Here is a 230686-nt window from a genome sequence, read left to right as displayed (position 1 = left end):
GGCGCAGCAGGTCCAGGGCGCCGGTGCGGTCGCCGCGCCGCCTGCGGTCGGTCGCGGCCGCGTGCAACACCCGTGCCAGCACGGCGCGTTCGCGCAGCCGGCGCGGATGCGCGGTCGCCCGTTCCGCGGCGGCCTCGGCCTCCTGGAGGAGGTCGTCGCCGCCCTGTACCTCCCACAGCCGCAGGGTGCAGTGCGCGTACTCGGCCCACAGTTCGGGGTCCGCGCCCGTCCGCTCGCGTTCGGTGGCCCCGCGCAGCAGCTGCACCGCGTCGATGACGTCCTGGATCATGCCCTCGCTGTCGAAGCGCTCGATCAGCGCGCGGGCCCTGCGGACCGCCTGGTGCGTCGGCCGGTCCACGGGCTGTCCCGGTCCGGTCCGGCTTCCGGGGCTCTCGAACTGCTCGGGCAGCGGCATGAAGCGCCGCAGCACGCGGGCCGCGACCTCCGCGAAGGGCTGGGGCACGGAGGCCTCCTCGCCGTTGCCGCCGTTGTCGCCATGGTCGTCGTGATCACCACGTTCACCACGTTCACCGCGATCGCCGCGATCGCCGCGATCACCGTGGTCCGTGCCGTCGCCGTCGTCCGTGCGCCGGGCGGTGGGTGTGTACGGGCGGCCCGCGCCGCCCTCGCCGAGCTGGGCCAGGGCGAGGGCCGGGAAGTTGGGACCGCCCTTGCCGAAGCGCTGCTCGATGTACTCCGAGCAGTGCTTGAGCACCAGCATGGCCTCGTCACGGCCCAGCCGGGACAGCAGCGCGTCCCGCACGTCGGGCTCGATGCGGTACCACTGGACGCCGCCGTCGGCGTACTCCTCCGACGCGCGCGTGACCAGGCCGCCGACCAGCACCTCGGCGAGTTCGGCCGGCCCGGAGTCGGGCAGCATCGTGCGCTGGACGAGCTGCATCACGGGCAGGCACAGGGGTGCCGCGGCCAGATACACGGCGAGCCGTCCGGCGGCCGGGGAGGCGCTGGAACTGAACCTGCTGACCCGTTCGAACGGAGTGCGCCGGCGGTCGGCACGGGCCGCCGGGGCGGCCGGCTGGTCCGCGCGCACCCAGCCCACGGCGCCCGGGACGGGCCCGGCGCCGGCCCCGGAGAGCAGCCTGGCCCAGGCGCCCAGCGCCACGGGCTCGGGCGGCAGCACCGGCACCGGCAGCGCTCCGCGGCGCGCCTCCGCCGGGACTCCCGCGGGGGTCCGTACACGCAGCGCGGCCGCTCCGCCCAGCGTCTCGCCGCGGCTCAACTCGCAGAACAGAACCGGCAGTCGGGTGCGGTTCCACAGGCGCTGCGGCAGTGGCTGGAGCACGGCGACCGGGCCCTGCCGGGAGAGGTGGTGCAACAGCCGGTGCGCGTGGCCGCTGTGCCACAGGGGACCCGCGCAGTCACTGACCAGCAGGACGATCCGGCGGCCGGTGGGGTCGCTGAGCCGGTCCGCGGAATGCAGCGGCGCCGCGTAGGCGTCGGGGCTGCGGCTGACGGCCGGCTCACCGTCCGGTCCCTGGTGCAGATGGCTGACCTGGATGTCGGAGAAGGCGCCCAACTGACCGAAAACCTGTTGGAGTTCGAGGAACAACCGGTCCCACACGCGCATGGAGGACGAGGCGTCCAGAACCAGCTGGAGCCGGGCGTCGCCCCGGGTGACCGCCCGGTACACGGGAAGGATCAGGCCGTCCGCCTGCGCGCTGCGCTCCGCCGTCGCCGTCTCGTCGAGCCGCATGCGCAGCGGTGGCGCGGGACTGCGGTAGCGCTGCAACCGCCTTAATGCGCGCTGGAGTTCGAGCGGGGCGGGCAGCACGGGGGCAGCGGGTACGCCCACCGGCAACGCGGCGGCCCGCCCCGCGCCACGGGTCCGCTCCACCCCGTCCTGCGGGACCGGGTACAGGCTCACCCGCCCGTCGGCCCCCACGTCCTGCGGCGGCCGCTCCGGCCGGTGGACGCCGTCCAAGCGCGGGCGGCCGTCCCCGTCCGGGCCGCGTCCGCCGTCGGGCCGGGGGGTGGGCCGGCCGCCGGTTCCGGCGGGCGGGTCCTCCTGGTCGGCGTCCTCGACCGGCCGGGTCCAGCGCGCCAGCCAGAGCGCGTCGCACAGCTGCGGCACATCGGGGTCGAGTCCGACGTCACGCAACCGCGCGACGAGTTCGGCGAGCGGATCGCCGCCGCGCGGTACGGGGGCCGAGGCCCCGCCGGGCTCGACGGGGCCGCCTCCGGCCGGTCCGGCGCCCGGGGTGCCGGGACGGCTGCCGTCGGGCGGGACGGGGCCGTGGCGGGCCGCTGCGTCGGGCATCAGGCCCTCACCTCGGGCGGTCGAGTCGCTGGATGAGCAGGTCGGCCAGGCGGTCCCGACTGGGCGGCGCGGCCGCGTCGGTGAGGTAGATCGCGTTCAGCAACTGGTCCGCCGCGAGGAGTTCACTGCGCGACCGCTCCAGGAACCGCGTGATCAGATCGTCCCCGGCGCGTGCCGCCTCGTCACCGAGATGCGCGCGGACGAAGGTGGCGAGCCGGTTGTGGTCGGGGCGCCCCAGCTCCAGGTGGATGCACCGGCGCATCAGCGGGGCCGGGAAGTCGCGCTCCCCGTTGCTGGTGAGCACGACGAACGGGAAGGCGCGGCAGCGTACGCGGCCGTCCCGCACCCGGACCTTCACCCCGTCGGCGGTGAGCACCTCCGCCTCGCCGTCCGGCAGCCGGTCGGCGATCCGCTCCAGCTCGGGAATGGCGAACTCGCCCTCCTCCAGCACGTTCAGCAGATCGTTCGGCAGGTCGATGTCGCTCTTGTCCAGCTCGTCGATGAGCAGCACGCGCGGGGTGTCGGAGGGCAGCAGCGCGGTGCCGAGCGGCCCCAGCCGGATGTAGCTGCCGATGCCCTCCACCGCGCCCGGCGAGCCCGCCGCCGCCCCGAACCCGCCCTGAGCGGCGATCTGCACGTCCTGGAGCCGGGCGATCGCGTCGTAGTGGTACAGCCCGTCCTGGAGCGCGGAACGGCTGACGATCGACCAGCGCAGCACGTTGCCGAGGCCGAGTTCGTAGGCCACCGAGTGGGCGAGCGTGCTCTTGCCCGCGCCGGGACTGCCCGTGACGAGCAGGGGACGGCGCAGATAGAGCGCCGCGTTGATCATCTCCAACTCCTCGGCGCCCGGCCGGTGCAGTTCCGCCAGGTGCCGGTGCGCGCCGAGCCTGCGGTCCTGCGACCCGTCACCGGAACCGGCCGCCTCCCGGCTGGTGAAGTCCCGCCAGGGCGGCGGGTCCGGCAGCCGCTCGATGCCGTCGTGCGGTTCGCCGGCGCCTCGGTAGATGAGCCACTCACTGGATTCGGTCATGATCCGGTCCTCGTCACTCGTCCACCGCCGCGGCCGTCCGAACGTGCATCACGTTATCCATCCTGGAGGTGCCTGGTAAGGGGCCGGCCGGCCCCGCGGGCGGGTGGCTTCAAGGGGCCTCCAGCAGGTCTCCAGTGCCGGGCAGCGGCTGGTGGGGATCGTCGTACAGCAGGGCGACGCCGTCGGCCCAGAACGACTCCGTGCGGCCCGCGCGCAACCGCATCCGGAGATCGTGGACGGCCTCGGGCAGATGCTGGGCGGTGGGCGGTTCGGCGATGCCGTCGATCGTGCCGCGGTGGAACTCCCCGCAGACGGCGTCGGCCCGGCCGCGCCGCCGTCGCCACAGGGCCACGCCGTAACCGCCGAGCACGATCCGGGCGAGCGCCTCCGCGTCGTCCTCGTAGCGGAGGTCGCCGTAACGGCAGAGCACCGGGACGGTGCCGTGCGAGAGGGCGCGCAACTGCTCGACGGTCGGCACGGGTTTGCGCAACCCCTCCTCGCAGTCCAGGACTTCGGCCTTCGCGCGGTGCGCGTGCAGCCAGCGCCAGCGGGCCCGGCGCTCCACGTCCAGGTCGTCGAGGTGATCCGGGTCGTCGGCGCCTTCGACGCCGTAGGCACCGTCGACGCGACCGGCTTCGCCCATGCCGTCCGGTTCTCCGCCGCCGTACGCGCCGAACGCCTCGTCGGGCAGCCGGTCGCGGTCGGAGCAGCGGACGACGACCGGCCGCAACACCCCCAACGGCTCTGCTTCGGGGCTGAGTTGCCAGTTGTCGACCTCCAGGCCGAGCAGCGCGTGCGGCAGCGCCACCTGAAGGAGCGCGGGCCTGCCGGGCTCGTCGCAGTGCCGGAAGGCCTCCCCCAGCGGGACGGCGAGGTGTGTGGGCAGGTCGGCCAGCAGAGTGCGCTCGGCCTCGTGCAGCCGGACCGCCTCACCGCCGGGCGCGGCCACGGACACCGACCAGTCGCAGCGGTCCGGCTCCCAGCCCCGTCGCACCAGTTCGAGCAGGGCGGAGGGCCGGGCCACACTGCCGACGGAACGGGCACGCGCGCGTGCGTCGGTCCCAGCAGGCCGATGCCGCCTGTGCCCGCCGGGACCGTCCGCCGGGCGGATGCCGCCGGAGACCGTGTCGGGGGCGTCGCGCTGGGCCTCGTCCCGTCGGCGCAGCCGCTCGACGCGCTGCTCGGCGAGACCGGACCGGTAGCGGACGCCGAGCCGCTGCGCGGCCTGCCACACCCAGACCCAGAGGGCCTTCTCGGCGTCCGGGGTGCTGGGCACGACGAACGGGCGCGGAGCGGACATCGCGCGCATCGCGTAGTCGAGGACGAGTTCCAGTGCCCCGTCGTCACTCGCGCTCTCGTACAGCGCTCCGAGGCCGTCGCGCCAGCCGCGCGGCGCGGGCAGCGGGGTGAGGGCCTGGAAGTCGGGGAGGGAGTCGAGGATGTCCAGCAGACCGCGGGTGCTCTCGGGCGGCGGGAGTTCGGCGAGCCGGCCCAGCAGCTGGATCCGCTCGTCCGGGCTGAGCGTGCGGCCCGGCCGTGCGCCGAGCCTGCCCTGGACGTCGGTCCAGGTCTGCCGCCGGGAGGCCGGGTGGCGCTGGCGGTCGCGGTGGTAGCGGTCGTGGGCGTGGAAGACCGCCTGGTAGAGGTCGCTGTGCTCGGCCACCGCCGCCGCGGGGACCCGCAGGGTGCGCAACTGCTCGATCCCGGTGGACGTGCCGCCGGGCCGGTGGTCCGAGCGCGCTTTCAGCACGCCGATCACCTCGCCGCGCTCGGGGTCGATCACCGGGCCGCCGGAGACTCCGTACGGCAGGTCGTTGTCCCCCAGCCGCATCTGCACGTCCGAGGACCAGCCACCGATGGTGCCCTGCACGGTGAGCGTGCCGTCCAGGACCTGTAAGCGGCCCTCGTTCTCGGTCCAGCCGGCGTACAGCACCCGGCCCTCGCCGTAATAGGCCGCCGGACGCTCGGAGACGTACACGCACTCGTGGTCGTCGACGGGCTCGGTCAGCTGGACCAGGGCGAGGTCCGGGGCGGGCCAATTGCCCGCGGACAGGGGCCGCCCGGCACCGTCGGCCCGGTCGGGAAGAGTCGCCACCACGCGGCCGGGGGCGGTGGACGTGCCCCGCCCCGGCGCCGTCTCGTACACCACCGCGACCTCGCCCCCCTCCCCGCCGCAGGCCACATGTGCGCAGGTCAGAACCCAGTTCGGGGCGATGAAGAAGCCGCTCCCGAGGAACGTGTCGGGCTCCTCCAGGGCATACCCGACGACCGGGCGATGAATGCGCACGGTCGCCGCCACGACGAGTCCACGCAGTGCACGACGGGCCGCATCGAACGCGTTCGATGCGCCCGGGGCGTGCCCGCCCGTCATTCCACGCCCCCGCCCGCACTGCCGTCAGCTCCCCCGTGCATCGGCGCGCCGGGAGACGCGCCCGCGTGCCGGGCCCCGTCCTCGCCGGACGCCGAGCCGTCCCGCGCGCGGGCGCGCGCGCCGGGGGGTGCGGGAGGCGGCGCGTCGAGGTCGGGTGGCCCGCTGTTCCAGGTGAGGGTGACCGTGATGCCGGCCTTGGCCTCCCCGTCGGCGAGCAGGCCCACGACCTTCCCGGCCTTGGCGGTCAGCTCGATGCCGAACTCGACGCTGACCTCGTCGGGCCGCACCGCGCGCAGCGGTTCCGCCAGCGACCGCGCGACCCCCGTGACGAGCGCGTGCAGGCTCTCCACGCTCGCCTCCACCCGCTCGGCGAAGCCGGTGTCGCTGTACGACAGCCGCCCGGACGGCGCCGACAGCTCCCCCGCGCCCGAGATCCGGGCCCAGACGGGCGTCCCGTCCGGCAGCGCGATGCGCGCCACCCGCGTCACGTCCTCACCACTCATGACACTCCCCCGCTGTCCCCAGTCCCCCCCGGCCCCGCCCGTCGGTGCGCGGGCCCGCCACGGGGTTCCGACCGCGCGAGGGCCCCGGCGGCCCGCGGGACGCCGTCCCCCTGCGCCTATCCTTTTCCTGTCCCCTCCCCATCGGAGAGCGGATCTCTTCCTCCCCTCGCAGGAACAAGGGTCCTTCCCCCGAGGGGGGATCCCTATCCCTGCGACCGACCCACGGAGCACGATCCATGTACTTCACCGATCGCGGAATCGAGGAACTCGAGAAGCGGCGCGGCGAGGAGGAAGTCACCTTCGAGTGGCTGGCCGAGCAGCTGCGGACGTTCGTCGACCTGAATCCGGACTTCGAGGTGCCGGTGGAGCGGCTGGCCACCTGGCTGGCACGGCTGGACGACGAGGACGACGAGTAGGCCCTGCGGGCCGGTTCGCGTGGAGGGGCGCCCTGGGGCGCCCCTTTTTGCGTGCCCGGAAGTGATCACCGAATCGGGTGTCTTGACTTTCCGTAGCCGCGATATATCGTGTTTTACGTGAAACGCGATATGGCGTGTCGTGTCGCTGCCGTGGAGGAGGTCCGCACCATGTCCGAGTGGTCCGTCGCCGAGCCGAGGAAGCTCTCTTTCGACGAGCCCGTGAGCGAACTGCGCGTGCGCATCGTCGACGGCACCGTGAACATCGTGGGCACCGACGAGGGCCCCGCCCGCCTGGAGATCTCACGGATCGAGGGACCGCCGCTGATGGTGAGCCACCACGACGGGAACCTGACGGTGGCGTACGAGGACCTGCCCTGGAAGGGCTTCCTCAAGTGGCTCGACCGCAAGGGCTGGCGGCGCAGCGCCGTGGTCTCGCTGGCCGTACCGGCCGGCACCCGCGTGGAGGTGGGCGTGGTCAGCGCCGGCGCGGTGGTCTCCGGCATCGACGGCCGGGCCGAGGTGAAGGGGGTCAACGGCGACACGACCCTCGTGGGGCTCGCGGGCCCGGTACGCACGGACACCGTCTCCGGAAGCGTGGACGCCCAGGCCCTCACCGGCGACCTGCACTTCAACTCCGTGTCCGGAGATCTGACGGTGGTGGAGGCGGGCTCCTCCGTGAAGGCCGACTCCGTGAGCGGGTCGATGATCGTCGACCTCGATCCGACGAGCCGCCCCACGACCATCGACCTCACCAGCGTCTCGGGCGAGATCGCCATCCGGCTGCCCCATCCGGCGGACGCGCGGGTGGAGGCGAACACCGCGAGCGGCTCGGTCTCCAACGCCTTCGAGGACCTCCGGGTGAGTGGCCACTGGGGTGCCAAGCGCATCACCGGCCGCCTGGGCGCGGGCAACGGCAGCCTGAAGGCGACGACGGTCTCCGGCTCGATCGCCCTGCTGCGCAGGCCCCCGGCGGAAGACGCCGCGGACTCCCCCTGGCCCGACGGGCAGGGGGAGCGGGAGGAGCGGGAGGAGCGGGAACCGGAGACGGCGACACCGACACCAACGGCGGCAGCGGCAGCAGAACCGGCCCCGGCCTCGGACCCTGCCTCGGACCCGGCGGCCGGTCCGGAGGGTGAAGCGCGCTCGGACCGGCCCATCGACTCGGGGGACAATGCCGTTTCCGGCCCGGGCGGCGAGAGCTCCTCCGGCGACCCGGCCGACAGCACGACCGACAAGAAGGTGCTCTGACATGCCTCCCGTCTTCGCCCACGGCCGTCTCCGCCTCTACCTGCTGAAGCTGCTGGACGAAGCTCCGCGGCACGGCTACGAGGTGATCCGCCTCCTCGAAGAGCGCTTCCAGGGGCTCTACGCGCCGTCGGCGGGCACGGTCTACCCCCGGCTGGCCAAGCTGGAGACCGAGGGCCTGGTCACCCACACCACCGAGGGCGGCCGCAAGGTCTACGCCATCACCGACGCCGGCCGGGCCGAACTGGCGGACCGCAGCGGCGAACTGGCCGATCTGGAGCTGGAGATCCGCGACTCGGTGGCCGAGCTGGCCGCCGAGATCCGGGCCGACGTACGCGGCGCGGCGGGCGATCTGCGGCGCGAGATGCGGGCGGCGGCCACCGAGGCGCGCCAGGGCGGCGGGGCGGGCTCCACGGAACCCGGCGAACAGGGCGAGTACGGGGAGTACGGCGACAAGGAGTCGTGGCGCGCCGCCAAGGAGGAGATGCGCCGCGTCAAGCAGGAGTGGAAGGAACAGGCGCGCCGGGCCAAGGACGAGAGCCGTCGCGCCCGCGAGGAGGCCCAGCGCGCCCGTCGTCAGGCCAAGGAGGCGCAGGAGCGGGCCCGCACCCAGGCCCAGGAAGAGGTGCAGCGCATCGCCCGCCGGGTCCAGGAGCAGGTCCAGGACCACTTCACCCGGGGCGACTGGCCGACCGGCGTCCGCGAGGGCCTGACGGAACTCGCCAAGGAGTTCGGGGAATTCGGCAGGGAGTACGGCAGGGACTTCGGCTTCGGCCGCACGGGCACGACGAGCCCGACGACGACCACGGCGGGCTCGACGACGACCACACATCCGGACGACTCCCGCACCCCGGACGACTCCCGTACCAGGGAGGAGACCCGTACCAGGGAGGAGTCCCGCACGGCGAAGGACTCCCCCGCCGCCGAATACTCCCGTACCCCGGAGGACTTCCCCGCCGAGTACGAACCGGCCTGGGCCCACGAGGACACCGGCGGCGAACCGGCCCGCGATCTGGACCGCCTGCTCGACCGCTTCCGGGACGACATCCGTGACGCGGCCCGCGACCACGGCGTCACCGGAGAGCAGCTCCGCGAAGCACGCCGCCACCTGTCCACGGCGGCGGCACACATCGGGGTGATCCTGCGAGCGCCGAAACCCTGACGCCCCCGGCCGAACTGCGGCAGACCGGAGCCCCGGCCGGACCGGCGACCGCCAGGCCGCAGGCAGCCAGGCAGTCGGTCAGCCGTGCGGCCGTGCAGCAGTGCGGCCGTGTCGTACAGCCAAGCACTCGGTCGGCCCGCTCAACCGGCCTTGGCTTCGGCCGCGGTCCCGGGCTCGCCTCCTCGGGCGGCGCCGTACAGCACCCGGGTGAGGGACTCGTGGGTGACGCCGTGATCGGCGAGGATCTCCGAGGGGACGCCCCGGCGGACAGTGAGGGCGAGCAGCAGATGCTCGTCGCCGATGTGCCGTTCGCCCTGGGCGACGGCGACGCGCAGGGTGCCGGTGAGCAGATCCTTGGCACCTCGGCTGAACGCCCGGCGGCCGGACCGCCCGCCGAAGAGGCCACCCCGTCCCGCGGCGGCCAGTGCTCCTTCGCCGTGTGTCTCCTCGACCCTGGACACGATCTCCGACAGGTCGATGCCCAGCCCGGACAGGGCGTTCGCGTCGGCCCGGGAGAGTCCGCCGCGGCGGCGCGTCTCGTCCAGGTCCCGCACCAGCCCCGCCCGCCCACCGGGCGGCAGACCGAGCGAGGCCAACGCGAAGGAGCCGCGGCTGCCCTCGCGGTCGAGCAGGGACAGCAGTACATGCGTCTCCTCGACCTGTGCCGCCCCCTCCCGCTCGGCGTGCCCCACTGCGCCCTCGACCACTGCACGGGCGTCCTTCGTGAACCGCTCGAACATCAATGCCTCCCGTACTTCTTGTGCACGGCCTGCCTGCTGACTCCGAGCTCCGCGGCGATCTCCTGCCACGACCAGCCCTGGTTGCGCGCACTGCGCACCTGCACCGCCTCCAACTGCTCCAGCAGCCGGCGCAGTGCGGCGACGGCGCGCAGTCCGACCCGTGGATCGCGATCTCCCGCGCGCTCGGCGAGATCCGTTGCTTCGGTCATGACGTCAACTTACGTTGACACCCGGGCGCTGTCAACCACCGTTGACACGAAGCCGAAGGGCGAGGGGCTGCAAGCGAAAGGCGAGGGCTACTCGCGAAGAGTGAGGGGTGAAGGGTGCAGGGCATACGAAAGGCGGGCCCGGAACCCCGGACCCGCCTGGCGACAGGTCAGCCGTTGGTCAGCACGATCTTGCCGAACTGATCGCCGGACGCGAGCCGTTCGAAGCCCTCGCGGGCCCGGTCGAGCGGCAGCACCTCGTCGATGACGGGACGGACACCGGTGGCGGCACAGAAGGAGAGCAGGTCCTCCAACTCGTCCTTGGTGCCCATGGTGGAGCCGACTACCTTCAGCTCCAGGAAGAAGATCCGGGTCAGCTCGGCGTGCGAGGGCCGGTCACCGCTGGTGGCGCCGGAGATGACGAGCGTGCCGCCGGGCCGCAGGGACTTGACCGAGTGCGACCAGGTGGCCGCGCCGACGGTCTCGATGACGGCGTCCACCCGCTGCGGCAGGCGCGCGTCTGGCTCCACCGCCTCGACGGCACCGAGCTCCAGGGCCCGCTTCCGCCTGGCCTCGTCCCTGCTGGTGGCGAAGACCCGCAGTCCGGCCGCCCGGCCCAGCACGATGGCCGCCGTGGCGACACCGCCGCCGGCGCCCTGCACGAGGACGGAGTCACCGGGCCGTACGCCCGCGTTGGTGAAGAGCATGCGATACGCCGTCAGCCAGGCCGTGGGCAGACAGGCGGCCTCCTCGAAGGAGAGCTCCTTGGGCTTGGGCAGGATGTTCCAGGTAGGCACGGCGACCTGCTCGGCGAAGGTGCCCTGGTACCGCTCGGTGAGGATGGAACGAGACTCGTCGGGCCCGACACCGTGCCCGGACTGGCCGATGACGGAGTGCAGGACGACCTCGTTGCCGTCCTCGTCGACCCCGGCGGCGTCGCAGCCGAGGATCATCGGCAGCCGGCCCTCGGGGAGTCCGACACCCCGGAGCGACCAGAGATCGTGGTGGTTGAGGGAGGCGGCCCTGACATGGACGGTGCTCCAGCCCGGCCGGGGCTCGGGGGCCGGGCGCTCCCCCAACTCCAGGCCGGAAAGCGGCTGGTCGCGGTCGATTCGGGCGGCGTAGACGGCGAACATGCAGCCGACGATAGGGTCCGCCGCCGCCAAGCGAAACCGGACACCGCTGTGACACATACCCTCTTGCGCATCCGGCCCCCGGACGCGCCCCGGCCCCGACCGGCCACCCCAGCCCACCCGACGGCTCGACCCCACGTCGCCGATCACGCCCAGGCGAGCCCCTTCCGCCCCGCCCCACGGGGCAGCCCACGCCACAGACCGGCGCCGGCGGTATCTCCAGCCCACGTCCCAGACCGGACCCCAACGGGTACCCCCAGCCCACGTCCCAGACCGAGACCCGGCCGGGCCCCTCCAGCCCGAGCCGCGGACCGAGCCCCGGCCGGGCACCTCCAGCCCACGGCGCCGATCGAGCGTCGGTCAGGTGAATCCAGCCCGTCCGGCGATTGAGGACGAGGCCCGTTCAGGGCCGAAGCGGGGGTACGGGGGCGGCAGCCCCCGGGACGGCGCCCTCGTCATCACCCGATCGGGCGGGTGGGTGGGCAAAAAAAGATGGCCCCGCCGAAACCGACGGGGCCACCCACACACACGTCAGCGACGCGCAACCCCTTCGGCCCGAGCAGCCGCGGCAACCGCCGCAGTCACCGCAGGAGCAACCCGCTCGTCGAACGGCGACGGAATCACGTAGTCGGCGGCGAGATCGTCACCGACGACCCCCGCCAGCGCCTCGGCCGCCGCGAGCTTCATCCCCTCGGTGATCCGCGACGCCCGCACCTGCAGCGCGCCCGCGAAGATCCCCGGGAACGCCAGCACGTTGTTGATCTGGTTCGGGAAGTCCGACCGCCCGGTCGCGACCACGGCCGCGTACTTGTGGGCGACGTCCGGATGCACCTCGGGCGTCGGGTTGGCCATGGCGAAGACGAACGCGCCCTTCGCCATGGAGGCCACCGCCTCCTCCGGGACCGTACCGCCGGAGACGCCGATGAAGACGTCGGCGCCTGCCAGCGCGACCTCCAGCGACCCGCTCAGCCCCGCCTTGTTGGTGAACCCGGCCAGCTCGCGCTTGACGTCGGTGAGGTCCTCGCGGTCCGCCGAGACGATGCCCTTGCGGTCGGTGACCGCGACGTCCCCGATGCCGGCCTCGACCAGCATCCTGGCGATGGCGACACCGGCCGCGCCGGCGCCCGAGATGACCACGCGCAGCTCGCCGATGGCCCGGCCACTCAGCCGCGCCGCGTTACGCAGCGCCGCCAGCGTCACGATCGCCGTGCCGTGCTGGTCGTCGTGGAAGACCGGGATGTCGAGCGCCTCCTGGAGCCGGCGCTCGATCTCGAAGCAGCGCGGCGCCGAGATGTCCTCCAGGTTCACACCGCCGAACGAGGGCGCGAGGCGCACCACCGTCTCGATGATCTCGTCCACGTCCGTGCAGGCGAGCGCGATCGGAACCGCGTCCACACCGCCGAACTGCTTGAACAGAATCGCCTTGCCTTCCATGACCGGGAGGGAGGCCTCCGGGCCGATGTCGCCGAGCCCGAGCACGGCCGTGCCGTCGGTCACGACGGCGACGACGGACGACTTCCACGTGTAGTCGTTCACCAGCTCCGGCCGCTCCGCGATCGCGGTGCACACCCGCGCGACGCCGGGCGTGTAGGCGAGGGACAGGTCGTCCTTGTCGCGAACCGGGACGGTGGCCTGCACGGCCATCTTTCCGCCACGGTGCAGCGCGAACACCGGGTCGAACGAGTCGAGGGGCTCCGCACCGCCCTCCTGGCCCGTTCGGTCGGCGTTTTCGCTGCGAGGATTGACGATCTCCGCTGCCACTGTGTCTTACCCCTTAGGTCTGCATGGTTTGAGGGTGGCCACTCCTGATTGAGAAGTGGGCGGGCATCGCGCAGGCCCCAGAGGTGATGCGTACGGGCGCCTGCGCGTCGGGCGCGCCGCACACGCGCCCTGAGCCCCGGATGAGGGGTGTAAAAATCCTTCTTACCGGACGGAGACCACAGCCGACGAGTCCATTCCGTGCAAGGTCACATGGCTCACTCTGTGGACCTTGGACAGCGGTCACCTTGAGTGACATGACTCATGCGCGAAGTCTCGCCAAGGTGCCGCGAAGTCTTGACACGGACTCAAGTCGGCGAACAGCGCGCACGCCGAGCGATCACACCATGAGATCAACCGAAGATCTTTCGGCCGGAACGGGGGATTCCCGCAGATGGTCCGGCTGCGTCCGGTCGTGATGTACCGGAGTGATGCGGTTCGGGGGTCGCCCGTTATCCGATTTTGACATGGCTGGCCCCCTGAATGGCGTAGTCCGAATGGCAAGATGCCGTCATCACACGAGGTCGCGACACCCGAAGGTGTGTGTTCTCGTCGACCCATCGGCATTTGTCGACCCATCGGCATCTCCATCCATCCGCCGGAGGAATCCACCATGACCGCAAGCTCCACCCGACGCACGACCGCCGCGCGCACCCGCCTGGCAGCGGTCGGATCCCTCGCGGTCGCTGGCGCCTTGCTGCTCACCGCCTGCGGGGACCAGACCAAGGACAGCGACTCGGAGAGCAGCGGCTCGGCCTCGACGAGCTCGGCTCCGCTGGCCGACAAGCTGCCGAAGGCGATCCGGGACGCGGGCGTCATCAAGGTCGGCTCCGACATCGCGTACGCGCCGGTCGAGTTCAAGGACTCCGCCGGCAAGACCGTGGGCATCGACCCGGACATCGCGGCCGCGATGGGCAAGCAGCTCGGTGTGACGTTCAAGTTCGAGAACGGCACGTTCGACACCCTCATCACCGGTCTGCGCTCGAACCGCTACAACATCGCCATGTCCGCGATGACCGACACCAAGGACCGCCAGGAGGGTGTCGACTCCGACACCGGCAAGAAGGTCGGCGAGGGCGTCGACTTCCTGGACTACTTCACCGCCGGTGTCTCGATCTACACCAAGAAGGGCGACGACCAGGGCATCAAGACCTGGTCCGACCTGTGCGGCAAGAAGATCGTGGTGCAGCGCGGCACGGTCTCCGAGGACCTCGCCAAGTCCGAGGCCAAGAAGTGCACCGGCGGCAAGACCATCGCCATCGAGTCCTTCGACAACGACCAGCAGGCCCAGACCCGCCTGCGCGGCGGCGGCGCCGACGCCGGCTCCTCCGACTTCCCCGTGGCCGCCTACGCCGTGAAGACCTCTGGCGGCGGCAACGACTTCCAGCTGGTCGGCGAGCAGGTCGAGGCCGCCCCCTACGGCATCGCGGTCGCCAAGGACCAGACCGAGCTGCGGGACGCCCTGAAGGCGGCGCTGGACGCGATCATCGCGAACGGCGAGTACGAGAAGATCATCACGAAGTGGGGCGTCGCCGACGGCGCCGTCAAGGAAGCCACCATCAACGGCGGCAAGTGACCGCGCGGTCTGCGGCACTGAAAGGCAACACCCGTGACTGTTGACATCGACAAGGCGGACGGCCCGGCGGACACTCCGCCGGCCGGCCCGCAGGCCATCAAGGCCATCCCGGTCCGGCACTACGGGCGGTACGTGTCCGCCGTGGTCGCCCTCGCCGTGCTGGCCGGCATCGTCTACGCGTTCGCCCAGGGCAGGATCAACTGGGGGGCGATCCCGGACTACTTCTTCAACGACCGCATCCTCAGCGGCGTGGGCAAGACGCTTCTGCTCACGGTGCTGTGCATGCTGATCGGCATCGTCGGCGGAATTCTGCTGGCGGTGATGCGCCTCTCGAAGAACCCGGTCACGTCGTCCATCGCGTGGTTCTACATCTGGTTCTTCCGCGGCACCCCGGTCCTGGTCCAGCTCATCGTCTGGTTCAACCTGGGCCTGGTCTTCGAGTACATCAACCTCGGGCCGATCTACAAGAACGAGTGGTCGGACTTCATGACCCCGTTCCTGACCGCCCTGCTCGGCCTGGGCCTCAACGAGGCCGCCTACATGGCGGAAATCTGCCGTGCCGGTCTGCTGTCGGTGGACGAGGGCCAGACCGAGGCGTCGCACGCCCTGGGCATGAGCCACGCGAAGACGCTCCGCAGGATCGTCGTCCCGCAGGCGATGCGCGTCATCGTGCCGCCCACGGGCAACGAGGTCATCAACATGCTGAAGACGACCTCGCTGGTGTCGGTGGTCCAGTACTCGGAGCTGCTCCGGGTCGCCCAGGACATCGGCCAGACCTCCGGCGCCCCGGCCGAGATGCTGTTCCTCGCCGCGGCCTGGTACCTGGTGCTGACCTCGATCTTCAGCGTCGGCCAGTACTACCTCGAGAGGTACTACGCCCGCGGTTCCCTGCGTCAGTTGCCGCCGACGCCCCTCCAGAAGATCAGGGCCAACGTGCTGTCGTTCGGCCGCAGCAAGGGAGGCGTGGCATGACCGAGAAGATCGCGAAGACGACCACGTCCGTCAAGGACTCCACGGTCCCGATGGTCAAGGCCGAGGGCGTCCACAAGTCGTTCGGCCTGGTCGAGGTCCTCAAGGGGATCGATCTGGAGGTGAGGTCCGGCGAGGTGTTCTGCCTCATCGGCCCCTCCGGCTCCGGCAAGTCGACCTTCCTCAGGTGCATCAACCACCTGGAGAAGATCAACGCCGGGCGGCTTTACGTCGACGGCGAGCTGGTCGGCTACCGCCAGAAGGGCGACAAGCTGTACGAGCTCAAGGACAGCGAGGTCGCGCTGAAGCGCCGGGACATCGGCATGGTGTTCCAGCGGTTCAACCTGTTCCCGCACATGACGGCGCTGGAGAACGTCGTCGAGGCTCCGGTCCAGGTCAAGGGCGCGAGCCGGGCCCAGGCCAAGGAGCGCGCGATGCAGCTCCTGGAGCGGGTGGGCCTGGCGGACAAGGCGGGCGGCTACCCCTCGCAGCTCTCCGGCGGCCAGCAGCAGCGTGTCGCCATCGCCCGGGCGCTGGCGATGGACCCGAAGCTGATGCTGTTCGACGAGCCGACCTCGGCGCTCGACCCGGAGCTGGTCGGTGACGTCCTCGACGTCATGCGCGACCTGGCCGAGTCCGGCATGACGATGGTCGTCGTCACCCACGAGATGGGCTTCGCCCGCGAGGTCGGCGACAGCCTGGTCTTCATGGACGGCGGTGTGGTGGTCGAGTCCGGCAACCCGCGGGACGTGCTGACGAATCCGCAGCACGAGCGGACCCAGTCGTTCCTGTCCAAGGTGCTGTAGCGACCCTGTCCGAGGTGCTGTAGCGACACGGTGAACGAGAAGGGGCGGTACGGGAATCCCGTACCGCCCCTTTCCGCCGTCCGGGAGGGTGTCAGCGCCGACTGGCCGGTTCCGGTCGGTGCACGGGCGCGGTCACCGCAACGCGAGCAACAGGGTGTCGGAGGGTGACGCCCACACGGGCCGAGCCTCGCTGAAGCCCTGTTCGAGCAGGACGCGAGCGTGCCAGGAGGCGGAGGGCATGTCGCCGTCGGCGTGTTCGCCGTAGATCTCGAAGCGGCGGGCGGTCGGCCCGGCGAGGACGGGGTCCTCGGCGGCGAGCTGCCACCACTCGGCCCAGTCGAGCACCCCGTCGGCCCTGGCCTGATCCATACGGGTGTGGCGCTGTGCGCGCTCCGCCGCGTTGATCCGGGGCGTCGTGTCGTCGATCATGTGGTCCGCGTTCATGAAGACACCGCCGTCGCGGACGAGTTCCGCGACCTGACCGTAGAGGGCGGCGAGGGGTTCGCTGTGCAGCCAGTGCAGGGCCGTGGCGGTCAGGACGGCGTCGTACGTGTCGTACGGGAGCCGGGCCGGCCAGTCCGGGTCCTTGAGGTCCGCCGTCACCAGGGTGACGCGGTCGTCGCCGTCGAAGGTGCCCTCGGCGATGGCGAGCAGCGCCGGGTCGAGGTCGACGCCGGTGCTGGTCGCGCCGGGGAGGCGGGCGAGCAGCCGGGCGGTGATGGTGCCGGTGCCGCAGGCGAGGTCGAGGACGCGCGGGGCGGGCCCGACGAGCCCCTCGACCATGTCGAGCATGATCCGGAATCGTTCCTCGCGGTCGGGCATGTACCACTCCTGCTGGCGGTCCCAGCTCCGCTGCCAGGCGGCCCAGTCGGCACCGGTCGTGACACCGGTCGCGGAACCGGTCGTGACACCGGTCGTGACACCGTCCATGGCACCGGTCGTGGTCGTCTGCGCGTCCGTCATCGCAACCCTCCGCCGTGTTCGTCACGTAATACCCTGGAAGCACGAACGGCTGTTACCCCCGCCCGCACCCCGACCATAGAGCGCCACCGTAAGGACTACAAGTGGAACTGGCCTATTACTCGGACTACGCCGTGCGCCTCGTCAACAGCGAGGAACCGGCCCGGGGCAAGGACGCGCTGACCTCGGTCGAGGCGGTCCGCGCCCTCTTCGGCGGCAACCAGTCGGCGGGTCGTCGGGCCACCGAGGCGGACGTCACCCGCTTCCGCGCGGTCCGGGCCCGGCTGCGCGCGGTCTTCGAGGCGGCCGACGGCGGCGACGAGACCCTCGCGGTGGACCTGCTGAACTCGCTCCTGCTGGAGTTCCCGGTGAGCCCGCAGATCTCCGGCCACGACTTCCGCGACGACGACGGCCGCCCGCTGTGGCACATGCACCTGGCCGACCACCCGTCGAACGCGACGGCGGGCTACGCGGCCATCGCGGCCATGGGCCTGGCCTTCCATCTCACCGAGTACGGCGTCGACCGCCTGGGCCTGTGCGAGGCCGGCCCCTGCCGCAACGCCTACCTCGACACCTCGACCAACCGCTCCCGGCGCTACTGCTCCGACCGCTGCGCCACCCGCGCCAACGTGGCCGCCTACCGCGCCCGCAAGCGCCTGGAGGCGGACCGGACGGCCGGCACGGGCCTCGCCGCCGACAGCGCCCAGCGCAGCACCGCCAGCGGCGAACGCTGACCGGGCTTCGGCGGGCGGTAGCGCAGCCGCACCCGGCCCAGGATCAGTTCGTCGGGCACGGTCCCGTAGTCGGTGCTGTCGCCGCCGGCGTAGGTGTTGTCGCCCCGGACCCACCACCCGCCCTCACGGCGCTCCGCGGCCCGCTTGACGACGAGCAGGTCCTGCTGGAACGGATGCCGCAGCACGATCACGTCACCGACCCGGATCCGGGCGCCGTACTGCACCACCAGCCGGTCCCCCTGGTACAGCGTGGGCACCATCGACGGGCCGGTCACCTCGGCCAGTCCGAAGAGCGCGGCAGCCCTCGCGCGCTCGGTCTCCTGCGACAGCTCCGGCATCGCCGGCACCTCCCCGGTCTGTTCCTCCACCAGTCTCAGTCTGACCCCGGACTTTTGTCCTAAGCCCATGGGGGCACTCGCGAAAAGCCGTCTCCCAGGGAGTAATGTCCCACCTGAGAAGACGATCACGAGGAAGGAACGCTCCATGCTTTCCCGCCTGTTTGCCCCCAAGGTCAAGGTCAGCGCACACTGCGACCTGCCCTGCGGTGTGTACGACCCGGCCCAGGCCCGCATCGAGGCGGAGTCGGTGAAGGCCGTCCAGGAAAAGATGGCCGCCAACGACGACCCGCACTTCCAGGCGCGCGCCACCGTCATCAAGGAGCAGCGTGCCGAGCTCGCGAAGCACCACGTCTCCGTGCTGTGGAGCGACTACTTCAAGCCCCCGCACTTCGAGAAGTACCCCCAGCTGCACCAGCTGGTCAACGACACCCTGAAGGCCCTGTCGGCCGCCAAGGCCTCGACGGACCCGAAGACCGGCGAGAAGGCCCTGGAGCTCATCGCCGAGATCGACAAGATCTTCTGGGAGACCAAGAAGGCCTGATCAGATCCCGATCAGGGCCTGATCTTCGCCTCGGGCGGTCCGACCTGCACCGGCGCCGGTCGTCCCGCCCACCTGTCCGCACCCGGTCCGCGGGCCGCCGAACACGGCGCCCCCGACGGCCCGGGTGCGGTCTCCTTTTCCCTCCCTCTGTCGGACGTCCCTCTCCCGGACGCCCCTCTCCCGGATTTCCCTCTCCCGGACATCCCCCGCCCGGACGGCGCCCTCCGTGCGATGCTGGCCCCGTGACCCTCGAGGACCTGAAACGGCTGCGGCAGGCACGTGACCGGATGGACCGTGAGTACGCGGAGCCACTCGATGTCGCGGTGCTCGCGAGCACCGCGCTGATGTCCCCGGGCCACTTCCAGCGCAGCTTCCGCGAGGCCTACGGCGAGACGCCCTACGGCTACCTCATGACCCGGCGGGTCGAGCGCGCCAAGACCCTCCTGCGGCGCGGCGACCTGACCGTGACGGAGGTCTGCATGGCCGTCGGCTGCACCTCGCTCGGCTCGTTCAGCTCCCGCTTCACCGAGCTGGTCGGTGAGACCCCGAGCGCGTACCGGGCGCGGTCGCACGAGGCCGGCGCGGTGATCCCGTCCTGTGTGGTCCGGACGTACACCCGCCCGCTGCGCGGCAGGCACACCTAGGCTGGACGCCATGGACCTCAAACTCCACCAGTGTTTCGTCGCCGTCGACGACCACGACAAGGCCCTGCACTTCTACGTCGAGGTTCTCGGTCTCGAAGTCCGCAACGACGTCTCCTTCGAGGGGATGCGCTGGGTGACCGTCGGGTCGCCGCTCCAGCCGGACGTGAACCTCGTTCTGGAGCCGCCGGGCGCGAACCCGGACTTCTCCTCCGCCGACCGGGAGGCGATGGCCCGGCTGCTCGCCAAGGGGGTGCTGCGCGGGGTCATCTTCACCACCGCCGACTGCGACGCCCTGCACGCGCGGGTGCTGGAGGCCGGCGTCGAGGTGCTCCAGGAGCCGACGGACCAGCCCTACGGGGTGCGCGACTGCGCGTTCCGTGACCCGGCGGGCAACATGCTGCGGTTCATGGAGCGGGCCGGATGAGCGGACCGGTCCGCTGGGCCCACGTCTTCGTCGACCGGCCCACCCGGAGCTTCGCGCGGGCGTGCGACTTCTGGACGGCCGTCACCAACACCTCCCTCTCCGCGCCCAGGGGCGGGGACGGGGAGTTCGTCACGCTGCTGCCGAAGGACGTCGGCGCCGACGCCTGCGTGAAGGCGCAGGCGGTCACGGACGGCGAGGGCGGCGCGCATCTGGACCTCTCCGTGCGGGATGTGCCCGGTTTCGTCGCGGCGGCGCGGGAACTGGGCGCGGAGACGGCCGCCGCGCACGACGGCTGGGCCGTACTGCGCTCCCCCGCCGGACAGTTGTTCTGCGCGGTGCCGTGGCACGGGGAGTCCGTGCGGCCGCCCGTGGTGGCCGGCAGCCGCCTGGACCAGGTGTGCATGGACGTCCCGCCGTCGGCGTACGAGAGCGAAGTGGCCTTCTGGAGCGGCCTGTTGCCCGACTGGTCGGCGCGGCCGGGCTCCCGGCCGGAGTTCCACGTGGTCGAGCCGCCACCGGGGCTGCCGGTCCGCGTCCTGCTCCAGCGGCTCGACACGGAGGGCGCCGTCCGCGCCCATCCCGACCTGGCCTGCGGCCCGGACATCGACGCCGTACGCGCCCGGCACGAGGAACTCGGCGCGGTCCTCGTGGCCCGCCGGTCCCACTGGACGGTGATGCGCGACCCGACCGGCGGCCTGTACTGCCTGACGGGGCGCGACGCGGAGACGGGCGGGCTGCCACGAGCCGCTTCCCGGGCCACCGGACCGACGTCCGGCCACTGAGCGCGGAGCGGCCTACGGCCCCTCTCCCAGCGGCGCGCCCACGCGCAGGTTCCACCGGCCCGCCCGGCCGCTCAGGTCCACGGCGGTCAGCGGCCGTACGTCGAGGCGCCAGAAGGCCGGTTCCGGCAGGCCCAGCGCACGGACCAGCAGGGCGCGCACGACGTCGGGCTCCACCACGGCGGTCACCCGCCCCGGGGTGCGGGCGGTGTCCTCCAGCCAGGCCCCGGTCCGGTCGCACAGCTCCAGCACCGTCTCCCCGCCGTGCGGGGCACGGGCCGGATCCGCCAGCCAGGAGGCGACCGCGTCCGGCTCGGCGGCCGACACCTCGGTGAGGGTCCGGCCGCGCCAGCGGCCGACGTCGAGAGCGGCGAGCGCGGGTACCTCGGGCGCGGGCAGGCCGAGCGCCTCGGCGGTCTGCCGGCACCGGGTGGAGGGCGAGGCCGCCGAGCGGTCCGCGCCGCGCAGCAGCGCCGCGGCCGACCGGGCCCGCCGCATCCCGGCGGCGTCCACCTCGCAGCTGCCGTCGTCGAATCGAGCCTCGCGCAGAGCCGAGGTGACCGCCGGTGAGATCAGGGTCACTCGGCTGGTCATCGGTCTCCGCTCGGCGGGGTCAGGAGGTCGGGGCGGCGGGGGTTTCGGGTTCCGTCTCGGGTGCGGGTTCCTCTTCGGCCCCGGCGGCCTCGGCCGCCTCGGCCGCCTTGTGCCGGGGGCCCGGTTCCACGTACTCCTCGCAGTGAGGGTTGTGACACGGGCCCGGCACCCAGCGCGGGACCCACGCGCCCAGCGTCTTGTGTCGCCGGACGACGGACTGCACTGGCTGCCCACAGGAGGGACAGACGCGTTGTTCCCGGTCCATGCCCTCCAGAGTAGGGCGGCACGCACCCGAGCGCTCCCCGCTGTGCGTCAGTGTCGGTCAGCGTTCCCTTGCGTACGTCCGTACGACCGCGCCGTTGCCGAAGGAGCGCACCCCGCCGAAGGTGAAGCGGGCGATGTCGAAGCCCGTGCCGAACATCGGCATGCCGGCGCCGTAGACCATCGGGTAGGTCTTGATCACCAGCTCGTCGATCTCGTCGATCAGCTCGCCCGCGACACGGGAGCCGCCGCACAGGTAGATGCCGAGGCCGCCGTCCTCCGCTTTCAGCTCACGGACCTTGTCGAGCAGACCGTCCGCGATGATCTCGACGTCCGGGGAGGGCGACCGGCCGAGGGTGCGCGAGGCGACGTACTGGCGCAGGTGCGCGTACGGGCTGGGGACGCCCTCTTTGAGCGCCAGGTCGTAGCTGGCCCGGCCCTGGATGATCGTGTCGAACCTCTTGTTCTCCAGGTCGTCGAAGCCGAGCGCGCGACGGCCGTGGGTCGGCACGGTCTCCGGGTACTCCGCCTTGAGGAAGTCGAGGAACTCCTCGTCGACGTAGGAGACCATCGCCGAGCCGTCGCCGTTCACGTCTCCGATGAAGCCGTCGACGGAGCACGCGATGAAGTAGGTGAGCTTTCGCAAGTGGGGCTCTTTCCGTAGGCTGCTTTCCGACCACTCCAGTTGTAGTACTTCAACTGTAGTGGTTGCAAGGGAGTTTCCCGGTCTTCCGGGAAACGGAGCCAAGTGAGAGAGAAGGTTCCGCATGGCCGGGAATCCGGAGCGCCGGGCGGCCCTGGTGGACGCCGGGGTGGAAGTGCTCGCGCGCGAGGGAGCGCGAGGGCTCACGTTCCGCGCGGTGGACTCGGCGGCCGCGGTGCCGGTGGGCACCGCCTCCAACTACTTCACCGGCCGCGACGACCTGCTGCGGCAGATCGACGCCCGGCTGCACGTCCGGCTGGCGCCCGACCCCGAGGTGCTCGGCGCGCTGCTGGCGCGGCCGCGCGACCGCTCCCTGGTCACGGCGTTCATGCACGACCTGACGGCCCGCGCGACCCGTGACCGGAGCGGCTATCTCGCCCTGCTGGAGATGCGCCTCGAGGCCACCCGGCGCCCCGAGCTCCGCGCCTCCTTCACCACGTCGGTGCGCGGCGACCTCGACCAAGGCCTGTTCTTCCATCGCGAGGCCGGCCTGCCCGGCGGCGACGAGACCGTCGTCGTCCTGTACCTGGCGATGCTCGGGCTGATCCTGGAGCACCTGACCCTGCCGGACGTCCTGGACGGCGTCCTGCCGGGGGTGGGGGTGCCGGAGGGTCTGGTCGAGCGGATCGTGGCGACGGTGGTCCCGGACGGCGCCGGGGAACCCGCGTAGGACGCACGCCGGCGGGCCCCGCACACCGTGGGGATGTGCGGGACCCGCCGGACCGGAACCCGCCGGAACAGTCCGGCTTCCTCCGTCGCCCCCCTCGTCCTCGCCCCTTCTCGACCCTCCTCGCTCCTCCCAGCCCCTCCGCGTACCTCTCCGACCCTGTTGGCCCGTGGCCTCGGCCGGTCGGGCCGGGTCGGGTCCTAGTTGCTGCGCCGGGTCACGAACTCCGCCAGGGACAGCAGGCCGCCCGCCGCCTCCGGGTCCGGGATCGCCCGGGCCAGTTCGTGCATCGCGCGGGCCATGCGGTCGGCCGCCTGCTCCTGCGCCCATTCACGGCCGCCTGCCCGTTCGACGGCCAGCGTCGTGCGGTCCAGGTCGGCCGGGTCGTAGGGCGCCGCGTACAGCTCGGCCAGTTCGGCGGCCGCCGGGGTCCCGGAGGTCAGTGCGGCGACCACCGGCAGGGACTTCTTGCGTGCGGCGAGATCCGCGCCGGCCGGCTTGCCGGTGTGCCGCGGGTCTCCCCATATGCCGATGACGTCGTCGATGAGCTGGAAGGCGAGCCCGGCCTCGCGGCCGAAGGCGTCCAGCGCGTCCACGTCCTCCTCGGCCGCCCCCGCGTACAGCGCGCCCACGGCACAGGCGCAGCCGAGCAGGGCTCCCGTCTTGGCCTCGGCCATGACGAGCACCTCGTCGAGGGTGGTCTCGGCGGGGCCGCGCTTCTCCAGGGCCGTGTCCGCCTGCTGGCCGGCGCAGAGTTCGACCACACAGGCCGCGACCCGGCGGGCGGCCGCCGCGGACGCGGGATGCGGATCCACGGCCAGCAGCCCGAGGGCGAGGGCCTGGAGGGCGTCCCCGGCGAGGATCGCGTCGGCGTCGCCGAACACGGTCCAGGCGGTGGGGCGGTGCCGGCGGGTGGTGTCCCGGTCCATCACGTCGTCGTGCAACAGCGTGAAGTTGTGGACCAGTTCGACCGCGGCCGCCGCCCGCAGGGCCGCCGCGCGGGCCGCCGGGCCACCGAGCGCGGTGGCCGCGGCGAGCACGAGGGCCGGGCGGATCGCCTTGCCCGCGTTGGCCGCCGCCGGGGTGCCGTCCGCGTGCTCCCAGCCGAAGTGGTAGAGCGCGACCCGGCGCATGGAGCGTGGCAACGCGTCGATGGCCCGTCGCAGTTCGGGGTCGACCGACGCCCGGGACCGCTCCAGGATCACCGCCGCGTCGTACCCGTCGGCCGGCCCCGGACCACTGTCGCCCTGGCTGCCGATGGGCCTCCGCCTTTCGCGCGCCTCACCCCGGTACCGCCTGGTGGCGGAAGTCACCGCCAGCGGCCGATCTCGACGTTCTCCAGGACGCCCAGCGCGTCCGGCACCAGGACCGCGGCCGAGTAGTAGGCCGTGACCAGGTACTTGATGATGGCCTGTTCGTTGATGCCCATGAACCGCACGGACAGGCTCGGCTCGATCTCGTCCGGGATGCCGGACTGGCGCAGGCCGATGACGCCCTGGTCCTCCTGGCCCAGACGCAGCGCGATGATGGAGCTGGTGCGGGCCGCGGTCACCGGGATCTTGTTGCACGGGTAGATCGGCACCCCGCGCCAGGTCGGGATCCGGTTGCCGCCGACGTCGATCGTCTCGGGGACGAGCCCGCGCTTGTTGAGCTCACGGCCGATCGCGGAGATCGCGCGCGGGTGGGCGAGCAGCATCTTGGTGCCGCGCCGCCTGCTGAGCAGTTCGTCGAGGTCGTCCGGGCTCGGCACGCCGTCGTGCGGCTGGAGCCGCTGGTCGTACTCGCAGTTGTGCAGCAGCCCGAACTCGCGGTTGTTGACGAGCTCGTGCTCCTGGCGCTCCTTGAGCGCCTCGACCGTCAGCCGCAGCTGCTGCTCGGTCTGGTTCATCGGCTGGTTGTACAGGTCGGCCACACGCGAGTGGATGCGCAGGACGGTCTGGGCGATGCTCAGTTCGTACTCGCGCGGCCGGGCGTCGTAGTCCACGAACGTGTGCGGGATGTCCGGCTCGCCGGCGTGACCGGCGGCGAGGTCGACCTCCTTCTCGCCGTACTTGTTGGTGCGCTGCTCGGGGATCGCGCGCAGCTGGTGGAGGTGCTCGCGGAGGGATTCGGCACGCTCCGCGACCTGCTCGACGTCCTGCCGGGCCAGGATCAGCACCGTGCAGGCCGTGTCCGCCCGGGCCGTGTACTCCCAGATGGCGTCCGCGTCGAGCAGCGCCTGGTCGCCGAAGTACGCGCCGTCCGCGAGCACCCCGAGCACCTGGTCGTCGCCGTACGGGCCGGTGCCGACCTTCTCGACACGGCCGTGCGCCAGCAGGTAGACCTCTTCGCTCTGGCTGCCGAAGGAGGCGATGACCTCGCCCGGGCCGAACTCCCGCTGCCTGCAGCGCTGGGCGAGTTCCCCGAGCACCTCCTCGTCCTCGTAGGAGCGCAGCGCGGGCAGTTCGCCCAGCTCGGCCGGGATGACCTCGACGCGGTCGCCGGTCTTCACGAACGTGATGCGGCCGTCGCCCACCGCGTACGTCAGACGCCTGTTGACCCGGTACGTACCGCCCTGCACGTCCACCCAGGGCAGATTCCGCAGCAGCCAGCGGGAACTGATCTCCTGCATCTGCGGTGCGGACTTGGTCGTGGTGGCCAGGTTCCGCGCGGCCGCGGTGCCGAGACTCTGCTGCGGCTTGCCCGAATCCGCGCGGACCTCTTCGCCTACCGACATGAGAAATGCCCTCCCGATTCATGCACGGACGCCGAACTGCGCCGATGCACTTCGTTCACGCGGCAAGCCTTCCATCACGGTGTGTGCTCGTGCTATTACCCGAAAGAGCGGGAATGGATCAACGTGGGCAGGGAAGAGGTACGTTTCACCGAACGGTGTTCGACAATGAGCGGGTGACCGACCTCCGCCCCCGCCTGCCGTCCCCCCTCCAGGAAGTGTCCGACGAGCGGTTCGGGCGGTACGGCGTCCGGCTGCTGCTGAAGCGGGACGACCTGATCCACCCCGAGCTGATCGGCAACAAGTGGCGCAAGCTCGCGCCCAATCTGGAGCGGGCGGCGGGACGGACGCTCCTCACCTTCGGGGGCGCCTACTCCAACCATCTGCGGGCCACGGCCGCCGCCGGCCGTCTGCTGGGGCAGCCGACGGTGGGTGTGGTGCGCGGCGACGAACTGGCCGGCCGGCCGCTGAACCCGTCCCTGGCCCGGTGCGCGGCCGACGGCATGCGCCTGCATTTCGTGGATCGCTCGACCTACCGCCGCAAGGCCGAGCCGGACGTGCTCGGGAAGCTGCTGGACACGGTCGGCGCGCGGGACGCGTACGTCGTGCCCGAGGGCGGCAGCAACGCGGCGGCGGTCCGCGGCTGCCGGGCGCTCGGCGAGGAGCTGCGGGGCCGCACCGACGTCGTCGCCCTCGCCTGCGGCACCGGCGGGACCCTCGCCGGCCTGGCGGCAGGCCTCGCCCCGGGCCAGCGGGCCCTGGGCATACCGGTCCTCAGGGGCGGCTTCCTGGGTGACGGGATACAGGCGCTGCAGGAGGAGGCGTTCGGCGGCCGACGGGGCGAGTGGCGGCTCGACGAACGCTTCCACTTCGGCGGCTACGCCCGTGTCACCCCCGAGCTGGAGGCCTTCGCGGCGGACTTCGAAGGACGCCACGCAGTGCCGGTGGAACGTCTCTATGTCGCCAAGTCGCTCTACGGCCTTGTCGCCCTGGCCGAAGAGGGCGCCTTCGCGCGCGGGACGACCGTCACGGCCGTGATCACGGGCCGCCCGTTCCCGTGAGGCGACGGCGGACGACCGCGCCTACGCCGCCTCCCGGAACGCCGCCGCCTCCTCCAGGTCCAGCCGGCGCAGCAGCGTGCGCAGCATCTCGTCGTCGATGTAGCGGCCGTCCCGCAGCCGGACGAACATCTCGCGCTCGGCGCTGATCATCTCGCGCGAGAGACGCCGGTAGGTGTCGTCGACGGTCTCGCCGGTGACCGGGTTGACCTGCCCGAGGCGCTCCCAGACGGCGTTGCGGCGCCGCTCCAGGACGCTGCGCAGCCGGTCGGCGAGCGGCGGCGGCAGTGCGTTGCGCTCGTCGGCGAGCAGCGCGTCCAGGCGCTCCTCGGCGACCCGGGAGGCCTGGGCCTGGGCATTGGCCTCGGCGAGCGTCGCGGCCTGCGGGTCGGGCTCGGGGAACTTCAGCAGACGGATCAGCGGCGGCAGGGTCAGCCCCTGCACCACCAGGGTGCCGATGACCGTCGTGAAGGTGAGGAAGAGGATCAGATTGCGGTGCGGGAAGGGCGCGTCGCCGTGGTCCACGGTGAGCGGGATGGAGAAGGCGATGGCCAGCGAGACCACGCCCCGCATGCCGGCCCAGGCGATGACGATCGGCCCCCGCCAGGTCGGGTTCTCCTCCCGCGCGCGGATACGCGCCGACAGCAGCCGGGGCAGGAAGGTCGCCGGGTACACCCACAGGAAGCGCGCCGCCACGACCACGAGGAACAGGGCGACGGCGTACCAGGCGGCCTCGGCACCCTCGTACGCGCCGAGACCCTTCAGGACGACCGGGAGCTGGAGGCCGATCAGCGCGAAGACCGCCGACTCCAGGACGAAGGCGACCATCTTCCACACGGCCTCCTCCTGGAGGCGGGTCGCGAAGTCGACCTCCCACGCGCGGTGGCCCAGGTAGAGCGCGACGACGACCACCGCGATGACGCCGGAGGCGTGGAACTGCTCGGCCGCCGCGTAGGCGACGAAGGGGATCAGCAGGGAGAGCGTGTTCTGGAGCAGGGGTTCCTTGAGATGGGTGCGCAGCCAGTGCAGCGGGGCCATCAGGATCAGGCCGACGGCGGTTCCGCCGACCGCCGCCACCAGGAACTCCTCGATACCGCCGGCCCAGGACGCGCCCTCGCCGACCACGACCGCGAGGGCCACCTTGTAGGCGGTGATCGCGGTGGCGTCGTTCAGCAGCGACTCGCCCTGGAGGATCGTGGTGATCCGCGACGGCAGGCCGACCCGCCGGGCCACCGCCGTGGCCGCGACCGCGTCCGGCGGCGCCACCACCGCGCCCAGCACCAGCGCCGCCGTCAGCGGCAGCCCGGGGACGATCAGATAGGCCGCCCAGCCGACGGCGAAGGTCGCGAAGAGCACGTACCCGACCGACAGCAGGGCCACCGGCCTCAGCTGGGCGCGCAGGTCGAGATAGGAGCTGTCGCTGGCCGACGTGTACAGCAGCGGAGGCAGCAGGAGCGGCAGCACGACGTCGGGGTCCAGGGTGTAGTCGGGCACCCCCGGCACGTAGGACACCACCAGGCCGACCGCCACCAGCAGCAGCGGCGCGGGCACCGGGGTACGCCGGGCCGCCGCCGCGAAAGCCGCACTGCCGGCCACCAGCAACAGCAGTGGCATCACGTCCATGTCCAGCCCGCCCTCGTTTTTCCGCGCGGTCGTCCGCACGCCCGTCGTAATCTGGCAATCATGAAACAGTGCACGCACGCCGACGCGCTGCCCCACCCGGAACCCGTCCCGCTCGGCGAGACGTGTCCGGAGTGCCTGCGGGACGGCACCCACCCGGTGCAACTTCGGCTGTGCCTGACCTGCGGCCACGTCGGCTGCTGCGATTCCTCGCCGAGCCGGCACGCGACGGCACACCACAAGGAGTCGGGTCACCCGGTGATGCGGACCTTCGAACCCGGCGAGAACTGGCGCTGGTGCTTCGTCGACCATGTCCTCGTATGAGGAGAGCCCTATGAGGAGACCATGACGCCCCGGCCGTCCGGCGGGTACGGTTCGACCATCTGACGCCTGGGTACGTCAACCCGGCGCGCCCTGTTCCCATTTGGGCCGACCGACCCTCTAGACACGGAGCGTGTTCACAGCTTTACTGTGAGTGACGCCAGGGGGTTGGGGTCCCGGGGACAGAAACTTGAGAGCGCGATAGCGTCACCGCTGCACCACACACGCGTTACCCCGGGGGGCGACCCTCGGCCCCGAAAAGCTTGTACCACCTTGGAGGTGAGGGTGTCCCAGATCGCAGGCGAGCCCGCGACCCAGGACTTCGTGGAAGTCCGGCTGCCGGCTGCGGGTGCCTACCTGTCGGTGCTGCGGACGGCCACGGCCGGCCTCGCGGCCCGTTTGGACTTCACCCTGGACGAGATCGAGGACCTGCGCATCGCGGTGGACGAGGCTTGCGCGATCCTGCTCCAGCAGGCCGTGCCCGGCTCGGTACTCAGTTGCGTGTTCCGACTCGTCGACGACTCGCTGGAGGTCACCGTCTCCGCGCCGACCACGGACGGACACGCCCCCTCACGGGACACCTTCGCCTGGACCGTCCTGTCCGCCCTCGCGGGCAAGGTGTCCTCCGCCGTCGACGAGGACAAGACCGTGACGATCAGTCTCTACAAACAACGCGGCGCGGGACCCGGGCCGGCGTGAGGAACGGGGACGGGCCGGTGCGGGACGAAGAGCGCGGCACACGGGAGCTGCCGGCCGAGAACGCCGAGATTCCAGTCTCTCCGGACGGTTCCCGACGCATGGCGGACGGCATCGACGGCATTCCCGAGCAGGCCCGGCCGCATCCGGAGGACGAGTCGGTCTCCGCGCAGGCGGGCCTGCCGGAAGGTGCCGTGCAGGGCTCGCCTCGGGAGAGGCGGATCGGGGGCTCGCCCCCGGGCCGAGCAGAGGCGAGGGCTCGACAGAGGGCGACGGGCGGGACAATGAGCGAGCACCAGCGAGACGGCGAACAGAGCGTGCCGGGCACGCAGCACGAACCACCGGCCACCCCCGCCCCGGGGGACCGCAGCGGAGCACGGGCGATGTTCATCGAGCTGCGCAAGCTCGAGAACACCAGTGCCGAGTACGCGGACCTGCGCAACCAGCTGGTCCGCATGCATCTGCCGCTCGTCGAGCACCTCGCGCGGCGCTTCCGCAACCGCGGCGAGCCGCTGGACGACCTCACCCAGGTCGCCACCATCGGCCTGATCAAGTCGGTCGACCGCTTCGACCCCGAGCGCGGCGTGGAGTTCTCCACGTACGCGACCCCCACGGTCGTCGGCGAGATCAAGCGCCACTTCCGTGACAAGGGCTGGGCGGTGCGGGTGCCGCGCCGGCTCCAGGAGCTGCGCCTGGCGCTGACCACGGCGACGGCCGAGCTGTCGCAGCAGCACGGCCGCTCCCCCACGGTCCACGAGCTCGCCGAGAAGCTGGCGATCTCGGAGGAGGAGGTCCTGGAGGGCCTGGAGTCCGCCAACGCGTACTCCACCCTCTCCCTGGACGTGCCCGACACCGACGACGAGTCACCGGCGGTCGCGGACACCCTCGGCGCCGAGGACGAGGCATTGGAGGGCGTCGAGTACCGGGAGTCCCTCAAGCCGCTCCTGGAGGACCTGCCACCGCGCGAGAAGCGGATCCTGCTGCTGCGCTTCTTCGGCAACATGACCCAGTCGCAGATCGCGCAGGAGGTCGGCATCTCGCAGATGCACGTCTCGCGCCTGCTGGCCCGCACGCTGGCCCAGCTGCGGGAGAAACTGCTCGTCGAGGAATAGCGGTTCAAGCGGCACAAGCGGAGCGGCAGCGGGAACGGCCTACTCCGATGCGCGGCCCGGCCCCCGGATCCCGAGGGCCCGGGTCGTCTCGCCGTTGACGAGCAGGACGAGCGAGGCGACGGCGACGGCGGCGAGCGCGATGCCCGCCGGGATGGCCAGACTGTCGGCCTGCAAGAGGTTGTAGGCCACCGGCAGCGCCATGACCTGGGTGATGACGGCGGGTCCCCGGCTCCAGCTGCGCAGCCCCAGCAGCCCACGGGCGGCGAGCAGCGGCAGCAGCGCCAGCACGATCAGCGTGACCCCGCCGGTGACGGCCTGCTGACGGTCGTCCGGGTCGCCGCTGATCCCCAGGGCGAGCATGCACACCCCACCGACGACCAGCGCCAGCCCTTCCAGGGCGACGAGCGCGGCGGCGTACGTCAGCCGGCGCGGGCGGGGTCCGGTGGTTTCCGGGGCGGCGGAGGTCTCGTCACTGCTCACCCCAGAAGGGTATCCCGCACCTGCGGGCGGGCCCCGGGCCACCCGCGCGCGAGGGGGGCGGCGCTCGTGTCGAGGCTCACTCCGCGATCTCTTACCCGATCCCCACCTCGGCCTGTGCCCGGTACCACCCAGTAGGTACGCTGCAACTCATGCGTGCACTTCTCGTGGTCAATCCGGCGGCAACCACTACCAGTGCACGGACGCGCGACGTCCTCATCCACGCGCTCGCGAGCGAGATGAAGCTCGAGGCGGTCACCACCGAGTACCGCGGACACGCGCGTGACCTGGGCCGGCAGGCGGCGGACAGCGGAAACGTCGATCTGGTGGTGGCCCTCGGCGGCGACGGCACGGTCAACGAGGTGGTCAACGGCCTCCTGCACGCCGGCCCCGATCCGGAGAACCTGCCCGGTATAGCGGTGGTCCCCGGCGGTTCCACCAACGTCTTCGCCCGCGCCCTGGGGCTGCCCAACGATCCGGTGGAGGCCACCGGCGCGCTGCTGGACGCCCTGCGCGAGGGCGGTGAGCGTACGGTCGGGCTCGGCCTCGCGGCGGGTACGCCGGGCACGGAGGACGAGGCGGTGCCCTCGCGCTGGTTCACGTTCAACGCGGGACTGGGCTTCGACGCCGGAGTGGTGGGGCGGGTGGAGCAGCAGCGCGAGCGCGGCAGGAGATCCACCCACGCTCTTTACATCCGCCAGGCCATGCGCCAGTTGTTGGGTGAGTCACAGCGCCGGCACGGGTCGATCACCCTGGAGCGTCCGGGTGCCGAACCGGTGACCGATTTGGTGCTGTCCATAGTCTGCAACACGGCTCCGTGGACGTATCTGGGCAATCGCCCGGTGTACGCGTCGCCTAAGGCCTCGTTCGATACAGGCCTCGACGTACTGGGTCTCAGCCGTCTGTCCACGGCCTCTGTCGCCCGATATGGCACCCAGTTGCTCACTTCGTCCCCCGAACGGGGCCCGCACGGCAAGCACGCCGTCTCCCTGCACGATCTGGACCAGTTCACCTTGCATTCGAAGGTCCCTTTGCCCCTTCAGATGGACGGTGACCACCTGGGGCTGCGAACAAGCGTGACGTTCACAGGCGTACGCCGTGCACTGCGTGTGATTGTGTGAGCAGAAAGGGCTGAAGTCCTTTCACTCGAACGTTTAGGCCAGGGTCCACCCCATGGAAGTACGGCTGTGACCTAGTCGACACCGAGGAATCAAAAAAAACTTTCCGGAAGGGGTTGTATCCGCCGCTGAGGTTTGCGAGTCTCTACGTGGCGATCGGGACAGCCCGCAACACCGGCATCCACTGATCACCGGAACCCCTCTTCAAACAACAGGACCGCGCCAGGGAACCTGGCTGGTGGCCCTTCACTTGTTGAGGGATTCGTGAAAGCGTTCACATTCACAAGCAACTTGCACGTAATACCAAGGAGAGGTAGCAGCCATGGACTGGCGTCACAACGCCGTTTGCCGCGAGGAAGACCCCGAGCTCTTCTTCCCCATCGGCAACACCGGTCCTGCGCTGCTGCAGATCGAGGAAGCCAAGGCCGTCTGCCGTCGCTGCCCGGTTATGGAGCAGTGTCTGCAGTGGGCGCTCGAGTCCGGCCAGGACTCCGGCGTCTGGGGTGGCCTCAGCGAGGACGAGCGTCGTGCGATGAAGCGCCGCGCCGCCCGCAACCGGGCCCGTCAGGCTTCCGCCTGACAACACCCGCCCCGCAAGCCTGAGCTTGGCGGCGCGTACAGCGAGTACGCATCTTCCCGCCCCCGAGCCGCAGCGCGCAGTACCCCCGATGCGCAGCACAAGCTGGCAACGAGCATTCGAGCCCCGGACCCCTGAACGGTCCGGGGCTTCTTGCTGCGCGCACACCGGGCCCGCCCGCGCGTTCTGCCCGTACCGTCCACCCGCGCCCTCACCTGACCGCCCCGCCGGACCGTGCCTGCGGGCGCGCCCTCACCTGACCGCGCCGCCCGAAAGCGCCGACGCGCGTCCGCTATTTCTGTGTGCGCACCGGGATGTCCAGGATCACCTGGGTGCCGCGCTCCGGCCCCGGGACCATGTCGAAGGTTCCGCCCAACTCGCCCTCCACCAGCGTCCGTACGATCTGGAGGCCGAGGTTGCCGGAGGTGTGCGGGTCGAAGCCCTCGGGCAGCCCGACGCCGTCGTCCTGGACGGTGACCAGGAGCCGCGTCTCCTTCGTGGTGCCGCCGCGGACCGCGGACACCTCGACCGTGCCGGTGTCGCCCTCGACGAAGCCGTGCTCCAGGGCGTTCTGCAGGATCTCGGTGAGGACCATGGACAGCGGGGTGGCGACCTCGGCGTCCAGGATGCCGAAGCGTCCGCTGCGGCGGCCGGCGACCTTGCCAGGCGAGATCTCGGCGACCATCGCCAGTACCCGGTCGGCGATCTCGTCGAACTCCACCCGCTCGTCCAGGTTCTGAGACAGCGTCTCATGCACGATGGCGATCGAGCCGACCCGGCGGACCGCCTCCTCCAGCGCCTCCCGGCCGCGCTCGGACTCGATACGCCGCGCCTGGAGGCGCAGCAGGGCCGCCACCGTCTGGAGGTTGTTCTTCACCCGGTGGTGGATCTCCCGGATGGTCGCGTCCTTGGTGATCAACTCGCGCTCGCGACGGCGCAGTTCGGTGACGTCGCGGAGCAGCACGAGCGCGCCGATGCGGGTGCCCTTGGGCTTGAGCGGGATCGCCCGGAACTGGATGACCCCGTCCTTGGCCTCGATCTCGAACTCGCGGGGCGCCCAGCCGCTGGCGACCTTGGCGAGGGCCTCGTCCACCGGACCCCGGGTGGGGGCGAGTTCGGCGGTGGTCAGGCCGAGGTGCTGGCCGACCAGGTCGGAGGCGAGGCCCATGCGGTGGTAGGCCGACAGCGCGTTCGGGGAGGCGTACTGGACGATTCCGTCGCCGTCGACGCGGATCAGGCCGTCGCCGACGCGCGGGGCGGCGTCCATGTCCATCTGCTGGTTGGGGAACGGGAAGGAGCCGGCCGCGATCATCTGCGCGAGGTCGGAGGCGCTCTGGAGGTAGGTGAGCTCCAGGCGGCTGGGGGTGCGCACGGTGAGCAGGTTGGTGTTGCGGGCGATGACCCCGAGGACGCGGCCCTCACGCCGTACGGGGATCGACTCGACCCGTACGGGGACCTCCTCACGCCATTCCGGGTCGCCCTCGCGCACGATCCGGCCCTCGTCCAGGGCGGCGTCGAGCAGCGGACGGCGGCCGCGCGGGACGAGGTGGCCGACCATGTCGTCCTGGTAGGAGGTCGGCCCGGTGTTGGGCCGCATCTGGGCGACCGAGACATAGCGGGTGCCGTCCCGGGTGGGGACCCACAGGACCAGGTCGGCGAAGGAGAGGTCGGAGAGCAGCTGCCACTCCGAGACCAGCAGGTGGAGCCACTCGAGGTCGGAGTCGTCGAGTGCGGTGTGCTGGCGTACGAGTTCGTTCATGGAGGGCACGTCTGCGAGCGTACCCGCGGGTCTGTGCGGGGCCTAAACCTGTCGGCGGCGCGCGGTCGGCGGCGCGGGGCCCGGCCCCGGAAACACCCGCGGGCCGCGGCGCCTGAGAGGGACCCTCAGCCCTCCCGGCACCGCAGCCCGGAGCAATATCGGCCGCGGGGTGTGCGGTCCCGTCGACCGAAGGTGAGGAACCGGGGCAGTCAGGGCAGAGAGCTCCGGGTCCTCGATCCGCCCTCCTGTGCGGGGAAGACGGAGGTTCTGTGTCGTACTTCCTTCCATTGTGGACTAGACCACTAAGGGTGTCCATGTACGGAAGGTCGTTCGTTGTCGTGGGTCTGCGGACGCTCTGACATCCACAACGCAGCCTAGCCTGTGCGGGTTCCCGCGCGGGGCCAGTTCCGCCCGGCATTTTCCGCGATCCACTCCGGAGCGGCCCCCTCCCCCTCCCGCACCCGAAGACGGACAGGGGCGACTCTGTTAGATTGACCCCATAGATTGGTCTAAACCACATAGTCCTTCCGGGTCCCCCGTGCCCCTCTCAGAACGGCAGGCCAGCGTGGAAGTTGTGATCGTTGCGGACGCCCGGTCGGGCGGCGAGCTCATCGCCGAGGCCATGGCGCAGCTCCTGCGGCGCAAGCCGGACGCCCTGCTCGGTGTGGCCACCGGCTCCACCCCGCTGCCCGTCTACCAGGCGCTGGCGGCCGAGGTGCGCTCCGGATCGGTGGACACCACGCGGGCGCGGATCGCCCAGCTCGACGAGTACGTGGGCCTGCCCGCCGAGCACCCCGAGTCCTACCGTTCGGTGCTGCGGCGCGAGGTGCTGGAGCCGCTGGGCATCGGCATGGAGGCCTTCCTCGGGCCGGACGGCACCGCCACGGACGTACTGGCCGCGTGCGAGGCGTACGACCGCGCGCTGGCCGCGGCCGGCGGAGTGGACCTCCAGCTGCTCGGGATCGGCACCGACGGGCACATCGGCTTCAACGAGCCGTGCTCCTCCCTGGCCTCGCGCACCCGGATCAAGACGCTGACCGAGCAGACCCGCGTCGACAACGCGCGCTTCTTCGACGGCGACATCGACCAGGTCCCGCACCACGTCATCACGCAGGGCATCGGCACGATCCTGGAGGCCCGGCACCTGGTGCTGCTCGCCACCGGGGAGGGCAAGGCGGACGCCGTCGCGGCCACCGTCGAGGGGCCGGTCGCCGCGATCTGCCCGGCCTCCGCGCTCCAGCTGCACCCGCACGCGACGGTCGTCGTCGACGAGGCGGCCGCGTCCAAGCTGAAGCTCGCGGAGTACTTCCGGCACACGTACGCCGCCAAGCCGTCGTGGCAGGGCATCTGAACTCACGCCACCACCGGCACGACGAAGGCGCCGGACTCCTCCTCGGGAGTCCGGCGCCTTCGTCGTGGTGACGCTCAGGCGGGCGGGCCGACCGCGATGACCTCCGCCGCCGCACGGCCGCACACCCGGGCCGCGCCGTGGGTGGCGATGTGCAGGGCGCCGCGGGGCGGGGCCTGGGGGACGCCCATCTCCACGACGACCGTGTCCGGGCGCGCCCTGAGGAGGATGTCGAGGGCCGCCGTCATCCAGGGGTGCCGGTGCTCGTCGCGCACCACGGCCACGATCCGCCGCTCCCCCGCCGCGATCAGCGCCGCGTGTCCCGCGTCCGCGCCCGCGAAGCTGCCGGTGTCCGTCCCCGGCAGCAGCCGCCCCAGTTCCGCGGCCACGCCCCAGGGGGTCTCGTCGCCGACGGCGATGTTCGCGACCGGGGTGAGCGCGGCGACGTACGGCGGGTCGGTGAGCGGGGTGAAGACGTCGTCGCCGGTGAGGCGCAGAGCCCGGCGGGCGGCGATCAGCCCGACATCGGCCCGGCCGGCGCTCCCGCCCGCGCGCGCCGTTCTCTCGTCGGGGCCGGCCGCGGTGGTGCCCCGCGGAGCCGTCCAGCGGGCCAGTGCCCGCACCCGCTCCGCCGCGTCCGCGAGACGCTGCTCGGGGAGTTCGCCCGTGCGGACGGCGGTGACCAGGGCGTCGCGCAGGCGGCGTACCGTCTCGTCGTCCGCCAGGCCGCCGCCCACGCAGATGGCGTCGGCGCCGGCCGCGACGGCGAGGACGCTGCCCCGTTCGATGCCGTAGGTCGCTGCGACGGCCTGCATCTCCATGCCGTCGGTGACGATCAGGCCGTCGTAGCCGAGTTCCTCGCGGAGCAGGGTGGTGAGGATGCGCGGGGACAGGGTCGCGGGCCGGGCCGGGTCCAGGGCGGGGACCAGGATGTGCGCGCTCATCACGGCGCGGGTTCCGGCGGCGATGGCGGCGCGGAACGGGGTCAGTTCGCGTTCCGTCAGGACCGCGGGGTCGGCGTCGATGCGCGGGAGCGCGTGGTGCGAGTCGACGGCCGTGTCGCCGTGGCCCGGGAAGTGCTTGGTGCAGGCCGCCACGCCCGCCGACTGGAGGCCGGTGACGTAGGCGGCGGTGTGCCGGGCGACCAGGCCCGGGTCGGCGCCGAACGAGCGGACCCCTATGACGGGGTTCGCGGGGTTGGAGTTCACGTCGGCGGAGGGCGCCCAGTTGAGGTTCACGCCGCACTCCGCGAGGCGGCGGCCCAGCTCCGCGGCGACCTCCAGCGTGAGCGAGACGTCGTCCACCGCGCCCAGCGCGTGGTTGCCGGGGAAGCTGGAGCCGGTGCGCACCTCGAGGCGCGTGACGTCTCCGCCCTCCTCGTCGATCGCGACCAGGACGTCGTCCCGCTCCGCGCGCAACTGCGCGGTCAGCGAGGCCAGTTGTTCCGGTGAGGCGATGTTCCGGCCGAACAGGCCCACCGACGCCAGGCCTTCGCCGAGGCGGCGCAGCAGCCAGTCGGGGGCGGTGGTGCCGGGGAAGCCGGGTTGAAGGACCGTCAGGGCGTCACGGGTGAGAGTGTCCGTGCCGCTGGCGATTGTCGTCATCGGGAGCGTTATCCCTTCACGGCGCCCGCGGTCAGCCCCGCGGCCATCTTGCGCTGGACAAGGAGGAACAGGGCGACGATCGGCAGCGCCATCATGGTGGCGCCGGCCATCATCGGGGCGTACTCGGTGCCGTGCTTGGTGGAGAAGTTGCTGAGCCACACGGTGGCCGTCTGGTTCTTCTGGCTGAGCAGCATCAGGGCGTAGAGGTACTCGTTCCAGGCCTGGATGAAGCCGTAGACCGAGGTGGCGACCATGCCCGGCGCCAGCAGCGGGAAGACCACCCGGACGAAGGCCCCGGTGCGGGAGCAGCCGTCGACCATCGCGGCCTCCTCCAGTTCCTTCGGGATGTTGACGATGAAGCCGCGCAGGGTCCACACCGTGAAGGGGAGGATGAAGGTCAGGTACGTGAGGATCAGGCCGGACAGCTTGTCGTACTGGCCCAGGTCGTTCAGGAGCAGGAAGACCGGGATGATCATGGCGACGAGCGGGACCATCTGGACGGCCAGGATGCCGACGATCACGATCTTGCGGCCGCGGAAGGCGAACCGGGAGATGGCCAGGGCGGCCAGCATCCCGACGACGACACCGATCGCCACGACCGCCAGGGAGACGAGCAGGCTGCGGCCCACCGGGCCCCAGAAGTCGGCGATGTGCAGCGCGCGGCTGAAGTTGTCGAGGGTGAGTCCCGTGGGCAGCAGGCTCGGGTCCGGGTCGATCGCGTCCTTCGCCGGCTTGAACGCGGTGTTGAGCATCCAGTACACGGGGAAGCCCGCGACGACGAAGACGAGCACGCCGAGGAGGTTCCAGCCGGACTTCGACCTGCGGCGCCCGGACCGGCTTGCGGCCCGGCCTCCGGCCCGGCTCGCCTCGGAGGCAACGGCACTCATTCGACCTCTCCGATCTTCAGCATCTGGCGCATGTAGACGGCGACCACCCCGAGCAGCAGCAGCACGGTGATCAGGGCGATCGCCGAGCCCTGTCCGTAGTCGTTGACGACGAAGGCACGGTCGTAGGAGTACGTCGTCAGGATCTGGAACTCGGCTTCCGGGTGTCCGTTGCGCATGACGAAGACCTGGGGGAACACGCCCATGTCCCAGATGACCGACAGGGTCGTGAGCATCACGATGATCGGCTTGAGGATGGGCAGGGTGACGTACCGGAAGACGCCCCAGGCGCCCGCGCCGTCGAGGCGGGCGGCCTCCTCGAGTTCGGCCGGGACCTGGGTGAGGCCGGCGCTGAGGGTGATGACCACGAAGGGCACGGCGCCCCAGACGACGAGGAGCATGATGACCGCCAGCCCCTGCGGCCCGCTGGCGAACCAGTTGTGGCCGATCAGCTCGACGCCCGGCAGCCTGCTCAGGACCGCGTTGAGGATGCCGTAGTCGGCGTCGAACAGCCACTTGAAGACGGTGGTGGCGACGATGACCGGCATGCCCCAGCTGGCCACGAGCGCGATGTTCACGAGGGTCTTCACCCAGCCGGAGACCCGCTGGAGGAGCAGCGCGATCAGCATGCCGATGACCATCGTGAAGATCACGCAGCCGGCCGCGAAGACGATCGTGCGGAAGACGACCTGCCAGAACTCGCCGTCGCCCAGCACGCCCGTGAAGTTGTCGAACCCGACCGACTCGGCCGGCTGGAAGCCCCACAGCTGGGACTGCCCGAACTTCTGGAAGGAGAGGGTGACCAGCCGGACCAGCGGATAGCCCATCACCAGGGCGAGGACCAGCAGGCAGGGGGCGAGGAGCAGCCAGGGGGTCGTGGCCCCGCGGGAACCGCGGCCGCCGCGTGGTCTCTTCGCGCCGGGTCCGCCCGTGGGCGGTGGTGGTGGCGACTGCCGCGTCGGCGGCACTTTGGCAGTGGTCGTGTCTGCGGCACTCATCCGCGCGCTCCTCAGCGGTCCCTCGGGTCGTACGAAGGCGAAGCCCCGTACGGGTCGTACGGGAGGCAGGGCCCCGCCCCGATGAAGCCTCCGGGGTCGACGGGGCCCTGCCCTCAGGTCACTTGGTGTTGATGACCTTGTCGATCGCGGCGTCCGCGTCCTTCGCGGCGGCCTCGACCGTCTTCTTGCCGGTGCCGATGCTCTGGAGCATGGTCTGGAGCACCTGGGCCTTCTCGACCTGGCCCCAGCCGGGAGCCATCGGGACGAACCAGTTGGACTCGGCGGCGGTGGCCGGGACCGCGGTGGCCGGGTCGCTCTTGAGGGTCGCGAGGTCGGTCTTGTTGTTGGGCAGGTTGCCCTTGGCGATCAGGCCCTTCTGGCCGGACGGGCCGGTGAAGGCGTTGATCCACTCGGCCGCCAGGCCCTGCGCGTCCGACTTCACGGGGACGGCCAGGTCGGAGCCGCCCAGGAAGACGGGGAGGTTCTTGCCGGACGGGCCGGGCATCACGAAGTTCTCGACGTTGTTCGCGAGCTTGCCGGTCTTGTCGTTCTCCTTCGCCGCGGCGGTCGCGCCCTCCCAGGCGGGAGCGAAGATCATGCCGGACTTGGCCTGGCCGTAGACGATGTAGCGGTCGGACTCGTCCTTGGTCTTGTCGCCGTGCATGTACTTGTCCAGGACGTTCTTGAACTCGGTGAGGCCCTTGAGGGACTCGGGCGAGGAGAGGTTGGCCTTCCACGCGCCGCCCTCCTCCTTCGCGATCGAGCCGCCGGCGTCGTAGACGAAGGACATGGCCGCGTACCAGTCACGGGTGGGCTGGTACCAGGCGGAGAACTTGTCGCCCTCCTTCTTCTGGACCTTGTCCAGGGCGGCGGTCAGCTCGGTGTAGGTCTTCGGCGTGGTCTTCACGCCCGCCGAGGCGAAGAGGTCCTTGCGCCAGTTGGCGACCCGGCCGCCCGCGTAGTACGGGACGCCGTAGGTCTTGCCGTCGTAGGTCACCGAGGCCTTGAGGCCGTCGAGCCAGGCGGAGGAGTTGTCGAACTTGGCGGCGTCGAGGGGAGCGAAGGCGCCCTTGACCATGTAGCCGAGCATCTCGGTGTTGCCCATCTCGACGACGTCGGGGGCCTTGTCGGTGGCGAGAACCGCGTCCAGCTTGGCGTTCTTGTCCGGCCAGCCGTAGTACTCGTGGTTGATCTTGACGCCCGGGTGCGCCTTCTGCACCGCCGCGTCGGCGGCCTTCACCAGCTCGGGCCAGTTGTTCTGCGCGTCGACGGTGAGCCAGACCGTCAGCTCCTTGGCGTCGGTGCCCTTCGAGTCCCCGCTGCCACTGTCGTCCCCGCACGCCGCGATGGAGACCATCATGCCCGCGATACCGATCGCGGCTATCAGCTTGCGCTTCACGCCATCCTCCTCAGGGATGCCACACCCCCCGCCCACGGGCCGGGACCTCGATCTCTGGACCAATGGTGTAGACCAGTGGGCAGAGCTTGGCTCAGACCAATAAGCCTGTCAAGGGTGGCCGAACCCCCTCCGAACAGCCGTTATGGGACCTACATATGCAGGAACCTTTAAGTAAGAAGCCCTCGAAAACCTCGGCCCCGGAGGCCGCAGCTCCGGTAGACCATTTGCCCTGGTGGACTAGACCAGCAAAGGTTGCGACGGTATACAGAGGGATCACGGAACGGTGGGGCACCATCCCCGCGTCCGTGCCACGATGTGAGCCGCGGCCGACGGCGTGTCGGCCATTTCGGCACCCGCAGCCGGGAAGGCAGGCCATGAGCACCGACGTCAGCAGTGCGGAGAACGAGGGTGGGGCGACCGTCCGTACCGCGCGTGTGCCCAAGTACTACCGCCTGAAGAAACACCTGCTCGACATCACGGAGACACAGTCTCCGGGCACCCCGGTCCCGCCGGAGCGCACCCTGGCGGCCGAGTTCGACACCTCGCGCACGACCGTCCGCCAGGCCCTCCAGGAACTCGTCGTCGAGGGCCGTCTCGAGCGCATCCAGGGCAAGGGCACCTTCGTCGCCAAGCCGAAGGTGTCCCAGGCGCTCCAACTCACCTCCTACACCGAGGACATGCGCGCCCAGGGCCTGGAGCCCACCTCTCAGCTCCTGGACATCGGCTACATCACCGCCGACGACCGCCTCGCCGGCCTCCTCGACATAACGGCAGGCGTACGGGTGCTGCGCATCGAGCGCCTGCGCATGGCCAACGGCGAACCGATGGCCATCGAGACGACCCATCTGTCGGCGAAGCGTTTCCCGGCCCTGCGCAGGTCGCTGGTCAAGTACACCTCGCTGTACACGGCCCTCGCCGAGGTCTACGACGTCCGTCTCGCCGAGGCCGAGGAGACCATCGAGACCTCGCTGGCCACCCCGCGCGAGGCGGGCCTGCTGGGCACCGACGTGGGCCTGCCGATGCTGATGCTCTCCCGTCACTCGCTGGACCAGGAGGGCCGCCCGGTGGAGTGGGTGCGGTCGGTGTACCGCGGCGACCGGTACAAGTTCGTGGCCCGGCTGAAGCGGCCCACCGAGTAGAGGGTCTGTGGAGGGTCTTCCGCTGGGCTTATCCGTCACTTACATTGCCTGCGCATTACACCTGTGATCAAGGCGATCAGTGAGGGGACGGAGCCGCCGATGTCCGACGAGGAAACGAGGGAACCGGTGGTGACGCCTGCGCGCGTCGCCATCGCCCTGTGTCTGATCGCGCCCTTCGTGGCGATGCTGTGGGTGGGCTCGTACGCGAAGGTGGATCCCGCGTTCATCGGGATCCCGTTCTTCTACTGGTACCAGATGCTGTGGGTGCCCCTCTCCGCCGCGCTCACCGTGACCGCGTACAAGCTGTGGCAGCGTGACCAGCGCGGCCGCGCCGCCGCTTCTTCCGCGAAGGGTGGTGCGTCGGAGTGAAGGACGGCGTGAACGGCGTCGCGCTCGCCGTCTTCATCTTCTTCTTCCTGGCCGTCACGGTCATGGGCTTCCTGGCCGCGCGCTGGCGCAAGGCCGAGAACGACAGCCTCGACGAATGGGGCCTGGGCGGCCGGTCGTTCGGCACCTGGGTCACCTGGTTCCTGCTCGGCGGCGACCTGTACACCGCGTACACCTTCGTCGCGGTACCCGCGGCGATCTACGCGGCGGGCGCGGCCGGCTTCTTCGCGGTGCCGTACACGATCCTCGTCTACCCGCTGATCTTCACCTTCCTGCCCCGCCTGTGGTCGGTGTCCCACAAGCACGGCTACGTGACGACCTCGGACTTCGTCCGCGGCCGGTTCGGCTCCAAGGGCCTGTCGCTGGCGGTCGCCGTCACCGGCATCCTGGCGACGATGCCGTACATCGCGCTCCAGTTGGTCGGCATCCAGGCCGTGCTCGACGTGATGGGCGTCGGCGGCGGCGAGAACACCAACTGGTTCGTGAAGGACCTGCCGCTGCTGATCGCGTTCGGCGTGCTGGCGGCCTACACCTACTCCTCGGGTCTGCGGGCCCCCGCACTGATCGCGTTCGTGAAGGACACGCTGATCTACATCGTCATCGCGGTGGCGATCATCTACATCCCGATCAAGCTGGGCGGGTTCGACGACATCTTCGCCAAGGCCGGCGAGGCTTTCAGCCAGACCAACCCGGCGACGGGCAAGCCGCGCGGCGCGCTGGCACCGGCGGAACCCGGCCAGTGGACGTACGCGACGCTGGCGTTGGGCTCGGCGCTGGCGCTGTTCATGTACCCGCACTCGATCACGGCGACGCTGTCGTCGCGCAGCCGTGAGGTGATCCGCCGCAACACCACCATCCTGCCGCTGTACTCCCTGATGCTGGGTCTGCTGGCGCTGCTCGGCTTCATGGCGATCGCCGCCGGGGTCAAGGTCACCAACGGGCAGCTGGCGATCCCGCAGCTGTTCGAGGACATGTTCCCGTCCTGGTTCGCGGGGGTGGCCTTCGCGGCGATCGGCATCGGCGCGCTCGTGCCCGCCGCCATCATGTCGATCGCGGCCGCGAACCTCTTCACCCGCAACATCTACAAGGACTTCATCAAGCCGGACGCGACACCCGCGCAGGAGACGAAGGTCTCCAAGCTCGTCTCGCTGCTGGTGAAGGTGGGCGCCCTGGTCTTCGTCCTCACCATGGACAAGACGGTCGCCATCAACTTCCAGCTGCTGGGCGGCATCTGGATCCTCCAGACGTTCCCGGCCCTGGTCGGCGGCCTGTTCACCCGCTGGTTCCACCGCTGGGCCCTGCTCGCGGGCTGGGCGGTCGGCATGGTCTACGGCACCTTCGCCGCGTACGGTGTCGCGTCCCCGACCCAGAAGCACTTCGGCGGCTCGTCGAAGGAGATCCCGGGCATCGGCGAGATCGGCTACATCGGTCTCACGGCGTTCGTGATCAACGTCGTCGTCACGGTGGTGCTGACCTTCGTCCTGAGGGCCGCCAAGGCTCCCGACGGCATCGACGAGACCAAGCCGGAGGACTACACGGCGGACGCGGGCGACCCGGGCGTGGCCGTGGAGCTGCCCCCGGCGACGGCGGGCGCGGGTCACTAGCGCGTCTCCGGCCACCAGGGCGTCTCCGGCCACTCTGGCGTCTCCGGCCGCGCAGGTCGCCCGGGCCGCCTGAGCCGCTCGGGTCGCGCAGGTCGCCTGAGCCGCTCGGGCCGCCTGAGCCACCCGGGCCGCGCAGGCCGTCTGAGCCGCTCGGGCCGCGGGACGGCGGGGACGCCGTATCGGCGCCTCGCCCCCGCGGCCACGGCCGGCAGCACCGGACGGTCCCAGGGGGCGCGCGATCGCCCGGGGGGCGAGGCTAGTCCCGCGTCCGTCGGGCCATCGCGGCCCAGAAGCGGTCCAGTTCGCGCACCCGCATGCCGACCCAGCGCGGGGTCTTCCTGCGCAGCCCCCGGGGCAGCCGGCGCCGGAAGCTGCCGGGCAGCAGGGCCTGCTGCTGACGGCAGAACGGCTCCCGGATCTCTCCTCGGGGCAGACCGCCCCGGGGAGGGTACGGGCAGAGCTGGAACTTGCAGCCGGGCAGACAGGTCGAGCCCGGTGCGGGCGGGGTGGACGTGCCGATGCGCAGGCCGGGCCGCAACGGCTCCCGGTCCGTGCAGATGCACGGCGGCAACGACATCCCGGGCTGTTCCACGCGGGTCAGGCGTTCCTCGACCTCGTCCGGGTGCCCGTCCCGTTCGATGAGGTTCAGCATCACCAGTACGTCGGCGACGAGACGCTGGGCGCGCGGGTCGAGGGTGCTCCAGCCGACCGAGGGGGGAATCCACAGGCTGTGCTTGCGATATACCCCGGTGCCGCCCGCGCGGGCGCCGATGTTGTCGGCGACACCCTTCTCGTCGATCCACAGGAACCGCTCGGGCTGTCCGGTCTCCAGGGCGAGGGCGACCAGGTCGCCGGCCTCGGCGACGAACGGATGCAGGCACCGCCGGGCCGGTTCACCGGGCCGGTCCGGGTGCCCCGGCGCCCCGTTCACCGTGCCCGCCATCGCCAGCCAGCGCTGCACCGTCTGTACGGCGGTGGCCCCGCCGAACCGCTGGATCGGCTGGTGCCCGTCGGCCCGGCCGCCGACAGCGTCCGGGAGCTCCCACAGACACAGCGCCTGGAGCAGGCTGAGCTGCGCGTACCAGCAGCGTGACTGCCGGAGCACGGTCTCCGCCTGGCGGATCAGGTCGTTGCGGCCGCCCGGGTGGGTGCGCGGGTGTCGATGGCGCCGGTTGGCCGCGTACTTGAAGCCCTGGGCCAGCGCGGCCTCCAGGGCGAGCGGCAGATCGGGGGCGCCGCCGGTGAACTCCGGGTCGAGGTGGCGCAGCCACTTGGTGAGGCGTTCCCGGGCCTCGTCGCGATGGGCCTCGTCGACGGAGCCCAGGAGCATCGGGAGCATCCAGGCCCGCATCACGAACTCCCGGAAGAGATCGACCCGTCGCTCGCGGTAGCGCCGGTTCAGTTCCTTGCGGTCCTCCTGCAACCGCCCGAGGTCCTCGGCCGAAGCGCCCCCCGGGGACATACGGTCCGCGTGCGCCTGCCCCATGCGCACGGACCACGCCTCGTACTCCCGTCTCTTCCAGGCCTTCAGCTCTTCCAGCCGGTCGTTGTACTCGTTCACGGGGTCGCTGTTCAGGCCGACCCGCTCGCGGATCACGGCGAACGCCGCGTTGCCACCGGTGCCGACCTCCTGGGCGACCACCAGGCGGATGGAGTAGGAGGGTTCCTGGATGCCCAGTCGGAACAGCTCCCAGTACAAGGGCGTGGTGTCGATCCGGTCGGACACCTTCCGCAGCGCGGAACCCAGTTGTTTGAGCACTCTGCGCTTGGCGTCCCTCAGGGTGCGCCGGTCACCCTTGATACCGGCCCAGTGTTCACGCACCGCGGTGACGATCGCGCTCAGCTCTCCCGGGTCGTCCTCGGCGCTCTCGATCTCCAGGGCGGCCGCGTAGAGATCCAGGGCCTTGGGGTCGTCGGTGCGGCGGCCCGCGGCGGCGCACAGCCGGTGGGCGAGCGGGCGGCCCCGCACGGGCGTCTGCCGCAGCAGTTCCGCCATCTCCTTCCGTATCTCGGCCCGCACGCCGTGTCCCCGGGCCGGAGCGTGCGCCACCCTGCCACGGGACAGCAGGACGAGGGCGATGAGCAGTTCGCGACTGGGGCCGGGCGGCTGAAGCGCCTGCTCGGCCAGGTCTCCGGCGCCCCGCTCCCCGAGGTGGTTCAGCAGCCGACAACCGAAGTAGGCCTGGATGATGCTGTGCGGGAAGCGGACCCTGTGCTCGAAGCCCTCCACCAGTCTGAGCTTGCCCGCGCGGGCGGCGAAGCGGGCGAGGACGGCATGGCACTGGTCCATGTTCCCCTCGCGCAGCCGCCGTCGCTCCGTCTCGCCGAGCCGTTCGCACAGCGCGTCCCAGATCCGGCGCCGGTGCCAGTCGGAGAGGGTGATCCCGCGCTTGCCGTACCGGTCGAAGCCGCGGCCGGCCCACACGTGCTCGGCCCGGGCCCGCGCGCGCCGTGCCGGACCGGGGTGCAGGACCTCCGGGTCGAGCAGCTCGGCGAATCCGACCTCCAGCTTGTCCTGGAGCAGTCCGACACAGGCCAGGGCCGAGACCGCTTCGAGCGTGTCACGGCGCTCCTGCGGGTTCAGCGCGACATCCTCGCGCAGCTTTCCCTCGCACAGCGCCTCGGCCCAGGTCTCCAGGAGCCAGAGCCGCAGGGTGGCGCGGTCGCGGCTGCGGGTGTTCATGTGCCGTGGATCGCCGTCCGGGCGGTCGTGCTCCAGGACTCCCCGCCGGTGGAGTTCACGGGCGATCTGGAGGTAGATCGGCGACTCGGTCACCTCCGCCGTCTCCACGATCCAGTCCACCCGGCGCTCGTCGGTCTCCGGTACGTCCGCCTCGATGAAGCGCAGCGCCTCCTCCTCGCTGAGCGGTTCCAGCACCACGATCGCGGCGGAGGTGGTCTCCAGCGGGCTGTGCGGCCGGGAGGCGATGACCAGGGGCAGCTTCTCCTCGCGGGCGCGCTCGATGGCCCGGCGGATGACGTTGTCCCGGTTGTGCTGCCGGCCGTCGCCGTCGTCGAGAAGGGCCTCCTCCAGGCCGTCGGCCAGGACGACCGGCTTGTCGTCGGCGAGGAGTTGTTGCCACACCCGGTCGGTCTTGCTGCGCGCCAGGATGCCCTTGGGCGCCTCCTGAGCGAAGCGCTGCCTCGCCAGGCGTTCGAAGTTCAGGTCGGAGCCGTCGGCGGCGTCCCGCAGTCTGACCGGCACCGGTACGGCGTGCTGACGGGCCAGCAGTTCGGTGAGCCGTACGAGGACGGCGGTCTTCCCCGCTCCGACGCCGCCGACGAGCAGATACGGCCGCCGCGTGTCGCGTTCGCGCAGCCGCTCGGCGATGACCTGGGCGATGTCCTCGCGGCCCACGATCTCGGCGGTGTCGTACCCGGCGGTGGGCACCAGCCGGCGCGGGTCCCGCAAGGCCTTGGTGAGATAGCGCTGTTTGGTCCAGCGATACCACCAGAACAGGAAGAGCGCGGCGGCGATCGAGGCGGCGAGGACCGGGCCGACGAACTTGAAGACGGTCTCGAACCCGTCGTTGCCCTGCCGCCACTGCTCGAACCCGGTCGTGTCGTGCGTGACGAGGATGAACAGGCCCTCGCCGACCCAGGCAAGCAGCGCCAGCACGGCAACCAGCCAGATCATCCTGGTGACGTTGGCGTAGGAGACACACCGGCGCCACTTCTTGGGTCGGGTGGCGCCGCGGCGGGCCTCCAGACGGATCGTCAGGGCGTGCCAGCGGCCGACGAGGCCGTGTCCGACCCGGTGCCCCGCCCGTCGGAAGACCAGTGTGGCCATCGGCGCGTCGCGCGGCCGCTCCTTGCCGGGGGGATGGCGGACGACCCTCGTCATGGCGTTCTCCTTGCACGTCCCGAGAAAGCGGTTTCCGGGACGGAGGACTCGCGGAGCAGAGGATTCGCACGGCGCCGACGCCTTCTTCCATGGAATCACTCCCGGCACGCTCCGCAACCCGGGCGTCCGGCACACTCGGGGCCATGGACATCGTGATACGGCAGGTCGCGCCGGGCGAGTACGAGGCCCTCGGCGACATGACCGCCCGCGCCTACCTCGACGACGGCCTCCTCGACTTCGGCGAGAGCGACGGGTATCTGCGCGAACTGCGCGACGTGGCCGAGCGCGCGGCGGCCGCCGAGGTGCTGGTGGCCGTGGAGGACGGCCGTGTCCTCGGCGGCGTCACCTTCGTCCCCGGCCCCGGCCCCATGTCCGACATCGCGGGCCGCGGCGAGGCGGAGATCCGCATGCTCGCGGTCGACGGGGCCGCCCGCGGCCGGGGTGCGGGGGAGGCCCTCGTCCGCGCCTGCCTCGACCGCGCCCGGGCCGCGGAGGGCTGCACCGCCGTCGTCCTGTCGACCCAACGCGTGATGTACGCGGCCCACCGCATCTACGAACGTCTGGGTTTCGTCCGCACACCCGAGCGGGACTGGAACCCCATGCCGGACCGGAACGATCTCACCCTGATCACCTATCAGCTGACGCTCTGAAACCACCCCGACACAACATCTGGGGGTGGCGTGACAGGTGAGCACAAGATGTATGCTCATGCTCGCTGTCGCCGCAGGGGAATCCGGTGCGAATCCGGAACTGTCCCGCAACGGTGTACTCGCGTGCATCCATACCCGTATGCGCACGCCTGTTCAGTCCGAGGTCCTGCCGACAGCGCGCCCGGCCGTCCGGTCCGGGTGCCCTGACGTCCGGGTCTCGTGGAGTGGGCCGGTGGACGCGACGCCCCGCGCGCTCGTGTGCTGCCCCCTGCCCTGCGCAAGGCCCATCGCCGAGCGAGGGAGAGCCCCACGTGACCATCGCGCCAGCCGAGCCGGTTTCCGCCACCGAGCTGGAGACCGACGGTCCCGGTACCGCGTTGCTGCGGACCCTGACCGAGCTGACCGCCGACCTGCCCGACGCCGACCCCGGCCGGGTCGCCGCCGCCGCCCTGCGCGGCCGGTCCGCGCGGGCTGCCTCCGAGGTCACCGCGGAGCTGCGCGAGCTGGCCACGGAGGGGGCCGCGGGCCTGATCTCCGAGGACCCCGCCTACTCGAAGCTGGCCGCCCGGCTGCTGACGATCAGCATCGCCGCGGAGGCCGCCTCCCAGGGCGTCACGTCGTTCACCGGATCGGTCGCCGTCGGCCACCGCGAGGGCCTGATCGCCGACCGCACAGCCGAGTTCGTGCGTGTCCACGCGGTCCGCCTCGACGCCCTGATCGACGAGCAGGCCGACGACCGCTTCGGCTACTTCGGGCTGCGTACCCTGCACAGCCGCTATCTCCTGCGGCACCCGATCACCCGCAAGGTCGTCGAGACACCGCAGCACTTCCTGCTGCGCGTCGCCGCCGGCCTCGCCGAGGACGACACCTCCCGTTCCCTGGACGAGGTCGCCGCGCTCTACCGGCTGATGAGCCGCCTGGACTACCTGCCGTCCTCCCCCACGCTCTTCAACTCCGGTACCCGGCACCCCCAGATGTCGTCCTGCTACCTCCTCGACTCGCCGCTGGACGAGCTGGACTCCATCTACGACCGCTACCACCAGGTGGCCCGGCTGTCCAAGCACGCGGGCGGCATCGGACTGTCGTACTCCCGTATCCGCAGCCGCGGTTCGCTGATCCGTGGCACCAACGGGCACTCCAACGGCATCGTGCCGTTCCTGAAGACGCTCGACGCCTCGGTCGCCGCGGTGAACCAGGGCGGCCGGCGCAAGGGCGCGGCGGCGGTCTACCTGGAGACCTGGCACTCCGACATCGAGGAGTTCCTGGAGCTGCGTGACAACACCGGTGAGGACGCCCGCCGGACGCACAACCTGAACCTCGCGCACTGGATCCCGGACGAGTTCATGCGCCGGGTCAGCGCCGACGCCCCCTGGTCGCTGTTCTCCCCCGCCGACGTGCCGGAGCTCGTCGACCTGTGGGGCGAGGAGTTCGACGCGGCCTACCGCAAGGCCGAGGAGGCGGGCCTCGCGAAGAAGACCATCCCGGCCCGTGATCTCTACGGCCGCATGATGCGCACCCTCGCGCAGACCGGCAACGGCTGGATGACCTTCAAGGACGCGGCCAACCGCACCGCCAACCAGACGGCCGAGCCGGGTCACGTCGTGCACTCCTCCAACCTCTGCACGGAGATCCTGGAGGTCACGGACGACGGCGAGACGGCGGTCTGCAACCTGGGTTCGGTGAACCTCGGCGCGTTCGTCGACACGGCGGCCGGCACGATCGACTGGGAGCGGCTGGACGAGACCGTCCGCACGGCGGTCACCTTCCTCGACCGGGTCGTCGACATCAACTTCTACCCGACCGAGCAGGCGGGCCGCTCCAACGCCCGCTGGCGTCCGGTCGGCCTGGGCGCGATGGGCCTCCAGGACGTCTTCTTCAAGCTGCGGCTGCCCTTCGACTCGCCCGAGGCGAAGGCGCTGTCCACCCGGATCGCCGAGCGCGTCATGCTCGCCGCCTACGAGGCCTCCGCCGAGCTGGCCGAGCGCAACGGCCCGCTGCCGGCCTGGGAGAAGACCCGTACGGCCCGGGGCGTGCTGCACCCGGACCACTACGGCGTCGAGTTCAGCTGGCCGGAGCGCTGGGCGGCCCTGCGCGAGCGGATCGCGCAGACCGGCATGCGCAACTCCCTGCTCCTCGCCATCGCCCCCACCGCCACCATCGCGTCCATCGCGGGCGTGTACGAGTGCATCGAGCCGCAGGTGTCCAACCTGTTCAAGCGCGAGACGCTGTCCGGCGAGTTCCTCCAGGTCAACTCCTACCTGGTGCAGGACCTCAAGGACCTCGGTGTCTGGGACGCCCGCACCCGTGAGGCGCTGCGCGACTCCAGCGGCTCGGTGCAGGACCTCGCCTGGATCCCGGCGGACGTGCGCGCCCTGTACCGCACGGCGTGGGAGATCCCGCAGCGCGGCCTGATCGACATGGCCGCCGCCCGCACCCCGTACCTGGACCAGGCGCAGTCCCTGAACCTGTTCCTGGAGACGCCGACCATCGGCAAGCTCTCCTCGATGTACGCGTACGCCTGGAAGTCGGGCCTGAAGACGACGTACTACCTGCGCTCCCGCCCGGCGACCCGGATCGCCCGCGCGGCCCAGGCGCAGACGCCCGCCGCCATCCCCGTGCAGCAGGTGACCTCGGAAGAGGCCGTCGCCTGCTCCCTTGAGAACCCCGAGTCCTGCGAGGCCTGCCAGTAATGACCAGCGAAGCCAACACCGCGTCCGCCAAGAACCTGCTCGACCCGGGCTTCGAGCTGACCCTCCGGCCGATGCGCTACCCGGACTTCTACGAGCGTTACCGGGACGCCATCAAGAACACCTGGACCGTCGAGGAGGTCGACCTCCACTCGGACGTCGCCGACCTGGCGAAGCTGTCCGAGGGCGAACAGCACATGATCGGCCGGCTGGTCGCGTTCTTCGCGACGGGCGACTCGATCGTGGCGAACAACCTCGTGCTGACGCTGTACAAGCACATCAACTCCCCCGAGGCACGCCTCTACCTGTCGAGGCAGCTCTTCGAGGAGGCCGTCCACGTCCAGTTCTATCTGACGCTCCTGGACACCTACCTCCCGGATCCGCAGGACAGGACGGCGGCCTTCGACGCGGTCGAGAACATCCCGTCCATCCGCGAGAAGGCCGAGTTCTGCTTCAAGTGGATCAACGAGGTCGAGAAGCTGGACCGGCTGGAGACCAAGGCCGACCGCCGCCGCTTCCTGCTCAACCTGATCTGCTTCGCCGCGTGCATCGAGGGCCTGTTCTTCTACGGCGCCTTCGCGTACGTCTACTGGTTCCGCAGCCGGGGTCTGCTGCACGGTCTCGCCACGGGCACCAACTGGGTGTTCCGTGACGAGACGATGCACATGAGCTTCGCCTTCGAGGTGGTCGACACCGTCCGCAAGGAGGAACCGGAACTCTTCGACGACCAGCTCCAGGAGCAGGTGACCGCCATGCTGCGGGAGGCTGTCGAGGCCGAGCTCCAGTTCGGGCGCGACCTGTGCGGCGAGGGGCTGCCGGGCATGAACACCGACTCGATGCGGCAGTACCTCGAGTGTGTCGCCGACCAGCGTCTGTCGCGGCTCGGGTTCGCCCCGGTGTACGGCTCGGAGAACCCCTTCTCCTTCATGGAGCTCCAGGGTGTTCAGGAGCTGACCAACTTCTTCGAGCGCCGTCCGTCGGCGTACCAGGTCGCGGTGGAGGGCACCGTCGACCTGGACGAGGACTTCTGACCCTCCCGCTCGCCCCGGGCCTCCTGGGCCTCCCTGATCTGCCGGTCGGCGCGCCGGTCGCGCACGACGCCGAGCACGGACGGGAGGACCAGGAGGACGAGGATCCCGAGGACCATGAGCATTCCGATGAGGCCTTCGATCTGGTTCGTGTTCATGGACACCAGTGTTGTGCCGGACGCCCCTGACCGTGAGTGGCAGGACTGCCGCACACCTTCAAATTCCTGCCACCGCGGGTGCACACTGGCAGCATGCTGAAAAACGTGGCCGCCGTCCTGGTCGACGGTGTGCATCCCTTTGAACTCGGCGTCGTCTGCGAGGTGTTCGGCCTCGACCGGAGCGACGAAGGTCTACCGGTGTACGACTTCGCCGTGGTGTCGGCGGAGGGCCCGGTCCTGGGCACCCACGTCGGCGGACTCACCGTGTCCACGCCGTACGGCCTCGACCGGCTGGAGGAGGCCGACCTGATCGCCGTACCGGCCGCGGACGCGAACATCGACCGCGCGTATCCGCCCGAGCTGCTCGCCGCGCTGCGCCGGGCCGTGGACCGGGGTGCCCGGGTGCTCAGCGTCTGCTCCGGGGTGTTCGTGCTGGGCGCCGCGGGGCTGCTCGACGGCCGGCGCTGCGCCGCGCACTGGCGGCACGCGGACGTGCTGGCCCGGCGCTACCCCCGGACGGCCGTCGAGCCGGACGTGCTGTACGTCGACGAGGACCCGGTGATCACCTCGGCGGGCACGGCCGCCGGCATCGACGCCTGTCTGCACCTGGTCCGCAAGGAGCAGGGGCCCGAGGTCGCCAACCGGATCGCCCGGCGGATGGTGGTGCCGCCGCACCGGGCCGGCGGCCAGGCCCAGTACATCGAGCGGCCGCTGCCCCGGTCGCGGTGCGACACCGTCGGCGAGGTGCTCGCGTGGATGGAGCAGCACCTCGACGAGGAGGTCACGGTGGAGCAGCTCGCGGAACGCGCCCACATGTCACCGCGCACCTTCGCCCGCCGGTTCCAGCAGGAGACGGGCACCACCCCCTACCGGTGGCTGCTGCGTCAGCGGGTGCTGCTGGCCCAGCACCTGCTGGAGGCGACGGACGAGACGGTGGACGCGATCGCCTGGCGCGCCGGCTTCGGTACGGCCGGTGCCCTGCGCCACCAGTTCGTGCAGGCGCTGGGGACGTCCCCCAACGCCTATCGGCGCACGTTCCGCGGCCCGCAGGCCGTCGCCTGAGCCGCGGCTCTCACCCGGGCACCGCCCGCAGCAGCAGCCTGCGCGGTCGGAGCGTGATGCCGATGTGCGTCCGGTTGTCGGAGCCCGGCGCCGGCTCGAAGCGGAACGCCGACGCCACCACCGCGGCGATCAGCGTCAGCTCGGCCATCGAGAAGTGGTCGCTCGGGCACTTCCGGTTGCCGACGCCGAACGGCGTCATGGCGTACTTCGGCACCTCCGGGGAGCCGCCGGGCAGCCAGCGGTCGGGATCGAACTCCGTGTGCCGATCGTACGACCGCGGATCGCGCTGTACGGCGTACGGGCTGTAGACGATGTCGGCGCCCGCGGGAATGCGGTAGCCGCCGAGCTCGGTCTCGGTCACCGCGCGCCGGGTCAATATCCATACGGCGGGATACAGCCGCATGGTCTCGACGACGACATTGGCGGTGTGCTGGAGCTTTCGGACGTCGCCGAATGCGACCGGCCGGTCACCGGCGACGCTTTTCACCTCTTCGCGGATCTTGTCCACCTGGTCGGGGTGCTCGGTGAGGACATGGAGCAGCGACATGACCACAGAGCCGGCTGTTTCGCTGCCCGGTGTGAGTATCGCCACGACCTGGTCGTGGATCTCCTGTTCCCCGATCGGGTCACCATTCTCGTCCTTCGCCTCCAGCAAAGCCGTCAGCAAATCGTCCGGTTTTTGACCGGATGCACGACGGTCGGCAATGATCTCGTCGACCAGCCGATGCAGATCGGCCAGCGCCCGGTTGAATTCGCGGTTGGCCGGAATCGGTACCCGATAAAGCGGGCCGAGGGGCACCACCATGCGCTGGTACATACCGGCGAACAGGGTGGCGAGCGCCGACGTGATGCGCTCGGACCGGGCGTCCATATAGCTGCCGCGCATGAGACAGCGCGCGGAGATGCGCACGGACACCCGGAAGGCCTCCGCGGTGACGTCGAGGACCTCGCCCCCTCGCCAGCGTTCGACGAGCGCGTACGCCTCCTCCTCCATGATCGGCCCGTAGCCGGGGATCGCGTCGAGCCGGAACGCGGGCTGGATCGTGCGCCGCTGGCGGCGGTGCAGCGGGCCGTTGGCCGTGGCCACGCCCTCCTTGCCGAGCAGGCTCTCCAGGGACTCCCACAGGGGCCCCGAGATGATGTAGTCCGGGCTGAGCGCCAGGGCGCCGGTGAGCTCCGGCGCGGTGACGGCGTACACCGTCTTGGGGCCGAGCCGGAGGCGGACGATGTCGCCGTGGTCGCGCAGTCGGGCCAGGAAGGCCAGCGGGTCACGGGCCAGCTTCCAGCCGTGTCCGAGGAGCGGAACCCTGCCACCGGCCAACGGTGGCTCACGCAGTTCGGGCGCCGCGGGGGTCGCGGGTTTCATCGACTCGACGGTCATTTCTCACCTGCCGCTTCGTTGTTGACGTACGGGGGCGTGGACCGGTCGTCCCAGCTGTCGACCATGTACCGGCCGGACTCGTGGTGGAACCAGTAGACGGAACTGAACCAGTTCCGCATATTGCCGAGGCAGCACCGCACGGCGGCGCCGAGTTGATTTCCGCGGATCGTCCCGTCGGCCAGCCGGTCGGCGAGCCGTAAGACGTCCTTCTCGACGACGAGGAACTCGGAAATGCATCCCTCGACGCGTCGCCTGACTTCCTCCACCGCCTCTTCCAGGGTCAGTCCCTCATGAGTGATGAGACTGATTCCGAGATTGTGCACCTCATCGCCCGCTATTTCCTTTGGAAGTGAGCAGAGGTCGTTGTACCAGGCGGCGAATTCCTGACTCAGCAGCGCCGCCCGGCGAAATGCGGGGTGCTTTCGCACCGGGTCCGGGAGTTCACGTCCCGCGCTCGGCTCCAGCAGGTCGGTCCAGATCCAGTGCGCGAAGGTGAGCCGACGCAGCGCCAGGTATTCCTCGACTCCTGGAATGCGCCCTTCGATTCGGTTGTGGAATTCCCGGTCGTATGCGTCGATCACGGCGTGGAAGTGCCGGGTGAACCGGGCGTTCCAGGTACCGGGAAGGAAGGAGTGGAGCCGGCTCACACTGTCCGCGAGCCCGGCGACCAGCGGATCCGGGTGGCGCAGATGCTCCGCCGGGCAGTCCAGGGCCGCGTGCAAGCGGAACCTGAGCCGCCGCCAGGAGGACGTCCGGCCGTGCACGACGTCACGGTCGTGCCGGTCGTCCCAGACGAAGAACCACGCGCTGTAGTCGGCGATGGCCTGCATGACCTCGTCCGGTGCGCCGAGGTAGAAGCCCGCCATCAGGTCGGTGTAGCAAAGTCCGTCGGCATATTCTGCGACCTTGTCCGCCGGCATCAACCGCATTTCCAGCAGCCAGGAGCGCGTCTTCTCCTGCAACTGAGGCCAATACGGATGCAGTTGCCGGGGAAACGCCGCCTCGATGACCGGAAGAGAGAGCGAGGGAGGGACCGCGGGCGCGGTCACCGTCGCTGTGGTGCTGTATGTGGTGCTGTATGGGAAAGCTGGCACGGACAACCCCTCTCAGCCGCCAGTGGGCACACACCCCTCGCCCCGTGCCGGGCGTGCGCCGTTGCGTATCCCCGCACTTCCCATTCAGCACTACAACTGACCGTTCTGGGAACGGATTTGCTTCATTCACCACCCCACATGCCGAGAATCCGCCCCTGCGTGACTGGTTACGGATCAGCAGATGTGCAGTAGATGTGCGTAAGCGATCGAACGTCCGTCGGACACACGAACGACGCCCGGCCGGAAGGATCCCGGCCGGGCGTCGTGGTGGTGCGGGTGGGCTCAGTCGTTGGCGACCACGGGATAACGGGGCTCGTTCTCGGCCATCTGCCGCAGGGCGTCCTTGCGTTCACGCTTGGACAGACGGTCGATGTAGAGGTAGCCGTACAGGTGGTCGGTCTCGTGCTGCAAACACCGAGCGAAGTAACCGGTGCCGCGCACCTTGATCGGATTGCCCCGCTCGTCCTGCCCGGTCACTTCGGCGTAGTCGGGACGCGCCAGCGGCGCGTAGGCGGTGGGCACCGACAGACAGCCCTCGTTGCTGTCGTCCAGCCTGCGCCGGTCGGCGGGCAGTTCGACCAGCTTCGGGTTGCAGACGACGCCGGTGTGCCGGGCGCCCTCGTCGTCCGGGCAGTCGTAGACGAAGACCTTGAGGTCGACGCCGATCTGGTTGGCGGCCAGGCCCACTCCCTCGGCGGTGTGCTGCGAGGCGAACATGTCCGCGACCAGCTGCCGCAGTTCCTCGCCGAACTCGGTGACGTCCTTGCACTCCTTGTGCAGCACCGGGTTCCCGACGACGGTGATCGGCCGCGAGGTGCCGGCCTCACGCCATGCCAGCTCGCGCGCCTCCGCCTCCTCGGTGTCGATGACGAAGCCCTCGTCGTCCACGGGGAGCACGCCCGCGTGCTGCTGATCGGTGTCCTGCTGGGCCATGACCGACGATGCCTTCCTCAAACAGACAGGGGGTGAATGCTCGATACAGGGTACGGGCAGCGCGCCCCTGCGGGGCGCGGGGAACGGCGCGACCAGCCACGACGAAACGCGCGGCGGAAAGCGGTCAGCAGACCTCTTCCAGGTCCCGCCAGTCCCTGGAATCGGGGCTGTCGGCGACCCACCCGTCCAGCAGGCCGCGTACGAGAGAGGCCGGCGCGGCCACCCCGCACTCCCGCTCCGGCACCCACAGCTGGCCGTCCGTCCGGTGCCCGAGCGGGCCCGGGTGTCCCGGCTCACTGTGGTCGTGCGGGTCGAGATGCTCGCCGTCACCCTCGTCGGACGGCATCCGCGACTCCGAGCACATCCGGCAGAGCAGCCGCACCGACGACGACCAGTCCTCCGCCGCGAAGCCCGCGTCGGCCGCCAGCTGCTCCAGCGCGTCCCGGTCCGACTCGGTGGCCGCCTCCAGCAGGACGACCCAGGTCGGCACGGGAGAGGGCGCCCACAGCTCGATCTCGTCGAAGACCGGGTAGGAGTGGCCCGTGGACGTGGTCCGCTCGCCGTGCGGCACCCCGTCGTGCAGCACGACCTCGCCCCAGCGCCGCCCGGACGAGGGCAGCGGGATGGACAGCACCTCCATCCGGGCGGGGTCCAGCCGCCGCCCCCACACCACCTCGGCCTCGCCCTCGGGCGACAGCCGTACGGCCGCGCTGCCCAGCTCCATGCCGACCGGCTCGCCCGCGCCTATGGCGTCGCCGGGCACCCGCAGCCCGTACGCCTGCCAGGCGCGGCGGGCCAGCGGCCAGTCCTGGAGGGCGGTGGCCGCGATGCCCACGTTCCACCAGTCGGGGGCGCCGGCCTCGCGGTCGAGCAGGGCGACGGCCCGGAGCCCCGCCGTGCGGGCCTGCTCCCAGTCGTGCCGGAACTTGTGCAGCAGGGCGAGGTTGAACCAGGACTCGGACAGCCAGGGCTCCAGGTCGGCGGCACGTGTCAGCAGCGCGCCCGCGTCCTCGTACCGCCCGTCGCCGATCAGCGTGAACGCGCGGTCGGTGGCCTGCCGCCAGGAGGCGGAGGGCCGGTGCCGTCCCTTGCCGAAGATCCTCACGATTCCCGCCTGCCAGTTCCGTTCTGTGGGCTGGCCAGTGCCCCCGGACACTCTCTCCCTCGCATCCAACCACGTGTGGCCGGAGGGCCGCTCATTACCCATGGGTTACCCACCCACGGGCGAGGTCAGACAACGCCGCGAAAGCACCCTGGCCAGGGCCTCCACCACCTCGGGCGCGTACTCCCCGCCGGTGCCGAGGCGCAGCTCCTCCAGGGCGGTGAGGGGCCCACCGGGTCCGCTGCCCCGGACCTTCTCCTCGTATGCGTTCACCACCCGGACTATGCGCGCGGCCACCGGCTGCTCCAGGTAGGGATCGGCCTGCCGCTCGACGACCGCGGCGACCTGTGCGCCCGCACCGGTCTGGCGGACGACGGCCCCGCCGAGCAGCGCGATCCGCCGCTGCTGGGCGGCCGGCAGCCCGGCGGTGGCACCCGCCGGGACCGGGTCGACGAGGCTGAGCTGGCCGATGTCGTGCATGAGGGCCGCGTACTCCAGCACGGCCAGCTCGGGCTCCGGCAGCCCCAGGTCCAGACCCACGGCCTGGCTGAGGGCGGCGACCCGGCGGGCATGCCCGGCCGGGGTGTACCCGGCGATCTCCGTGGCACGGGCCAGCGAGGCGATGGTCTGCCGGTAGGTGGCCCGCACCGCCGCGTACCGGCGCAGGGACAGCTGGGTGAGCAGCAGCGGCACCGAGAACACCGGCAGCGCCCACAGCCCGACTACGGCCACCGCGAGCGCCATCACCGCCCCCGTCGCGCAGACCGCCGAGCCGATCCCGGGCACCGCCCGCAGCTCGTCCCGCAGCAGCGGGGTGAACGGCCAGCCGGTACGGGAGTGGGCGAGCGCGGCGGCGACCACGGCGTCGCACAGCACGGTCAGGACGAGCAGCGCGAGCAGCAGCAGCGCGTAGGCGGGCCCGCTCCAGCCGTCGAACACCCCGCGGTTGTGGAGGGGCTGGAAGCAGACGGCGGCGAACCCGACGGCCAGCACCCGCCGGACCAGGTGGTCGAGGACGGCCTGTCCACGGGCCAGCTGCGGCACGCTGCCGAGCAGCGAGGCGGCGACCACCACCGCCACGACCTGGGTCACCCCGTGCTGCGTGGGATGCCCGGCATGTCCTCCGACCAGCGCGTACGAGAGTGACCCGGCGGCACCGAGGGGCGCGGCCTCCCGCGGCCGGGGCCCGCTCTGGGGGCGGGTCAGCTCCCCGACGGCGACGAGGATCCCGAAGGCGAGCGCGACGGGGCGGTTCTCGACCCCCGTCAGGAAGGTGCCGACCAGGGAGACGCCGACGAGCAGCGCGGCCGCGGCATGGAGGGCGACCTGCGAGCGGCGGACGGTCATCGGCGTACCCCGGACCGGTCGTCGGAGGTCTGCGCGGGCACGGCCGGCCGGTCCTCCTCGGCGGTCACGACGGGATGCCAGCCGTCCCGGGCGATGGCGTGCGTCAGCGCCGCGACCATCCGGGGGTCGAACTGGGCGCCCGCGCACCGCCGCAGCTCCTCCAGGGCGACGTGCACCGGCCTGGCCCTGCTGTAGGACCTGGTGGACGTCATGGCGTCGAAGGCGTCCGCGACGGCGACCACCCGGGCCGGCTCCGGGATCTGGCTGCCGACCAGCCCGTACGGGTAGCCCTTGCCGTCGAGGCGTTCGTGGTGGTGCAGGATCGCCGAGCGGGCCTCGCCGAGGAAGGAGATCCCGCGGGTGATCTCGTGCCCGTACTCGGGGTGCAGCTCGATGACCCGCCGCTCCTGCGGGGTCAGCGGTCCGTCCTTGCGCAACAGCCGGGTGGGGACGCCGAGTTTGCCGACGTCGTGCAGGATCCCGGCGAAGCGGAGCATGTCGATCCGGCTCTCGTCCATGCCCAGTTCGCGGCCGATCAGCACCGAGGCCTGGCCGACGCGCTCGCTGTGGCCGCGCGTGTAGCCGTCCTTGATGTCGACGGCCTGGACCAGGGCGCGGATGGTCGCCTGGTGCGCGGCGCGCTCCCGGTGGTACTGCGCGAACACCCACCAGGACACGGCCATCGGGAACAGCACGAGCAGGGCGGCCACCGGCCCGTACGGGCTGAGCCACAGCACGGCCATCATCAGTCCGCCGAGCCCGTGCACCGCCAGCGGTGCCAGGGAGCGCAGGAACAGCCCCCGGCAGGCCCGCCGCAGCGGCAGCCCCTCGGCGAGCGCGAGCATCCCGCCGTCCAGCAGGGCGAGCGCGGCGCAGAACACCAGCACGGCCGCGCCGGCCGGCACCAGCGCGTAAGGCAGCTCGGAGCCGGCCACGGCTTCCCGGCCGCCGAACGCGGCGTGCACCCGGGCCGCCGCCCACACGGCGAGCGACGCGTGGGCGGCCCGCCAGACCCGGCGCAGCAGAAAGGGGCGCCGCTCGACGTGCGAGAACAGCGCCCCGGGCAGCGGGACGAGAGCGGCCGCGGCCGGCGAGAGCAGGAACGCCCCGGCCAGCAGCACGGGGTGCAGGGTGCCGGCGAACCTGCGCCGGGCGATCCGCTCGCCGACGGCGTACAGGGCGGCGAGCAGGGCGACGGCCCACCAGGGGGTGCGCGCGCCGGACAGCGAGGGGAGCGTGCAGAGCAGGGCGCCGAGGGCGACACAGGCGGCGTAACCGCGCGCCCGCGCCGGACTCCCTTCCATGACGCCTCCCCCAGCCGTACCTGTCCGGGCTCAGGAGCCTAGGACGGCCGGGGGTGGGTCCGCGGGCGTATCACCCTCGGATTAGCACATTCGAGTGACAGCAGCGCCTTCTGGAAGCGGGCTTCCCGAAAGCGGCTCAGGTCTCCTGGGGCGTCGCCGTCACGTCATGCTCGGGGACGGCCTGGCCGGAGCGGATCAGGTCGATCCGGCCCATGACCTTGGCCCGCAGGTCGGTCGGCACGTCGTCACTCCCGCAGCACCGCTTGACCAGCTTCTTCACGGCCTCCTCCAGCCCGTACTTCTCCAGGCAGGGGGAGCATTCCTCGAAGTGGTGCTGGAACTTGTCCCGGTCCACCGGGGGCATTTCGCTGTCGAGGTACTCGTACAGGTGGTCGAGGACCTCACCGCAGTCCGTCTCGTGCGGATCTCCGCAGCTCATGAGCCCGAACCTTTCGCTTCGTTCGACTCTCCGGCACCGGCCGGGACCAGCCCGCGCTCACGGGCGTAGTCCTCGAGCATGCCGCGCAGTTGACGGCGGCCCCGGTGCAGCCGGGACATCACCGTACCGATGGGTGTCCCCATGATGTCCGCGATCTCCTTGTACGCAAAGCCCTCTACGTCCGCGAGATACACGGCGATCCGGAACTCCTCGGGGATGGCCTGAAGCGCCGCCTTCACGTCCGAGTCGGGCAGGTGGTCCAGCGCCTGCGACTCCGCGGAGCGCAGACCCGTGGACATGTGCGACTCGGCACGCGCCAGCTGCCAGTCCTCGATCTCCTCGGCCGCGCTGCGCTGGGGTTCACGCTGCTTCTTGCGGTACGAGTTGATGAAGGTGTTGGTGAGGATCCGGTACAGCCAGGCCTTGAGGTTGGTGCCCTCACGGAACTGGTGGAAGGACGCGTACGCCTTCGCGTACGTCTCCTGCACCAGGTCCTCGGCGTCGGCCGGGTTGCGCGTCATGCGCAGCGCGGCCGAGTACATCTGGTCGAGGAACTCGAGCGCGTCCCGCTCGAAGCGCGCACTGCGCTCGGCGGTGGACTCCGCGCCCGTCTCCCGGCTCACGCCCTGGCCCTCGGGCAGCTCCGCCTGGCCGTTGTCGGTCCCTGCGTCGGTACCGGTGACCGGACCCACCTCCTCAAGATCGCGGGTAGGACCGAAACCGATCCCACTCGAATCGGAGGATAGACGACTACCCGCGCCCGGCGCCGCTCCAATAGGAGCGGTCCTGGCAGCGTGCAGCACCGTCCAGTCCAGATCGGCGCGGCTGCTGCGGCTCGGGCAGATGGTCGAACCCATGCGGCGGACTTCCTCTCCCACTGACGTCGGTGCCGGTTGTTCAGCACTTCTTGTCCGCCACAACAGCGCCCGCCCCCTCCGCATTCCCCACCCTTCACCTCACCCGAGTGAGGCGACCCACCCGGCGACTGCCGCGGTGACGACCTCCAGCGTCTCCTCCTGCGTGACCCCGGCCCGCTTGGGCACCGCGAACCCGTGATCGCCGTACGGCACCTCCACCAGGTCGTAGCCCCCCGCGGGGAACTCGTCCGGCCTGCCGAAGGGGTCGTTGCCGCCCTGGACCACGAGGGTCGGCACCCCCGCCCCGAGCAGTTCACCGGCGCGGGACTTCTCCGGCCTGCCCGGCGGGTGGAGCGGAAAGCCGAGCGCGAGCACGGCGTGCGCGCCGAGCTCGGTGGCCGTACGGCAGGCCACCCGCGCCCCGGCCGACCGGCCGCCCGAGATCACCGGCAGCCCGGGCGCGACGACGGCCGGCCAGATCCCGCGCCAGCCGACGTCGAGGGTCTTGGGCGCGGGCGCGACCTTCTTGCCGGCCACCCGCCAGGGTTGCTCGACGAGGGCGACGCTCACCCCGCGTCCGGGCAGCACGGCGGCGAGCGCCCGGAGGTCCCGGGCCTCGACACCGCCCCCGGCGCCATGGCCGACGGCGAGGACGAGCCGCGGCTTCCCGGCCCGGTGCCAGGTGATGCGGGCGGTACCCGCCTCGGTCTCCACCGTTTCGGTGCTCACGACTGTTTCACTGCTCACGTCAGAAGAGTGTGCCCTCCTCGGGCCCCTCCAGCTCCTTCAGCAGCTCCGGGCCGCCGTTGCGGACGTTGCTGACGGCCGTGGACACCGGGTAGGCGCGCATCAGCCCGGCCGGCGGGGGTTCGAGGAGGGAACGGAGGTCGTCGACGTCCGTCCGCGCCGGGTCGAGCCAGGCGTCCCAGCGGTCCGGGGTCAGCATCAGCGGCATCCGGGGGTGGATGTCGGCGAGGGCGTGCGGTCCGTCGGCGGGGGCCACGGCGAGCGGGGAGGTCTCCGCCTCGGTCGTGATCACCGAGCACGTCACCCACCAGGCCCGCGGATGGTCGTCGGGCAGGGTCCGGTCCCGCCAGAACTCGTACAGCCCGGCCATCGCGAAGACCGTGCCGTCGGCCGGGAGCACGAAGTAGGGCTGCTTGCGGGGCCGCTTCTTCCTGCCCTCGACCTCCAGGTCCCGTTCCTGGACGCCGGTGACCCACTCGTAGTAGCCGTCGGCGGGCAGGACGCAGCGCCGGGCGGCGAAGGCGCGGCGGAAGGAGGGCTTCTCGTGGACGGTCTCGGCACGCGCGTTGATCATCCGCGCGCCGCCCTCGGGGGTCTTCGCCCAGGAGGGGACCAGTCCCCACCTCAGCTTCCGCAGCTGCCGAACCGGCCGCTTGTCGCCGGCGTCCTTCAACGGACGGTCGAGGACGGCGTAGACCTCCTTGGTCGGCGCCACGTTGTAGTCCGGCTCCAGGGCCTCCTCGGGCTCCCACTTCTCGACCTCAAAGATTCCTGCGAGATCCTCGGGCCTGCGACTCGCTGCATACCGTCCGCACATACGTGCCACACTGCCAGACTCCGTGAGCCGAAAGGGAGCCACCAGAAAACATGGAGAGCACCGCCGCCCTCGCGCTGCCCGACCTGTGGGACCGCCTCGTCGGCACCCAGTCCGACCCCGACCTGTGGGTGGTGGTGGCCACCGCGGTCGCCGCTCTCGCGGTCGTCGTACCGCACACCCTGTGGCGGATATCGCGCAACGCCATCACGATCGCCCACGAGGGTGGTCACGGCCTGGTCGCGCTGCTGACCGGCCGCCAGCTGACCGGGATCCGGTTGCACTCCGACACCAGTGGCCTGACCCTCAGCCGGGGCAAGCCGCACGGCCTCGGCATGATCCTCACCGCGGCGGCCGGCTACACCGCTCCCCCGCTGCTCGGCCTGGGCGGCGCCGCCCTCCTCGGGGCCGGCCGCATCACCCTGCTGCTGTGGGTGGCCACGGCCCTGCTGGTCGTGATGCTGGTGATGATCCGCAACGCGTACGGCGCCCTCACGGTGGTCCTCACCGGCGGCACCTTCCTGCTGGTGTCCTGGCTGGCGGGACCGCAGGTGCAGGCGGCCTTCGCGTACGCGGTGGTGTGGTTCCTGCTGCTGGGCGGAGTCCGCCCGGCCTTCGAGCTCCAGGCGAAGCGCTCCCGCGGCGGCGCGGGCGACTCGGACGCGGACCAGCTGTCCCGGCTGACCCACGTACCGGCGGGCCTGTGGCTGTTCCTCTTCCACGCGGTGAGCCTGTGCGCCCTGCTGGGCGGGGGCCGGTGGCTGCTGGGGCTGTGAGGCAGCCCCGGAGCGGCGCGTCACCGGGGTGCGGGATGTGACGTCCACGGCTCCGCCGCGGGCGCTGCCGGCCCCGACGGCGCCGCACCCGAAGGACGGCCGACCACTAAAGTGGGGCCCATGGCCCCGAACCCCGCACACACCGCCCTCTGGCCCGCCCCGCACGCGAGCGAGGCCGTCGCCGCGACGGTCCACGTGCCGGGGTCCAAGTCCGTCACCAACCGCGCCCTGGTCCTCGCCTCCCTCGCCTCCGAGCCCGGATGGCTGCGCCGCCCCCTCCGCTCCCGCGACACCCTGCTGATGGCGGCCGCCCTGCGCGAGATGGGCGTCGGCATCGAGGAGACCGTGTCGTCCAGCTCCTCCGGCGCGGGCAGCCCCGACAGCACCGGCGAGGCCTGGCGGATCCTCCCCGCCGGGCTGCGCGGACCCGCCACGGTCGACGTCGGCAACGCGGGCACGGTGATGCGCTTCCTGCCGCCGGTCGCCGCCCTCGCCGACGGTCCCGTCCGCTTCGACGGCGACCCTCGCTCGTACGAGCGACCCCTGAACGGCGTCGTCGACGCGCTGCGGGTCCTCGGTGCCCGGATCGACGACGACGGCCGCGGCGCGCTGCCGCTGACCGTGCACGGCGGGGGCGCGCTGGACGGCGGGACGGTTGAGATCGACGCCTCGTCCTCGTCCCAGTTCGTATCGGCCCTGCTCCTCTCGGCCCCGCGCTTCAACCAGGGCGTGGAGGTCCGCCACACCGGCGCCACGCTGCCCTCCGTACCGCACATCCGGATGACGGTCGACATGCTGCGCGCGGTGGGCGCGCAGGTGGACACCCCGGAGTCGGGCGGCGAGCCGAACGTCTGGCGGGTCACCCCGGGCGCCCTGCTGGGCCGGGACCTGACGATCGAGCCGGACCTGTCCAACGCCCAGCCGTTCCTGGCGGCGGCGCTGGTGACGGGCGGCCGGGTGCTGATCCCGGACTGGCCGGCCCGCACCACTCAGCCGGGTGACCGGCTGCGCGAGATCTTCACCGAGATGGGTGGCTCCTGTGAACTGGCCGACTACGGCCTGGTCTTCACCGGCTCGGGGTCGATCCACGGCATCGACGTCGACCTGGGCGAGGTCGGCGAGCTGACCCCGGGCATCGCGGCGGTCGCCGCCCTCGCGGACTCCCCGTCCACCCTGCGGGGCGTGTCCCATCTGCGCCTGCACGAGACGGACCGGCTGGCCGCGCTGACGAAGGAGATCAACGAGCTCGGCGGCGATGTGACGGAGACCGCCGACGGTCTGCACATCCGCCCGCGCCGGCTGCACGGCGGGATCTTCCACACCTACGACGACCACCGCATGGCGACGGCCGGCGCGATCATCGGCCTGGCCGTGGAGGGCGTGCAGATCGAGAACGTGGCGACGACGGCGAAGACGCTGCCCGACTTCCCGGAACTGTGGACCGGGATGCTCGGGGTATAGGGACTTTCGCCATGCGCCGCTATGACAAGCACACCGACCAGGACGACATCCGCAGCCGCCCGAACCGCAAGGGCAACCGGCCTCGCACGCACATCCGCCCCAAGCACGAGGACTCCGTCGAGGGCATGGTCCTCACCGTCGACCGGGGCCGCCTGACCTGCCTCGTCGAGGACCGGATCGTCCTCGCGATGAAGGCCCGCGAACTGGGCCGCAAGGCCGCGGTCGTGGGCGACCGGGTCGCGATCGTCGGCGACCTGTCCGGTAAGAAGGACACGCTGGCCCGCATCGTCCGCATCGAGAAGCGCACCTCGGTGCTGCGCCGCACCGCGGACGACGACGACCCGTTCGAGCGGGTGGTCGTCGCCAACGCCGACCAGCTCGCCGTGGTCACCGCCCTCGCCGACCCCGAGCCCCGCCCGCGTCTGATCGACCGCTGCCTGGTGGCGGCGTTCGACGGCGGCCTCACTCCTCTGCTGGTCATGACGAAGTCGGATCTGGCCTCGCCGGACAAGCTGCTGGAGCTGTACGGCCACCTCGACATCCCGTACGTCGTCACCAGCCGCGAGGAGCTGGAGAACGGCGACTCGGCGGACCGGGTGCGCGAGTTCCTGGCCGGGCGGATCACGGCGTTCGTCGGTCACTCGGGCGTCGGGAAGACGACCCTGGTCAACGCGCTGGTCCCGGAGGAGCAGCGGCGGGTGACCGGCCGGGTGAACGCGGTGACCGGCCGCGGCCGCCACACCACGACCTCGGCGCTGGCCCTGCCCCTGGCGGGCACGGGCGACTGGGTGATCGACACCCCGGGCGTGCGGTCCTTCGGCCTGCACCACGTCGACCCGTCCCGGGTGATCCTCGCCTTCCCCGACCTGGTGCCGGGGACGGAGGGCTGCCCGCGCGCGTGCAGTCACGACGAGCCGGACTGCGCGCTGGACGCCTGGGTGGCCGACGGCCACGCCGACCCGGCACGGCTGTACTCCCTGCGCCGTCTGCTGGCCACCCGCGAGCGCACGGAAGGCGACTGATCCACCGGCTGACCCACGGCTGATCCGCCCATTGATCGACCGGCTGACCCACGGCTGATCCGCCCGTTGATCCACCGGCTGACCACCGCGTTGTTTGCGTCCCCCCGGGCCCGGTAAGTGCATAATCGCACCGAGCCGGAGCCGGACCGGGCCGGGCGAACGGAGGGACAGCACATGGCGTGGCTGCTGGTCGTCGTGGCCGGATTGCTCGAGACCGGTTTCGCCGTGTGCCTCAAGCTGTCCCACGGCTTCACGAGGCTGTGGCCCACCATCGCCTTCTGCGCCTTCGCCCTCGGGAGCTTCGGTCTGCTGACGCTCTCCCTGAAGAAGCTCGACGTGGGCCCCGCCTACGCCGTGTGGACGGGCATCGGCGCGGCCGGCACCGCGATCTACGGCATGGTCTTCCTCGGCGACCTGGTGTCGGTCCTGAAGCTCGTCTCGATCAGCCTGGTGATCATAGGAGTGATCGGACTCCAGCTGTCGGGGTCGGCTCACTGACCCGACCGGTCGGCCGACTGCCGCTGGAGCGCGCCCCGCACCAGCTCCGCGACGCCGTCCTCACCCGGCGGGGGCGCGGCCACACAGGACAGGGCGAGCCGGACGGCGAGTTCGCAGGAGCGGGCCAGGTCGGCCGCGTCGGCCCGGACGGCGCCGGGACCGGAGAGCACCGCCACGGCCCGGTCGCGGACGGCGCCCACCAGGTCACCGGGCGAGGGCAGCGGCCCGTCGGCCCGGCGCTGGGCCGGCACGGCGGAGGAGGACGGTACCGCCGAGAGCGTCGGCGAGGGCAGGCGCTCGCTCCAGAAACCGGTGAGGACGGCCCGGACGAGAACGTTCTCGCGGGCGGCGGCGGTGGTCCACTCGGCGGCGGCGGTGAGCCTCTCCCGGGCGTCGCCGTGCACGGCCAGCGCGCGTTCCACCCCGGCGAGGTATCCGTCGGCCTCGCGCCTCACGAGCGCCCTGGCCAGGCCCTCCTTGCTGCCGAACTCGTTGTACAGCGTCTGCCGGGACACCCCGGCCGCCGCGGCGACGTCCACCATCCGCACCGCGGCCCACGGCCGTCGTGCGAGCGCCTCGAAGGCGGCGTCCAGTAGGGATTCCCGCGCTGCAGGCATCATCGCCTCCCTGGGGCGAGCGGCTCTGCGCCCAGGTTTGACGCGGACGGGAGCACTGTCAAGGGTTCGCGGCGGCGACCGGTGATACCGGCCGTGTCCACGGATCCTCCCCCGTCCACCCCGCGGTCCCCTGTGGCCCGTTCTCACCTTCGGCGGATACGGTTCGTCCCATGCCGGACTACCACGACGACCTCCGACTCGCGCACGTCCTCGCGGACGCCGCCGACGCCGTGACCATGGACCGTTTCAAGGCCCTCGACCTCAAGGTCGAGACCAAACCGGACATGACCCCGGTGAGTGAGGCCGACAAGGCCGCCGAGGAACTCATCCGCGGTCAGCTGCAGCGGGCCCGTCCACGCGACGCGATCCTCGGCGAGGAGTACGGCGTCCAGGGGACCGGCCCCCGCCGCTGGGTGGTCGACCCGATCGACGGCACGAAGAACTATGTGCGGGGCGTTCCCGTCTGGGCCACCCTCATCTCGCTGACGGAGGCGGGCGAGGGCGGCTACCAGCCCGTGGTCGGCGTGGTCTCCGCCCCGGCGCTGGGCCGCCGCTGGTGGGCCGCGAAGGGGCACGGCGCCTTCACCGGCCGCAGCCTGACCTCCGCCACCCGTCTGCGCGTCTCCCGGGTCTCGGAGCTCTCGGACGCCTCCTTCGCGTACTCCTCGCTGACCGGCTGGGAGGAGCGCGGGCACCTGAACGGCTTCCTGGACCTGACCCGCGAGGTGTGGCGCACGCGCGCGTACGGCGACTTCTGGCCGTACATGATGGTCGCCGAGGGCTCGGTCGACCTGTGTGCCGAACCCGAGCTCTCGCTCTGGGACATGGCGGCCACGGCGATCGTCGTGACGGAGGCCGGCGGCACCTTCACGGGCCTGGACGGCCGCCCGGGTCCGCACAGCGGCAACGCGGCCGCGTCGAACGGCCTGCTCCACGAGGAACTGCTGGGTTACCTCAACGAGCGCCACTGACCGACCCGCCGGAACTCACAGATGAGCGCGCGCGCCCTCAATTGGCTGCGCGCGCCCTCTTGTTGACCCCCGCTTTACCTGCCACGCTGACAGCACCCCCCACTTGTGAACTTGTGAATCCATGAACAATCGTGGATTTCTAGGAGGTGGCTCCAGCCATGCTCGTCCGTGACGCCATGAGCACGGTGGTCCTCACCATCGGCCCCGCACACACCCTCCGTCAGGCCGCCGCCCTGATGTCCGCCCGCCGCGTCGGCGCGGCCGTCGTCCACGACCCGGACGCCGGCGGCATCGGCATCCTCACCGAGCGGGACATCCTCAACTCCGTGGCACTGGGGCAGGATCCGGACACGGAACGCACGCACGCCCACACCACAGACGACGTCGTCTTCGCCACCCCGAGCTGGACCCTGGAGGAGGCGGCCCAGGCCATGGCCCACGGCGGCTTCCGGCATCTGATCGTCCTCGACCGCGACGAACCGGCCGGGATCGTCTCGGTCCGCGACATCATCCGCTGCTGGGCGCCGGCCCGGCAGCAGGTTCCGGCCTGAGCCTGAGCACATGAACGGGCCGGGCCCCCACAGGGAGGCCCGGCCCGTTCGCCCACGACAAGCGGTCCAGTGCTGTCGGCCGCGCAGGGCCTGGACCGCGACCTCCAGCCGCTCACCGTGGATTCTGTCGACTTGATCCTACAGTGGACTTCATCCAATTCGCTTCAGGTTCTAAAGTCACACCTGTTCGGGACCTGGTCCCTGTAGCTGCTAGGCTGATTCCATGAGCGATCTCCTGGAACGACTGCGCGGACGCGGATGGCGGATGACCGCCCAACGGCGCGTCGTGGCCGAGGTGCTCGACGGTGATCATGTCCATCTGACCGCCGACGAGGTGCACTCCAGGGCCGTCGTCCGGCTGCCCGAGATCTCCCGGGCGACCGTCTACAACACGCTCGGCGAGCTGGTCTCGCTCGGCGAGGTGCTCGAGGTCGCCACCGACAAGCGCGCCAAGCGGTACGACCCGAACGCGCACCGCCCGCACCACCACCTGGTGTGCGCCCGGTGCGGTGCGATCAAGGACGTCCACCCGAGCGGCGACCCGCTGGCCGACCTCCCCGACTCGGAGCGCTTCGGCTTCACGGTCTCGGACGTCGAGGTGACGTACCGGGGACTCTGCCCGAACTGCGCGGCGGCCTGACACCCTCCCCGCGCGCGGCGCCCTGTCGCACATCGCGGCGGGGCGGACCCGCAAACGACCGAGGCTCCGCAAAACGACCGAGGGCCGGAACCCTTTCGGATTCCGGCCCTCGACCTTTAGTAGCGGGGACAGGATTTGAACCTGCGACCTCTGGGTTATGAGCCCAGCGAGCTACCGAGCTGCTCCACCCCGCGCCGTTGAATGCAACGTTACGTGAAGGGGAAGGGCAAAGGCAAATCGATTGCCCGACCCCTGTCGACGCAGGTCAGAACACACTTCAGCCCGTCGGGCGTTCGAGGACGAGGCCCGCTCAGGGCCGGCAGCGGGGGTCCGGTGGCAGCAGCCCCGGGGTTGGGACGGGAAGGGGCGGCGGGGAGGAATCCCGTCGTGCGGAACCCGGTCCGGCGCCACCACCCGGCTCCACGGGACCGGTCTCCACTCCCCGTCCACGGCCCAGCCCCACGGCCCCGCTCCACCGCGGCACGCCGTCAGGCGGACAGCTCTTCCCGCAACGCGTCCCGCAGTCGGGCCGCCCGCTCGGCCACCTCTCCCGGCCCCAGCGACACCGCCCGGTCAGCCCACCGCTGTCCCTCGGCCAGTTCGCCGCGACGCGCGTAGACCAGGGCAAGCCGCAAAGCCGCCCGCCCGTGCCCGGCGTCGGCCGCCCGCGTCCACCACACGGCCGCCTCGGGCTCGCTGCCCTCGCGCGCGAGCAGCAGTCCGAGGTTGAACGCACCGTTGCGCGACCCGGCCTCCGCGGCCGTCCGGTACCACCGTGCCGCCTCCACCACGTCCCCGCGCGCGGCGGCCAGCATCCCGACCCGGACCTGCGCCCGCCGGTGCCCCTGGGTCGCGGCGCGCTCGTACCACTCCTCGCACTCGGTCTTCTCGTGCACGGTCTCCCCGAGCTCGTGCGCGGGCTGCGGCGGCCGGCGCGCGTCCAGCACGGCCGCCAGCCGGTACGCCGCCTCCGCGCTCCCGCCGCCGGCCGCGCACCGCAGATGCCGCTCGGCCTCCTGCTCGTCCCCGTCGCGCAGGCGCGCGATCCCGACCTGGAGCGCCGCCTCGGTGTGCCCGGCGGCGGCCGCCCGCTCGTACCAGCGCAGCGCGACGGCCTCCTCGCCCCGCCCCGCGAACAGGATCCCGAGGTTGAACGCGGCGTCGACGCTGCCCGCCTCCGCCGCCTTGGAGAACCAGGGCTCGGCCCCGGCCGTGTCGCCGCCCTGGAGCAGCAGGATGGCCAGCGCGTTGGCCGCCTCCCGGTGCCCGGCGTAGGCGGCGCGCCGGTACCACTGCTCGGCCTGCACGGTGCGGCCCTGTTCGGCGCAGAGCAGGGCGAGGTTGTAGGCGCCGTTGTCGTCCCCGGCGTCCATCGCGGCCCGGTACCAGCGCTCGGCGGTCTGGGTCTGTCCCCGCTCGGCGTGCAGCGCGCCCAGCGCGTTCGCCGCGTTGCCGTCGCCCTCCTGCGCGGCCCGCAGCCACCAGACGGCCGCGCTCTCGGTGTCGCCGGCGTCGCGCAGCAGGAACCCGAGCGCGCAGGCGGCCCGTGCCTCGCCGTCCTTGGCGGACGTCAGGTACCAGCGTCCGGCCTCCTTCAGGTCGCCGCGCCGCTCCAGGATCGTCCCGAGGTGCAGGGCGGCCCGCCGGTGTCCGCGCGCGGCGGCCTGGCGGTACCACTGCTCGGCCTCCGCCCGCACGATGACACCGTTGTCGTGCTCGCACCCGTCCGCGTCGCCGTCGGCACGGGAGCCCGCGCACTCCGGGTGGTCGAGGGCTCGGGCCAGCCGGTAGGCCGCTTCCCGGTGCCCCCGCTCGGCGGCGGCCCGCATCCACTGCTCGGCCCCGGGGTCCCCACGGTGCTCCAGCAGGTCGGCCAGGGCGTACGCGCCCAGCGTGTGCCCCTGCTCGGCGGACTGGCGCAGCCAGTACTCGGCGGCCGGTTCGTCGCCGCACTCGCGGCGGTGGCGGCCCAGGGCGTGCGCGGCGGCGGCGGATCCGGCGACGGCCGCGACCCGCCACCATCCGGCGGCCTCGTCGGGGTAGCCGCGCTGATGGAGAAGGACGCCCAGGTTGTTGGCGGCGGCCCGGTCGCCCTCCGCGGTGGCGGCACGCAGATGGGGCTCGGCCCCGTCGAGGTCACCGCGGCGCAGCAACATGGCCCCGAGGACGCTGACGGCCTCGACATCGCCGGCTTGCGCCGCGAGCCGCAGGCTCATCTCCTCGACGGCCTCCCCCGTCTCGACGGCGTCCGCCGTCTCGTCCCGGCTCTGGTCCCGGGTCGCTTCCTCACCGGAAGGCTGCACAAACCGCCCTGTCTCGAACAGAGTTGCCTTGTCCCCCATAACGTCCATCGTCGCACCACCCGCAACCCGGGTACACCTGGTATACCGCGGCCCGTAAGGTCACTTCAGCGTTTTGTCGACATGCCCACAGAGAGACAAGTCAAACACAGATCGCTCAACTCCCCACGGCGGCGCGGCCACCAGTCCCCCCGGCACATGCGTTCGCACACCACGAAGGCCCGGATCCTTTTCAGAATCCGGGCCTTCGTCTTCAGTAGCGGGGACAGGATTTGAACCTGCGACCTCTGGGTTATGAGCCCAGCGAGCTACCGAGCTGCTCCACCCCGCGTCGTGTTCCACAACCGTATCACGACGCGGGGTGGGCAAGATCAGCCGCTGCTGGGACTGGGTTTGGGACTCGGACTGCTACCGGCGCCGCCGCCGGAGCCACCACTCGGACTCGCCGAACTCGTCGGGCTCGGACTGCTGCTCGCCTTGGCGCCCTTGTCGGCCTCGGCCTGCGCGTCCTCGGCCCGCTTCAACGCGTCCTCGAGATCCTTCTGCGCCTTGGCGTACGCGTCCCAGTCGGGCTTCTTCAGGGCCTCCTGGCCGGCCGTGAACGCCTTCTGGGCGTCGGCCAACGCCTCCCGGACCGTCGGGTTGGTGGACGTCGGTGGCGGGGTCGTACCGCCGCCCTCGTCCGCCGGCGGCGGAGTCGCGCCCTCCGCGCCGAAGACCTTGTTGAGGGCCTCGTCCAGGGTGTCCTCGAAGGCGGTGTTGCCGCCGTAGGTCACCAACACCTTCTTCAGGAGCGGGTACTTGAGTCCGCCGCCGCGCACATAGACGGGCTCCACGTACAGCAGACCGCCGTCGAGCGGCACCGTCAGCAGGTTGCCGTACTCGATGTCGGAGTCGCCGCCCTTCAGAAGCCTGATGGACTCGGCGATGTCCTGTTCGGAGTTGAACTGGCTCTGCACCTGTTTGGGTCCGTCGACGGTCGTACTGGTCGGCAGTTTCAGCACTCTGATCTTGCCGTAGTCGGGAGTTCCCGCCTCGGAGTCGACCGCCATGAACGCACTGAGGTTGTCCCGGCCGTTGGGCGTGAAGGTCGTCGTCAGCGAGAACGCCTGTGCCTTCTGGTCCGGCATCTTCATGCTCAGGTAGTACGGCGGGACCGCGTCACCCGACTTGTTGGACGGGTCGTCCGGCACCTGCCACACCTCACTGCCGCTGAGGAACGTCGTCGCGTCCTTCACGTGGTAGCGGGTGAGCAGCTCGCGCTGGACCTTGAACAGGTCCTGCGGGTACCGGAGATGGGCCATCAGGTCGGTCGAGATGGACGACTTGGACTTCACCGTGCCGGGGAACGCCTTCATCCAGGTCTTCAGGACCGGGTCCTCGGTGTCCCACTGGTAGAGCTTGACCTCGCCGGTGTACGCGTCGACGGTCGCCTTCACCGAGTTGCGGATGTAGTTGACCTGGTTCTGCTGTGCCACCACCGCGCGGTTGTCGTTGGTCGCGGTCAGCGAGTCGGCCGTGGTGTCGCCGAGGGTCGTACGGGAGGCGTACGGGTAGCCGTTCGTCGTCGTGTACGCGTCGACGATCCACTGGATCTTGTGGTTGACCACGGCCGGGTAGGCGTCGCCGTCGATGGTCAGCCAGGGGGCGACCGCCTCGACGCGCTCCTTGGGCGTGCGGTTGTACAGGATCCGCGATCCCTCGCCGATGGCGCCGGAGTACAGGATCTGCGGTTCGCCGAACGACACCGCGTACGCGGCCCGGTTGATCGGGTTGGAGAGGTTGACGCCGCTCTTGCCGGTGTAGCTGGTGGTCTTCTCACCGGCGTCGTCGGAGTAGTCGATCTCCTTCTGCGGACCGCCGACGATCGAGTACGCGGTCGTCTTCTCGCCGTAGTAGATCCGCTGCTGATACGTGCCCAGGTCGCCCACGGAGGGCAGGTTGGACTCGGTGAAGAGCGGGCGGCCCTCGGCGTCGGAGGTGGTGCCCTTGGCGGCGACCACGCCGTAGCCGTGGGTGTAGCGGAAGTGGTTGTTGATCCAGTTCTGCTTGTCGACGCCCGCGAGGTTCAGCTCGCGCAGACCGATGACGGTGTCCTGGTCGGCGCCGTTCACGTTGTAGCGGTCCACGTCCAGGTTGGTCGGGAACGCGTAGTACTTCCGCATCTGCTGGAGCTGCTGGTACGTCGGGGAGACGATGTTCGGGTCCAGGACGCGGATGCTCGCCGTGGCGTCGACGTCGTCGCGCAGCGTCGTCTTGTCCTTGGTGGTGCTCGTACCCGAGTACTCGGTGACCTGCGTACCGGCGATGCCGTACGCCTCACGGGTCGCCTTGAGGTTCTTCTCGACGTACGGGGCTTCCTTGGCCTGCTCGTTCGGCTGGACCTGGAACTTCTGGACGATCGCCGGGTACAGCCCGCCGATGAGGATCGCCGAGAGCACCATCAGGCCGAAGCCGATCACCGGCAGCTGCCAGGTCCGCCGCCACAGGGTGGCGAAGAACAGCAGGGCGCAGATGACGGCGATGCAGAACAGGATCGTCTTGGCCGGCAGATAGGCGTTGGCGTCGACGTACCGCAGGCCCGTCCAGTTGTCCGTCGCCTTGAAGTCGCTGGACTTCACGGCCAGGCCGTAACGGTCCAGCCAGTAGGCGACCGCCTTCAGCGTGACGAAGATGCCGAGCAGCACCGACAGATGGCCGGTGGCCGCGGCGGTGGCGCGCGCGCCCGGGCTGGTGACGCGCAGCCCGCCGTACAGGTAGTGGGTGAGCGCGGCGGCGATCAGCGAGAGGATCGTGGCGGCGAAGCCGAAGCCGAGCAGGAACCGGTACCAGGGCAGGTCGAACGCGAAGAAGGACACGTCGAGATGGAACTGCGGGTCCTTCTGGTGGAAGGGCACGCCGTTGACCCACATGAGCCAGGTCCGCCACTGACCCGCCGCCGAGGCGCCCGCGATCAGGCCGACCAGGGAGGTGATGCCGAGCAGCAGCCACGTCTTGTACGGCGCGATGCCCATGCGGTAGCGGTCGAGGCTCTGCTGCTCCACCGACATCGCGCTGAGCGGCGGCCGCAGGCGGTGCGCCAGCCAGATGTTGAAGCCGACCGCGAGGGCCATCAGCAGGCCGAAGACGAAGAACAGCCCGATCTTGGTCCACAACGTGGTCGTGAAGACCGACGAGTAGTTCACCGAGCGGTACCAGAGCCAGTCCGTCCAGAACCCCGCGAACATCGTGAACGCCATGCCGATCACGGCTAGGACGCCCAGTGTCATGAGCAGGGTCCGGACGCGCCGGGACGGGCGGCCCACTCTGATCCGCGGCCCCGTGGGGCCTCCGCCGCGGTCCGGCATCTGGAAAGCCAAGGTGCGCACCTCGAAAGTCGCAGTTGATCCATCAGGCCCGCGTGTTCGTGGACCGTTCGCGGCCCCCGGTGATCGAGGGCCCACACCTATGCAACTTACTCACCGTTTACTCGGTTCCCGATTCCACCCCTGAACGAGGCAGGATTGTGACCATGTCCAACACTCCCATGGCGGCGAGCCCGCTCACCCGGGCCGTACTCGAGATCGACGAGTACGCCTCCGGCCTCGGCTGGGACCAGCCCGCCCGCCTTTTCGCCCTCGTAGACACCGCTCGGCTGCGAACGCAGGAACCGTCGCTCGCCGCCCAGCTCGGCCTTCAGGACGAGTCCGAGACCACCGGTCTCACCCCGATCGAGCAGGACGAAGTGCCAACGGACAAGCCGCTCGACGAGTTCCTCGCCACGATCGCCTGGCCCGACGCGGTGGTCGGCTGCGCCCTCACCGTGGAGCGTCTGATGCTGCCCCCGTCCGCCGAGGCTCAGGTGCCGAAGGGCCTGGGCGACAAGAAGCTCGCGAAGTGGGTCGCGGAGCACCCCGACCGCCAGGAGGTCCGGATCACGGTCGGCGTCCTGCGTGACGGCACCCGCGACTCGGCCCTCCGGCTGCGCGAGAAGGACGCGCCGACGGAGGTCCTCACCGGCGCGGGTCTGGTGCCGGGCCTCGCCGAGGCGTTGTCGGTGACGTTCGCGGAGTAGCCCTTCCGGCTACTTCGTGCACTTCGGCAGGTCCGCGGTGTCGCCGCCGCGGATGTCCTTGAGGGCGGCGAGGGCGTCGTCGATGGTGTTCACCTTGACGAGCCTGAGCCCCGAGGGGGTGTCCTTGGCGGCGGCCGCGCAGTTCTCCGCGGGGGTCAGGAAGTACTGGGCGCCCTGACTGCGCGCACCGACCGTCTTCATCTCGATGCCGCCGATCGGCCCGACCTTGCCGGTGTCGTCGATGGTGCCGGTGCCGGCGACGAACCGGCCGCCGGTCAGGCTGCCCGGGGTGAGCTTGTCGTAGATGCCGAGCGCGAACATCAGACCGGCGCTCGGCCCGCCGACGTCGGCGAGCTTGATGTCGATGGTGAACGGGAAGGTGTGGTCGGTCCCGGCCGAGATCCCGACGATGGCCCGCTTCTCGCCGCTGTCGTCGGAGGTCGCGGTCGTGATGGTGACGTCCTGGGTCCTGGTCGCCGCCTTGTTCGCCTTCTCGGCGGCCGCCTGGTCCTTCGCCGGGACGATGCGGAAGACGACCTTCTCCCCCGCCTTGTGCTTGGTCACCAGCTTCGCGACGTCGCCCGGCTCCTTCACCGCGGTGCCGTCCACGGCCTTGATCACGTCACCGGCGTGCAGCCGGCCCTCCGCCGGGGAGCCCTTCACCACCGTCGAGACGATCACCCAGGACGTCACCGGGATGTCCAGCTCCTTCAGGGCGGCGACCTTGGCGCTCTCCTGGGACTGGCTGAACTCCTCGGCGTTCTCCTGGGTGGACTGCTCCTCGGTCTTGCCGTCCGGGTACAGCGTGTCGTGCGGCACGACCTTGTTGTCGTGCGCGAGCCATCCGTAGACGGCCTCGACCAGGTTCATCCGGTAGTCGGCGCTGGTGACCCGCACGGTGGTCATGTTCAGGTGACCGCTGGTCGTGTAGGTCTTGCGACCGGAGATCTGAAGCACCGGCTCGCCGCCGTGATCGCCCAGGGTGTTCACCGTCGGCCCGGGGGACATCTCCGCGTACGGCACGGGGATGAGTACGCCCGCACACAGGAGCGCGATCAGCATCAGGGTGGAGGCGAGCATCGTCGCGGTGCGGCGTGGCATGTCTCGACACTACGGGACGCCTCTGTCAGCGCACCGTCAGGGCTGCCACCCGGGTCACGTACGCGAGTGGGGCTTCTCCATGGCCGCCCGGAAGCGGGCGTATCCGTCCAGCTCAGGACCGTCGCTGCGGGCCTTCCGGGTCCGGTTCGCCCAAGTACCCCACAGACCGGCGCCGATAGCGGCGACAAGCGGAATCAGCAACCAGACGAGCGCCGCCATGCCGACCTCCCAACCCCTATGAGCCACCACAACTGACTGATCAGCAGATTAACCATCCGCACCGACAACGCTCACGGCAGGGGTGCGGTTACGCAACCGGAAGGAATTCAGCAGGCTCCGACCCATTCGTCGGTACCGTCCGAGAACTTCTGGTGCTTCCAGATGGGCACTTCGTGCTTGAGATCGTCGATCAGCTTCCGGCAGGCCTCGAAGGCCTCGCCGCGGTGCGGACACGAGACGGCGACGACGACGGCGAGATCGCCGACCCCGAGGTCGCCGACCCGGTGCACCGCGGCCAGCGCCCGCACCGGGTACTCGGCGACGACCTTCTCCGCGATCCGCCGCATCTCCGCCTCCGCGCCGGGATGGCAGGAGTACCCGAGGGAGTCCACGTCGGCGCCGCCGTCGTGGTTGCGGACCGTGCCCACGAACAGCGCGATCCCGCCCGCCGCGTCGTCCCCTACGGCCTTGAAGACCTCGTCCAGGGAGAGCGCGGTGTCACGAACGGCGATCAGCTTGATGGGATCCTGCGCTGCCCGCTCGCCGGGATGGTCGTCGATGGCTGCCATACCCCCATCGTGCCCCACCCGGGAGGGCCGGCGAAATAGCGTGATCACCCGGCACACGCGCGTACCGCTTTGGAGCGACCTCCAAAGGCGGCCCGTCCGGCCGAAAGGGGGGTCCGGGGGCGCAGGCCCCGGTGAAGGGCAGGGAAGGAGCCGGGAGGGAAGGGGCGGCGGGGGCGGAGAAGCGCCCCGCGCCCCCCACGCTCACCGCCGCCGGGCCTTCCGGGCCCGGCGCACCACGGCCGCCGCACCCAGCAGAGCGACCGTCGCGCCCGCCGCGCCCGCCGCGGTGGCGTCCTTGCGCCCGAGCCGCCGGCCGACGACGGTGTGCCGCCCGGCCACCTCCTCCAGCAGCTGCGCGAGGACCTCCTCGTTGGTCCACCGCGGCCGCCACCCCGCGTCGTGCAGGCGGCTCCCGCTCACCACCCAGGGGTACATCGTGTAGGCCAGGTCCCCGGCGGGGGACGGCGTCAGCCCGATCCGGTGCAGCCGGGCGGCGGCGCCCAGCGCGACCGCCGACGGCAGCTCCATGCGCCGGATCCCGCTGAGCTCCTCGACCTCCTCCTGCTCCAGCCATCCGTCGCAGCCGACGGCCAGCTCGCCGTCGACCTTTTCCAGGACGGAGTACTCCAGGGCGCTCACCAGGTCCTCGACATGGCAGAACTGCCAGGCCGGCCGCGAACCGGCGACGACCAGCAGCCGCGGCGACTCGAAATACCGCGTCAGCGCGGTGTCCGTGCCGCCGACCAGCACCGCGGGCCGCACCACGGTGACGTTGAGCCCCGGATGCGCCCGGGGCGCACGCCGGGCCAGCCGTTCGATTTCCAGGAGGTCCCCGACGCCGGTCGCCTCCGCCGTGGCCCGCAGCTCCGCGTCCTCCGAGAGCGGCAGCTCGTTGTCCTCGAGCGCGCCGTAGACCATCGCGGAGGTGCAGAGCACCACCCGGTGCACCCCGGCCGCCGCGGCGGCCGTCAGCACGGTCTGCGTGCCGCGCACGTTGTAGGCCGTCCGGGCGGCGGCGTCACTCCCCAGGTCGAGGTCGAGCGCGAGGTGGACCACGACGTCCGCGCCGCGCAGCTTGTCGGCGATCGCCGGGTCACGGACGTCGAGGATGTGCCACGTCGCCGCGTCGCACTCGCCGCGCCGCTCGTCGATGGCGACGACCTGCTTGACCTCCTCCGACGCGGCGAGCCGCTCGGTCAGCAGCGCGCCGATCCCGGTCGCGGCGCCGGTCACGGCCACGACGGGCCCGCGCGCGCCGGCCGGGGTTGAGTGGTTTCGCGCTGCGCGAACCTGCGGATCTGGGGAACTCACCAGGTGTCTCCAGCGGTTGTCTTGGCATACGGGCGCGAGTGAAGCGTACGTACCAGGTGGCATCCATCCTGCCGCAGGCCAGGAGTCGGCGAAGCACCGAGGCCCGATCGAGCCGGGGTGTCTACGCTGGGTGGTGTTGCAGGGCAGTCGCCGCCGGCCGAGAACCGGTGGCCTTACCAGCCGAGGAACCCCGTGAGTGACACCCCATTCGGATTCGGCCTTCCGCCGGAGGAGCCGGAAGACGGCGACGAGGGCAAGAAGAAGGACCCGCAGAGCGGCGGTGGTCAGGGACCGGCCAACCCGTTCGGTTTCGGCGGCCTGCCCGGCGCCGGAGGCTTTGGCGCCCCCGGTGCGGACAACCCGCTCGCCGCGATGTTCGGTTCGCTGAACCCCAACGACCTGGGCGCCGCCTTCCAGCAGCTGGGCCAGATGCTCTCCTACGAGGGCGGCCCGGTGAACTGGGACATGGCCAAGCAGATCGCCCGCCAGACGGTCGCCCAGGGCACCGCCGACGGCGTGAAGGACGCCAGCGTCGGCCCCTCCGAGCGCACCGCCGTCCAGGAGGCCGTCCGTCTGGCCGACCTCTGGCTGGACGACGCGACGTCCCTGCCGTCCGGCGCTGGCACGGCCGTGGCGTGGTCCCGCGCGGAGTGGGTCGAGGCGACCCTGCCCGCGTGGAAGGAACTCGTCGACCCGGTCGCCGAGCGCGTCGGCGCGGCCATGGGCGATGTCCTGCCGGAGGAGATGCAGGCCATGGCCGGCCCGCTGATCGGCATGATGCGCTCGATGGGCGGCGCGATGTTCGGCTCGCAGATCGGCCAGGCCGTGGGCGTGCTCGCGGGCGAGGTCGTCGGCTCGACCGACATCGGCCTGCCCCTCGGCCCGGCCGGGCGCGCAGCGCTGCTGCCGGTCAACATCGAGGCGTTCGGCAAGGACCTCGGTGTGACGAAGGACGAGGTGCGGCTCTACCTCGCCCTGCGCGAGGCCGCCCACCAGCGTCTGTTCGCACATGTGCCGTGGCTGCGCTCGCACCTGTTCGGCGCCGTCGAGGGCTACGCGCGCGGGATCAAGGTCGACACGGCCAAGCTGGAGGACGTGGTCGGTCAGTTCGATCCGCAGAACCCGGAGCAGCTGCAGGACGCGCTCCAGCAGGGCATGTTCCAGCCGGAGGACACCCCGGCCCAGAAGGCCGCTCTGGCCCGTCTGGAGACGGCCCTGGCGCTCGTGGAGGGCTGGGTGGACGCGGTGGTGCACGCGGCCGCGAAACCCCGTCTGTCGTCCGCGGACGCCCTGCGCGAGACGCTGCGCCGACGTCGTGCCTCGGGCGGTCCGGCGGAGCAGACGTTCGCGACGCTGATCGGCCTGGAGCTGCGTCCGCGCCGCCTGCGTGACGCCTCCCGCCTGTGGGCGTCCCTCACGGACGCGCGCGGGGTCGACGGCCGTGACGCCCTGTGGGCCCACCCGGACATGCTGCCGACGGCGTCCGACCTGGACGACCCGGACGGCTTCGTGCACCGCGAGCAGCTGGACTTCTCCGAGCTGGACAAGATGCTCGGCGAGGCGGCGAGCGGCGGCTCCGGCCACAAACCGAACCTGAAGAAGGACGACGAGGGCACCGACTCCGAGGACGACGGCACCGAGTGAGCCTGTACGACGACGCGGTCCTCGTCCTGAAGGGGTACGAGGGCCAGGAAGCGCAGGAAGAGCTGCGCCAGGCCTATCTGGACCATCTCGCGGCGCACCCGGACGGCATGTGGAAGGCCTGCGGGGACGGCCACATCACGGCGAGCGCGCTGGTGATCGACCCGGAGCGCGGCCGGGTGCTGCTGACCCTGCACAAGAAGATGCGGATGTGGCTCCAGATGGGAGGCCACTGCGAGCCGGCCGACGAGAGTCTGCGGGCCGCCGCGCTGCGCGAGGCGACCGAGGAGTCCGGCATCGGGGGGCTGGCCCTGCTTCCCGGCGGCCCCGTGCGCCTGGACCGGCATCCCACGCCGTGCGCGTGGCACTTCGACGTCCAGTACGCGGCGCTCGCCCCGGCCGGGGCCGTGGAGGCCATCAGCGACGAGTCCCTCGACCTGCGCTGGTTCGCCTATGACGAGGTCGCCGGCGTGGCCGACGAGTCGGTCGTACGGCTGCTGGAGGCGACTCGCGCGCGGCTGTGAGCCGGAAGGCGGCCGGATAGGGACGCCTGTGAGCCGGAAGGCGGGTGACGGGCGGCTGTGAGCCGAGACGGGTAAGGGGCGACCAATTTGGTGGCCGCCCCTTACGAATGCTGTCCGGACGGTCAGCTCCAGGCGTTGCCCTGGTTCTGCTGCCGTACGCCCTGCTGTCCCATGCCGTACTGGGCGGCCAGCCCGGAGCCGATCTGGGCGTTCTGCGGCGGCAGCAGCTCGCTGGGCTGGACGAGCGCGTAGCCGGAGCCCATGAAGCTGAGCTCCCAGCCCTCACCGGTGTTGCCGCGCCGGCGCCACACCCCCGAGGAGTGCGTCTGCGCCTGCATCTGCACCCGCAGCCCGGTGGACCAGGCGACGATGGCGTCGGCGTCGCAGTTGACGTACTTGTCGGGCGTGACCTGCATCATCAGCGGTGCGCCCGAGGTCATCAGGGCGACCTTGCCGCGGCCGGTGATGTTGAGCTGGTACTTCCCGGAGCCGGAGATGCCGTAGAGGCTGTCGACGGCGATGACCTCGTGGTGCAGCGAGGAGTCCATGGCCAGGACATAGCTGCTGTCCACGGTCAGGCCGTCCTGCTCCACGTCCATGAGGTGCACGTGCTGGGCGAGGTTGGCGAGGTACACCGTGCCCTGCCCGTGGCAGCGCATCAGGTCCAGGCCCTCGCCCGTGTGCGCCCGCGCGCGTCCCTGCTGGTGGTTCTGGTACTCGGCGTCGAACTCCATCAGGCCCTGGTAGGCGACCATCGTGCCCTTGCGGGCGAGGATGTCGTCATGGCCCTCGAGGCCGACCCGGAGCATCTGCTTGTTCTGGAGACTCCAGCGCTCCTGGGTCTGCGAGTCGTTGTGCGCGAAAAGTGAGCTCTGCATGGCGTTTCTGGCTCCCCCTCAGCCCCGGACCCGGAGGCGGTCGGTGCTGTCCTCACTGGGCTGGACGACGACGATGCCCTGGCCGGAGAAGGCCATCTGGTAGGCCTCGCCGCTGCCCCGGCCGATGAGCGACTGCGCCTTGAAGCTGCGCTTGCCCTTCACCTTGAGGTTCGGCGACCAGGCGACGAGCGCGTCGGGGTCGACGTACGTCTCGTCCTCGCCGCCGCCGCAGTCGACGACGATCGGCTTGCCCCGGGAGGTCAGCGCGACCCAGCCCTGCCCGGAGATCTTGGTGTTCCACAGGCCCTGACCGGCGAACTTCGCCAGTCCCTTGACGCGCTCGACGCCCCAGGTGAGGTGCGCGTCGAAGGCGAGCAGGTTGGTGGCGTTGACGGAGATGCCGTCGCCGTTGAGGTTGATCACGACGACGTTTGCGCCGTAGTCGGCGAGGTAGAGCAGGCCGTCGCCCGAGCACTTCATCAGGGGCGCGCCCTCGCCGGTCATCCAGTCGCGCGCGATCTGGCGCACGGCCGGCGGGTTGGGCTCGTACTGCACGAAGCCCTCGTAGGCGACCATCGAGCCCACGCGCGCGAGGAGATCGTTCCCGGTCTGGAGGGCGACCTTCAGCATGTGGTTGCCGTGGTTCTCCATCCGGGCGGTGACGGGTGCGGGGGCATAGCCCGCGAGTGGCTGGTTCATGACGGGCTCCCTCAGACCTCGTACGGCTGGACGACGATGAAGTTGCCGGGAGCGGCCCGGAACTGGAGGTTGACGCTCTCGCCGGTGTCGCCGGGGTAGGCGTTGCGGCGCATGCGGACCTGGCTGGAGACGACCACCTGGGCGGCGGACGACCAGGCGACGACGGCGTTGCAGTCGGCGAACGTGGTGGGCGTGACCGGCAGGACGACGGGCGTGCCGTGCGTCTTGACGACGATCGTGCCGGTCCCCGTGAACTGCATGGTGAACAGGGCGCCGCCGGGGATGCCGTGGCCCTCGATGCGACGGACCTCGTACTGGAGGCTCTCGTCGAAGGCGAGGACGTTCTCCGCGGAGACGCAGATGCCGTCACCCTGGAGTTCGATGGGGTGCAGCATCGTGGAGTTCTCGGCGAGGAACACCTGGCCCTGGCCGGTGCAGCGCATCAGCTGCATCTCCTGACCGGTGGCGTTGCCGACGATCCGGCCGGCGAACCCGGCGCCCTTGTAGCTGAAGTCGACCTTGCCCTGGTAGAGGACCATGCTGCCCTGGCGGGCGAGCACGGGCTGACCGCCGATCCCGAGGTCGACCCGGACCAGCTTCTTGTTCTGCTGGGTCCAGCGCTGTCCGGTGGGCGTCTCCTTGAACTGCTGGAGCGCGGCGGCCACTCCGGCACCGCCCTGGGGCGCGCTCTGCGGTACGCCGTAGGCCTGCTGGCCCGGGACCTGCCCGAACGGGGGTTGCTGACCGTAGCCGGGCGGCTGGGGCGGCTGACCGTAACCGGGCGGGGCCTGCGGGGCGTGGGGAGCCTGCGGCTGCTGGCCGTAGCCGGGAGGCATGGGCGCGGTCGGCGCCGGGCCCTGACCGTACGGCTGCTGCTGCGGCGGCTGGCCGTAGGGCGCCGGGGCCGGAGCGGGCGGCGGTACGTGGCCGCCGCCGGGCGGGGTGAGGGGCGCCACGATGGTCGGCGCGGCGTGCACCGGGGGCGCGGGCGCCGGTGCCGGGGCGGGCGGGGGCGCGAAGCCCTGTGCGGCGGGCTGCGGCTGGGCCGGAGCGGGAGCAGGTGCCGGAGCGGGCGGTGCGCCGAACGCGGGCGGGGCGAAGCCGGGAGTGGCGGCACCGGCCTGCGGCTGCTGCGGCTGCTGCGGCGCGGCGGGCGCCTCCTCCTCGGCGACCTCGCCGCCGAAGTTCTTCAGCAGCGCGTCCAGACCGCCGTCGAAGCCCTGTCCGACGGCCGCGAACCGCCACACGTCCTTCAGGTAGAAGTCACCCAGCATCACGGCCCGCTCGCTGGAGAACTCCGAGCCGTTGAACGCGTAGCGGGCCACTTCCTCGCCGCCCGCGACGATGCGGAGATAGCCGGGGTTGATCTGCGACATCTGCCCGGCGCCGTCGAGGGTCGCCGTGAAGGACAGCTTGTGGATCTGCGGCGGAATCCGGTCGAGGGTGATGCGGAAGGACTCCGTGTCGCCCGCCTGGGCGCCCAGGAGCTGGATGGACTCCTCGGGCGACTTCGGCTGGTTGAAGAAGACGAAGTACCGGTCGTCCGAGAGCCGCTCGTCGGCGTCGAGGCCGAAGCAACTGATGTCGAAGGTCAGGCCGGGAGCGGTGATCTGCACGCCTACGTACAGATCGGTGCCCGCGGTGAGGTCACTGATCCTGGCCTTGTGGCCGCGCTGGAATTCCCTGGGCATGCGTAACGACCGTCCCCCATCCCGATTGTGAATGCGTCGCGTCAGGCTAACGGCAAAGTCGGACAACGCACGATGTCGGTACAGACCCGGTACACAACAAACGTCACGTGCCGGGGGGCGGGCTCACCGCGTACGCCGCAGGTCACTCCTCGTCGGCGGCGGACAGGTGGGGCAGCCGGTCGGCCGCGACGACACCCTCCAGGTAGCCACGGGCGCGCTCGGTGCGCGGGTACGCCTCCAGCAGCCGCCAGAAGTCGGGGCCGTGACCGGGCACGAGCAGATGCGCGAGCTCGTGGGCGAGGACGTAGTCGATGACGTACTCGGGCATGCCCTTCAGACGGTGCGACAGGCGGATGCTGCCCTCGGCCGGTGTGCACGAGCCCCAGCGGGTGTTCTGGTTGGTCACCCAGCGGACCGAGGCGGGCCGGGCGCGCCCGCCGAAGCACTGGGCCGACAGCCGCTCGGCGCGCTCGGCCAGCTCCGCGTCGCCCGGGACGCGCCGGCTCTCCTGGGCGGCGAGCTTGTCGAGCATGACGCTCACCCAGCGTTGCTCCTCGGCCTCGGACATCCGGGCAGGGATGAGCACGATGGTGCGATCGCCCTCGCGGTACGCGGAGACCGTCCGACGTCGACGGGCGCTTCTGCGGACCTCGATCGCGCTCGTTCGTGAGCCGCTCGGCGGCTGGCTCGTCGTGCTGCGCTGTGGTGTTCCGGCGCGGTGCAATGGGTCGGCGGACACGCCCCGACGTTACCCGCTGCACACGGGGGAAGTCCCGACTCCGGGACGGTCAGGTTCCGATCCGTCGCGCCGCGTTTGCCTCGTACGACGGATTTGTACGATGAACGCCCCTGCCTGTGGACAACTTTCGGCGTGCCCGAGCGGGTCCGGGCATGCTGGCACTCGTCGGCGGAGCGAGGACGTCCCCAACGCCCCCGCTCCGCCGATGTGACGGGGAGTTTCCAGGCATGAGGCATACGGGGGCCTTTGATGCATCCGATGGTGAAGCCCGCGCTGCGGCGCGGCTGGCGTGACCTCAACACGGCGCAGTTCGGGATGACACCGGCGCACGCGCTGACACTCGGCCCGGTGGACAAGGCGACGGGGAGCCTCCTCGACCTGCTGGACGGCACCCGCGGGCTGGAGCTGCTGCGCGAGGAGGGTCGCCGCATGGGTCTGCCCGACGGCCGTGTCGACCGGCTGGTGGAGCGGCTGGCGCGGGCGGGGCTGCTCGACGACGCGCGCGGCGGCGGGCCGGAGGCCGCCGAGCTGCGGAAGCGGAAAGAGGTCCTGGACCGGCTGCGCCCCGACCTGGCCGCGCTGTCCCTCCTCACCTCGGAGCCGGGCGACGCGATCGACCACCTGGCCGTCCGACGCCGGCTGCGGGTCCAGGTGCGGGGCGCCGGCCGGGTCGGCGTTGCGCTGGCGGCGCTGCTCTCGGGTGCGGGGGTCGGCGAGGTGGACGTGCGGGACGGCGGCCGGGTCGAGCCGGGGGACATCGCACCGGGCGGCCTGCCCGCCGAGTCGGTCGGCGAGCGTCGGGACGAATCCGCCCGCCGCGCCGTGCGCCGGGCCGCCCCGGGCCCCGCACCCCGCAGAGGTCCGGGATCACCGGCCCGGACGGACCCACCCGGCTTCTCGCTCGTGATCTTCGCTCCACGGGACGACGTGTCCGTGCACGCGCCCGCCCCCTCGGCGGCGGAGCCGCTGATCGCCTCGGGCACACCGCACCTCTACGCCGGGGTCGTCGAGGGGACGGGGGTCGTCGGCCCGCTCGTACTGCCGGGGGAGACGGGCTGCGCGGGCTGTCTGCATCAGGAGCGCACCGACCGGGACCCGGCCTGGCCGCGGCTGGTCGCCCAGTGGCACTCCGGGAGAAGGCGCGCGGCGCGCGCCTGTGATGTGACACTGGCCACGACCGTCGCCGGGCTGGCGGCCGCCCACGCGCTCACCTTCCTCGACGGCCGGACCCCGTCGAGCACCGGTGCCCGCTGGGAGGTTTCCATTCCCGCCCTCCAGTGGCAACCACGTCCGCTATGCCCGCATTTCGCCTGCTCGTGCGGGGCGGCGGCGAAAGGTAAGCAGGAACACATCTCCGAGGACCGGGGAACGCACGCGACAATGGCAGTGCACCATTCGCAGGAGTTGTGCCGTACGACGGACGCCGCGCGGCTGGCCGGTACTTGGAGGGCGCATGTCTGATCTTCCCCGGAAGGCGGTCACCCGGACCGCCAAACTCGCCGCGCTCCCGCTCGGCTTCGCCGGGCGGGCGACCTGGGGTCTGGGCAAGCGGATCGTGGGCGAGTCCGCGGAGATCGTCGGCCGCGAACTGCAGCAGCGCACCGCCGAGCAGCTGTTCAAGGTGCTGGGCGAGCTGAAGGGCGGTGCGATGAAGTTCGGGCAGGCCATGTCCGTCTTCGAGTCCGCCCTGCCCGAGGAGGTCGCCGGCCCCTATCGCGCGGCCCTCACCAAGCTCCAGGAAGCGGCGCCGCCGATGCCGACCCGCACCATGCACTCCGTGCTCGCGGAGCGGCTCGGCGCGGACTGGCCCGAGCTGTTCCTGGAGTTCGACGACAAGCCGGCCGCCGCGGCCTCGATCGGCCAGGTCCACCGAGCGGTGTGGCACGACGGCCGGGAGGTGGCGGTCAAGGTCCAATACCCCGGCGCGGGCGAGGCCTTGCTGTCCGACCTCAACCAACTCAGCCGTTTCGCGCGCCTGTTGGGTCCTCTCATCCCGGGCATGGACGTCAAGCCGCTGATCGCCGAGCTCAAGGACCGGGTCTCGGAGGAACTCGACTACAGCCTCGAGGCACAGGCTCAGCGGGCCCACGCGGAGGAGTTCGCCGACGATCCCGACGTGGTGATCCCGGCGGTGGTCCACCAGCGCGAGCAGGTCCTGGTCACCGAGTGGATCGACGGTGTGCCCCTGTCGGAGGTGATCACCGACGGCACCCAGGAGCAGCGCGACCGGGCCGGCCAGCTGCTGTCCCGGTTCCTCTTCTCCGGCCCGGCCCGCACCGGGCTGCTCCACGCCGACCCGCACCCCGGCAACTTCCGCCTCCTGCCGGGCGGACCGGGCGGCGAGGACGACTGGCGCCTGGGTGTCCTGGACTTCGGCACGGTGGACCGGCTCCCGGGCGGTCTGCCGGACCCGATCGGCGAGTCCCTGCGCATGACCCTCGACGGTGACGCGGAGGCGGTCTACGAACTCCTGCGCACGGAGGGCTTCGTCAAGGACTCCATCGAGCTGGATCCCGACGCCGTCCTCGACTACCTCCTGCCGATCATCGAGCCGGCCCAGGTGACGGAGTTCACGTTCAGCCGTGGCTGGATGCGCAGCCAAGCGGCCCGGATCGCCGACCCCCGCTCTCCCGCGCATCAGCTGGGCAAGCAGCTCAACCTGCCGCCGGCCTATCTGCTGATACACCGGGTGACGCTCAGCACGATCGGCGTGCTGTGCCAGCTCGGCGCGACGGTGCGGCTGCGCGAGGAGCTGGAGGAGTGGCTGCCCGGCTTCCTCGCGGCGGACGCCCTGGAGGCCTTCGAGGCGGAGGAGTCGGTCGCGGAGGCGTGAGCGCCGGGACTTCCTCACCCGACTGTGACGCGATTCACCACCACTCCGAGTCCAGTCGGCCTTCGATCGCCCTGAGGTTCTCGCGGGCGCAGGCCTCGCAGAAGTAGCGCCGGACGCCGTGCTCCACGGAGCAGGTCCAGGTGACGGGCGGGGGCTCCTCGGCCCGGGCGCCGCAGCGGGCGCACACGAGGGGATGGGGCTCCGCCGGGGAAGCGCCTCGGTCACCGTCTCCGGGAGGACTCGTCATCCTCGCGACGATAACTCCGGGACGGTGGATCCTCCGCACAACGCACCGCGGGGGCCGGTCCGTTCGGACGGACCGGCCCCCGCGGGGAGAGCTTCGCCTCCCCTGCCGGGGAGGCCACCGCTTCAGGTGGGTGTGGTTACTGCATCACGGCCATGGCGAGCGCCCGCCGGGCGCGCAGCGAGGCGCGCTCGGCCCGTCGCTGCATCCTGCGAGCGGTCGCCAGGCGCAGTGCCCGGCGTTCCCGCTCGGCCTCGTGCAGTCGGTCGTGCATATGCGCACGAGCCAGGGCTTCTGGGATGAGTTGCATCTCGCGTGTCCTGTTCTGACGCGAGTCGTACGCGCCGGTGGTGGTGATGTCTTCGATCGCGGAGCCTGTGGGCTCGCTGGGGAACGGCTTCATCGGGGCCTGCTTCTTGGGGTCTTGCGTGAGGGGGCGGTCGATCGTTCCTGCGGTGTTCATGCTGTGACCGGGTTCTTGCGCGGGCGGCCACGCGGCCGCTTCCGGGCGACGACGACTCCCTGGACGAACAGCTCGCCACCCCAGACACCCCAGGGCTCGCGCCGCTCCTTGGCGCCTGCGAGGCAGGCCTCCATCAGCGGGCAGGTGCGGCAGAGGGACTTGGCGTACTCGACGTCGGCCGGCGACTCGGCGAAGAAGACCTCCGGGTCGTAGGAGCGGCAGGGGACGGGTACGCCGAGGTTCTCGATGGCGTCGTCGAGCGCGGTGAGCGCCGTGAGCGGGGTCAAGGTGGAGTCCTCCGTGAGGCCGGGCGGGGGGATCGTTTCGGAAGGCGGTACTGACGGGGCGTGCGCTTCGAGTTGCACGGTTCGTCTTTCCTCGTCTGTCGGTCCGGTCCTGTAGGACCGGGTGTCGGCTGGGTACCGGGTTCTTTTCTTGTCCCGAGGCCCCTTCACTCCGCTGTCCCCGTGTTCGGGGCAAACAGAAGGGCCGCGGATCCCGGGTGGGTTCCGCGGCCCTGAAGGCGCCGGCCTGATCGACGATCAGGCTGGATCACTCCAGGGTTCTGGCCCACGGAAGGCCCACATCAGGTGGTGCTGCGTCGTCTGCTTCCGGGCTCCGGCACCGGCTGCCGTAAAGGCATAGGCGTGCGCCTGTGCCCCTACTGCTTCCAGTGCCTCGGTCGGTCGCTCATTGCGCTCGCGGCTGGGAAGAACCACGGAGGCAACGGAGGAGGACGCCGGCCGGTCGGCACGAATGCCGGACAGACCGGTGCCCAGGATCGAGGCGTCGAGCATGCACGTGGAGACGACCGAGAGATCGGTCAGTTTGGCGGTGGAGCTGCGGTTGATGATGATCACTGGAATCGCCTCCTCTCGGCGTCTCGGGGGACCGGGGGTGAATCCGGTCCGGCGGGTATGCAAGTACAGCACGGAATCAGGGCCTTCGAGAAGGCCGCCGTTCCCGTGTCTAAGAACCTATGGGGATTGCCGGGGCATGCGCAAACTATTTTTCCGACGAGTTCGGATCAGTTGCCCGGCCGTCCGCCCTCAGCCCTTCTCGTCGTCCCCTTCGACCTCTTGGCCTGCGCAGATGGCCAGGACATCGGCTCCGTAGCGGTTGAGCTTGCGGACGCCGACCCCCGGGATCCGCGCGAGTTCGCCCTCGTCCTCGGGGACGGTCTCGGCGATCGCCATCAGGGTCTTGTCGGTGAAGACACAGAAGGCGGGTTGTCCCGCCTGCTGCGCCTGGACCGCCCGCCAGTCGCGCAGCCGTTCGTACAGCCCCTCGTCCATGTCGGAGGGGCACTCCTCGCAGCGCATCAGCTTCATCTCGCCGGCGTCGGTCAGGGTGCGCCCGCAGACCCGGCAGCGGGCCGGGGTCCGCTGGGTCCGGCGCCGCTCGACCGGGGCGCCCGCCGCGGCGCCGGTGAAGCCGCGCTCGATGCCCCCGGTACCCGCGATGCCCCCGCTGCCCCCGCGGCCGGCGGCGGCGCCCGAACCGGGGCGCAGGCCGTCGAGGAACCGGCTGGGTCGGCGGCTCGGACGGCCGCCGGGTGAGCGGGAGAGCGCCCAGGAGACATACAGGCGTTCCCGGGCCCGGGTGACTCCGACGTAGAGGAGCCGGCGCTCCTCCTCGATCTGCTCGTCGGTCCTGGCGTAGGTGATCGGCATCATGCCCTCGGCGACGCCGACCAGGAAGACGACATCCCACTCCAGGCCCTTGGCCGAGTGCAGGGAGGCCAGGGTGACGCCCTGGACGGTCGGGGCGTGCTGGGCGTTCGCCCGTTCGTCCAGTTCGGCGACCAGGTCGGCGAGGGTGGCGCCGGACTGCGCCGCGGCGAAGTCCTGCGCGAGGCTGACCAGCGCGGCCAGCGACTCCCAGCGTTCCCTGACCGCCCCGGAGCCGGCCGGCGGCTGCGGGGTCCAGCCCTCCCCCGACAGGACGGCACGTACCTGGGAGGGCAGGTCGACAGCGTCCTCGAGAAGGGCGTCGTTGCCCCCGAAGCGGGCCGCGCCGCGCAGGGCGACACCCGCCTTGCGGACCTCGGGGCGGTCGAAGAAGCGCTCCGCGCCGCGCAGCTGGTACGGGACGCCGCGGTCGGCTAGGGCCTGCTCGTACGTCTCCGACTGCGCGTTGGTGCGGAACAGGACGGCGATCTCCGCGGCCGGCACGCCGGCGTCGAGCAGCTCGCGGATCCGGCGGGCCGCGCCCTCCGCCTCGGCGGGCTCGTCCGGGTACTCGCCGTAGCCGGGCTCGGGTCCCGGGCCACGCTGGGAGACGAGCTCCAGGCGGTGGTCGGCGGCGCGGCCCCGGGCCTGGGAGAGCAGACCGTTGGCGAGGTGGACGACCTGAGGGGTGGAGCGGTAGTCGCGGACCAGCTTGACGACGGTGGCGCCGGGGTGGCGGGTGCGGAAGTCGAGGAGGTGGTCGGGGGTGGCTCCGGTGAAGGAGTAGATCGTCTGGCTGGCGTCCCCGACCACGCACAGGTCGTCCCGCTCGCCGAGCCACAGTTCGAGCAGGCGCTGCTGGAGCGGGCTGACGTCCTGGTACTCGTCGACCACGAAGTGCTGGTACTGGGCGCGGACCTGCTCGGCGATGTCCTGCCGGTCCTGGAGGACGGCGACGGTCAGCAGCAGGACGTCCTCGAAGTCGATGACACCGCGCTGCCGCTTGAGGTCCTCGTAGGCCGCGTAGAGCTGGGCGATCTCGGCGGGGTCGCGGGGGATCTCGCGGCCCGCCTTGGCGGCGGCCAGGGCGTAGTCGGCGGGAACGGTCTGGGTGACCTTGGACCACTCGATCTCCGCGGTGGTGTCCCGCAGCTCGCCCCGGTCGAGACGGATGCGGCAGGCGGCCGCCGCGTCGGCGACGAGCTGGATCTTGCGGTCGACGAGTCGGGGCAGGGAGCCACCGATCGCTTTCGGCCAGAAGTACTGAAGCTGACGCAGCGCCGCGGAGTGGAAGGTGCGGGCCTGGACGCCCTGGGCGCCGAGCAGGCGCAGCCGGCCCCGCATCTCCCCCGCGGCACGGTTGGTGAAGGTGACGGCCAGCACACTGGAAGGCTGCAGGATCCCGGCGCGCACCCCGTAGGCGATGCGGTGGGTGATCGCCCGGGTCTTGCCCGTCCCCGCTCCCGCCAGCACACACACCGGACCGTGCAGGGCGGTGGCCACCTCGCGCTGCTCGGGGTCGAGCCCTTCGAGCACCGCGTCGGCCGAGTCCGGTACCTGCGGGAAGAGGGGGGAGTGCGTTGCTGCTGTCACATGGCCATGCTGCCAGGTCGGCGGAGACGGGCGAGCCGGTTGTCCACAGGTGGGCCCTCGCAGTCGTACTAATGCGGCGAGTGTCACCCTCGGCGGTCCGTGCCGTGACGGGGCGCGCGGACGCCCTCTCGGGACCGGTGACCCGACGGGAATGGGGCCGGCGGGAATGGTGGCCCTTTCAAGTACGTTCTCTCACTGCGACCACCTGCCCCGACCCGCCGAAGGAGCACAAAAAGACATGCTGGGCACTGTGACGATGTACAGCACCACGTGGTGCGGCTACTGCCAGCGGCTGAAGAAGCAGCTCGACCGCGAGGGCATCGGATACACCGAGATCAACATCGAGCAGGACCCGGAGTCCGCGGCGTTCGTGGAGAAGGCCAATGGCGGAAACCAGACGGTTCCGACCGTGCTGTTCCCCGACGGCTCCACGCTGACGAACCCGTCGCTGGCGCAGGTGAAGCAGAAGATCGGCGCGTAACCGCGCTCGGCGCGCAGCCGTACGCGGGAAGGGCGGTCCCCCGAGGTGTCGGGGGACCGCCCTTCCCGCGTCGTGGGTCAGATGAAGCTGCGGGTCGGCAGCGGCTTGCCGTACCAGAGCTCGATCAGCCGGGCCGCGATGGAGATGCCGTACGGGGGCAGCACCTCGCCGGCCTCGAAGGCGGCGCCGAGTTCGTCGCGGGAGAACCAGCGGGCCTCGTGGATCTCGTCGCCGTCGACGTTGATCTCGGTGGACGTGGCGCGGGCCATGAAGCCCAGCATGAGGCTGGACGGGAAGGGCCAGGGCTGGCTGGCGATGTAGTCGACCTGGCCGACGGTGATGCCGGCCTCCTCGAAGACCTCGCGGCGTACGGACTGCTCGATGGACTCGCCGGGCTCGACGAAGCCGGCGAGGGTCGAGAAGCGGCCCTCGGGCCAGTGGACCTGGCGGCCGAGGAGAATGCGGTCCTCCTCGTCCGTGACGGCCATGATCACCGCGGGGTCGGTCCGCGGGTAGTGCTCGGCACCGCAGGCGGGGCAGCGGCGGATGTGGCCGGCCGCGGCGATCACCGTGCGCTCGCCGCAGCGGGAGCAGAAGCGGTGCAGCCGCTGCCAGTTCTCCAGAGCCACCGCGTGGACCATCAGTCCCGTCTCGCGCGGCGACAGCAGCAGGCCGGCCTCGCGCAGACCGGCCGGGCGCGCGGACTGGTCGATACGGCCGGGGAGCGCGTCCTTCTGGAGGGCGAAGTAGCTGACGCCGTCCTCGTCGGTGCCCAGGAAGTAGCGGTGCGCCTCGGTGAGGGGCGCCTCGAACGACGGGGTCATGACGAGCTCGGTGTGGCCCTCGGACGTCTCGTCGATGAGGACCTGGCCGCCGGAGACGACGAAACAACGTGTCGTGGGGTGGCTCCACGCCGCGGCGAGCCATGCCTCGTCGAGCCGGTGGTGGGCGGCCCGGTCGACACCGCTCGGCGCGGTGAGCGAGATCGGTCGATCGGCGTTCTGGTCGGTCCAGGTGGTCACGGGTACTTCCAACTCCCCCGGTGGAACGGTTGTTTCGGCGGGCGGTTCAGCGGGACGTACGGCAGAGGACGACCGGTTTCGGAGCGGTGTCGCGGTGCGGGGCGGTCTTTCCAGTGTGCCCCGCGCGCGTGTCCGCTCCGGACCGTGCGGGGGCGTCAGGGCGCACGGCGCCAGTTCTCGGCCAGGTCGCCCCAGAGGTACGCGGTGGTCTCGACGCCCTTGAGGAGGAGGTCCAGCTCGACCTTCTCGTTCGGCGCGTGCCAGCCGTCCGAGGGGACGGAGATGCCCAGGAAGAGCACGGGGGCGCCGAGGACCTCCTGAAGGTCGGCGGCCGGTCCCGAGCCACCCTCCCGGGTGAAGCGGACGGGCTTTTCGAAGGCGCGGCCCATGGCGCGGACCACGGACCGCAGGGCCGGGTGGTCCAGCGGGGTCAGACACGGGCGGGTGGCCGGGCTGAACGTGATCTCGTGCCGGATCCCGGCGGGCAGCTGCTCGGCGGCCCAGGCGCGGACGGCCTTCTCCACCCGCGCGGGGTCCTGGCCGGCGACCAGCCGGAACGACAGCTTCACGAAGGCCGAGGACGGGATGATCGTCTTGCTGCCCGGCCCCTGGTAGCCGCCGCCGATGCCGTTGACCTCGGCGGTGGGGCGGGCCCACACGCGTTCCAGGGTGGTGTGTCCGGCCTCGCCGTGGGTGGCGCGCGACCTGGCTGTGCGCAGCCACTGGTCCTCGTCGAACGGCAGCTCGGCGAAGAGCTCGCGCTCGCGGTCGGTGAGCTCGACGATGCCGTCGTAGAAGCCGGGAACGGCCACGCGCGCGTGCTCGTCGTGCAGGGCCGCGACCAGGCGGGCCGCCGCGGTGGCCGGGTTGGGCACGGCACCGCCGAAGGAGCCCGAGTGGATGTCCTGGTCGGGGCCGGACAGCCGGATCTCGCACTCGGCGATGCCGCGCATGCCGGTGCACACCGTGGGGGTGTCCTCCGACCACATCCCGGTGTCGGAGACGATCACGGCGTCGGCGGCGAGCCGGTCCGCCCGCTCCTCGACCAGGGCGCGGAAGTTCGGGGAGCTGGACTCCTCCTCGCCCTCGATCAGCAGCTTCAGGCCGACGGCCGGGGCCGGGCGGCCGGTGGCGGCGAGATGGGCGCGGACACCGAGGGTGTGGAAGAAGACCTGGCCCTTGTCATCGGCCGCTCCCCGCGCGTACAGGCGGTTTCCGCGGACGACGGGTTCGAAGGGGTCGGTGTCCCAGCCGTCCTCGCGGGCGGCGGGCTGCACGTCGTGGTGGCCGTAGACCAGGACGGTGGGCGCCTGCGGATCGCCGGACGGCCACTCCGCGTAGACGGCCGGAGCGCCCGGCGTCTGCCAGACCTCGACGGTCGGGAAGCCGGTCTCCTTGAGCTTGGCCGCGAGCCAGTCCGCGCTGCGCCGTACGTCGGGGGCGTGGTCGGACTGTGCCGACACCGACGGGATGCGCAGCCATTCGGCGAGGTCCTCGAGGAAGGGGGCGCGGTGCTGCTCGATGTACGTGCGGACGGCGCTGACGGCACTGTCAACGGTATGGCTCATGGTCACGAGCCTATCGGCCCGTACCGGCATCCTCGCCGGGCCCCGGCGCAGGGTTTACTTGCGCGGCCCGTCACCCGCGGTCGTCCTCGGCAGCGTCTTCCCCGGTCAACAGGCGCTCCAGGGCGGCACGATCGGGCAGACCCTCCGGTCGTACGACGTCGCCGCTGCGTACATAGAGGAACGCCGCTGTGACGGATTCCACGGGCACCCCCTGCTGCTCGGCCCACGCGAGCCGGTAGAGAGCGAGCTGGAGGGGGTCGGCGGTGCGGGCCCGGTGGGTCTTCCAGTCGACGATGTCGTAGGTGGCCGTGTCTCCGTCGCCCTCCTTGTAGACCGCGTCGATGCGGCCCCGTACGACGCGGCCGGCGAGGGCGAGCTGGAAGGGGGCCTCGACGCGGTACGGCGTGCGGTGGGCGTACTCGGTGCTCTCGAAGGCTTCCTTGAGGGCTTCCAGGTCGCGTTCGTCGGCGATCTCGGCGTCGCCGCCGGGCAGCTCGTGCGGTTCCAGCAGGGGGAGCGTCAGCTCCTCGAAGCGGGCCTCCACCCATGCGTGGAACCTGGTGCCCCGGCGCGCGGCCGGTTGCGGGGGGCGCGGCATGGGGCGCGCGAGTTCCTGTGCGAGACCGTCCGGGTCGGCGGCCAGCCGCAGGACCTGCGAGGCGGTCAGGGTCGTGGGAAGTGTCACGTCCGTGACGCTGCGGCGGGCGCGGAGCAGCTCGCCGGCGAGCGCGTCGAGGTCGCGGTCCCAGGAGGCGACGGCGCGGGCTTCCTCGGGGGTGAGGGTGGGCCTGCGGGGGCGGGTCGAGGGAAGCCCGGGGGCCGTCGCCTGGTGCGGCACGGCGAGGGGAGGCTTCTCCAGGGGCGCGTCCTCGAACGGGTCGGACTCGTCGTACGACGGCTCTCCGTACTCGGGCTCTCCGTACTCGGGGTCGCCGTACGGGTCGCCGTACTCGGGGTCGTCGTACTCGGGCTCGTAGGAGAGCTCGTCCTCGTCCGGTGGCGGGGGCCAGTCCGGGTCGTCGTAGGTGTCCGGGTCGTGGGTGGCGCCGGGGTGGCCGTCCTGGTGCGAGGCGAGGTCCTCCAGGTGGGCGAGGACGGTCTCGGCGGCGGCGCGGCGGCGGGCGAGGGAGTCGTCGTCCAGCGGGAGCGGCCAGACCTGGTCGGCCGTCGGCCGGTCCAGGACGGGGTTCTCCGCGTCCTCCCCGGGTTCGTCCGCCCACGCCTCGATCTCGCCGTGCCCGGCCGCGCAGTGCCGGTACAGCTCCCGGAGGAAGTCGGACGGGCCGCGGGGCTTCTTCTGGGTGGGGCCCCACCAGTGGCCGGACCCGAGGAGCAGGGAGCGGGGGCGGGTGAAGGTGACGTAGCCGAGGCGGAGTTCCTCGGTGTGCTGGTGGTCCTTCATGGCCTCGTGGAAGGCCTTCATGCCCCGCGCGTCCCAGGAGCCGAGATCGGGGAGGGTCTCGGCGTCGCCGCGCAGTTCGTGCGGCAGCACCTTGGCCTGGGCGGTCCACTTCTCGCGGCCCTGGCCGCTGGGGAAGGTTCCGGTGACCAGGCCGGGGACGGCGACGACGTCCCATTCCAGACCCTTGGACTTGTGCGCGGTGAGCACCTTGACGGTGTTCTCGCCGCCGGGGAGGGCGTTGTCGAGGCCCTTCTCGTACTGGGCGGCGGTGCGCAGGAAGCCGAGGAAGGCCAGCAGGCTCGCCTGGCTCTCGCTCGCGGCGAAGGAGGCGGCGACGTCGAGGAAGTTGGACAGGGTCTCGCGGCGCCGGGCGGCCAGCGCCTGCGGGGACGCCGACAGCTCGACTTCGAGACCGGTGACGGCGAGGACGCGGTGCAGCACGTCCATAAGGGGGTCCGCCAGGGAGCGGCGCAGGTCGCGCAGCTCGGTGGCGAGTCGCGCGAACCGCACGCGCGCGTCCGGCGAGAAGGGCAGCCCGTCGTCGTACCCGGCACCGCCGTCGCCGTACAGGGGCGTCTCCAGGAAGGTGTCGAGGGCGTCCGCGAGCGATATCACCTCGGACGGGTCCACCCCCTCGACGGCCTCGGCGAGCCGGCGGTCCGGGTCGTCGTCGCCGCCTCCGCGCGCGTGGGTGACGAGCAGCCGTGCCCTGCGGCCCAGGAGCGCGAGGTCGCGGTGACCGATGCGCCAGCGCGGGCCGGTCAGCAGGCGGACCAGGGAGGCGTTGGCGCCGGGGTCCTGGAGTACCTCGCAGACGGCGACCAGGTCGGCGACCTCGGGCAGGTGCAGGAGACCGGAGAGACCCACCACCTCGACGGGGATGTCCCGGGCGACCAGCGCGCCCTGGATCTCCGCGAAGTCGGTGGCCGTACGGCACAGGACGGCGATCTCACCGGGTGCCTTGCCGGTGCGCACGAGGTGGGCGATGGAGTCGGCGATCCAGTCCATCTCCTCGGCGTGCGTGTTCAGAAGGGCGCAGCGCGCCACACCGTCGCGTTCGGCACCGGGGGCCGGGCGCAGGGCCTCCACGCCCGCGTGCATGGCGCGCAGCGGCTCGGCGAGGCCGTTGGCGAGGTCGAGGAGGCGGCCGCCGCTGCGGCGGTTCTCGCTCAGCGACTGGCGTCGCGCCCGGCTTCCGTCGGTGTGCGCGAAGTGCTCGGGGAAGTCGTCGAGGTTCGCCACGGAGGCGCCACGCCAGCCGTAGATCGCCTGACAGGGGTCGCCGACGGCGGTCACGGGGTGTCCGGTGCCGCCGCCGAACAGGCCGGCCAGCAGGATGCGCTGGGCCACCGAGGTGTCCTGGTACTCGTCGAGGAGGACCACACGGAACTCCTCGCGCAGGATCGGGCCCACCTCGGGAACCTGGGCGAGCCGGGCCGCCATGGCGATCTGGTCACCGAAGTCGAGCAGGTCGCGCTCCCGCTTGGCGGTCCGGTAGCGCAGCACCAGCTCGGCCAGTTCACGCCGGGCGGCGGCCGTCTCGGGCACCTTGCGCAGGTCGGCGTTGGTGAGCCTGGCGCCCTCCAGGCCGTTCAGCAGTGCGGCGTCCCACGCGCGGAGGTCCTCGGGCCGGACGAGGTGTTCGGCGAGTTCGGCGTCGAGCGCGAGGAGGTCGCTGATCAGGTCGGCGAAGGAGCGGGTGAGCGAGGGGTAGGGGCCGGGGGCCTCGCGGAGCACACGGGCGGCGAGCTGGTAGCGGGTGGCGTCGGCGAGCAGGCGGGACGTCGGCTCCAGGCCGATGCGCAGGCCGTGGTCGGTCAGCAGGCGGCCCGCGAAGGAGTGGTAGGTGGAGATCACCGGCTCGCCCGGCGGGTGGTCCGGGTCGATGAGGTCGGGGTCGGTGACGCCCGCCTTGACCAGCGCCCTGCGGACGCGCTCGGCGAGTTCTCCGGCGGCCTTGTTGGTGAAGGTCAGGCCGAGGACCTGATCGGGGGCGACCTGTCCGGTGCCGACCAGCCACACCACGCGCGCGGCCATCACCGTCGTCTTGCCCGACCCGGCTCCGGCCACGATCACCTGCGGGGCGGGCGGCGCGGTGATGCAGGCCGTCTGCTCCGGGGTGAAGGGGATCCCGAGGAGCTCCTTGAGCTGCTCGGGATCGCTGATACGGGCGGGCATGGGGAGAGGCTAGCGGCGGGCACTGACAGTCGATGACAAATCGCCCGCACGGATGGAGAGAAGCGCAGGTCAACGCCTGTGGTGCGGTCCGTCACACGGGTCTGTCACTCGACCACGTGCCGTCCTTCGGGCCGGGCGCTGCACGAGGCGCGGAACGCGCAGTGGGTGCACTGCTGGCCCGCGGTCGGTGTGAAGCGCTCGTCGAGGACCTTGCCGGCCGCCGTGGCGAGCAGGTCACCGACCCACTCCCCCGCCGCGCCCTCGAGGGCTTCCTGCGCCTGCACCTTGGGCAGGCTCTCGCCGCCGTCCCGCTTGGCGGCGCTCTGCCGCAGCTGGACGAGCTCGGCGCCGCCCGGTGCGGGCCGTACGCCGTCGAAGGCCTCGTCGACGGCGCCCTCGCGGACGGCGAGCTGGTACACGGCGAGCTGGGGGTGACGCTCCACCTCGCGGGCGGTCGGCGCGTGTTTGCCGGTCTTGAAGTCGACGACGTAGGCACGGCCTTCGGCGTCGGCCTCGACGCGGTCCATCTGGCCGCGGATGCGTACCTCGTACTCGCCCGCTTCGAGGGTGACGTCGAAATCGTGCTCGCTGGCGACCGGTGTGCGGCCCGTGCGGTCCATCACATGCCACTTCAGGAAGCGTTCGAGCGCGACGCGCGCGTGTGTCTTCTCCTGCGCGGACTTCCACGGGGCGTCGAAGGCGAGGGCGTTCCACACGGAGTCGAGGCGCTCCATGAGGACGTCGAGGTCGGCGGGGGTGTGCCCGGAGGCGACCTCGTCGGCGAGTACGTGCACCACGTTGCCGAACCCCTGGGCGACGGTGGCGGGGGCGTCCGCCTTCACCTCGCGGCCCAGGAACCACTGGAGGGCACAGGTGTTGGCGAGCTGGTCGAGGGCGCTGCCGGAGAGCACGACGGGCTGGTCTCGGTCGCGCAGCGGCACCTTGCTCTCGGTCGGCTCGAACATGCCCCACCAGCGGTACGGGTGGGCGGACGGCACCAGGGGCCTGCCGTCCTCGTCGGCGAGCGCGGCCAGCCGGGCCAGCCGGCGGGCGGCGGCCTCCCGGAGGGTGGCGGAGGCCCGTGGGTCGACCGTCGTGGCGCGCAGTTCGGCGACCAGCGCGGCGACCGCCAGGGGGCGGCGCGGGCGGCCGGTGACGTCCTTGGGCTCGACGCCGAGTTCGGTCAGGAAGCGGGAGGGCTGGTCGCCGTCGTCGGCTGGCGCCTTCACGGCGGTGACGACGAGCCGCTCCCGCGCGCGTGTGGCGGCGACGTAGAACAGGCGGCGCTCCTCGGCAAGCAGCGCTCCCGGGGTGAGCGGCTCGGCGAGTCCGTCCCGCCCGATCCGGTCCGCCTCCAGGAGGGAGCCCCGGCGGCGCAGGTCCGGCCACAGCCCTTCCTGGACGCCTGCCACGACGACCAGGCTCCACTCCAGGCCCTTGGCGCGGTGGGCGGTCATCAGACGTACGGCGTCGGGGCGCACGGCACGCCGGGTGAGGGTGTCGGCGGCGATGTCCTCGGCCTCGATCTCGGCCAGGAAGTTCAGGGCGCCCCGGCCGCCGGTGCGCTCCTCCGCGCGCGCGGCGGTGGCGAACAGCGCGCACACGGCGTCCAGGTCCCGGTCGGCGTTGCGCCCGGCCGCGCCGCCGCGCCGGGCGGCCCGCTCCAGACGCGTGGGCCAGGGCGTGCCGTCCCACAGGCCCCACAGCGCCTCCTCGGCCGTACCGCCGCGCGCGAGGCCCTGCCGGGCCGCCGCCAGCAGCGCGCCGAGACGCTGGGCACCGCGCGCGTACGTGGGGTCGTGCGCGACCAGCCGCTCCGGCTCGGCCAGGGCGCGCGCGAGCAGTTCGTCGGAGGGGGGCGGCAGCGCGTTGCCCGCGGCGCGCTCCTCCTCGCGCAGGGCCCGGCCGAGGCGGCGCAGATCGGCGGCGTCCATGCCGGCGAGCGGGGAGGCGAGGAGGGTGAGGGCGGTCTCGGTGTCCAGCCAGCAGGCGTCCGCGCCGGCCTCGGGGTCCTCGTCCCCCGTCGGTGCCGTTGCGGAGGCCTCCGCCGCCGCCACCGCCCGCAGGGCCGCCAGCAGGGGTGCCACGGCGGGTTCGTGGCGCAGGGGGAGATCGTCGCCGTCGATGTCGAGGGGGACACCGGCGGCGGTGAGGGCGCGGCGGACGGTCGGGATGGTGCGGGAGCCGGCGCGCACCAGGACGGCCATCTCGCTCCACGGCACGCCGTCCTCCAGGTGCGCGCGGCGCAGGATGTCGGCGACGTTGTCCAGCTCGGTGCCGGGGGTCGGGTACGTGTAGACCTCGACGCGGCCGCCGTCGCGTGCGGCGGCCAGCTCGCGGTGGGCGCGGACCTTCTCGGCCGGGAGGCGGGTCAGGGGCATCCGCTGGGTGAGCAGCCGGGTGGCGGCCAGGAGGCGGGCACCGGAGCGGCGTGAGGTGCGCAGGACCTCGACGGGGGCCGGGCGGCCGTCGGGGCGGGGGAAGGCGTCGGGGAAGTCCAGGATGCCGTTCACGTCGGCGCCCCGGAAGGTGTAGATCGACTGGTCGGGGTCGCCGAAGGCGACGAGGCTGCGGCCGCCGCCCGCGAGGGCGTGCAGCAGCCGGACCTGGGCCGGGTCGGTGTCCTGGTACTCGTCGACGAACACGGCGTCGTACCGCGCGGCGAGCCGCTCGGCCACCTCGGGGCGGTGGGCGAGGAGGACCGCGCGGTGGACGAGTTCCGCGTAGTCGATCACGCCGTGCAGATCGAGCACGTCGAGGTACTCGGCGAGGAAGGCGGCGGCGGCGCGCCAGTCGGGGCGGCCGATGCGGTGCGCGAAGGCGTCCAGGGCCGCGGGGTCGAGGCCCAGTTCGCGGCTGCGGGCGAGCACCGCGCGGACCTCGTCGGCGAAGCCGCGCGTGGTGAGGCAGGCGCGCAGCTCGTCCGGCCAGCGCACATGGGCCAGACCCAGTCGTTGCAGGTCGAGCTGGCCCTCGAGCAGCTCGCGGACGGCCACGTCCTGCTCGGGTCCCGACAGCAGCCGCAGTGGTTCCACGAACAGGTCGGCGTCCTGATGGGCGCGGATCAGGGCGTAGCAGTACGAGTGGAAGGTGGTCGCCTGGGGCGCGCGGGCGGCGCCCATGCGATGCGCCATCCGGTCCCTCAGCTCCACGGCCGCCTTGCGGCTGAACGTGAGCACCAGGATGCGCTCGGGGTCGCCCCCGCGGGCGATCCGGGCCGCCACGGACTCGACGAGGGTGGTGGTCTTCCCGGTGCCGGGACCCGCGAGGACGAGCAGGGGGCCGGCACCGTGGTCAACCACGGAGCGCTGTGCGGCGTCCAGACGAGGGGGACCCACCCGGGCCGACGGGGTACGCACCAGTCGGTAAGCGCCACGGTCCCCCTGTCGCCCCTGGGGGTGCGACAGGCGTCTGGTGGAGGAAGAGGAGCTCACGTGGTTCGCCGGTCCTGGTGGGTGTACTGGTTGACGGAGCACCGATCGGGGCGAGCGGTGATCACGGGATGAGGGGGACGCGCGCAGCCGACGCTACGCCGACGAGCGGGCCGGACGGACGGCTTCCGATTCTTCTCTCGGGGCCCTCGCGGCCCTCACGCTCCTCCCGGCCCGGATGCCACGCACGTCCTTCGCCCCTCGAACGTACGCCATGCCGCGGACGTGCCCCCTTTGCACCGTTTCCCCCGTACGGGCCACAAGGTCCCCTCGACACCGCCCGATGGCGGAAGCTGTCAGGTGTGACCTTCCGCGCGCTCGCCGCCGTCCCATCGCGCCCGCTTCATGTCGAGGCGGGGCAGGTGCCCCTGGGCGGCCCTGCTCGCCTGCTTCAGGGGAGTGCCCTCGGCGCGGTAGCAGGCCAGCGCCCGCAGCTCGTGGCCCGGGAGCAGCATCCCGTCCGCGCGGACCACTCGCCACCACGGGACGGCGCCGCCGTAGAGGGCCATCACCCGGCCCACCTGTCTCGGCCCGCCCTCCTCCAGCCACTCCGCGACGTCCCCGTACGTCATGACCCGCCCGGGCGGGATCAGCTCCGCGACCTCGAGGACCCGCTCGGCGTACTCCGGCAGCGTGTCCGTGTACTCCGGGCGGGCGTCGTCCGGAAGGCTCTGCTCGCTCATCCGCCCCATCCTGCCCCACGGCACCGACAATGCGACGGGCCGGCGACGCTGTGTGACCCTCGCCCCCGGGCGGCGCTTCAGGCAGACTGTGCGCCCCCGCGTTTGCACCCTGATGCCCCCGTGTGTCGGTGGGGCATGCCACCATCGTGCGGGCGGTGACACCGGTGATACGAGATCAAGAAGAGACGATGAAGCAGCAGGGCGTGCATCCTGAGGGCGCGGAAAGCACCTCTGACGCCGGCCCGCGCCCGGACACCGCCGACGAGGCACGGGAGGAGGTGCACATCGACGAGGTCGAGGGCGACGAACCACTGCTCCCCGCGCGCGTGCACCGTCCTTCCGACCTGATGCGGCTGCTGGTGGGCGTGCTCGCCGTGGCCCTGCTCCTGGGCATCGCCGCCTTCGCACACGGGACGACCTCGGGTCTCGAACAGGACATCAACAAGGGCACCGGACAGGCGCCCGATCTCCTCATCAAGATCGCGGGGCTGGCGTCCAGCATCGCGATCCTGCTGGTGCCGGTGGCGTTCGCGATCGAGCGGCTGATCAAACGCGACGGGCTGCGCATCGCCGACGGCGTCCTCGCCGCGGTCCTCGCGCACGGTGTGACCCTCGCCACCGACCTGTGGGTCGCCAAGGCCGCCCCGGGCTCGATCCAGGAGGCGCTCACCCAGCCCTCCCCCGGTGACATCCACGCCCTCACCGACCCCGTGCACGGCTACCTCGCGCCCGTCATCGCCTATATGACGGCCGTCGGCATGTCCCGTCGGCCGCGCTGGCGCTCGGTGCTGTGGATCGTGCTGCTCCTCGACGCCTTCTCGATGCTCGTCACCGGCTACACGACACCGTTCTCGATCATCCTCACGGTGCTGATCGGCTGGACGGTGGCGTACGGGACGCTGTACGCGGTCGGTTCCCCGAACGTGCGCCCCACGGGACGGACACTGATGGCCGGCCTGCGGCACGTCGGCTTCCGCCCGGTGAGCGCCGCCCGCGAGGAGGGGCCGGAAGCGACGGAGAACGATCGCGGCAGACGCTACTTCGTCACCCTGGAGGACGGTCCACCGCTCGACGTCACGGTCGTCGACCGGGAACAGCAGGCCCAGGGGTTCTTCTACCGGGCGTGGCGCAATCTGACCCTGCGCGGCTTCGCCACCCGCAGCAGCCTCCAGTCGCTGCGCCAGGCGCTCGAGCAGGAGGCGCTGCTCGCCTACGCGGCCATCGCGGCCGGCGCCAACGCGCCGAAGCTGATCGCGACCTCCGAGCTCGGTCCCGACGCGGTCATGCTCGTCTACGAGCACACCGGCGGCCGCACCCTCGACTCACTGGCGGACGACGAGATCACCGACGACCTGCTGCGCAACACCTGGCACCAGGTGCAGGCACTGCAGTCGCGGCGCATCGCGCACCGCCGGCTCGCGGGTGACGCGATCCTGGTGGATCGTTCCGGCGCGGTGATCCTCACCGACCTGCGCGGCGGCGAGATCGCGGCCGGCGACCTGCTGCTGCGCATGGACGTCGCCCAGCTGGTGACGACGCTCGGCCTGCTGGTGGGCGCCGAACGGGCGGTGGCCTCCGCGGTGGGCGTGCTCGGACCGGACGCGGTCGCGGACTGTCTGCCGATGCTCCAGCCCATCGCGCTGACCCGCTCCACGCGCGCGACGCTGCGCCGACTGGCACGCGAGCGTGCGCAACGGGAACGCGAGGCGGTCCTGGAGGCCTCGCAGCAGGCCAAGCAGGCCCGTTTGGAGGCGGCGGGGCACGACACCTCGCCCGTCGTGCTCGAGAAGCCGGACAAGAAGGCCGTCCGCGCGGAGGCGCGGGCCGAGAAGCGCGCCATCGACGACGCGCTGGAAGAGGCCCGCGAGGAGGATCTGCTGACGCAGATCCGGCACGAGGTGCTGCTGATCCGGCCCCAGGCGCCGGTCGAGCCGGCCCGGCTGGAGCGGGTGCGGCCACGCACCCTGATGAGTTTCATCGCCGGTGCCATCGGCGCCTACTTCCTGCTGACGCAGCTCACCCACATCGAGTTCGGTCCGCTCATCGCCAACGCCGAGTGGGGCTGGGTGGCCGCGGCCGTGCTCTTCTCCGCGGTGAGCTACGTCGCCGCGGCGATGAGCCTGCTGGGGTTCGTGCCGGAGCGGGTGCCGTTCCCGCGGACCGTGGCCGCGCAGGTCGCCGGCTCGTTCGTGAAGATCGTGGCACCGGCCGCGGTCGGCGGGGTCGCCCTCAACACCCGCTTCCTCCAGCGCGCGGGGGTGCGCCCGGGTCTCGCGGTGGCCAGCGTCGGCGCCTCTCAGCTGTTCGGGCTCGGCTGCCACATCCTGATGCTGCTGTCCTTCGGCTATCTGACCGGCACCGAGAAGACGCCGTCGCTGTCGCCGTCCCGCACCGTCATCGCGGGTCTGCTCACGGTCGCGGTGCTCGTGCTCGTGGTGACCTCGGTGCCGTTCCTGCGCAAGTTCGTCGTCACGCGCGTGCGGTCCCTGTTCGCCGGTGTCGTGCCGCGCATGCTGGACGTGCTGCAGCGGCCGCAGAAGCTGGTCACCGGCATCGGCGGCATGCTCCTGCTCACCGCCTGCTTCGTGATGTGCCTGGACGCGTCGATCCGCGCGTTCGGCGACGAGTCGACCTCGATCAGCATCGCCAGCGTCGCCGTCGTCTTCCTGGCGGGCAACGCGCTCGGCTCCGCCGCCCCGACGCCGGGCGGAGTCGGCGCCGTCGAGGCGACCCTGACGGTCGGTCTGATCGCCGTGGGTCTGCCCAAGGAGGTCGCCGCTCCCGCGGTGCTGCTCTTCCGTCTGCTGACCCTGTGGCTGCCGGTACTGCCGGGCTGGCTGGCCTTCAACCACCTGACCCGCAAGGGCGCCCTGTAGGAGGGCGCCGGCGCCCGTACCTCGTACGGCCCGCGCCCCGCGCGCGTGCCCGGGCACGACCGCAGGATGGGATCATGCCGAACCCCTCCCGCCTGCGCGCCGCCGTGACCGCCGCCCTGCTGCTGTCCTCCATGGTGGCGGGCTGCGGCGACGACGCGCCAGACGAGGACCTGACGGCACAGAAGCTGAGCTGGAAGGACTGCCCGGCCCCCTCCCAGGCGGAGGGCGGCGGGAGTGCCCCGTCGCCGCTGCCGGACGGCGACGAGTGGCAGTGCGCCACCATGAAGGCGCCCCTCGACTGGGACGACCCCGAGGGCGACACGATCGACATCGCGCTGATCCGGGCCAGGACGAGCGGCGACGAGCGCGACCGGATCGGCTCCCTGGTCTTCAACTTCGGCGGGCCCGGCGGCTCGGGCGTCTCCACCCTGCCCGCCTTCGGCGAGGAGTACGCGGCCTTGCGCACCCGCTACGACCTGGTCAGCTTCGACCCGCGCGGGGTCGGCCGCAGCGCCGGGGTGCGCTGCGAGAACGACCAGCGGCTCGACGCGTACTTCCAGCAGGACGGCACACCCGACGACGCCGTCGAGCGCACCGCTCTGCTGGAGCACACCAAGGACTTCAACGCGGCCTGCGAGAAGAACGCGAAGAAGATGCTGCCGCACGTGCGGACCACGGACGCGGCCCGCGACATGGATCTGATGCGCCAGGTCCTCGGCGACGACCGGCTCCACTACTTCGGTGTCTCCTACGGCACCGAACTGGGCGGTGTGTACGCCCACCTGTTCCCCAGGAACGTGGGACGCGCCGTCTTCGACGCGGTCGTCGATCCCACGCAGACGTCCGAACAGGGCTCGCTCGGGCAGGCCAAGGGCTTCCAGCTCGCCCTCGACAACTTCGCCGAGGACTGCGTCTCCAAGACGGAGGACTGCCCCGTCGGGGACACCGCTCAGGACGTGAAGGACCGGATCGCGAGGCTCCTCGAGAGCCTGGACGGCAAGCCGATCCCGGGCATCTTCCCGCGCGAACTGACCCAGAGCGCCGCGACCAACGGCATCGCGCAGGCGCTGTACTCGAAGGACTTCTGGGAGTACCTCACCGAGGGTCTGGAGCAGGCCTACGCCGGTGACGGCAAGATCCTGATGCTGCTGTCCGACCTGATGAACGGCCGCAACGAGAACGGCGAGTACAGCAACATCGCGGCCGCCAACATCTCCATCAACTGCGCCGACGACAAGCCCCGCTACTCCACCGCCTACGTGCAGCGGCGGCTGCCGGAGTTCCGGGCCGCCTCCAGCGTGTTCGGGGACTTCCTGGCCTGGGGCATGGTCAGTTGCACCGACTGGCCCGTCCCCGGCGCCGCCGACCATCCCGACGTGAGCGCGCCCGGCTCGGCGCCGATCCTCGTCGTGGGCAACACCGGCGACCCGGCGACCCCGTACGAGGGAGCCCGCAAGATGGCGGCCGCGCTGGGCCGCGGGGTCGGGGTCGAGCTGACGTACCAGGGGCAGGGTCACGGTGCGTACGGCAGCAAGAACCCGTGCGTGCAGACGGCGGTGAACGGCTACCTGCTGAACGGCAAGGTGCCGGCCGCGGGGACCATCTGCTCCTGACGCCGCCGCGAATTCCCCGAGAAACCCGCAGGTCAAATGGTTATCCACAGGCCCCGACGGGCGGCCCGTGCGCCCGCCTAATATGGCCTGACAGCCGTTCGCCGCCGAGCGCGGACGGCCTGCAAGGGGGGAAGTGCACATGGCGCGATTCGTACGGTGGACGGCACTGGGGGCCGCCGCGGCCCTGCTGGTGGCGGGCTGTAGCGGCGCGTCGGACGGGGACGGGGACGACAAGGGCGGCACGGCCGACGCGCAGCCCACCGCCTCCTCCGACGCGACCGCCACGACGGCCGCGCTGCCCGCCTCGCTGACCGGGCAGAAGCTCGACTGGGGACGCTGCAAGGCCACCGCGGACTCCGCCGCGCCGGGCAGCGACTGGCAGTGCGCGACGCTGAAGGTGCCACTGGACTGGTCGAAGCCCGACGGCGACACGATCGGCCTCGCTCTGGTGCGCACCAAGTCCCGGGCGGAGGGGAGCAAGCGGGCCGGCTCGCTGCTCTTCAACTTCGGCGGCCCCGGCGGCTCGGGGGTGTCCACGCTCCCCTCCTACGGTTCCGCGTACTCCAAGCTCCGCGAGCAGTACGACCTGGTGAGCTGGGACCCGCGCGGGGTCGGCGCCAGCGAGGGCGTCCGCTGCCGCACCGACAAGGGCATCCAGGCCGCCGAGTCCCTCGACTCCACCCCGGACACCCCGGCCGAGGAACAGGCGTACTTCGACGACGCCGTCGCGTTCGGCGAGGGCTGCGAGAAGGCCGCCGGCACGCTGCTGGCGCATGTGTCGACGACCGACACCGCCCGCGACATGGACCTGATGCGCGAGGTCCTCGGCGACGCGAAGATGCACTACTTCGGCATCTCCTACGGCACCGAACTGGGCGGTGTGTACGCCCACCTGTTCCCGAAGAACGTCGGGCGACTGATCCTCGACGCGGTCGTCGACCCGAGCGCCGACTCGGTGGGCCACGCGCGGAACCAGGCACGCGGCTTCCAGCGGGCACTGGACGACTACCTCGAGTCGACGGGCCAGGACCCCGCGAAGGGCAGCAAGAAGATCGCGGATCTGCTGGACCGGATCGACAGCGACCCGCTCCCCACGTCGGACGGGCGCAAGCTGACGCAGACGCTCGCGGTCACCGGCATCGTCCTGCCGCTGTACAGCAAGCAGGGCTGGCCGAGCCTGACCAGCGCCCTGAAGTCGGCGGAGGACGGGGACGGCTCCGAACTGCTGACGCTCGCCGACGGCTACAACGAGCGGGACACCTCGGGGCACTACGGCACGACGACCCACTCGCAACGGGTCATATCGTGCCTGGACGACAAGCAGCGGCCGACCGCCGAGGAGACGAAGAAGCTGCTGCCGGAGTTCGAGAAGATCTCACCCGTGTTCGGGGACTTCCTGGGCTGGGACACGGCCGGCTGGTGCCACGACTGGCCGGTGGCCGGGCAGTACGACACCCCGGAGGTGAGCGCGGCGGGGGCGGCGCCGATCCTGCTGGTCGGCAACACCGGGGACCCGGCGACGCCGTACGAGGGCGCGCGGAAGATGGCGGACGAACTCGGCAAGGGCGTCGGTGTGCTGCTCACCTGGAAGGGGGCCGGGCCGTGGGCCGCCCGCGTCCAGCCGGGCGAGACCGTCCGCTTCATGGGCCCCGGTGGCGCCTACGCGCCCGACACCGCCGCCCTCACCTCCGTGGCCCTGCTCTCGCAGACGGAAGCCCCCGCCGACCGGACCGGGTGACCCGGCGCGCGAAGGGAACAGCCGGGTCAGTAGATCGGCTTGCTCGGCTCGATCTGGTTGACCCAGCCGATCACGCCGCCGCCGACGTGCACGGCGTCCGAGAAGCCCGCGGACTTCAGCACCGCGAGGACTTCCGCACTGCGGACACCCGTCTTGCAGTGCAGAACGATCTTCTTGTCCTGCGGCAGGGCCTCCAGGGCGGTGCCCATCAGGAACTCGTTCTTCGGGATCAGCTTGGCGCCCGGGATGGAGACGATCTCGTACTCGTTGAGCTCGCGGACATCGATGATCTCGATGTTCTCGCCGTCGTCGATCCACTCCTTGAGCTGCTTGGGAGTGATCGTCGAGCCGGCGGCCGCCGCCTGGGCCTCCTCGGAGACGACGCCGCAGAAGGCCTCGTAGTCGATGAGCTCGGTGACGGTCGGGTTCTCGCCGCAGACCGCGCAGTCCGGGTCCTTGCGGACCTTGACCTGGCGGTACTGCATCTCCAGGGCGTCGTAGATCATCAGGCGGCCGACCAGCGGCTCGCCGATGCCCGCGAGGAGCTTGATCGCCTCGTTGACCTGGATGGAGCCGATCGACGCGCACAGCACGCCCAGCACGCCGCCCTCGGCGCAGGAGGGGACCATGCCCGGCGGCGGGGGCTCCGGGTAGAGGCAGCGGTAGCAGGGACCGTGCTCGGACCAGAAGACGGACGCCTGGCCGTCGAATCGGTAGATCGAGCCCCACACATACGGCTTGTTCAGCAGCACGCACGCGTCGTTGACCAGGTAGCGGGTCGCGAAGTTGTCCGTGCCGTCGACGATCAGGTCGTACTGGCTGAAGATGTCCATCACGTTGTCGGCCTCGAGCCGCTCTTCGTGCAGGACCACATTCACGTACGGGTTGATGCCGAGGACGGAGTCGCGGGCGGACGCGGCCTTGGAGCGGCCGATGTCCGCCTGGCTGTGGATGATCTGCCGCTGCAGGTTGGACTCGTCGACCTCGTCGAACTCCACGATGCCGAGCGTGCCCACGCCCGCCGCGGCCAGGTACATCAGCGCCGGCGAGCCCAGGCCGCCGGCGCCCACACAGAGCACCTTGGCGTTCTTCAGCCGCTTCTGCCCGTCCATCCCGACATCGGGAATGATCAGGTGGCGGGAGTACCGGCGAACCTCGTCTACGGTGAGCTCAGAGGCTGGCTCGACCAGGGGTGGCAACGACACGGGGACTCCGTTGGTCGGTCGATCACTACAGTTGTTCTCCCCGTAACACTGCCATGGCCTTCTTCATTCCGAGACACCCGTTCCGATCCGCGAGACGAGTTCGTCCCAGTAGCCGGGCATGGTCTCCCAGGGGTCGACAAGGCCGCCGCGGTCGGTGCCGTCGGTGAACCAGATCGTCGCGGCGCCCTGCCAGCGGGCGATGCGCAGCGCCTCGTCGAGGTGACCGCGCGGCACGCCGTGCACGAGGTGGCAGAAGCGCTCGGGCGGGTGCTCCGCCGTCCACTCGGCCACCTGGGACCAGCGGTAGTCGCTCCAGGAGCCGCAGAAGGTGACCACCTGGTCGGCGTGCTCGACGTAGCCGGGATACGGGTGGGTGCCGTGCCCGAGGACGAGGTGGGGCGCGTCGCCGAGGGTGCGCAGTGTCCCGAGCGTGCGGCGCAGTCCGGGGAGTTGGGCGCGCCCGGCCGGACACCGGTCCAGGAGAAAGCCGTCGACCTGATACCAGTCGAGGTGGCGCTGGGCGTCGGAGATCACCTCCGCGAAGGGACGGGCGCCGTAGCGGGTGTCCAGACGCCCGAGCACCCGGACGCCGGCGTTGCGCAGCCGGCCCGCGGCCTCCAGGCACCGCGGGTCGGGGCGGACGCCGGGGCCGTCGGCGACGTCGAGGACGACCCAGTGCAGGGGTCTGCCGGACCGGGCGAGATCGCGCCACTCGGTCGGTGCGAGAAGGGGATGCGCGATGCCGGGGACGCCGAAGCCGGTGCGGACGTCGGTGGTGCCGGCGCTCGCGGTGCCCGCCGGGGTTCCGGTCAGATACGACATGCCGCCTCCATCCAGATGTCGGCGAGGGACTCCTCGAGGTTGATGCGGGGCCGCCAGCCGAGCCGGTCGCGCGCGGTCCGCACATCGGCCTGCTGCCAGCTGCCGCAGCCGTCCGGATACGGGTACGCGACGGGACCCGCGTGGTCGGACTCGGGGCGGGGGTGGCCGATGGCGGGCCTGAGGTGGACGCCGGGCGCCCCGTCGAGTTCGTGCAGCGCGCCGCCGTATCCGGCCACGCGCGCGAGGATCGCGGCGGCGTCGCGCAGGCGGACGGCGCGGCCCGAGCCGATGTTGATGACGCCCTGCGCGGCGGAGAGCGAGGCCGCGTGCACGGCGCGGGCGACGTCCCGGACGTCGATGAAGTCGCGTTGCACCCCGAGTCCGCCGAGCTTGAGCTCGCCGTCGCCGGACTGCATGGCGCGGCGCATGGCCTCCGCGAGCCGGCCCAGCGGGGAGCCGGCGGGCGTGCCCGGACCCGCGGGCGAGAAGACCCGGAGCACGACGGCGTCCAGACCGGAGCCGAGGACGAGTTCGGTGGCGGCGAGCTTGCTGACGCCGTACGGGCCGCCCGGGCGGGGCACGGCGTCCTCGGCCGTCGAGGAGCCGGGCTGGCTCGGGCCGTACTCGGCGCCGCAGCCGATCTGCACGAGACGGGCGCCGCAGCCACTGCGGCGCAGGGCCTCACAGACGGTGGCGACGGCGACCGTGTTGTGCCGGGTCAGTTCGCGGGCGCCGCCCCGGGTGGTGCCGGCGCAGTTGACGACGACCTGGGGGTGGACCGCGTCGAGGAAGCGGGTGAGCGCGCCGGGGCTGCCGGACGCGAGGTCGAAGCGGACGTCGGCGTCGTCGCCGCGGCCGAGCGCGGTGAGCTGGACCGCCGGGTCGGCGAGCAGACGGTCGGCGACGAAACGACCGAGATAGCCGTTGGCTCCGATCAGCAGGACCCTCATCGTGCGGCTCCCGGGGTGTGCGCGGTGGCTGTGGCCGGGGCCGCGGGGGCCCCGCTCGCCGCGTGTCCTCCGGCTGCTCCTGCGACCGCGGGGGCGCCCGTGACCGCGGGTGCCCCGGTATCTCCGGTCGCTCCGGATCGGGAGGTGGTCATCTGGTCTCTCCTTCAAGCGTGTTGCGGTGGGGTGCGGCTGGGTGGAGGAACACGTGCGTCGCGTCATCCGGGTGCGGCGGGGCGTGCGCCGTGCGCGGTGGCCGCGCCACCGACGGCAGGCGCCGAAGGGGCGGGCGGGCACGGGGGCGGACAGGGGTCGGCACGGCTGGTCCGTTGCGGACGGCTGGTTCCTTCAACACGGCTGGTCCGTTGAGGACGGCTGGTTCCCTCAGCACGGCTGGTCCGTTCGTGCGTGGGCCGAGGCCCTGGCCAGCGTGCGGGTCGCGTGGAACAGCAGGGTCAGCGCGGCGGTTCCACAGACGAGGGACGGCACACCGGCCGGGCCCCAGGTGGCCACCAGGCTCTCCACGGGAGTGGCCAGGAAGCCGCAGCCGGGAAGCCGGCCCGCGAAGACCGTGGCCGGGGCGAGCGCCTCCGCCGTGCCGGCGGCTCCGAGGGCGACCGCCGGTGCGTGGGTGAAGCCGTGCACCGTGAGGAGACGCGCGAGGAAGAGGAGCGCGCCCAGGGTGAGGGTGTGGCCGTATTCGGCCGGCTCACCCAGGATCGCGGCGCACAGCGGGGTCAACGCGGCCAGCGCGCACAGGAACAGGGCGAAGGTGCCGAGCAGCAGCGGTTGTACGGAGGCGGCGAACTCCTCCAGGCCACGGCTGGTGTCCAGGCGGCGCCTTGCCCGTACGGCGAGGAGGCGGGCGCTCCAGGCGGCCGGCGCGCAGGCCAGGGTGAGGGTCAGCAGCGGGGCGGCGGCGAACGGCCAGGGGCCGCCCGTCGTCCCGTCGGGCAGGCCGTCGGGACCTCCGGCGACAGCGGCACGCAGAAGGCTGTCGCCGAGGGCCGCGTAGCCGAGGAGCCAGCAGGTCCAGGCACCTGTCCGGTGCGGGCCGGGATGGGCGCCGCGGTGCGGGCTCAGTGGGCCCCGGCGCAGGACCGCACGCAGGGCGAGGGCGACGGCGAGGATGCCCGCGGCGGCGACGAGCAGACACGTGCGCCCGTGGGTGAGGCGCACACCTGTCACGGCGGCGGCGCACAGGACGCCCGGCAGGAGGGTGAGCAGTGCCCGGTCCAGGCGGGGCCGCGCGGTCGCCGTGACCGTCGCGGGCGGGGCCGCGTCGCCGTCCCGGGGGACACGCGCGTACATCTCCTCCGCGAGGGAGAAGACGTCCCGGTGCCGGAAGCGCGCGGCGGTGCGGTCGGTGACCCCGTGGGCCTCCAGGCCCGCCGCGATCTCCAGCGGGTCGACGGCGCGTTCGCACAGCTCACGGTGACGGTGCATCAGAGCCTTGACCGGGTCCGCGGCGCCTCGGCGGGGAGCGGCCGATGTGTGCCCCTCGGCACCGGCGTCGACGCGCGCGCCGAGTCTCCCCGGTGACTCCGCGCCCCGCGGCGCTCCGGGCGTGCCCGGCGAGGGCGTTCCCGGCATATCCAGTGCACCCGCCGATAACGGTGCACCCGGAGCACCCGGAGCACCCGGCGTCGACGGTGCGTCCGAGCCACCCTGTGTACCCGGCGTTCCCGGTCTGTCCAGTTCTTCGAGCCCGCTCATCGTGCACCCTCCGTCGCGGCGATCGGCGAGGCGACGCGTGCCGCCGGCCCTGCTGCCCAGCCCGGTCCGCCCCCGGCGGGGACACGCTCGTCGGGACCGGTCCAGTGACCCGTCAGACACGCCTCGGCCGGGACGGCGAAGGGACGGGGATCGCCGTCGTCGAAGGGGAATCGCCTTACCGGGGCCTGGGCGACGAGCTCCAGGTAGATGCCGTGAAATGCCGTGATGTTCTGCTCGACCGTGAAGAGTTCCAGGGCTCGGGCGCGGGCGGCCGCACCCAGGCGTGCACGGCGCTCGGGGTCGCGCAGCAGCGCCACGCACGCCTCGGCGAGCGCCCGCGGGTTGCGCGGCGGAACGACCAGCCCCGTGCCGCCGATGGCCTCGACCACCGCGCCGACGTCGGTCGAAACGGTCGCGCGGCCGCAGAACATCGCCTCGACCAGACCGACCGGGAACCCCTCGACGACGCTTGACAGGACGACCACCGCACCGGCCGTGTACGCCTCGGCGAGGGTGGGCGCGTCCGGGCCGCCGATCTCCTCGAAGGACACCGGGTTGTCACCGACGGCGTGCGGGCCGTCCGCCTCGTCGGGGAAGAGCTGCGCGGCCAGCATCTTGCAGTGGCCGAGGTAGGCCTGCCCCTCCGCCCCGGCCGGGGCGCAGATGATCCGCAGGCGGGTGCGCGGTTCCTGCTTGCGCAACTCCGCGAAGGCGTGCAGCAGGGAGACCAGGTCCTTGGCCGGTTCCGCCCGGCCGACCCAGACCAGGGTGTGCGGATCGGCGGTGTCGAGGGAGTCGCCCGCCTCGGCGAAGCGGGACGGGTCCATGCCCGGGTAGACGGTGCGCAGTTTGGCGCGGTCGGCACCGCATCGCTCCTGCCAGCGGCGGGCGTGTGCGTTGCCGGGGGTGACGCATGCCGCCTGCCGGTACACCTCGGCGGCGAGCCGGCCGTGGAAGGCGGCGACCAGCGAACGTACGGCGGGAGCCGCCTCGGCGGACGCGGCCGCGGACCCCGCGGGCGAGGGGCCCGTCCCCGAGCTCAGATAGTGCGTCCGCAGGCGGACCCCGTACTCGGTCACCAGCAGCGGCACGTCGAAGAAGTGCCGTGCGAGCAGCCCGGGCAGGGCCGCCGCGCCGCCGGACGTGGCATGGCACAGGTCGACCGCGCCGAGCCCCTCGTCCGCGCCGCCCTCGTCCCCGTACCAGTCGAGCGAGAGGGGGCGCAGGGCGCGTTCGAGGTGCGCGGCGACGGCGAGCAGCTCGGGTACGCGCGCCTCGCGCGCCGTGCGCAGCGCGCCGGGCGCGCGGCAGGCACGTTCCAGAGCGCGCACGGCAGTCTCCGAGCGGAGCGCCCCCACCAGGCCGCCCTCGTCCCGGGCGAGTTCGGCGAGGCCGTACAGCGCGTTGGCGAAACGGTCCGCCTGAACGGCGGCAGCGGCCCCCGGGGGGCCCGCCGGTCCCGGGGGATCCCCCTCGCACAGCGCGGTCGCCAACTCGCCGTAGCAATCGGTGAAGCGCCGGCGCGCACGCCTGCCGTAGGCGACCCCGTCGTCCTCGGCCGTCCACAGCGGTGCGGTGCGCACCCGGCTGACCTGCGGCGGAAGCTCGACCCAGCCCGCTTCCTCCTGGAGTTCGGCACGACTGAGCGCGTAGACGTCGAACTCGTGCTGCCCGAGCCCGCGCACGAGCCGGTCGCACCAGAGTCCGGCGTCACCGCTCAGATACGGATAGCCGCCCTCCGTCAGCAGTCCGATGCGCACGCACACTCCCGATCTCCCGTTTGGGGAGCCGCCGTTGACCCGGCGGCTCGCAGCGGGACGAACGTATGCGGACAAGGTGGTGGTGCGGCGGACGGTTGTCCGTCGCACCACCAAAAGGGGTGAACGGTCGTAACTTTCCCGTGCGGGTCGCGTTCGGTAGCGCTAGGAGATCATCCGACTGCGAAACGTCATGTCCCCCGCACCCCACGGGTCTCAGGCCAGGGCCGGCTCCCGTCGTTCGGCGCGTCGGCGGGCGGCGACCGCCGGGTCGAGCGCCGGTACGGCGGCCAGCAGCTGCCGGGTGTACGGGTCCCGTGGCGACTCGTACACCTCGTCGGCGGGCCCCTCCTCGACGACACGGCCGCGCCGCATCACCGCGACCCGGTCGCTGACCTGGCGCACCACGGCCAGGTCGTGGGCGACGAAGACCAGCGCGAGACCGAGTTCGCGCTGGAGCTCGCCGAGCAGGGCGACGACCTGGGCCTGGGTGGTCACGTCGAGCGCGGAGACCGGCTCGTCGCACACGATGACGCGCGGGTCGGCCGCGAGTGCGCGCGCGATGCCCACGCGCTGACGCTGACCGCCGCTGAACTCGTGCGGATAGCGGTCGTAGTGCGCGGCTTCGAGCCCCACCCGCTCCAGCAGTTCCGTCACGCGCGCCCTGACGCGTGCCTCGTCCCTCCCCCGCACGCCGCGCACGCGCGCGCGGAGCGGGTCGGCGATGGACTCACCGACGCTGCGGCGGGGGTTGAGCGAGGAGACGGGGTCCTGGAAGACCATCTGCACGGTCGGGTTCACCCCGGACGACACCCGCCCCTCGTACCGGACCTCGCCGGCCGTCGGCTCCAGCAGTCCCACCAGCATCCGGCCGAGTGTCGTCTTGCCGCTGCCGCTCTCCCCGACGACGCCGAGGGTCTCGCCCCGGTGGACGGTCAGCGACACGCCGTCCACGGCCGCGAGGGCCCGCTTGCCGCGCCCGAACTCGCGGCGCAGCCCGTGGGCCTCCAGCACGACCTCGCCCGGCGGCTCGGTGGCCGTACGCCGCCCGTCCGCCCGCGGACCGTCCGGCTGGGTCCCGCCCGGCGGTGTCCCGCCCGCGTCCGGCTGTCGTACGTCAGGACGCGGTGTGTCGGGACGCGGCACGTCGGGACGCGGGACGTCCGGCGTCCGGGCCCCGCCCCCGACCTCGCGGCGTGCCTCCACCCGGGGCACGGCTCCGAGCAGCTCGCGGGTGTACGGCTGCGCGGGGGCCGCCAGCACGGCTTCGACCGGCCCGTGCTCGACGAGCCGGCCGTGCCGCATGACCAGCACCTCGTCGACGCTCTCCGCCGCCACTCCCACGTCGTGCGTGACCAGCAGCAGCCCCATGCCGGTGTCCTCGCGCAGGGTGTGCAGCAGGTCGAGGATCTGGGCCTGGACGGTCACGTCGAGCGCGGTCGTCGGCTCGTCGGCGATCAGCAGGTCGGGTTCGCAGGCCAGCGCCATGGCGATGAGGGCGCGCTGGCGCATGCCGCCGCTGAACTCGTGCGGCCGCGACCGGGAGCGCCGGACCGGGTCGGGAATGCCCACCCTGTCCAGGACCTGCACCGCACGCGCGCGTGCCGTACGGCGCGACACGCGCGTGTGCACGCGGTACACCTCGGCGATCTGGTCGCCGATCGCGTAGTACGGGTCGAGGGAGGACAGCGGGTCCTGGAAGACCATCGCCGCCCGGCCGCCGCGCAGCCGCCGCAGTTCCTCGTCGGACGCGGCCTGTACGTCGGTCCCGGCGACCCGTACCGAACCGCCGACGGCGGCCCCCGTCCCCCGGTGCAGCCCCAGGAGGGCCGAGGCGACCGTGGACTTGCCGGAGCCGGACTCGCCGACGAGGCCGAGGGCGGCGCCCTGCGCCAGCCGGAAGGAGAGGCCGTCGACGGCGCGCAGCCCGCCGAACCCGACCGTCAGGTCCGTGACTTCCACCAGGCTCATGCGAGCACCACCCGTCGGTCGGCCACCGCGTACAGGACGTCCGCGACGGCGTTGGCGAGAACCACGAAGAAGCCGATGACCAGAACCATTCCGACGACCACCGGAAGGTCCACGACGTTGACCGCGTGCACCAGTTCCCGGCCGATGCCGGGGAGCCCGAAGAGGGTCTCGGTGAGCACCGCGCCACCGACCGCCGAGCCGAAGTTGTTGGCGTTCAGCGCGATGACCGGCGCGAACGCCCCGCGCAGCGCGTGCCGCCCGATGATGGACCGCTCGCCGACGCCGTACGCGCGGAAGGTGCGGATGTGGTCCTCGGCAAGGGTCTCCAGCATCGACGAGCGGGTCAGCCGGGCGAACGAGGCGGCCTCGATCAGGGCGAGCGAGAGCCAGGGCAGCAGCAGGTTCCACGCCCACTGTTCGGGGTCGTCGGTGAGGTTCACGTACTGCGGGAAGGGCAGCAGTTCGAGCTCGCCGCAGACGACGATCATCAGGACGAGGCCGATCACGAACACGGGCGTGGCCGTTCCGGCGAGGGTGACGGCGGTCAGGACGCGCTCGGTGAGCCGCCCGCGCCGCCAGGCCGACAGCACGCCGGTGCCGACGCCGAGGACCAGCCACACCACCATCGCGCCGAGGACGAGCGACAGGCTCACCGGCAGCTTGGTCAGGATCAGCCGGGTGACCTGCTGATCGCTCTGGTACGACAGCCCCAGGCAGGGCGCCGGGCAGTGCTCCACGGAGGTGCCGGTCGAGTAGTCCTGGCCGGCGACGAGACCCTCGACGAAGTGCCCGTACCGCACGTAGAGGGGTTCGTCGAGGCGCAGTTGCTGGGCGACCTGGTGCACCTGGGCAGGCGAGCAGCGCGGCCCGCAGGTGATCTGGGCGACGTCGCCGGGGGTGACGTAGAAGACCACGTAGACGATCACCGATATGGCGAACAGGGTGAGGATCGTGCCGATCCCCCGGCGCAGCACGAAGCCGCCGAAGCCGCTCATGAGGTCGTCTCCTTCTCGGCCGCGGTGTCCGCTCGGTGCTCCCGCCGGCGCCCCGTCCCGACCCGCAGCCGGGACGCCGCGCGCGGGTCGAGCGCCGTGCGCACGCCGTCACCGAGGACGGTCAGCGCGAGGACGGTCACGAAGAGGGCGCCGGCGGGCAGCAGCAAGTACTGCGGGGCCGCCTGGTACCAGACGTCGGCGGCGGTGAGCATCTGCCCCCAGGACGGCGTCGGAGGCTTCACACCGACCCCGAGGAAGGACAGCGCGGCCTCGACGGTGATGTTCTGCGGTACGAGCAGCGCCGCGTACGTGATGACGGGGGCGGCGAGCCCGGGCAGCAGTTCCCGGCGGGCGATCCGCCAGGTGTTCCAGCCGCTGAGCCGGGCCGCCGAGACGTAGTCGAGGCCCTTGAGGGTGAGCGTCTGCGCGCGCACCAGCTTGGCGATGTTGCCCCAGGAGAGCAGCCCGATGACCAGGGTGACCAGGACGGGCCGGGGGAAGCTCGCCGGGACGATCGCGAGCAGCGCCAACGACATGATCATCAGCGGCAGGGCGACGAAGATGTCGGTGATCCGGCTCAACAGTTGATCAACCCATCGACTGCCGAGCGCGGCGGCGATGCCCAGGGTGACACCGAGGGCTATCTGGATGACGGTCGCGGCCAGCGCGACGCCCAGCGACACCCGGGCGCCGTGGACGAGTCGGGCGAACAGGTCGCGCCCGGTCTGCGGTTCGACGCCGAGCCAGTGGTCGCCGCCGATGCCGCCCAGCGGGCCGACCGGCACGCCCCCGCGCGCGGAGTCGATGAGGGCGGGGTGGTAGGTGGTCGGGTCCTGGCCCTCGAGGGCGGTGAGCAGCGGCGCGGCGAGCGCGACCAGGACGAGCAGCGCGACGACGACCGCCGCGACGAGGGCGGCGCGCTGCGCGCGCAGCCGCCGCCAGAACTGACGGGCGCCCGAGGCCCCCGGGACGGACGCGGGGTCCGTCCCGGGGGCCCGGGCGGCGAGGACGGCCTCGGCGGCCGTCCTGGTGACTGCCTCGCTCACGGTGTCACTTCACCGCTACCTGCGAGGGATCCAGGACGCCGTCCCAGTCGCTGATGACGATGTTGCGGATGTCCTCGCCGTAGAGCCGCTTGTAGACGGGGTGGAACAGCGGCACGGTCAGCGCCTGCGCACCGATCTTCTTGTCCAGTGCGCCCCACCTCTTGGCGGCGGCGTCGAGGTCGGTCAACTTGTTGATCGCGTCGATCTCGGCATTGACCGACTTGTCGTTCAGGAAGCCGGTGTTGAAGTTGGCGCCGTCCTTGACGATCTGCCGGCCGTCGAAGGTCGGGGCGAGGAACGGACCGCCGGAGGGCCAGTCCGCGCCCCAGTGGGCCAGGAAGAAGCCGGGCTCGGTCTTCACGTCGTGGATCGTGTCGGAGTAGTCGTTCTCCTCCAGACCCTGGAGCTTGACGGTGATGCCGGCCTTCTTGAGCGCGTCCTGGATCGCGGTCGCGATCTCCGGGCTTGTCTCGAAGTCCTGGCTGTTGGAGTGGGTGAGGGTGATGGTCAGCCCGTTCGGGTGACCGGCCTGCTTCAGCAGTTCCCTGGCCTTCGCCGCGTCGCCGGTCTCACCCGCCGGGAACAGGTCGTAGGGCTCGTAGCCGAAGGACTTCTGGCTCGGCAGGTAGGTGGTGGCGGCCTCGGCGAGCGACGAGCCGCCCGCCGCGTTGACGACCGACGACCGGTCGACGGCGTACGAGATCGCCTGGCGCACCCTGATGTCGTCGAACGGCTTCACGTTCGGGTTGAACGCGATGTAGTTGGTGTAGCCGAAGTGGCCGGTGCCGACCCGGGCGGCGAGTTCCTTGTCCCCGCTGACCTTGGCGAGTTCGGCAGGGCCGAGGTTGGTGTCCGTGGTGATGGCGGCGGCGTCCGCCCCCTGGGAAGCGGACAGCCGCTGGTTGATCACCGAGGAGTCGAGCCCGGACCGTACGTCGATCGTGTCGGGGTACGCCTTGCGCTCGGCGTCCGTCTTCGCCGACCAGTGGGTGTTGCGCTCCAGGGTGAGCCGCTCGCCGTCGTTCTCGTTCTTGACGACCTTGTAGGGGCCGGACGAGACCGGGTGCTCCTCGTACTTCGTACCGGTGTCCTTGGCCTTCGGGACGGGCGCGAACTGCGTCTGCGTGGCCAGGTACGGGAACTCGCCCTCGGGCTTGTTCAGATGGAAGACGATCGTGCGGCTGTCCGGCGTCTCGATGGCGGCGAGGCCCTTGGAGTCCTTGTACGGCCCCTGGTAGTCGGCCGCGCCGACGAGCCAGTCCCGCAGGTAGGGCGCGCCGCCGGAGAGCTCGGGCGCGAAGGACCGCTCGATGCCGTACTTGATGTCGGCCGAGGTGATCGCGGTCCCGTCCTCGTACTTCAGACCCTCCTTGAGGGTGTACGTCCACTCGGTGGCGTCCTGGTTGGGGCGCCCGGTGTCGGTGGCGAGGTCGGGGACGACGTCGGTGCCGGGGGCGCCGTTCTCACGGTTGCGCGTGGTGAGGGTTCTGAAGACCAGGGTGGGGACCTTGCCGCCGCCGGAGGTGTAGAGGCGCGCCGGGTCGAAGTCCTGCTGGGGGTTGCGGTTCAGGATGGTGAGCGTGCCGCCCTGGTGCGGGGCGGAGTCGCCGCCGGAGGCCTTGGCATCGTTGTCCTCGGGCCCGCAGGCCGCGGCACCCGCGGCCACCACCAGGCTGACGGATGCCGCGGCGACGCGGCGCGCTATGAGGGACGGTTGACGCATCGGAATGACGACCTCTCGGTTGGCGGTCTCGCCGCCCCTGCCGGGGCATCTCGGTATCCGAGACATGTGGACGAGGAGTGAGACGAATGTGAACAGACGTCTGCCCCGGCGCCGGGTCGTCGAAGAGCCGAGCCGTGACGGGGCCACAGCTCGGGAGAGAGGGGGGATTCGCGACGCACGCGCCTGAGGGCGGCGTCAGCGACAGTGGATGTCTGCCACGCAGAGCGCGGTCACGCCGAAGAGCGCCAGCTCGATGGCGGCGCTGCTGTCGACGGGATGACTAGACCACATACGCAGCAATATGGAGGAACTTTTTGGGCATGTCAACGCGCCCCATGCGGCACCCGTCCCTCCCTGAGGCTCAACTGCCGGGATAGGGCCAGGCGTTGGGCAGGCAGTGGATTCCGTCGTGGTCGAGGAACTTCGTCTGCTGCTGCATGACGGGTGCCAGGTCGCCGTCCTTGTCGCAGGTGACATGGCTGTAGCCGAGCCGGTGGCCGACCTCGTGGTTGATCAGCATCTGCCGGTAGGCGTACATCTTGTCGCCGAAGGTCTCCGACCCCTGGGCCCACCGGTAGGCGTTGATCATCACGCGCTCGGTGGCGGCCGAGTCACAGGAGACGTTGTCCTCCGTGGTGTCCAGACCGGACTTGGCGCACCACACGGCGGTGGTGCCCGGACTGGCGAGCGTGATGACGAAGTCGGCCTCGCCCGACTGGATCCGCTCGAAGGTACGGGCGCCGTCGTGGGCCCAGCTGCGGGCGTCGTTGAGGGTCTCCTGCACGGCCCGCGCGAAGAGTGCGCCGTCGAGTCCGAGGCCCTGTTCCACGTCCACGCGGTAGGTGTACTTCTGCCCCTTGCCGGGCGCCTTGGCGACGCCCGCGACGGCGTCGAACTTTCCCGACCCCTTGAGCTTGGCACCGAGCGCGTACTTCGCGTCCATCCGCTGCGCGTACGTCAGCGTGGCGGCCGCGCCGGGCGCGCCCGCGGACACGGACGGGCTCGGCCGGTCGTCCCCGCGCGCGGCTTGGTCGTCGACGGCCTCACGGGTCTGCCCGGAGGCGGACCGCGACCGGACGGAGTCGTCGTCCCGGCCGGTGGCGACCTGTCCGGCCACCACGACGGCCAGCACCGTGGTGACGGCGGCGGCCGCGATACCGGCGAACGCCCGCCCCTTGACTCCCTGGGCGGTCGCGGGCTCGCCGGTCGGCGGCGCGTCGCCGCCGTCGATGGCGGCCGGGCCGGTGGTACGGAAGGCAGCCTCCCGGTCGGTGTCGGTGGAGTACGGATCCTGCTCACGCACGCGCGTGGCGGCGGACGGCCTCCTCGCGCGCGTGAAGACGTCCTCGTCGTCCTCACCGAAGGCGTCGAGGTACTCCTGACGCGGGCCCTGACGGGAACCTTGGCGAGGGCCCTGACGCGGACCGTCCTGGGGTATGGGTCTCTGACGCGGTATCACGGGCTGCCCGGTACCCGCTGATCGTCCCCTCAAGTCACCCCAGCCGCCCCCGACCTCACGCTGCTCGGGGTGACCGCCCCGCACCTGCGGGAACCCGTGGGCCGGAGTCCCGTCGGAGAACGGGAAGCGGGGCACTCCGTGCGAGGGGGTTGCGTCGTACCCCGGGGGCGGCACCTGGACGCGGGCGCCGCGCGGGTCCCCCTGGGGGGACGGCTCCGGAGAAGCCCCCTGCGACGCGCCCTTGGAGCCGCCCTTGGCGGCACTCTTGGGCGCGGGTCCACGCCGGCTGTGGCGTCCCACGTAGGTCTCAGCCTCCCGAGGTCTTGGTCGCGGTGTCGGCGAGCAGCTCCCGGAACGCCGTCGCCACCGTCTCGGGATACTCCATCATCGCCACGTGCCCGGCGTCGGGCAGCGTGAGCAGGCGGGAGTCACGGAAGGTACGGGCGGCCCGCTGCGCCATACGGAAGCCGACGAGCTGGTCGCGACCACCGTAGACCAGGAGGGTCGGTGCGAGGACGCGCTCGGCCTGGCGCCACAGCCCATGCTGACCGCCCAGCGTGTACGCGCTGAGCAGGCCGCGCGTGGAACGCGTCAGCGCGTCCCAGAAGTACGGCAGCTGAAGCCGCCGCTCCAGCTCCTCCACCGCATGGCGGAACGCGTCCGGGCCGACCCGTCCGGGATCGCCGTAACAGAGCGCCGTGACGCCGCGGACGCGCTGCTCGGCGGTCCACTCCCGGGTGAACCGGGTGAAGAGCGCGGCCACGCCGGGCAGTCCGACCAGCCCGGTGGGCACCGCCGTCCGCTGCACCCGCAGCTCGGGCAGCGCGGGGGACACCAGTGTCAGCGTCCGCACGAGGTCGGGCCGGACCGCGGCGACACGCGTGGACACCGCGCCGCCGAGGGAGTTGCCGAAGAGGTGCACGGGTCCGCGGTCGACGGCGTCGAGATAGCGGATGACGGCACGCGCGTGTGCCGTGATGGAGTAGTTGCCGTCGTCGGGCGGCGGGGAGTCGCCGAAGCCCGGCAGATCCACGGCCTCGCTCGCCACCGCCCCGTCGAGCAGCGCCATGAGCGCCGACCAGTTCTGCGAGGAACCGCCGAGGCCGTGCACGTACAGCGCGGGCTCGAGCCCCTCGCGCGCGGGCGGCCTGGAGCGGACCGTGAGCGTGACGCCCGGCAGCCCGACCGAGCGGAGCCGCTCGCCCTCGGCCACCCGGACCGCGATCGCCTTCGGCAGCACACTGGTGGGCGGCACGGAAGGCAGCTCGGTCGAAGACATGCGGGCAATGTTACGAGACGATCACGCACGCTTTTGTGTGTTCGCCGTCACACGCGCGGGTCGCCCGCGCGCGGGACGCGCGACGCCCCGCCATCACGCCGGAGCCATGGCCACGCGAATCGGGGGCACTCCGCACAGCGATCGCATGGCGTCCGAAACGGGTGTCTCCTAGGCTCGTACCGAGGGCACCCGCTTGTGGCCCCTGCACCTCGCAGGGACGTTCGTAGGAAGGGAGCCCACCATGGCCGTTGACCCCACCGACCCGGAGACGTTCGAAGAGGACGACGACTTCGGGGAGATCGACGTCGAGGCGCCGGAGAACGACGCCGCCGAGCAGTCCAAGGACGTGACCCCGAAGCGCGACGACTCCCTGGAGGACGTGGATCCCGCCCGGGCCGACGAAGCCGATCTCGTCGAACAGGCGCGCGTCGTCTCCCTCGACGAGGACGACTATCGCTGACATGCGCCGAGCTGGAGCGCGGCGGAGTATGCCCGTAACGTCCCGTTCCAAACCTTTTTACACCGCTTTTGCCGTCGTCCAGTCCGTGAAATTCTGCACGCGCACCGCGCACAGCACGGTTACCGAAAAGTACGATGGCGTCGCGGCGCTCACCGCATGAGGACCACTTTGGGAGGCGGCGTGACAGCCATCGAGCAGACAGAGGCGGCGCGCCCGCGAGGCACCCGCCTGCCGCGCCGTGCCCGTCGGAACCAGCTGCTGGGCGCCGCCCAGGAAGTCTTCGTGGCGCAGGGCTACCACTCGGCCGCCATGGACGACATCGCGGAGCGGGCCGGAGTCAGCAAGCCGGTGCTCTACCAGCACTTCCCCGGCAAGCTCGACCTCTACCTGGCCCTGCTGGACCAGCACTGCGAGTCGCTCATCCAGGCCGTGCGCGGCGCGCTCGCCTCGACGACCGACAACAAGCAGCGGGTCCGGGCCACGATGGACGCGTACTTCGCGTACGTCGAGGACGACGGCGGCGCCTTCCGCCTGGTCTTCGAGTCGGACCTGACGAACGAGCCGGCGGTGCGCGAGCGCGTCGACAAGGTCACCACCGAGTGCGCCGAGGCCATCTGCGAGGTCATCGCGGAGGACACCGGCCTCTCGCGCGCGGAGTCGATGCTGCTCGCCTCGGGTCTGGGCGGTCTCGCCCAGGTCGTGGCACGGTCCTGGCTGCACAGCGACCGCAGCGTGCCGCGCGACCAGGCGGTGCAGCTGCTGGCCTCGCTGGCCTGGCGGGGCATCGCCGGTTTCCCGCTGCACGGCACCGATCAGCACTGACCGCGGGGACGTCCGGCCGTTTGTTCCCGCCCGCTGTTCGCTCCTGGCGTGGACGGCCGCGCCGTGAACGTCCCCTCACCGGGCTAATGTGTGCAGCGTACGGCGCGGACGCCCGCGCACCTCATGACCGTCGGAGGGACATAGCCGTGGAGGTCAAGATCGGCGTGCTGCACGCACCCCGCGAGATCGTTCTGGAGAGCGGTCAGACTCCCGAGGAAGTCGAGCGCGTGGTGGCCGAGGCCCTGGCCGGAAAGTCGCAGCTGCTCAGCCTCGTGGACCAGCACGGCCGCAAGGTCCTGGTTCCGGCCGACCGCCTGGCCTACGTCGAGCTGGGCGAGCCCGCCCCGCGCAAGGTGGGCTTCGGCGCTCTGTAGGCGAAGCGACGCAGGTGGGGCCCGGCGACCGGACGGTCGCCGGGCCCCACCTGCGTTCCCGTGCGTTCCCGCCGGATGTCCCCGCCGGCGGATTCCCGGTCGGCGGATCCCCGGCCGGCCCCTACCGGCGGATTCCCGGCCGGTTTCGCTGTCGGCGTCTTCTCCACGGACGGAGCACAAGTCGGCCACAGAGGAGGATTGCATTCCGCAGGTCACGGGTATGACGGGCTACGACCTTGATGCACAGCCCCAACCGTCCGGGAGGGACCCACATGATCTTGGAAGCGCTCGGCTCCGCTGTGCTCGGTCTCGTGCTCGCGTGGGCGGCGGTGCACCGCTTCTCGCACCGTCTGCCGGTACGCACCCTCGTCTTCGCGACGGGCGTCGCAGGAGCCCTGTTCGGTGACTTCGTCACCCACAGCGCGCTGGGCCCCGGCACCGCCCCGGCGAGTCTCCTCGGCGCGGGGATCGTCTCCGCCGCCTCGCTCTCCCTGCTGTTGCGCCCGGCCGGCCGACTCCGCCGGCGGTCGGCCCCGGCCTGAGCCCGGCGACGACAGGTGAAGGCCGGTGACGGCCGGCGGGAGGAGAACCCGTCCGGCCGTTTCCGTATGACGCGACACGCCGGACAGGCCCTGGGCCGTCGGCCCCCGAGCAGGCCCTAGGCGGCCAGCCCCAGCGCCGCCATCCGCTTGGTGTGCGCCTCGGTGATCCGGGAGAACATCCGGCCGACCTCGGCGAGGTCGAAGCCGTCCGCGACACCGCCCACGAGCATCGTCGACAGCGCGTCGCGGTCCGCGACCACCCGCTGGGACTGCGACAGCGCCTCGCCCATCAGCCGCCGCGCCCACAGCGCGAGCCGTCCGCCCACCCGCGGGTCGGCGTCGATCGCGCCACGGACCCGGTCCACGGCGAAGCCGGCGTGGCCGGTGTCGTCGAGCACGGCCAGCACCAGGGCGCGGCTGTCGGTGTCCAGGCGCACCGCGACCTCGCGGTAGAAGTCGCTGGCGATCGAGTCGCCCACGTACGCCTTGACGAGGCCCTCCAGCCAGTCGGACGGGGCCGTCTGCCGGTGGAATCCGTCCAGCGCGGCGACGAACGGCTCCATCGCCGCCGTCGGCTCCTCACCGATCTCGGTCAGCCGGTCGCGCAGCCGCTCGAAGTGGTGGAACTCGGCCGACGCCATCTTCGCCAGCTCGGCCTTGTCCTCCAGGGTCGGCGCCAGTTTGGCGTCCTCCGCGAGCCGCTCGAACGCCGCCAGCTCGCCGTACGCCAGCGCACCCAGCAGATCCACGACCGCGGCCCGGTACTGCGGGTCGGCCGAGGCCGTCGTCCAGTCCTGCGCGGCGATGCCGGTTGCGGTGTTCTCAGGCTTGTCAGAGGTCGTCATGAAGCGCACAATAGCCCGCTCGTCGCACGGGGGAAGTCCCTGGTCAATCAGTGTGACAACGAAGACGTACGGGACCGCCCCCGGCACTGTGACAACCACAACGTGACCGAATCGGCCATCGCGTGTGCGCGATTCCGGGGTATGGTGGTAATGCGCCTGCCGAATATTCGACGGGCCGCACGTATGAGGATGCCCGGTCGGTGGCCCGATCGGCTCCGACCCGACAGCCCTCCTCGCCCGTACGGCACTGTGCGTACGGAAACCCGGAGGGGACCCCCTCAGCGGTACGAGCGCTAGAGCGTCGGCAGAGGTCCCGTGTCCTGACGGCTTGCCCGTGAGGCAGTCGACGTCCCCGGCACGGTCCTGACACGACCCCCGCGCTCGCCTCGCACCGCGCACACAGAAGAGGCAGCACCCTGACTACCACGTTCCGAGAGCTCGGCATCCTTTCCGAGACCGCCGAGGCCCTTGAGGCCGTCGGCATCATCAGTCCCTTCCCCATCCAGGAGATGACGCTTCCCGTCGCTCTCACGGGAACGGACGTCATCGGCCAGGCCAAGACCGGCACCGGCAAGACGCTCGGCTTCGGACTCCCGCTCCTCGAGCGCGTGACCGTCCCCGCCGACGTCGAGGCCGGCCGCGCCCGGCCCGAGGACCTCACCGACGCCCCGCAGGCGCTCATCGTCGTCCCCACGCGTGAGCTGTGCACGCAGGTCACCAACGACCTGCTGACCGCGGGCAAGGTGCGCAACGTCCGCGTCCTCGCCATCTACGGCGGCCGCGCCTACGAGCCCCAGGTCGAGGCCCTCAGGAAGGGCGTCGACGTGGTCGTCGGCACCCCGGGCCGGCTGCTGGACCTGGCGGGCCAGAAGAAGCTCGACCTCAAGCACATCAAGTCGCTCGTCCTGGACGAGGCCGACGAGATGCTCGACCTGGGCTTCCTGCCCGACGTCGAGAAGATCATCAACATGCTGCCGGCGAAGCGCCAGACCATGCTGTTCTCGGCGACCATGCCGGGCGCGGTCATCGGCCTCGCGCGCCGCTACATGTCGCAGCCGACGCACATCAACGCCACGTCGCCGGACGACGCGGGCAGGACCGTCGCGAACACCAAGCAGCACGTGTACCGCGCGCACAACATGGACAAGCCCGAGATGGTGGCGCGCATCCTCCAGGCCGAGGGCCGCGGCCTGGTCATGGTGTTCTGCCGTACCAAGCGCACCGCCGCCGACCTGGCCGACCAGCTCCAGCAGCGCGGCTTCGCCTCCGGCGCGGTCCACGGCGACCTCGGCCAGGGCGCCCGTGAGCAGGCGCTGCGCGCCTTCCGCAACGGCAAGGTCGACGTCCTCGTCTGCACCGACGTGGCCGCCCGCGGCATCGACGTCGAAGGCGTCACGCACGTCATCAACTACCAGTCCCCCGAGGACGAGAAGACCTACCTGCACCGCATCGGCCGTACCGGCCGCGCGGGCGCCAAGGGCATCGCGGTCACGCTGGTCGACTGGGACGACATCCCGCGCTGGCAGCTCATCAACAAGGCGCTGGAGCTCGAGTTCAGCGACCCGCCGGAGACGTACTCCACCTCTCCGCACTTCTTCGAGGAACTCGGCATTCCCGCGGGCACCAAGGGTGTTCTGCCGCGCTCGGAGCGCACCCGCGCCGGGCTCGACGCGGAGGAGCTCGAGGACCTCGGCGAGCCGGGCGGCCGCGGAGCGCGCGGTCGCGGCGACCGGGGCGGTCGCGGTGGCCGTGGTGACCGGGGCGGCCGTGGTGACCGCGGCGGTCGCGACGACCGCGGTGGCCGGAGCGAGTCCCGTTCCGGCGACCGGACCGCGGAGCAGACCGAAGAGCGCGAGCGTTCGGCCCGTACACCCCGTCGCCGTCGTCGTACGCGCAACGGCTCCCCGCTCGACGGGGTGGCCGCCGGGACCACCGCGGCCGAGCAGGCCCCCGTGGCCGAGCCGACGCCCGTGGCGGAGGAGACCGCGGGCCCGCGTACTCCGCGCCGTCGGCGCCGCACCCGCAACGGGTCCGCGCACGAGGCCGCCGTCGTGACGGCCGCGCCGGCCGCCGCGTCGACCGTCGAGCCCGTCGCCGAGGCGGCGGAAGCGGCTGTGACGGCCGTGGCGACCGCCGAGGGCACCGCCCCGGAGGCGGCTGCGGAGACCGTGGCCGCGCCGCGCCGCCGCCGTACCCGCAGGACCGCGGAGACCGTGCAGACCGAGGCGACCGCGCAGACCGACGCGACCGCACCGGTCACGGTGACGGAGCCGCCGGCCGCCGAGGCCGCTGTCGACACCGCGGAGGCCACGGAGGCCAAGCCGCGCCGCCGTACCCGCAAGGCGACGGCCCCGGCCGAAGCCGTGGTCGAGGCCGTCGAGGCCCCGGTGGCCGCCGCGGCCGCCGAGACCGTGGTCAAGCCGCGTCGCACCCGCAAGACGGCAGCCACGGCCCCGGCCGAAGCCGCCGTCGACACGGCCGAGGCAACCGAGGCCAAGCCCCGCCGCCGCACCACCCGCAAGGCCACCGCCCCCGAGACGACGGCCACCACGGCCGACATCCCGGCCCAGGCCACCCAGGAAACGGAAGCCACCAAGCCGCGCCGCACCCGCAAGACCGCCGCCACCGCCCCGGCCCCGGCCGAGGCCGAGACCGCGGTCGACACGGCGGAGGGCACGGAGGCCAAGCCGCGCCGCCGCGCCACGCGCAAGGCGACGGTCCCGGCCGAAGCCGCGACGGACACGGTCGAGGCCACCGAGGCCAAGCCGCGCCGCACGCGCAAGGCGGCTGCCACGGCCACCGAGGCCCCGGCGACCGTCGAGGCCGCCGAGCCCGAGGCCAAGCCGCGTCGCACCCGTAAGGCAGCGGCTCCGGCCGAGGTCGCGGTGGACACGGCCGAGGTCGCGGAGGCCAAGCCGCGCCGCATCCGCAAGGCCGCCACGGCGACGGAGCCGATCGCGGAGGCCGCCGCGGCCGCCGCGGCCGCGGTCAAGCCGCGTCGCACCCGCAAGACGGCAGCCACGGCCCCGGCCGAAGCCGCCGTCGACACGGCCGAGGCGACCGAGGCCAAGCCCCGCCGCCGCACCACCCGCAAGGCCACCGCCCCCGAGACGACGGCCACCACGGCCGACATCCCGGCCCAGGCCACCCAGGAAGCGGAAGCCACCAAGCCGCGCCGCACCCGCAAGACCGCCGCCACCGCCCCGGCCCCGGCCGAGGCCGAGACCGCGGTCGACACGGCGGACGCGAAGCCGAGGGTGCGTCGCACCCGCAAGGCGACCGCTGCCGCGGAGCCCGCGGACGGCTGATCCACCGGCATGGCATGACGGCCCGACGGCCCGGTCCCTCCTCGGCGAGGGTCCGGGCCGTCGGCGTCCCCGGGAGAGGTACCACCGACGGCGCGCGGTGTGCCCTCCCGGTAGCCTCGGGGCGTGACCAGGCCCAGCACCAGCAGCCCGTTCCCGCCGCCCCCCGGCGCGGTGTCGTATCCGCTGCGGACCGAGCGCGGCGAGTTCGCCGTCGTCGACGCGCCCGTGCCCTCCGGTGTCGAGCAGCGGGGTGTCGCGCTGCTGATGCCCGGCTTCACCGGGAGCAAGGAAGACTTCCACCGCATGCACGAGCCGCTCGCGGCCCGCGGCTACCGGACCATCGCCGTGGACGGGCGCGGGCAGAACGAGTCCGACGGGCCGGCTGTCGACGAATCCGCTTACGCGCGCGAGGAGTTGGCGCGGGACGTGCTGGCGCAGGCGGCGGCTCTCGACACCCCTGTGCACCTGATGGGCCACTCCCTCGGCGGTCAGATCGCCCGTGCCGCAGTGATTCTCGACCACTCCCCCTTCCTGTCGTTCACGCTCGTCGCCTCGGGCCCGGCCGAGATCTCGGAGTCCCAGAAGCAGCGCGTGAAGCTGCTGCACGACGCGCTCGCGGTGATGACGATGCCGCAGGTGTGGGACGCGATCCTGGCGATGGGCCCGCCGGAGGAGGTCGGCGGCCCGGCCCGTGGCCCCGGCGAGCCGGAGCTGCTGCGACGGCGCTGGCTGAACCACAAGCCCGCCCAACTCCTCGTGACTGGGCGCCAGTTGTGTGCGGAGCCGAACCGGGTCGGTGAACTCGCCGCCGTTCCGCTGCCGTTCCATGTGCTGTCGGGTGCGCGGGACGACACCTGGCCGGTGCCCCTCCTCGACGACATGGCCGTGGAGCTGCGGGCGCACCGGACGGTCGTCCCGGGCGCCGAGCACTCGCCGAACCAGGACCAGCCGCTGCCGACGGCCCACGCGCTCGCCGACTTCTGGGACCGCCACCCCGGGAGCCGGGAGCCCGTCCGGCCGGTCAGGCCCTAGTACTGCGTCTGCACGTGCTCCCAGAAGCCGTCCCGCAGGGCGCGTCGCAGGTCGGCCTGGCCGCGCAGGGAGTACTGGAGGATGCCTTCCGCCTCCACGAGGAGATCCTGGTCGACGGAGCCGGGGAGGTAGGGATGGCCCGGCAGCAGCTCGGCCAGCGACTCCCTGCCCCGCGCCGCGAGCCACTTCGCCGCCACCTGCGCGCCGACGAAGCGGACGGCCTCACGGGTGGGCCGGTTCGCGCCGGGGCCCTCGTAGGCCGGGGCGGTGCGCCGTGAGACGTACGGCTTGAAGAAGTCGAGGTCGAGGGTGCGCTGGCTGTCGACCTCCCAGAGCAGCGGCTCGGCCTGGTTGCGGCCTTCCGGTGCCTCGATGCCCCAGAGGTGCACCCGGGCGCCGTACCCCTGCGCGGCCTCCACCGCCGAGACCAGGTCCTCGTCGCCGCCCAGCAGGGCCGCGTCGCTGATGGCCCGATGCCGGGCCAGGGACTCCAGGTCGGTCCGGATCAGGGAATCGACGCCCTTCTGCTGGTTGTTGGCGTTCAGGTTGCCCAACCGCACCTTCACGTCCGGCAGTTCGGCGATGGACTGCTGTTCGGAGGTGTGGATGCGGCGCCGGGCGCCGTCGTACCAGTAGACGCGCAGCAGCCGGCTGTCGGCGAAGATCGAGCGGGCGCGGTCGATGAGCGCCTCGATCAGGCCCTCGGCGTCGAGGTCGAAGGCCCGGCGGTCCTCGGTCCCGGCCACCAGGCGCCCCGCGGCCGCGTACAGATACCCCGCGTCGACGAAGATCGCGTGGGTCGAGGGTGTCTTGGCCACCTCGGCGAGCATGCGTGTCAGCAGCGCGTTCGTGCGGTCGATACGGTCGGCGAGGGCCGGGAGGTCGTCGTTCATCGCCTCCATTGTCCCGGTGGTCACGCTGCGAACACAACCGGTCCCGTTCAGTCTCCGCAAACCCACTTACTCGTCAGTAATTAGCTGTTCGAAAAATTTCTTTAGCGTAGGGAATGTTTGTAACACGCATCCCGTTGACTCCCTGTGTAACCAAGTAGTTCTCCTCAGGAGGATGACCAGACGAAGGGAGAAGCCCATGCGCTTCGAAATCATGCGACTCGACGATGTCGACGGCACACCCGTGGACAGCACCGTCGTAGACGCCGCCTCCGTCAATCGGATCGTTCAGCAGGCCGCCGCCATCGGGCAGCGGCTGTGGATCCGCCCGGCCGACACCTCGGCCTCGTAACGCGGATCCCCCCTACAGGTTTCAGAGCCCCCCACGGCGATGCCGTGGGGGGCTCTGCGCGTACCGGGGACCGGTCAGCCGGCCCGGATCACCTGGGTGATCCCGTTGATGATCTGCTGCACGGCGATCGCGGAGAGCATCATGCCCGCGAGCCGCGTCACCAGGACCACGCCGCCGTCCTTGATGACCCGGATGATCAGCAGCGAGTAGCGCATCACCAGCCACAGCACGACATGGATGGCGAGGATGGCCACCCAGACCGACACCTGCATCGCCGCGCTGTCGGCCTTCTGCACGGCGAGGATGACGGACACGATCGCACCGGGCCCGGCCAGCAGCGGCATGCCCAGCGGGACGAGCGCGACGTTGACGTCCTTGGTCTGCTTCGGCTCGTCGGTCTTGCCGGTGAGCAGGTCGAGGGCGATCAGCAGGAGCAGCAGCCCGCCCGCGATCATCAGCGCGGGGACGGAGACGTGCAGATAGTCGAGGATCTGGTGGCCGAGGAGCCCGAAGACGGTGATCACGCCGCCGGCCACGCAGACCGCCTGGAAGGCCATCCGCTTCTGCACCTTGCCGGGGCGCCCGGCGGTCAGCGCGAGGAAGATCGGGGTGATCCCGGGGGGATCCATGATGACAAAAAGGGTGAGGAACAGGGAGCCGAAGACGGCGACGTCGAACATCAGTGCGAAAGCCTTGCGGGAGAGGGGGTGGTCCGGGACGAGCGGAGGTGAGCCTCAGGCCCCGCCGGTGCCCGGCACCGGGAACGCGCCGGTGGCGCGCCGGGTGATCTCCCCGTACACCTCGGGGTCGGTCGTGTACTCGCCGAGCACGCAGGTCTTGCGGCTGCCGTGGTAGTCCGACGAGCCGGTGACCAGCAGCCCCAGATCGGCGGCGAGCCCGCGCAGCCGGGCGCGCGTCTGCGCGTCGTGGTCCATGTGGTCGACCTCGATGCCGTCGAGGCCGGCGGCCGCCAGTTCCGCCACCACGGACTCCGGCACCGTCCGACCGCGCTTGGCGGCGCCCGGGTGCGCGAAGACGGTGACCCCGCCGGCACCCTTGACCAGCCGGATCGCCTCGAAGGGATCGGTCTCGTGCTTCTCGACGTGGGCCCGCCCACCGTCGGACAGCCAGTCCTCGGTGAAGGCGTCGTTCACGGTCGGCACGACGCCGAGTTCCACCAGGGCGGTGGCGACATGCGGCCGTCCGACCGACCCCTCCCCCGCGATCCGCGCCACCTGCTCCCAGGTGACGGGGACGCCCAGCTCGTTGAGCCTGGCGACCATCGCCCGCGCCCGCGGCACCCGGTCGTCGCGCACCAGCTCACGCTCGGCGAGCAGGGCGGGCTCCTCGGGGTCGAACAGATAGGCCAGCATGTGCATGCTGATGCCGTCGATGCTGCAGGACAGCTCGGCTCCGGTCACCAGCGTGAGCCCTCGCGGCAGCGCGGCGACGGCCTCGGCGTATCCCCGGGTGGTGTCGTGATCTGTCAGCGCGACGACGTCCAGACCGGCGGCACCCGCGTTGCGGACCAGCTCGGCCGGGGTGTCCGTGCCGTCGGAGGCCGTGGAGTGGCAGTGCAGATCGATGCGCACGACGCGGACTCCAGGCGGTGACAGGGCGGAACGGGACGCTTCAGCATAGCCGGTAATCAGACCACCCCTGTCACACCCAAAACCCCGGAGCACCCCCTACACCCACCACACAGAACCCCCGGCTCGACACACGAACGCCACCGACCCCCGGCACGACGCCGCGACGCACATACGGCACCATCCGCCACCCCAGGGGTGCGAGGGACTGCGCGACCAGCCACGACGGCGCGGCAGGCACCCACGACCGCAAGCCCCGCAAACCCTCGACCGGCCCAGCGCGGTGGGGGCTACGGCTTGAGCAGGCGCGGCGACAGCGCCCCGCACGGCACCAGTTCCAACTCGGCCCCCGCGTCCCGCAGATCCGTGAGCACCAGCTCGTCGTACATCAGCAGTCCGGACTGCTCGGGCCACACCACGGCCCACAGCCACAGCCCGCGCGCCTCCCCCGCGAAGACCGCCCGGTCGTCCGGGGTGGCGGAGACATGCCAGAGCGGGGTGGGACGTCCGGCGGCCAGGACCTTGGCCTGCGGCGGTTTCTCGACGCTCATGTACGGACCCGGGTCCGGCCCGTCGACACCGGCGTAACGCGCACCGAGCCCGACGCCCAGCTCCTCGGCGACCAGGATCAGCTCACCCATACCGCCGAGCGGGCCCGGTCCGGAGCAGGCCACCGCGGTGGCACGGCCTCCGCTACGGTCGTCCCCCGCGTACGTCACGCCCGTGAAGAGCCAGCCGACCGGCAACGGCCACGGCATCCACACCGGTACCTGCGTGCGGTGCACGACGACGCTGAGAGCCTCGACGCTGGGCGGGATCACGGGCTGAAGCGGATGCACCGTCCCGTGCACATCGCACTGCCAGGAATCGGCGAAGAGTCCGGGAGCCCTGACCCGGCCACCACACTTCGGGCAACTGGGTTCGCCCCTCATAGAGCCCCACGGTCCTACCCGAGCACGCCCACGTCAAGGACGATCACCCGTCCGGACGGAAGTGACCGCCCCTCGATCGACGCGGCCACCCCTCCGGAGCCCACCGGCCGTCCCTCGGCAGCTCCCCGGCCACCCCTCGCCCCGATATGGATGTAGCTTGCATTAATTAGGCGATCTAACTTATCGTGTGTATATACCAACTATCTTTCGAGGGGTGAGCGGAACCATGGACCCATTCGACGCGGGGACCGGAAGCATCCTGCGACAGCCGAAGGCGGTGTGGGCGACGGCCGGCGCGTCCGTGGTCGCCTTCATGGGCATCGGCCTGGTCGACCCGATCCTGCCGTCCATCGCCCAGGGGCTGGACGCCACGGCCGGCCAGGTCTCCCTGCTCTTCACCTCGTACTTCCTGATCACCGCGTTCGCGATGCTGGTCACCGGCTTCGTCTCCAGCCGCATCGGCGGCCGCAGGACGCTGCTGGCCGGCCTCGCCCTGGTCGTCGTCTTCGCTGGCCTCGCGGGCACCTCGGGCTCGGTCGGCGAACTCGTCGGCTTCCGGGCGGGCTGGGGACTCGGCAACGCGCTGTTCGTGTCGACCGCCCTCGCGGTGATCGTCGGCGCGGCGGCCGGCGGCAGCGCGGCCGCCATCCTGCTGTACGAGTCCGCGCTCGGCCTCGGCATGGCGTGCGGACCGCTGCTCGGCGCGCTGCTCGGGGACGCCAGCTGGCGCTACCCCTTCTTCGGCACCGCGTTCCTGATGGCTATCGGCTTCCTGTGCATCACGGTGTTCCTGAAGGACCAGCCGAAGCCGGCCCGCAAGATCTCCGTCCTGGACCCGATCAAGGCGCTCGGGCACGGCGGTCTCGCCTCCGCCGCGGCCTCGGCGTTCTTCTACAACTACACGTTCTTCACCGTGCTGGCCTTCACCCCGTTCGTGCTGAACATGACCCCCTACAAGTCGGGGGCGGTGTTCTTCGCCTGGGGCGTGCTGCTCGCCGTCTTCTCGGTCCTCGTGGCGCCGAGGCTCCAGAAGCGGTTCGGCTCGCTGAAGGTGCTCGGCGGCTCGCTGGTACTGCTCGCCGTCGACGTGTTCGTCCTCGGGTACGGCGACCACACCACGGCGATCGTCTGCACGATCCTGTCCGGCGCCTTCATCGGCGTGAACAACACCGTCTACACCGAGTTGGCGCTCGGCGTCTCCGACGCCCCGCGTCCGGTGGCGAGCGCCGGCTACAACTTCGTGCGGTGGTTCGCAGCCGCGGCCGCTCCCTACTTCGCGCCGAAGATCGAGGAGTGGACCGACATCCATGTCCCGTTCGCCGTCGCGGCGGTCACCGCGCTGCTCGGCGCGGTCGTGGTCGTCGTCCGGCGCGAGGCGCTCACCGGCGAAGCCGAGGAACTGCGGCCGCGGCACGCGGCGCAGGACGGGGTCTCGGTCTTCGCCGACTGAGCCGACCGGGCGTCAACTGACGACCGACGCCCGAGCGTTGGTGACATCGGTCACCCGGACCTCAATCGAGTGGGACGGATCTCCGGGACGGATCCCGCAGGTCCGTCCCGTTCGTCAGCCAGCGCTCCTGGAGGGCCTGGGCGCCGTGCACACGCTTCCAGGCGGCCTCGTTGGGGGTCATGGGGAGCAGGGGCAGGAAGCGGACCGGATCGAGGGGCTCGTCGAGGTCGAGATCCTCGACCAGACCGCCCGGCTCGGCGACCAGGACCGAGGTGAACGGGGCACCTGGCCACAGGGGTTCACCCACGTCGAGGGAGCTGCCCGGAGCCACTACCACACCCTCGACCTGCGGGGACGCGGCGAGCACGGCCAGCGGGCGGAGCACCTTGTCGGTGTCGGACGTGCCGGGCCGGACGGACAGCACCAGCTCGGCACGCGGGCCCTCGACCGGGTCGGCGAGCATCGCCGTCGGGTCGCTCATCGGCTGCGCGGACATGCCGAGCGTGGCGTAGCGGACGACGTCACCCTCGTGGAAACGCAGCACCTCGAGGCGGTCCGTACCGAGGAAGGTGACCGCGGCGCGGGCGTCCGGCTCGCCGAGCGCGCTGCGCAGACGAGCCTCGACCAGAGGAAGAACATCAACCATGCGGCGAGCATAGAACTCGTCGGTGCTGGGCAAAGCAGCGCCTTGACACTTCCGTCGACTGCTATTCTGGCCCGGTGGTTCGGGGCAGCACGCAGAAGCGTCGCGATCTTGCCCCGACGCAGACGAGACTCCCTTACGAGGGACCGGCTGGAGGAGGTGGGGCTGTCATGGATCGAAGTCACCCGTGCAGTACCACTCGCTCTTCCTGCCGCTGACGCAGCTGCTCCGGCTTCTTGGCCCCCGGCTGGTCGCCACCTCTCGCGCTCATCTTCATGCGGAAGAGCACTTCGTTTCCTTTTTCACCTGATCTGCTCGATCTGTCTGATCTGCCAGATCTCACCGGTCTGATTCAGTAGCGAAGCTCGCCACCGCGACGGAGCGGTGCTTCCCGCTTTGTGGACGTGCCAAACCTCCGCACTCAGGACGTCCTCATTCCGGGCAGTTCCACCCGTCGTGGCGGTCTTTCCTCGCTAGTCGCGAAGGAGCCTGCCATGTCGATGATCCGCGACCTCCGTGCCGTTGTCCGCCCGGCCCGTCCCTCCCTGCGCAAGGGGGGCGGGCGTACGGACACCGGCGCCTACGACACCACCCGCGACCCCGCGACGCCGTCGGCCGTCGTCGACTGCGCGGTCTACCGCGACGGCGCGCGCGTCACCTACGCGCAGCCCCCGACCCCGCAGGAGGCCATGCGCCGGGTGCGGCGCGACGGAGGCTTCGTGTGGATCGGCCTGCACGAGCCCACCGAGGCCGAATTCGCTGGTATCGCAAGCGAGTTCGGGCTGCACCCGCTGGCCGTGGAGGACGCCGTGCAGGCGCACCAGCGGCCCAAGCTGGAGCGCTACGACGACTCGCTCTTCACGGTCTTCAAGACCATCCACTACATCGAGCACGACCGGCTCACGGCCAACAGCGAGGTCGTCGAGACCGGTGAGGTCATGTGCTTCACCGGCAAGGACTTCTTCATCACCGTCCGGCACGGCGGCCAGGGCTCGCTGCGCGCGCTGCGCCACCGCCTCCAGGAGGACCCCGAGCTGCTCGCAAAGGGCCCCTCGGCGGTGCTGCACGCCATCGCCGACCACGTCGTCGACGGCTACATCGCGGTCGCGGACGCCGTCCAGGACGACATCGACGAGGTCGAGACGGAGGTGTTCTCGCCGGGACGCAAGGGCACCCCGCGCGGCACGGACGCCGGCCGGATCTACCAACTCAAGCGTGAGGTACTGGAGTTCAAGCGCGCCGTGTCGCCGCTGCTGCGGCCGATGCAGCTGCTGAGCGAGCGGCCGATGCGGCTGGTCGACCCCGACATCCAGAAGTACTTCCGGGACGTCGCCGACCACCTCGCCCGGGTCCAGGAGCAGGTCATCGGCTTCGACGAGCTGCTCAACTCGATCCTCCAGGCCAACCTCGCGCAGGCCTCCGTCGCGCAGAACGAGGACATGCGCAAGATCACGTCCTGGGCCGCCATCATCGCCGTACCGACGATGGTGTGCGGGGTGTACGGGATGAACTTCGACTACATGCCGGAACTGCACTGGAAGTTCGGCTATCCCGTGGTCATGTCGGCCATGGTGGCGCTCTGTGTGGGCATTCACCGCACGCTCAAGCGCAACGGCTGGCTGTGAGGGCCAGGGACCGGCTGACTAGGGTTGAGCCATGACAAGAGAGCTGCTGCTCGACCGGGCCCTCGTCGAGGAGGCCACCAAGAAGTCCGGCCTCGTCTGGGTCCAGGGCTCCGGTGAACCGGCCGCGCGTGCGCTGTGGCACGTGTGGCACGAGGGCGCGGTCTGCCTGGTCGGCGACGGGCCCGGGGAGCAGCCGCTGGCCGGGCTCACCGAGGGCGGTTCGGCCGAGGTCACCGTCCGCAGCAAGGACAAGGGCGGCCGGCTGGTCTGCTGGACGGCGAAGGTCGTCACCCTCGCGCCGGACTCCGAGGCGTGGCGGGCGGCCGTCGCCGAGCTCAAGGGCAAGCGGCTGAACGCGCCCGACGGCGAGGCGATGACCGAACGCTGGGCGCGCGAGTGCCGGGTGCTCCGCCTGGAGCCGACGGGCGCCACGCTGCCCCTGCCCGAAGGGGATCTGGCGGCACGGCCCGTGCCCTCGCCCGCCACCACGCGGGAGCCCGCGCCGGCGGGGCTGCCGAAGCTGCTGCTGCGCAAGCGCAGACGCGCGTAGCCGGTACCGCGGGCGGCCCGGTACGACGAGCGGCCGGTACCACGGGCGGCCACTACCGCGGGCCGTCGGGCCGCGAGCGGTGGCTCACGAGGTCGGGAGCTGCTTCCCGTAGTCCACCGTCTCGTCCTTCGCCGGTTCCTTCAGGGCGAAGTCCTTGCCCCAGGAGGAGAAGCTCAGCGTTCCCGCTCCGCCGGCCCGCTCCAGCCGCAGCGGGTAGGGCTTGCCCTCCAGCGACACGTCCAGCTTGCCGCCGGAACCGCCGTCGCCGGTGATGCGGATCGTCCGGACGCCGGACTGCTCGTGGTGCCCGTCGGTGGCCAGCGAGCCGTGCAGCGTCAGCAGACCGTCGAGGAGGAGGTCCTTGTCCGTGAAGCCGCTGAACTTCTTGTACGAGGGGTCACCCGTCGGCACCTTCACGTACTTGCCGTCGAGCTTGACGGCGGCCGCCGTGTCCGAACCGTCCTCGCCGGACTTGCCGTCCTCCTTGTTCCAGAACGCCGCGTCGGCCTTCAGGTACAGCTGCTCGCCGACCCGCAGCAGGTGGAAGGTGGCGCCCTCCGCGGTGACCGACCCGGTGCCGCCGTCCGCCTTCAGGCTCATGTCCAGCTTGTACGTGTGCCCGCTGGTGACCACGCTCCCGGAGAGCCGCACCTCGTCCACGGCACCGGCCGCGGCCTTCGTCTTCGCCTGTATCTGCGCGGCGGACAGCTTGCCCACCCCGTTCGTGCCCGCGTCCGGATCCTCGCCGCACCCCGTCAGTCCCATGCCCACGACCAGTGCGCACATCGCGCTCACCAGTGAGGCACGGCGAGTTCGGCCCTGGGGAATCGCAGTCACAGAGAAGGCCGCCTTTCTGCGGGGGTGTGCTGAGCGGCGTACGGCAGCGTACCGGGGCCGCGGCGCGCGGGCGGAGCCAGTCCGTCCGGACCGCCCACCAGGGCGGATCCGATCGGGACGGGCTAGCCTGAAGCCCGCACCAGCGGGCAATTGGGAAAAGAACATCACCGGCAACAGAAGAAGGAGGTGCGGTATGGCTGCGGGCGCCCCGCGGATCTTCGTCTCGCACCTCTCCGGCGTTCCGGTCTTCGACCCGAGCGGCGACCAGGTGGGGCGGGTGCGCGATCTCGTCGTCGTGCTGCGGGTGCGGCGCAGGCCGCCGAGGGTGCTCGGACTGGTCGTCGAACTGTCCACCCGGCGCCGCATCTTCCTGCCCATGACCCGGGTGACCGGCATCGAGTCCGGCCAGGTCATCACCACCGGCGTGCTCAACGTCCGCCGCTTCGAACAGCGGCCCACCGAGCGCCTCGTCTTCGGGGAACTGCTCGACCGGCGCGTCACGCTCGGCGAGACCGGCGAGGAGGTCACCGTCCTCGACGTGTCGGTGCAGCAGCTGCCGGCCCGCCGGGACTGGGAGCTCGACCGGGTCTTCGTGCGCAAGGGGAAGAAGGCGAGCGCCTTCCGGCGGGCGAAGGGCGAGACGCTGACCGTGGAGTGGTCGGCGGTCACCGGGTTCTCGCTGGAGGAGCACGGACAGGGCGCGGAGAGCCTGCTCGCCACCTTCGAGCAGCTGCGCCCCGCCGACCTCGCCAACGTCCTGCACCATCTGTCGCCGAAGCGGCGGGCCGAGGTCGCCGCCGCGCTCGACGACGACCGTCTCGCCGACGTCCTCGAGGAGCTCCCGGAGGACGACCAGATCGAGATCCTCGGCAAGCTGAAGGAGGAACGCGCGGCGGACGTCCTGGAGGCCATGGACCCCGACGACGCGGCCGACCTGCTCTCCGAACTCCCGGAGCAGGATCAGGAGCGGCTGCTGAGCCTGATGCAGCCCGACGACGCGGCCGACATGCGGCGCCTGATGTCGTACGAGGAGCACACCGCGGGCGGTCTGATGACCACCGAGCCGATCATCCTGCGCCCCGACGCCACCGTCGCCGACGCCCTCGCGAGGGTGCGCAACCGCGATCTCTCCCCCGCGCTCGCCGCGCAGGTCTACGTCTGCCGCCCGCCCGACGAGACCCCGACCGGCAAGTACCTCGGCACGGTCCACTTCCAGCGGCTGCTGCGCGACCCCCCGTACACGCTGGTCAGCTCGATGCTCGACGACGATCTCCAGGCCCTGGCGCCGGACGCGGCGCTGCCCGTCGTCGCCGGGTTCTTCGCGACGTACGACATGGTCGCGGCGCCCGTCGTCGACGAGGCGGGCTCGCTGCTCGGCGCGGTGACCGTGGACGACGTCCTGGACCACATGCTGCCGGAGGACTGGCGGGAGACGGAGTTCCACCTCGACGGGGACACGACCGAGGAGGTGGGTTCGCATGACTCCTGACCGCGAGACGGGGCGCGTCGAGCGGACCCCGGTCGGCGCCACGGCGAGCAGCCGTCCCCGGGCCCGGCTGGACCAGCCACGGCAGCCCAGGCACCGGATCCTGCCCGAGTGGGACCCGGAGGCCTTCGGGCGGCTGTCGGAGCGCATCGCGCGGTTCCTGGGCACCGGGCGGTTCATCGTCTGGATGACGATCGTCATCATCGTCTGGGTCCTGTGGAACATCTTCGCCCCGCGCGACCTGCGCTTCGACAACTACCCGTTCATCTTCCTGACCCTGATGCTGTCGCTCCAGGCCTCCTACGCGGCCCCGCTGATCCTGCTCGCGCAGAACCGGCAGGACGACCGTGACCGGGTCAACCTGGAGCAGGACCGCAAGCAGAACGAGCGGTCCATCGCCGACACCGAGTATCTGACCCGGGAGATCGCCGCCCTGCGGATCGGTCTCGGCGAGGTCGCCACCCGGGACTGGATCCGCTCGGAGCTCCAGGACATGGTCAAGGAACTGGAGGAACGGCGGGACGGGCATCGCGAACATGCCGTATTCCCGGCAGAACGGTCGCGGGGACGTGACGTAGACGACCGGTGACGGGCTTACCGGCCCGCCCGCCGCTCGCCGTACCATCGTCTCTATGGCTAGCGAAGACGCGGTGCGCGAGGCACTGGCGACGGTGAACGACCCCGAGATCAACCGGCCCATCACCGAACTGGGGATGGTGAAGTCGGTAGAGATCGGCGTGGACGGGACGGTCGCGGTCACCGTGTACCTGACGGTCTCCGGCTGCCCGATGCGCGAGACGATCACCCAGCGGGTGACCGACGCGGTCTCCCGGGTCGACGGTGTCACCCGCGTCGACGTCACTCTCGACGTCATGAGCGACGAGCAGCGCAAGGAACTGGCGAACGCCCTGCGCGGCGGCCAGACCGAGCGCGAGGTCCCGTTCGCCAAGCCCGGCTCGCTGACCCGCGTGTACGCGGTCGCGTCCGGCAAGGGCGGCGTCGGCAAGTCGTCGGTGACGGTGAACCTGGCGGCGGCGATGGCGGCCGACGGTCTGAAGGTGGGTGTCGTCGACGCCGACATCTACGGCCACAGCGTGCCGCGCATGCTGGGCGCGGACGGCCGTCCCACCCAGGTCGAGAACATGATCATGCCGCCGTCCGCGCACGGCGTGAAGGTCATCTCCATCGGCATGTTCACCCCGGGCAACGCCCCGGTCGTCTGGCGCGGCCCGATGCTGCACCGCGCGCTCCAGCAGTTCCTGGCCGACGTCTACTGGGGCGACCTGGACGTGCTGCTGCTCGACCTGCCGCCGGGCACCGGCGACATCGCGATCTCCGTCGCGCAGCTGGTCCCGAACGCCGAGATCCTCGTCGTGACGACCCCGCAGCAGGCGGCGGCCGAGGTGGCCGAGCGGGCGGGCTCCATCGCCGTCCAGACCCACCAGAAGATCGTCGGCGTGGTCGAGAACATGTCCGGTCTGCCCTGCCCGCACTGCGGGGAGATGGTCGACGTCTTCGGCACCGGCGGCGGACAGTCGGTGGCCGAGGGCCTCACCCGCACGACCGGCGCGAACGTCCCGGTGCTCGGCTCCATCCCGATCGACGTCCGGCTGCGCGAGGGCGGCGACGAGGGCAAGCCGGTCGTCCTGACCGACCCCGAGTCCCCGGCGGGATCCGCCCTGCGCGCCATCGCGGGCAAGCTGGGCGGCAGGCAGCGCGGTCTCTCGGGACTGTCGCTCGGCATCACGCCCCGGAACAAGTTCTAGCCCGGGCCCCCGGCCCCCCGGGCCCGGCCGCGGGTCCGCCGCGTCGTTCGGTCCCTCACATCGCCTTCCCACGACAGCGGGGGCGCCGTCCAGCACGGACGGCGCCCCCGCTGTCGTAGGGCTGGTCAGGCGTAGGTCTCGATGTCCTTGATCATGGCGAAACCGAGGCCGTACGCGCTCATGCCCCTCCCGTACGCCCCCACGTGCACCCCTTGCGAGGTCGAGCCGGCCAGCACCCAGCCGAACTCCGACTCGCGGTAGTGGAAGGACGTCGGCACGCCGTCGACCGGCAGGGACAGCGTCGACCAGTCCGGCCCCGCGAGGTCGTCGGCGAGGACCCACGCCGTCTCGGTCTGCTGGTCCAGCCAGTCGTCGCGCAGGCTGTGGTCCATCTGCCCCGGCCAGGTGAAGGTCAGCAGACCCACCCCCGCAAGCCAGGCCGCCGAGGACACCGAGGTGGCCTCCAGCAGGCCCGTGCCGTCGGGGCTGCGCCGTACGGGGTTCGCGGCGACGGTCACCACGACCGCGAACTTCCCGCGGTCCTCACCGGCCGTCTCGTGCCGTACGGAGGGTTCGTCGCCGTGACCGATGGAACCGTGCTCGACTGCACCGTCGGCCGCAGCACCCACCTGCATCAGCCAGCGCCGTCCCGTGAAGGCCTCGTCGAGGCCGTACCAGGGGAAGGGCGCCTCCAAGTAGCCGTCGACCGTACGCCGCGCGGAGGGGACCTGTTGTCCGCCCTCCGCGGCCGGCGTCTGCTCGACTGCCCGACTCGTCGTCTCCATGTGCCCGGACGCCTCCTCGTTCTCGACGGAACGACCGGCCCGCCCCCCTTCGGGCGTACTCGTCCGCTCCGCACAACAACCAGGCAGCATAGCCACCCCGCTCCGCGCCGCCGGGAAGCCGCCCGGCGCGTGCGGCGTGCGCCCCCTCACATCGGGGGGCGTGAGTCACTCAGGTGGCGTCCGCGTCGTAGGGCGGACGGTCGTCCTTGGCGGGCTCCTCGGGCTTCTTGGTCATGTCGATACGACCGTCGCCCGAAGACCCCGAACCCGAGGAGATCGCCGAGGCGGACGAACCCGAGACGGCGGCGTCCGTGTCGCGGCTGTGGACCGCGTCCGTGACCTCGGCCATCTCCTTCTTCAGGTCGAAGCCGTTGCGGATCTCCTTGAGCCCCAGCTCGTCGTTGTCCAGCTGCTTGCGGATGAACGTCTTGGGGTTGAGGTCCTCGAACTCGAAGTCCTTGAACTCCGGCCCCAGTTCGCTGCGGATGTCCGCCTTGGCGCTCTCCGAGAACTCACGGATCTTCCGGACGGTACGCATCACGTCCTGAATGACCTTCGGGAGCTTGTCCGGACCGAAGACGAGCACGGCCAGGACGACGATCGTCACCAGCTCGAGCGGTCCTATGTCATTGAACACCTGAAGCTCCTTGCGATGTCCGCGGCCCTCGGCCCTCGGCCCTCGGTGGTCAAGTCGGGTCTTCCGTGGTCCGGGCCGGGTCCACGGTACCTGTCGCACCTGTCCGACCGGTACCGTGCGGCGGCGTCCGAGTACGTGTACGCGGCCGGTTTTCCGCGTTGTTTGCCTTGTGGGACCGGGTTTCGGGGCCCGACCTGTGACGTTTCTGTCAATCCCTGGGAAAGCGCCGGAAACGGGGCGGGCCGCGTCACCCGCCGCCGGACGAGCCGAGGACCAGGGTCAGGGTGCGTTCCGCGCCGTTCCGTTCGATCGTCAGCGCCAGCCGGTCGCCGGGACGGTGGGCGCGGGTCTTGACGATCAGCTCCTCGCCGGAGTGGACGCGCCGGCCGTCGATCTCCGTGATGACGTCTCCCGCCCGGACGCCGGCCCGGTCGGCGGGCCCGCCCGCGGTGACCGGGTCGCCCGCCGCGCTGTCCGCCGTACCGACCCGGGCGCCGTCGCCCGCGTAGTCCATGTCGAGCGTGACACCGATGACCGGGTGGGTCGCCCTGCCGGTGTTGATCAGCTCCTCGGCGACGCGTTTGCCCTGGTTGACCGGGATGGCGAAGCCCAGGCCGATCGAGCCGGCCCGGGCGGTGCCGGGGTCGGTGCCGTCGTCGGCGGAACGGATCGCGGAGTTGATGCCGATGACATGACCCTGAGCGTCGAGGAGGGGGCCGCCCGAGTTCCCCGGGTTGATCGGCGCGTCGGTCTGGAGGGCGTCGACGTACGACACGTCGCTCCCGTCCCCGCTCCCGCCACCGGCGGTGATGGGCCGTTCCTTGGCGCTGATGATGCCGGAGGTGACGGTGCCCTCGAGATCGAAGGGGGCGCCGATGGCGACGACCGGGTCACCGACCCGGACGTTGTCGGAGTTTCCGAGGTACAGCGGCTTCAGCCCCTTCACCCCGGTCACCCTGACCACGGCGAGGTCGTAGCCGCTGTCCCGGCCGACGACCTCGGCCTCCGCGGTCTGGCCCCCGTTGAACACGACCGTTATCCGGCCGTCGCCTCCGGCGGGCTCGACGACGTGGTTGTTGGTGAGGATGTGGCCGAGCGAGTCGAGCACGAAGCCGGTACCGGTACCGGACTCCTCGCTTCCGCTGACATGCAGCGTCACGACGCCGGGCAGGGCGCGCGCGGCGATCCCGGCCACGCTGTCCGCGGGCCGCCCGGTGGGCGCCGCGGCGGCCTGCGGCAGCTCCACCGGGTCGAGCCCGCCGTTGCGCTCCAGATAGACGCCCACGGCCCCGCCGAGCACGCCGGCGACCAGCGCGACGGCCAGCGCTCCACCGAGCAGCCGCCCCCGCAGTTGCCTGCGCTGCCGGGACTCGGTGAGGACGCCCGTCCCGGGGTACCGGTCGAGCCCGCCCGCACCCTGGTACTGGAGAGGCCCACCGGTGAGCGCTCCACTCCCCCGACCCCCGGAAGCCACGGCCCCGGCAAGGGGGTTGGCGGACCAGGGGTCATAACGCTGCCAGGGATCGGCGGGAATCGTGGACCCGGGATCCCCGACGGACCCCTGCCCCCCGACCGAACCGCCGGCGGCCGCGACGGGAGCGGCGGGTGTGGTGGGTGCGACGGCCCCGGCGGGTGGGACAGGTGCGGCGGGCATAGCAGGTGCACCGGCGGAGGAAGGTGCTGCGGGCGCGATCGGCACGGCTTGCGCGGCAGACGGGACAGGCACGACAGGTGCGGCGGGCATGGCAGGCGCGGCAGATGTGACAGATGCGGCGGATGAGGCGGGCGCGGCAGGCGCAGTGGCCGTGCCGGGGCCCGCGGATTCCACCGGTGTCGGCACCGTGGTGAGCGGCGGCACGGGTGTGGCCGGCGCGGGGCCCTGTACGGCCTGGGCGGGCATGGCGGTCGCCGTCGGGTGCTGGACCGGCGGCGCGGGCGCCCAGGGGCCCGGTTCGCCGTACGGCGGGGTGCTGTAGGGGTCGGGGTCGTGCAGGGGCTTGGGCCGTCCGGCGGTGACCGGCGGCGGCTCGGTGGCAGGCGCCTGGGCGGAGACGACGGCCTCGGCTCGGCCGACCGGACCGTCCGGGCCGATCCGCTCCCCCGAGACGGCCAGGACCTCCTGGGCAGCCCGATCAGCCCGATCAACCGGGTCAGCCGGGTCAGCCGGGTCAGCCGGAGCAACCAGGGCCTGCGAGGCAACCGAGGCCTCCGGAGCGAGCGGTGACTCCGGAGGCTCCGGTGTGTCCGAGGCAACCAGGGCCTCAGGCACAGTCGAGGCAACAGAGGCCTCCGGCGCGGCAGGCACAGCAGGCACAGCAGGCACAGCCAACGGGACTGGAGGTGTGTGCGGAGGAGCCGTTTCTGCTGCTGGGCGGCTCAGTTCATAGTCGCCGTCGCCGCCGTCGTCGGCGGTAGCGGTCACCGGCCGTGCGGGTCGGGCCAGTTCGAAGTCGCCTTCGTCCTCGGCCCGGGCCGACGGCTCGCGGCTGAGGGGCTCCTCCGGGGCCGGCTCCGCCGTCGTGGCGTCGACCGGGTCCGCGGGGCCCGGTCGCACCGGGTACGCCTGCGGTCGAGGCCGGCTCCACCACTTCGCCCTCGTGGGCTTCCCGTCGTCCATGTTCTCCCCCGCCCGCCTTCGCGCCCGGCTGCCTGGCAGGGCGCGGTCCTCCCCGGATCCTCCCTGGATTCAACCAGGTTCGTGGCGGAGCGGCGCAGGGCCCGGGTCAGCGGGTGTTCTGCGAGGAAGGCGAGGTGGTGGTGGCGGGGACGGGTGCGGCGAGCAGACCGGGCCCGGTGACCTCCGGAGCGGTGGTCAGGGAGGTCAGGGTGATCGGCGGGGTGGTGCCGAGCGGGCGTATCAGCGGGGACATCACCGCGGCGCCGGCCACCATGGGCGAGGTCAGCCGGTGCAGTGCCTGCTCGACCGGACCGGCGGCCGGGGCGGGCACGCCGGGCAGCAGCGGGGCGGACACCTCGGTCGGGGCGACCGGCGTGTCGCCGAGCTGGCCGCCCTGGGAGAGCAGCGGGCCGACGGAACGGCGGCGCTGGTTCTCGGGCGACGTCGCCGCCGAGCCCGTGCCCGGGGTGCGGGCCGGTGTCACATTGCTCCCGGACCCCGTGCCCCCGCGGCCGTCCGCGGTGGTGTCGATCGGCGCGACGGTCGTCATGCCGCCCAGCGCGATCGCGGCCAGCGACACCGCGCCGGCGGCGACGAACGCGAACCGCATACCGCGCGAACGCTCGGCCTCGTGGCGGTCGCCACGGCCGACGGGGTGGATGCGGAAGCCCCGGTCCGAGGCCGGTGACAGGAAGGAGCCGTGGCCATGGGCGGGTACGTAGCCGAACTCGAACGGCTCGTCCCGTCCGGTTCCGCTCACGCCGAAGACGCCGTCGGCGAAACCGCGCCCGCCCCCGCTCAGCGGCGTGCCGCCGCCGTCCGGGTCACCTCCCCCGGGAAGCCCCTGAAGGCGGGCCAGGAAGCTTTCGGAGGGGGCCGGCGGGGCGACTTCGGCGAAGACGTTCTTCAGCCGACGCTGTGCGTCGACCTCCGACTTGCATTTCGGGCAGGTCGCCAGATGCGCCAGCACCCGCTCGCGGGTGTCGTGACCGAGTTCGCCGTCCACCAGGGCGGAGAGCCGGTCTCCGAGGTGCTGCTCCGCGAGGAGCCTCTCGGCGGAGTTGTGTCGGGATCCACTCACGCGGTCGCTCCCCTTCCTCCTCCCAGAGCGGGCACGCGGGGTACGAAGGAGCGGCGCTCGGCACGGGCTTCGGGCGAGCGGTGCGCGAGGGCCTTGCGCAGCTGCGAACGGCCGCGGTGGATGCGCGAGCGGACCGTGCCCAGCTTGACGCCCAGGGTCGCGGCGATCTCCTCGTAGGACAGGCCTTCGATGTCGCAGAGGACGACGGCCGCGCGGAACTCCGGCGCGAGGGTGTCGAGGGCCTGCTGGACGTCCGCGTCGAAGTGGGCGTCGTTGAAGAGCTGCTGAGGGGTGGGCTCCTTGCTGGGCAGCCGCTCGGCCGCGTCGTCGCCCAGCGAGTCGAAGCGGATGCGCTGCTTGCGGCGGACCATGTCCAGGAAGAGGTTGGTGGTGATGCGGTGCAGCCAGCCCTCGAAGGTGCCCGGGGTGTACGTGGAGAGGGAGCGGAAGACCCGGACGAAGACCTCCTGGGTGAGGTCCTCGGCGTCGTGCTGGTTACCGGTCAGACGGTAGGCGAGCCGGTAGACCCGGCCGCTGTGCATGCTGACGATCTCCTCCCACGTGGGCGGAGTCCACGCCTGCCCGTCCGCGTCGGTGGAGAAGGTCGCGGTCTGGGCGGGGCCGGCGGCGGTGCCTGCGGCCTGGCTGTGGTCAGCAGCGGTGTCGTTCACGGATTTCGGCCTGCCTGCCGAACCGAGAAAGCGCCGCAGCACTCCTCCCCGATCCACGGGCGCGGCCGCACCTCCCCTGTCGGCTCTGGTGGTGATGTCCAGTGGAGCCCCTACCATAGCCACCTCGCCCGTTAGCTCCGGATAAGCGGTTTTACGAGAAATTGATCTGTGCTGGTACGGCTCATACGGCTGCGTCAGCACTTGCTCGGCACCCGGTCCCTCGTCGTGATCCAACTGTGTCCCCCCGCCGTCGTTCCCACCCCTTCAAACGCGCGGTCCCATCTGCGGGTTCCCGACGGCAACGGATACAGTCACGCCCAGGCAACCACGGGGACAGGAGAGGGTCATTAGCGGCAACCGGCAGGCAAGCTGGGCGTTCGCCGACGCCTATGCCGCCGAGGACGAAGCGCTGCACTGGGCCCGTGACCGGGCCCGCGAGGCAGGGCTGCGCTCGGTGTCGCCGAGCACGGGCGCCGCGCTGCGGATGCTCGCCGCCACCGTGGACGCGAAGGCGGTCGCGGAGATCGGTACGGGCACCGGCGTCTCCGGGATCCACCTGCTGCACGGAATGCGCCCGGACGGCGTCCTGACGACCGTCGACCCCGAGCCGGAGCACCAGCAGTTCGCCCGGCAGGCGTTTCGCGCCTGCGGCTTCGCCAGCAACCGGGCCCGGTTCATCCCCGGCCGCGCGCTCGACGTCCTGCCCCGCCTCGCGGACGCCGGCTACGACCTCGTGTTCTGCGACGGCGACCGTCTGGAACTGATGGAGTACCTCGCTGAATCGTTGCGCCTGCTGCGGCCGGGAGGACTCGTCGTCTTCGAGGGTGTCTTCGCCAACGGCCGCACCGTCGATTCCGGACCGCAGCCCACGGAGGTCATAAGGATCCGGGAGCTGCTGCGGGCGGTGCGCGAGAGCCAGGAGCTGGTGCCTTCGCTGCTCCCGGTGGGCGACGGACTCCTGTGCGCGGTCAAACGCTGAGTCCGACCGTGCGCGGATCGCGCCCGGCGGGCCCGTGGGCGGTAGGTCCGTAGACGGCAGGCAGGCCCGTGGGCGGCCTTTGGGCCTTTCGGGCCATGCGGCCTCTTCGGACCGCGGGAAAGCTGAGAAAACAACCGCTCCGACACCCTGAGGGATGCCGGAGCGGTCGAAAGAGTAGGGTCGCTTGCGCGTCAGCCGACGACCTTCTTGAGGGCGTCGCCGAGCGCGTCGGCCTCATCGGGGGTCAGCTCGACGACGAGTCGACCGCCGCCTTCGAGCGGAACGCGCATGACGATGCCCCGCCCCTCCTTGGTCACCTCGAGCGGGCCGTCACCCGTTCGCGGCTTCATGGCCGCCATGCTCGTTCCCCTTCCTGAAACCAGCTCATCGCCAAAGCCGACGGCCCCGTGGAGGGCAGCCGCGGTCCAGCGTGGGACACACGACACCGGCATCGAACACATTGCTTCCAGGCCATTATCCCGCATCTCAGGACCCGATGACCAACATCAGTCGGCATCGCTTGGGCAACGCGCGCGAGCAAAACCACTCAATTCGGCGATGTGGCTGCGATACTGCACCGCCGCACGGACTTCCGCGCACCGGAAACCGTCCCGAATTCTTTGACGCAGGTCACATGTCGGGTCCGGTCCATGGACCGTGATCTCCGCCATGCTGTCCTCGTACACCGGACGTACTGACCAGTAGTACGCCGGAGCCGCGACACGGAGGGGAAACGCCATGGCCGACACCGTGCTCTACGAGGTGAGCGACGGGCTCGCGACGATCACGCTGAACCGCCCCGAGGCGATGAACGCGCTGAATGTCGCGACCAAGGTCGCCCTCCGGGACGCGGTCCAGTCCGCGGCTGCCGACGACGCCGTGCGGGCGGTCCTGCTGACCGCCGCCGGCGAGCGGGCGTTCTGTGTGGGACAGGACCTGAAGGAGCACATCGGACTGCTGGCCGAAGGCTCGAAGCAGGTCATGAGCACGGTCGCCGAGCACTACAACCCGATCGTGCGGGCGCTGACCGAGGCGCCGAAGCCGGTCGTCGCCGCCGTGAACGGGGTCGCCGCGGGAGCCGGTTTCGGTTTCGCGCTGGCCGCGGACTACCGCCTGGTGGCCGACACGGCGTCCTTCAACACCTCGTTCGCGGGGGTCGCGCTCACCGCCGACTCCGGGGTCTCGTGGACGCTGCCCCGGGTGATCGGTCCGGGCCGGGCCGCCGACCTGCTGCTCTTCCCGCGCAGCATCACGGCCCAGGAGGCGTACGAGCTGGGTATCGCCAACCGCGTCGTACCGGCGGCCTCGCTGCGTACGGCGGCCGAGCAGCTGGCGCGGATGCTGGCCGAGGGGCCGACGGTGGCGTACGCGGCGATCAAGGAGGCGGTGGCCTACGGGTCCTCCCACTCGCTCGCCGAGACGCTGAACCGGGAGGACGAGCTGCAGACGCGGGCCGGGGCCTCCGAGGACCACGCGATCGCGGTGCGGGCCTTCGTCAACAAGGAGGAGCCGAAGTACCTGGGCCGCTGAGCCCGGTCGCAGGAGCGCAAAAGCGGCCTCGGGGGCTGCGGGGCCGGTCCGTGGTGGCCGGTCGCGCGGTTCCCCGCACTCCCCGCACCCTCACGGGGCGGTTCTCACCACGCAGGTCTCCAGGTGGTCGTCCACCAGGCCGCAGGCCTGCATCAGCGCGTACGCCGTCGTCGGGCCCACGAAGCGCAGGCCCCGCTTCTTCAGGGCCTTCGACAGGGCCGTCGACTCCTCCGTCACCGCCGGCACGTCGGCCAGGGTCTTCGGGACCGGCCGGCCCGCGGGGTCCGGAGCGTGCGACCAGATCAGCTCGTCCAGGTCACCGGGCGCCCAGTCGGCCAGCACGCGCGCGTTGGCGAGGGTGGCGTCGACCTTGGCGCGGTTGCGGATGATGCCCGGGTCGGCGAGCAGCCGGGTGCGGTCCTCGTCGGTGAAGCCGGCGACGGAGGCGATCTTGAAGTCGGCGAAGGCGGTGCGGAATCCCGGGCGGCGGCGCAGGATCGTGATCCAGGACAGGCCGGACTGGAAGGCCTCCAGGCTGAGGCGTTCGAACAGCGCGTCGTCGCCGTGGACCGGGCGGCCCCACTCCTCGTCGTGGTAGGTCACGTAGTCCGGCGTGGACAGGGCCCAGGGGCAGCGCAGCGCGCCGTCCGCGCCGGCGAGGGCGCTCCCGTCGCTCACTGCTGGTCCTCCGGGGCCGGCTTCTCCATGGAGACGTGGCCGCCGCCGGCCGGGGTCCTGGCGCCCGCCAGGGCGGACTCCAGGTCGGCGATGCGGGCGTCCCGCTCGGCGAGTTCGGCGGCGACGCGGTTGAGGGCGTCGTCCACGTCGGCCATGCGGTAGCCGCGGACGGCCAGCGGGAAGCGGAGGTGGTCGATGTCGGAGCGGTCGACCGGGCGGTCCGGGGGCAGCGGGTCGTGCAGTCGCTCGGGGGCGGCCTCCGGCAGCGGGCCGGTGCCCTCGCCGCCGCCCACCACGGCGAGTGTGACCGCGGCGACCACGACGGCGAGCGCGATGACCAGGAACAAGAACATAACCATCGGTGGGTCCCCACGCTCGGTGTGCTCGGAGTGGATGTGCTTGGGTCCGATCGTGCCATGCGGGTCCGACAGTTAGGGTCGCAGGCGGTGGATGTGCAGGACGTACTAGGAGAGGTCACAGGGGATGCTCAGGCTGGGCAGGCGTGAATTCGGCGCGCACGAGCCGGTGATCATGGCGATCGTGAACCGGACCCCCGACTCCTTCTACGACCAGGGGGCGACCTTCCGTGACGAGCCGGCCCTCGCCCGCGTGGAGCAGGCGGTGGCGGAGGGCGCGGCCATCATCGACATCGGCGGCGTCAAGGCCGGGCCCGGCGAAGAGGTCACCGCGCAGGAGGAGGCCCGGCGGACCGTCGGCTTCGTGGCCGAGGTGCGGCGGCGCTTCCCGGACGTGATCATCAGCGTGGACACCTGGCGGGCCGAGGTCGGCGAGGCGGTCTGCGAGGCGGGGGCCGATGTGCTCAACGACGCCTGGGGCGGCGTCGATCCGCGGCTGGCGGAGGTCGCGGCGCGGTACGGGGCGGGGCTGGTGTGCACGCACGCGGGGGGCGCCGAGCCGCGGACCCGTCCGCACCGGGTGACGTACGACGACGTCATGGCCGACATCCTGCGGGTCACCGTGGGGCTGGCGGAGCGGGCGGCGGAACTGGGCGTGCCGAGGGAGTCGATCATGATCGATCCGGGGCACGACTTCGGGAAGAACACCCGGCACAGCCTGGAGGCGACCCGGCGGCTCGGGGAGATGGTGGAGACGGGATGGCCGGTGCTGGTGTCCCTGTCCAACAAGGACTTCGTGGGCGAGACGCTGGACCGGCCGGTGAAGGAGCGGGTGGTGGGGACGCTGGCGACGACCGCCGTGTCGGCGTGGCTGGGGGCGCAGGTGTACCGGGTGCACGAGGTGGCGGAGACCCGGCAGGTGCTGGACATGGTGGCGTCGATCGCCGGGCACCGGGCGCCGGCGGTGGCCCGGCGGGGGCTGGCCTAGCCCCCGCCGGATCCTGCTCGCCCGTGCCGCCCCCTACCCGTCCTGTCCCGGAGGCTGCGCCCCCGGACCTCGGACCACCGCCACCGGCCTGGACGGCCTCGTCCTCGAGGTCCTCGAGGACCTCGGGCGCCGGACGGGCGGGCATCTCCTAGCGGCCCGCCTCCTTCGACACCAGTGCCACCGCCTCCTCCACGTCGTCCGTGACGTGGAAGAGGAGGAGGTCCTTCTCGGAGGCCTTGCCCTGGGCGATCAGGGTGTTCCGCAGCCAGTCGATCAGGCCGCCCCAGTACTCCGTGCCGAAGAGGACGATCGGGAAGCGGGTGACCTTCTGGGTCTGGACGAGGGTGAGCGCCTCGAAGAGTTCGTCCAGGGTGCCGAGGCCGCCGGGCAGGACCACGAAGCCCTGCGCGTACTTGACGAACATCATCTTCCGCACGAAGAAGTAGCGGAAGTTCAGGCCGATGTCGACGTACGGGTTGAGGCCCTGCTCGAAGGGGAGCTCGATGCCCAGGCCCACCGAGATGCCGCCCGCCTCGGACGCCCCCTTGTTGGCCGCCTCCATCGCGCCCGGGCCGCCGCCCGTGATCACGGCCCAGCCGGCGTCGACGAGGGCGCTGCCGAGCCGTACACCCGCCTCGTACTCGGGGGAGCCCACCGGTGTGCGGGCGGAGCCGAACACGCTGATCGCCGGGGGGAGTTCGGCCAGGGTGCCGAAGCCCTCGATGAACTCCGACTGGATCCGCAGCACCCGCCAGGGGTCCGTGTGCACCCAGTCGGAGGGCGCCCGTTCGTCCAGCAGCCGCTGGTCCGTGGTGCTCGACTGCACCTGGTCCCGCCTACGGAGGACCGGTCCCAGGCGCTGTTCGTCCGGTGGCTGCTTCTTGCCCTCGGGGTTCCCTGTAGCCATGGTGAGCTCCCTCCGCTTGCACTGGTTCCACCTCAGCGTAGATCTACGCGGGTTACGGACGGGGGACGTCGGCGTGTCCGCCCTGAAGCGCCCACCCGCCGAACGTCCCCTCAGGCGGTGAGCCAGGCCCTCAGCCGCTCCTCGCCCGCCAGGATCTTGGCCGTCTCCACGCGCTCGTCCCGCTTGTGCGCCAAGTGCGGGTTGCCGGGGCCGTAGTTGACCGCGGGGACGCCCAGCGAGGAGAAGCGACTCACGTCCGTCCAGCCGTACTTGGGCATCGGGGTGCCGCCGACCGCCTTGATGAAGGCCGCCGCGGCCGGGTGGGAGAGGCCGGGGAGGGCGGCCGGGCTGTGGTCGTCGACCACGAACTCGGTCACCCCGCAGTCGGCGAAGACCTCGCGGACGTGGGCGACGGCCTCCGCCTCGCTCCGGTCCGGCGCGTAGCGGAAGTTGACGGTGACGACGCACTCGTCGGGAATGACGTTGCCGGCCACCCCGCCCGTGATGCCGACCGCGTTGAGTCCCTCGCGGTACTCCAGGCCGTCGATGACCGGGTAGCGCGGCTCGTAGGCGGCGAGGCGGGCCAGGATCGGGGCCGCCGCGTGGATGGCGTTGGAGCCCATCCAGCTGCGCGCGGAGTGGGACCGCTCGCCGCTGGTCTTCAGCAGGACCCGCAGGGTGCCCTGGCAGCCGCCCTCCACCTGGCCGTCGGAGGGCTCCAGCAGCACCGCGAAGTCGCCCGCCAGCCACTCCGGACGGTGCTCGGCCACGTGCTTGAGGCCGTTGAGGTCGGCGGCGACCTCCTCGTTGTCGTAGAAGACGAAGGTCAGGTCGCGGTTGGGCGCCGGGACCGTCGCCGCGATGCGCAGCTGGACCGCCACCCCGGACTTCATGTCGCAGGTGCCGCAGCCCCACAGGACGCCGTCCTCGTCCAGCCGCGAGGGGACGTTGTCGGCGATCGGGACCGTGTCGATGTGACCGGCGAGCACCACACGCTCCGCGCGGCCCAGGTTCGTCCGGGCGATCACGTTGTTGCCGTAGCGGTCCACCGTCAGGTGGGGCAGGGCGCGCAGGACGGCCTCGATCGCGTCCGCGAGCGGCTTCTCGGTGCCGCTCTCCGAACGGAAGTCGACGAGCCGCGCGGTGAGTGCGGCGGCGTCCAGAGTGAGGTCAAGCGGGGTGTCGGCCATGCCGTCGACCCTAACGCGCCGACCGGGCGTCCAGCTTTTCCGCGCTCAGCGCAGGGGCCTCCTCCTCCTCAGTACTCTCCAGTACCTTGTACGCGTGCCAGAGCCGTCCCCCTCTCCCAAGCGCCGCGGCCGCCTCCTCCGTTTCGGGGCGGCCTGCGTGGTCCTGTCCGCCGTCGCGGGTTATGTCGTCGTGCAGTACGTCAGCGGCGGCACGGACGATCCGGGCTGCCGGGTCGTCTCGGGCGGCGCGAACGGCACGACGTACGAGTTCACGCCGGAGCAGGCGGTGAACGCGGCCACGATCGCCGCCGTCGGCACCGACCGGGCCATGCCCGAGCGTGCCGTGGCGATCGCGCTCGCGACCGCCCTCCAGGAGTCGGGGCTGCGCAACCTCACCCACGGCGACCGGGATTCGCTCGGCCTGTTCCAGCAGCGGCCCTCGCAGGGCTGGGGCACCGAGAAGCAGGTCACGGACCCGGCGTACGCGGCGAACATCTTCTACGAGCACCTCGCGAAGGTCCGTGACTACACCGAGCTCCCGCTCACCGTCGCCGCGCAGCGCGTGCAGCGCAGCGGCTACCCGGAGGCGTACGCCAAGCACGAGCCGGACGCCACTGTGCTGGCCGCCGCGCTGACCGGGACGGCGGCGGCCACGCTCACCTGCAACGGCCGCTCGGACACCACGCCGACGACCACGGGTCCCGGCGCGGTGCGGGCGGCGCTGGTGCGGGACTTCGGGCGGGACCCGCTCCGGCAGACGGCGGGCTCGGAGGACGGCGCGCAGGACGGCGCGCAGGACACCTCGTCCGACTCCTCGCCGGCCCCGAAGGCGCCGACGGCCGAGAGCAGCGGGCGGACCGTGACACTGCCCGTGACCGAGGAGACCACCGCCGGCGGGCGCAGTGCCGTCGAGCGCGGCTGGCAGCTGGCGCACTGGGCGGTGGCCAACTCCTCGGCGCTGCGCATCGAGAGCGTGTCGTACGCGGGCCGGGAGTGGGTCTCCGGGAACACCGACAGCCGGTGGCGGGCGACCGGCTCGACCAGCGCGGAGGCCGCCGGGGCGGGTGCTGCGGGCGGCGGAGACGGCAGCGTGCGGATCGTCACCGCGCAGTAGTGCGGGGCGTCACCGCGCAGTAGTGCGGGTCGTCACCCGGTCGGGTCACGTACGGACCGTTCGGGCGACCGGGTGCTCAGGTTTTCGCGCCGTCACCCCCGCATCCGGCGAATCCCTTGCGGACAAAGGGCTTCAGGGGTTTGACGGACTTTCACATCGGGCGGTTTTTGCCCGTTTTTATCCGCAGGCGATAATGCGACGCATTGCCAACTCTTTACGTTGGCCGTGCGCAACCTTCGCGGGCTTCGAGCGGTAGTCACTGCGTCCGGGCCCGGACAGACAGACAGTCACAGCAGTCACAGACAGTCCTTGTTCTCTCCCGTCGAAGGAGCATCATGTCCCTCCCCCTGACCCGCCGGATCGCCCGTGCCGCGCTGCTTGTCGCTGCGGGAGCGGCCGCCGGGGTCGGTGCGGCCGGCTCCGCCAGTGCGGCCCCCAGCCTGCCCGCCGCTCCGAACCTCGGCGGACTGACCGCCCTGGACGCGGCGAGCGTCGGCACCACGGTCGACGGCGCGGCGCAGAACGTCACCGGGCTCGCGGGTGAGACCGGCGGCAAGGCCGTGAAGCAGACGGTGCCGGCCGCGGGCAAGACCAGCGGCAAGGCCGTGAAGAAGGCGGCGCCCGCGGCGCAGAAGACGGCCGGCGAGGCTGCGGGCTCCGCCGGGGACCTCCTCGGGGACACCGCGTCGACCGCCACCAAGGGCGGACTGCCGACGGACTCGCTCACCAAGGGCGGGCTGCCCGGCGCCGAGACCCTGCCGGTGAAGAGCCTGCCGCTCGGCTGACGCCCGCGGCCCTCGAGCCGGTGACGGGGTCCAGGGTGTTCCCTGGGCCCCGTCTCGTCGTCGCGGCAGGCCGGGCGCGGGCGGCGGGCGCGGGACGCGTCCTAGCGGGCGAGCCGCGCGACCGCCGCCGCGATCCGCTCGTCCGTCGCCGTCAGGGCCACGCGGACGAAGTGCTCGCCCGCCTCGCCGTAGAAGTCACCGGGGGCGACCAGGATGCCCAGGTCCGCCAGGTGGGCGACGGTGGTCCAGCAGGACTCGTCCCGGGTGGCCCACAGGTACAGGCTGGCCTCGCTGTGCTCGATGCGGAAACCGTGGGCGAGCAGCGCCTCGCGCAGCGCGGTGCGGCGGGCCGCATAGCGTTCCCGCTGCTCACGGACGTGCGCGTCGTCTCCGAGGGCCGCCACGGCCGCCGCCTGGGTGGTCGCCGACGTCATCATGCCGCCGTGCTTGCGGATCTCCAGGAGCGGGGCCAGGACCTCCGGGTCCCCGGCCAGGAAGGCCGCCCGGTAGCCCGCCAGGTTCGAGCGCTTGGACAGCGAGTGGACCGAGACGATGCCCTCGTACGAGCCGCCGTTGACGTCCGGGTGCAGGACGGAGACCGGGTCGGCCTCCCAGCCCAGCTCCAGGTAGCACTCGTCGGAGAAGAGCAGCACGCCGTGCTCACGGGCCCAGGCCACGATCCGGGTCAGCTCGTCCTGGGAGAGCACCTTGCCCGTCGGGTTGGACGGCGAGTTGAGCCAGAGCAGCTTCAGCCCCCGCGGGTCCAGTTCCGTGGGGTCGTCGTAGACCTCGTACCCGGCGCGGGCCAGGCGGGCGCCGACCTCGTAGGTCGGGTAGGCCAGGCGCGGGTAGGCGACCCGGTCACCGGGGCCGAGGCCCAGCTGGGTGGGGAGCCAGGCGACCAGTTCCTTGGAGCCGACGATCGGCAGCACGTGGCGGTGGGTCACCCCGCGGGCGCCGAGCCGCCGCTCCACCCAGCCGGTGATCGCGTCGCGCAGTTCGGGCGTGCCCCAGACCGTCGGATAGCCGGGTGAGTCGGCCGCGTCGATCAGGGCCTTCTGGATCAGCTCGGGCACCGGGTCGACGGGGGTGCCGACGGACAGGTCGACGATGCCGTCCGGATGGGCCGCGGCCGTCGCCTTGTACGGCGCCAGCTTGTCCCAGGGGAAGGTGGGGAGACGGTCGGAGACTGCGGACACGGCTTCTGGCTCACTTTCTGGTACGGCAGCTGCCCAGGACGGCAAACGCCTCGGCCCCGCACGGCGATCTGAGGTGATCGGGCCGTACGGGACCGAGGCGGCACGAGGTGCGTGCCGCTTTACTGGTTCTGCGGCGGCAGCGCGGCGACGAAGGGGTGATCGCGCTCGATCAGCCCCAGCTTGCTGGCACCGCCGGGCGAGCCGAGCTCGTCGAAGAACTCGACGTTCGCCTTGTAGTAGTCCTTCCACTCCTCCGGAGTGTCGTCCTCGTAGAAGATCGCCTCGACCGGGCAGACCGGCTCACAGGCACCGCAGTCGACGCATTCGTCCGGGTGGATGTACAAGGACCGCTGGCCCTCGTAGATGCAGTCGACCGGGCACTCTTCGATGCACGCCTTGTCCTTCACGTCGACACAAGGCTGCGCGATGACGTAGGTCACGCTGTCGTTCCTCCTCGATAGGGCGCTGGCGGGCCTCCTCAGGCTCCGCCGCCTGGCGCGCGGGAGCGCGGCGTCGTCGATGCCCGCCTCTAGTATCTCCGTTCTTGGGCATGATCCGAACAGGAGGGGTGAACTGACCTGTGGAAATCTCGGCCGCCGGACGCCTCGAGGTCCGCATCACCACTGCTGACGTGGGCAAACGTGTCTCCGTACGATGCCTGACCGAGGCGGGTACCGCCGGGGGGAAATTCACCGACACCGTAGGCGTTCTCACATCATGGGACGCCGGTGTGCTGGTGATCACACGGAAGAGCGGCGAGAGCGTCCGCGTTGACGCGTCCTCGCTGGTCGCCGGGAAGGTCGTACCGCCCGCTCCGGCCCGCCGCCGGGGTCCGGCCGCCGACTACGAGGAGCTCGCGCGGATCACCTCCCGGGCCTGGCGTCCCCTGGAGAGCGCGCGGCTCGGCGAGTGGGAGCTGCGGGCCGCCGCCGGGTTCACCCGCCGGGCCAACTCGGTGCTGCCGCTCGGCGCGCCGGGCGTCCCTCTGGACGAGGCCCTGGACGTCGTACGACGTTGGTACGCGGAGCGCGGGCTGCCCGCCTACGTGCAGACCGCGACGGGGGCCGAGGGCACCCAGGAACTGCTCTGCGCGGAGCTGGAGCGGCGCGGGTGGGTGCGCGAGGTGAGCGCCGAGCTGTGGATCGGGGCACTGGCGCCCCTCGCCGACCGGGCGGAGGCTGAGGGGGTGGTCCTGGCCCGGGAGGCCGACGAGGCGTGGCTGGCCCGGTATCAGCGCAAGGGGGTGAACGAGGTGGCCCTGAAGGTGCTGGGAGCGGGACCGTCGGTGTGGTTCGCGTCCGTGCCCGGGGAGTCCGGCGCGGCTCCGGCCGCCATCGGGCGGTGTGTCGTGGACGGGCGCTGGGCCGGGTTCGCGGCGGTCGAGGTCGATCCGGCGCGGCGGCGGCAGGGGCTGGCCACCGTCGTGATGGCCGCGCTCGCCCGGCGGGCGCTGGACGAGGGGGCGTCGGCGGCCTGGCTCCAGGTGGAGGAGGAGAACACGGGGGCGCGGGCGTTGTACGCCGGGATGGGCTTCGCGGCGCATCACGCGTACCACCACTACCGGGAGCGGACGTGAGCGGGTTCGAGGCCGGGGAGGTACGGCGGCGGTTCGTCGAGGAGGCGCGGGCCGAGCGGCCCGACCTGGCCCTGCTGTGCCTGCTGATCGGCGCCGAGCCGGACCCGGAGCTGGACGAGGCCGCGCTGGACTCCGCGCAGATCGAGCTGGACCGGCTGGCCGGAGAGCTGCCGTACCGGCCCGGCGGGCCGCGGGAGTGGGCGGTGGCGCTGCGGGAGCTGCTCGGCGAGCGGTACGGGTTCGGCGGCTCGGGCGCGGACTACGAGCGGTTGGAGTCGTCGCTGCTGCACCGGGTGCTGGTACGGCGGCGGGGCCTGCCGATCCTGCTGTCCGTGGTGTGGGTGGAGGTGGCGCGGCGGGCCGGCGCGCCGGTGTACGGGGTCGCGCTGCCGGGGCACTTCGTGGTGGGGTTCGGGCCGCCCGCGGACCTGGCACGCCAGGTGCTCGTCGATCCCTTCGACGGGGGCCGGATCCTGTCCGACGATGACGCGGAGTCGCTGGTCACCGCGGCGACGGGGGCGCCGCTCGAGCCGTCGATGCTGGTCCCGGCGGAGCCCCTGGACGTCGTGATGCGGATCCTGAACAACATCCGCTCCTGGGCCCTGGCCCGGCCGGAGCGGTCGGATGTCGCGCTGTGGGCCGTCGAGCTGGCGCTGGCGGTGCCCTCCCACCCGGCCCGGTTGCGTTACGAGAAGGGGCAGTTGCTGGTGCAGCGGGGGGACTTCGTCGGCGGTGCCGTGGAGCTGGAGGAGTACGCGGGGCTGGTGGAGGTCGTGGACGAGGGGACCGCGGAGCGGGTACGCAAGGAGGCGTTCGCCGCACGGGCCATGCTGAACTGAGGCCCACGGACGCCCGCCGGAGCCTACGGGAGGCCCGCCGGAGGACCACCAGAGGCTGATGGGGGCTGCCGAAGGCCCGCCCGAGGCCCGCCGGAGGCTGATGGGGACCGCCGAAGGCTGGTCGGGAGGGCTGCCGGAGGCGGCCCAAAAGCCCACCGCAGCCCGCCAAAGGTCCGCCCGAGGCGGCGGGAGCAGTCGGAGCCCGACGGAGGACCGTCGGAGGCTGGTCGAGAGGCCTGCCGGAGGCGGCCAATAAGCCCACCCGCAGCCCGCCCGCAGCCCGCCAAGGGTCCGCCCGAGGCCGGCCCGAGGCTCGGGGGCCGCCGAAGGCTCGCCGGAAGGCCGCCGAAGGCTCGTCGGGAGACCCGCCGGGGGCCGCCAAAAGCCCACCCGCAGCACGCCGCGAACCGCCCGCAGCCCGCCAAGAACCCGCCCGAGGCATGGGGCCGCCCGGGGCGTGGGGGCCGCCGAAGGCATGGGCGGTCGCCCGAGGCATGGGGCCCGCCTGAGGACCGTAGGGGAGGCTGGTGGGGGCCATAGGAGGCTGGTAGGGGCCGCCACAGGCCTGGTGGGGGTGCTGGTGCTTACAGCCAGCCCTTCTCCCTCGCGGTTCGCACCGCCTCGGCCCTGTTGCGTACCGCCAGCTTCTGTATCGCCGTCGACAGGTAGTTGCGGACCGTGCCCTGGGACAGGTGCAGGGCCGTCGCGAGTTCCGCGTTCGTCGAACCGTCGGCCGCCGCGCGCAGGACCTCGCGTTCGCGGTCGGTGAGGGGGTTGGCGCCGCCCGCCAGAGCCGCCGCGGCGAGCGTGGGGTCGATGACCCGCTCGCCCGCCAGGACCTTGCGGACCGCCTCCGCGAGCTGCGCCGCGGGCGCGTCCTTGACGAGGAAGGCGTCGGCGCCGGCCTCCATGGCGCTGCGCAGATAGCCGGGGCGGCCGAAGGTCGTGAGCACGACCAGCTTCAACCCCGGCAGTTCCTTGTGGAGTTGCGCGGCGGCCTCGATGCCCGTCGCGCCCGGCATCTCGATGTCGAGGAGGGCCACGTCGACGTCGTGGGCGCGGGCGGCCGCGAGGACCTCGTCGCCGCGCGCCACCTGGGCGACCACCTCGATGTCGTCCTCGAGGCCGAGCAGGGCCGCCAGGGCCTCGCGGACCATCGACTGGTCCTCGGCCAGCAGGACCTTGATCATGCCACCACTCATGAGCGGGATCCTACGTCCGGCACCGGGCCGGCCGGGACCCGGGCGGTCAGCCGGAAGCCGCGCCTGACGCGGCCCGCCTCCAGGGTGCCGCCGGCCTTCTCCAGGCGCTCGGTGAGGCCGGTGAGGCCGTTGCCGGGGCCCTTGCCGGAGCCGCCGGACCCGTCGTCCTCGACGGAGAGTTCGAGGACGGGGCCGTCCAGGGTCTGGCGCCGCACCAGGTCCACCGTGCAGCGGGCGCCGCCGCTGTGCCGTACGACGTTGGTGATCGCCTCGCGCAGGGTCCAGGCGAGGGCCGCCTCGCTCTCCTCGGGGACGCCGTCGAGGTCCGGTTCGGCCGGGATCACCGCGGTGATGGCGGCCGCCGTCAACGCGACCTGTGAACCCGCGAGTTCGGCGGCGAGGCGGGGCCGCCGGTAGCCGGTGACGGCCTCCCGGACGTCCACCAGGGCCTGGCGGCTGACCTGTTCGATGTCGGCGACCTGCTGGGCGGCCTTCTCGGGATGGCCGGGCAGCATCCGGCCGGCCAGCTCGCTCTTGAGCGTGATCAGGGAGAGCGAGTGGCCCAGCAGGTCGTGCAGGTCCCTGGCCAGGCGCAGCCGTTCCTCGTTGGCGGCGAGCTGGGCGACCGTCGCCCGGGCCTTGCGCAACTCCACCGTCGTGCGGACCAGTTGGCTCACCCCGGTCATCGCGAAGCCGATGAGCAGGACCAGCAGGAGCAGGTTGAGCGCCTCGTCCTCGTCGGTGCGCAGGCCGACGAGGAGCATCACCGCGGCGGTGCCCGGGATCGTCCAGAACGCCATCCGTAGCGGGAGCACCATCCCGCAGGCCACGGAGACGTAGCAGTACAGGCCGAGCCAGGCGGAGCCGAGGGTGAGGCACAGGACGGTGGCGAGCACCGCCATGGAGCCGATCAGGGCGGCTACGAGCCTGTCGGGGTAGGGCGCGGCCCCCATGTCCCGGAAGAGCAGGGACAGGTAGACGGTGACGAACACCGCCAGGCCCAGCCAGCCGGCCACCGTGCCGCCCGTGGTGTGGTCGCCCGAGACCAGGTCGTGGACCGGCGAGCTGAGGAACACCAGCCAGACGCCGATCCACAGCACCTTGCGCCGCCACAGCTCGCGTGTCGTGCGGGCGGTCTGGCCCAGCGCGATCGGCGATCCGCCCCGGGCCTTCTCCGACAGGTGGTCGTCCGTCATGACGCTCACGCCTTCAGCGTGTCCTTCCGGTACAGCCAGGCCGCGCCGCCCGTGAACAGGGCGAAGAAGACGACCAGGATGACGATGTCCTCGGCTTGCGGGGCCCGACTCTGTTCGATGGACTGCCCCAGGGCAGCGTACGCGTGCGTCGGCACCCACCTGGCTATGTCCTGGAGCCAGCCCGGGAACGTCGTCGTCGGCATCCACAGGCCGCCGAGGATGGACAGGCCGAAGTAGGTGATCATCGTGATCGGGCGGACCGCGTCCCCGGTCGCGAGGTAGCCGATCGCCACGCCCAGGGCGGCGAAGACCAGGCTGCCGGCCCAGATCGCGCCGGTGAGGGCGCACCACTGCCAGGCGTCCAGCCGTACGTCCTTCACGGCCGCGGCGACGGCGAAGACGACGACGATGGAGGGCAGGCTGACCACGGCCGCGCTCGCCGTCTTCGCCAGGACGTAACCGCGGCCCGGGAGCGTGGTCAGGCGCAACTGCCGCACCCAGCCGCTCTGGCGCTCCTTGGCGATGCGTTCGCTGTTGCCCATCAGGACGGCCGTGAGGGCGCCGAAGGAGGCCATCGAGACCATCATGTAGGTCGGCAGGGTCAGGCCGGTGCCGTCGACCTTCTCCTTGCCGTCGGCGCTGCCCGCGATGAGCAGGAACAGGACCGACGGGTAGATCACCGAGAAGAACAGGAACTTGCGGTTGCGCAGGGCGCGGGTGAGTTCCAGCTTGATCAGGCCGTTCACTTGGACTTCGCCTCCTCGGCGGTGGTGAGGGCGACGAAGGCCTGCTCCAGGCCGAGCCCGGCGACCTCGAGGTTGCGGGGGTAGAGCCCGAGGCCGTAGACCGCGTGGACGGTGGCGTCGGCGTCGGTGGACTGGATCCGCACGGTCCGGCCGGAGCCCGCGGCGGAGCCGCTGTGGGACAGGGTCAGGGTGGTGACGAACGGCAGGGCGCGCACGGCCGCCTCGTCGAACCCGTCCGCCAGGTCGAAGGCGATCCTGCGTGCCCCCGCCTTGGCCTTGATCTCGGCCGCCGTGCCGTCCGCCAGGAGCCGGCCCCGGTGCAGGACCAGCACCCGGTCGGCGATCGCGTCGGCCTCTTCGAGGTAGTGGGTGGCGAACAGGACCGTGCGGCCCTGGTCGGCCTGTTCGCGCATGGTGGCCCAGAACGCCTGCCGGGTGGTGACGTCCATGCCGGTGGTGGGCTCGTCCAGCACGATCAGGTCGCTGTCGCCGGCGGTGGCGAGGGCGAACCGGACCCGCTGGGCCTGGCCGCCGGAGAGCTTGTCGACCTTGCGGTCGGCGATCTGGGCGACGCCCGCGCGGGCCAGCACGTCGGCGACCCGGTACGGCTTGGGGTGCAGTCCACAGGCCAGGGCGACCAGTTCGGCGACCGTGACCTCGTCCATCAGTCCGCCGCTCTGGAGCATCGCGCCGACCCGGCCGGCCACGATCGCCTCTCGCGGGCCGGTGCCGAAGACGCGGACCGTGCCGCTGTCGGGCTGCTTGAGGCCGAGCAGCAGATCGAGGGTGGTCGACTTGCCCGCCCCGTTGGGACCCAGCAGTGCCACGGTCTCCCCCGGGCGCAGGGCGAGTGTCAGGCCGTCCACGGCCCGCACGTCCCCGAAACTCTTGCTCACCTGGTCGAACCCGACCACCGGTGCTGTCGTCGTCATGACAGCGATCGTCGCTCCGGGGGCCGGGCGGGCGGCAGTGTCTGCCGTCCTCGGTGCCGCATGACAGATGTCATGCGGCACCGCCGTCGGGTCAGCTCGGGTCGGTGTCGATGACCCCGGTCCGCTCCGTCTCGCTCTTCAGGGCCGGGCGCAGGGCGCCGATGACGTCCTGGACCGTGACGGCCGTCTTCTGGCCGGTGCCGCGGGTGATCAGCACACCGTTGAAGGTGCCGCCGTAGAGCTCCGTCAGCGCGGCCTGGTCGTAGCTCTCGACGAGCTTGCCGTTGACCGCCTTGACCTGGAGGAACTTCCAGAGGGAGTTCTTCGGGCTGAAGGAGACCGAGTGCGCGGCGTCGGTCATGACGGTGACCTTGCCGGACATCGCCGGTTCCGCGAACTCCTTCATCATCCGGTCGACCTCGGCGTCGGAGATCGTCGGCTGCTTGTCGGTCGTCGGGACCTTCACGGCGGTGGTCGTGCCGGTCTCCACCTGGGTGCGATAGGCCTCGACGACGGCCTCCTGGGCCTGCGCCGCGTCGATGCCCTTGCCCGCCTTGCCGTAGACGGCCACGGCCTTGCCGGACTCGAACTTGATCGTGCCGTCGGTGGCCGAGCCGGAGCCGCCCGCGGCGGTCTCGAGGGCCGCCTGGAGCTTCTCCTCGTCGACCGGCATCGCCGGCTCGACCTCGCGGTGCTGTCCGAACAGCGAGCCGATCACGGAGACCGGGTTGTAGTCGCTCTTGGCGGCGTCGTCGACGGTGGCCTGCAGGTCGAACTGGAGACCCGCCTGATCCGGCTTCAGGGTGACGGTGTCGCCGTCGACGGACAGCTTCAGTGCCTGGGTGACCCGCTTGCCGAACGCGTCGTCGAGCTTCTTGACGGCGTCGTCGCTGGTGCCGCCGCCGACGTCGACGCCGAGCACGGTGGTGCCCTTGGGCACGTCGGAGTGGTTCATCAGCAGGCCGGCGCCGTAGAGGCCGATCCCCGCGACCACCACCAGGCCGCCCAGCAGGGGCAGCTTGCCGCGGCCCTTCTTCTTTTTCTTCTTGGAGTTCCTGGAATCGCCCGCGGGCGCGCTCTGCGGGGCCGGGGCCGGCCCCTTCGGCGGGGTGTGCGGCAGCGGACCGTCGGTGCGCGTACCGCCCTGGCCGCCGGGCACGACGGGGATGCCGCTGGTGACGGTGTTCCCGGAGACGTTGTCGACGGGGCGGCCGCCGTAGCCGCCCGCGCCCGGTTCGGGGGCGGGCTTCTGCGGGGTGAGGATCGCGGTGTCGTCGCTCAGGCCACCGCCGGGGAGACGGCCGGTGCCGGGGCCGGCGCCGACGGCACGAGGACCGCCGGGACCTGCCTGGCCTGCGGGGCCGCCCGGAGCACCCGGAGCACCCGGACCGCCACGGCCGTTCGGGCCGCCGGGACCACCCGGACCGGCGGGAGCGCCGGGCGGGCGGGTCGCACCGGGAGCGCCGGGGGCGCCGTGCGGGACGCCGCCCATCGGGGGCACCATCGGGCCGTCGCCGGTGACCGGACCGCCGGTCGGGCCCGCGGGGCCGCCCTGCGGGCCGCCACGGCCGCCGGGGCCGCCGGGACCGTCCGGCCCGTTGAAGTCGTAGGAGCCGCCGGGACCGGCCGGGAGACCGCCCTGGGGGCCCTGGCCGTGCGTGCCGTTCGGCACGCCGAAGCCGTTCTGGCCGTTCTGACCCGGCTGGGCGTTCTGGCCGTTGTCGGAGAAGTACGGCAGGTTGTCACGCCGCGGCTCGGCACCGCCGACGCCCTGCGCAGGCCCCTGGCCCTGCACCGGCGGCTGCCCCTGCACCGGCGGCTGCCCCTGCTGGCCCGGCCGGGGGCCGTTGCCGAGCGGGCCCGCGGCGAGTGCCTCGGTGACGTCGAAGGAGCCCGTGCCGCCGCCGTGCCCCGGAGCCACGGGACCGCCGGTGGCGCCACCGGGGATCCCGGCGCCGTTGGTGCCGCCGGGACGGGAACCGCCCGGCACGCTCATGGAGCCGACCACACCGCCGGGACGTCCGTTGCCCGGCCGCGCGCCGCCGGGCGCACCCGTGCCGGTTCCGGGACCCGCTCCCGGCGCGCCGGTGGGGGCTCCCGTGGGCGCGCCCGTACCGGCGGCGGAACCGCCCGGCAGACCCGCGCCGTTGGTGGAGCCGCCGCCCTGTCCGCCCTTGCCCGGGCCGGACTTGCGGGGCGCGAACCAGTTGCTCGTCTCCGGGGCGGGCGCGGGTCCGGCGGGCAGCTCGAACGAGCCCGTGTCGGACGAGGAGTGACCGGCGGCGGGCGCGGACGGCGACGGCTGCGGGGCGGCAGCGGCCTGGGCGTTGCCGTCGGGGCCGTCACCGCCCTTGCTCTCCGTGTCGGCGACGGGCGTGCGCATCACGACCGGCGGAATCGGCCGCGAACCCGGGATGTTGATGCGGATCCGGGTCGTCAGCGTGGTCTCGGTCTTGCGTTCCTCCGGCTGCGCGGACGAACGGCCCGCGTCCGCACCGCCGTCGGACACCACGGGGGTGCCGTACGGCGGCGTGCCCGAGGGGTATGCGGCTCCGCCGCGCCCGTTGGGCCCGGAGGACGGACTGTCAGTTTCACGACTCAAGGCAGGTTCTCCAGGTTGGCTCCGCCGCCCGCACGGCCTCACGGGCAGCTCGGCGGCGCGCACCACCATACTGGCCACTTCTGGCCCGTATCCCACGACCGCCGGGGAAACCCACACGGGACTCCCACGGGCACGCCACGGTGAAGTGGTACGTCACTTGCCAAGTCGGACGTCGCCGCCGACCGGTTGCCGCCCCGAACCAATGGTGGCGCAGATCACAGCAAGTGCCATGCCGCCGAGCAGGAAGAGGTACGAACCGCCTCCCGCGCCGAACAGGAAGTCGCCCTCGGGACGGCCCGCCGTGCACAGGATGACGGAGATCATCCAGCCGGCGGCGGGGGCGACGGCCCCGGCGCGGCTGCCGAGCGCCCGGGCCCCGCCGAGGAACAGCCCGGCCGCGCCCACAAGTGCGAGGAGCAGGCCGCCCGGGAACCAGCCGGCCTGGACGAGCGCCCCGGCGAGACCGGTGACGGCGCCGAGCAGCAGGAGTCCCGCACAGGCGGCGATCCGTCCGGCGGGGGGCATCCGCAGCGGCTGGGCGAGCATCGAACCCCGGTCGGACATCACGCCACCTCCGTCACGTCGCCCGTACCGGCGAACAGGTCGGTCTCTCTCTTCCCGGCGGGTTCCCCGCGTACGAGTTCGTAGTACTCGATCGGGAACAGGGGCTGCGCGAGCTCGTTGGAGAGGGCGAAGTACCGCTCGCCGGGGGCGACTTCGATCTGGGTGGCATGCGCGCGCATCGCGGCGGCCTTGGCGGCGGTGTGCGCCGGGCCGCCCTCGATCGCGGCGGTGACCAGGCCGTCGTCCACCACGCCCGGCACGTCGGTGACGACGGCGCTCTTGGCGAAGGGCAGTTCCGGCAGCTCCTCCCGGAGCCGCGCGAAGGCGGCCCCGACGACGGTGCGCGGGACGCGGTTGACGTACACCTTGGGGATGCGCCACCCGGCGCCCTCGGCCAGCTCCGCGGCCCGCATGGCGACGCGGTGGGCCTGGATGTGGTCGGGGTGGCCGTAGCCGCCGTCGTCGTCGTAGGTGACGAGGACGTGGGGGCGTACCTCGAGGACGACGTCGACGAGGGCCGCGGCGGCCTCGTCGACGTCGGCCCGCCAGAAGCAGGCGGGGTCGTCGTTGTCGGGAAGGCCCATCATCCCGGAGTCGACGTAGCGGCCGACGCCGCCGAGCAGGCGGAAGTCGTCGACGCCGAGCTCGGCCATGGCGGCGGCGAGTTCACCGCGCCGGTGCTCCCCCAGGGCGGCGCCGGTCAGGTGCCGCAGCTCCGGCGGGATGACCTCGCCGCGTTCGCCGAGGGTGCAGGTGACGAGGGTCACCCGGGCACCCTCGGCCGCGTACCTGGCCATGGTCACGCCGTTGTTGATCGACTCGTCGTCCGGGTGCGCGTGCACCAGCAGCAGACGCCGAGCGGCGCGAGATGGGGGTCCCCCCGGCCGGAGGTCGGGGGAGGGGCGTTCCGTCATGAGGCCAACCCTACGAGGCGGGACTACATCTCCCGCGCAGGGGCAGACGCAGGGTCGGCACGCGTCAGAACTTGATGCTGCCGATCATGCTCGCCACGCTCGTCGTCAGGTCGCTGATCGTGGGCGCGATCGTCGAGGAGGCCAGATAGAAGCCGAGCAGGATGCAGACGACCGCGTGACCGCCTTTCAGCCCCGACTTCTTGACCAGCAAGAAGACGATGATCGCCAGCAGCACCACCGCCGAAATCGAGAGTGCCACGGCGGTTCACCTCCAAGGACCCGGGAACGTGGGGGCAAAAGCAGAACAAGGGAACTTGTAAATCCATACATCAGCCAGCAGGTTCATACCCACACAGCGCTAGTGATCATAACTATGTGTGGGTGCGCATCTCGCGGCGCACAGCCGCACAAGGGGGTCGCATGGCCAATATGGTCGGAGGATGACGACCGAGTCCGACTCCTTCCCCCGCAGACACGCCCGCACCCAGCGTTTCACCCTCGGCGCGCCGCGTTCGTTCACGGTGGCCCCCGACAGCTCCCGGGTCGTGTTCCTGCGCTCCGGCTCCGGTACGGACCGCGCGGGTGCGCTGTGGGTCCTCGACCCGGCGGACGGCACGGAGCGCCCGGCGGCCGACCCGCGCATCCTCCTCGGCGGCACCTCGGAGGACCTCTCGCCGGAGGAGCGCGCCCGCCGCGAGCGCAGCCGTGAGGGCGGCGCCGGGATCATCGGCTACGCCACCGACGAGGCCGTCGAGCTGGCGTCTTTCGCCTTGTCAGGGCGGCTTTTCACGGCGGAGCTGCGGGCCGGTACGGCGACCGAACTCGCGGTTCCCGGGCCGGTGATCGACCCCCGTCCGTCCCCCGACGGGCGGCTCGTCGCATACGCCGTCGGGGGCGCCCTGCGGGTGGTGGGCGCCGAGGGCGACGGCGACCGGGCGCTGGCGGAACCGGAATCGGACACGGTTTCCTATGGATTGGCCGAGTTCATCGCGGCCGAGGAGATGGGCCGCTCGCGGGGGTTCTGGTGGTCCCCGGAGTCGGATCGACTGCTGGTCACGCGGGTGGACGACACGCCGGTGGAGCGGTGGTGGATCTCCGATCCGGCCCAGCCGAAACGTGACCCACAACACGTGCCTTATCCGGCTGCCGGGACGGCCAACGCCGAGGTGCGGCTGTTCGTGTTCGGGCTCGACGGGGTGCGCACGGAGGTCGTCTGGGACCGGGCGCGTTATCCGTATCTGGCGCGAGTGCACTGGTCAGGGGCGGGGGCGCCGCTGCTGCTCGTACAGGCGCGCGACCAGCGCAGTCAGCTGTTCCTGGCGGTGGACACCGACTCCGGGGCGACCCGGATGGTGCACGCCGACGAAGATCGGATTTGGCTCGATCTTTTCCCTGGCGTGCCCTGCTGGAGCCCGTCGGGCCAGTTGGTCAGGATCGCCGACGAGGGCGGCGCCCGGGTCCTGGCGGTCGGGGAACGTCCTTTGACGGGAGCCCAGTTGCACGTACGCGCGGTGCTCGACGTCACCTCCGACGACGTGCTGGTCGCCGCTTCGGCCGGGGCGGACGCGGCCGCGCCGGAGACCGGTGAGGTGCACGTCTACCGCGTCAACGAACTCGGCGTCGAGCGCCTCTCCCAGGAGCCCGGGGTGCACTCGGCGGTGCGCTCGGGGGACGTGACCGTCCTGGTGTCGGCGGTGCTCGACCGGCCGGGCAGCGTGGCGCGGGTACTGCGGGAGGGGAAGCCCGCGGCGACCGTCCGGTCGTATGCCGAAGATCCCGGTCTGTCCCCCCGCGTACTCCTCACCGAAGGGGGCGCACGGCGCATCCCGTGCGCCGTGCTTATGCCTACGGACTACCCCGGTGACACCCCCCTGCCCGTACTCATGGATCCCTACGGCGGCCCGCACGGGCCCCGGGTCCTCGCCGCGCACAACGCGCATCTGACCTCGCAGTGGTTCGCCGACCAGGGTTTCGCGGTGGTCGTCGCCGACGGGCGCGGCACCCCGGGCCGCTCCCCCGGCTGGGAGAAGGCGATCCATCACGACCTCACGGTCAGCCTGGACGACCAGGTCGAGGCGCTGCAGGAGCTGGCGAAGAGCCACCCCCTCGACCTCTCCCGGGTGGCGATCCGCGGCTGGTCCTACGGCGGCTGGCTCGCGGCCCTGGCGGTGCTGCGCCGTCCCGACGTCTTCCACGCCGGCATCGCGGGCGCCCCGGTGGCCGACTGGCGGCTCTACGACACCCACTACACCGAGCGCTACCTCGGCGACCCGGCCACCACCCCGGAGGCGTACGCGAAGAGCTCGCTCGTCACCGACGAGGGGCTCTCCTCGCCCGCCGGACCCCACCGCCCGCTGATGATCGTCCACGGGCTGGCCGACGACAACGTGGTCGTCGCCCACAGCCTGCGGCTCTCCTCGGCCCTGCTGGCCGCCGGCCGCCCGCACGAGGTGCTCCCCCTGTCGGGCGTCACCCACATGACCCCCCAGGAACAGGTCGCGGAGAACCTGCTGCTGCTCCAGGTGGACTTCCTCAGGCGTTCACTGGGACTGACGTAGTGCCGTAGACGCGGCAACGGGCCGGGAGACATGGCGCTCCCGGCCCGTTTACGGCACCCGCACGGCCGTACGCTGTTCAGAGTGGCCCGTCCGTATATCGGAATCGGGTCGGTCAAGTTGCCTGTGTGTTAACGCGGTTGCTCAGCAAATGTGCTGCTATACACCGCCGTTGGTGTGATCATCCGGTGGTTCCTCCCGTGCTTCCTCCGGCGGGACCACCTGCTTCTCCTCCGCGAAGTGACATGCCGAGTCGTGTGCCGCCGGGCCGGTCGCGAGCCGGAAGTCCGCCGGGACCGCCAGCACCGGCACCTCCAGCTCGCACCGCTCCCGCGCCTTCCAGCAGCGGGTGCGGAAGCGGCAGCCGGAGGGGATGTTCGTCGGGGACGGGACGTCACCCGTCAGGATGATCCGCTCCCGGTGCTCCCGCGCCTCCGGGTCCGGAACGGGCACCGCGGAGAGCAGGGCCTGCGTGTAGGGGTGGGTCGGATGGTCGTAGATCTCGGCGTCCCGGCCGATCTCCACGATCCGGCCGAGGTACATCACGCCGACCCGGTCCGAGATGTGGCGGACGATCGAGAGGTCGTGGGCGATGAAGAGGTAGGAGAGTTCGAACTCGCTCTGGAGCCGGTCCAGCAGGTTGATCACCTGCGCCTGGACCGACACGTCCAGCGCCGACACCGGTTCGTCGGCCACGATCACCTCGGGGCGCAGGGCCAGCCCCCGCGCGATGCCGATGCGCTGCCGCTGGCCGCCGGAGAACTGGTGCGGGTAGCGGTTGATGTACTCGGGGTTGAGTCCGACGACGTCCAGCAGGTCCTGGACCTGTCTGCGCCGGTCGCCCTTGGGTGCCACCTCGGGATGGATCTCGTACGGCTCCCCGATGATGTCGCCGACGGTCATGCGCGGGTTGAGCGAGGTGTACGGGTCCTGGAAGACCATCTGGATGTTGCGCCGGACCGCCCGCAGCGCCTTGCCCGACAGGCCGGTGACGTCCTCGCCCTTGTAGCGGATCTCCCCCGCCGTCGGCTTCTCGAGGTTGACCAGCATCTTGGCGACCGTGGACTTGCCGCAGCCGGACTCCCCGACGATGCCCAGGGTCTCGCCGCGGTGGAGGGTGAAGTCGACGCCGTCGACGGCCTTGACCGCGCCGACCTGCTTCTTGAAGAGGATGCCCTGGGTGAGCGGATAGTGCTTGACCAGCCCGCTCACCTCGAGGATCGGCTCGGCCGATGCGGAACTAGCCATGCAGGCACTCCCTCCAGAAGTGGCACGCGCTCGTGCGGTCCGCGTCGGACTCGTCGACCTCGTACAGCGGGGGCACGTCCGTGCGGCACACGTCCTGGGCCATCGGGCAGCGCGGGTTGAAGGCGCAGCCGGGCGGGATGTGCATGAGGTTGGGCGGCAGGCCCTTGATGGCGTAGAGCTCCTGGCCCTTCTGGTCCAGCCGGGGGATGGAGTCGAGCAGACCTCGGGTGTACGGGTGGGCCGGGGCCTTGTAGATGTCGTGGACCGGGGCCGACTCGACGATCCGGCCCGCGTACATCACCGCGATCCGGTCGGCCACGTCCGCGACCACGCCCAGGTCGTGGGTGATGAGGATCAGACCCATGTGGTACTCGCGCTGGAGTTCCGCGAGCAGGTCCATGACCTGGGCCTGGACGGTGACGTCGAGGGCGGTGGTGGGTTCGTCGGCGATGATGAGCGCCGGCTCCAGGGCCATCGCCATCGCGATCATGATGCGTTGGCGCATACCGCCGGAGAACTGGTGCGGGTAGTCCCTGACCCGTTCCCGGGCCCCCGGGATACGGACCCGGTCCATCAGCTCCACGGCCTTGGTCCGCGCGTCCTTCCTGGACATCCCCCGGTGCACGACGAACATCTCGCCGAGCTGGTCGCCCACCGAGAGCACGGGGTTCAGGGACGACAGGGCGTCCTGGAAGATCATCGCCATCTCGGCGCCGCGGACCTTCCGGCGTTCCTCCTCCTTGAAGCGCAGCAGGTCCTTGCCGCGGAAGAGGATCTCGCCGCCGGTGATCCGGCCGGGCGGCACGTCGAGGATGCCCATGATCGCCTGGGCGGTGACGGACTTGCCGGAGCCGGACTCGCCGAGCACGGCGAGGGTCTCGCCCGCGTCCACGCCGTAGCTGACGCCGTTGACGGCCCTGGCGATCCCGTCCCGGGTGCGGAACTCCACGTGCAGGTCGCGTACTTCGAGCAGCATCCGGCCGTCACCTCAGCTTCGGGTCGAGGGCGTCGCGCACCGCGTCGCCGAGCATGATGAACGCCAGGACCGTGAGGGCCAGGGCGCCCGAGGGCCACAGCAGGGCGTGCGGGGCGTTGCGGATGTAGGGCGAGGCGGCGGAGATGTCGATGCCCCAGGAGACGGTCGGCGGTTTCAGTCCCACGCCGAGGTAGGACAGGGTCGCCTCCAGCGCGATGAACGTGCCGAGCGCGATGGTCGCCACGACGATCACCGGGGCGACCGCGTTCGGCGCGATGTGCCGCAGCAGCAGCCGGGAGTGGGTGGCGCCCAGGGCCCGGGCCGCCTGGACGTAGTCGTTCTGCTTGGCGGTGATCACCGAGCCGCGGGCGATCCGGGAGATCTGGGGCCAGCCGAGCAGCACCATGAACCCGATGACCGGCCAGACCGTATTGCTGGTCACGACGGAGAGGAGGACCAGGCCGCCGAGGACGACCGGGATGGCGAAGAAGATGTCGGTGATCCGGGACAGGATCGAGTCCCCCGCCCCGCCGAAGAACCCGGCCAGACCGCCCAGCACGCTGCCGAGCAGGGCGACGCCGAGCGTGGCCAGGACACCGACCGTGACGGACGTGCGGGCGCCGTAGACGACCCGCGTGTAGACGTCGCAGCCCTGGCCGTCGAAGCCGAAGGGATGGCCCGGCTGGGAGCCCTCCTGGGCCTTGGCGAGGTCGCACTTGAGGGGGCTCAGCCAGGTGATGGCCCCGGGCCACAGGGAGATGAAGACCAAGAAGAGGATGACCAGGCCGGAGATGATGAAGACCGGGTTGCGGCGCAGGTCCCGCCAGGCGTCGGACCAGAGGGAACGGGGCTTCTCGGACGGCCCGGTGCCCTGCGGTCCGCCGGGTGTCTTCTCGAGGGTCTCCCCCTCCGCGGTGGCCAGGTCCATCGCTCCGCCCATGCCGGTGTCGGCGATGGCGCCCTCCTCCGGGGTGCGGCCCGCGCCCGGCAGGTGCTCCGGCGGCATCGGCTCAGGCATAGCGGATCCTCGGGTCGAGTACGGCGTACAGCAGGTCGACGAGCAGGTTGGCCAGCAGGAAGACCAGGACGAGGACGGTCACGAAGCCGACGACGGTCTGGGTGTTCTGGCGGAGGATCCCCTGGTAGAGCTGGAACCCGACGCCGTGGATGTTGAAGATGCGCTCGGTGACGATCGCCCCGCCCATCAGGGCGCCGATGTCGGTGCCGATGAAGGTGATCACCGGGATGAGGGAGTTGCGCAGCAGGTGCCGGGTGACGACCCGGCGGCGGGGGAGCCCCTTGGCGACGGCCGTGCGGACGTAGTCGGACCGTTTGTTCTCCGCGATGGAGGTGCGGGTCAGCCGGGTGACGTACGCCAGGGAGACGGAGGCGAGCACCAGGCCCGGCACGATCAGCTCACCGAAGGTGGCCTCCGAGGAGACCGACGGTTTGATCCAGCCCCATTCGACGCCGAGCAGCAGCTGGAGCAGCAGACCGGTGACGAAGGTGGGGACGGAGATCACGACGAGGGTGAGGATCAGGACCCCGCTGTCGACGGGACGGCCCCGGTGCAGACCCGTGATGACACCCAGGGTGATGCCGATGACGATCTCGAAGACGATCGCGACGATCGTCAGCCGGATGGTGACCGGGAAGGCCGTCGCCATCAGCTCGGTGACCGGCTGGCCGTTGAACGCCGTACCGAAGTCTCCGGTGAAGACGTTCCCCATGTAGGTCAGGTACTGCTGCCAGACCGGCTTGTCGAGACCGAACTCCTTCTGGAGCTGGGCGGCGGTGGCCGGGTCGCACTCCCGGTCACCGCACAGGCCCGCGATGGGGTCGCCCATCACGTTCACCATCAGAAAGATCAACAGCGTGGCTCCGATGAACACCGGGATCATCTGGAGCAGCCGCCGGATCACATACCGGCCCATGGCGGGTCAGCTGACCTTGATCTCGTTGTAGACCGGGACGGAGAACGGGTTGAGCTTGACGTTCGAGAGCCGCTCCGAGTAGCCGGCGCTGCCGTTCTGGTACCAGAGCGGGATGGCGGCCATGTTGTCGCGGACGACCTCCTCGGCCTGCTGGAAGAGCTCCACGGCCTTGGCGGTGTCGGTCTCGGCGTTGGCCTGGTCGACGAGCTTGTCGAAGTCCTTGTTGGACCACTTGCCGTCGTTGGAGGAGGCGTTCGTGTAGTAGAGCGGCTGGAGGAAGTTCTGGATGAGGGGGTAGTCCATCTGCCACCCGGCCCGGAAGGGGCCGGTCATCTTCCGGTCGCCGATCTGGGTGCGGAAGTCCGCGAAGGTGCCGACCGGGTTGCCGACGCAGGCCTTGTCGTTGTCGAGGGCGTTGTTGATCGAGTTGCAGACCGCGTCGACCCACTGTTTGTGGGATCCGGTGTCCGCGTTGTATGTGATCTTCACCTGGCCGCCGGGCAGGCCGCCGCCCTCCTGGATGAGCTTCTTCGCGGCGGCGGGGTCGTACTCGCAGGCGTCCCCGCACAGGCCTTCCTTGAAGCCGCCCTCCTCGCCGAGCACCGGGGAGGTCCAGTCGGTGGCGGGGGTGCGGGTGTTCTGGAAGATCGTCTCGGTGATCTGCTTGCGGTCGATCGCGCGGGAGAGGCCGGTACGGACCTTGTCCGAGCCGGCGGTGTTCCACTGCTTGTCGTAGAAGGGGAAGGCCAGGGTCTGGATGATGCCGGCCGGGGTGTTCAGGTAGCGGTCACCGAGGTCGTTCTTGACGTTCTTGAGCTGCGCCGCGGGTACGTCGTCGACGAGGTCGAGGTTGCCGGCCAGCAGGTCGGTGTACGCGGTGTTGTTGTCGGTGTAGACCTTCAGGGTCACGCCGCCGTTCTCCGCCTTGTCGTCGCCGGGGTAGCCGTCCCACTTCTTCAGGGCCATCTGGGAGCCCTTGGTGTAGGAGTCGATCGTGTACGGCCCGTTTCCGATCGGTTTCTTCACCCAGTTCGCGTGGTCGGTGAAGAAGGCCTGCGGCAGCGGGGCGTAGGCGGGGTAGCCCAGGGTGTCGGGGAAGGTGGAGAACTTCTGCTTGAGCTTGACGGTGAAGGTCCTGTCGTTGATGACCTTCAGCCCGGAGAGGACGTCCGTGGTCTGTGAGCCACTGGCGGGGTGGGCCGCGGCGTAGCCGTCGATGTACTCGAAGAAGTAGGCGTTCTTCTGGTTGTTCTTCAGACTCGCGGCGTAGTTCCACGCGGTGACGAAGGATTTGGACGTCACTTTTTCGCCATTGCTGAACGTCCAGCCGTCCTTGACGGTGATCGTGAAGTTCTGGGAGTCCGTGGTCTCGATCTTCTCGGCCAGCATGTCCTCGGCCGCGCCGGTCTCGGGGTTGTACTTCTTCAGGCTGCGGAAGATCATGTCGAGGACCTTGCCGCCCTGCACCTCGTTGGTGTTGGCGGGCTCCAGCGGGTTCTGCGGGTCCCCCCAGGAGGAGCTGAGCACCGCGCCTCCGTCACCGCTGTCACTCCCGCCGCCCCCGCACGCCGTCGCCGCGAGTGCTGCCGCCGCCGCGCATGCGGCCCACTTGGCGTGCGTGGCTCCACGCATGGATGCCTCCTCATTGACCGCGCTTTTACCTGAGCGCTCCGCCGTCAGCACCGAAGCACTGATCCATTACCAGTAAATATCAACTTAAAAGGTGCATTACGCACAGGGGCCGCGCCCAACGGGAGGCCACCTGAGGGCTATTCGGGGGACGGAACAAGTGCGCCGGGGGCCGGCAGCAGGATCCTGGCGGGGGGTCGAAAAGGATCTTCTTCGCAGGTCACAATGGATCTTCGGTGCAGTGCGCAACGGATCTTCACCATCCGATGCCGAACCGTTGGATTGTGACCCCGAGATGTACGCATTCCGACACCCCGGCGTCCGAATATCGAACCCCTTGCCCGTTTCGCGTAGTTGGCCCGAATTCAGACACGGAACGATCACGGCGCGCTACACGCGTAGCTACGATATGGTCAAGCTCGGGTAAAGAAAGTAAAGAGAAAACCAAGGGAGACCAGAATTTATTGACCGTGAACGAATTGCGTTGAAAAAGTCCGGCGTAGCCCGTAGGGAGTGCCCTGCGGAGTCATCAGACCCTCCCGTGGGCCAGGAGCACCATGACCCCCCCAACTCCATCAGCGGCTGCCCCGCTTGAGGTGACCGACGAGAGCGTCGAGAAGTCGCCCACGCCCTCCACCCACAAGGGCAGCGAGGGCCGCTCCCCCGGACGGCTGGCGTGGAACCGCTTCAAGCGGGACCGCACGGGCGTCATGTCCGCGTGCATCGTGGGCTTCTTCTTCGTGATCGCCGTCGCCGCTCCGTTGATAGCCAAGCTGTACGGCAAGGACCCCTACACCACGTACGCCAGCCAGCGCCCCGAGCTGCTGAACCCCTTCGCCTACCCGTCGGGCCCGAACGGCGGCATGAGCTCCGAGTTCTGGTTCGGCATCGAACCCCAGCTGGGGCGCGACGTCTTCACCTTCCTGCTCTACGCGATCCGCAACTCGCTGGGCATCGCGCTCGCCGCCACCGTGCTCACCGTGGTTCTCGGTGTGGTCATCGGCACCACCGCGGGCTACCTCGGCGGCAAGACGGACTATCTCGTGGGCCGGGTCATCGACATCCTGCTGTCGTTCCCGTCCACGCTCTTCTTCATCGCCTTCATGCCGGTCGTGTTCGGGCTCTTCGTCGCCCCCGACGAGGAGATCCCGACCTGGCTTCGGGCCACAGCTCTGATCATCGTCCTCTCCGCCTTCGGCTGGGCGTCCATCGCCCGGCTGCTGCGCGGACAGGTACTGGGCCTGCGGGAACGGGAGTTCGTCGAGGCCGCGAAGGTCACGGGTGCATCACCGGGGCGTATCGTCTTCAAGGAGCTGCTGCCCAACCTGTGGACGCCGATCATCATCCAGACCACGCTGATGCTCCCGGCGTACGTCACCGCCGAGGCGGGTCTCGCGTTCCTCGGGGTCGGCATGATCGACCCGACCCCGGACTGGGGCGTCATGATCGCGCGGGGTGCAAGTTTCTACACCGAGGACCTCACCTTCATGCTCTTCCCGGGCCTGGCCATGGTGATCTTCGTCCTCGCGTTCAACCTGCTCGGTGACTCGGTGCGTGACGCACTCGACCCGAAGTCCAAGCGCTAGCTCCGGCCCTCTTCAGGACCACGGCAAGGACGCCGGGGTGCCGGATCTCTCTCATCACTCCCACTTCAAGGCAGGCAGCATGTCCTTCTCGCGCAGAAACTTCCTCATCGCCACCGGCGTTGCCGCGGCGTCGACGTCGGTGCTGAGCGCCTGCAGCAGCGGCAACGAGGGGGGCTCCTCGCAGGACAAGGCCCCCAAGGTCACCGGGGCCAAGACCGTCGAGATCCCGGTCGGCACCAAGGCCGACTCCACCGGTCCGGCCCCCGAGGTGGCGGGCGCGGTCAAGGGCGGGACGATCTACTCGCTCCAGCAGTTCGACATGGACCACATGGACCCGGCGCAGATCTACGTCTCCACCGAGGCCGCCATCACCGTGCCGATCATGCGTGGTCTGACCGGCTACAAGCTGGACGCCAAGGGCAACGCCACCCTGGTCGGCGACGCCGCGACCGACGCCGGCACCATGAAGGACGGCGGCAAGACCTGGACCTTCACGCTGAAGGACGGTCTGAAGTGGGAGGACGGCGCCGAAGTCTCCTCGGACGACCTCCGCCACACCTTCGAGCGCCTCTTCGCCACCTTCGTCACCGAGGGTCCGCGCTACGTCCAGGACTTCCTGGTGGGCGGCGACAAGTACAAGGGCCCGTACGAGGGCAAGAGCCTGGACTCCATCGAGGTCGACGGCAAGACCATCACCTTCCGCCTCAAGGAAGCCCGCGCCGACTTCAACTTCACGCTCGCGATGCGTGCCTACTCCCTGGTGCCGAAGAAGCACGACACCAAGGAGAAGTACGACAAGCAGCCGATCTCCTGCGGCCCGTACAAGGTCGAGAGCCGCAACATCGGCAAGTCGATGACCTTCGTGCGCAACGAGCACTGGGACCCGAAGACGGACGCGATCCGCAACGCCTACCCGGACAAGTACCTGTTCCAGATGGGCTACGAGCTGGTCGCCTCGACCGACCGCTGGATCGCGGACAAGGGCACCGACCAGTACGCGGTGCCGATCTTCAACGAGGTCGCGCCCGAGCGCATCGCCCAGGTCCTCACCAACGCCGAGCTGAAGAAGCGCGTCCTCACCGCGGTCGACACGGTCACCTACTACTGGCCGATCAACATGACCCGCATCAAGGACCTCAAGGTCCGTCAGGCCATCAACTACGCCTGGCCGCACCAGCAGCTCCAGACCATCGGCGGCGGCGCCTACAGCCAGGAGATCGCCACCACGATCTTCGCCCCGGTGACCCCCGGCTACACCAAGTTCGACCTCTACGGCGTGGACAAGAAGCCGGGCGGCAACCCCGAGAAGGCCAAGGCCCTGCTGAAGGAGGCCGGCAAGGTCGGCCAGAAGCTGGTCATCGCCTACCAGCAGTCGGACACCGCGGTGAAGACCGCCGTCGCCATCAAGAACGCGCTGGAAGAGGCCGGCTTCACGGTCGTCAACAAGCAGGTCGACAAGTCGACCTTCTACACCCAGATCGGCAAGATCGACAACGACTTCGACCTGTTCGCGGCCGGCTGGAGCCCGGACTGGCCGAACGGCTACTCGCAGTTCTACCCCTGCTGGAGCGGCAAGAACATCGGCGACGGTCGCAGCAACTACGCCCAGCTGAACGACCCGAGCGTCAACAAGGCCATCGACGCGGCCTCCCAGATCGCGGACGTCGAGGAGGCCAACAAGGCCTGGGGCAACATCGACAAGATGATCATGGAGCTGGCGGCGGTCGTCCCGGACTACCACAAGATCCGTAACTACCTGTACGGCTCCAAGGTCGGCAACGTCCTGTGGGACAACGCCAACACCTGCGTCGCGCTCTGCAAGCTCTACGCCAAGAAGTAAGCGCACGCCCCCGGGGGTGGCCGTCACGATGGCCACCCCCTGCGGTCCACCCCCCTCTCCTTACCGCGGCGACGGCGCCCCGTCCGGAAAGTCACGCCTCATGCTCCGCTTCCTTGTCCGCCGAGTCATCGGCGCGCTGGTCATTCTGTTGATCATCAGCGCCATCACCTTCTGGCTCTTCTACGCCGTGCCGCGTGACCCCGCGATGATGTCCTGCGGCAAGAACTGCACGCCTGAGAACCTCGCGCAGATCCGGAAGAACCTGGGCATCGACCACTCCATCCCGGTGCAGTACTGGTACTGGCTGAAGGGTGTCTTCGCCGGTCGCGACTACGCCGGTTACGGGTACTGCGACGCACCCTGCTTCGGCTACTCCTTCGCCAACAACGTGCCGGTCTTCGACACGATCATGGACCGCCTGCCGACGACCCTCTCGCTCGCCTTCGGCGCGGCCGTCGTCTTCCTGGTCCTCGGTGTCGGCGCGGGCATGCTCGCGGCCCTCAAGCAGGGCAGGTTCCTGGACAAGTTCGCCAGCTCGGCGTCGCTGCTCGGCTCGTCGCTGCAGATCTACTTCGTCGGCTACATCGCGATGTACTACTTCGTCGCGCAGCTGGGATGGCTCGACCAGCCCTCGTGGACCCCGTTCAGCGACGACCCGGTCGCCTGGTTCTCCGGACTGCTGCTGCCCTGGCTGGTCCTGGCGATCATCTTCACCGCCAACTACACCCGTATGACCCGCTCGCAGCTCGTGGAACAACTGAGCGAGGACTACGTCCGTACCGCCCGCGCCAAGGGCCTGTCCCGGTCGAACGTGTTCTTCCGCTTCGCCTGGCGCGGCGCGATGGGCCCCATCGTCACGGTGTTCGGCATCGACCTCGGCACGCTGATCGGCGGCGCCATCATCACCGAGCAGACCTTCAGCCTCCCGGGCATCGGCCGGCTCGCGGTGAAGTCCGTGGACCAGAGCGACCTGCCGATGCTGCTCGGCGTGACCCTCCTGGCCGCCGGTGCGATCGTGTTCTTCAACATCATCGTCGATGCCGTCTACGCTCTCATCGACCCGCGGATCCGGCTCGCCTGACCTCCGCCAAGCCCCCTACCTCTCGCATCACCCCCCAGGAGCGTCCCCGTGACGAGCACCGATCAGCAGCCCTTCCTCTCCGTCAGGGACCTGAAAGTCCATTTCTCCACCGAGGACGGCATCGTCAAGGCCGTCGACGGGCTCTCCTTCGACCTGTTGAAGGGCAAGACGCTCGGCATCGTGGGCGAGTCGGGCTCCGGAAAGTCGGTCACCAACCTGGCCATCCTGGGTCTGCACGACCGCGACCGCACGGCGATCGAGGGCGAGATCCTGCTGGACGGCAAGGAGCTGCTGACCGCCTCCGAGAAGCAGCTCGAGCGGCTTCGCGGCAACAAGATGTCGATGATCTTCCAGGACGCGCTGGCCTCGCTGTCGCCGTACCACACGATCGGCAAGCAGATCGGTGAGACGTACCGCAAGCACACCGGCGCCTCCAAGAGCCAGTCACGCGCCCGGGCGATCGAGATGCTGAAGCGGGTCGGGATCCCGCAGCCGGAGATGCGGGTGGACGACTACCCGCACCAGTTCTCCGGCGGTATGCGCCAGCGCGCCATGATCGCCATGGCGCTGGTGTGCGACCCTGAGCTGCTGATCGCCGACGAGCCCACCACGGCTCTCGACGTGACCGTGCAGGCGCAGATCATGGACCTGCTCAAGGACCTCCAGCAGGAGTTCGGCACCTCGATCGTCTTCATCACGCACGACCTGGGCGTCATCGCCGACATCGCCGACGACGTCCTGGTGATGTACGGCGGCCGGTGTGTGGAGCGAGGCACCAAGAGGGAGGTGCTGCGCAGCCCGCAGCACCCCTACACGCTGGGCCTGCTGAGCTCGATGCCGAACCTGGAACACCCGGTGGACGTCCCGCTCAACCCGATCCCCGGTTCGCCGCCCTCGCTGCTGAACCCGCCGACGGGCTGCCGCTTCCACCCCCGCTGCACCTTCGCCGAGAAGGTCGAAGGGGGCCTGTGCTCCACGGAGCAGCCGCCGCTGGAGGTCACGAACGGCCGGGGTTCCGCCTGCCACCTGACCGCCGACCAGCGCGCCGAGTACTTCTCCGGCCTCGCCGGCAGCGCCGCGAACTGACGTACAAGAGACGGGATTTCACCACCATGAGCAGCACCACTCCCCTCCTGGACGTCTCCGGGCTCACCAAGCACTTCCCGATCAAGGGCGGCTTCCCGATCCGGCGTACGGTCGGTGCCGTGCAGGCCGTCGACGGGCTGGACTTCCAGGTCGCCGAGGGCGAGAGCCTGGGCCTGGTCGGCGAGTCCGGCTGCGGCAAGTCGACGACGGGCCGGCTGATCACCCGGCTGCTGGAGCCGACCGGCGGCCGGATCTCCTACCGCGGCGAGGACATCACGCACGCGGGCCGCAAGCAGCTGGCCCCGATCCGCTCCGAGATCCAGATGATCTTCCAGGACCCGTACGCGTCGCTGAACCCGCGCCAGACGGTCGGCAAGATCATCTCCGGGCCGATGGAGATCAACGACATCCACCCCTCCGGCGGGCAGCTGCTGGAGATCGTGGGTCTCAACCCCGAGCACTACAACCGCTTCCCGCACGAGTTCTCCGGCGGCCAGCGGCAACGGATCGGTGTCGCCCGGGCGCTGGCCCTGGAGCCGAAGCTGATCGTGGCCGACGAGCCGGTCTCCGCGCTCGACGTGTCCATCCAGGCGCAGGTCGTCAACCTGCTCCAGAAGGTCCAGCGGGACCTGGGCATCGCGTTCGTCTTCATCGCCCACGACCTGGCCGTCGTACGGCACTTCTCGCAGCGCGTGGCCGTCATGTACCTCGGCCGGATCGTCGAGATCGCCGACCGCGAGGACCTGTACGGCAACCCGCGCCACCCCTACACCCGGGCGCTGCTGTCCGCCGTGCCCGAGGCGACCGTGCAGGACGAGGGCGTCGCGGGCCGTGAGCGCATCCGCCTCGTCGGTGACGTGCCCTCGCCCATCAACCCGCCCTCCGGCTGCCGCTTCCGCACCCGCTGCTGGAAGGCGACGGAGAAGTGCGCGACCGAGGCCCCGCCGCTGGTGCAGGTCGAGGGCAACAAGCCCGGCCACCTGACGGCGTGCCACTATCCCGAGACCGCGGACGTCCCGGCCACCGTGCCGGCTCCCCGTCTCGCCAAGGACCCCGAGGCGGCGGCCTGACACACCCCTTTTCGTCAGCCGCCCTCTTTCGGAGCGGACTTTCTCGGCCCATTGACCCGAGCCCATGAACGTCCGGTCCAGGGGACGAAGGCCCGCGCTCACCCGGCGCGGGCCTTCACTCGTACCTGGCGGGCCCGCCAGGTAGCGCAGGACCCACCACGGGGCGCGGGGCCCTACCAGGGGCGCGGGGAACCGCGCGACCGGCCACGACGCACCCGCACCTGGCGAGACGGACCAGAACCACCACCCCCTCAGGGGCGCGGGGAACCGCGCGACCGGCCACCACGCGCCCACACCCGACGCCACGGGCCGGACCCCCCCCTCAGGGGCGCGGGGAACCGCGCGACCGGCCACGACGCGCCCGCCGACGCACCGCAACCCCGCCCGCACCCCATCGCGCCCCCGGCGACGCCAAGCCGGCGGCAGCCGTGCAGCATCCATGCGCCAGCCGAACACCACGCGCGCACAGTGGTGACTCGAGTGGTTCGAGGTACGGGGGGTACATGGAAATCCAGCTGCTGGGCTGCGTCGAGGCACGGGCCCGCTCCGGCGACAAGCTGCCGCTTCCGCACGGCACCAAACTGCTGCTGGCGGCACTGGCCTGGACCCCCGGCGCGTTCGTCGCCGACGAGACGCTGATCGAGCGGGTGTGGCAGGAGCGCCGGCCCCAGCACCCGCGCGACGCCCTGTACATCCAGGCCACCCGGCTGCGGAAGGCGCTGCGGGCGGACGGACAGCTGACCGAGGGCTTCGAACTGATCCGGAAGCGGGGCGGCTACGTCCTCGCGATCGACGAACTGTGCGTCGACACCGCGCGGTTCCGCGCCCTGGTCCGGCAGGCGCAGCAGGAGGCCCGCGCCGGCGACACCGAGACGGCCCTCGGCCGCTATGCCCGGGCCCTGGAGCTCTGGCGCGGCGAGCCGCTGTCCGACGTGCGCACGGCCTGGGCGGAGTCGACGCGGGTGGCGCTGCGGCGTGAGCACCGGGAGGCGCTGGTCGGCAGCACCGAGCTGTACCTGCGCGCGGGACGGCACGAGGAGTGCCTGCCGCAACTGCACTGGCTGTCCGAGATGCACCCCTTCGACGAGAAGGTGACGGGCCTGCTGATGCTCGCCCTGCACCGCGGTGGACGCCAGGCGGACGCGCTGGACTGCTTCCAGCTGCTGCGCCTGCGGATGATCGATCTGCTGGGCTGCGAACCGGGCCCGGAGCTGCGGTCCCTGCACGAGCGGATCCTCGCCCGCGACCCGCGGCTGCGGCTCGGCAGCGCGTACGCCACGTCCGCCTGAGCCGGCTCAGCCGTCGAAGTGCTCGGTCAGGTAGAGGGTGAGGCGGGACTCGGCGTCCGGGGGGAGCTCACGGTGACGGTGGTGGGGCAGCGGGCGGGACGGGGCGGGCGGCCCCGGGGGATGCCCGATGCCCAGCGTCGCGTACAGGGCGGCCGCCTCCGTCCTGGCCTCGTGCGCCGGGCCGGTGTCACCGTGCGCCTCGTGGGCGGCGGCGAGGGCCGCCGTGGCGCGGGCGTGCAGGAGGCGCTGACCGGAGTCCCGGGCGAGGGCGGCGGCCAGGAGCGCCGCGTCACGGGCCCGGGTGGGGGCGGCGCCGGCGCGGGCGTCGGTGCCGGTGTCGGCGCGGGCGTCGGTGCCGGTGTCGGTGTCGGTGTCGGCGTCGGTGCCGGTGTCGGTGTCGAGGAGCGTCAGGGCGGTGGTGAGGTGGACGCGCGGGAGGGTGAGGGGGTTGCCGTCGGACGCGAGGCGTTCGGCGCGCTCCAGATGGTCCAGGGCGTCGGCCGGGCGGCCCTGGGCGCGGGCCAGGTCGGCGCGGGCCAGCAGGACCTCGACCAGGCCCGCCCGATGACCGGTGCGCTCGGCGATCTCGAAGGCGGCGTCGAGGTGTTCGGCCGTCTCCTCGGCGCGGCCCGCGCGCAGCTTCACCGAGGCGACCCCGACCAGGCTGTCGACCTGGCAGTTGCGGTTCTCCACCCGCCGGGAGACGGCGAGGGCGTCCTCGTAGGCGAGCAGCGCCCGGTCGTCCCGGCCGGCGTCGGCGCGGACCCGGCCGAGCGCCTCCAGCGCCACGGCCTCCGTGTAGGTGGACCCGGAGTCGCGGGAGACCAGGAAGCAGGTGCGCAGCGCCGCCGCCGCCTCGTCGAACCGGGCCTGCTTCTGCCGGATCAGGGCGAGGTTGACGAGGGCCATCGCGCGGTTGTGGTGGACCGTGTCGCCGATCAGGTCGAGGGCCGCGCACGCCGCCTCCTCGGCGGCGTCCAGGCGCCCCAGGGCGAGGTTCAGGGACGCCGTGTTGATCAGCATGATCTCCACGTTCTTGGCGTTGTCCAGGGTGCGGTAGAGCGCGAGGGCGCGGTCGTAGCAGGGCAGCGCGCGGCGCAGCTCGCCCAGCAGCTTGAGGGTGACGCCCTTGCCCTGGAGGCTGCCGGCCTCGCCGTACGTCCAGCCGGCCCGGCGGGCCAGTCGCTCGGCCTCCTCGTACTCCGTCAGCGCGCCCCGCAGGTCGCCGTTGCGCCAGCGGGCGCTGCCCAGGGACAGACTCATGGAGGCCTGGCCGACCTCGTCCCCGCCGCGCGCGGCCACCTCCCGGGCGAGGGTGGCCAGCCGCATCCAGTCGGACAGGGGCCTGCGGTGGTGGAAGAGGTCCTGGAGCGCGTCCACCAGCCACCACACGTACGGCGCGGGACCGTGCTCGGCGGCGTGGCCGATCGCGGCCGCGATGTCGTCCCACTCGCCGTCGAACCAGGCGTACGCGTCCTCGGCGCCCTCGAACTCCCGCGGCAGGGAGCCGTCGACGGCGGGCGGGCGGGTGCGCATGACGTACAGGCCGGCCGTGGCGGCCGCGTTGACGACGCTCTGGAGGTAGTGGTCGAGGACCCGGGTGACGGCGGCGGCCCGCTCCTCGGGCGAGTCCTCGGCGGCCGTCCGGTCACGGGCGTACTCGTGCACGAGGTCGTGCCAGGCCGGGCGGCCGTGCTCGACGTCGCGCAGCAGATGGACCCGCTGGGCCAGCCGCAACAGGTCGGCCAGGCGATGTTCGTCGGTCCCGGCGGCCGCGGCGGCCGCCGGGACCGACCGGCCGGTGCCGGGCAGCGCGCCCAGCGAGCGGAAGGCATGCCGGGCGTCGTCCGGCAGCGCCCCGTACGACAGGTCGAGCGCGGCCCGTACGGCGACGGACTCCTCGCCCTCGACATGCAGCCGGGCCAGTCGCCCCCGGTCCGCGAGGTCACGGACGTAAGCGCGGATACTGCCTGGCCGGTCGCCGATCCAGGAACCCGCGACGCACAGGGCGAGCGGCAGGTGGTCGCAGAGCTCGACGAGCCGCGCCGCGGCCTCCGGGTCGGCGGCGACGGCCTCCGCGCCGACCGCGCCGCTGATCAGCTCCAGTGCGGCGGCGCTGTCCAGGACGTCGCACGACACCCGGTAGGCGCCGTCCAGGGTGACCAGGCCGCTGAGCTTGTCGCGACTCGTCACCAGCGTCAGTGAGCCCGCCGAGGCGGGCAGCAGCCGCCGTACGTACGACGAGTCGGCCACGTCGTCGAGGACGACCAGCACCCTGCGGTCCGCGAGCAGCGTCCGGTACAGCGCGGTCTGCGCCTCGGCGCCAAGCGGGATGTCGCGCGGGGCGCAGCCCAGACCCTGGAGGAGCAGCGGCAGTGCCTCCCCGGGGGTCATCGGCTCGGCGTTGTCGAACCCCCGCATGTCGAGGAAGAGCTGGCCGTCGGGGAAGCGGTCGGCGACCCGGTGTGCCCAGTTCAGCGCCAGTGCGCTCTTGCCGACGCCGGCAGGTCCCACGATCAGGGCGAGCGGTTCCGAGGTGCGCAGGCAGGAGTCGAGGCGGTCGAGTTCAGCGTCCCGGCCGACGAAACGCCTCGGGGTGGGCGGGAGTTGGCGCGGCACGGGGCGCTCGGGCGCAGGGGCGGTCCGCTCGGGCGGGGCCCCTGCGGAGAGAGCGTCGCCGCCTCGCAGCAGTCGCTGGTGCAGGTCCCTGAGGTCGGCCGAGGGCTCCATGCCGAGTTCGTCGACCATGCGCCGGCGCAGTGCGGTGTACAGCTCCAGGGCCTCCGCGCTGCGGCCGTCCTGGTGCAGGGCGCGCATCAGCAGACCGTGCGGGCGTTCGCGCAGCGGGTGGGCGGCGGTCAGCCGGAGGAGTTCGGCGATGGCCTCGCGGTGCCGGCCGGTCTCGATCCCCGCCTCGGCCACCCCCTCGCGGGCCACGAGGTGCAGTTCGGCGAGGCGTTGGCGCTCGGCCTCGCGCACCGCGACCTCCGACAGGTCGGCCAGCGGCTCGTCCCGCCACAGTGCGAGGGCCTGTTCACCGCTGTGCCGGGCCGCTCGCCAGTCTCCGTCGGACGCGGCCCGCGAGGCGTCCCTGATGAGGTTCTCGAAGGCCAGCAGGTCGAGTTCGTCCGGGCCCGCGTGGATGACGTAGCCGGGCCGACGGGTGGTCAGCAGCTCCGCCCCTGCCGGGCCGAGGGCGCGGCGCACCTCCGCTACGAGGGCCCGCACCCGGGCCGCGCCCGCGCCGGGCGGCCGGTCGTCCCACAGGCACTGAATCAGCCGGTCGACGGAGACGACGTGGTTGGCGTGCAGCAGGAGCACGGCGCACAGCGCGCGTTGCCGGCCGGTGAGTACGACGGCCCGTCCGTCGATCTCGACGTCCAGCGGTCCGAGCAGGCGGAACCGGAGCCGTGGGGTGAGCATTCACAGAACGTAGTCCAGGGCCGACTGCCGGGCAACGCCGACCTTCACGATCGGGAACCGACGGGATCCCGGGCGTCGGAATCCGGCCAATCCCGGGGCCGGGGCCGGGGTGGCGGCCGAGTGCCGCGGGAGGGCGGGGCGGCCGGGCCCGGGCGGGGCGGGCGCCGCGTGTCCCCCGTCGGTCGCCCGCCCCCGGACAAGAGTCTCGCCGAGCCGTCTTTCCGGGACCCTTCGACGATCTTTCACCCGCCTTTCAACCCGCTCCGACCAGCGGAAACCACGTTCGACGCGGGGGGAGAGAGACGCGCGGGCGCTACACGCCGGTGCGGCCGTCGATCAGTTCGCGCAGGATGTCGAGGTGACCGTTGTGCCGGGCCGTCTCCTCGATCAGGTGCAGGAGGATCCAGCGCAGGTCCACGTGACGGCCGTCCCTCGTCGGCCGCTGCGCCTCGGTGCCGAGGTCGTGCTCGGCGACCAGCTTGCGGTGCCGCCCGGCGTGTTCGGCGTACTCGTCGAGCACCTGCGCGAGCGGGAGGTCGACGGCGATGCGCATCTCCCGGTCGGGGTCCTCGTCGGTCCACGGCCCCTCGTCCTCCTCGCCGAGGAACACGACCCGGAACCAGTAGTACTCGACCCAGCGCAGATGGTTGACCAGGCCGCTCGGGGTCATCAGCGGCGAACCCGGCAGGGGTGCCTTGCGGGCGTCCTCGGCGGAGAGGCCCTCGCACTTGGCGCGGGCGGTGTCACGGGCGTAGTCGAGGAAGGTGGTGAGCTGGGTGCGATCGTCCCACGCGGAAGGCATGTCGTCTGTTCTCGTCATCGCGCCGAGCATGTCCGGCCACCGGCCCGGTTGTCGAGGGAATTCGGATGTTCTGGATCTTGTCCTGTGCCGCGCCGGGGTGTGGCACACTGCCGCGGTGGTCGATCATTCGTTCGCTGATCTGACACTCGCCGCGCTGTACGACAGCATCAATCCGTGGGGGCCGGACGACGACTTCTATCTGAACCTGGTGAGATCCGCCGACTCGGTGCTCGACGTCGGCTGCGGCACCGGCCGGCTCCTCGCGCGGGCCGCGTCGGACGGCCATCCGGGGCGGCTCACGGGCCTCGACCCGGCGGCCGCGATGCTCGTACAGGCCCGGCGCCGGGCGCCCGGCGTGGAGTGGCTGCTGGGGGACCTCGGCACCCGCATGTGGCAGGGCGACTTCGACCTCGTGATCATGACGGGCCATGCCTTCCAGGTGCTTCTCGGCGACGAGGAACTGCGCGGCGCGCTGCGGGCCGTACGGTCGGCCCTGAGCGACGGAGGGCGGTTCGTGTTCGAGACCCGCAACCCGGCCGCGCGGGCCTGGGAGAGCTGGACCCCGGACCGCGTCCGCGAGGTCACCGACGCGGAAGGCCGGGTCGTACGGGTCTGGCACGAGGTGGCGGACGAACCGTCCGGTGACCGGGTCACGTTCACGGAGACCTTCGACTCCCCCGGCTGGCCCCGGCGTCACACCGGCCGCGCCACCCTCCGCTTCCTCACCCCGGGGAGCCTGACCGGTTTTCTGACGGAGGCGGGGCTGCGCGTGGAGGAGCAGTACGGAGACTGGGACCGGGGGCCACTGACCCGGACAAGCCCGGAAATCATCACAGTGGCAAAACCGGCCGGGTGACCCGGACGCCCCTGGAAGGCCATGCTCCCGCCGGGCCGGCACCGGAGACACCGCGCCGGCCCGCCGGAGTCACCCGTGCCCCTCCTCCAGCGCGGCCAGCGCCGGGTCCAGCACGATGTCCTCCTCGCGCCCCTCGATCGTCGGCTCCTCCGGGAAGTGGCAGGCCGTCAGATGGCCTTCGTGGTTCCCGGAGATCCGGATCAGCGGCGGCTCCTCGGCCGCGCACTTGTCCTGCGCCTTCCAGCACCGGGTCCGGAACCGGCAGCCCGAGGGCGGGGCGATGGGCGACGGCACGTCCCCGGCCAGCCGGATCCGCTCCCGGCCGGCCGTCTCCCCGCCGGCGACTTTCACCTCGGGGACCGCGGAGAGCAGCGCGTGGGTGTACGGATGCCGGGGCCGGGTGTAGATGGAGTCGCGGTCGCCGACCTCGATGATCTTCCCGAGGTACATGACGGCCACGCGCTGCGAGAAGTGCCGTACGACGGCCAGGTCGTGGGCGATGAACAGGAACGCGATGCCGAGCTCCTGCCGGACCTTCTGGAGCAGGTTGACGACCTGCGCCTGGATGGACACGTCGAGCGCGGAGACCGGCTCGTCGGCCACGATCAGCTTCGGCTCCAGGGCCAACGCCCGGGCGACAGCCCGGGCGACACCGATCCGTTGCCGCTGGCCGCCGGAGAACTCGTGCGGGAAGCGGTTGTAGTGCTCGGGGTTGAGACCCACGATCTCCAGCAGCTCGCGCACCCGTTTCTCCCGGCCGCCCTCGGGCTCGATCCCGTTGACCTCCATCGGCCCGGAGATGATCTTGCCGACGGTCTGGCGCGGATTGAGGGAGGAGTAGGGGTCCTGGAAGATCATCTGGATCTCGGACCGGATCGGCGCCAACTGCCGGCGCGAGGCGTGCGAGATGTCCTGTCCGCGGTACGTGATCGTCCCGGCCGTGGGCTCCAGGAGCCGGGTGATCAGCCGGCCGGTCGTGGACTTGCCGCACCCCGACTCCCCCACCAGGCCGAAGCTCTCACCGGCCCGCACGCTCAGGTCGATGCCGTCCACGGCCTGCACCTGGCCGACCGTACGCCGGATCGGGAAGCCGCCCTTGACCGGGAAGTGCTTGGTGAGCCCCGTCACGACGAGCAGCTGCTCCCCGTCGCCGTCGGCGCCCGCCTCGCGCGGGGCGGGGAGAACGAGTTCCTCTTTCTTCACGTGCTCCTCCTGGCCTTCTTCACGTGCTTGCTCCTCAGGTCCTGCCCCTACCCCAGTCGGGGCTTGATCTCGTCCTCGAAGATGGACCGCTTCTGCTCCGCCGTGAGGTGACAGGCGGCGGCGCGGTCCGGGGCCAGCGGGGGACGTTCGGTGACGCAGCGGTTGCCGCCCACGCGGTCCCGGAAGGTGCAGCGGGGGTGGAAGCGGCAGCCGGAGGGCGGGTTCAGCAGCGACGGCGGGGCGCCCGGGATGGGGGCGAGCGGAGTGCCCAGGTCAGAGTCGAGCCGCGGCATGGAGTTCAACAGGCCCCAGGTGTACGGGTGCTGGGGTGAGCGCAGTACCTGCTCGGTCGTTCCGCGCTCGACCGCGCCACCCGCGTACATCACCATGATGTCGTCGGCCATGTCGGCGATGACACCGAGGTCGTGCGTGATGAAGATGATCGCGGTGCCGAACTCCCGCTGGAGGTCCTTCAGCAGGTCGAGGATCTGCGCCTGGACGGTGACGTCGAGCGCGGTGGTCGGCTCGTCGGCGATCAGCAGGTCGGGGTCGCAGACCAGCGCCATCGCGATCATCGCGCGCTGCCGCATCCCGCCGGAGAACTGGTGGGGGTAGTCCTTCGCCCGTTCCCGGGGGTTGGGGATGCCGACCTTGCCGAGCATCTCCACCGTGCGCTCCCAGGCGGCCTTCTTCGAGGCGCCCCGGTGCTTCATGTACGGCTCGGCGATCTGCCGGCCGACGGTGTAGTACGGGGAGAGCGCGGTGAGCGGGTCCTGGAAGATCATCGCGACCTTGTTGCCGCGCAGTCGCTCCAGTTCCGGCTCCCGGGCCGTGGTCAGTTCCTGGCCCTCCAGCAGGATCTCGCCCTCGACGGTGGTGAACATCGGGTTGTGCAGCCCGAGGACCGTCAGGTTGGTGACGGACTTCCCGGATCCGGACTCCCCGACGATGCCGAGGGTGCGGCCGCGTTCGAGGTCGAAGGAGAGCCCGTCGACGGCCCGGACGGATCCGTCCTCCGTGCTGAAGCTGACGTGCAGGTCCCGCACCGAGAGGAACGCGCCCGCGCCGGCCGGGACGGGCGCCCCGGCCTCCTTGGTCACAGTGGTCACGACAAAGCTCCTGACGACAGTCCGGGAGACGGCTAGGACAGCCGTACGCGCGGGTCGATGAAGGCGTAGCAGGCATCGACGACGATGTTGCAGAGCAGGATCACGGCGGCGGCGAACAGCATCACGCCCAGCAGCAGCGGAAGGTCGCTGAACTGCACGGACTCCACCGCGAGATGCCCGAGGCCGGGCAGTCCGAAGGTGTACTCGGTGATGATCGCGCCGCCGAGCATCGAGGAGAGGTCGATGCCGAGGATGGTGACGATCGGGATGAGGGAGCCGCGCCAGGCGTACCGGAAGAAGACGTACCGCCGGCTCATCCCCTTGGCGCGGGCGGTGCGGATGTGTTCCTCCTGGAGCTGTTCGATCATCGACGAGCGCGCCATACGGGTGTACTGCGCGGCGAAGATCGTGGACAGCACGACCCAGGGGATCATCAGCCCGGTGAACCAGGCGACGGGATCCTTCGTGAGCTCGGTGTACCGGGGCTCGTCGAAGAGGTGGGTCTGGTACACCAGCACGGCGAGGGCGAGCGGACCCAGGAAGTAGATCTGCATCGAGCTGAGCACCATGGAACCCGCGGTGAACGACTTGTCGATGAGCGTGCCGCGCCGCCAGGCCGCCAGCATTCCGGTGCCGAGCCCGACGAACAGGAAGACGACGGTTGCACCGAGCGCGAGCGAGACGGTGAGCGGCAGCCGGTCCATCAGGGTCGACCAGACCTGCTCGTTGGTGTGGTACGAGTAGCCGAAACAGGGGGCGGGGCAGGGCCCCTGGGCGAAGTCGTCCCGGCCCGCGACCAGCCCCTGCAGGAAGATCCAGAACTGCTCGGGGATCGACTTGTCGATGCCGAGCGTGCGGTGGATGTTCGCCAGCGCGTCGGGCGTGCACGTCTTGCCGCACATCAGCAGCGCCGGGTCACGGGGCATGCCGAAGAACAGCAGGAAGGCGACGACGGTCAGCAGGACCAGGATCACCAGCGAGCCGAGGGTCCGGCGAAGGAGGAAGCGCAGCATCTCAGTGGCAGCTTTCGGGCTCGTGAGGCCGGCCGGTGGAGCCGGCTCAATGGGCCGTGCGGGCCGGTGCGCCCCGCCGCGGAAGCGGGCGGGACGCACCGGGCGCCGCGCTCGGGAAGGGGTTACTTCACAAACAGCCTGCGCGGGTCGATGCCGCCGATGACGTCGTCGTACACGAGGCCGCCGATCTTCGAACCGGCGATCTGGGTCTGCTTGTAGTACGCCGTCGGGATGTTGGAGACGACGTCCTTCACGATGTACTCGTTGATCTTGTTCCAGGCCTCCGCGGCCTTGATCGGGTCGGTGATGGTGCTCGCCTTGTCGATGTCGGCGTTCACCTTCGGGTCGTTGATGTGCGAGTAGTTCGCGGCGCCGTCCTGGATCTGGCGTCCGTCGTAGAGCGGCGGGATGACGGTCGAGGCGCTCGGCCAGTCGGCGCCCCACGCGGTGTGGTAGATGTCGAAGTTGTTCTTGACCTTGCCGACCTGGTCGTAGTACGTCTCGGCCGGGATCTCCTGGCGCTGGACGTCGAAGCCGGCCTTCTCCAGACCCGCGGCCATGGCGGTGGAGTACTGCTGGCCCTCGGGGGTGTTGATGTAGCCGAAGGTCAGCTTCAGACCGACCTTGCCGGCCTTCTCCAGGAGTTCCTTGCCCTTGGCCGGGTCACCGGCCGGCTTCTTCTTCTTGCCGAAGGGGTCGAAGCTCGGGTTGTAGCCGGAGACGGTCGGGCTGATCAGACCGCCGGCGACCTCGCGGGCCGCGGTGCCGCCGTAGGCGCGCACGAACGGGGTGATCGGCAGGGCGTAGGCGATGGCCTCACGGACCGTCTTGTCCTGCATCTCCTTCTGGGACAGGTTGATGTCGATCTGGCCCACGTACGGCTGGTAGCCGGCGACGGTGCGGGACTTCAGCGTCGCGTCGGCGAGGACCTTGGACAGGTTGCCCGCGTCGACCTCGTTGTTGAAGCTGACCGCGGTGGCGTTGGCCCCGGAGTCGTCGAGGATCGCCTTGGTGGAGTCCTCGTACTGCTTGTTGAACGCGAAGGTGAACGTGTCGATGTACTGGTGCCGGATCGGGTCGGTCTTCGGGTCCCAGTTGGTGTTCTTCACCAGGACCATCGACTTGCCGGACTTGAAGTCCTGGATCTTGTACGGGCCCGCGGTCATCGGCGCCTTGTCGTACTTCTCCTTGGTGTCCTTCGCCTTCGAGACGAGCGAGTAGCCGGCCATGGCCAGCGCGTAGGGCAGGTCGGGCTTGGCCTTCTTGAACTTGAAGACGATCGTCTTCGCGTCCGGCGTCTCCAGGATGGTGTCGGGCAGGTGCTTACCGCCGTACGGGCCGTCCTTGAGCAGGTCGCGGTACCCGGTGCCCGGCGTGTCGGCGAGCCACTGCTGGATGAAGGTCGGGCCGTTGGCGACGAACGGCGCGAACAGCCGCTCGAAGGTGTGCCGCACGTCGGTGGCGGTGATCGCGGAGCCGTCGGCCCACTTCACCCCGTCCTTCAGCGTGTACTTCCAGGTCTTGCCGCCGTCGGTGGTGGTGCCGCTGTCGGTGGCCAGGTCGCCGACGACCTCGTGCTTCTTGCCGTCCTCGCTGGTCGCCTTGTATCCGGTCAGACCGCGGTGGATGAGCTGCGACAGCGCCATCTCGTCGGAGACGTAGATCTGTCCGGGGTCGAGGTGCGCGTAGCTGTCTCTCTGGAGAACGGTGACCGCGCCTCCGGGTTTGGCGCCGGGCACCTCGGCGGCCGGGCCGGTCGAGGCCTTCGCGTCGCCGAAGTCGATGGAGGACTGCTGCCGTTGGGCGTTCTCCTTGTCGTCCTTGTTGCTGCCTTCCTTGCTGCCGCCCTCGCTGCAACCGGAGAGCACGAGCGCTCCGGCGGCGACCAGCGAGAGCGCGGCGTACGCGCGGCGTCCACCCTTACCCATCACTCGATTCCCACCCATCTCTTTGAGTCCAGCAGTCTGTGAATCCAGAAGACGTGATGTGCGGATCAGCGCGCCGTCTTGGGGTCGAAGGCGTCCCTGACCGAGTCCCCGAGCAGGTTGAACGCCACGATGAAGATGATCATCGAGACACCGGGGAAGAACATGTAGGTGATGTCGTTCTGCATCACGAGTTCGGTCGCCGCCTTGGAGAACATCTGGCCCCAGTCCGGCGTCGGTTCGACCAGGCCCACGCCGAGGAAGGACAGACCGGCCTCGGCGGTCACGAAGTTCGGCAGCATGTAGGTGGCCTGCACCAGGATCGGCGTGACCACGTTGGGCAGGATCTCCTTGCGGATGATGCGCCCCGGCGGCGCCCCGCTCACCTTGGCGGCCTCGATGAACTCCCTTTCCCGCAGGGCGAGACTGGTGCCGCGCAGGATGCGGCCGAGGCTCATCCAGCCGAGGAACCACTGCACCGAGATCAGGGCGACGACCCGGACGTAGACGGGCGTCTCGTCGCGCGGGCTGACGAACAGGGAGACCACGACCGGCATGCTCGCGATGAAGAACAGCTGGGCCGGGATGGCGAGCAGGAAGTCGATCACCCGGCTGATCAGGAAGTCCGTCCTGCCGCCGAGGTAGCCGGCCGCGACCCCGAGGACGATGCCGGTCAGCACGGTGGCGAGGGTGACCGCGAGGGAGATGCCCAGGGAGTTGCGGATGCCGTACAGCAGCTTGGTGAAGACGTCGTAGCCGTTGCCCGGTTCCAGGCCGAACCAGAACTCGCCGCTGATCCCGCCGTTGGGCTGCACCGGCACACCCGCGCTGTCGAACAACTCCGGCCGTTCGTCCGCGTACACGGTGTACGGGTTGTTGCCGTAGAGCTTCGCGATGAGCGGGGCGAGCAGGCCGACCAGGAAGAAGAGCAGCACGACGTAGGCGGAGATCACGCCCGTGCGGTCCCGCTTGAAGCGGAGCCACATGAGCTGACCGGGAGAGCGGCCCACGGGCACCCTGGCCTCGGTCGCCGGCGCCGGATCCTGGTCGCCGTCGACCACGACCGCCGTACCGCCGCCCTCGATGTCGGTAGGACTTGTCACAGTTCGCCCATTTCACTTCACGGGTGTGGGTGTGCCGAACCGGCGACGGACGCGGGCTGCTGCCGCGTGATCGCCGATCGGTGCATGAAGGGACGCCGGAGCGCGCCGTACGGACGGCTCGGAAGAAGCCGCAGCCGGACGCGCGTAGCCGAACGGCCGCGGTGGGCGGCCGGAGGTCAGGTCAGCGACAGTCGCCGCGGGCGGGCGCGGACAGACCGGTGATGGACCGCATGGGCCGGTTGACTGGCATGGGGATCCTCCTTGTGACTCCACGTGTTCACCGACAGGAGGGGGCGTTCGTCCGACCTCCGACACCCCTGACGGAGGGTCAGACACCCCCTGGTGCTCGCGAGTCGGCGCTGTCCCCACAGCGCGAGACCCATTGACCCGAGCGTTACGCGGCTAACTATCTGGCATGCGCCATGTGCCGACCACCGTCTTTAAATCTCAATTCAGTCACAGCTGACGCCTAGATCTTCCAAAATCCGGACAAAGTCTCTGGCTCGAGAAGGGCGCGAAACGGACTTGTTACATGGGTATCGGGCGAGGATCTCCGCATTTCGGACAACGGTCACCGCGAGGGTTCCGGAAAACGGGTTGCAGAAAGCCCGGGTGCCCCCACGAGGGGGGCACCCGGGCTTCCGAGTGTGCTGCGGCGGTGAACTACCCGCGGATCAGCCGTGCTTGGCGCGGCTCGCGGTACGCGCGCGATCGCGCTGGTCGAGCACGACCTTGCGGATGCGAACCGCCTCCGGAGTCACCTCGACGCACTCGTCGTCACGGCAGAACTCCAGCGACTGCTCGAGCGACAGCTTGCGCGGCGGCACGATCGCCTCGAACGAGTCGGCCGAGGACGACCGCATGTTCGTGAGCTTCTTCTCCTTGGTGATGTTCACGTCCATGTCGTCGGAGCGCGAGTTCTCGCCGACGATCATGCCCTCGTACACCTCGGTGCCGGGGTCGGTGAACAGCACGCCGCGCTCCTGGAGGTTCGTCATCGCGAACGCGGTGACGGCACCCGAGCGGTCGGCGACCAGCGAACCGTTGTTACGGGTCGTCAGCGTGCCGAACCAGGGCTCGTGGCCCTCGTGGATGGAGTGGGCGATACCCGTGCCGCGCGTACCGGTCAGGAACTCGGTACGGAAGCCGATGAGACCGCGGGAGGGAACGACGAACTCCATGCGGACCCAACCGGAGCCGTGGTTGGACATGTTGTCCATCCGGCCCTTGCGGACGCCCATGAGCTGCGTGACCGCGCCCATGTGCTCCTCGGGCACGTCGATCGTCATGCGCTCGACCGGCTCGTAGACCTTGCCGTCGACGTCCTTCGTGACGACCTGCGGCTTGCCGATGGTCAGCTCGAAGCCCTCGCGGCGCATCTGCTCGACCAGGATGGCCAGCGCCAACTCGCCGCGGCCCTGCACCTCCCAGGCGTCGGGACGCTCGGTGTCCAGGACCCGGAGGCTGACGTTACCGACCAGCTCGCGGTCGAGGCGGTCCTTGACCTGACGGGCGGTGACCTTGCGGTCCTTGACCGCGGCCTTGTTCTCCGCGCCCTTGCCGGTGCCGCCACGGCCGACCAGCGGCGAGGTGTTGGTGCCGATGGTCATCGAGATGGCCGGCTCGTCCACCGTGATGAGCGGCAGCGCGATCGGGTTCTCGGGGTCGGCGAGGGTCTCGCCGATCATGATCTCCGGGATACCGGCGACGGCGCAGATGTCACCGGGGCCCGCCTTCTCGGCCGGCTTGCGGGTGAGCGCCTCGGTCATCAGCAGCTCGGTGATGCGCACGTTGGACATGGTGCCGTCGCGCTTGATCCACGTGACGGTCTGGCCCTTGCGCAGCTCGCCCTGCTCGACGCGCAGCAGCGCGATCCGGCCGAGGAAGTTGTCGGCGTCCAGGTTGGTGACGTGCGCCTGGAGCGGGGCGGCCTCGTCGTAGTCCGGGGCCGGGACGTGGGACAGGATGGTGGAGAAGAAGGGCTCCAGGCTGTCGCTGTCCTGCGGGACCGTGCCGTCCGCGGGCTTGGTCAGCGAGGCGACGCCGTCCCGTGCACACGCGTAGACGATCGGGAACTCGATCTGGTCCTCGTCGGCGTCGAGGTCGAGGAAGAGGTCGTAGGCCTCGTTCACGACCTCGTCGATGCGCGAGTCGGGCCGGTCCGTCTTGTTGATGCACAGGATGACGGGCAGGCGGGCCTGCAGCGCCTTGCGCAGCACGAAGCGGGTCTGCGGCAGCGGACCCTCGGAGGCGTCGACCAGCAGCACGACGGCGTCGACCATCGACAGGCCGCGCTCCACCTCGCCGCCGAAGTCGGCGTGACCGGGGGTGTCGATGATGTTGATGGTGATGACGTCCCCCCCGTCCTTGGGGTGGTACTTCACCGCCGTGTTCTTGGCGAGGATCGTGATGCCCTTCTCACGCTCCAGGTCGTTCGAGTCCATCATGCGGTCGTCGAGCGACTCGGCGGCGTGCGCGGCGAAGGCACCGGCCTGCTTGAGCATGGCGTCGACCAGAGTCGTCTTGCCGTGGTCGACGTGGGCGACGATGGCTACGTTGCGAATGTCGTGGCGCGTGGCCATAAAGCGGCGTTCTCCCGGAGTGTGAGGGCGACCCTGCTGCGTACGTGTTACGCGGGCCCTGCCGGGCTTGACACGCCACGGCCTCACCCCATGGTACGTGGCCCGGCGGGGGACGGCCTCCGCAGGGCCACTCGGCTCACTTCCCGCTCACCGCGCGCTCATCTCCCGGAGGGGCTCGCGGAGGCCTTCGCCCCCTTCGTAGCACCCTTCTTCGCACCCTTCTTCAGGAAGCCCATGTCCTGGTAGACGGGGGTCTGGAAGCCGAAGGCACCCGCGTTGACCACGCTCTTGCGTACCGCGGTGAGCTGGGGGCGCTGATAGAGAGGAATCGATCCGGCAGCGGCCCAGATGCGGGAGTCGGCCTTGCGGATCAGGGACCGCTTCTCGTCCTCGTCCAGGGTCGACACCGCCTGTTCGAACAACTGATCGACCTGGTCGGTGCCGACCCGGGTGTAGTTCTGCTCGACGCTCAGCGAGCCGTCGGCGGCCGGCACCGGCTTGGCGTAGATCGGCCGGGCGTCGGTGGCGGGGAAGGCGGACCCGGGCCAGGAGTACAGGGCGAGGTCGTACTGACCGGAGGCGATGTGGTCCTTGAAGTAGCTCTCGTCCGAGACCTTGGTGATGTCCGTGCCGATGCCGACCTTCGCCAGCATCCTCGTGATCCGCGCGGCGACCGCCGCCAGCGGCTCCGACCCCGGGCCGGACGGCAGCACGAACCGCAGGCTGAGCGCCTTGCCGTCCTTGGCCAGCGCCTTGGCCGGGGCCGCGGCCGGCGCGGCGGTGCCCTTCGGGGCGTAGGCGCCGGGGGCGCCGCCGTGCACCTGCTTGAACTGCTTGCCGTCCTGGGCGAGCTGCCGGCCGTCGTCGCTGCTGCGCGCGGTCCGCCCCTTGTCGTCCCCGCCGACGACGTACGTGCCGTCGCCGTCCGCGGAATCGTCGTCGGAGTCGCCGCCGGAGTCGCCCTTCCCACTCCCCGACCCGCCCGCCTTCTTCCCCTTTGAACCGGCCGCCTTCTCGGTCTTCTCCTGCTTCTCGACCGGGCCTCCGGGCACCCACCCGGCGTCCGCGAGCAGCGCCTGCGCCTCTGCGGTGTCCTGGCCGCCCAGCGCCCCGCTGTTGTCCGCGTAGGCGTCCTGCCCGGCCAGGGCCAGATGGCTGCCGACCGGCTCCGCGGGCAGGCCGAGCGGCTTCAGCACCACCTTGGCCAGTTCCTTGCGGTCCAGCGCCCGGGCGACGGCCCGCCGCACCCGCTCGTCCGCCAGCAGCCCGTCGGCGCCGTTCAGCGCCAGCTGCGTGTACGCCGGCTCCAGCGATCTGCGCACCTCGTAGTCGCGCAGCGCCTTCTGCTGCTCCTCCCACTTGGCGACCGCCTCGCGCAGCTCGGCGCGGCCCTCGACCTCGTCCTCGGCCGTCTCCTCGTCCGAACCGTGGGCGAGCGCCCAGGACCGCAGCGCCTTCGCGGCCGTGCGCCCGGAGCCGGGACCGGCCAGCGGTCCGGCGGTGCCGTGCGCGGCGCCGTCGATGCGCTGCGCGGCGGCCGGGTCGATCTCGGCCAGATCGATCTTCCCGGCGGCCAGCGCGGACGCCCGCTCGTCGCGCGGGACGGCCGTCAGCACGATCTCGGAGAGCTTGGCCGGCCGGCCCCACCAGCGGGTGTTGCGGGTCAGGCGCACCTGGTCCTTCTTGCGGTCGACCTTCTTCACCACGAACGGCCCGGCGGTCACCTTCAGCTTGCGGCGCGCCCCGTCGTTGAACGCGTCGGGCGTGCCCATGACGTCCTTGGGGTACAGCGGGGAGAACAACGAACGCCAGTCGGCGTAGGTCCGCTTGAAGGTGACCCGGACCTCCAGGTCGTTGGCCCCGCGCTCGATCTTCTCGATACGCTCGTAGCCGGCGTTGCGGGCGGTCCAGTAGGCGCTGTCCTTGCCCGACAGGGCCCGCCACTGCGCGGCGAAGTCGGCGGCGCCGATCTCCCGGCCGTCGCTCCATACGGCCTGCTGGTTCAGCTTGTACAGGACGACCTGCTTGGGCTCGGTGTCGACGACCTTCGCGGACTCCAGATAGTCGGAGTCGCGCTGCGGGCGCCCGGTCGCGTCGAGCCGGTACATCGAGGGCAGGACGGCCTGGGCGACCCGCGTGGTCGTGGCGTCGGCGTCCGACTGGAAGGTGTTGAAGGTCTCCGGAACCGTGTCCACGGCCCACCGCAGGGTGCCGCCCTCGGCGACCTGGGCACGGCCGGCCGGTGCGATGTCCTGGCGGGCCAGGGGCTTGCCTGCCTCGTCCGCGGACCCGCAGCCGGACAGCAGGGGCACCGCGAGCGCGCCCGCGGTGAGGAAGGCGACCGAGCGCATCACCGCGCGCGGGCCGACGCCGTCGTGGGACATCTCTGGTACCTCCGGTGAGCCGCTGCCGCCGGTGACCCGACACCCCGCCCGCATGGACGCGTATACGTCGACGCGGGTGCGTTTTGATCACGTTTGGCGGTATTTTGGAGTTGATCAGATCTACGGCTCACTGAAGAGGAAAGGGTTCGCCTGCCGTGGGCGACACGGCGGCAGGGCCTGCCAAGGCCACTCGTGCGGAGCAACGCACCCGCCAATCGCTGCACACGCCTTCACATCGACCGGTGTGACGCGCAACACTCGCAGGCGCATGAACGTTGCCGTCCAGGGCCCAGCCCACACGGAAGCGAGGACTGCTCATGTCCGTGCACGACGACCTGACAAACGCCCAGCGCTGCCTCGACGACCTCTCGCGGTCCGTCGGCCGCCTGGAGCAGCAGCTCGGCAGCACCGGCCTGGAGATGCGCCGGGTCCGTGTCGACGCCGACCATCTGAGGGAGAGCGTCGCGCTGCTGCGCGAGGCCGCCTCCCAGCCCGGCTCGTCGCGCAGGCCCGAGCTCGTCACCATCCCCGACACCCCGTACGACGACTCCCTGTGGATCGACACGGACGACGAGGGACTCGGCGCCCGGGGCCGGCACGCCCCCTGACCCGGCACGCCCCCCTGACCCGACCGGAGTCCCGAGTTGGCCACTGGTACGGAACCATCACCCACCGACCACCGTCCCCCGAGCGGCGTACGCGGCGCCGGACGCGCCGCGATCGCCGCTCCCCATCTGCGGACCGACCGCTGGTGGCTGGCCCCCGCGGCCACCGCCGCCGGCCTGCTGGCGTTCATCGTCTACTCGACCTGGCGGGCCTTCGCGAACGCGGACTACTACGCGGCGCCGTACGTCTCGCCGTTCTTCTCCCCGTGTCTGGCGGAGAACTGCCAGCCCATGCGGTCCGGCCCCAACTGGGACCTGTTCGGCAGCTGGTGGAGCCTCTCCCCCGCGATCCTCATCCTGATCTTCCCGCTCGGCTTCCGCCTGACCTGCTACTACTACCGCAAGGCGTACTACCGCGGCTTCTGGGCGTCCCCACCCGCCTGCGCGGTGGCCGAGCCCCACAGGAAGTACACCGGCGAGACCCGCTTCCCGCTGATCCTCCAGAACATCCACAGGTACTTCTTCTACGCCGCGATCGTCGTCGCCGGGATCCTGACCTACGACACCGTTCTCGCCTTCCGTGACGAGCACTACGCGTGGGGCCACATGGGCCTCGGGACCCTGGTCTTCCTGGTCAACATCACGTTGATCTGGGCCTACACGATCTCCTGCCACTCCTGCCGGCACATCGTCGGCGGCCAGCTGAAGCACTTCTCCAGACACCCCGTGCGCTACCGGGCCTGGCGGTTCGTGGGGAAGCTCAACGCCCATCACATGCTGCTGGCGTGGGCGTCGCTGGTGAGCGTGGCGCTCGCCGACTTCTACGTGTATCTCGTCGCGTCCGGTGCCTTCGACGATCCGAGGTTTTTCTAGATGAGTGGGGCCTGCTGATGTCCGTGGTCGACCGCCAGGAGTGGGACGTCGTCGTGGTCGGCGCGGGAGGCGCCGGACTGCGTGCCGCCATCGAGGCGCGCGAACGCGGCGCCCGCACCGCCGTCATCTGCAAGTCGCTGTTCGGCAAGGCACACACGGTGATGGCCGAGGGCGGCATCGCGGCGGCTATGGCCAACGCCAACGAGCACGACAACTGGCAGGTCCACTTCCGCGACACCCTGCGCGGCGGCAAGTTCCTCAACCAGTGGCGGATGGCCGAGCTGCACGCCCGGGAGGCCCCTGACCGGGTGTGGGAGCTGGAGACCTGGGGCGCCCTCTTCGACCGCACCAAGGACGGCCGGATCTCCCAGCGCAACTTCGGCGGCCACGAGTACCCGCGCCTGGCGCACGTCGGCGACCGCACGGGCCTGGAGCTGATCCGCACGCTCCAGCAGAAGATCGTCTCGCTCCAGCAGGAGGACCACCGCGAGACCGGCGACTACGAGTCCCGGCTGAAGGTCTTCCAGGAGTGCACGGTCACCCGGGTCCTCAAGGACGGCTCCCGGGTGAGCGGGGTCTTCGCCTACGAGCGCGAGACCGGCCGCTTCTTCGTCCTGCAGGCACCCGCCGTGGTGATCGCGACGGGCGGCATCGGCAAGTCCTTCAAGGTGACGTCGAACTCGTGGGAGTACACGGGCGACGGCCACGCGCTGGCCCTGCTCGCCGGTGCGCCGCTGCTCAACATGGAGTTCGTGCAGTTCCACCCGACGGGCATGGTCTGGCCGCCGTCGGTGAAGGGCATCCTCGTCACCGAGTCGGTGCGCGGCGACGGCGGGGTGCTCAGGAACTCCGAGGGCAAGCGGTTCATGTTCGACTACGTCCCGGACGTCTTCAAGGAGAAGTACGCCGAGTCGGAGGAGGAGGGCGACCGCTGGTACGAGGACCCGGACCACAACCGGCGCCCGCCCGAGCTGCTCCCGCGCGACGAGGTGGCCCGCGCGATCAACTCCGAGGTCAAGGCCGGCCGCGGCTCCCCGCACGGCGGGGTCTTCCTGGACGTGTCCACGCGGATGCCCGCCGAGGTCATCAGGCGCCGGCTGCCCTCCATGTACCACCAGTTCAAGGAGCTGGCCGACGTCGACATCACGGCGGAGGCCATGGAGGTCGGACCGACCTGTCACTACGTGATGGGCGGCATCGCGGTCGACTCCGACACGGCGGCCGCCCGCGGGGTGCCGGGGCTGTTCGCGGCCGGCGAGGTGGCCGGCGGTATGCACGGCTCCAACCGGCTCGGCGGCAACTCCCTCTCCGACCTGCTGGTGTTCGGCCGCCGGGCCGGACTGCACGCGGCGCGGTACACCGCCGAGGCCGGAGCCGAACGCCCTGCCGTGGACGACGAGCAGGTCGACGCGGCGGCAGCGGAGGCGCTGCGGCCGTTCTCCGCCGAGGGCCCCGGGGACCGGGCGGACCGCGCCCCGGAGAACCCGTACACCCTCCACCAGGAACTCCAGCAGACCATGAACGACCTGGTCGGCATCATCCGCCGCGAGGGCGAGATGGCACACGCCCTGGAGAAACTGGCCGAGCTGCGGGTACGGGCGTGGCGGGCCGGGGTCGAGGGACACCGGCAGTTCAATCCCGGCTGGCACCTGGCGCTCGACCTGCGCAACATGCTGCTGGTCAGCGAGTGTGTGGCCCGTGCGGCGCTGGAGCGCACCGAGTCCCGCGGCGGGCACACCCGCGAGGACCACCCGACGATGGACCGCGCGTGGCGCAACATCAACCTGCTGTGCGCCCCCGTCGACCCCGTCGACGGCCCGGCGGCGACGGACCCCGTCCGCGGCCGGATCGCCCTCACCCGCGAGACGACCGAACCCATCCGCCCCGACCTGCTCGCCCTCTTCGAGAAAGAGGAGCTGGTCAAGTACCTCACCGAAGAGGAGCTGTACGAGTGAGCAGCTACGAGGCCCGGTTCCGGGTGTGGCGGGGCGACATCGAGGGCGGCGGCCTGAAGGACTTCGAGGTCGAGGTCAACGACGGTGAGGTGGTCCTGGACATCATCCACCGCCTCCAGTCCACCCAGGCGCCCGATCTCGCCGTCCGCTGGAACTGCAAGGCGGGCAAGTGCGGTTCGTGTTCCGCGGAGATCAACGGGCGGCCCCGGCTGCTGTGCATGACCCGCATGTCGGTGTTCGACCGCGCGGAGACCATCACCGTCACGCCGCTGCGCGCCTTCCCGGTGATCCGCGATCTCGTCACCGACGTCGGCTTCAACTACCGCAAGGCGAGGGAGGTTCCGGCGTTCGTGCCGCCCGAGGGGGTCGGCCCGGGCGAGTACCGGATGTTCCAGGAGGACGTGGACCGCTCGCAGGAGTTCCGCAAGTGCATCGAGTGCTTCCTGTGCCAGGACACCTGCCATGTCGTCCGCGACCACGAGGAGAACAAGACGGCGTTCGCGGGCCCGCGGTTCCTCATGCGGGTCGCCGAACTGGACATGCACCCGCTGGACGCGGCCGAGGAGAGCGGCCTGGACCGCGGGCGCACGGCCCAGGACGAACACGGCCTCGGCTACTGCAACATCACCAAGTGCTGCACGGAGGTCTGCCCCGAGGGCATCAAGATCACGGACAACGCGCTGATCCCCCTGAAGGAACGGGTGGTCGACCGCAAGTACGACCCGCTGGTGTGGCTGGGTTCGAAGATCAGGAGACGCCCGTCGTAGGCGTGGGGGGCTGCCGGGGCGCGAGACCCGGACGCTGGGCGAGCATCTGCACGCCCAGCCCGGCGAAGTTGACGGCCATCCCGGCGAGCGGAACGTAGAAGTTCACCGCCGGGTCGCCGGAGGCCAGCGGCCCCAGAAGCATGAAGAGGCTCAGGCCCAGGGCGCTCATCAGGGCGCCGACGCCCCACAGTCTCGGCCGCAGGACCCGCCTGCGGCCGAACGGCGGCACCCACTCCCGTGTCACGGCCGCGACACCGACCACCGCCATGACCGTCACACAGACGACGGCCGTGACCACCAGACTCCAGTGCAGCATGCGCTCATGATCCCACCCGGGCCGGGAGATGGGGAGGGGCCCACCGGAGCCACCGGTCCGCCGGACTACCGGTCCGCCGCACTACCGGACTACCGGACCCAGCCCTTCTCGTACGACGTCCAGTCCTGCTCGGTGGCCGCGAAGTCCACGTACGCCGCGACGCCGAAGTTCGCACGGTCGGCGTCCGTGCGGGACAGCCCCAGCCGGACACCCCGGACGGCGGCGGCGACGGTCTCGGCGTGATTCCAGTGACCGAACCGGTTCTCGTGGTAGAAGGGCAGGCCCATCAGGAGGTCGGTGGAGGCCGGGGTGACCTCCAGGGCGAGCGAGGTCTGCTGGGCGACGTAACCGCCGTACGTGCTCTCCAGCGGCTGAATGGTGTCGTACGACATCACGGCGATCTGGTCGACGCGACGGGCGACCTGGCCGAAGAACTTCTGCGACCACCACTTGGGGTGGCCGGTGGTCGTGCCCCAGAAGGAGTGGAAGCCGGGGACCGGGTCGATCTGGTGCGCGGCGACGGAGAGTTGGGCGTCGCGGGCCCGGGTGACGGCGCGCAGGTCGTCCAGCAGGCCGAGGTAGTCGCCGTCGCCGGAGTGCAGCGGTTCGAGGTCGAAGTGGGCGCCCTGGAAGCCGGCGGCGAGGATCTCACGGGTGGACCGCACGACCGCGGCGCGGGTCTCGGCCCGCTCCAGCCGCATGCCGTTCGGGCTCTCGCTGGCCAGGACGTCACCGAGCCAGGCCTGGACGCGGAGTTCCGGTGCCTCTCGGTGGACGGCGGCTATGAACCGGGGCGCGCCCGCGTACGCCGACGCGGGGAGGGTGCCGTTGTGCTCCAGGGGGCCGGCGTGGACGTACAGGTCGCGGATGCCGGTCTTCCCGAGCCGGTCGGCCAGGGCCTTGACGTCGGCGTCGGTCTTGCGGCCGTCGACCCAGGCGTGGCCCAGCCAGATGGCGTCCTTGCCGCGGGTGTACGTGCCGTCGGCCGGGTCGCCGAGGTAGTTCACGCGGAGGGCCGTCTCGGCGGCGAGGACCGGGACGAGGAGGAGCAGGACCAGCGCGAGGGCGGTGCGACGCACGAGCCGTCCGCGACGCCCGCGCCGACGGCCCGTCCCGACTCCGGGATCGTCGCCGTCCCCGTTCCCCTCGGCACCGCCGACGCCACCCGTACCTCCGGCACCACCGGCGACACGTTCATCGTCCGCAACGGTGGACCCGACCGGCGCATCGACCGCCCCCGACTCGGGTTTCGCCTCCGCCTCCGCCTCCGTCTTCGCGTCCGCCCCGGACCCGGGTTCCGCCTCCGGCACCGCGGTCACGTCCGTCGCCGACCGCGGCTCCGACTCCGGCACCCCGCCCGCGACCGCCCCCGACCCAGGCTCCGCCTCCGGCACCGCGGTCACGTCCGCCCCGAACTCGGGTTCCGCCCCCGGCACCGCGGTCACGTCCGTCGCCGACCGCGGCTCCGCCTCCGGTACCCCGTTCGCGTTCGTGTCCGTCTTCGTGCGACCCGGTGGCCGTTCCATCGCGGTTCCCCCTCGCGTTTCGTTCCGCCCCACCGCCCCCGTGTCGGGTGCATCCCGGTCGCGTGGCCGTAATCGCGGCCATACGCTCCCAAATGTGACCTCTTCCTTGCACCGGGGCCGGCCGCGGCGTGCCAAGTCGCACATATCCGTGCGGGTGGCGCATGCCGTGCTGGGCGGTGCGGTCGGGGTCGTGTGGCTGGTGTTGCCAGGGATGACGTCCGGTGGCGACGCTCCGGTTGCGATCAAGAACCCGGCGCCCGGCGCGAGCGCCGCCGTGGCCGAGGACGACGAGAGGTCCACCGTCGATCTGGTGCTGCCGCTCGTGGCGGTCGGCGCGGCCGGGGCGATCGCCGGATACGGGTACCTACGACGCGTCCGGCGCACCCGCGTCCGGACGACTCCCGGCGGAGCGGGCAGCCCACCGCCGTCGAGGTCGTCGCCGCCCCTCGCCGCCCTCGACGAGCAGGCCTGCGCGGCGCTGGTAGAGGCCGACAACCGGGTCCGGGCGGCACGCGCCGAACTCGGCTTCGCCGGGGCGCTGTGCGGGGCGGAGGACCTGGAGTCCTTCCGCCGGGCCGTCCGTGAGGCGGAGACCGAACTCGCCGCCGCGTTCCGGATGCGCCAGCGGTACGACGAGGGCGTGCCGGCGGAGGAGGCGGCCCGGGAGCACGCGCTCGCCGGGATCGTCGGACGGTGTGCGGAGGCCGGACGGCGGCTGGACTCCGTGGCCGGGGAGTTCGGACGGCTACGGGGACTCGAACAGGGGCTGGGTGAGGCGCTGGGGGTCGCCGAGGGGCGGTTCCGGGAGCTGGCGGGGCGGGCGGGGGCCTCGGAGGCGGTGCTCGCCGGGCTGCGGGACCGGTATGCGCCCACGGCCACCGCCTCCGTCACCGGGAGTGTCGAACAGGCCAAGGACCGCCTCCTGTTCGCCACCGTCCGGCTGAACCAGGCCCGTCAGTCCGCCGATTCGGGGCAGCCGGAGCGGGCGGCCCGGCAGCTGCGCGCCGCCGAGGGCGCCGTCGCCCAGGCGGCCGTCTTCGTCGACGGCGTCGACCGGCTGGCCGAGGAGCTGCGGACGGCCGAGCGGACCGTGCCGGCCGCCCTCACGGGCGCGGAGGCGGAGCTGGCCTGGGCCAGACGTCCGGCGGACCTGTCGGCGCGACAGAGCCCGGCCCCCGGACCGGCGACCCCGCGCCCGGCCGAACCCCGCCCCGGTCCGAGCGTGCCGCCCGGTGCCGCCGGGACGACCCCGGGCGGCTTCGAGGTCCGGCTGCTGCACGTCGACGCCGTGCTCGGCTCCGTGCGGCAGGAGTTGACCGGCGGTCAGCCCGGGGACCCGGTCGGGGTGCTGCGTCGGATCGTGCGGGCGACCGCGCCGGTCACCTCGGGGCGGGCCGGGGTGCTGCCGGCCGCCGCGCTGATCACGGCTCGCACCGCCACCGCCGCCGCGGCCGACTTCGTCGCGACGCACCGGGGCGCGGTCGGCGCCACCGCGCGCACCCGGCTGGCGGAGGCGGAACGGCTCCTCGCCACGGGCGACCCGGCGGACCGTCCGTCCGCCGACCTCCTCGCGCTGGAGGCCCGGGAGCTGGCCGAGCGCGACGTACGCGCGCACGGGAACCCGTACGTGAGTGCCGCCGGCGAGGAGACGGCCGGCACCGGCGGGGCCGTGCTCGGCGGCATCGTCCTCGCCGAGGATCCCGAGGAGGGGACGCCCGCGGGCTTCGCCGGGCCGGCACGGCCCGCCCCGGCACGGCGCGGCCCCGAGTGACCCGACGACCCCGATGCCCCCTACGGCCCCTACGGCCGACCGGCGACCGATCGCCGATAAAGGTCGGGAACAGGCGGGAAACAGGCCGGGAACGGGTCCGCAGCGGGTTCGGAGCCGGTTCAGAACAGGCTCAACAACGCCTCCGCCGGGTCGGCCAGGCCCGTCTCACCGTCCGGCAGCGGAAGTTCGAACCACACCGTCTTGCCGCGCGGGGTGCGGCGCGAGCCCCAGGCCGCCGACAGCAGGCCCACGAGCTGGAGACCGCGGCCGCCCTCGTCGGTGTCCCGGGCACGGCGGCGGCGCGGCTGGACGAGGCCCGCGTCCCAGACCTCGCACACCAGCGTGCGGTCGAGGAGCAGCCGCAGCCGGATCTCGCCCTCGCCGTACCGCAGGGCGTTGGTGACCAGCTCACTGACCAGCAGTTCCGTCGTGTCGACGAGAGGTTCGAGGTCCCAGGCCAGCAGCTGGCCGCGGGCGTGTTCCCGGGCCCGGCCCACGCTGCGCGGCTCGCGCGGCAGGGTCCAGTCGCCGACCGAGTCGACGGGCAGGCCCTGCACCCGTGCCATCAGCAGCGCGATGTCGTCCTCGCCGTGGTGCGAGTCGAGGGTGTTGAGGACGTGGTCGCAGACGTCCTCCAGGGGGCTGGAGGGGTCGGTGAGAGCTCCGACGAACGCGTTGAGTCCCTCGTCCAGCGGATGGTCGCGCGACTCGACCAGCCCGTCCGTGTAGAGCGCCAGCAGGGCGCCCTCGGGGAGATCGACCTCCACCTCCTCGAAGGGCTCGCCGCCGACCCCGAGCGGGAGGCCGGGCGGCACGTCGAGCATCAGCGCGGGCTCACCGGGTTCGACGAGCACCGGGGGCAGATGGCCCGCGTTGGCGAACGTGCAGCGCCGGGTCACCGAGTCGTAGACCGCGTACACGCAGGTGGCGAGGTACACCTCGGACAGGTCGGCCTCGCGGGGGCGGCGGGCGGCCCGGGTGGCCTGCTGGACGCCTCCGGGGGTGCCGAGGCCGCGCGCGATCTCGTCCAGCGCGGAGAGGACCTCGGCCGGTTCGAGGTCCAGCAGCGCCAGCGTCCGGACGGCCGTGCGCAGTTCGCCCATCGCGACCGCCGCCCGCAGGCCCCGGCCCATGACGTCGCCCACCACCAGCGCCGTGCGGTGGCCGGGCAGTTCGATGACGTCGAACCAGTCGCCGCCGACCTCGCTCGGACGGCCGGTGGAGGCGTTGCCCGGAAGATAGCGGCAGGCGATGTCCAGGCCCGAGGCCACCGGGTCCCCGGGGGGCAGCAGCGACCGTTGCAGTATCAGCGCCCGTTCGTGCTCCCGCCGGTACAGGCGCGCGTTGTCGATACAGACCGCCGCCCGCGCCGCCAGCTCCACGGCCAGATCGCGGTCCCGGTCGCCGAACGGCTCGCTGCCCTTCGTCCGGGAGAACTGCGCGAGGCCGACGACGGTGTCGTGGGCGACCATCGGGACGGCGAGGGTGGACTGCACGAGGCCGCCCTCCTCGCCGGGGATGGCCTGCGGGCGGGCGGTGCGCAGGGCGTCCGCGCAGGGCGAGTTGAACGGGAAGTGGTGGACCGCGCCGACCGCGACGGGCGCCCCGGCGCCGGGGAAGGGGGCGTCGGAGACGGCGGAGGAGAAGGCGACCCGGCGCAGTTCGGCGCTGCCGTCGGCGAGGCCGGGCGGGGTCTCGTCGCCGGCCAGGAGGCCCTGGTAGAGGTCCACGGTGGCGAGATCGCAGAAGCCGGGCACGACGACGTCGAGGAGCTCGCGCGCGGTCGTCTCCAGGTCGAGGGAGTTCCCTATGCGGGCACCCGCCTCGTTCAGCAGGGCGAGATTGCGCCGGGCCGCGGCGGCCTCGCGGGCGGCGGCGCGGCGGGCGGTGATGTCGGTGCCGAGCCAGGCGATTCCGATGGGCCTGCCGGTGCCGCTGTGCACGCGGTAGAGGTTGATCGACCAGTGTCGGCGCTCGTCGGAGCCCGGCACGAAACCGGTGACATGCATGTCCGTGATGGAGTCGCCGGTCTCCAGGACTCGGCGCAGGGTCGCGCTGACCCGGTCGGCCTCGGGCCGGGGCAGGTAGTCGTGGACGCCCTTGCCGCGGTGGTCGTCGGGGGAGCCGCCGAAGATCGAGGCGAACCGGTGGTTGGCACGGCGGACCCGCAGGTCGGGGTCGATCAGCAGGAAGCCGAACGGGGATTGGCCGAAAATGGCCTGCGAGGCGGCGAGGTCGGTCTCGATGCTGCGCAGCGTGCGGACGTCGACGACGATGCACACGGCGGCCTTCTCGCCGTCCAGGCTGCGCGTCGGCATGACGTAGACCTCGGCGAGGCCCTTCTCGCCGCGGCCGCCGCCGGGCACCGGGTCCGGCATCCGGAACGGCACCACCCCGGTCCACTCCCGCCCGTCGAGGATCTCGGCCATCTTGCGCTGGCCGCGTTCGCGCAGGTCGGGGTCGATGAACGCGTCGATGGGGTCCATGCCGAGGGCCCGGTCGGCGGGGATGCCGAAGATCTGCTCGGCGCGCAGGCTCCACTGGTCGACGAGGCCGTCGGGGCCGATCGAGAACGAGGCGACCTTGATGTAGTCGTAGATCGAACCGGGCGGACTGCTCTGCCACATGGCGTCACCCGGCGTCGCCGCCTCGCCCGGTCCGTCGGCGAGGCCGTGCGCGGCGTCGGCGGCGAGCGCACCCGCGGCCTTCGCCCTCGCGCCGCCCGACGGGTCCTCGGACTCCGTGGCCTTCGCTGGTATCTCGCTCACGCGAACCGTCCCCTCCAGCTCACCGCGTCCGGCACCGGTCACCGGCGGCGGCTGCCCGCAGTATCCAGCACTACGGGTCCGCACGACACGGTGTTCACGATCACAGCACGGTCCAGGCGTTTTTTGGCCCGTCCCGCGACAACACTTCCACTCTTCTAACCAGCGGACACGGCGTCGAACCACCTCTTCGGGGACCGTTCGGAGACCGGAACCGAACGGGCGACACCGCGAGCCCCGCTGTACACCGGCTCATCCCCGCGAGACGCCCCGTCAACCGGGTACCGCGAGTTCGAACCAGACCGTCTTGCCGGCGTTCCCGGGCCGGGTGCCCCAGCGGCGCGAGGAGGAGGCCACCAGCTGCAGTCCGCGCCCGCTCTCGTCCTCGGGCCGGGCGGCCCTCTCGCGGGGCGGGTCCGGCAGCGGGTCGGAGACCTCGACCAGCAGGACGCCCGCCAGTCCGGCGGGGCGGACGAGACGGAGGCCGATGGGGCCGGTCGCGTGCCGCAGGGCGTTGGTCACCAGCTCGCTGACCAGCAGCGCCGCGATGTCGCTCAGGCTGTCGAGGCCCCACCCGTGCAACTGGCCGCGGACGGCACCACGGGCGGTTCGCACCGCACCGGGGTCTGCGGGGAACGTCCACTCGGCGCATTCTCCGTCGGTGTCGATCACGCCGATCACTTCCCGGGCCGACGAGTACACCCATGTCCGGTTTCGTGGGGTTAATGGGCACATACCCGATATTCGGCGGGCAGTACCGCACAGCACGGCGCACTGTGGCACGAACGGCGTACGCGTCACCCCCCTCCCCCGCCCGAAGCGCCCCCGCCTCAGACCCGACACCGCCCGACGCGCCCCCGGCCGGGCAGACCCCGCCCCGGCGGACACCCGGTTCGGCGAGCCCGGGTTCGGCGAGCCCCGGTTCGCCGGGGCGTGGTCGGGTGAGTTCCGGTCGGGTGAATCACGGTCCGGTGACTCCGGTTCGGCGGGGCCCGGTTCGGCGGGTCAGGTTCGGTGGGGCCGGCCCGGCGGTCTGCGCCTCAGCAGGTGCCGGTGGCGAGGCCGGAGAGCGTCTCGCGCACCGCGGGCACGTCCTGGTCCAGCCAGTCGACGTCCCAGATCTCGGCCGGGCTGAGCCAGCGCAGCTCGTCATGGTCCTGGAGGGGCTCGGGAGCGGCGGAGCCGGGGCACAGCCGGGCGGTCCACACCTGGAGGACGTAGGGAGGCCGGAGCGGCCACTCGCCGGGGACTCGCCCGACGGTCTCGGCCTCGACGCCGAGTTCCTCGCGCAGCTCGCGCACGAGGGCGGCCTCGGGCGCCTCTCCCCGCTCGACCTTGCCGCCGGGCAGCTCCCAGCGGCCGGCGAGTTCCGGGGGTGCGCTGCGACGCGCGGCGAGCAGGCGGCCGGCGTCGAGCAGAGCGGCTCCCACCACCACGATCCGTTCCGTCATGTGCCGGAGCCTACGGGACCGCACGGAACGTCAGTTCAGGGTGCCGTCCCCGTTCTGCGCCTGGGCCTGGGCCTGGCCCTGGCTCTGGCTCTGGCTCTGTCCGATGCGTTCGACCCAGTAGAGCTGCTTGTGGCCGCGGCTGTCGAGGCTGTCCGCGATCTTCTGGGCCTCGGCCCGGGTCGCGTACCTGCCCACGCGGTAGCGATTGCCGTTGTCGTCCTGCCGTATGACGAGCCAGGGCAGGGAGATGGTGCTGTCGTTCATCGAGCCCCACGCCCCCTTCTCGTCCCGGCCCGCCCGGATCCCGTCCGCGGCACGCCTCGCGCCCCGCCCTCTAAGGAAACCGCAATCCGCATATGCCCGAGCGTACGCCTTACCTTTACGCACCGAACACGACTTTGCACAAAGAGGTACGCAACCAGCCAAGACGCAGGGGGCGCACGAGGCCGAACGCGCCGTGCGCGCGCCGCGATGCGTCCGGTCGGCGGGGTTCCGGGCACCTACGGGGCGACCTGCGGGAACAACCGGAAACGACCGGATTCCGACGGCGCGCGAGCGGGCCCACGGCGGGCGGATACCGGGGGCAACTGCCGGAAGGGTGTGCGCCGCCGGACGGTATGCGCTACCGCCTCGGACGGCGCCCCCGCCCCCGCCGCTTCAGCCTCACCACCGGGGCGAACCCCGCCCCGCGCCCGGAGACGCTCCCGGCGCGCTCCGGCGGTCACTTCACCGGCAGGTGGTAGGCGACCCGGTAACGGTCGGCCGGAATCACCACGTCGGCCGTCTCGACCGGGCGGCCCGAGGCGTAGTACGTGCGCTGGACGACCAGCACGACATGTCCCGGGACGCCGCCGAGGGCGAGGAGCTCCTCGGCGAGGCCGGGCCGGGCGCCGACCTCCTCCGTGACGTTGTCGACGATCACGTCGATGGCGCGCATCCGCTCGACGACACCCATGCCGCCGAGCGGGCCCTCCTCGGGCAGCATGACGGGGGTGCGGCCGGTGACGGCGAGGGGTTCCCAGGAGGTGGAGAGCATCATCGCCTCGCCGGCCTCCCGGAAGACGTACCTGGTGCACATCACGCGGTCGCCGGCCGCGATGCCGAGCCGCTCGGCGACGGAGACGCCCGCCTCGGCCTGCTCGCTGCTGGACTCCCAGGTCCCTCGCGTGTGCCCCTCGGCCTGCTCCTGCCGGAACGGCGTGGCGCCGCTGACGGGCCGGTAGCCGGAGCGGGCGATCCGGCGCGGCACGGGCCGCTCGCGTACATAGGTGCCCGAACCGGAACGGCCCTCGACCAGCCCCTCCGCCATCAGCACCTTGCGCGCCTCGAGGGCGACGGTGTCGGAGACCCCGTACTCCTCCCGGATTCTCGCCTGCGAAGGCAGCCGGGTGTGCGGTGGCAGCGACCCGTCGGTGATCTTCTTGCGGAGATCACCCGCGACACGCAGATACGCCGGCTGCTCACCGAATGTCACTGGCCACTCCCATCAGGTTGTACAGACAGCTACAGCCTGGCAACCGTGGGTTGTACCGTGCAAGCAAAGGCCAGAGAATCACTCGATGTGATGACATGTGCCCGGGAAACGCTTTACCCAGGCACTTTCTCCCCGCTATGGACGCGATCACACCTCCAGACCGCTGTCGCTGTCGCCCCCGCCCGTGCCACCGCTCCCGCTGTCGGAGTCCTCGTCGTAGGTGGGCGGCGTGGTGGCAAGGCCCAGAGCCTTGCGGGCCGTGACGGTGGTGGCCCCGTCGACGTAGGCGTAGGCCGTCTCGTAGTGCTCGTAGAAGCCGTCGGCGTCGGTGGCCTTCTCCGCCGCCGTCCACTCCTTGGCCGCGTCCCGCATGTCCTTCACCAGGGCGGCCACGGGCTTCTCCCGGGCCGGCGTCGTCCAGAGGTGTGAGCCCAGCTGGTCCGCCTGATCGCCGGTCACCTCGCCGGTGTCACCGGCCCAGGTGCGGTTGCTCGCGAGGTCCTCCTCGGCGTACTCCTCCGGCTCCTCGTAGAGGACGTCGTCGACGGCGGCCATCGCCTCGAGGAAGGCGAACTGGTCGGCGTCGAGCGTCGACGCGTCGGCGCGCAGCGAGCCGGTCAGGGTGCCCTTCTCGTCCACGTTGGCGAACACACAGGTGATCTCGCGGTCGCCCCAGCTCCAGCTGTCGGCGGTGGGCGTGAGGTAGTAGATGTCGACCTCGTCGGTCAGCGCCCAGGGGTCCATCGCGTAGGCGTCCTGCAGCGTGTAGCACTTGTCGTCGGCCACGTCCGTGACGTGGTCGTCGCCCGGGAAGCTGTCGCCGGTCAGCGGGACCGAGGCGAACACCTCGGCGTCGTGCTCACCGGAGCAGTCCACCTCGTCGACGTCGTAGACGTCCTCGTCGAAGGTCTCACCCGGCACGTCGAAGCAGTCGCCCTTGGCGAGCGCGAAGCTGGAGTTGCCGCTCGCACCCTCCTTGAAACCGTCCCAGAAGTCGGAGGCGCCGCCCGTGGACAGCGCGAGGACCCACACCGCGAGGCCGACCGAGGACAGCACCGTGCCCACGACCGCCATCGCCTTGCCGCGCTCCCCCCGCTTCCTGATCTGCACCAGGGCGATGATCCCGAGGAGCAGCCCGACGCCCGGCAGGAAACAGAGCAGACCGAGGACGAGGGCGGCGATGGCCACACCGTTGACCGGAGAGGGCCGGCCGTAGGGGCTGTAGCCCTGTCCCCAGACGGGATAGGGCACCGCGCCGTACGGGGCCTGCGGGTACGGGGCCTGGGGGTAGGGACCCGGACCCATCGGGCCCGGACCCGTCGGCCCCGGACCCTGCGGGCCGTACGGCCCCTGGGCGTAAGGGTCCCGGGCGTAAGGGTCCTGAGGGGGCGCGGCGAACGGGTCCTGCGGGTACGGGCTCTGCGGCTGCGGAGGCTGGTACGGGTCCTGGGGCTGGTGCGGCCCGGGAGGCGGGGGTATGGACACGAGTACCGTGCTCCTGGTTCAGACGGTTCAGGCAGTTGTACGACTGCGCGCATCGTAAGCGCGGCGCGACCAGGGGCGGAACGGAGATTCGGTTCAGGCTGCCGCGCCCGCCTCCTCGACGAGCAGCTCCCGGGTGCAGTCCCGGATCAGGCTGTGGAAGGAGAACCGGGCCGGGGTGTCCTCCCGGATCAGGTTGTTCTCGATCAGCGCGTCGAAGTGGTGTTCCACGTCCCCCGTCGGCAGACCCGTGACGAGGGCCGCGTGCGCGATGTCGTAGGAGGCGGACGGCTCGAGGCTGATGAGCCTGCTGAACCGCCTTTCGGGTGCGCTCAGATGGTCGTAGGACACCCGCAGCACGGCCATGAGGTCGCGGTCGGCGGTCTGGAGACAGCGGGCCCGCTGCGCCGGGTGCGCGAGGCGCTCGACGAGGTCGGCGACGGCCCACGCCGGACGGTCGCGCAGCCGGGTCGCGGCGATGCGCAGGGCCAACGGCAGCCGGCCGCACAGTTCGACGGCCTGCCCGACCTGCGCCGGCTCGCGCCGCGCGCGGGGCTCTCCGACGATGCGCCGGAACAGCGTCACCGCGTCGGCGGGCGGCAGCACGTCGAGGCAGAGCGGCAGGGCGCCGTCCAGGGCGGTCAGCTTGCGGCGGCTGGTCACCAGCACCAACGCGCCCCCCGTGCCCGGCAGCAGGGGCGTGACGTGGGCGCTGTCCGCCGCGTCGTCGAGGACGACCAGGCAGCGGCGGCCCGCCAGGCGTGAGCGCCACAGGGCGCTGCGTTCCTCCAGGCTGGGCGGGATCTCCTGCGCGGTGAGACCGCTCGCCTGCAGCAGGACGGCGAGCGCCTGCTCGGTCGGCACCGGCGCCCGGGTCGCGCTGAAGCCGTGCAGGTTGATGAAGTACTGCCCGTCCGGGTAGAGCTCGGTGACCCGGTGGGCGAGGCGCACCGCGAGCGTCGTCTTGCCGACCCCGCCCATGCCGTCGATCGTCACCATCACCGGCGAGCCGCCCGGCTCCTGTGCGGCGACGGCCGTCAGGGTGGCCAGTTCCGCCGTACGCCCGGTGAAGTCCGTCAGGTCGTGGGGCAGGTAGTGCCTGCCGTTCCCGGGCGGTGCGGAGGGTCCCGTCCCCCGGTCGTCGGACGGCTCGGCGCCGGCCGCCGCGAGGGCGGGTCCCCCCGAGCCGTGCAGGTCCGGGGAGTCGGCGAGGATCTCCGCGTGCAGGGCGCGCAGCCGAGGGCTCGGCTCCAGGCCGAGCTCGTCCACCAGGAACCGCCGGCCCTCGTCGTAGACCGCGAGGGCGTCGGCCTGCCGGCCGCTGCGGCACAGGGCGATCATCAGGCTGCCGCGCAGGGCCTCGCGCAGCGGGTACTCCGCGATCAGCGCGTGCAGTTCGCCGACGAGGGAGCCGGTCTCGCCGAGCTTCAGGCGCAGGGCGACGAGGTCCTCCACGGCGGTCAGCCGCTGCTCGGCGAGCTTGACCGCGGCGCCGGAGACCGCCGGGCACTGGATGCCGGCGAAGGCCTCCCCGCGCCAGAGGTCCACCGCCGACTGGAGCAGCCGGACGGCCTCGGCGTACCGCTTCTCGCGCTCCGCCGCCTTGGCCGCGCGCACCCGGGCGGCGAACCGGTGCGCGTCCACGGCGTCCTCGGGTACGACCAGGCGGTAGCCGACGTCCACGGTGACCAGGCTGGTCCCGTCCGACGCGGAGAGGATGCGGCGCAGGTCGCGGATCGCGTTGTGCACCTGCGGACGGGCCGACGACGGTGGGTCCTCCCACAGTTCGTCCACCAGCGCGTCCATCGGAACGACCCGGTTGGCGTTGAGGAGCAGCAGGGCGAGGAGCCGCTGTTGCCGCATGCCCCGGACGCGGATCGGGATGCCCGACTCACGCAGTTCCAGAGATCCCAGAACCAGGAATTCCATTTCTTCTGTCCCCCGATGTCTTTCAACTCGGTCCAGCACATGCCCCCGTGAATGTTCAGGGGCCCCAGGTGACATCGCCGTCGGTGTGGTCGCCCGCGGTGGTGCGGAGGTCGCTCTCGACGGCGTGCGTGATGTTCTTCGGAGAATCCGTGACGGTCACCGTCATCGCCATTCCACCGAGAACGATCAGCGCGGCGGCGACGATTTTGGAGACACGGGTGCCCTGCATGGATTTTCTCCTCGATTGAGTGAGTGGATTTCCGGAGTGAACACTTCCGGACTATTCAGCGGACTCTTCGGTGAAGTCTTCGGCGGCTTTCGTTCCGTCGATGGCCCAACTCTGCTCGGCGGACGGGCCGGAGGGAACAGCAGACGGCTGGACGGAATGTGCAGCGGCCTAACCCGTCCACCCCGACCTGCGCAAACGCGGGGCTCACGTGTCCCACCAGGGGCCGGGCACCAGGACGGCCCCGGAGGCCACCACGCCGTAACCGAGCAGGTCCGGATGGTTCTCCACGGCCCGCCGCGACAGCCGCGCGGCACTGTCCTCGGCCGCGGCCAGGGAGTCGGCGAGGAGGAAAAGACCCAGCGTGAGGCCCTCGCCGGCGTGCGCGTGCACGGAAACGTGCTCAAGGCCGTCGCTTTCCTCGGCGCACGAGGAAATGATCGCCGCCAGATCAGGCCGGGCGGACTCCCCGGCAGGGGCGCGCAGGCGCACGTGGATGAGGTACATGACTTCATCTTCGGCGCTGTTCGGGGGCTACGGAGCGACTCGTGATGGACGCTTTGTGCCATGGCATGAAGCGTCATGCGGAAGGCAGCAGAATGGCACCCCGGAAGCCGTTCCCGAATGGACCGGGAAGCGCCTGGCGCCGGCCGGGATGCGGCGGGGCCCTCACTCTGGCACCACGGATGGTTGAAAGCCGAGCGATTGGCCGGAACCGTCCTCCGTGCCGCCGGGCCGCCATCCGCAGTTCAAGGTCAGTAAGCTCGGAGGGACCACGTTTCGAACACAGTGTGTGCAGTGTGTGACAGCAACAGGGGGACTGCATCATGTTGGAGGTTCTGGGACTGGATGCCGAGGCAGAAGCCATCTACCGGTGGATGCTGGCCAATCCACTGGAAGGCATCATCGTCCTCGTGTCCCGGCTCGGACTGCCGGAGGAACGGGTGCGCGCGGGGCTGGACCGGCTCAGCGAACTCGCCCTGATCCAGCCATCGGCCCGCAAGGGCATAGGGTTCCGGGCCGTCGGCCCGGAGACCGCCATGGAGGTACTGCTGGCGCGCCAGCAGGCGGAGTTGGCCGCGCAGCAGATGCGCGTGGAGAAATCCAGAGCGGCGGCGGCCCAGCTGATCGCCGAATGCTCCTCGCTGCGCCCACGGGGCATCGACAGTGATTCCGAGCAGCTGGACGGCCTGGAGGCGATCCGGGAACGGCTCGCGGAACTGGCCCAGGCGGCGCAGATCGAGGTCGCCACCTTCGCGCCGGGCGGCGCGCACCGGGCCGAGGACCTCGAGGCCAGCCGCGCCCCCAACTCCGCGCTGCTCGACCGCGGGGTGCGGATGCGGACGGTCTATCTCGACAGTGTGCGCAACCATCAGCCCACGCTGGACCACGTCGGCTGGCTGCACTCGCGCGGCGGGCAGGTCCGTACCGTGCCCGAACTGCCGGTCCGGATGATCATCTTCGACCGGTGCAAGGCGGTGCTGCCGGTCGACACGAGCGACGCCCGGGTCGGCGGGGTGGTGTTGAGCGGGGCGGGGACGGTCGCGGCCCTGTGCGCGCTCTTCGAAGGTGTGTGGAACACCGCGACAGCGCTGGGCAGTACACCGAAGTGCGAGGCGAAGGGCATGCCGCCGCAGGAGCGTGCCGTGCTCAAGATGCTCGCCCAGGGCTACACCGACGAGGCCATCGCCAAGCGCCTCGGCGTCTCCCCGCGCACGGCCCGGCGTACCGCCGCCACCCTGATGGAACGCCTGGACGCGCGCAGCCGCTTCGAGGCGGGGGTGCACGCCGTCCAGGACGGCTGGCTGCCCTCCTCGCGCTGAGCGCGGGGCACCGGTCACGGGTACGGGCACGCCGTACCGGGCGGTCGCCTCGGGCCCTGTCCCCGCATTCCCGCCCGCCGCGCCCCGGGCGCGGACGGCGAAGGTGCGAGGACAGGGCCCGTACGGTCACGCGGGCACCGCGCCGGCGCGTGCCTCCTTGCGGTCGGCGAGAAGCAGGGCCAGGGCCGGGAGCAGGGTGAGGGCGTAGATCGCGAGGACCCAGGTGAAGGAGTGGGCGAAGGCCCCGGGCACCAGTCCGTGGCGCTCTCGGGCCGCCTGCTCCAGCACCACCGTGACCACGGCCAGGGCCACCGTGCCGCCGATCCGCTGGATCAGGTTGAGCTGGGAGGAGGCGTCCGGGATGGACTGCGGGCGGATCGACTGGAAGGCCCGGGTCATCGCCGGCACGATCGTCAGTCCGGTGCCCAGGCCGCGCACCACGAGACTCGCGCACAGCAGCACGTACGAGGTGTCCGAGGACAGCGTGGTCAGCGGCACGGTCGCCAGCATGGTCAGGGTGATGCCGACGACGACGGTGCCGCCACCGCCCAGCCGCTTCATCAGAACCCGGCACAGCCAGGCCGCGGTGACCACACCCAGGCCTCCCGCGGACATCAGCAGACCGGTCGTCACGGCCGTCTCGCCGCGGGCCGTCTCGAAGTAGAGCGGGATGAGCATCATCGGCGAGTAGAGGACGAAGCCCAGGCAGAAGATGTTGATCGCGGCCGTCCGGTAGACGCGGTGGGCGAACAGGCGCACGTCGAGCAGCGGGTGGGCCGCGCGCAGTTCCCGTACGACGAACACGGCACCGCTCGCCAAGGCGAGGGCCAGCGGGACCAGGAAGGCGGCCCGCCCGTCGACGGCGTGGTCGGAGAACTCGTGCACGGCCAGTACGGTGCAGACCGTGCAGGCGGCCGAGGACACCAGGCCGATCACGTCCAGCGGCTTGGCGGCCCCCTCACTCGGGCGGTCCTCGGGGACCCGGCGCAGGGTGACGTAGAGCAGTCCGGCGCAGAGCGGGACGTTGACCACGTACACCGCGGACCATCCCCCGGCCTCGACCAGGAGGCCGCCGATCGTCGGGCCCAGCAGCGGGCTGATCAGCATGACGCTGCCGTTCAACGACTGCACCCGGCCCAGGTGTTCGCGGGGCACGCCACGGGTGAGCAGGATCGTCGACGCGGGGGTGAGCACACCGGCGGCGGCGCCGGCGACCCCGCGGGCCGCGATCAGCTCGGGCAGGCTCTGGCTGGCCGCGCAGGCCGCCGAGCCGAGCGCGAACAGCAGGATCGCGGCGGCGAAGACGCGCCGCACGCCGAACCGGGTGGCCAGCCAGCCGGTGGCCGGCATGGTGGCGGCCAGCGCCATCAGATAGGTGGTCACCACCCACTGGACCTGGCCGATGGAACCGAACCTGGCCGTGGTCTCGTGCAGGGACACATTGACGATGGTGGTGTCGAGCAGGGCGAGGAAGCCGCCGGTGATGGCCGCGGCCATCGTCACGAGGGCGGGGCCGGAAGCGGCCCGCGGAGGGCTCGGCGCGTCCTCTTCGGTCTGTTCGGTCAGTGCCATGGGTGGGCGTCCTTCACAGGGCGGTGGGGTCGACAGGGCGGTGGAATCGGCAGGGCGTGGCCTCGGCAGGGGGTCGCCAGGGCATGGACTCGCCAAGGCGGCGGAGTAGATGGAGCGGTGGGGTCGACAGGGGTGGACTCGCCAGGGCGGCGGAGTCAGCAGGGCGTGGACTCGCCAAGGCGGCGCAGTCGGCGGGGCGGCGCAGTCGGCGGGGCGGCGCAGTCGGCGGGGCGGTGGAATCGGCAGGGCGGTGGAATCGGCAGGGCGGTGGAATCGGCAGGGCGGTGGAGTGGGCTGGGGGGTGGAGTGGGCTGGGGGGTGGGCTCGCCAGGGCATGGACTCGCCAGGGCGGCGGAGTCAGCAGGCCGTGGAGTCGGCAGGCCGTGGAGTCGGCAGGGCTGTGGAGTCGGCGGGGCGGTGGAATGGGCTGGGGGGTGGACTCGCCAGGGCGGTGGAATCGGCAGGGGTGGGCTCGCCAGGGCATGGACTCGCCAGGGCGGCGGAGTCAGCAGGCCGTGGAGTCAGCAGGCCGTGGAGTCGGCAGGGCCGTGGAGTCGGCAGGGCCGTGGGCCGGGTCAGTTCGGGGCGGTCAGCGCGTGCTCGATGTCGTCGAGGACCACCTCGGCCGCCTCGCGTGCGCCGGGGCGGCTGCGGCAGGACAGGGTCAGTTCGGTCTCGTCGCCGACCTGGCAGGTGCTCAGGAACATCTCGGCGTAGGGCACGAGCATCGGCAGCGTGGAGAAGCCGGTCGGGTGAAACCCGTCGGTGCGCAGTTCGGCGGTGTCGATCCGGCCGTGGTCGGAGACGATCGCCGTGCACGGGAACCGGGTGCCGTCCAGTTCCTGCGCCTCGCGCAGCGAGTTGGCGAAGGGGTTGCTGCGCAGGAAGTCCCCATCCAGCGCGGCCACCTCGTGCTTGCCGAGCAGAGCCCGGACGATCCGGCCGTGCAGCCGCTTCCAGCTGTCGTCCCGGTGCAGGTCCAGCACCAGCCGGGAGGTGAGGTTGGCGGTGGAGCGGACCGTGCGGTCGTGGCGGCGCAGGTCCACCGGCACGATCAGCCGGCCCGTCTCGCCGCCGAGACGGCGGGAGAGGGCGGCGGCCACCCGGGCGGTGACCGCCGACGGGGCCGCCCGCACCCGGCGCCGTATCCAGAGCGGGGTGCCGTCGGCCGGTCCGTCGCCGAGGATCGCGGGCAGGCCGTCCAGCCGGGCAGGCGGCTCGGCGGGCGGCACCTTCCCGGCGGCCGTCCGGAAGTGGGTGTCGTCGACGACGGACGCGGCGCCGACCGGCTCCTCGCCGCGCAGCACCCGGAACACGTCGGCGATCCACTGCCGGAGCCCGCGGCCGTCGGTGACGATGTGGCTGGCCCGGACGACCAGCCGGGTCGACGGCCCCGCGACGAGTCCGACCTCGCAGACCGGTCCGGAGACGACGTCCAGGTCGCGGTGGAAGAAGGGGGCGTCGAAGGCGTCGCCGCCGGGGAGTTCGACGACCGGCGGCAGCGGGCCGTCGGCGCGCCAGCCCGCACCCCGGCGCCGCACCGCGAGGCCGGGACTCGCGAGGGTGGCGGACCGCACCGCGTCCCGCAGCGCGTCGGGGTCGATGCGGCCCTCGCCCTCCACGATCATCTGGATCAGCTGCGGGGTGCCGGTGGCCGCGGCGTTCAGGTAGCCGCGCTCGATCTGCGAGATACGGCGGGTGTAGGGCCGTACAGCGGCCGCTGTGGCTGTCATGCCGGCTCCTGGGGCGAGGTGTGCAGACGGACGGGGGCGGGGGCGTCGGCCGCGAGGGCCAGGTGCATCGCCGGGGCCACCGTCGTCGAACGCACCCGGTACGCGCCCACGTTGGTGGGCCGCCAGCCCGGCCGCCACGCGGGCAGCCGGACCCCGGCGAAGGTCTCCTTGGTGACGTGCGAGGCCTTGATGAGCGCCTCGCACTCGGCGAAGTCCCGGATCTCGGCGGGGCGGCGGCGGCCGAGCAGGGTGCCGAGCCACCGCATGGCGGCCGGCCGGTCCCGTTCGTCCTGGAGGTCCACCCCGATGTGCACCGGGCCGGCCGACAGGGCCACGGCGCTCCAGCCGTCGCAGTGCGCGACCGAGGCGGTGAGCCCGTGGGCCGGGACGTGCCAGCGCTTGTGGACGTCCCTCGTGAGGTCCCGCGCCCCGATGTCGAGGCCGTGCACCCGGGCGACGGCCTCGATGATCAGCGAACGGCCGGACGCGTCGAGGCGGCGGCCCATGCGGTCGCGCGGAAGGTGGGCGTGGTGGGTGACCAGGCAGTCGATCGGGGCAGGTCGCGCCGCGCCGCGCAGCACCGGATCCATCACCAGCCCCAGCAGCGCCCCCATCACGCCTCCGTGTCGAACACGGCCGCCGCGTAGCTGCCGCCGTAGGCGAAGCTGGAGAGCAGCAGCCTGCCCTGCCGGGTCGGGGCGGTCAGCGCCGCCACCAGTCCCAGGGCGCCCGCGCTGCCGTAGGTCTCCCCCAGCAGGGCCTTGGGGGTGATCGTCGGGCGGTCGAGGAGGCCCGCGAGGCGCAGGGCCCGGGACTGGGCGGTGTCCACCAGGCTGTAGCCGGAGGCCGCCGAGACGACGGTGTCGATCTCGTCGGGCGTGACCCGGGCCTCGGCCATCGCACCGCGCAGCGCCCGCGCCCAGGCCTCGCCGTCGCGGCCGATGCGGCCGATCCCGGCCGGTTCGCCGGAGGCCCCATAACCGCGCACCTTCGCCAGGACGTCCGCGCCCCGGGACGAGGCCGACCGCTCGCTCTCCAGAAGGACGGCCGCCGCGCCCTCGCTGAGCACCATGCCGCTGCGGCCGCCGGGGACCACCGGTCCGGAGCGCGCGTAGCCGGGGAGGCCGGCCTGGGTGGCGAGCGCCTGCTCGGGGAACTCGTCGGCGATCACCACCATGATCCGGTCCGCCATGCCGCGCGCGATGACCCGGGCGGCGAGCTGGAGCGCCAGGACGGAGCTCGTGCCGCCGTTGGCGATCGTCGCGGTGTAGCCGCGGTAGCGGTGCAGCATCGCCACGTGGCCGGCGGCCGCGTTGACCACGGTGTTGGCGAACAGCGCCGGGTTGGCGCCGCTGATGCCCTGCTGGAGGACGCCCTTGTGGAACTGCAGGACCGAGGTGACCGGCCCGTAGCCGGTGGCGAAGACGATGCCCGTGCCCTCGGCCTCGGCCCGCGAGGGCTTGCCGTGCCGGCCGTAGAGGTCGGCGACGGCGGCGGCGGCCAGCAGGCTGAGCGGGTCCATCCGGCGGGCCCGGCTCGGGTTGATGCCCCGGGACGCCGACTTGACGTCCACCCGGCCGACCGGCACCTCGCCCACGCCCCGGACGTGTTCGGTGGCGGTGAAGCAGGCGCGCTCGCCGTCGAGGGCGGCCACCAGGTCGGCGGTGTTGCCCGCGCCGCCCGCCAGCCCAGCGACTCCGGTGACGACGACCTCGTGGACCTGCTCGGTGCGGCGCGGGGCCGAGCTCGGGCGGCCCGGCCGGTTGAGGACGACGGAGGCGTTGTTGCCGCCGAAGGCGAAGGAGTTGGAGATGACCACCTCGGGCCGGGTCCCGGCGCGGCCGGTGTCCGGGATGACGTCCAGGCCGAACGGCTGGGCCACGCCCCGGGTGTTGACGGTCGGCGGCAGCGTGCCGCGGTCGATGGCCAGGGTGCTGACGACCGCCTCGACCGCCCCGGCCGCGCCGAGGGTGTGGCCGAGGATCGACTTGGTGGAGCTGGCCGGCGGCACCGAGGAGCCGAACAGCAGCTTCACCGCCTTCGGTTCGGAGGCGTCGTTCGCCGGGGTACCCGTGCCGTGCAGGTTGAGGTAGTCGACGTCCTGCGGGGTCAGCCCCGCCGTGTCCAGGGCCTGGGCCATGGCGGCGCAGGCGCCCTTGCCGCTCGGGTCGGGAGCGGTCTGGTGGTAGCCGTCGCAGGAGAGGCCGTAGCCGCCCAGCTCGGCGAGGACGCGGGCGCCCCGGGAGGCGGCGCGGTCCGCCGACTCCAGGACCATGAACCCGGCCCCCTCCCCGAGGGTCAGGCCCGTGGACGCCGACATCGGCGAGCACGGCTCCGGGTCGAGCGCGCCCAGGGCGCTGAACCCGTACGCGGAGAGCGAGGCGAGGGGGTCGACACCGCCGCAGATGACGTGGTCGACGTCCCCCTTCCACAGCAGCTCGGCCGCGTAGCCGAGGGCCACGGCGCTGGCCGCGCAGGCGTTGGACAGGACCACGCGCGGGCCGCGCAGGTCGAACTCGGCGGCGATGTAGTCACCGACACAGGGCAGTTGGACGGCGGCCGCCCGCTCCGCGTCCAGCTTGCCCTCGTGGACGAGGTCCGCGTGGACGCTCTCCAGCGTCGGCATGGCGCCCAGGCTGGAGCCGACCACGACCGCGACCCGGTCCCGGTCGACGGTGTCCAGGTCGAGCCCGCTGCTCTCCAGGGCCTCCCGGATGGCGGTGGCGGCGAGGGCGTAGCAGCGGTCGACGTCGGCCGGCTGCTCGCCGGTGACCATCCCGGCCCACTCGGTCAGCAGCTCGGAGGTGTCCATGAGGGTGTTGGTGCGGATGCCGGAGGTGCCGGACGCGATGGACGACCAGCCCTTCTCGACGTCGTCACCGGCACCGGTGATGAGTCCCAGGCCCGTCAGGGCGATTCTCGGCGTGGACATCAGGCGATCCGGGTGGTGAGGGAGCGGGCGATGACACGGGGCAGGGTCACGGTGCGCAGCGGGCGCTCGGCGGCCTGCTCGTCCGGGGCGGCCAGTTCGAGACCGGAGACCCAGAACGGGGCGTCCAGGAGGGCGAAGACGAGCTCCTCCTCCGGGTTGGCGGAGGGCGCCTGCCACAGGACCGTGCCGATCTCCCGGCCGGCCGCCGTCACCTGCGTGCCGGCCGTGAACCGGCTGTCGGCGGGGGCGGCCAGGGCAGTCAGCCGGGCCGTCTCGGCGGTGGGCCTGACCAGGTCGTCGGAGCCGCGGAACTCGCCGATCCGGTTCCAGTCGATCATCCAGGACAGGTCGGCCTCGTCGACCGAAAGACCGGCGAAACCGGCGGCGTAGACGGCCATGCCGGCCTCGGCCTGGACCCGGGCGAGCCCCTCGGCGCCGACCGGCGCGCCGCCTTCCTCCTGGACCGCGGCCAGCACGGCCCGGTGGGCGGCCTCGGGGGCGTTGCTGAGGAGCAGGTAGCCGTACTCGCCCGTGGTGCCGACGCGGGCCAGGTGGGCGAGTGCGGCCGGGTCGTCGGGCAGCGCGGACTCGGTGACGGCGTGCAGGGTCAGGCCCGAGATGTCGAAGTCGACGAAGCGGGCCGCGACCGACCAGGCCGTCGGGCCCTCGAACGCCGTGGCGGCCCAGCCCTCCGGCTCGATGTCGACCTCCACGCCCTCGGGGACGTCCAGGCCGTCGAGGTAGCCGCGCAGCTCGTCGGCGGTCACCCGGGTGCGGGGCAGCAGCCAGGCGTCCTCGCCGATCTCGAAGTGCAGCAGGATCGCGAACGGGGTGCCGTCGGCGTTCAGGGCCAGCACCTCGCGGACGGAGTCCGGCTCGACGAAGTCGCCCGACTTGGCCAGGAACTGGTCGAGCAGTGCCAGCCGCTCGTCGCCCGAGACGCGGACCAGCGGGGCGTCGATCCGGTAGGCGCCGATGGTGGTGCGCACGGTGGCGTAGTCGTCCGAGGCGGTACGGGCGGCGGAGACGGTGGTGGTGGTCATGGTGTGGGGTTTCCTCTCGAAGGACGGTGGTCGGAGCTGGATGACGGTGGTTCAGGACCGGGTGGGTCCGTCGTGCACGGCCAGCTGCCAGGCACTCGGCCGGCGGGCCGGGGACACGCAGCCGATCAGCAGGCCGGAAGGGGTCGTACGCAGGACGAGTTCGGCCTGCGGGCACGCGCCGTCGGCGGGCCGGCAGTCGAGCCAGCTGCCGTCGGCGAGTCGTACGGTGGCCGCGGTGGCCCAGACCTGACGGAAGCCGGCCGAGCCGAGCTCCCACCGGGTGCCGGCCGAGTCGAGCAGCACGGTGGTCTCGCGCGGGGTGTTCGGGGTGAGCCAGAGGACGATCTCCTCCTCGCTGTCCGGGGCCTGGATGTCGGCCCGGACCGGCTCGGCGGTGTTTTCGGGGGCGGTCAGTTCCCAGCCGATCCGCTCGCGCGGGGCGAACAGGCCGAGCGGGTGCTTCTCCTCCCAGGCGGCCGACCGCACGCCCCAGCCGAGACCGCTCGCGCGGCCGAACCGGCTGCTCTCCGCGGTGACCCACATGCCGGCCGACCAGCGGGGGTTGTAGCCGAAGACCCGGGTGCGCGGGTACGGGCTGCGCAGGACCTTGGTGGTGCCCTCCTTCCAGGAGGTGACTCCGGCGGCGGAGGCGGTGAGTTCCAGCCGGCGGACGGCACCCGGCTTCGGGACGGTACGGGCGGGTCGTTCGGCTTCGGTCTTCGCTTCCGTCCCCGCTTCGGTCACCGGTTCGGTCGCAGCATCGGCCGCGGCCTCGGTCGCAGCTTCCGTCGCAGCGTCGGTCGTTGTGTCGGTCCCCGCGTCGGCCGTTGTGTCGGTTCCCGCGTCCGTCCTCGCGGTCGCCGGGTGGAAGTCGGTCCGCAGCCGGGCCACTCCGTCCGGGCCGGCCGCCAGGCCGCGCTCCAGCAGGGCGCTGTGGATCAGCCGGACCGGCTCGCGGACCGGCAGCCCGATGCCCCACGAGGTCGACCGCCAGGCGAGCTCGGTGCCGGCCGGGACCACCTGGGAGGCGGCGACCGCCTCCGAGGCGTCGCGGACGCCGAGGCCCAGACCGATCGGGTGGCGCTCGCCGTCCGGGTGGACGAAGGTGCCCTGCCGCAGTCCGACCGTCTGGAAGATCCGGCCGGGGCGGCTGGTGAAGGTGAAGTCCTGCCGCAGGGTGCCCTCGGTGAGGGTGACGGTGCCGACGACCTCGTCCTCGCCGCACCGCTCGGTGACCCGGACCCCGTTCTCGACGGCGACGATGTCCAGGTCGCGGGGCTCGCCCTCGCGCCAGCCCGCCGGGCGGTCGGCCCGGCAGCTGGGCCAGGTGGAGACGAACAGCGGGCCGTGGTGGCCCTCGGCCAGCACCGACAGCGTGCCGTCGTCGCCGTCCACCTCGCAGACCAGTCCCCCGGAGCCGAACCGGTGCGGCTCCGGCCGCCTCGGTGCGCGCACGTGGTACGGCGGTTCGGTGAGCCGCAGCGCGCGGGCGGTGCCGTCGGGTCCGGTGACCTCCGCCTCGCGGACGACGCCGCGGTCGACGTCGACGCTCGCGGTGATCCGGAACCCGCCCAGCGCCAGCTGGTAGTCGACCGTGCGGACGCCGTCCACCAGCCGGACGTCGGAGCGCAGTTCGTCGTCCCGGGCCTCGGTGACCGTGCCGAAGCTGTTCAGTCCCCCGAGGGCCGACCTGACCTCCGGCCCCAGGTCCGCGAACACGCTGCGCAGGACCAGCGGGATGTAGTTGTGCAGTTCGACGTTGCCGTCCTCGCCGGGCACGGTCTGCCCCACGGAGACGCAGCCGACGCGCCGGTAGAGCTTGAACGCGACGCTGTTGGCCGGGTTGACGGTGAGCCGGAGCACCAGGCAGCCGGACTGCACCATCCACTCGACGGCCTCCGTGAACAGCCGGCCGGTGATGACGCCGTTGCGGTAGGCGGGGGCGACGAAGAACATGTCGGCGATCAGCTCACCGGCGCGGGCGGAGCGCCGGCCGGTGTTGTGGAACAGGCCGAAGGTGCCCACCACACGCCCGCCGTCCACGGCCACGAGGAACGTTCCCGTGTCCCGTTCGGCCAGCTC

General features: G+C 71.6%; 200 protein-coding genes, 2 tRNA genes and 1 riboswitch (2 of these 203 only partly in view). Of the genes, 76 read left to right on the top strand and 126 right to left on the bottom strand.

What is annotated here, in order from left to right:
• The 4 genes from ASD48_RS22240 to ASD48_RS22225 all read right to left on the bottom strand — a co-directional run.
• On the bottom strand, positions 1-2278 hold the 5' portion of the coding sequence (locus ASD48_RS22240; protein WP_199875899.1) for an SAV_2336 N-terminal domain-related protein. 1238 nt of this gene lie to the left of the window's left edge; only the first 2278 of its 3516 coding nucleotides appear in the window; it begins with the start codon at positions 2276-2278; the stop codon falls past the left edge of the window.
• A gap of 7 nt (positions 2279-2285) precedes the next feature.
• A complete protein-coding gene (locus ASD48_RS22235; RefSeq protein WP_057603379.1) occupies positions 2286-3308 on the bottom strand; it encodes a MoxR family ATPase in 1023 nt (340 codons plus the stop codon).
• A 109-nt stretch (positions 3309-3417) separates the two neighbouring features.
• Positions 3418-5595: a trypsin-like peptidase domain-containing protein gene (locus ASD48_RS22230; protein WP_348983223.1), complete on the bottom strand. Its 2178-nt coding sequence runs from the start codon at positions 5593-5595 to the stop codon at positions 3418-3420.
• Between the two features lie 80 nt (positions 5596-5675).
• Positions 5676-6182 (bottom strand): CU044_2847 family protein, encoded by a 507-nt coding sequence (locus ASD48_RS22225; RefSeq protein WP_057603377.1) that lies wholly within the window; start codon positions 6180-6182, stop codon positions 5676-5678.
• Between the two features lie 236 nt (positions 6183-6418).
• Between ASD48_RS22225 and ASD48_RS22220 the strand changes: the two genes are divergently transcribed.
• The 3 genes from ASD48_RS22220 to ASD48_RS22210 all read left to right on the top strand — a co-directional run bounded on the left by ASD48_RS22220 (position 6419) and on the right by ASD48_RS22210 (position 9005).
• A complete protein-coding gene (locus ASD48_RS22220) occupies positions 6419-6598 on the top strand; it encodes a DUF6104 family protein (protein ID WP_003992906.1) in 180 nt (59 codons plus the stop codon).
• A 168-nt stretch (positions 6599-6766) separates the two neighbouring features.
• A complete protein-coding gene (locus tag ASD48_RS22215) occupies positions 6767-7846 on the top strand; it encodes a DUF4097 family beta strand repeat-containing protein (RefSeq protein ID WP_157880663.1) in 1080 nt (359 codons plus the stop codon).
• A gap of 1 nt (position 7847) precedes the next feature.
• Positions 7848-9005 carry a PadR family transcriptional regulator gene (locus ASD48_RS22210; protein WP_057603375.1) on the top strand — a complete coding sequence of 386 codons (1158 nt, stop codon included), beginning with the start codon at positions 7848-7850 and terminating at the stop codon, positions 9003-9005.
• 140 nt (positions 9006-9145) lie between these two features.
• On the opposite strand, the gene ASD48_RS22205 is transcribed toward ASD48_RS22210, so the two are convergent.
• The 4 genes from ASD48_RS22205 to ASD48_RS22190 form a co-directional block, all read right to left on the bottom strand.
• A complete protein-coding gene (locus ASD48_RS22205; RefSeq protein WP_057603374.1) occupies positions 9146-9745 on the bottom strand; it encodes a Clp protease N-terminal domain-containing protein in 600 nt (199 codons plus the stop codon).
• Positions 9745-9954, bottom strand: a complete 210-nt coding sequence (locus ASD48_RS22200) for an HTH domain-containing protein (RefSeq protein WP_016437953.1) — start codon at positions 9952-9954, stop codon at positions 9745-9747. Before ASD48_RS22200 ends, ASD48_RS22205 begins: the two co-directional genes overlap by 1 nt.
• Before the next feature lie 167 nt (positions 9955-10121).
• Positions 10122-11087: a zinc-binding dehydrogenase gene (locus ASD48_RS22195; RefSeq protein WP_057603373.1), complete on the bottom strand. Its 966-nt coding sequence runs from the start codon at positions 11085-11087 to the stop codon at positions 10122-10124.
• A 528-nt stretch (positions 11088-11615) separates the two neighbouring features.
• Entirely contained in the window at positions 11616-12845 is a 1230-nt protein-coding gene (locus ASD48_RS22190; protein WP_057603372.1) for an NADP-dependent malic enzyme, read from the bottom strand.
• Positions 12846-13455: 610 nt separating this feature from the next.
• On the opposite strand from ASD48_RS22190, the gene ASD48_RS22185 reads away from it, so the two are divergent.
• Genes ASD48_RS22185 through ASD48_RS22175 form a run of 3 tightly spaced genes read left to right on the top strand, consistent with a single transcriptional unit; the run spans position 13456 to position 16193 of the window.
• On the top strand, positions 13456-14418 hold the full coding sequence (locus tag ASD48_RS22185) for an ABC transporter substrate-binding protein (protein WP_057603371.1): 963 nt from the start codon (positions 13456-13458) through the stop codon (positions 14416-14418).
• Between the two features lie 33 nt (positions 14419-14451).
• Positions 14452-15390, top strand: coding sequence for an amino acid ABC transporter permease (locus ASD48_RS22180; RefSeq protein WP_057603370.1), 939 nt, complete (start codon positions 14452-14454; stop codon positions 15388-15390).
• Between the two features lie 50 nt (positions 15391-15440).
• A complete protein-coding gene (locus tag ASD48_RS22175) occupies positions 15441-16193 on the top strand; it encodes an amino acid ABC transporter ATP-binding protein (protein ID WP_057603579.1) in 753 nt (250 codons plus the stop codon).
• Between the two features lie 132 nt (positions 16194-16325).
• On the opposite strand, the gene ASD48_RS22170 is transcribed toward ASD48_RS22175, so the two are convergent.
• The gene (locus ASD48_RS22170) at positions 16326-17123 is read right to left on the bottom strand and encodes a class I SAM-dependent methyltransferase (RefSeq protein ID WP_057603578.1); all 798 of its coding nucleotides are present in this window, start codon (positions 17121-17123) and stop codon (positions 16326-16328) included.
• Between the two features lie 134 nt (positions 17124-17257).
• Here ASD48_RS22170 and ASD48_RS22165 point away from each other — a divergent pair, with 134 nt between their 5' ends.
• On the top strand, positions 17258-17887 hold the full coding sequence (locus ASD48_RS22165) for a CGNR zinc finger domain-containing protein (RefSeq protein ID WP_057603369.1): 630 nt from the start codon (positions 17258-17260) through the stop codon (positions 17885-17887).
• Here the strand turns inward: ASD48_RS22165 and sodX are convergent.
• Positions 17791-18225, bottom strand: a complete 435-nt coding sequence (gene sodX / locus ASD48_RS22160) for a nickel-type superoxide dismutase maturation protease (protein WP_057603577.1) — start codon at positions 18223-18225, stop codon at positions 17791-17793. The genes ASD48_RS22165 and sodX overlap by 97 nt on opposite strands.
• Positions 18226-18370: 145 nt before the next feature.
• Between sodX and sodN the strand changes: the two genes are divergently transcribed.
• From sodN to ASD48_RS22140, 4 genes are all read left to right on the top strand, one after another.
• Positions 18371-18766 carry a superoxide dismutase, Ni gene (gene sodN / locus ASD48_RS22155; RefSeq protein WP_020130742.1) on the top strand — a complete coding sequence of 132 codons (396 nt, stop codon included), beginning with the start codon at positions 18371-18373 and terminating at the stop codon, positions 18764-18766.
• Between the two features lie 242 nt (positions 18767-19008).
• Positions 19009-19410 carry a helix-turn-helix transcriptional regulator gene (locus tag ASD48_RS22150; RefSeq protein WP_107104367.1) on the top strand — a complete coding sequence of 134 codons (402 nt, stop codon included), beginning with the start codon at positions 19009-19011 and terminating at the stop codon, positions 19408-19410.
• Between the two features lie 10 nt (positions 19411-19420).
• A complete protein-coding gene (locus ASD48_RS22145; RefSeq protein ID WP_057603368.1) occupies positions 19421-19834 on the top strand; it encodes a VOC family protein in 414 nt (137 codons plus the stop codon).
• A complete protein-coding gene (locus ASD48_RS22140) occupies positions 19831-20616 on the top strand; it encodes a VOC family protein (RefSeq protein ID WP_057603367.1) in 786 nt (261 codons plus the stop codon). The genes ASD48_RS22145 and ASD48_RS22140 overlap by 4 nt, the downstream gene beginning before the upstream one ends.
• Positions 20617-20628: 12 nt before the next feature.
• On the opposite strand, the gene ASD48_RS22135 is transcribed toward ASD48_RS22140, so the two are convergent.
• The 3 genes from ASD48_RS22135 to ASD48_RS22125 are packed head-to-tail and all read right to left on the bottom strand — an operon-like array spanning position 20629 to position 22114.
• On the bottom strand, positions 20629-21207 hold the full coding sequence (locus tag ASD48_RS22135; protein WP_057603366.1) for a histidine phosphatase family protein: 579 nt from the start codon (positions 21205-21207) through the stop codon (positions 20629-20631).
• 19 nt (positions 21208-21226) lie between these two features.
• Positions 21227-21472, bottom strand: coding sequence for a hypothetical protein (locus ASD48_RS45005; RefSeq protein WP_063887477.1), 246 nt, complete (start codon positions 21470-21472; stop codon positions 21227-21229).
• Positions 21473-21529: 57 nt separating this feature from the next.
• Complete coding sequence (locus tag ASD48_RS22125; RefSeq protein WP_057603364.1) at positions 21530-22114, bottom strand: dihydrofolate reductase family protein; 585 nt, start codon at positions 22112-22114, stop codon at positions 21530-21532.
• A 121-nt stretch (positions 22115-22235) separates the two neighbouring features.
• On the opposite strand from ASD48_RS22125, the gene ASD48_RS22120 reads away from it, so the two are divergent.
• Positions 22236-22841: a TetR/AcrR family transcriptional regulator gene (locus tag ASD48_RS22120; RefSeq protein WP_057603363.1), complete on the top strand. Its 606-nt coding sequence runs from the start codon at positions 22236-22238 to the stop codon at positions 22839-22841.
• 197 nt (positions 22842-23038) lie between these two features.
• Here the strand turns inward: ASD48_RS22120 and ASD48_RS22115 are convergent, their stop codons facing one another.
• Entirely contained in the window at positions 23039-24097 is a 1059-nt protein-coding gene (locus ASD48_RS22115; protein ID WP_242432688.1) for a family 2 encapsulin nanocompartment cargo protein polyprenyl transferase, read from the bottom strand.
• 50 nt (positions 24098-24147) lie between these two features.
• Positions 24148-25554 carry a family 2B encapsulin nanocompartment shell protein gene (locus ASD48_RS22110; RefSeq protein ID WP_057603361.1) on the bottom strand — a complete coding sequence of 469 codons (1407 nt, stop codon included), beginning with the start codon at positions 25552-25554 and terminating at the stop codon, positions 24148-24150.
• A gap of 173 nt (positions 25555-25727) precedes the next feature.
• Between ASD48_RS22110 and ASD48_RS22105 the strand changes: the two genes are divergently transcribed.
• Positions 25728-26612: a pyridoxal-phosphate dependent enzyme gene (locus ASD48_RS22105; RefSeq protein WP_057603575.1), complete on the top strand. Its 885-nt coding sequence runs from the start codon at positions 25728-25730 to the stop codon at positions 26610-26612.
• Between the two features lie 21 nt (positions 26613-26633).
• On the opposite strand, the gene ASD48_RS22100 is transcribed toward ASD48_RS22105, so the two are convergent.
• Complete coding sequence (locus ASD48_RS22100) at positions 26634-28232, bottom strand: Na+/H+ antiporter (RefSeq protein WP_057603360.1); 1599 nt, start codon at positions 28230-28232, stop codon at positions 26634-26636.
• 60 nt (positions 28233-28292) lie between these two features.
• Here ASD48_RS22100 and ASD48_RS22095 point away from each other — a divergent pair, with 60 nt between their 5' ends.
• The 3 genes from ASD48_RS22095 (at position 28293) to ASD48_RS22085 (ending at position 30358) form a co-directional block, all read left to right on the top strand.
• A complete protein-coding gene (locus tag ASD48_RS22095) occupies positions 28293-28553 on the top strand; it encodes a UBP-type zinc finger domain-containing protein (protein ID WP_057603359.1) in 261 nt (86 codons plus the stop codon).
• A gap of 282 nt (positions 28554-28835) precedes the next feature.
• Positions 28836-29249: an anti-sigma regulatory factor gene (locus ASD48_RS22090; RefSeq protein WP_020130755.1), complete on the top strand. Its 414-nt coding sequence runs from the start codon at positions 28836-28838 to the stop codon at positions 29247-29249.
• Positions 29246-30358 (top strand): RNA polymerase sigma factor SigF, encoded by a 1113-nt coding sequence (locus tag ASD48_RS22085; protein ID WP_107104366.1) that lies wholly within the window; start codon positions 29246-29248, stop codon positions 30356-30358. The genes ASD48_RS22090 and ASD48_RS22085 overlap by 4 nt, the downstream gene beginning before the upstream one ends.
• Positions 30359-30397: 39 nt before the next feature.
• Here the strand turns inward: ASD48_RS22085 and ASD48_RS22080 are convergent, their stop codons facing one another.
• Positions 30398-30838, bottom strand: coding sequence for a hypothetical protein (locus tag ASD48_RS22080; RefSeq protein ID WP_057603357.1), 441 nt, complete (start codon positions 30836-30838; stop codon positions 30398-30400).
• A 149-nt stretch (positions 30839-30987) separates the two neighbouring features.
• Here ASD48_RS22080 and ASD48_RS22075 point away from each other — a divergent pair, with 149 nt between their 5' ends.
• Entirely contained in the window at positions 30988-31956 is a 969-nt protein-coding gene (locus tag ASD48_RS22075; RefSeq protein ID WP_054242776.1) for a diacylglycerol kinase family protein, read from the top strand.
• A gap of 319 nt (positions 31957-32275) precedes the next feature.
• Complete coding sequence (locus tag ASD48_RS22070) at positions 32276-32533, top strand: WhiB family transcriptional regulator (protein WP_016639615.1); 258 nt, start codon at positions 32276-32278, stop codon at positions 32531-32533.
• Between the two features lie 289 nt (positions 32534-32822).
• Here ASD48_RS22070 and ASD48_RS22065 read toward each other — a convergent pair whose 3' ends face one another.
• Positions 32823-34298 carry a PAS domain-containing sensor histidine kinase gene (locus ASD48_RS22065; RefSeq protein WP_079073896.1) on the bottom strand — a complete coding sequence of 492 codons (1476 nt, stop codon included), beginning with the start codon at positions 34296-34298 and terminating at the stop codon, positions 32823-32825.
• A gap of 556 nt (positions 34299-34854) precedes the next feature.
• On the opposite strand from ASD48_RS22065, the gene nagB reads away from it, so the two are divergent.
• Complete coding sequence (gene nagB, locus ASD48_RS22060) at positions 34855-35640, top strand: glucosamine-6-phosphate deaminase (protein WP_057603355.1); 786 nt, start codon at positions 34855-34857, stop codon at positions 35638-35640.
• A gap of 74 nt (positions 35641-35714) precedes the next feature.
• Here nagB and ASD48_RS22055 read toward each other — a convergent pair whose 3' ends face one another.
• From ASD48_RS22055 to ASD48_RS22040, 4 genes are all read right to left on the bottom strand, one after another.
• A complete protein-coding gene (locus ASD48_RS22055) occupies positions 35715-37241 on the bottom strand; it encodes a glycoside hydrolase family 3 protein (RefSeq protein WP_057603354.1) in 1527 nt (508 codons plus the stop codon).
• An 8-nt stretch (positions 37242-37249) separates the two neighbouring features.
• Positions 37250-38128, bottom strand: coding sequence for a carbohydrate ABC transporter permease (locus ASD48_RS22050; RefSeq protein ID WP_057603353.1), 879 nt, complete (start codon positions 38126-38128; stop codon positions 37250-37252).
• Complete coding sequence (locus tag ASD48_RS22045; RefSeq protein ID WP_057603352.1) at positions 38125-39123, bottom strand: sugar ABC transporter permease; 999 nt, start codon at positions 39121-39123, stop codon at positions 38125-38127. The genes ASD48_RS22050 and ASD48_RS22045 overlap by 4 nt, the downstream gene beginning before the upstream one ends.
• A 118-nt stretch (positions 39124-39241) precedes the next feature.
• The gene (locus ASD48_RS22040) at positions 39242-40522 is read right to left on the bottom strand and encodes an extracellular solute-binding protein (protein WP_057603351.1); all 1281 of its coding nucleotides are present in this window, start codon (positions 40520-40522) and stop codon (positions 39242-39244) included.
• Positions 40523-40896: 374 nt separating this feature from the next.
• On the opposite strand from ASD48_RS22040, the gene ASD48_RS22035 reads away from it, so the two are divergent.
• The 3 genes from ASD48_RS22035 (at position 40897) to ASD48_RS22025 (ending at position 43652) form a co-directional block, all read left to right on the top strand.
• Complete coding sequence (locus ASD48_RS22035) at positions 40897-41661, top strand: GntR family transcriptional regulator (RefSeq protein ID WP_057603350.1); 765 nt, start codon at positions 40897-40899, stop codon at positions 41659-41661.
• 99 nt (positions 41662-41760) lie between these two features.
• The gene (locus ASD48_RS22030; RefSeq protein ID WP_057603349.1) at positions 41761-42030 is read left to right on the top strand and encodes a DUF3311 domain-containing protein; all 270 of its coding nucleotides are present in this window, start codon (positions 41761-41763) and stop codon (positions 42028-42030) included.
• Positions 42027-43652 carry a sodium:solute symporter family protein gene (locus ASD48_RS22025; protein WP_057603348.1) on the top strand — a complete coding sequence of 542 codons (1626 nt, stop codon included), beginning with the start codon at positions 42027-42029 and terminating at the stop codon, positions 43650-43652. Before ASD48_RS22030 ends, ASD48_RS22025 begins: the two co-directional genes overlap by 4 nt.
• 256 nt (positions 43653-43908) lie before the next feature.
• On the opposite strand, the gene ASD48_RS22020 is transcribed toward ASD48_RS22025, so the two are convergent.
• Positions 43909-47496: a hypothetical protein gene (locus ASD48_RS22020; protein WP_057603347.1), complete on the bottom strand. Its 3588-nt coding sequence runs from the start codon at positions 47494-47496 to the stop codon at positions 43909-43911.
• A 143-nt stretch (positions 47497-47639) separates the two neighbouring features.
• Here ASD48_RS22020 and ASD48_RS22015 point away from each other — a divergent pair, with 143 nt between their 5' ends.
• The 3 genes from ASD48_RS22015 to ASD48_RS22005 all read left to right on the top strand — a co-directional run bounded on the left by ASD48_RS22015 (position 47640) and on the right by ASD48_RS22005 (position 51864).
• On the top strand, positions 47640-48146 hold the full coding sequence (locus ASD48_RS22015) for a GNAT family N-acetyltransferase (RefSeq protein WP_057603574.1): 507 nt from the start codon (positions 47640-47642) through the stop codon (positions 48144-48146).
• A 77-nt stretch (positions 48147-48223) separates the two neighbouring features.
• Positions 48224-48313: riboswitch (cobalamin riboswitch) on the top strand.
• Between the two features lie 144 nt (positions 48314-48457).
• A complete protein-coding gene (locus ASD48_RS22010; protein ID WP_057603346.1) occupies positions 48458-50836 on the top strand; it encodes a ribonucleoside-diphosphate reductase subunit alpha in 2379 nt (792 codons plus the stop codon).
• Positions 50836-51864: a ribonucleotide-diphosphate reductase subunit beta gene (locus ASD48_RS22005; RefSeq protein WP_057603345.1), complete on the top strand. Its 1029-nt coding sequence runs from the start codon at positions 50836-50838 to the stop codon at positions 51862-51864. The genes ASD48_RS22010 and ASD48_RS22005 overlap by 1 nt, the downstream gene beginning before the upstream one ends.
• On the opposite strand, the gene ASD48_RS44810 is transcribed toward ASD48_RS22005, so the two are convergent.
• Positions 51777-52019: a hypothetical protein gene (locus tag ASD48_RS44810; RefSeq protein ID WP_057603344.1), complete on the bottom strand. Its 243-nt coding sequence runs from the start codon at positions 52017-52019 to the stop codon at positions 51777-51779. The two genes, ASD48_RS22005 and ASD48_RS44810, sit on opposite strands and share 88 nt — an antisense overlap.
• A gap of 93 nt (positions 52020-52112) precedes the next feature.
• Here ASD48_RS44810 and ASD48_RS21995 point away from each other — a divergent pair, with 93 nt between their 5' ends.
• Positions 52113-53081 (top strand): helix-turn-helix domain-containing protein, encoded by a 969-nt coding sequence (locus ASD48_RS21995; RefSeq protein WP_057603343.1) that lies wholly within the window; start codon positions 52113-52115, stop codon positions 53079-53081.
• Between the two features lie 10 nt (positions 53082-53091).
• Here the strand turns inward: ASD48_RS21995 and ASD48_RS21990 are convergent, their stop codons facing one another.
• The 10 genes from ASD48_RS21990 to ASD48_RS21945 form a co-directional block, all read right to left on the bottom strand.
• Positions 53092-54462, bottom strand: coding sequence for a cytochrome P450 (locus tag ASD48_RS21990; RefSeq protein WP_057603342.1), 1371 nt, complete (start codon positions 54460-54462; stop codon positions 53092-53094).
• The gene (cyc1, locus tag ASD48_RS21985; RefSeq protein ID WP_199875917.1) at positions 54459-55556 is read right to left on the bottom strand and encodes an epi-isozizaene synthase; all 1098 of its coding nucleotides are present in this window, start codon (positions 55554-55556) and stop codon (positions 54459-54461) included. The genes ASD48_RS21990 and cyc1 overlap by 4 nt, the downstream gene beginning before the upstream one ends.
• A 282-nt stretch (positions 55557-55838) precedes the next feature.
• On the bottom strand, positions 55839-56489 hold the full coding sequence (gene def / locus ASD48_RS21980; protein WP_057603341.1) for a peptide deformylase: 651 nt from the start codon (positions 56487-56489) through the stop codon (positions 55839-55841).
• Between the two features lie 124 nt (positions 56490-56613).
• Positions 56614-57594 (bottom strand): hypothetical protein, encoded by a 981-nt coding sequence (locus ASD48_RS21975; RefSeq protein WP_057603340.1) that lies wholly within the window; start codon positions 57592-57594, stop codon positions 56614-56616.
• A gap of 105 nt (positions 57595-57699) precedes the next feature.
• On the bottom strand, positions 57700-58938 hold the full coding sequence (locus ASD48_RS21970) for a hypothetical protein (RefSeq protein ID WP_057603339.1): 1239 nt from the start codon (positions 58936-58938) through the stop codon (positions 57700-57702).
• Entirely contained in the window at positions 58935-60242 is a 1308-nt protein-coding gene (locus ASD48_RS21965; RefSeq protein WP_057603338.1) for an HD-GYP domain-containing protein, read from the bottom strand. Before ASD48_RS21965 ends, ASD48_RS21970 begins: the two co-directional genes overlap by 4 nt.
• A 136-nt stretch (positions 60243-60378) precedes the next feature.
• Complete coding sequence (rsrA, locus tag ASD48_RS21960; RefSeq protein WP_057603337.1) at positions 60379-60681, bottom strand: mycothiol system anti-sigma-R factor; 303 nt, start codon at positions 60679-60681, stop codon at positions 60379-60381.
• The gene (gene sigR / locus ASD48_RS21955; protein ID WP_057603336.1) at positions 60678-61373 is read right to left on the bottom strand and encodes an RNA polymerase sigma factor SigR; all 696 of its coding nucleotides are present in this window, start codon (positions 61371-61373) and stop codon (positions 60678-60680) included. The genes rsrA and sigR overlap by 4 nt, the downstream gene beginning before the upstream one ends.
• A gap of 264 nt (positions 61374-61637) precedes the next feature.
• Positions 61638-62267 carry an alpha/beta family hydrolase gene (locus ASD48_RS21950; protein ID WP_057603335.1) on the bottom strand — a complete coding sequence of 210 codons (630 nt, stop codon included), beginning with the start codon at positions 62265-62267 and terminating at the stop codon, positions 61638-61640.
• A gap of 19 nt (positions 62268-62286) precedes the next feature.
• A complete protein-coding gene (locus tag ASD48_RS21945; protein WP_057603334.1) occupies positions 62287-63102 on the bottom strand; it encodes an SOS response-associated peptidase in 816 nt (271 codons plus the stop codon).
• A gap of 50 nt (positions 63103-63152) precedes the next feature.
• On the opposite strand from ASD48_RS21945, the gene ASD48_RS21940 reads away from it, so the two are divergent.
• The 4 genes from ASD48_RS21940 (at position 63153) to ASD48_RS21925 (ending at position 66856) form a co-directional block, all read left to right on the top strand.
• Positions 63153-63875 (top strand): M50 family metallopeptidase, encoded by a 723-nt coding sequence (locus ASD48_RS21940; RefSeq protein WP_057603333.1) that lies wholly within the window; start codon positions 63153-63155, stop codon positions 63873-63875.
• A gap of 120 nt (positions 63876-63995) precedes the next feature.
• Positions 63996-65336: a 3-phosphoshikimate 1-carboxyvinyltransferase gene (aroA, locus tag ASD48_RS21935; protein ID WP_057603332.1), complete on the top strand. Its 1341-nt coding sequence runs from the start codon at positions 63996-63998 to the stop codon at positions 65334-65336.
• Between the two features lie 11 nt (positions 65337-65347).
• On the top strand, positions 65348-66358 hold the full coding sequence (gene rsgA, locus ASD48_RS21930) for a ribosome small subunit-dependent GTPase A (protein ID WP_057603331.1): 1011 nt from the start codon (positions 65348-65350) through the stop codon (positions 66356-66358).
• 174 nt (positions 66359-66532) lie between these two features.
• Positions 66533-66856: a multidrug efflux SMR transporter gene (locus tag ASD48_RS21925; protein WP_057603330.1), complete on the top strand. Its 324-nt coding sequence runs from the start codon at positions 66533-66535 to the stop codon at positions 66854-66856.
• Here the strand turns inward: ASD48_RS21925 and ASD48_RS21920 are convergent.
• Positions 66850-67476, bottom strand: a complete 627-nt coding sequence (locus ASD48_RS21920) for a TetR/AcrR family transcriptional regulator (protein ID WP_057603329.1) — start codon at positions 67474-67476, stop codon at positions 66850-66852. The genes ASD48_RS21925 and ASD48_RS21920 overlap by 7 nt on opposite strands.
• A 167-nt stretch (positions 67477-67643) precedes the next feature.
• On the opposite strand from ASD48_RS21920, the gene hisN reads away from it, so the two are divergent.
• The 3 genes from hisN to ASD48_RS21905 all read left to right on the top strand — a co-directional run bounded on the left by hisN (position 67644) and on the right by ASD48_RS21905 (position 69635).
• Complete coding sequence (hisN, locus tag ASD48_RS21915; RefSeq protein WP_020130787.1) at positions 67644-68444, top strand: histidinol-phosphatase; 801 nt, start codon at positions 67644-67646, stop codon at positions 68442-68444.
• A 158-nt stretch (positions 68445-68602) separates the two neighbouring features.
• A complete protein-coding gene (locus ASD48_RS21910; protein WP_057603328.1) occupies positions 68603-68995 on the top strand; it encodes a CBS domain-containing protein in 393 nt (130 codons plus the stop codon).
• A gap of 223 nt (positions 68996-69218) precedes the next feature.
• Entirely contained in the window at positions 69219-69635 is a 417-nt protein-coding gene (locus ASD48_RS21905) for a Fur family transcriptional regulator (protein WP_057603327.1), read from the top strand.
• Between the two features lie 120 nt (positions 69636-69755).
• Here ASD48_RS21905 and ASD48_RS21900 read toward each other — a convergent pair.
• The 4 genes from ASD48_RS21900 to ASD48_RS21885 form a co-directional block, all read right to left on the bottom strand.
• Positions 69756-69829 (bottom strand) — tRNA-Met (locus ASD48_RS21900).
• Positions 69830-70123: 294 nt separating this feature from the next.
• The gene (locus ASD48_RS21895) at positions 70124-71986 is read right to left on the bottom strand and encodes a tetratricopeptide repeat protein (RefSeq protein WP_199875895.1); all 1863 of its coding nucleotides are present in this window, start codon (positions 71984-71986) and stop codon (positions 70124-70126) included.
• Positions 71987-72192: 206 nt separating this feature from the next.
• Positions 72193-72266, bottom strand: a tRNA-Met gene (locus ASD48_RS21890).
• A 40-nt stretch (positions 72267-72306) separates the two neighbouring features.
• On the bottom strand, positions 72307-75282 hold the full coding sequence (locus ASD48_RS21885) for a UPF0182 family protein (protein WP_057603325.1): 2976 nt from the start codon (positions 75280-75282) through the stop codon (positions 72307-72309).
• A gap of 164 nt (positions 75283-75446) precedes the next feature.
• Between ASD48_RS21885 and ASD48_RS21880 the strand changes: the two genes are divergently transcribed.
• Entirely contained in the window at positions 75447-75989 is a 543-nt protein-coding gene (locus ASD48_RS21880; protein WP_057603324.1) for a PPA1309 family protein, read from the top strand.
• A gap of 9 nt (positions 75990-75998) precedes the next feature.
• On the opposite strand, the gene ASD48_RS21875 is transcribed toward ASD48_RS21880, so the two are convergent.
• From ASD48_RS21875 to ASD48_RS21865, 3 genes are all read right to left on the bottom strand, one after another.
• Positions 75999-77090, bottom strand: coding sequence for a PDZ domain-containing protein (locus tag ASD48_RS21875; RefSeq protein WP_057603323.1), 1092 nt, complete (start codon positions 77088-77090; stop codon positions 75999-76001).
• 326 nt (positions 77091-77416) lie between these two features.
• A complete protein-coding gene (locus ASD48_RS21870; RefSeq protein WP_057603322.1) occupies positions 77417-77878 on the bottom strand; it encodes a molybdenum cofactor biosynthesis protein MoaE in 462 nt (153 codons plus the stop codon).
• Between the two features lie 201 nt (positions 77879-78079).
• Positions 78080-79189 (bottom strand): SDR family oxidoreductase, encoded by a 1110-nt coding sequence (locus ASD48_RS21865; RefSeq protein WP_057603321.1) that lies wholly within the window; start codon positions 79187-79189, stop codon positions 78080-78082.
• Between the two features lie 192 nt (positions 79190-79381).
• On the opposite strand from ASD48_RS21865, the gene ASD48_RS21860 reads away from it, so the two are divergent.
• Positions 79382-80833: a zinc-dependent metalloprotease gene (locus tag ASD48_RS21860; protein WP_057603320.1), complete on the top strand. Its 1452-nt coding sequence runs from the start codon at positions 79382-79384 to the stop codon at positions 80831-80833.
• A complete protein-coding gene (locus tag ASD48_RS21855) occupies positions 80830-81354 on the top strand; it encodes an NUDIX hydrolase (RefSeq protein WP_057603319.1) in 525 nt (174 codons plus the stop codon). The genes ASD48_RS21860 and ASD48_RS21855 overlap by 4 nt, the downstream gene beginning before the upstream one ends.
• Before the next feature lie 122 nt (positions 81355-81476).
• Here the strand turns inward: ASD48_RS21855 and ASD48_RS21850 are convergent, their stop codons facing one another.
• The 4 genes from ASD48_RS21850 to ASD48_RS21835 form a co-directional block, all read right to left on the bottom strand.
• Positions 81477-82232, bottom strand: coding sequence for an AIM24 family protein (locus ASD48_RS21850; protein WP_057603318.1), 756 nt, complete (start codon positions 82230-82232; stop codon positions 81477-81479).
• Between the two features lie 18 nt (positions 82233-82250).
• Positions 82251-82931: an AIM24 family protein gene (locus tag ASD48_RS21845; protein WP_020130800.1), complete on the bottom strand. Its 681-nt coding sequence runs from the start codon at positions 82929-82931 to the stop codon at positions 82251-82253.
• Positions 82932-82942: 11 nt separating this feature from the next.
• The gene (locus ASD48_RS21840; protein WP_057603317.1) at positions 82943-84622 is read right to left on the bottom strand and encodes a TerD family protein; all 1680 of its coding nucleotides are present in this window, start codon (positions 84620-84622) and stop codon (positions 82943-82945) included.
• Between the two features lie 142 nt (positions 84623-84764).
• Positions 84765-85361: a M48 family metallopeptidase gene (locus tag ASD48_RS21835; protein ID WP_057603316.1), complete on the bottom strand. Its 597-nt coding sequence runs from the start codon at positions 85359-85361 to the stop codon at positions 84765-84767.
• Positions 85362-85610: 249 nt separating this feature from the next.
• Between ASD48_RS21835 and ASD48_RS21830 the strand changes: the two genes are divergently transcribed.
• Positions 85611-86822 (top strand): TOMM precursor leader peptide-binding protein, encoded by a 1212-nt coding sequence (locus ASD48_RS21830; RefSeq protein ID WP_057603315.1) that lies wholly within the window; start codon positions 85611-85613, stop codon positions 86820-86822.
• Complete coding sequence (locus tag ASD48_RS21825) at positions 86815-88194, top strand: AarF/ABC1/UbiB kinase family protein (RefSeq protein WP_057603314.1); 1380 nt, start codon at positions 86815-86817, stop codon at positions 88192-88194. The genes ASD48_RS21830 and ASD48_RS21825 overlap by 8 nt, the downstream gene beginning before the upstream one ends.
• 34 nt (positions 88195-88228) lie before the next feature.
• Here the strand turns inward: ASD48_RS21825 and ASD48_RS42185 are convergent, their stop codons facing one another.
• The 5 genes from ASD48_RS42185 to ASD48_RS21805 form a co-directional block, all read right to left on the bottom strand.
• Positions 88229-88441: a hypothetical protein gene (locus ASD48_RS42185; protein ID WP_079073892.1), complete on the bottom strand. Its 213-nt coding sequence runs from the start codon at positions 88439-88441 to the stop codon at positions 88229-88231.
• Positions 88442-88577: 136 nt separating this feature from the next.
• Positions 88578-88901 (bottom strand): hypothetical protein, encoded by a 324-nt coding sequence (locus ASD48_RS21820; RefSeq protein ID WP_057603313.1) that lies wholly within the window; start codon positions 88899-88901, stop codon positions 88578-88580.
• A complete protein-coding gene (locus ASD48_RS21815) occupies positions 88898-89266 on the bottom strand; it encodes a WhiB family transcriptional regulator (protein WP_005480495.1) in 369 nt (122 codons plus the stop codon). Before ASD48_RS21815 ends, ASD48_RS21820 begins: the two co-directional genes overlap by 4 nt.
• Positions 89267-89443: 177 nt before the next feature.
• Complete coding sequence (locus tag ASD48_RS21810; protein ID WP_057603312.1) at positions 89444-89761, bottom strand: hypothetical protein; 318 nt, start codon at positions 89759-89761, stop codon at positions 89444-89446.
• 189 nt (positions 89762-89950) lie between these two features.
• Positions 89951-92164, bottom strand: a complete 2214-nt coding sequence (locus ASD48_RS21805) for an ATP-dependent DNA helicase UvrD2 (RefSeq protein ID WP_199875893.1) — start codon at positions 92162-92164, stop codon at positions 89951-89953.
• A gap of 238 nt (positions 92165-92402) precedes the next feature.
• Here ASD48_RS21805 and ASD48_RS21800 point away from each other — a divergent pair, with 238 nt between their 5' ends.
• Positions 92403-92645 carry a mycoredoxin gene (locus ASD48_RS21800; protein ID WP_057603310.1) on the top strand — a complete coding sequence of 81 codons (243 nt, stop codon included), beginning with the start codon at positions 92403-92405 and terminating at the stop codon, positions 92643-92645.
• A 77-nt stretch (positions 92646-92722) separates the two neighbouring features.
• Here ASD48_RS21800 and nudC read toward each other — a convergent pair whose 3' ends face one another.
• The 5 genes from nudC to ASD48_RS21775 all read right to left on the bottom strand — a co-directional run bounded on the left by nudC (position 92723) and on the right by ASD48_RS21775 (position 102929).
• Positions 92723-93667 carry an NAD(+) diphosphatase gene (gene nudC / locus ASD48_RS21795; RefSeq protein ID WP_057603309.1) on the bottom strand — a complete coding sequence of 315 codons (945 nt, stop codon included), beginning with the start codon at positions 93665-93667 and terminating at the stop codon, positions 92723-92725.
• Positions 93668-93822: 155 nt separating this feature from the next.
• Positions 93823-95235 (bottom strand): dipeptidase, encoded by a 1413-nt coding sequence (locus tag ASD48_RS21790; RefSeq protein WP_057603572.1) that lies wholly within the window; start codon positions 95233-95235, stop codon positions 93823-93825.
• A 70-nt stretch (positions 95236-95305) separates the two neighbouring features.
• Complete coding sequence (locus ASD48_RS21785; protein ID WP_057603308.1) at positions 95306-98815, bottom strand: ATP-dependent DNA helicase; 3510 nt, start codon at positions 98813-98815, stop codon at positions 95306-95308.
• A gap of 104 nt (positions 98816-98919) precedes the next feature.
• Positions 98920-102249, bottom strand: coding sequence for an ATP-dependent DNA helicase (locus ASD48_RS21780; RefSeq protein WP_079073891.1), 3330 nt, complete (start codon positions 102247-102249; stop codon positions 98920-98922).
• 293 nt (positions 102250-102542) lie between these two features.
• Positions 102543-102929, bottom strand: a complete 387-nt coding sequence (locus tag ASD48_RS21775; protein WP_057603306.1) for an MGMT family protein — start codon at positions 102927-102929, stop codon at positions 102543-102545.
• A 188-nt stretch (positions 102930-103117) separates the two neighbouring features.
• Here ASD48_RS21775 and ASD48_RS21770 point away from each other — a divergent pair, with 188 nt between their 5' ends.
• The 3 genes from ASD48_RS21770 (at position 103118) to ASD48_RS21760 (ending at position 109156) form a co-directional block, all read left to right on the top strand.
• Positions 103118-105805 carry a lysylphosphatidylglycerol synthase domain-containing protein gene (locus tag ASD48_RS21770; RefSeq protein ID WP_057603305.1) on the top strand — a complete coding sequence of 896 codons (2688 nt, stop codon included), beginning with the start codon at positions 103118-103120 and terminating at the stop codon, positions 105803-105805.
• Positions 105806-105879: 74 nt separating this feature from the next.
• Positions 105880-107418, top strand: coding sequence for an alpha/beta fold hydrolase (locus tag ASD48_RS21765; protein ID WP_057603304.1), 1539 nt, complete (start codon positions 105880-105882; stop codon positions 107416-107418).
• 139 nt (positions 107419-107557) lie between these two features.
• Complete coding sequence (locus tag ASD48_RS21760; protein ID WP_242432671.1) at positions 107558-109156, top strand: alpha/beta hydrolase; 1599 nt, start codon at positions 107558-107560, stop codon at positions 109154-109156.
• Between the two features lie 26 nt (positions 109157-109182).
• On the opposite strand, the gene moeZ is transcribed toward ASD48_RS21760, so the two are convergent.
• The 12 genes from moeZ to ASD48_RS21705 form a co-directional block, all read right to left on the bottom strand.
• A complete protein-coding gene (gene moeZ / locus ASD48_RS21755) occupies positions 109183-110361 on the bottom strand; it encodes an adenylyltransferase/sulfurtransferase MoeZ (protein ID WP_020130817.1) in 1179 nt (392 codons plus the stop codon).
• 63 nt (positions 110362-110424) lie between these two features.
• On the bottom strand, positions 110425-111183 hold the full coding sequence (locus tag ASD48_RS21750; RefSeq protein ID WP_057603303.1) for a spherulation-specific family 4 protein: 759 nt from the start codon (positions 111181-111183) through the stop codon (positions 110425-110427).
• A complete protein-coding gene (locus ASD48_RS21745) occupies positions 111171-112133 on the bottom strand; it encodes an NAD-dependent epimerase/dehydratase family protein (RefSeq protein ID WP_057603302.1) in 963 nt (320 codons plus the stop codon). The genes ASD48_RS21750 and ASD48_RS21745 overlap by 13 nt, the downstream gene beginning before the upstream one ends.
• Before the next feature lie 381 nt (positions 112134-112514).
• The gene (locus ASD48_RS21740) at positions 112515-113846 is read right to left on the bottom strand and encodes a hypothetical protein (protein WP_199875891.1); all 1332 of its coding nucleotides are present in this window, start codon (positions 113844-113846) and stop codon (positions 112515-112517) included.
• Entirely contained in the window at positions 113843-115606 is a 1764-nt protein-coding gene (locus ASD48_RS21735; protein ID WP_057603571.1) for a DUF3492 domain-containing protein, read from the bottom strand. Before ASD48_RS21735 ends, ASD48_RS21740 begins: the two co-directional genes overlap by 4 nt.
• A gap of 213 nt (positions 115607-115819) precedes the next feature.
• The gene (locus tag ASD48_RS21730; RefSeq protein ID WP_057603300.1) at positions 115820-117574 is read right to left on the bottom strand and encodes an ABC transporter ATP-binding protein; all 1755 of its coding nucleotides are present in this window, start codon (positions 117572-117574) and stop codon (positions 115820-115822) included.
• On the bottom strand, positions 117571-118569 hold the full coding sequence (locus ASD48_RS21725) for an ABC transporter permease (protein WP_057603299.1): 999 nt from the start codon (positions 118567-118569) through the stop codon (positions 117571-117573). The genes ASD48_RS21730 and ASD48_RS21725 overlap by 4 nt, the downstream gene beginning before the upstream one ends.
• Positions 118566-119615, bottom strand: a complete 1050-nt coding sequence (locus ASD48_RS21720; RefSeq protein WP_057603298.1) for an ABC transporter permease — start codon at positions 119613-119615, stop codon at positions 118566-118568. The genes ASD48_RS21725 and ASD48_RS21720 overlap by 4 nt, the downstream gene beginning before the upstream one ends.
• A gap of 4 nt (positions 119616-119619) precedes the next feature.
• A complete protein-coding gene (locus tag ASD48_RS21715) occupies positions 119620-121338 on the bottom strand; it encodes an ABC transporter substrate-binding protein (RefSeq protein ID WP_057603297.1) in 1719 nt (572 codons plus the stop codon).
• 195 nt (positions 121339-121533) lie between these two features.
• Entirely contained in the window at positions 121534-121629 is a 96-nt protein-coding gene (locus ASD48_RS46175) for an Ms4533A family Cys-rich leader peptide (protein ID WP_323178948.1), read from the bottom strand.
• 70 nt (positions 121630-121699) lie between these two features.
• Positions 121700-122971, bottom strand: coding sequence for a DUF3152 domain-containing protein (locus ASD48_RS21710; RefSeq protein ID WP_242432687.1), 1272 nt, complete (start codon positions 122969-122971; stop codon positions 121700-121702).
• A 133-nt stretch (positions 122972-123104) separates the two neighbouring features.
• Entirely contained in the window at positions 123105-124076 is a 972-nt protein-coding gene (locus ASD48_RS21705; RefSeq protein WP_057603295.1) for an alpha/beta hydrolase, read from the bottom strand.
• 241 nt (positions 124077-124317) lie between these two features.
• On the opposite strand from ASD48_RS21705, the gene ASD48_RS21700 reads away from it, so the two are divergent.
• The 4 genes from ASD48_RS21700 to ASD48_RS21685 all read left to right on the top strand — a co-directional run bounded on the left by ASD48_RS21700 (position 124318) and on the right by ASD48_RS21685 (position 126274).
• A complete protein-coding gene (locus tag ASD48_RS21700; protein WP_020130829.1) occupies positions 124318-124536 on the top strand; it encodes a hypothetical protein in 219 nt (72 codons plus the stop codon).
• Between the two features lie 180 nt (positions 124537-124716).
• Positions 124717-125358 (top strand): TetR/AcrR family transcriptional regulator, encoded by a 642-nt coding sequence (locus tag ASD48_RS21695; protein WP_020130830.1) that lies wholly within the window; start codon positions 124717-124719, stop codon positions 125356-125358.
• A 146-nt stretch (positions 125359-125504) separates the two neighbouring features.
• Complete coding sequence (locus tag ASD48_RS21690) at positions 125505-125732, top strand: DUF3107 domain-containing protein (protein WP_020130831.1); 228 nt, start codon at positions 125505-125507, stop codon at positions 125730-125732.
• Between the two features lie 272 nt (positions 125733-126004).
• The gene (locus ASD48_RS21685; protein WP_057603294.1) at positions 126005-126274 is read left to right on the top strand and encodes a hypothetical protein; all 270 of its coding nucleotides are present in this window, start codon (positions 126005-126007) and stop codon (positions 126272-126274) included.
• Between the two features lie 116 nt (positions 126275-126390).
• Here ASD48_RS21685 and ASD48_RS21680 read toward each other — a convergent pair whose 3' ends face one another.
• A complete protein-coding gene (locus ASD48_RS21680; RefSeq protein ID WP_057603293.1) occupies positions 126391-127128 on the bottom strand; it encodes a ferritin-like fold-containing protein in 738 nt (245 codons plus the stop codon).
• 500 nt (positions 127129-127628) lie between these two features.
• Between ASD48_RS21680 and ASD48_RS21675 the strand changes: the two genes are divergently transcribed.
• Both ASD48_RS21675 and ASD48_RS21670 read left to right on the top strand, forming a co-directional pair.
• Positions 127629-130427 (top strand): DEAD/DEAH box helicase, encoded by a 2799-nt coding sequence (locus ASD48_RS21675; protein WP_057603292.1) that lies wholly within the window; start codon positions 127629-127631, stop codon positions 130425-130427.
• 123 nt (positions 130428-130550) lie between these two features.
• On the top strand, positions 130551-131459 hold the full coding sequence (locus tag ASD48_RS21670) for an alpha/beta hydrolase (protein WP_057603291.1): 909 nt from the start codon (positions 130551-130553) through the stop codon (positions 131457-131459).
• Here ASD48_RS21670 and ASD48_RS21665 read toward each other — a convergent pair.
• Positions 131456-132352, bottom strand: coding sequence for an NYN domain-containing protein (locus tag ASD48_RS21665; RefSeq protein ID WP_057603290.1), 897 nt, complete (start codon positions 132350-132352; stop codon positions 131456-131458). The genes ASD48_RS21670 and ASD48_RS21665 overlap by 4 nt on opposite strands.
• A gap of 196 nt (positions 132353-132548) precedes the next feature.
• On the opposite strand from ASD48_RS21665, the gene ASD48_RS43470 reads away from it, so the two are divergent.
• Complete coding sequence (locus tag ASD48_RS43470) at positions 132549-132701, top strand: hypothetical protein (RefSeq protein ID WP_007384531.1); 153 nt, start codon at positions 132549-132551, stop codon at positions 132699-132701.
• A 74-nt stretch (positions 132702-132775) separates the two neighbouring features.
• Here ASD48_RS43470 and ASD48_RS21660 read toward each other — a convergent pair whose 3' ends face one another.
• The 3 genes from ASD48_RS21660 to ASD48_RS21650 form a co-directional block, all read right to left on the bottom strand.
• The gene (locus ASD48_RS21660) at positions 132776-133381 is read right to left on the bottom strand and encodes a MarC family protein (RefSeq protein WP_020127905.1); all 606 of its coding nucleotides are present in this window, start codon (positions 133379-133381) and stop codon (positions 132776-132778) included.
• Between the two features lie 54 nt (positions 133382-133435).
• Positions 133436-134293: a PHP domain-containing protein gene (locus ASD48_RS21655; protein ID WP_057603289.1), complete on the bottom strand. Its 858-nt coding sequence runs from the start codon at positions 134291-134293 to the stop codon at positions 133436-133438.
• Positions 134294-134580: 287 nt separating this feature from the next.
• Complete coding sequence (locus ASD48_RS21650) at positions 134581-135222, bottom strand: DUF6758 family protein (RefSeq protein ID WP_028806532.1); 642 nt, start codon at positions 135220-135222, stop codon at positions 134581-134583.
• A 226-nt stretch (positions 135223-135448) separates the two neighbouring features.
• On the opposite strand from ASD48_RS21650, the gene ASD48_RS21645 reads away from it, so the two are divergent.
• Positions 135449-136672, top strand: coding sequence for an MFS transporter (locus ASD48_RS21645; RefSeq protein WP_057603288.1), 1224 nt, complete (start codon positions 135449-135451; stop codon positions 136670-136672).
• Positions 136673-136733: 61 nt separating this feature from the next.
• On the opposite strand, the gene ASD48_RS21640 is transcribed toward ASD48_RS21645, so the two are convergent.
• A complete protein-coding gene (locus ASD48_RS21640; RefSeq protein ID WP_057603287.1) occupies positions 136734-137318 on the bottom strand; it encodes a suppressor of fused domain protein in 585 nt (194 codons plus the stop codon).
• Between the two features lie 491 nt (positions 137319-137809).
• On the opposite strand from ASD48_RS21640, the gene ASD48_RS21635 reads away from it, so the two are divergent.
• Both ASD48_RS21635 and ASD48_RS21630 read left to right on the top strand, forming a co-directional pair.
• Positions 137810-138940 (top strand): magnesium and cobalt transport protein CorA, encoded by a 1131-nt coding sequence (locus ASD48_RS21635; RefSeq protein ID WP_057603286.1) that lies wholly within the window; start codon positions 137810-137812, stop codon positions 138938-138940.
• 31 nt (positions 138941-138971) lie between these two features.
• Complete coding sequence (locus ASD48_RS21630; protein WP_057603285.1) at positions 138972-139490, top strand: hypothetical protein; 519 nt, start codon at positions 138972-138974, stop codon at positions 139488-139490.
• A gap of 84 nt (positions 139491-139574) precedes the next feature.
• Here ASD48_RS21630 and ASD48_RS21625 read toward each other — a convergent pair whose 3' ends face one another.
• Positions 139575-140327, bottom strand: coding sequence for a hypothetical protein (locus ASD48_RS21625; RefSeq protein WP_057603284.1), 753 nt, complete (start codon positions 140325-140327; stop codon positions 139575-139577).
• Between the two features lie 193 nt (positions 140328-140520).
• Between ASD48_RS21625 and ASD48_RS21620 the strand changes: the two genes are divergently transcribed.
• Genes ASD48_RS21620 through ASD48_RS21610 form a run of 3 tightly spaced genes read left to right on the top strand, consistent with a single transcriptional unit; the run spans position 140521 to position 143579 of the window.
• Positions 140521-141816: a CBS domain-containing protein gene (locus ASD48_RS21620; RefSeq protein ID WP_057603283.1), complete on the top strand. Its 1296-nt coding sequence runs from the start codon at positions 140521-140523 to the stop codon at positions 141814-141816.
• On the top strand, positions 141806-142402 hold the full coding sequence (locus ASD48_RS21615; protein WP_057603282.1) for a DUF1003 domain-containing protein: 597 nt from the start codon (positions 141806-141808) through the stop codon (positions 142400-142402). The genes ASD48_RS21620 and ASD48_RS21615 overlap by 11 nt, the downstream gene beginning before the upstream one ends.
• Before the next feature lie 43 nt (positions 142403-142445).
• Positions 142446-143579 (top strand): Mrp/NBP35 family ATP-binding protein, encoded by a 1134-nt coding sequence (locus ASD48_RS21610; protein ID WP_054242707.1) that lies wholly within the window; start codon positions 142446-142448, stop codon positions 143577-143579.
• A gap of 125 nt (positions 143580-143704) precedes the next feature.
• Here the strand turns inward: ASD48_RS21610 and ASD48_RS21605 are convergent, their stop codons facing one another.
• From ASD48_RS21605 to sigE, 5 genes are all read right to left on the bottom strand, one after another.
• Entirely contained in the window at positions 143705-144364 is a 660-nt protein-coding gene (locus ASD48_RS21605; protein WP_057603281.1) for a hypothetical protein, read from the bottom strand.
• Between the two features lie 169 nt (positions 144365-144533).
• Positions 144534-145001: a sec-independent translocase gene (locus ASD48_RS21600; protein ID WP_057603280.1), complete on the bottom strand. Its 468-nt coding sequence runs from the start codon at positions 144999-145001 to the stop codon at positions 144534-144536.
• A 247-nt stretch (positions 145002-145248) separates the two neighbouring features.
• Positions 145249-147618 (bottom strand): trypsin-like peptidase domain-containing protein, encoded by a 2370-nt coding sequence (locus ASD48_RS44805; RefSeq protein ID WP_199875889.1) that lies wholly within the window; start codon positions 147616-147618, stop codon positions 145249-145251.
• A 106-nt stretch (positions 147619-147724) separates the two neighbouring features.
• Positions 147725-148699: an anti-sigma factor gene (locus tag ASD48_RS21585; protein ID WP_057603278.1), complete on the bottom strand. Its 975-nt coding sequence runs from the start codon at positions 148697-148699 to the stop codon at positions 147725-147727.
• Positions 148696-149412 carry an RNA polymerase sigma factor SigE gene (sigE, locus tag ASD48_RS21580; RefSeq protein WP_079073889.1) on the bottom strand — a complete coding sequence of 239 codons (717 nt, stop codon included), beginning with the start codon at positions 149410-149412 and terminating at the stop codon, positions 148696-148698. The genes ASD48_RS21585 and sigE overlap by 4 nt, the downstream gene beginning before the upstream one ends.
• 238 nt (positions 149413-149650) lie before the next feature.
• On the opposite strand from sigE, the gene ASD48_RS21575 reads away from it, so the two are divergent.
• Positions 149651-150349 carry an O-methyltransferase gene (locus ASD48_RS21575; protein WP_079073888.1) on the top strand — a complete coding sequence of 233 codons (699 nt, stop codon included), beginning with the start codon at positions 149651-149653 and terminating at the stop codon, positions 150347-150349.
• Between the two features lie 191 nt (positions 150350-150540).
• Here the strand turns inward: ASD48_RS21575 and ASD48_RS42175 are convergent, their stop codons facing one another.
• Positions 150541-150708: a DUF3117 domain-containing protein gene (locus ASD48_RS42175; protein ID WP_003966491.1), complete on the bottom strand. Its 168-nt coding sequence runs from the start codon at positions 150706-150708 to the stop codon at positions 150541-150543.
• A gap of 379 nt (positions 150709-151087) precedes the next feature.
• Here ASD48_RS42175 and ASD48_RS21570 point away from each other — a divergent pair, with 379 nt between their 5' ends.
• A complete protein-coding gene (locus ASD48_RS21570) occupies positions 151088-151879 on the top strand; it encodes an enoyl-CoA hydratase-related protein (protein WP_057603276.1) in 792 nt (263 codons plus the stop codon).
• A 90-nt stretch (positions 151880-151969) separates the two neighbouring features.
• On the opposite strand, the gene ASD48_RS21565 is transcribed toward ASD48_RS21570, so the two are convergent.
• Positions 151970-152557, bottom strand: a complete 588-nt coding sequence (locus tag ASD48_RS21565; protein WP_057603275.1) for a DNA-3-methyladenine glycosylase I — start codon at positions 152555-152557, stop codon at positions 151970-151972.
• Positions 152554-152916 carry a DivIVA domain-containing protein gene (locus ASD48_RS21560; protein WP_057603274.1) on the bottom strand — a complete coding sequence of 121 codons (363 nt, stop codon included), beginning with the start codon at positions 152914-152916 and terminating at the stop codon, positions 152554-152556. Before ASD48_RS21560 ends, ASD48_RS21565 begins: the two co-directional genes overlap by 4 nt.
• A gap of 124 nt (positions 152917-153040) precedes the next feature.
• Between ASD48_RS21560 and folP the strand changes: the two genes are divergently transcribed.
• Positions 153041-153901 carry a dihydropteroate synthase gene (gene folP, locus ASD48_RS21555; RefSeq protein ID WP_057603273.1) on the top strand — a complete coding sequence of 287 codons (861 nt, stop codon included), beginning with the start codon at positions 153041-153043 and terminating at the stop codon, positions 153899-153901.
• Positions 153902-154049: 148 nt separating this feature from the next.
• On the opposite strand, the gene ASD48_RS21550 is transcribed toward folP, so the two are convergent.
• A complete protein-coding gene (locus ASD48_RS21550) occupies positions 154050-154808 on the bottom strand; it encodes a TIGR00730 family Rossman fold protein (protein ID WP_057603272.1) in 759 nt (252 codons plus the stop codon).
• 110 nt (positions 154809-154918) lie between these two features.
• Positions 154919-155998: a succinyl-diaminopimelate desuccinylase gene (gene dapE / locus ASD48_RS21545; RefSeq protein WP_057603271.1), complete on the bottom strand. Its 1080-nt coding sequence runs from the start codon at positions 155996-155998 to the stop codon at positions 154919-154921.
• A gap of 94 nt (positions 155999-156092) precedes the next feature.
• Between dapE and ASD48_RS21540 the strand changes: the two genes are divergently transcribed.
• The gene (locus tag ASD48_RS21540; RefSeq protein ID WP_199875887.1) at positions 156093-157112 is read left to right on the top strand and encodes a heavy metal transporter; all 1020 of its coding nucleotides are present in this window, start codon (positions 156093-156095) and stop codon (positions 157110-157112) included.
• Between the two features lie 335 nt (positions 157113-157447).
• Positions 157448-157897, top strand: coding sequence for a hypothetical protein (locus ASD48_RS21535; protein ID WP_057603269.1), 450 nt, complete (start codon positions 157448-157450; stop codon positions 157895-157897).
• A gap of 101 nt (positions 157898-157998) precedes the next feature.
• Here ASD48_RS21535 and ASD48_RS21530 read toward each other — a convergent pair whose 3' ends face one another.
• Entirely contained in the window at positions 157999-159096 is a 1098-nt protein-coding gene (locus ASD48_RS21530; RefSeq protein WP_057603268.1) for a bifunctional succinyldiaminopimelate transaminase/glutamate-prephenate aminotransferase, read from the bottom strand.
• A 119-nt stretch (positions 159097-159215) separates the two neighbouring features.
• Positions 159216-159536: a ferredoxin gene (gene fdxA / locus ASD48_RS21525; protein WP_003973842.1), complete on the bottom strand. Its 321-nt coding sequence runs from the start codon at positions 159534-159536 to the stop codon at positions 159216-159218.
• A gap of 140 nt (positions 159537-159676) precedes the next feature.
• Here fdxA and ASD48_RS21520 point away from each other — a divergent pair, with 140 nt between their 5' ends.
• Together ASD48_RS21520 and ASD48_RS21515 are read left to right on the top strand one after the other, a co-directional pair.
• A complete protein-coding gene (locus ASD48_RS21520) occupies positions 159677-160672 on the top strand; it encodes a GNAT family N-acetyltransferase (protein WP_057603267.1) in 996 nt (331 codons plus the stop codon).
• Positions 160669-161511, top strand: coding sequence for a transglutaminase-like domain-containing protein (locus tag ASD48_RS21515; protein ID WP_057603266.1), 843 nt, complete (start codon positions 160669-160671; stop codon positions 161509-161511). The genes ASD48_RS21520 and ASD48_RS21515 overlap by 4 nt, the downstream gene beginning before the upstream one ends.
• A 584-nt stretch (positions 161512-162095) precedes the next feature.
• Here the strand turns inward: ASD48_RS21515 and ASD48_RS21510 are convergent.
• The 8 genes from ASD48_RS21510 to ASD48_RS21475 all read right to left on the bottom strand — a co-directional run bounded on the left by ASD48_RS21510 (position 162096) and on the right by ASD48_RS21475 (position 169926).
• On the bottom strand, positions 162096-162713 hold the full coding sequence (locus ASD48_RS21510; protein ID WP_057603265.1) for a response regulator transcription factor: 618 nt from the start codon (positions 162711-162713) through the stop codon (positions 162096-162098).
• Positions 162710-163909, bottom strand: coding sequence for a histidine kinase (locus ASD48_RS21505; RefSeq protein WP_057603569.1), 1200 nt, complete (start codon positions 163907-163909; stop codon positions 162710-162712). The genes ASD48_RS21510 and ASD48_RS21505 overlap by 4 nt, the downstream gene beginning before the upstream one ends.
• 5 nt (positions 163910-163914) lie before the next feature.
• Positions 163915-164655, bottom strand: a complete 741-nt coding sequence (locus tag ASD48_RS21500) for an ABC transporter permease (RefSeq protein ID WP_057603264.1) — start codon at positions 164653-164655, stop codon at positions 163915-163917.
• On the bottom strand, positions 164652-165587 hold the full coding sequence (locus ASD48_RS21495; RefSeq protein ID WP_057603263.1) for an ABC transporter ATP-binding protein: 936 nt from the start codon (positions 165585-165587) through the stop codon (positions 164652-164654). The genes ASD48_RS21500 and ASD48_RS21495 overlap by 4 nt, the downstream gene beginning before the upstream one ends.
• A 91-nt stretch (positions 165588-165678) precedes the next feature.
• Positions 165679-168189, bottom strand: a complete 2511-nt coding sequence (locus ASD48_RS44290; protein WP_057603262.1) for a hypothetical protein — start codon at positions 168187-168189, stop codon at positions 165679-165681.
• 153 nt (positions 168190-168342) lie between these two features.
• Positions 168343-168753, bottom strand: coding sequence for a DUF6113 family protein (locus tag ASD48_RS21485; protein ID WP_057603261.1), 411 nt, complete (start codon positions 168751-168753; stop codon positions 168343-168345).
• Complete coding sequence (gene mshB / locus ASD48_RS21480) at positions 168753-169667, bottom strand: N-acetyl-1-D-myo-inositol-2-amino-2-deoxy-alpha-D-glucopyranoside deacetylase (RefSeq protein WP_057603260.1); 915 nt, start codon at positions 169665-169667, stop codon at positions 168753-168755. The genes ASD48_RS21485 and mshB overlap by 1 nt, the downstream gene beginning before the upstream one ends.
• Before the next feature lie 64 nt (positions 169668-169731).
• Positions 169732-169926, bottom strand: coding sequence for a hypothetical protein (locus ASD48_RS21475; protein WP_020127941.1), 195 nt, complete (start codon positions 169924-169926; stop codon positions 169732-169734).
• 181 nt (positions 169927-170107) lie between these two features.
• Here ASD48_RS21475 and ASD48_RS21470 point away from each other — a divergent pair, with 181 nt between their 5' ends.
• The gene (locus ASD48_RS21470) at positions 170108-172225 is read left to right on the top strand and encodes a prolyl oligopeptidase family serine peptidase (protein ID WP_057603259.1); all 2118 of its coding nucleotides are present in this window, start codon (positions 170108-170110) and stop codon (positions 172223-172225) included.
• 156 nt (positions 172226-172381) lie between these two features.
• On the opposite strand, the gene ASD48_RS21465 is transcribed toward ASD48_RS21470, so the two are convergent.
• Genes ASD48_RS21465 through ASD48_RS21445 form a run of 5 tightly spaced genes read right to left on the bottom strand, consistent with a single transcriptional unit; the run spans position 172382 to position 178012 of the window.
• A complete protein-coding gene (locus tag ASD48_RS21465; protein WP_057603258.1) occupies positions 172382-173470 on the bottom strand; it encodes a dipeptide ABC transporter ATP-binding protein in 1089 nt (362 codons plus the stop codon).
• Entirely contained in the window at positions 173463-174446 is a 984-nt protein-coding gene (locus tag ASD48_RS21460) for an ABC transporter ATP-binding protein (RefSeq protein ID WP_057603257.1), read from the bottom strand. Before ASD48_RS21460 ends, ASD48_RS21465 begins: the two co-directional genes overlap by 8 nt.
• A 7-nt stretch (positions 174447-174453) precedes the next feature.
• Positions 174454-175464, bottom strand: a complete 1011-nt coding sequence (locus ASD48_RS21455; protein WP_057603256.1) for an ABC transporter permease — start codon at positions 175462-175464, stop codon at positions 174454-174456.
• On the bottom strand, positions 175457-176380 hold the full coding sequence (locus tag ASD48_RS21450) for an ABC transporter permease (protein WP_020127946.1): 924 nt from the start codon (positions 176378-176380) through the stop codon (positions 175457-175459). The genes ASD48_RS21455 and ASD48_RS21450 overlap by 8 nt, the downstream gene beginning before the upstream one ends.
• Positions 176381-176386: 6 nt before the next feature.
• Positions 176387-178012, bottom strand: coding sequence for an ABC transporter substrate-binding protein (locus ASD48_RS21445; protein ID WP_057603255.1), 1626 nt, complete (start codon positions 178010-178012; stop codon positions 176387-176389).
• A gap of 593 nt (positions 178013-178605) precedes the next feature.
• Here ASD48_RS21445 and ASD48_RS21440 point away from each other — a divergent pair.
• From ASD48_RS21440 to ASD48_RS21415, 6 genes are all read left to right on the top strand, one after another.
• Complete coding sequence (locus ASD48_RS21440; RefSeq protein ID WP_057603254.1) at positions 178606-179595, top strand: ABC transporter permease; 990 nt, start codon at positions 178606-178608, stop codon at positions 179593-179595.
• Between the two features lie 79 nt (positions 179596-179674).
• Positions 179675-181435 carry an ABC transporter substrate-binding protein gene (locus tag ASD48_RS21435; protein WP_057603568.1) on the top strand — a complete coding sequence of 587 codons (1761 nt, stop codon included), beginning with the start codon at positions 179675-179677 and terminating at the stop codon, positions 181433-181435.
• Positions 181436-181535: 100 nt separating this feature from the next.
• Positions 181536-182516, top strand: a complete 981-nt coding sequence (locus ASD48_RS21430) for an ABC transporter permease (protein WP_057603253.1) — start codon at positions 181536-181538, stop codon at positions 182514-182516.
• Positions 182517-182564: 48 nt separating this feature from the next.
• Positions 182565-183602: an ABC transporter ATP-binding protein gene (locus ASD48_RS21425; RefSeq protein WP_057603252.1), complete on the top strand. Its 1038-nt coding sequence runs from the start codon at positions 182565-182567 to the stop codon at positions 183600-183602.
• 26 nt (positions 183603-183628) lie between these two features.
• On the top strand, positions 183629-184672 hold the full coding sequence (locus tag ASD48_RS21420) for an oligopeptide/dipeptide ABC transporter ATP-binding protein (protein WP_057603251.1): 1044 nt from the start codon (positions 183629-183631) through the stop codon (positions 184670-184672).
• Positions 184673-185175: 503 nt separating this feature from the next.
• Positions 185176-185961 (top strand): BTAD domain-containing putative transcriptional regulator, encoded by a 786-nt coding sequence (locus ASD48_RS21415; RefSeq protein ID WP_079073887.1) that lies wholly within the window; start codon positions 185176-185178, stop codon positions 185959-185961.
• A 6-nt stretch (positions 185962-185967) separates the two neighbouring features.
• On the opposite strand, the gene ASD48_RS21410 is transcribed toward ASD48_RS21415, so the two are convergent.
• Both ASD48_RS21410 and ASD48_RS21405 read right to left on the bottom strand, forming a co-directional pair.
• Positions 185968-189384, bottom strand: coding sequence for a BTAD domain-containing putative transcriptional regulator (locus ASD48_RS21410; RefSeq protein WP_057603250.1), 3417 nt, complete (start codon positions 189382-189384; stop codon positions 185968-185970).
• A 313-nt stretch (positions 189385-189697) separates the two neighbouring features.
• Positions 189698-190204, bottom strand: a complete 507-nt coding sequence (locus ASD48_RS21405) for a DinB family protein (RefSeq protein WP_057603566.1) — start codon at positions 190202-190204, stop codon at positions 189698-189700.
• A 97-nt stretch (positions 190205-190301) separates the two neighbouring features.
• On the opposite strand from ASD48_RS21405, the gene ASD48_RS21400 reads away from it, so the two are divergent.
• Positions 190302-191042: a class I SAM-dependent methyltransferase gene (locus ASD48_RS21400; RefSeq protein ID WP_057603565.1), complete on the top strand. Its 741-nt coding sequence runs from the start codon at positions 190302-190304 to the stop codon at positions 191040-191042.
• 69 nt (positions 191043-191111) lie between these two features.
• Here the strand turns inward: ASD48_RS21400 and ASD48_RS21395 are convergent, their stop codons facing one another.
• From ASD48_RS21395 to ASD48_RS21365, 7 genes are all read right to left on the bottom strand, one after another.
• Positions 191112-192245, bottom strand: a complete 1134-nt coding sequence (locus ASD48_RS21395) for an oligopeptide/dipeptide ABC transporter ATP-binding protein (RefSeq protein ID WP_057603249.1) — start codon at positions 192243-192245, stop codon at positions 191112-191114.
• A 47-nt stretch (positions 192246-192292) separates the two neighbouring features.
• The gene (locus ASD48_RS21390; protein WP_057603248.1) at positions 192293-193354 is read right to left on the bottom strand and encodes an ABC transporter ATP-binding protein; all 1062 of its coding nucleotides are present in this window, start codon (positions 193352-193354) and stop codon (positions 192293-192295) included.
• A gap of 32 nt (positions 193355-193386) precedes the next feature.
• Positions 193387-194367, bottom strand: a complete 981-nt coding sequence (locus tag ASD48_RS21385; protein ID WP_020127959.1) for an ABC transporter permease — start codon at positions 194365-194367, stop codon at positions 193387-193389.
• Between the two features lie 122 nt (positions 194368-194489).
• Entirely contained in the window at positions 194490-196295 is a 1806-nt protein-coding gene (locus tag ASD48_RS21380) for an ABC transporter substrate-binding protein (protein WP_057603247.1), read from the bottom strand.
• Positions 196296-196360: 65 nt separating this feature from the next.
• Complete coding sequence (locus ASD48_RS21375) at positions 196361-197395, bottom strand: ABC transporter permease (RefSeq protein ID WP_057603246.1); 1035 nt, start codon at positions 197393-197395, stop codon at positions 196361-196363.
• Between the two features lie 674 nt (positions 197396-198069).
• Complete coding sequence (gene typA / locus ASD48_RS21370; protein ID WP_057603245.1) at positions 198070-199977, bottom strand: translational GTPase TypA; 1908 nt, start codon at positions 199975-199977, stop codon at positions 198070-198072.
• A 158-nt stretch (positions 199978-200135) separates the two neighbouring features.
• Positions 200136-202361: an ABC transporter family substrate-binding protein gene (locus tag ASD48_RS21365; protein ID WP_057603244.1), complete on the bottom strand. Its 2226-nt coding sequence runs from the start codon at positions 202359-202361 to the stop codon at positions 200136-200138.
• A gap of 317 nt (positions 202362-202678) precedes the next feature.
• Here ASD48_RS21365 and ASD48_RS21360 point away from each other — a divergent pair, with 317 nt between their 5' ends.
• The 4 genes from ASD48_RS21360 to ASD48_RS21345 are packed head-to-tail and all read left to right on the top strand — an operon-like array spanning position 202679 to position 206561.
• Positions 202679-202969, top strand: coding sequence for a hypothetical protein (locus ASD48_RS21360; protein WP_057603243.1), 291 nt, complete (start codon positions 202679-202681; stop codon positions 202967-202969).
• A gap of 36 nt (positions 202970-203005) precedes the next feature.
• The gene (locus tag ASD48_RS21355) at positions 203006-203839 is read left to right on the top strand and encodes a hypothetical protein (RefSeq protein WP_057603242.1); all 834 of its coding nucleotides are present in this window, start codon (positions 203006-203008) and stop codon (positions 203837-203839) included.
• 17 nt (positions 203840-203856) lie between these two features.
• On the top strand, positions 203857-205794 hold the full coding sequence (locus tag ASD48_RS21350; RefSeq protein WP_057603241.1) for a fumarate reductase/succinate dehydrogenase flavoprotein subunit: 1938 nt from the start codon (positions 203857-203859) through the stop codon (positions 205792-205794).
• On the top strand, positions 205791-206561 hold the full coding sequence (locus ASD48_RS21345) for a succinate dehydrogenase/fumarate reductase iron-sulfur subunit (RefSeq protein WP_057603240.1): 771 nt from the start codon (positions 205791-205793) through the stop codon (positions 206559-206561). The genes ASD48_RS21350 and ASD48_RS21345 overlap by 4 nt, the downstream gene beginning before the upstream one ends.
• On the opposite strand, the gene ASD48_RS43460 is transcribed toward ASD48_RS21345, so the two are convergent.
• Both ASD48_RS43460 and ASD48_RS21335 read right to left on the bottom strand, forming a co-directional pair.
• On the bottom strand, positions 206542-206877 hold the full coding sequence (locus tag ASD48_RS43460; protein ID WP_057603239.1) for a hypothetical protein: 336 nt from the start codon (positions 206875-206877) through the stop codon (positions 206542-206544). The genes ASD48_RS21345 and ASD48_RS43460 overlap by 20 nt on opposite strands.
• Before the next feature lie 89 nt (positions 206878-206966).
• Positions 206967-208187 (bottom strand): hypothetical protein, encoded by a 1221-nt coding sequence (locus tag ASD48_RS21335; protein WP_057603564.1) that lies wholly within the window; start codon positions 208185-208187, stop codon positions 206967-206969.
• Between the two features lie 310 nt (positions 208188-208497).
• Here ASD48_RS21335 and ASD48_RS21330 point away from each other — a divergent pair, with 310 nt between their 5' ends.
• Positions 208498-210174: a hypothetical protein gene (locus tag ASD48_RS21330; RefSeq protein ID WP_057603238.1), complete on the top strand. Its 1677-nt coding sequence runs from the start codon at positions 208498-208500 to the stop codon at positions 210172-210174.
• Between the two features lie 119 nt (positions 210175-210293).
• Here ASD48_RS21330 and ASD48_RS21325 read toward each other — a convergent pair whose 3' ends face one another.
• The 9 genes from ASD48_RS21325 to ASD48_RS21290 form a co-directional block, all read right to left on the bottom strand.
• Positions 210294-212942 carry a SpoIIE family protein phosphatase gene (locus ASD48_RS21325; protein WP_057603237.1) on the bottom strand — a complete coding sequence of 883 codons (2649 nt, stop codon included), beginning with the start codon at positions 212940-212942 and terminating at the stop codon, positions 210294-210296.
• A 270-nt stretch (positions 212943-213212) separates the two neighbouring features.
• Positions 213213-213641 carry an ATP-binding protein gene (locus ASD48_RS21320; RefSeq protein ID WP_057603236.1) on the bottom strand — a complete coding sequence of 143 codons (429 nt, stop codon included), beginning with the start codon at positions 213639-213641 and terminating at the stop codon, positions 213213-213215.
• Positions 213642-213979: 338 nt separating this feature from the next.
• Positions 213980-214390, bottom strand: coding sequence for a (deoxy)nucleoside triphosphate pyrophosphohydrolase (locus tag ASD48_RS21315; protein ID WP_057603235.1), 411 nt, complete (start codon positions 214388-214390; stop codon positions 213980-213982).
• A gap of 30 nt (positions 214391-214420) precedes the next feature.
• Complete coding sequence (locus tag ASD48_RS21310; protein WP_057603234.1) at positions 214421-214654, bottom strand: SPOR domain-containing protein; 234 nt, start codon at positions 214652-214654, stop codon at positions 214421-214423.
• A 457-nt stretch (positions 214655-215111) separates the two neighbouring features.
• The gene (locus tag ASD48_RS21305) at positions 215112-215864 is read right to left on the bottom strand and encodes a GntR family transcriptional regulator (protein ID WP_057603233.1); all 753 of its coding nucleotides are present in this window, start codon (positions 215862-215864) and stop codon (positions 215112-215114) included.
• Between the two features lie 147 nt (positions 215865-216011).
• Complete coding sequence (locus tag ASD48_RS21300; protein WP_057603232.1) at positions 216012-217349, bottom strand: DUF4190 domain-containing protein; 1338 nt, start codon at positions 217347-217349, stop codon at positions 216012-216014.
• Positions 217350-217442: 93 nt separating this feature from the next.
• Positions 217443-219275, bottom strand: coding sequence for an AfsR/SARP family transcriptional regulator (locus ASD48_RS21295; RefSeq protein WP_057603231.1), 1833 nt, complete (start codon positions 219273-219275; stop codon positions 217443-217445).
• Between the two features lie 55 nt (positions 219276-219330).
• Complete coding sequence (locus ASD48_RS44285; protein ID WP_020127978.1) at positions 219331-219504, bottom strand: hypothetical protein; 174 nt, start codon at positions 219502-219504, stop codon at positions 219331-219333.
• Positions 219505-219708: 204 nt separating this feature from the next.
• Positions 219709-220008 (bottom strand): hypothetical protein, encoded by a 300-nt coding sequence (locus ASD48_RS21290; protein WP_057603230.1) that lies wholly within the window; start codon positions 220006-220008, stop codon positions 219709-219711.
• 320 nt (positions 220009-220328) lie between these two features.
• Between ASD48_RS21290 and ASD48_RS21285 the strand changes: the two genes are divergently transcribed.
• Positions 220329-221324, top strand: a complete 996-nt coding sequence (locus ASD48_RS21285; RefSeq protein ID WP_057603229.1) for a helix-turn-helix transcriptional regulator — start codon at positions 220329-220331, stop codon at positions 221322-221324.
• 126 nt (positions 221325-221450) lie between these two features.
• On the opposite strand, the gene ASD48_RS21280 is transcribed toward ASD48_RS21285, so the two are convergent.
• The 6 genes from ASD48_RS21280 to ASD48_RS21255 form a co-directional block, all read right to left on the bottom strand.
• On the bottom strand, positions 221451-222896 hold the full coding sequence (locus tag ASD48_RS21280; protein WP_079073885.1) for a DHA2 family efflux MFS transporter permease subunit: 1446 nt from the start codon (positions 222894-222896) through the stop codon (positions 221451-221453).
• A 575-nt stretch (positions 222897-223471) separates the two neighbouring features.
• On the bottom strand, positions 223472-224629 hold the full coding sequence (locus ASD48_RS21275) for a hypothetical protein (protein WP_057603228.1): 1158 nt from the start codon (positions 224627-224629) through the stop codon (positions 223472-223474).
• Positions 224626-225243, bottom strand: a complete 618-nt coding sequence (locus tag ASD48_RS21270; RefSeq protein ID WP_057603227.1) for a hypothetical protein — start codon at positions 225241-225243, stop codon at positions 224626-224628. Before ASD48_RS21270 ends, ASD48_RS21275 begins: the two co-directional genes overlap by 4 nt.
• A complete protein-coding gene (locus tag ASD48_RS21265) occupies positions 225243-227561 on the bottom strand; it encodes a beta-ketoacyl-[acyl-carrier-protein] synthase family protein (protein ID WP_057603226.1) in 2319 nt (772 codons plus the stop codon). Before ASD48_RS21265 ends, ASD48_RS21270 begins: the two co-directional genes overlap by 1 nt.
• A complete protein-coding gene (locus tag ASD48_RS21260; protein WP_057603225.1) occupies positions 227561-228604 on the bottom strand; it encodes an aminomethyltransferase family protein in 1044 nt (347 codons plus the stop codon). The genes ASD48_RS21265 and ASD48_RS21260 overlap by 1 nt, the downstream gene beginning before the upstream one ends.
• 51 nt (positions 228605-228655) lie before the next feature.
• Positions 228656-230686: the 3' portion of a GNAT family N-acetyltransferase gene (locus ASD48_RS21255; protein WP_057603224.1), read on the bottom strand. Its footprint extends 123 nt past the window's final position; 2031 of the gene's 2154 nt are visible here — the last part of the coding sequence; its start codon lies off the right edge, out of view — the gene reads right to left on this strand; it ends in the stop codon at positions 228656-228658.

This window comes from Streptomyces sp. Root1310 (assembly GCF_001426425.1).
GTDB lineage: Bacteria > Actinomycetota > Actinomycetes > Streptomycetales > Streptomycetaceae > Streptomyces.
The sequence above is the reverse complement of the archived record's forward strand: the minus strand, read 5'-3'. Positions and strand labels throughout refer to the sequence as shown.

Coding starts and splice junctions, on each gene's coding strand:
- ASD48_RS22235 (WP_057603379.1), bottom strand. CDS start 3,308: ATGACCGAATCCAGTGAGTGGCTCATCTACCGAGGCGCCGGCGAACCG.
- ASD48_RS22225 (WP_057603377.1), bottom strand. CDS start 6,182: ATGAGTGGTGAGGACGTGACGCGGGTGGCGCGCATCGCGCTGCCGGAC.
- ASD48_RS22220 (WP_003992906.1), top strand. CDS start 6,419: ATGTACTTCACCGATCGCGGAATCGAGGAACTCGAGAAGCGGCGCGGC.
- ASD48_RS22215 (WP_157880663.1), top strand. CDS start 6,767: ATGTCCGAGTGGTCCGTCGCCGAGCCGAGGAAGCTCTCTTTCGACGAG.
- ASD48_RS22210 (WP_057603375.1), top strand. CDS start 7,848: ATGCCTCCCGTCTTCGCCCACGGCCGTCTCCGCCTCTACCTGCTGAAG.
- ASD48_RS22205 (WP_057603374.1), bottom strand. CDS start 9,745: ATGTTCGAGCGGTTCACGAAGGACGCCCGTGCAGTGGTCGAGGGCGCA.
- ASD48_RS22200 (WP_016437953.1), bottom strand. CDS start 9,954: ATGACCGAAGCAACGGATCTCGCCGAGCGCGCGGGAGATCGCGATCCA.
- ASD48_RS22195 (WP_057603373.1), bottom strand. CDS start 11,087: ATGTTCGCCGTCTACGCCGCCCGAATCGACCGCGACCAGCCGCTTTCC.
- ASD48_RS22185 (WP_057603371.1), top strand. CDS start 13,456: ATGACCGCAAGCTCCACCCGACGCACGACCGCCGCGCGCACCCGCCTG.
- ASD48_RS22175 (WP_057603579.1), top strand. CDS start 15,441: ATGGTCAAGGCCGAGGGCGTCCACAAGTCGTTCGGCCTGGTCGAGGTC.
- ASD48_RS22170 (WP_057603578.1), bottom strand. CDS start 17,123: ATGGACGGTGTCACGACCGGTGTCACGACCGGTTCCGCGACCGGTGTC.
- sodX (WP_057603577.1), bottom strand. CDS start 18,225: ATGCCGGAGCTGTCGCAGGAGACCGAGCGCGCGAGGGCTGCCGCGCTC.
- sodN (WP_020130742.1), top strand. CDS start 18,371: ATGCTTTCCCGCCTGTTTGCCCCCAAGGTCAAGGTCAGCGCACACTGC.
- ASD48_RS22145 (WP_057603368.1), top strand. CDS start 19,421: ATGGACCTCAAACTCCACCAGTGTTTCGTCGCCGTCGACGACCACGAC.
- ASD48_RS22140 (WP_057603367.1), top strand. CDS start 19,831: ATGAGCGGACCGGTCCGCTGGGCCCACGTCTTCGTCGACCGGCCCACC.
- ASD48_RS22135 (WP_057603366.1), bottom strand. CDS start 21,207: ATGACCAGCCGAGTGACCCTGATCTCACCGGCGGTCACCTCGGCTCTG.
- ASD48_RS45005 (WP_063887477.1), bottom strand. CDS start 21,472: ATGGACCGGGAACAACGCGTCTGTCCCTCCTGTGGGCAGCCAGTGCAG.
- ASD48_RS22120 (WP_057603363.1), top strand. CDS start 22,236: ATGGCCGGGAATCCGGAGCGCCGGGCGGCCCTGGTGGACGCCGGGGTG.
- ASD48_RS22110 (WP_057603361.1), bottom strand. CDS start 25,554: ATGTCGGTAGGCGAAGAGGTCCGCGCGGATTCGGGCAAGCCGCAGCAG.
- ASD48_RS22100 (WP_057603360.1), bottom strand. CDS start 28,232: ATGGACGTGATGCCACTGCTGTTGCTGGTGGCCGGCAGTGCGGCTTTC.
- ASD48_RS22095 (WP_057603359.1), top strand. CDS start 28,293: ATGAAACAGTGCACGCACGCCGACGCGCTGCCCCACCCGGAACCCGTC.
- ASD48_RS22075 (WP_054242776.1), top strand. CDS start 30,988: ATGCGTGCACTTCTCGTGGTCAATCCGGCGGCAACCACTACCAGTGCA.
- ASD48_RS22070 (WP_016639615.1), top strand. CDS start 32,276: ATGGACTGGCGTCACAACGCCGTTTGCCGCGAGGAAGACCCCGAGCTC.
- ASD48_RS22055 (WP_057603354.1), bottom strand. CDS start 37,241: ATGACGACAATCGCCAGCGGCACGGACACTCTCACCCGTGACGCCCTG.
- ASD48_RS22050 (WP_057603353.1), bottom strand. CDS start 38,128: ATGAGTGCCGTTGCCTCCGAGGCGAGCCGGGCCGGAGGCCGGGCCGCA.
- ASD48_RS22045 (WP_057603352.1), bottom strand. CDS start 39,123: ATGAGTGCCGCAGACACGACCACTGCCAAAGTGCCGCCGACGCGGCAG.
- ASD48_RS22035 (WP_057603350.1), top strand. CDS start 40,897: ATGAGCACCGACGTCAGCAGTGCGGAGAACGAGGGTGGGGCGACCGTC.
- ASD48_RS22030 (WP_057603349.1), top strand. CDS start 41,761: ATGTCCGACGAGGAAACGAGGGAACCGGTGGTGACGCCTGCGCGCGTC.
- ASD48_RS22020 (WP_057603347.1), bottom strand. CDS start 47,496: ATGACGAGGGTCGTCCGCCATCCCCCCGGCAAGGAGCGGCCGCGCGAC.
- ASD48_RS22015 (WP_057603574.1), top strand. CDS start 47,640: ATGGACATCGTGATACGGCAGGTCGCGCCGGGCGAGTACGAGGCCCTC.
- ASD48_RS22005 (WP_057603345.1), top strand. CDS start 50,836: ATGACCAGCGAAGCCAACACCGCGTCCGCCAAGAACCTGCTCGACCCG.
- ASD48_RS44810 (WP_057603344.1), bottom strand. CDS start 52,019: ATGAACACGAACCAGATCGAAGGCCTCATCGGAATGCTCATGGTCCTC.
- ASD48_RS21995 (WP_057603343.1), top strand. CDS start 52,113: ATGCTGAAAAACGTGGCCGCCGTCCTGGTCGACGGTGTGCATCCCTTT.
- ASD48_RS21990 (WP_057603342.1), bottom strand. CDS start 54,462: ATGACCGTCGAGTCGATGAAACCCGCGACCCCCGCGGCGCCCGAACTG.
- def (WP_057603341.1), bottom strand. CDS start 56,489: ATGGCCCAGCAGGACACCGATCAGCAGCACGCGGGCGTGCTCCCCGTG.
- ASD48_RS21970 (WP_057603339.1), bottom strand. CDS start 58,938: ATGACCGTCCGCCGCTCGCAGGTCGCCCTCCATGCCGCGGCCGCGCTG.
- ASD48_RS21965 (WP_057603338.1), bottom strand. CDS start 60,242: ATGGAAGGGAGTCCGGCGCGGGCGCGCGGTTACGCCGCCTGTGTCGCC.
- rsrA (WP_057603337.1), bottom strand. CDS start 60,681: ATGAGCTGCGGAGATCCGCACGAGACGGACTGCGGTGAGGTCCTCGAC.
- ASD48_RS21945 (WP_057603334.1), bottom strand. CDS start 63,102: ATGTGCGGACGGTATGCAGCGAGTCGCAGGCCCGAGGATCTCGCAGGA.
- ASD48_RS21940 (WP_057603333.1), top strand. CDS start 63,153: ATGGAGAGCACCGCCGCCCTCGCGCTGCCCGACCTGTGGGACCGCCTC.
- aroA (WP_057603332.1), top strand. CDS start 63,996: ATGGCCCCGAACCCCGCACACACCGCCCTCTGGCCCGCCCCGCACGCG.
- rsgA (WP_057603331.1), top strand. CDS start 65,348: ATGCGCCGCTATGACAAGCACACCGACCAGGACGACATCCGCAGCCGC.
- ASD48_RS21925 (WP_057603330.1), top strand. CDS start 66,533: ATGGCGTGGCTGCTGGTCGTCGTGGCCGGATTGCTCGAGACCGGTTTC.
- ASD48_RS21920 (WP_057603329.1), bottom strand. CDS start 67,476: ATGATGCCTGCAGCGCGGGAATCCCTACTGGACGCCGCCTTCGAGGCG.
- hisN (WP_020130787.1), top strand. CDS start 67,644: ATGCCGGACTACCACGACGACCTCCGACTCGCGCACGTCCTCGCGGAC.
- ASD48_RS21910 (WP_057603328.1), top strand. CDS start 68,603: ATGCTCGTCCGTGACGCCATGAGCACGGTGGTCCTCACCATCGGCCCC.
- ASD48_RS21905 (WP_057603327.1), top strand. CDS start 69,219: ATGAGCGATCTCCTGGAACGACTGCGCGGACGCGGATGGCGGATGACC.
- ASD48_RS21895 (WP_199875895.1), bottom strand. CDS start 71,986: ATGGACGTTATGGGGGACAAGGCAACTCTGTTCGAGACAGGGCGGTTT.
- ASD48_RS21885 (WP_057603325.1), bottom strand. CDS start 75,282: ATGCCGGACCGCGGCGGAGGCCCCACGGGGCCGCGGATCAGAGTGGGC.
- ASD48_RS21880 (WP_057603324.1), top strand. CDS start 75,447: ATGTCCAACACTCCCATGGCGGCGAGCCCGCTCACCCGGGCCGTACTC.
- ASD48_RS21875 (WP_057603323.1), bottom strand. CDS start 77,090: ATGCCACGCCGCACCGCGACGATGCTCGCCTCCACCCTGATGCTGATC.
- ASD48_RS21870 (WP_057603322.1), bottom strand. CDS start 77,878: ATGGCAGCCATCGACGACCATCCCGGCGAGCGGGCAGCGCAGGATCCC.
- ASD48_RS21850 (WP_057603318.1), bottom strand. CDS start 82,232: ATGCAGAGCTCACTTTTCGCGCACAACGACTCGCAGACCCAGGAGCGC.
- ASD48_RS21845 (WP_020130800.1), bottom strand. CDS start 82,931: ATGAACCAGCCACTCGCGGGCTATGCCCCCGCACCCGTCACCGCCCGG.
- ASD48_RS21840 (WP_057603317.1), bottom strand. CDS start 84,622: ATGCCCAGGGAATTCCAGCGCGGCCACAAGGCCAGGATCAGTGACCTC.
- ASD48_RS21830 (WP_057603315.1), top strand. CDS start 85,611: ATGCATCCGATGGTGAAGCCCGCGCTGCGGCGCGGCTGGCGTGACCTC.
- ASD48_RS21825 (WP_057603314.1), top strand. CDS start 86,815: ATGTCTGATCTTCCCCGGAAGGCGGTCACCCGGACCGCCAAACTCGCC.
- ASD48_RS42185 (WP_079073892.1), bottom strand. CDS start 88,441: ATGACGAGTCCTCCCGGAGACGGTGACCGAGGCGCTTCCCCGGCGGAG.
- ASD48_RS21820 (WP_057603313.1), bottom strand. CDS start 88,901: ATGAACACCGCAGGAACGATCGACCGCCCCCTCACGCAAGACCCCAAG.
- ASD48_RS21800 (WP_057603310.1), top strand. CDS start 92,403: ATGCTGGGCACTGTGACGATGTACAGCACCACGTGGTGCGGCTACTGC.
- ASD48_RS21790 (WP_057603572.1), bottom strand. CDS start 95,235: ATGAGCCATACCGTTGACAGTGCCGTCAGCGCCGTCCGCACGTACATC.
- ASD48_RS21785 (WP_057603308.1), bottom strand. CDS start 98,815: ATGCCCGCCCGTATCAGCGATCCCGAGCAGCTCAAGGAGCTCCTCGGG.
- ASD48_RS21775 (WP_057603306.1), bottom strand. CDS start 102,929: ATGAGCGAGCAGAGCCTTCCGGACGACGCCCGCCCGGAGTACACGGAC.
- ASD48_RS21770 (WP_057603305.1), top strand. CDS start 103,118: ATGAAGCAGCAGGGCGTGCATCCTGAGGGCGCGGAAAGCACCTCTGAC.
- ASD48_RS21765 (WP_057603304.1), top strand. CDS start 105,880: ATGCCGAACCCCTCCCGCCTGCGCGCCGCCGTGACCGCCGCCCTGCTG.
- ASD48_RS21760 (WP_242432671.1), top strand. CDS start 107,558: ATGGCGCGATTCGTACGGTGGACGGCACTGGGGGCCGCCGCGGCCCTG.
- ASD48_RS21750 (WP_057603303.1), bottom strand. CDS start 111,183: ATGTCGTATCTGACCGGAACCCCGGCGGGCACCGCGAGCGCCGGCACC.
- ASD48_RS21745 (WP_057603302.1), bottom strand. CDS start 112,133: ATGAGGGTCCTGCTGATCGGAGCCAACGGCTATCTCGGTCGTTTCGTC.
- ASD48_RS21740 (WP_199875891.1), bottom strand. CDS start 113,846: ATGAGCGGGCTCGAAGAACTGGACAGACCGGGAACGCCGGGTACACAG.
- ASD48_RS21730 (WP_057603300.1), bottom strand. CDS start 117,574: ATGAGCCTGGTGGAAGTCACGGACCTGACGGTCGGGTTCGGCGGGCTG.
- ASD48_RS21725 (WP_057603299.1), bottom strand. CDS start 118,569: ATGAGCGGCTTCGGCGGCTTCGTGCTGCGCCGGGGGATCGGCACGATC.
- ASD48_RS21715 (WP_057603297.1), bottom strand. CDS start 121,338: ATGCGTCAACCGTCCCTCATAGCGCGCCGCGTCGCCGCGGCATCCGTC.
- ASD48_RS46175 (WP_323178948.1), bottom strand. CDS start 121,629: ATGTGGTCTAGTCATCCCGTCGACAGCAGCGCCGCCATCGAGCTGGCG.
- ASD48_RS21705 (WP_057603295.1), bottom strand. CDS start 124,076: ATGTCTTCGACCGAGCTGCCTTCCGTGCCGCCCACCAGTGTGCTGCCG.
- ASD48_RS21700 (WP_020130829.1), top strand. CDS start 124,318: ATGGCCGTTGACCCCACCGACCCGGAGACGTTCGAAGAGGACGACGAC.
- ASD48_RS21685 (WP_057603294.1), top strand. CDS start 126,005: ATGATCTTGGAAGCGCTCGGCTCCGCTGTGCTCGGTCTCGTGCTCGCG.
- ASD48_RS21675 (WP_057603292.1), top strand. CDS start 127,629: ATGACGCTTCCCGTCGCTCTCACGGGAACGGACGTCATCGGCCAGGCC.
- ASD48_RS21665 (WP_057603290.1), bottom strand. CDS start 132,352: ATGAACGACGACCTCCCGGCCCTCGCCGACCGTATCGACCGCACGAAC.
- ASD48_RS43470 (WP_007384531.1), top strand. CDS start 132,549: ATGCGCTTCGAAATCATGCGACTCGACGATGTCGACGGCACACCCGTG.
- ASD48_RS21660 (WP_020127905.1), bottom strand. CDS start 133,381: ATGTTCGACGTCGCCGTCTTCGGCTCCCTGTTCCTCACCCTTTTTGTC.
- ASD48_RS21650 (WP_028806532.1), bottom strand. CDS start 135,222: ATGAGGGGCGAACCCAGTTGCCCGAAGTGTGGTGGCCGGGTCAGGGCT.
- ASD48_RS21645 (WP_057603288.1), top strand. CDS start 135,449: ATGGACCCATTCGACGCGGGGACCGGAAGCATCCTGCGACAGCCGAAG.
- ASD48_RS21640 (WP_057603287.1), bottom strand. CDS start 137,318: ATGGTTGATGTTCTTCCTCTGGTCGAGGCTCGTCTGCGCAGCGCGCTC.
- ASD48_RS21635 (WP_057603286.1), top strand. CDS start 137,810: ATGTCGATGATCCGCGACCTCCGTGCCGTTGTCCGCCCGGCCCGTCCC.
- ASD48_RS21630 (WP_057603285.1), top strand. CDS start 138,972: ATGACAAGAGAGCTGCTGCTCGACCGGGCCCTCGTCGAGGAGGCCACC.
- ASD48_RS21620 (WP_057603283.1), top strand. CDS start 140,521: ATGGCTGCGGGCGCCCCGCGGATCTTCGTCTCGCACCTCTCCGGCGTT.
- ASD48_RS21615 (WP_057603282.1), top strand. CDS start 141,806: ATGACTCCTGACCGCGAGACGGGGCGCGTCGAGCGGACCCCGGTCGGC.
- ASD48_RS21610 (WP_054242707.1), top strand. CDS start 142,446: ATGGCTAGCGAAGACGCGGTGCGCGAGGCACTGGCGACGGTGAACGAC.
- ASD48_RS21605 (WP_057603281.1), bottom strand. CDS start 144,364: ATGGAGACGACGAGTCGGGCAGTCGAGCAGACGCCGGCCGCGGAGGGC.
- ASD48_RS44805 (WP_199875889.1), bottom strand. CDS start 147,618: ATGGACGACGGGAAGCCCACGAGGGCGAAGTGGTGGAGCCGGCCTCGA.
- ASD48_RS42175 (WP_003966491.1), bottom strand. CDS start 150,708: ATGGCGGCCATGAAGCCGCGAACGGGTGACGGCCCGCTCGAGGTGACC.
- ASD48_RS21570 (WP_057603276.1), top strand. CDS start 151,088: ATGGCCGACACCGTGCTCTACGAGGTGAGCGACGGGCTCGCGACGATC.
- ASD48_RS21560 (WP_057603274.1), bottom strand. CDS start 152,916: ATGGTTATGTTCTTGTTCCTGGTCATCGCGCTCGCCGTCGTGGTCGCC.
- folP (WP_057603273.1), top strand. CDS start 153,041: ATGCTCAGGCTGGGCAGGCGTGAATTCGGCGCGCACGAGCCGGTGATC.
- ASD48_RS21550 (WP_057603272.1), bottom strand. CDS start 154,808: ATGGCTACAGGGAACCCCGAGGGCAAGAAGCAGCCACCGGACGAACAG.
- dapE (WP_057603271.1), bottom strand. CDS start 155,998: ATGGCCGACACCCCGCTTGACCTCACTCTGGACGCCGCCGCACTCACC.
- ASD48_RS21535 (WP_057603269.1), top strand. CDS start 157,448: ATGTCCCTCCCCCTGACCCGCCGGATCGCCCGTGCCGCGCTGCTTGTC.
- ASD48_RS21510 (WP_057603265.1), bottom strand. CDS start 162,713: ATGAGTGGTGGCATGATCAAGGTCCTGCTGGCCGAGGACCAGTCGATG.
- ASD48_RS21505 (WP_057603569.1), bottom strand. CDS start 163,909: ATGACGGACGACCACCTGTCGGAGAAGGCCCGGGGCGGATCGCCGATC.
- ASD48_RS21495 (WP_057603263.1), bottom strand. CDS start 165,587: ATGACGACGACAGCACCGGTGGTCGGGTTCGACCAGGTGAGCAAGAGT.
- ASD48_RS21485 (WP_057603261.1), bottom strand. CDS start 168,753: ATGTCCGACCGGGGTTCGATGCTCGCCCAGCCGCTGCGGATGCCCCCC.
- mshB (WP_057603260.1), bottom strand. CDS start 169,667: ATGACGGAACGCCCCTCCCCCGACCTCCGGCCGGGGGGACCCCCATCT.
- ASD48_RS21470 (WP_057603259.1), top strand. CDS start 170,108: ATGACGACCGAGTCCGACTCCTTCCCCCGCAGACACGCCCGCACCCAG.
- ASD48_RS21465 (WP_057603258.1), bottom strand. CDS start 173,470: ATGGCTAGTTCCGCATCGGCCGAGCCGATCCTCGAGGTGAGCGGGCTG.
- ASD48_RS21460 (WP_057603257.1), bottom strand. CDS start 174,446: ATGCTGCTCGAAGTACGCGACCTGCACGTGGAGTTCCGCACCCGGGAC.
- ASD48_RS21455 (WP_057603256.1), bottom strand. CDS start 175,464: ATGCCTGAGCCGATGCCGCCGGAGCACCTGCCGGGCGCGGGCCGCACC.
- ASD48_RS21450 (WP_020127946.1), bottom strand. CDS start 176,380: ATGGGCCGGTATGTGATCCGGCGGCTGCTCCAGATGATCCCGGTGTTC.
- ASD48_RS21445 (WP_057603255.1), bottom strand. CDS start 178,012: ATGCGTGGAGCCACGCACGCCAAGTGGGCCGCATGCGCGGCGGCGGCA.
- ASD48_RS21435 (WP_057603568.1), top strand. CDS start 179,675: ATGTCCTTCTCGCGCAGAAACTTCCTCATCGCCACCGGCGTTGCCGCG.
- ASD48_RS21430 (WP_057603253.1), top strand. CDS start 181,536: ATGCTCCGCTTCCTTGTCCGCCGAGTCATCGGCGCGCTGGTCATTCTG.
- ASD48_RS21420 (WP_057603251.1), top strand. CDS start 183,629: ATGAGCAGCACCACTCCCCTCCTGGACGTCTCCGGGCTCACCAAGCAC.
- ASD48_RS21415 (WP_079073887.1), top strand. CDS start 185,176: ATGGAAATCCAGCTGCTGGGCTGCGTCGAGGCACGGGCCCGCTCCGGC.
- ASD48_RS21410 (WP_057603250.1), bottom strand. CDS start 189,384: ATGCTCACCCCACGGCTCCGGTTCCGCCTGCTCGGACCGCTGGACGTC.
- ASD48_RS21405 (WP_057603566.1), bottom strand. CDS start 190,204: ATGACGAGAACAGACGACATGCCTTCCGCGTGGGACGATCGCACCCAG.
- ASD48_RS21385 (WP_020127959.1), bottom strand. CDS start 194,367: ATGCTGCGCTTCCTCCTTCGCCGGACCCTCGGCTCGCTGGTGATCCTG.
- ASD48_RS21380 (WP_057603247.1), bottom strand. CDS start 196,295: ATGGGTAAGGGTGGACGCCGCGCGTACGCCGCGCTCTCGCTGGTCGCC.
- typA (WP_057603245.1), bottom strand. CDS start 199,977: ATGGCCACGCGCCACGACATTCGCAACGTAGCCATCGTCGCCCACGTC.
- ASD48_RS21365 (WP_057603244.1), bottom strand. CDS start 202,361: ATGTCCCACGACGGCGTCGGCCCGCGCGCGGTGATGCGCTCGGTCGCC.
- ASD48_RS21360 (WP_057603243.1), top strand. CDS start 202,679: ATGTCCGTGCACGACGACCTGACAAACGCCCAGCGCTGCCTCGACGAC.
- ASD48_RS21350 (WP_057603241.1), top strand. CDS start 203,857: ATGTCCGTGGTCGACCGCCAGGAGTGGGACGTCGTCGTGGTCGGCGCG.
- ASD48_RS43460 (WP_057603239.1), bottom strand. CDS start 206,877: ATGCTGCACTGGAGTCTGGTGGTCACGGCCGTCGTCTGTGTGACGGTC.
- ASD48_RS21315 (WP_057603235.1), bottom strand. CDS start 214,390: ATGACGGAACGGATCGTGGTGGTGGGAGCCGCTCTGCTCGACGCCGGC.
- ASD48_RS21310 (WP_057603234.1), bottom strand. CDS start 214,654: ATGAACGACAGCACCATCTCCCTGCCCTGGCTCGTCATACGGCAGGAC.
- ASD48_RS21295 (WP_057603231.1), bottom strand. CDS start 219,275: ATGGAATTCCTGGTTCTGGGATCTCTGGAACTGCGTGAGTCGGGCATC.
- ASD48_RS44285 (WP_020127978.1), bottom strand. CDS start 219,504: ATGCAGGGCACCCGTGTCTCCAAAATCGTCGCCGCCGCGCTGATCGTT.
- ASD48_RS21290 (WP_057603230.1), bottom strand. CDS start 220,008: ATGTACCTCATCCACGTGCGCCTGCGCGCCCCTGCCGGGGAGTCCGCC.
- ASD48_RS21285 (WP_057603229.1), top strand. CDS start 220,329: ATGTTGGAGGTTCTGGGACTGGATGCCGAGGCAGAAGCCATCTACCGG.
- ASD48_RS21280 (WP_079073885.1), bottom strand. CDS start 222,896: ATGGCACTGACCGAACAGACCGAAGAGGACGCGCCGAGCCCTCCGCGG.
- ASD48_RS21275 (WP_057603228.1), bottom strand. CDS start 224,629: ATGACAGCCACAGCGGCCGCTGTACGGCCCTACACCCGCCGTATCTCG.
- ASD48_RS21270 (WP_057603227.1), bottom strand. CDS start 225,243: ATGGGGGCGCTGCTGGGGCTGGTGATGGATCCGGTGCTGCGCGGCGCG.
- ASD48_RS21265 (WP_057603226.1), bottom strand. CDS start 227,561: ATGTCCACGCCGAGAATCGCCCTGACGGGCCTGGGACTCATCACCGGT.
- ASD48_RS21260 (WP_057603225.1), bottom strand. CDS start 228,604: ATGACCACCACCACCGTCTCCGCCGCCCGTACCGCCTCGGACGACTAC.